General features: G+C 70.6%; 220 protein-coding genes, 6 tRNA genes, 1 other RNA gene and 2 pseudogenes (2 of these 229 running past the window's edge). 131 read left to right on the top strand and 98 right to left on the bottom strand.

Annotated elements, in window-relative coordinates; translation table 11 throughout:
- Both A4R43_RS44205 and A4R43_RS28255 read right to left on the bottom strand, forming a co-directional pair.
- Positions 1-468, bottom strand: partial view of a nitrilase-related carbon-nitrogen hydrolase gene (locus tag A4R43_RS44205; RefSeq protein ID WP_236808331.1) — the 5' end (the start) only. It extends 999 nt beyond the left edge of the window; 468 of the gene's 1,467 nt are visible here — the first part of the coding sequence; its start codon is at positions 466-468; the stop codon falls past the left edge of the window.
- Positions 465-578, bottom strand: a complete 114-nt coding sequence (locus A4R43_RS28255) for an amino acid permease C-terminal domain-containing protein (RefSeq protein ID WP_335645112.1) — start codon at positions 576-578, stop codon at positions 465-467. Before A4R43_RS28255 ends, A4R43_RS44205 begins: the two co-directional genes overlap by 4 nt.
- Before the next feature lie 19 nt (positions 579-597).
- On the opposite strand from A4R43_RS28255, the pseudogene A4R43_RS28250 reads away from it, so the two are divergent.
- A pseudogene (locus A4R43_RS28250) lies at positions 598-768 on the top strand (wax ester/triacylglycerol synthase domain-containing protein); the annotation flags it as partial.
- Positions 769-801: 33 nt separating this feature from the next.
- On the opposite strand, the gene A4R43_RS28245 reads toward A4R43_RS28250, so the two are convergent.
- Positions 802-1,905: an IS630 family transposase gene (locus A4R43_RS28245; RefSeq protein ID WP_236808324.1), complete on the bottom strand. Its 1,104-nt coding sequence runs from the start codon at positions 1,903-1,905 to the stop codon at positions 802-804.
- Between the two features lie 246 nt (positions 1,906-2,151).
- Between A4R43_RS28245 and A4R43_RS28240 the strand changes: the two genes are divergently transcribed.
- The 3 genes from A4R43_RS28240 to A4R43_RS28230 all read left to right on the top strand — a co-directional run bounded on the left by A4R43_RS28240 (position 2,152) and on the right by A4R43_RS28230 (position 5,123).
- Entirely contained in the window at positions 2,152-3,375 is a 1,224-nt protein-coding gene (locus A4R43_RS28240; RefSeq protein WP_113695070.1) for a sensor histidine kinase, read from the top strand.
- Entirely contained in the window at positions 3,363-3,998 is a 636-nt protein-coding gene (locus tag A4R43_RS28235; RefSeq protein WP_113695069.1) for a response regulator, read from the top strand. The genes A4R43_RS28240 and A4R43_RS28235 overlap by 13 nt, the downstream gene beginning before the upstream one ends.
- A 123-nt stretch (positions 3,999-4,121) precedes the next feature.
- Positions 4,122-5,123, top strand: a complete 1,002-nt coding sequence (locus tag A4R43_RS28230) for a beta-ketoacyl-ACP synthase III (protein WP_236808329.1) — start codon at positions 4,122-4,124, stop codon at positions 5,121-5,123.
- A gap of 114 nt (positions 5,124-5,237) precedes the next feature.
- Here the strand turns inward: A4R43_RS28230 and A4R43_RS28225 are convergent, their stop codons facing one another.
- The gene (locus A4R43_RS28225; RefSeq protein WP_113695068.1) at positions 5,238-6,737 is read right to left on the bottom strand and encodes an adenylate/guanylate cyclase domain-containing protein; all 1,500 of its coding nucleotides are present in this window, start codon (positions 6,735-6,737) and stop codon (positions 5,238-5,240) included.
- Between the two features lie 98 nt (positions 6,738-6,835).
- Here A4R43_RS28225 and A4R43_RS28220 point away from each other — a divergent pair, with 98 nt between their 5' ends.
- Positions 6,836-7,333, top strand: coding sequence for an FBP domain-containing protein (locus A4R43_RS28220; protein WP_113695067.1), 498 nt, complete (start codon positions 6,836-6,838; stop codon positions 7,331-7,333).
- Position 7,334: 1 nt separating this feature from the next.
- Here the strand turns inward: A4R43_RS28220 and A4R43_RS28215 are convergent, their stop codons facing one another.
- Genes A4R43_RS28215 through A4R43_RS28190 form a run of 6 tightly spaced genes read right to left on the bottom strand, consistent with a single transcriptional unit; the run spans position 7,335 to position 12,669 of the window.
- Complete coding sequence (locus A4R43_RS28215) at positions 7,335-7,760, bottom strand: HIT family protein (RefSeq protein WP_236808327.1); 426 nt, start codon at positions 7,758-7,760, stop codon at positions 7,335-7,337.
- Positions 7,757-8,707, bottom strand: a complete 951-nt coding sequence (gene ku, locus A4R43_RS28210) for a non-homologous end joining protein Ku (RefSeq protein WP_113695066.1) — start codon at positions 8,705-8,707, stop codon at positions 7,757-7,759. The genes A4R43_RS28215 and ku overlap by 4 nt, the downstream gene beginning before the upstream one ends.
- Before the next feature lie 20 nt (positions 8,708-8,727).
- Complete coding sequence (gene ligD / locus A4R43_RS28205; RefSeq protein WP_113695065.1) at positions 8,728-10,554, bottom strand: DNA ligase D; 1,827 nt, start codon at positions 10,552-10,554, stop codon at positions 8,728-8,730.
- 21 nt (positions 10,555-10,575) lie between these two features.
- The gene (locus A4R43_RS28200) at positions 10,576-11,394 is read right to left on the bottom strand and encodes a class I SAM-dependent methyltransferase (protein WP_113695064.1); all 819 of its coding nucleotides are present in this window, start codon (positions 11,392-11,394) and stop codon (positions 10,576-10,578) included.
- 52 nt (positions 11,395-11,446) lie between these two features.
- On the bottom strand, positions 11,447-12,235 hold the full coding sequence (locus A4R43_RS28195; protein WP_269467509.1) for a SigB/SigF/SigG family RNA polymerase sigma factor: 789 nt from the start codon (positions 12,233-12,235) through the stop codon (positions 11,447-11,449).
- Positions 12,232-12,669, bottom strand: a complete 438-nt coding sequence (locus tag A4R43_RS28190) for an ATP-binding protein (RefSeq protein ID WP_205215101.1) — start codon at positions 12,667-12,669, stop codon at positions 12,232-12,234. Before A4R43_RS28190 ends, A4R43_RS28195 begins: the two co-directional genes overlap by 4 nt.
- Before the next feature lie 160 nt (positions 12,670-12,829).
- On the opposite strand from A4R43_RS28190, the gene A4R43_RS28185 reads away from it, so the two are divergent.
- On the top strand, positions 12,830-13,594 hold the full coding sequence (locus A4R43_RS28185; protein ID WP_113695063.1) for a sulfite exporter TauE/SafE family protein: 765 nt from the start codon (positions 12,830-12,832) through the stop codon (positions 13,592-13,594).
- Here the strand turns inward: A4R43_RS28185 and hisC are convergent.
- Positions 13,587-14,657, bottom strand: a complete 1,071-nt coding sequence (hisC, locus tag A4R43_RS28180; RefSeq protein WP_113695062.1) for a histidinol-phosphate transaminase — start codon at positions 14,655-14,657, stop codon at positions 13,587-13,589. The two genes, A4R43_RS28185 and hisC, sit on opposite strands and share 8 nt — an antisense overlap.
- 105 nt (positions 14,658-14,762) lie before the next feature.
- Here hisC and A4R43_RS28175 point away from each other — a divergent pair, with 105 nt between their 5' ends.
- From A4R43_RS28175 to A4R43_RS28145, 7 genes are all read left to right on the top strand, one after another.
- Positions 14,763-15,407 carry a dienelactone hydrolase family protein gene (locus tag A4R43_RS28175; protein ID WP_113695061.1) on the top strand — a complete coding sequence of 215 codons (645 nt, stop codon included), beginning with the start codon at positions 14,763-14,765 and terminating at the stop codon, positions 15,405-15,407.
- A gap of 78 nt (positions 15,408-15,485) precedes the next feature.
- Positions 15,486-15,968 carry a hypothetical protein gene (locus A4R43_RS28170; protein WP_236808325.1) on the top strand — a complete coding sequence of 161 codons (483 nt, stop codon included), beginning with the start codon at positions 15,486-15,488 and terminating at the stop codon, positions 15,966-15,968.
- Positions 15,965-17,074, top strand: coding sequence for a WXG100 family type VII secretion target (locus A4R43_RS28165; RefSeq protein ID WP_113695060.1), 1,110 nt, complete (start codon positions 15,965-15,967; stop codon positions 17,072-17,074). The genes A4R43_RS28170 and A4R43_RS28165 overlap by 4 nt, the downstream gene beginning before the upstream one ends.
- On the top strand, positions 17,067-17,843 hold the full coding sequence (locus A4R43_RS28160) for an ESX secretion-associated protein EspG (RefSeq protein WP_162788626.1): 777 nt from the start codon (positions 17,067-17,069) through the stop codon (positions 17,841-17,843). Before A4R43_RS28165 ends, A4R43_RS28160 begins: the two co-directional genes overlap by 8 nt.
- A gap of 10 nt (positions 17,844-17,853) precedes the next feature.
- On the top strand, positions 17,854-19,815 hold the full coding sequence (locus tag A4R43_RS28155) for an acetoacetate--CoA ligase (protein WP_113695058.1): 1,962 nt from the start codon (positions 17,854-17,856) through the stop codon (positions 19,813-19,815).
- 85 nt (positions 19,816-19,900) lie between these two features.
- A tRNA-Ser gene (locus tag A4R43_RS28150) sits at positions 19,901-19,990 on the top strand.
- A 60-nt stretch (positions 19,991-20,050) separates the two neighbouring features.
- Positions 20,051-20,123 (top strand) — tRNA-Arg (locus A4R43_RS28145).
- Here the strand turns inward: A4R43_RS28145 and A4R43_RS28140 are convergent.
- The 3 genes from A4R43_RS28140 to A4R43_RS28130 all read right to left on the bottom strand — a co-directional run bounded on the left by A4R43_RS28140 (position 20,089) and on the right by A4R43_RS28130 (position 23,430).
- Positions 20,089-20,958, bottom strand: a complete 870-nt coding sequence (locus A4R43_RS28140; RefSeq protein ID WP_162788625.1) for a hypothetical protein — start codon at positions 20,956-20,958, stop codon at positions 20,089-20,091. The genes A4R43_RS28145 and A4R43_RS28140 overlap by 35 nt on opposite strands.
- A gap of 52 nt (positions 20,959-21,010) precedes the next feature.
- Positions 21,011-22,114, bottom strand: a complete 1,104-nt coding sequence (locus A4R43_RS28135; RefSeq protein WP_236808324.1) for an IS630 family transposase — start codon at positions 22,112-22,114, stop codon at positions 21,011-21,013.
- Positions 22,115-22,437: 323 nt separating this feature from the next.
- Entirely contained in the window at positions 22,438-23,430 is a 993-nt protein-coding gene (locus tag A4R43_RS28130; RefSeq protein ID WP_162788624.1) for a phosphorothioated DNA-binding restriction endonuclease family protein, read from the bottom strand.
- Between the two features lie 107 nt (positions 23,431-23,537).
- Here A4R43_RS28130 and A4R43_RS28125 point away from each other — a divergent pair, with 107 nt between their 5' ends.
- Genes A4R43_RS28125 through A4R43_RS28110 form a run of 4 tightly spaced genes read left to right on the top strand, consistent with a single transcriptional unit; the run spans position 23,538 to position 28,944 of the window.
- Positions 23,538-25,043 (top strand): AAA family ATPase, encoded by a 1,506-nt coding sequence (locus tag A4R43_RS28125; protein WP_113695054.1) that lies wholly within the window; start codon positions 23,538-23,540, stop codon positions 25,041-25,043.
- Entirely contained in the window at positions 25,040-26,269 is a 1,230-nt protein-coding gene (locus A4R43_RS28120) for a hypothetical protein (protein WP_162788623.1), read from the top strand. Before A4R43_RS28125 ends, A4R43_RS28120 begins: the two co-directional genes overlap by 4 nt.
- Positions 26,270-26,279: 10 nt before the next feature.
- Positions 26,280-27,413, top strand: coding sequence for a YDG/SRA domain-containing protein (locus A4R43_RS28115; protein WP_205215100.1), 1,134 nt, complete (start codon positions 26,280-26,282; stop codon positions 27,411-27,413).
- A gap of 22 nt (positions 27,414-27,435) precedes the next feature.
- Entirely contained in the window at positions 27,436-28,944 is a 1,509-nt protein-coding gene (locus tag A4R43_RS28110; RefSeq protein ID WP_162788622.1) for an SWIM zinc finger family protein, read from the top strand.
- Here the strand turns inward: A4R43_RS28110 and A4R43_RS28105 are convergent, their stop codons facing one another.
- The 4 genes from A4R43_RS28105 to A4R43_RS28090 all read right to left on the bottom strand — a co-directional run bounded on the left by A4R43_RS28105 (position 28,945) and on the right by A4R43_RS28090 (position 32,844).
- Positions 28,945-30,018, bottom strand: a complete 1,074-nt coding sequence (locus A4R43_RS28105) for an aminotransferase class I/II-fold pyridoxal phosphate-dependent enzyme (protein WP_113695051.1) — start codon at positions 30,016-30,018, stop codon at positions 28,945-28,947.
- Positions 30,019-30,046: 28 nt separating this feature from the next.
- Entirely contained in the window at positions 30,047-30,889 is an 843-nt protein-coding gene (locus tag A4R43_RS28100; protein ID WP_236808323.1) for a serine hydrolase, read from the bottom strand.
- 87 nt (positions 30,890-30,976) lie between these two features.
- The gene (locus A4R43_RS28095) at positions 30,977-31,972 is read right to left on the bottom strand and encodes a M14 family zinc carboxypeptidase (RefSeq protein ID WP_205215099.1); all 996 of its coding nucleotides are present in this window, start codon (positions 31,970-31,972) and stop codon (positions 30,977-30,979) included.
- A gap of 104 nt (positions 31,973-32,076) precedes the next feature.
- Positions 32,077-32,844, bottom strand: a complete 768-nt coding sequence (locus A4R43_RS28090; RefSeq protein ID WP_113695050.1) for a GntR family transcriptional regulator — start codon at positions 32,842-32,844, stop codon at positions 32,077-32,079.
- A 502-nt stretch (positions 32,845-33,346) separates the two neighbouring features.
- On the opposite strand from A4R43_RS28090, the gene A4R43_RS28085 reads away from it, so the two are divergent.
- A complete protein-coding gene (locus tag A4R43_RS28085; protein ID WP_113695049.1) occupies positions 33,347-33,847 on the top strand; it encodes a hypothetical protein in 501 nt (166 codons plus the stop codon).
- Between the two features lie 3 nt (positions 33,848-33,850).
- On the opposite strand, the gene A4R43_RS28080 is transcribed toward A4R43_RS28085, so the two are convergent.
- Entirely contained in the window at positions 33,851-34,282 is a 432-nt protein-coding gene (locus tag A4R43_RS28080; RefSeq protein ID WP_113695048.1) for a type II toxin-antitoxin system Rv0910 family toxin, read from the bottom strand.
- Positions 34,283-34,347: 65 nt separating this feature from the next.
- Here A4R43_RS28080 and A4R43_RS28075 point away from each other — a divergent pair, with 65 nt between their 5' ends.
- On the top strand, positions 34,348-35,340 hold the full coding sequence (locus A4R43_RS28075; RefSeq protein ID WP_113695047.1) for an aldo/keto reductase: 993 nt from the start codon (positions 34,348-34,350) through the stop codon (positions 35,338-35,340).
- Here A4R43_RS28075 and A4R43_RS28070 read toward each other — a convergent pair.
- Genes A4R43_RS28070 through A4R43_RS28060 form a run of 3 tightly spaced genes read right to left on the bottom strand, consistent with a single transcriptional unit; the run spans position 35,312 to position 36,451 of the window.
- Positions 35,312-35,929: a DUF2238 domain-containing protein gene (locus A4R43_RS28070; RefSeq protein ID WP_113695046.1), complete on the bottom strand. Its 618-nt coding sequence runs from the start codon at positions 35,927-35,929 to the stop codon at positions 35,312-35,314. The genes A4R43_RS28075 and A4R43_RS28070 overlap by 29 nt on opposite strands.
- Positions 35,926-36,225, bottom strand: coding sequence for a type II toxin-antitoxin system PemK/MazF family toxin (locus A4R43_RS28065; RefSeq protein ID WP_236808322.1), 300 nt, complete (start codon positions 36,223-36,225; stop codon positions 35,926-35,928). The genes A4R43_RS28070 and A4R43_RS28065 overlap by 4 nt, the downstream gene beginning before the upstream one ends.
- Positions 36,206-36,451 (bottom strand): hypothetical protein, encoded by a 246-nt coding sequence (locus A4R43_RS28060; protein ID WP_113695045.1) that lies wholly within the window; start codon positions 36,449-36,451, stop codon positions 36,206-36,208. Before A4R43_RS28060 ends, A4R43_RS28065 begins: the two co-directional genes overlap by 20 nt.
- 95 nt (positions 36,452-36,546) lie before the next feature.
- Between A4R43_RS28060 and A4R43_RS28055 the strand changes: the two genes are divergently transcribed.
- Together A4R43_RS28055 and A4R43_RS28050 are read left to right on the top strand one after the other, a co-directional pair.
- Positions 36,547-37,041, top strand: a complete 495-nt coding sequence (locus tag A4R43_RS28055; protein WP_335645111.1) for a GNAT family N-acetyltransferase — start codon at positions 36,547-36,549, stop codon at positions 37,039-37,041.
- 86 nt (positions 37,042-37,127) lie between these two features.
- Entirely contained in the window at positions 37,128-37,913 is a 786-nt protein-coding gene (locus A4R43_RS28050) for a metal-dependent hydrolase (RefSeq protein WP_205215098.1), read from the top strand.
- Here A4R43_RS28050 and A4R43_RS28045 read toward each other — a convergent pair.
- Positions 37,870-38,367, bottom strand: coding sequence for a pyridoxamine 5'-phosphate oxidase family protein (locus A4R43_RS28045; protein WP_113695044.1), 498 nt, complete (start codon positions 38,365-38,367; stop codon positions 37,870-37,872). The genes A4R43_RS28050 and A4R43_RS28045 overlap by 44 nt on opposite strands.
- A 141-nt stretch (positions 38,368-38,508) precedes the next feature.
- Between A4R43_RS28045 and A4R43_RS28040 the strand changes: the two genes are divergently transcribed.
- From A4R43_RS28040 to A4R43_RS28025, 4 genes are all read left to right on the top strand, one after another.
- On the top strand, positions 38,509-39,267 hold the full coding sequence (locus A4R43_RS28040; protein ID WP_113695043.1) for a hypothetical protein: 759 nt from the start codon (positions 38,509-38,511) through the stop codon (positions 39,265-39,267).
- Entirely contained in the window at positions 39,264-40,400 is a 1,137-nt protein-coding gene (locus A4R43_RS28035) for a sensor histidine kinase (RefSeq protein WP_113695042.1), read from the top strand. Before A4R43_RS28040 ends, A4R43_RS28035 begins: the two co-directional genes overlap by 4 nt.
- A complete protein-coding gene (locus tag A4R43_RS28030) occupies positions 40,397-41,002 on the top strand; it encodes a response regulator transcription factor (RefSeq protein WP_113695041.1) in 606 nt (201 codons plus the stop codon). Before A4R43_RS28035 ends, A4R43_RS28030 begins: the two co-directional genes overlap by 4 nt.
- Positions 41,003-41,424: 422 nt before the next feature.
- On the top strand, positions 41,425-43,794 hold the full coding sequence (locus A4R43_RS28025; protein ID WP_113695040.1) for a Tex family protein: 2,370 nt from the start codon (positions 41,425-41,427) through the stop codon (positions 43,792-43,794).
- A gap of 453 nt (positions 43,795-44,247) precedes the next feature.
- Here the strand turns inward: A4R43_RS28025 and A4R43_RS28020 are convergent, their stop codons facing one another.
- From A4R43_RS28020 to A4R43_RS27990, 7 genes are all read right to left on the bottom strand, one after another.
- The gene (locus tag A4R43_RS28020; RefSeq protein WP_113695039.1) at positions 44,248-44,742 is read right to left on the bottom strand and encodes a GreA/GreB family elongation factor; all 495 of its coding nucleotides are present in this window, start codon (positions 44,740-44,742) and stop codon (positions 44,248-44,250) included.
- A 71-nt stretch (positions 44,743-44,813) separates the two neighbouring features.
- Entirely contained in the window at positions 44,814-45,476 is a 663-nt protein-coding gene (locus A4R43_RS28015) for a TetR/AcrR family transcriptional regulator (RefSeq protein WP_113695038.1), read from the bottom strand.
- Between the two features lie 13 nt (positions 45,477-45,489).
- Positions 45,490-45,942: a (2Fe-2S)-binding protein gene (locus A4R43_RS28010; protein WP_113695037.1), complete on the bottom strand. Its 453-nt coding sequence runs from the start codon at positions 45,940-45,942 to the stop codon at positions 45,490-45,492.
- 11 nt (positions 45,943-45,953) lie between these two features.
- Entirely contained in the window at positions 45,954-48,182 is a 2,229-nt protein-coding gene (locus A4R43_RS28005; RefSeq protein ID WP_113695036.1) for a xanthine dehydrogenase family protein molybdopterin-binding subunit, read from the bottom strand.
- A gap of 605 nt (positions 48,183-48,787) precedes the next feature.
- Complete coding sequence (locus tag A4R43_RS28000; RefSeq protein ID WP_113695035.1) at positions 48,788-50,002, bottom strand: MFS transporter; 1,215 nt, start codon at positions 50,000-50,002, stop codon at positions 48,788-48,790.
- 120 nt (positions 50,003-50,122) lie between these two features.
- On the bottom strand, positions 50,123-51,724 hold the full coding sequence (locus A4R43_RS27995) for an ABC transporter permease (protein WP_113695034.1): 1,602 nt from the start codon (positions 51,722-51,724) through the stop codon (positions 50,123-50,125).
- Positions 51,721-52,629 (bottom strand): ABC transporter ATP-binding protein, encoded by a 909-nt coding sequence (locus A4R43_RS27990; protein ID WP_113695033.1) that lies wholly within the window; start codon positions 52,627-52,629, stop codon positions 51,721-51,723. Before A4R43_RS27990 ends, A4R43_RS27995 begins: the two co-directional genes overlap by 4 nt.
- A 95-nt stretch (positions 52,630-52,724) precedes the next feature.
- Between A4R43_RS27990 and A4R43_RS27985 the strand changes: the two genes are divergently transcribed.
- Genes A4R43_RS27985 through A4R43_RS27970 form a run of 4 tightly spaced genes read left to right on the top strand, consistent with a single transcriptional unit; the run spans position 52,725 to position 56,153 of the window.
- A complete protein-coding gene (locus tag A4R43_RS27985) occupies positions 52,725-53,213 on the top strand; it encodes a GbsR/MarR family transcriptional regulator (RefSeq protein ID WP_113695032.1) in 489 nt (162 codons plus the stop codon).
- Positions 53,210-53,911, top strand: a complete 702-nt coding sequence (locus A4R43_RS27980) for an SGNH/GDSL hydrolase family protein (RefSeq protein WP_113695031.1) — start codon at positions 53,210-53,212, stop codon at positions 53,909-53,911. Before A4R43_RS27985 ends, A4R43_RS27980 begins: the two co-directional genes overlap by 4 nt.
- A 12-nt stretch (positions 53,912-53,923) precedes the next feature.
- Positions 53,924-55,873: an FUSC family protein gene (locus A4R43_RS27975; RefSeq protein WP_113695030.1), complete on the top strand. Its 1,950-nt coding sequence runs from the start codon at positions 53,924-53,926 to the stop codon at positions 55,871-55,873.
- A 43-nt stretch (positions 55,874-55,916) separates the two neighbouring features.
- The gene (locus A4R43_RS27970; RefSeq protein WP_113695029.1) at positions 55,917-56,153 is read left to right on the top strand and encodes an antitoxin; all 237 of its coding nucleotides are present in this window, start codon (positions 55,917-55,919) and stop codon (positions 56,151-56,153) included.
- A 2-nt stretch (positions 56,154-56,155) separates the two neighbouring features.
- Here the strand turns inward: A4R43_RS27970 and A4R43_RS27965 are convergent, their stop codons facing one another.
- Together A4R43_RS27965 and A4R43_RS27960 are read right to left on the bottom strand one after the other, a co-directional pair.
- Positions 56,156-57,109: a prephenate dehydrogenase gene (locus A4R43_RS27965; RefSeq protein WP_236809284.1), complete on the bottom strand. Its 954-nt coding sequence runs from the start codon at positions 57,107-57,109 to the stop codon at positions 56,156-56,158.
- A gap of 34 nt (positions 57,110-57,143) precedes the next feature.
- Entirely contained in the window at positions 57,144-58,382 is a 1,239-nt protein-coding gene (locus A4R43_RS27960) for a M20 metallopeptidase family protein (protein WP_113695027.1), read from the bottom strand.
- A 78-nt stretch (positions 58,383-58,460) separates the two neighbouring features.
- On the opposite strand from A4R43_RS27960, the gene A4R43_RS27955 reads away from it, so the two are divergent.
- The 4 genes from A4R43_RS27955 (at position 58,461) to A4R43_RS27940 (ending at position 59,810) form a co-directional block, all read left to right on the top strand.
- Positions 58,461-58,943 carry a tRNA adenosine deaminase-associated protein gene (locus A4R43_RS27955; RefSeq protein WP_113695026.1) on the top strand — a complete coding sequence of 161 codons (483 nt, stop codon included), beginning with the start codon at positions 58,461-58,463 and terminating at the stop codon, positions 58,941-58,943.
- Positions 58,943-59,407 (top strand): nucleoside deaminase, encoded by a 465-nt coding sequence (locus A4R43_RS27950; protein ID WP_113695025.1) that lies wholly within the window; start codon positions 58,943-58,945, stop codon positions 59,405-59,407. The genes A4R43_RS27955 and A4R43_RS27950 overlap by 1 nt, the downstream gene beginning before the upstream one ends.
- Positions 59,408-59,470: 63 nt before the next feature.
- Positions 59,471-59,671, top strand: coding sequence for a CsbD family protein (locus A4R43_RS27945; protein WP_113695024.1), 201 nt, complete (start codon positions 59,471-59,473; stop codon positions 59,669-59,671).
- 48 nt (positions 59,672-59,719) lie between these two features.
- A tRNA-Ser gene (locus A4R43_RS27940) sits at positions 59,720-59,810 on the top strand.
- A gap of 76 nt (positions 59,811-59,886) precedes the next feature.
- On the opposite strand, the gene mptB is transcribed toward A4R43_RS27940, so the two are convergent.
- Entirely contained in the window at positions 59,887-61,278 is a 1,392-nt protein-coding gene (mptB, locus tag A4R43_RS27935; protein WP_113695023.1) for a polyprenol phosphomannose-dependent alpha 1,6 mannosyltransferase MptB, read from the bottom strand.
- Between the two features lie 264 nt (positions 61,279-61,542).
- Between mptB and A4R43_RS27930 the strand changes: the two genes are divergently transcribed.
- Together A4R43_RS27930 and A4R43_RS27925 are read left to right on the top strand one after the other, a co-directional pair.
- Positions 61,543-62,775 carry an IniB N-terminal domain-containing protein gene (locus tag A4R43_RS27930; protein WP_162788621.1) on the top strand — a complete coding sequence of 411 codons (1,233 nt, stop codon included), beginning with the start codon at positions 61,543-61,545 and terminating at the stop codon, positions 62,773-62,775.
- Positions 62,776-62,989: 214 nt separating this feature from the next.
- Positions 62,990-65,407: an endonuclease/exonuclease/phosphatase family protein gene (locus A4R43_RS27925; RefSeq protein WP_236809283.1), complete on the top strand. Its 2,418-nt coding sequence runs from the start codon at positions 62,990-62,992 to the stop codon at positions 65,405-65,407.
- Here A4R43_RS27925 and A4R43_RS27920 read toward each other — a convergent pair.
- The 8 genes from A4R43_RS27920 to A4R43_RS27885 all read right to left on the bottom strand — a co-directional run bounded on the left by A4R43_RS27920 (position 65,404) and on the right by A4R43_RS27885 (position 72,159).
- The gene (locus A4R43_RS27920; protein ID WP_113695021.1) at positions 65,404-65,760 is read right to left on the bottom strand and encodes a hypothetical protein; all 357 of its coding nucleotides are present in this window, start codon (positions 65,758-65,760) and stop codon (positions 65,404-65,406) included. The genes A4R43_RS27925 and A4R43_RS27920 overlap by 4 nt on opposite strands.
- Entirely contained in the window at positions 65,757-68,516 is a 2,760-nt protein-coding gene (locus A4R43_RS27915) for an FtsK/SpoIIIE domain-containing protein (protein ID WP_113695020.1), read from the bottom strand. Before A4R43_RS27915 ends, A4R43_RS27920 begins: the two co-directional genes overlap by 4 nt.
- 19 nt (positions 68,517-68,535) lie before the next feature.
- Entirely contained in the window at positions 68,536-68,781 is a 246-nt protein-coding gene (locus A4R43_RS27910; RefSeq protein ID WP_113695019.1) for a hypothetical protein, read from the bottom strand.
- Positions 68,782-68,789: 8 nt separating this feature from the next.
- Positions 68,790-69,050, bottom strand: coding sequence for a hypothetical protein (locus A4R43_RS27905; RefSeq protein ID WP_113695018.1), 261 nt, complete (start codon positions 69,048-69,050; stop codon positions 68,790-68,792).
- Between the two features lie 397 nt (positions 69,051-69,447).
- A tRNA-Ser gene (locus A4R43_RS27900) sits at positions 69,448-69,537 on the bottom strand.
- Positions 69,538-69,608: 71 nt separating this feature from the next.
- Positions 69,609-70,061 carry a hypothetical protein gene (locus A4R43_RS27895; protein WP_113695017.1) on the bottom strand — a complete coding sequence of 151 codons (453 nt, stop codon included), beginning with the start codon at positions 70,059-70,061 and terminating at the stop codon, positions 69,609-69,611.
- Positions 70,058-71,491, bottom strand: coding sequence for a sensor histidine kinase (locus A4R43_RS27890; RefSeq protein ID WP_113695016.1), 1,434 nt, complete (start codon positions 71,489-71,491; stop codon positions 70,058-70,060). The genes A4R43_RS27895 and A4R43_RS27890 overlap by 4 nt, the downstream gene beginning before the upstream one ends.
- Positions 71,488-72,159, bottom strand: a complete 672-nt coding sequence (locus A4R43_RS27885) for a response regulator (protein WP_418190858.1) — start codon at positions 72,157-72,159, stop codon at positions 71,488-71,490. Before A4R43_RS27885 ends, A4R43_RS27890 begins: the two co-directional genes overlap by 4 nt.
- Positions 72,160-72,276: 117 nt before the next feature.
- Here A4R43_RS27885 and A4R43_RS27880 point away from each other — a divergent pair, with 117 nt between their 5' ends.
- The 7 genes and pseudogenes from A4R43_RS27880 to A4R43_RS27850 all read left to right on the top strand — a co-directional run bounded on the left by A4R43_RS27880 (position 72,277) and on the right by A4R43_RS27850 (position 77,600).
- Positions 72,277-73,158, top strand: coding sequence for a phosphatase PAP2 family protein (locus tag A4R43_RS27880; RefSeq protein ID WP_162788620.1), 882 nt, complete (start codon positions 72,277-72,279; stop codon positions 73,156-73,158).
- 47 nt (positions 73,159-73,205) lie between these two features.
- Positions 73,206-73,586: a pyridoxamine 5'-phosphate oxidase family protein gene (locus A4R43_RS27875; protein ID WP_236808321.1), complete on the top strand. Its 381-nt coding sequence runs from the start codon at positions 73,206-73,208 to the stop codon at positions 73,584-73,586.
- A gap of 68 nt (positions 73,587-73,654) precedes the next feature.
- The gene (locus tag A4R43_RS27870; protein ID WP_113695013.1) at positions 73,655-75,118 is read left to right on the top strand and encodes a GAF domain-containing sensor histidine kinase; all 1,464 of its coding nucleotides are present in this window, start codon (positions 73,655-73,657) and stop codon (positions 75,116-75,118) included.
- Positions 75,115-75,762, top strand: a complete 648-nt coding sequence (locus A4R43_RS27865) for a response regulator (RefSeq protein WP_113695012.1) — start codon at positions 75,115-75,117, stop codon at positions 75,760-75,762. Before A4R43_RS27870 ends, A4R43_RS27865 begins: the two co-directional genes overlap by 4 nt.
- Complete coding sequence (locus A4R43_RS27860) at positions 75,731-76,381, top strand: YigZ family protein (RefSeq protein ID WP_113695011.1); 651 nt, start codon at positions 75,731-75,733, stop codon at positions 76,379-76,381. Before A4R43_RS27865 ends, A4R43_RS27860 begins: the two co-directional genes overlap by 32 nt.
- 183 nt (positions 76,382-76,564) lie before the next feature.
- On the top strand, positions 76,565-76,795 hold the full coding sequence (locus A4R43_RS27855) for a hypothetical protein (RefSeq protein ID WP_162788619.1): 231 nt from the start codon (positions 76,565-76,567) through the stop codon (positions 76,793-76,795).
- 17 nt (positions 76,796-76,812) lie between these two features.
- Positions 76,813-77,600: pseudogene (locus A4R43_RS27850) on the top strand (IclR family transcriptional regulator).
- A 116-nt stretch (positions 77,601-77,716) separates the two neighbouring features.
- On the opposite strand, the gene A4R43_RS44200 reads toward A4R43_RS27850, so the two are convergent.
- Positions 77,717-78,121 (bottom strand): NYN domain-containing protein, encoded by a 405-nt coding sequence (locus A4R43_RS44200; protein WP_236809281.1) that lies wholly within the window; start codon positions 78,119-78,121, stop codon positions 77,717-77,719.
- A 461-nt stretch (positions 78,122-78,582) separates the two neighbouring features.
- On the opposite strand from A4R43_RS44200, the gene A4R43_RS27840 reads away from it, so the two are divergent.
- Positions 78,583-79,329 (top strand): Clp protease N-terminal domain-containing protein, encoded by a 747-nt coding sequence (locus tag A4R43_RS27840; protein WP_236808320.1) that lies wholly within the window; start codon positions 78,583-78,585, stop codon positions 79,327-79,329.
- On the opposite strand, the gene A4R43_RS27835 is transcribed toward A4R43_RS27840, so the two are convergent.
- A complete protein-coding gene (locus A4R43_RS27835) occupies positions 79,277-80,110 on the bottom strand; it encodes a CPBP family intramembrane glutamic endopeptidase (RefSeq protein ID WP_113695008.1) in 834 nt (277 codons plus the stop codon). The two genes, A4R43_RS27840 and A4R43_RS27835, sit on opposite strands and share 53 nt — an antisense overlap.
- Before the next feature lie 173 nt (positions 80,111-80,283).
- Between A4R43_RS27835 and A4R43_RS27830 the strand changes: the two genes are divergently transcribed.
- Both A4R43_RS27830 and A4R43_RS27825 read left to right on the top strand, forming a co-directional pair.
- Positions 80,284-81,051 carry a S1 family peptidase gene (locus A4R43_RS27830; RefSeq protein ID WP_113695007.1) on the top strand — a complete coding sequence of 256 codons (768 nt, stop codon included), beginning with the start codon at positions 80,284-80,286 and terminating at the stop codon, positions 81,049-81,051.
- A 160-nt stretch (positions 81,052-81,211) separates the two neighbouring features.
- Complete coding sequence (locus A4R43_RS27825; protein WP_113694850.1) at positions 81,212-82,585, top strand: IS1380 family transposase; 1,374 nt, start codon at positions 81,212-81,214, stop codon at positions 82,583-82,585.
- Between the two features lie 173 nt (positions 82,586-82,758).
- Here A4R43_RS27825 and gndA read toward each other — a convergent pair whose 3' ends face one another.
- Positions 82,759-84,198 (bottom strand): NADP-dependent phosphogluconate dehydrogenase, encoded by a 1,440-nt coding sequence (gndA, locus tag A4R43_RS27820; protein ID WP_113695006.1) that lies wholly within the window; start codon positions 84,196-84,198, stop codon positions 82,759-82,761.
- 195 nt (positions 84,199-84,393) lie between these two features.
- Here gndA and A4R43_RS27815 point away from each other — a divergent pair, with 195 nt between their 5' ends.
- The 3 genes from A4R43_RS27815 (at position 84,394) to A4R43_RS27805 (ending at position 86,769) form a co-directional block, all read left to right on the top strand.
- Positions 84,394-85,269, top strand: a complete 876-nt coding sequence (locus A4R43_RS27815; RefSeq protein ID WP_113695005.1) for a helix-turn-helix domain-containing protein — start codon at positions 84,394-84,396, stop codon at positions 85,267-85,269.
- Between the two features lie 35 nt (positions 85,270-85,304).
- Entirely contained in the window at positions 85,305-86,156 is an 852-nt protein-coding gene (locus A4R43_RS27810; RefSeq protein ID WP_113695004.1) for an SAM-dependent methyltransferase, read from the top strand.
- Positions 86,157-86,517: 361 nt separating this feature from the next.
- Positions 86,518-86,769 (top strand): DUF397 domain-containing protein, encoded by a 252-nt coding sequence (locus A4R43_RS27805; RefSeq protein WP_113695003.1) that lies wholly within the window; start codon positions 86,518-86,520, stop codon positions 86,767-86,769.
- A 139-nt stretch (positions 86,770-86,908) separates the two neighbouring features.
- Here the strand turns inward: A4R43_RS27805 and A4R43_RS27800 are convergent, their stop codons facing one another.
- From A4R43_RS27800 to A4R43_RS27775, 6 genes are all read right to left on the bottom strand, one after another.
- A complete protein-coding gene (locus A4R43_RS27800; protein WP_113695002.1) occupies positions 86,909-87,439 on the bottom strand; it encodes a hypothetical protein in 531 nt (176 codons plus the stop codon).
- Positions 87,439-88,575, bottom strand: coding sequence for a hypothetical protein (locus tag A4R43_RS27795; RefSeq protein WP_113695001.1), 1,137 nt, complete (start codon positions 88,573-88,575; stop codon positions 87,439-87,441). Before A4R43_RS27795 ends, A4R43_RS27800 begins: the two co-directional genes overlap by 1 nt.
- An 11-nt stretch (positions 88,576-88,586) precedes the next feature.
- Positions 88,587-88,997: a FixH family protein gene (locus A4R43_RS27790; protein ID WP_236808319.1), complete on the bottom strand. Its 411-nt coding sequence runs from the start codon at positions 88,995-88,997 to the stop codon at positions 88,587-88,589.
- Positions 88,994-90,412 (bottom strand): hypothetical protein, encoded by a 1,419-nt coding sequence (locus tag A4R43_RS27785; protein WP_236808317.1) that lies wholly within the window; start codon positions 90,410-90,412, stop codon positions 88,994-88,996. The genes A4R43_RS27790 and A4R43_RS27785 overlap by 4 nt, the downstream gene beginning before the upstream one ends.
- 87 nt (positions 90,413-90,499) lie before the next feature.
- Positions 90,500-91,129, bottom strand: coding sequence for a response regulator (locus tag A4R43_RS27780; protein ID WP_205215539.1), 630 nt, complete (start codon positions 91,127-91,129; stop codon positions 90,500-90,502).
- Positions 91,130-91,161: 32 nt separating this feature from the next.
- The gene (locus A4R43_RS27775; protein ID WP_113694998.1) at positions 91,162-92,310 is read right to left on the bottom strand and encodes a sensor histidine kinase; all 1,149 of its coding nucleotides are present in this window, start codon (positions 92,308-92,310) and stop codon (positions 91,162-91,164) included.
- Between the two features lie 97 nt (positions 92,311-92,407).
- Between A4R43_RS27775 and A4R43_RS27770 the strand changes: the two genes are divergently transcribed.
- From A4R43_RS27770 to A4R43_RS27750, 5 genes are all read left to right on the top strand, one after another.
- Positions 92,408-93,112 carry a response regulator transcription factor gene (locus tag A4R43_RS27770; protein ID WP_113694997.1) on the top strand — a complete coding sequence of 235 codons (705 nt, stop codon included), beginning with the start codon at positions 92,408-92,410 and terminating at the stop codon, positions 93,110-93,112.
- Positions 93,090-94,541, top strand: a complete 1,452-nt coding sequence (locus tag A4R43_RS27765) for a sensor histidine kinase (protein ID WP_113694996.1) — start codon at positions 93,090-93,092, stop codon at positions 94,539-94,541. Before A4R43_RS27770 ends, A4R43_RS27765 begins: the two co-directional genes overlap by 23 nt.
- Positions 94,542-94,617: 76 nt before the next feature.
- Positions 94,618-96,156 carry an alkaline phosphatase D family protein gene (locus A4R43_RS27760; protein ID WP_113694995.1) on the top strand — a complete coding sequence of 513 codons (1,539 nt, stop codon included), beginning with the start codon at positions 94,618-94,620 and terminating at the stop codon, positions 96,154-96,156.
- 9 nt (positions 96,157-96,165) lie between these two features.
- An RNA gene (gene ffs / locus A4R43_RS27755) (signal recognition particle sRNA small type) lies at positions 96,166-96,262 on the top strand.
- A gap of 44 nt (positions 96,263-96,306) precedes the next feature.
- Positions 96,307-98,589, top strand: coding sequence for a DNA polymerase III subunit gamma and tau (locus A4R43_RS27750; protein ID WP_113694994.1), 2,283 nt, complete (start codon positions 96,307-96,309; stop codon positions 98,587-98,589).
- A 165-nt stretch (positions 98,590-98,754) separates the two neighbouring features.
- On the opposite strand, the gene A4R43_RS27745 is transcribed toward A4R43_RS27750, so the two are convergent.
- Complete coding sequence (locus A4R43_RS27745) at positions 98,755-99,186, bottom strand: TIGR03618 family F420-dependent PPOX class oxidoreductase (RefSeq protein WP_113694993.1); 432 nt, start codon at positions 99,184-99,186, stop codon at positions 98,755-98,757.
- Positions 99,187-99,235: 49 nt separating this feature from the next.
- Between A4R43_RS27745 and A4R43_RS27740 the strand changes: the two genes are divergently transcribed.
- Positions 99,236-99,622 (top strand): winged helix-turn-helix transcriptional regulator, encoded by a 387-nt coding sequence (locus A4R43_RS27740; RefSeq protein ID WP_113694992.1) that lies wholly within the window; start codon positions 99,236-99,238, stop codon positions 99,620-99,622.
- Here A4R43_RS27740 and A4R43_RS27735 read toward each other — a convergent pair.
- Complete coding sequence (locus A4R43_RS27735; protein ID WP_236808315.1) at positions 99,607-100,290, bottom strand: N-acetylmuramoyl-L-alanine amidase; 684 nt, start codon at positions 100,288-100,290, stop codon at positions 99,607-99,609. The two genes, A4R43_RS27740 and A4R43_RS27735, sit on opposite strands and share 16 nt — an antisense overlap.
- Positions 100,291-100,502: 212 nt before the next feature.
- On the opposite strand from A4R43_RS27735, the gene A4R43_RS27730 reads away from it, so the two are divergent.
- The 9 genes from A4R43_RS27730 (at position 100,503) to A4R43_RS27690 (ending at position 108,797) form a co-directional block, all read left to right on the top strand.
- Positions 100,503-100,868, top strand: a complete 366-nt coding sequence (locus A4R43_RS27730; protein WP_113694991.1) for a YbaB/EbfC family nucleoid-associated protein — start codon at positions 100,503-100,505, stop codon at positions 100,866-100,868.
- Between the two features lie 9 nt (positions 100,869-100,877).
- Positions 100,878-101,474 carry a recombination mediator RecR gene (gene recR, locus A4R43_RS27725; RefSeq protein WP_113694990.1) on the top strand — a complete coding sequence of 199 codons (597 nt, stop codon included), beginning with the start codon at positions 100,878-100,880 and terminating at the stop codon, positions 101,472-101,474.
- Entirely contained in the window at positions 101,474-102,073 is a 600-nt protein-coding gene (locus tag A4R43_RS27720) for a uridine kinase family protein (RefSeq protein ID WP_236809280.1), read from the top strand. Before recR ends, A4R43_RS27720 begins: the two co-directional genes overlap by 1 nt.
- Before the next feature lie 159 nt (positions 102,074-102,232).
- Complete coding sequence (locus A4R43_RS27715) at positions 102,233-103,897, top strand: ABC transporter substrate-binding protein (RefSeq protein WP_113694989.1); 1,665 nt, start codon at positions 102,233-102,235, stop codon at positions 103,895-103,897.
- A gap of 102 nt (positions 103,898-103,999) precedes the next feature.
- The gene (locus A4R43_RS27710) at positions 104,000-105,004 is read left to right on the top strand and encodes an ABC transporter permease (protein ID WP_113694988.1); all 1,005 of its coding nucleotides are present in this window, start codon (positions 104,000-104,002) and stop codon (positions 105,002-105,004) included.
- Positions 105,001-105,930: an ABC transporter permease gene (locus tag A4R43_RS27705; RefSeq protein WP_113694987.1), complete on the top strand. Its 930-nt coding sequence runs from the start codon at positions 105,001-105,003 to the stop codon at positions 105,928-105,930. The genes A4R43_RS27710 and A4R43_RS27705 overlap by 4 nt, the downstream gene beginning before the upstream one ends.
- Positions 105,931-105,936: 6 nt before the next feature.
- Entirely contained in the window at positions 105,937-106,938 is a 1,002-nt protein-coding gene (locus tag A4R43_RS27700) for an ABC transporter ATP-binding protein (protein ID WP_113694986.1), read from the top strand.
- On the top strand, positions 106,935-108,077 hold the full coding sequence (locus A4R43_RS27695) for an ABC transporter ATP-binding protein (RefSeq protein WP_113694985.1): 1,143 nt from the start codon (positions 106,935-106,937) through the stop codon (positions 108,075-108,077). Before A4R43_RS27700 ends, A4R43_RS27695 begins: the two co-directional genes overlap by 4 nt.
- A gap of 78 nt (positions 108,078-108,155) precedes the next feature.
- The gene (locus tag A4R43_RS27690) at positions 108,156-108,797 is read left to right on the top strand and encodes an SDR family oxidoreductase (RefSeq protein WP_113694984.1); all 642 of its coding nucleotides are present in this window, start codon (positions 108,156-108,158) and stop codon (positions 108,795-108,797) included.
- On the opposite strand, the gene A4R43_RS27685 is transcribed toward A4R43_RS27690, so the two are convergent.
- Positions 108,708-109,658 carry an EamA family transporter gene (locus A4R43_RS27685; RefSeq protein ID WP_113694983.1) on the bottom strand — a complete coding sequence of 317 codons (951 nt, stop codon included), beginning with the start codon at positions 109,656-109,658 and terminating at the stop codon, positions 108,708-108,710. The genes A4R43_RS27690 and A4R43_RS27685 overlap by 90 nt on opposite strands.
- A gap of 95 nt (positions 109,659-109,753) precedes the next feature.
- Here A4R43_RS27685 and A4R43_RS27680 point away from each other — a divergent pair, with 95 nt between their 5' ends.
- Positions 109,754-110,722 carry a LysR family transcriptional regulator gene (locus A4R43_RS27680; RefSeq protein WP_113694982.1) on the top strand — a complete coding sequence of 323 codons (969 nt, stop codon included), beginning with the start codon at positions 109,754-109,756 and terminating at the stop codon, positions 110,720-110,722.
- Here the strand turns inward: A4R43_RS27680 and A4R43_RS27675 are convergent.
- The gene (locus tag A4R43_RS27675) at positions 110,627-111,181 is read right to left on the bottom strand and encodes a DedA family protein (RefSeq protein ID WP_113694981.1); all 555 of its coding nucleotides are present in this window, start codon (positions 111,179-111,181) and stop codon (positions 110,627-110,629) included. The two genes, A4R43_RS27680 and A4R43_RS27675, sit on opposite strands and share 96 nt — an antisense overlap.
- A gap of 124 nt (positions 111,182-111,305) precedes the next feature.
- On the opposite strand from A4R43_RS27675, the gene A4R43_RS27670 reads away from it, so the two are divergent.
- Positions 111,306-112,223 (top strand): SDR family oxidoreductase, encoded by a 918-nt coding sequence (locus A4R43_RS27670; protein WP_113694980.1) that lies wholly within the window; start codon positions 111,306-111,308, stop codon positions 112,221-112,223.
- A 67-nt stretch (positions 112,224-112,290) separates the two neighbouring features.
- Here the strand turns inward: A4R43_RS27670 and A4R43_RS27665 are convergent, their stop codons facing one another.
- Both A4R43_RS27665 and leuA read right to left on the bottom strand, forming a co-directional pair.
- Positions 112,291-113,268 carry a helix-turn-helix transcriptional regulator gene (locus tag A4R43_RS27665; RefSeq protein ID WP_113694979.1) on the bottom strand — a complete coding sequence of 326 codons (978 nt, stop codon included), beginning with the start codon at positions 113,266-113,268 and terminating at the stop codon, positions 112,291-112,293.
- Between the two features lie 3 nt (positions 113,269-113,271).
- Positions 113,272-115,056, bottom strand: a complete 1,785-nt coding sequence (leuA, locus tag A4R43_RS27660; RefSeq protein WP_113694978.1) for a 2-isopropylmalate synthase — start codon at positions 115,054-115,056, stop codon at positions 113,272-113,274.
- A gap of 326 nt (positions 115,057-115,382) precedes the next feature.
- On the opposite strand from leuA, the gene A4R43_RS27655 reads away from it, so the two are divergent.
- The gene (locus tag A4R43_RS27655) at positions 115,383-115,739 is read left to right on the top strand and encodes a hypothetical protein (RefSeq protein WP_113697929.1); all 357 of its coding nucleotides are present in this window, start codon (positions 115,383-115,385) and stop codon (positions 115,737-115,739) included.
- 4 nt (positions 115,740-115,743) lie between these two features.
- Here the strand turns inward: A4R43_RS27655 and A4R43_RS27650 are convergent, their stop codons facing one another.
- Together A4R43_RS27650 and A4R43_RS27645 are read right to left on the bottom strand one after the other, a co-directional pair.
- Positions 115,744-116,325 (bottom strand): nitroreductase family protein, encoded by a 582-nt coding sequence (locus A4R43_RS27650; RefSeq protein WP_113694977.1) that lies wholly within the window; start codon positions 116,323-116,325, stop codon positions 115,744-115,746.
- A complete protein-coding gene (locus A4R43_RS27645; protein WP_236808313.1) occupies positions 116,325-117,575 on the bottom strand; it encodes a glycosyltransferase family protein in 1,251 nt (416 codons plus the stop codon). The genes A4R43_RS27650 and A4R43_RS27645 overlap by 1 nt, the downstream gene beginning before the upstream one ends.
- Positions 117,576-117,719: 144 nt before the next feature.
- On the opposite strand from A4R43_RS27645, the gene A4R43_RS27640 reads away from it, so the two are divergent.
- The 4 genes from A4R43_RS27640 to A4R43_RS27625 all read left to right on the top strand — a co-directional run bounded on the left by A4R43_RS27640 (position 117,720) and on the right by A4R43_RS27625 (position 122,531).
- Positions 117,720-118,985, top strand: coding sequence for an aspartate kinase (locus A4R43_RS27640; protein ID WP_113694976.1), 1,266 nt, complete (start codon positions 117,720-117,722; stop codon positions 118,983-118,985).
- Between the two features lie 2 nt (positions 118,986-118,987).
- The gene (locus tag A4R43_RS27635; RefSeq protein ID WP_113694975.1) at positions 118,988-120,052 is read left to right on the top strand and encodes an aspartate-semialdehyde dehydrogenase; all 1,065 of its coding nucleotides are present in this window, start codon (positions 118,988-118,990) and stop codon (positions 120,050-120,052) included.
- A gap of 129 nt (positions 120,053-120,181) precedes the next feature.
- Positions 120,182-121,372 (top strand): RtcB family protein, encoded by a 1,191-nt coding sequence (locus tag A4R43_RS27630; protein ID WP_113694974.1) that lies wholly within the window; start codon positions 120,182-120,184, stop codon positions 121,370-121,372.
- 775 nt (positions 121,373-122,147) lie between these two features.
- On the top strand, positions 122,148-122,531 hold the full coding sequence (locus tag A4R43_RS27625; RefSeq protein WP_113694973.1) for a hypothetical protein: 384 nt from the start codon (positions 122,148-122,150) through the stop codon (positions 122,529-122,531).
- A gap of 103 nt (positions 122,532-122,634) precedes the next feature.
- Here A4R43_RS27625 and A4R43_RS27620 read toward each other — a convergent pair whose 3' ends face one another.
- Positions 122,635-123,828 carry an MFS transporter gene (locus A4R43_RS27620; protein ID WP_236808311.1) on the bottom strand — a complete coding sequence of 398 codons (1,194 nt, stop codon included), beginning with the start codon at positions 123,826-123,828 and terminating at the stop codon, positions 122,635-122,637.
- Between the two features lie 145 nt (positions 123,829-123,973).
- Here A4R43_RS27620 and A4R43_RS27615 point away from each other — a divergent pair, with 145 nt between their 5' ends.
- The 3 genes from A4R43_RS27615 to A4R43_RS27605 all read left to right on the top strand — a co-directional run bounded on the left by A4R43_RS27615 (position 123,974) and on the right by A4R43_RS27605 (position 126,860).
- Positions 123,974-124,426, top strand: coding sequence for a Fur family transcriptional regulator (locus A4R43_RS27615; RefSeq protein WP_113694972.1), 453 nt, complete (start codon positions 123,974-123,976; stop codon positions 124,424-124,426).
- Positions 124,423-125,865 (top strand): catalase, encoded by a 1,443-nt coding sequence (locus A4R43_RS27610; protein ID WP_113694971.1) that lies wholly within the window; start codon positions 124,423-124,425, stop codon positions 125,863-125,865. The genes A4R43_RS27615 and A4R43_RS27610 overlap by 4 nt, the downstream gene beginning before the upstream one ends.
- A 455-nt stretch (positions 125,866-126,320) precedes the next feature.
- Positions 126,321-126,860 (top strand): hypothetical protein, encoded by a 540-nt coding sequence (locus tag A4R43_RS27605; protein WP_113694970.1) that lies wholly within the window; start codon positions 126,321-126,323, stop codon positions 126,858-126,860.
- Between the two features lie 85 nt (positions 126,861-126,945).
- Here the strand turns inward: A4R43_RS27605 and A4R43_RS27600 are convergent, their stop codons facing one another.
- Complete coding sequence (locus tag A4R43_RS27600) at positions 126,946-128,001, bottom strand: alpha/beta hydrolase (protein ID WP_113694969.1); 1,056 nt, start codon at positions 127,999-128,001, stop codon at positions 126,946-126,948.
- Between the two features lie 185 nt (positions 128,002-128,186).
- Between A4R43_RS27600 and A4R43_RS27595 the strand changes: the two genes are divergently transcribed.
- From A4R43_RS27595 to A4R43_RS27585, 3 genes are all read left to right on the top strand, one after another.
- Complete coding sequence (locus tag A4R43_RS27595) at positions 128,187-128,750, top strand: NADPH-dependent FMN reductase (protein ID WP_236808310.1); 564 nt, start codon at positions 128,187-128,189, stop codon at positions 128,748-128,750.
- Positions 128,751-128,865: 115 nt separating this feature from the next.
- Positions 128,866-129,297: an organic hydroperoxide resistance protein gene (locus A4R43_RS27590; protein WP_113694968.1), complete on the top strand. Its 432-nt coding sequence runs from the start codon at positions 128,866-128,868 to the stop codon at positions 129,295-129,297.
- 14 nt (positions 129,298-129,311) lie between these two features.
- Entirely contained in the window at positions 129,312-129,788 is a 477-nt protein-coding gene (locus A4R43_RS27585; RefSeq protein ID WP_113694967.1) for a Dps family protein, read from the top strand.
- A 67-nt stretch (positions 129,789-129,855) separates the two neighbouring features.
- Here the strand turns inward: A4R43_RS27585 and A4R43_RS27580 are convergent, their stop codons facing one another.
- Complete coding sequence (locus A4R43_RS27580; RefSeq protein WP_162788616.1) at positions 129,856-131,685, bottom strand: prolyl oligopeptidase family serine peptidase; 1,830 nt, start codon at positions 131,683-131,685, stop codon at positions 129,856-129,858.
- 98 nt (positions 131,686-131,783) lie between these two features.
- Here A4R43_RS27580 and A4R43_RS27575 point away from each other — a divergent pair, with 98 nt between their 5' ends.
- Both A4R43_RS27575 and A4R43_RS27570 read left to right on the top strand, forming a co-directional pair.
- Positions 131,784-132,551, top strand: a complete 768-nt coding sequence (locus tag A4R43_RS27575; RefSeq protein ID WP_236808309.1) for a class I SAM-dependent methyltransferase — start codon at positions 131,784-131,786, stop codon at positions 132,549-132,551.
- 81 nt (positions 132,552-132,632) lie between these two features.
- Positions 132,633-133,106 carry a hypothetical protein gene (locus tag A4R43_RS27570; RefSeq protein WP_113694965.1) on the top strand — a complete coding sequence of 158 codons (474 nt, stop codon included), beginning with the start codon at positions 132,633-132,635 and terminating at the stop codon, positions 133,104-133,106.
- Between the two features lie 161 nt (positions 133,107-133,267).
- On the opposite strand, the gene A4R43_RS27565 is transcribed toward A4R43_RS27570, so the two are convergent.
- The 3 genes from A4R43_RS27565 to A4R43_RS27555 form a co-directional block, all read right to left on the bottom strand.
- Positions 133,268-133,341 (bottom strand) — tRNA-Pro (locus A4R43_RS27565).
- 32 nt (positions 133,342-133,373) lie between these two features.
- Positions 133,374-134,300, bottom strand: coding sequence for a metallophosphoesterase (locus tag A4R43_RS27560; RefSeq protein ID WP_418190857.1), 927 nt, complete (start codon positions 134,298-134,300; stop codon positions 133,374-133,376).
- Between the two features lie 119 nt (positions 134,301-134,419).
- Complete coding sequence (locus A4R43_RS27555) at positions 134,420-136,576, bottom strand: transglycosylase domain-containing protein (RefSeq protein WP_113694964.1); 2,157 nt, start codon at positions 136,574-136,576, stop codon at positions 134,420-134,422.
- 320 nt (positions 136,577-136,896) lie between these two features.
- Between A4R43_RS27555 and A4R43_RS27550 the strand changes: the two genes are divergently transcribed.
- The gene (locus A4R43_RS27550; protein WP_113694963.1) at positions 136,897-137,211 is read left to right on the top strand and encodes a WhiB family transcriptional regulator; all 315 of its coding nucleotides are present in this window, start codon (positions 136,897-136,899) and stop codon (positions 137,209-137,211) included.
- A gap of 1 nt (position 137,212) precedes the next feature.
- Here the strand turns inward: A4R43_RS27550 and bagB are convergent, their stop codons facing one another.
- Genes bagB through A4R43_RS27530 form a run of 4 tightly spaced genes read right to left on the bottom strand, consistent with a single transcriptional unit; the run spans position 137,213 to position 140,599 of the window.
- Positions 137,213-138,340 (bottom strand): ATPase BagB, encoded by a 1,128-nt coding sequence (gene bagB, locus A4R43_RS27545; RefSeq protein ID WP_113694962.1) that lies wholly within the window; start codon positions 138,338-138,340, stop codon positions 137,213-137,215.
- Positions 138,340-139,344, bottom strand: coding sequence for an ATPase BagA (gene bagA / locus A4R43_RS27540; RefSeq protein ID WP_113694961.1), 1,005 nt, complete (start codon positions 139,342-139,344; stop codon positions 138,340-138,342). The genes bagB and bagA overlap by 1 nt, the downstream gene beginning before the upstream one ends.
- Positions 139,345-139,365: 21 nt before the next feature.
- Positions 139,366-139,635 carry a hypothetical protein gene (locus A4R43_RS27535; protein WP_335645109.1) on the bottom strand — a complete coding sequence of 90 codons (270 nt, stop codon included), beginning with the start codon at positions 139,633-139,635 and terminating at the stop codon, positions 139,366-139,368.
- Between the two features lie 22 nt (positions 139,636-139,657).
- Entirely contained in the window at positions 139,658-140,599 is a 942-nt protein-coding gene (locus tag A4R43_RS27530) for an esterase/lipase family protein (RefSeq protein WP_113694960.1), read from the bottom strand.
- A 132-nt stretch (positions 140,600-140,731) separates the two neighbouring features.
- Here A4R43_RS27530 and A4R43_RS27525 point away from each other — a divergent pair, with 132 nt between their 5' ends.
- From A4R43_RS27525 to A4R43_RS27490, 8 genes are all read left to right on the top strand, one after another.
- The gene (locus A4R43_RS27525) at positions 140,732-140,890 is read left to right on the top strand and encodes a DUF4177 domain-containing protein (protein WP_113697922.1); all 159 of its coding nucleotides are present in this window, start codon (positions 140,732-140,734) and stop codon (positions 140,888-140,890) included.
- Positions 140,891-140,892: 2 nt separating this feature from the next.
- Complete coding sequence (locus tag A4R43_RS27520) at positions 140,893-141,348, top strand: RidA family protein (protein WP_113694959.1); 456 nt, start codon at positions 140,893-140,895, stop codon at positions 141,346-141,348.
- On the top strand, positions 141,348-141,977 hold the full coding sequence (locus tag A4R43_RS27515) for a hypothetical protein (protein ID WP_113697921.1): 630 nt from the start codon (positions 141,348-141,350) through the stop codon (positions 141,975-141,977). The genes A4R43_RS27520 and A4R43_RS27515 overlap by 1 nt, the downstream gene beginning before the upstream one ends.
- Before the next feature lie 40 nt (positions 141,978-142,017).
- Positions 142,018-143,199, top strand: a complete 1,182-nt coding sequence (locus tag A4R43_RS27510; RefSeq protein WP_113694958.1) for a hypothetical protein — start codon at positions 142,018-142,020, stop codon at positions 143,197-143,199.
- Positions 143,200-143,279: 80 nt separating this feature from the next.
- A complete protein-coding gene (locus A4R43_RS27505) occupies positions 143,280-144,065 on the top strand; it encodes an NUDIX hydrolase (protein WP_113697920.1) in 786 nt (261 codons plus the stop codon).
- Positions 144,062-144,823, top strand: a complete 762-nt coding sequence (locus tag A4R43_RS27500; protein ID WP_113694957.1) for an MBL fold metallo-hydrolase — start codon at positions 144,062-144,064, stop codon at positions 144,821-144,823. The genes A4R43_RS27505 and A4R43_RS27500 overlap by 4 nt, the downstream gene beginning before the upstream one ends.
- A 43-nt stretch (positions 144,824-144,866) precedes the next feature.
- Positions 144,867-145,139, top strand: coding sequence for a type II toxin-antitoxin system Phd/YefM family antitoxin (locus tag A4R43_RS27495; RefSeq protein WP_162788615.1), 273 nt, complete (start codon positions 144,867-144,869; stop codon positions 145,137-145,139).
- Positions 145,136-145,549, top strand: coding sequence for a type II toxin-antitoxin system VapC family toxin (locus A4R43_RS27490; protein ID WP_113694956.1), 414 nt, complete (start codon positions 145,136-145,138; stop codon positions 145,547-145,549). The genes A4R43_RS27495 and A4R43_RS27490 overlap by 4 nt, the downstream gene beginning before the upstream one ends.
- On the opposite strand, the gene A4R43_RS27485 is transcribed toward A4R43_RS27490, so the two are convergent.
- The 4 genes from A4R43_RS27485 to A4R43_RS27470 all read right to left on the bottom strand — a co-directional run bounded on the left by A4R43_RS27485 (position 145,521) and on the right by A4R43_RS27470 (position 149,467).
- On the bottom strand, positions 145,521-146,609 hold the full coding sequence (locus A4R43_RS27485; RefSeq protein ID WP_113694955.1) for a DNA polymerase III subunit beta: 1,089 nt from the start codon (positions 146,607-146,609) through the stop codon (positions 145,521-145,523). The two genes, A4R43_RS27490 and A4R43_RS27485, sit on opposite strands and share 29 nt — an antisense overlap.
- A gap of 10 nt (positions 146,610-146,619) precedes the next feature.
- Entirely contained in the window at positions 146,620-147,870 is a 1,251-nt protein-coding gene (locus A4R43_RS27480) for an MFS transporter (RefSeq protein WP_113694954.1), read from the bottom strand.
- Between the two features lie 478 nt (positions 147,871-148,348).
- Entirely contained in the window at positions 148,349-149,023 is a 675-nt protein-coding gene (locus A4R43_RS27475) for a Crp/Fnr family transcriptional regulator (RefSeq protein WP_113694953.1), read from the bottom strand.
- 192 nt (positions 149,024-149,215) lie between these two features.
- Positions 149,216-149,467, bottom strand: a complete 252-nt coding sequence (locus tag A4R43_RS27470) for a hypothetical protein (protein WP_113694952.1) — start codon at positions 149,465-149,467, stop codon at positions 149,216-149,218.
- 169 nt (positions 149,468-149,636) lie between these two features.
- On the opposite strand from A4R43_RS27470, the gene nth reads away from it, so the two are divergent.
- From nth to A4R43_RS27450, 4 genes are read left to right on the top strand one after another with little or no spacing between them, the layout of a single operon-like run.
- Complete coding sequence (nth, locus tag A4R43_RS27465) at positions 149,637-150,320, top strand: endonuclease III (protein ID WP_113694951.1); 684 nt, start codon at positions 149,637-149,639, stop codon at positions 150,318-150,320.
- Entirely contained in the window at positions 150,317-150,904 is a 588-nt protein-coding gene (locus tag A4R43_RS27460; RefSeq protein ID WP_113694950.1) for a TlpA family protein disulfide reductase, read from the top strand. The genes nth and A4R43_RS27460 overlap by 4 nt, the downstream gene beginning before the upstream one ends.
- Positions 150,901-151,629, top strand: a complete 729-nt coding sequence (locus A4R43_RS27455; protein ID WP_113694949.1) for an NUDIX hydrolase — start codon at positions 150,901-150,903, stop codon at positions 151,627-151,629. Before A4R43_RS27460 ends, A4R43_RS27455 begins: the two co-directional genes overlap by 4 nt.
- Positions 151,626-152,810, top strand: a complete 1,185-nt coding sequence (locus A4R43_RS27450) for a MarP family serine protease (RefSeq protein ID WP_113694948.1) — start codon at positions 151,626-151,628, stop codon at positions 152,808-152,810. Before A4R43_RS27455 ends, A4R43_RS27450 begins: the two co-directional genes overlap by 4 nt.
- A gap of 3 nt (positions 152,811-152,813) precedes the next feature.
- Here A4R43_RS27450 and A4R43_RS27445 read toward each other — a convergent pair whose 3' ends face one another.
- The 3 genes from A4R43_RS27445 to nhaA are packed head-to-tail and all read right to left on the bottom strand — an operon-like array spanning position 152,814 to position 155,529.
- Entirely contained in the window at positions 152,814-153,758 is a 945-nt protein-coding gene (locus A4R43_RS27445; protein WP_113694947.1) for an alpha/beta fold hydrolase, read from the bottom strand.
- A gap of 9 nt (positions 153,759-153,767) precedes the next feature.
- Positions 153,768-154,268 carry a phage holin family protein gene (locus A4R43_RS27440; protein ID WP_205215094.1) on the bottom strand — a complete coding sequence of 167 codons (501 nt, stop codon included), beginning with the start codon at positions 154,266-154,268 and terminating at the stop codon, positions 153,768-153,770.
- A gap of 40 nt (positions 154,269-154,308) precedes the next feature.
- A complete protein-coding gene (gene nhaA, locus A4R43_RS27435) occupies positions 154,309-155,529 on the bottom strand; it encodes a Na+/H+ antiporter NhaA (RefSeq protein WP_113694946.1) in 1,221 nt (406 codons plus the stop codon).
- Positions 155,530-155,752: 223 nt separating this feature from the next.
- Between nhaA and A4R43_RS27430 the strand changes: the two genes are divergently transcribed.
- Positions 155,753-157,213 carry a peptide MFS transporter gene (locus A4R43_RS27430; RefSeq protein ID WP_236808308.1) on the top strand — a complete coding sequence of 487 codons (1,461 nt, stop codon included), beginning with the start codon at positions 155,753-155,755 and terminating at the stop codon, positions 157,211-157,213.
- A 42-nt stretch (positions 157,214-157,255) separates the two neighbouring features.
- Positions 157,256-157,831, top strand: a complete 576-nt coding sequence (locus A4R43_RS27425) for a hypothetical protein (protein WP_113694944.1) — start codon at positions 157,256-157,258, stop codon at positions 157,829-157,831.
- Positions 157,832-157,864: 33 nt separating this feature from the next.
- Here A4R43_RS27425 and A4R43_RS27420 read toward each other — a convergent pair whose 3' ends face one another.
- Positions 157,865-158,554 (bottom strand): DUF2848 domain-containing protein, encoded by a 690-nt coding sequence (locus tag A4R43_RS27420; protein WP_113694943.1) that lies wholly within the window; start codon positions 158,552-158,554, stop codon positions 157,865-157,867.
- A gap of 103 nt (positions 158,555-158,657) precedes the next feature.
- Between A4R43_RS27420 and A4R43_RS27415 the strand changes: the two genes are divergently transcribed.
- Positions 158,658-159,977, top strand: coding sequence for an MFS transporter (locus A4R43_RS27415; protein ID WP_113694942.1), 1,320 nt, complete (start codon positions 158,658-158,660; stop codon positions 159,975-159,977).
- Here the strand turns inward: A4R43_RS27415 and A4R43_RS27410 are convergent.
- Entirely contained in the window at positions 159,962-160,594 is a 633-nt protein-coding gene (locus tag A4R43_RS27410) for a GntR family transcriptional regulator (RefSeq protein WP_113694941.1), read from the bottom strand. The two genes, A4R43_RS27415 and A4R43_RS27410, sit on opposite strands and share 16 nt — an antisense overlap.
- Positions 160,595-160,667: 73 nt before the next feature.
- On the opposite strand from A4R43_RS27410, the gene A4R43_RS27405 reads away from it, so the two are divergent.
- Together A4R43_RS27405 and A4R43_RS27400 are read left to right on the top strand one after the other, a co-directional pair.
- Positions 160,668-161,132 (top strand): OsmC family protein, encoded by a 465-nt coding sequence (locus A4R43_RS27405; protein ID WP_113694940.1) that lies wholly within the window; start codon positions 160,668-160,670, stop codon positions 161,130-161,132.
- Entirely contained in the window at positions 161,129-161,467 is a 339-nt protein-coding gene (locus A4R43_RS27400; protein ID WP_113694939.1) for a cupin domain-containing protein, read from the top strand. The genes A4R43_RS27405 and A4R43_RS27400 overlap by 4 nt, the downstream gene beginning before the upstream one ends.
- Positions 161,468-161,530: 63 nt before the next feature.
- On the opposite strand, the gene A4R43_RS27395 is transcribed toward A4R43_RS27400, so the two are convergent.
- The 3 genes from A4R43_RS27395 to A4R43_RS27385 form a co-directional block, all read right to left on the bottom strand.
- A complete protein-coding gene (locus tag A4R43_RS27395; RefSeq protein WP_113694938.1) occupies positions 161,531-161,959 on the bottom strand; it encodes a DUF6319 family protein in 429 nt (142 codons plus the stop codon).
- 137 nt (positions 161,960-162,096) lie between these two features.
- Positions 162,097-164,088 (bottom strand): acetate--CoA ligase, encoded by a 1,992-nt coding sequence (gene acs / locus A4R43_RS27390; protein ID WP_113694937.1) that lies wholly within the window; start codon positions 164,086-164,088, stop codon positions 162,097-162,099.
- A 153-nt stretch (positions 164,089-164,241) separates the two neighbouring features.
- Positions 164,242-164,823, bottom strand: a complete 582-nt coding sequence (locus tag A4R43_RS27385) for a GNAT family N-acetyltransferase (protein WP_113697917.1) — start codon at positions 164,821-164,823, stop codon at positions 164,242-164,244.
- A gap of 91 nt (positions 164,824-164,914) precedes the next feature.
- On the opposite strand from A4R43_RS27385, the gene A4R43_RS27380 reads away from it, so the two are divergent.
- Positions 164,915-165,409, top strand: a complete 495-nt coding sequence (locus tag A4R43_RS27380; RefSeq protein WP_113694936.1) for a phosphoribosyltransferase — start codon at positions 164,915-164,917, stop codon at positions 165,407-165,409.
- Positions 165,406-166,134: a Fic family protein gene (locus A4R43_RS27375; RefSeq protein WP_113694935.1), complete on the top strand. Its 729-nt coding sequence runs from the start codon at positions 165,406-165,408 to the stop codon at positions 166,132-166,134. The genes A4R43_RS27380 and A4R43_RS27375 overlap by 4 nt, the downstream gene beginning before the upstream one ends.
- A gap of 6 nt (positions 166,135-166,140) precedes the next feature.
- On the opposite strand, the gene A4R43_RS27370 is transcribed toward A4R43_RS27375, so the two are convergent.
- The 6 genes from A4R43_RS27370 to A4R43_RS27345 all read right to left on the bottom strand — a co-directional run bounded on the left by A4R43_RS27370 (position 166,141) and on the right by A4R43_RS27345 (position 174,596).
- Positions 166,141-167,106, bottom strand: a complete 966-nt coding sequence (locus A4R43_RS27370; protein WP_113694934.1) for an N-acetylmuramic acid 6-phosphate etherase — start codon at positions 167,104-167,106, stop codon at positions 166,141-166,143.
- A complete protein-coding gene (locus tag A4R43_RS27365) occupies positions 167,103-168,014 on the bottom strand; it encodes a MurR/RpiR family transcriptional regulator (RefSeq protein ID WP_113697916.1) in 912 nt (303 codons plus the stop codon). Before A4R43_RS27365 ends, A4R43_RS27370 begins: the two co-directional genes overlap by 4 nt.
- A 339-nt stretch (positions 168,015-168,353) precedes the next feature.
- Positions 168,354-170,090, bottom strand: a complete 1,737-nt coding sequence (locus tag A4R43_RS27360; protein ID WP_113694933.1) for a serine hydrolase domain-containing protein — start codon at positions 170,088-170,090, stop codon at positions 168,354-168,356.
- A 12-nt stretch (positions 170,091-170,102) separates the two neighbouring features.
- Positions 170,103-171,359 carry an exo-beta-N-acetylmuramidase NamZ family protein gene (locus tag A4R43_RS27355; protein WP_113694932.1) on the bottom strand — a complete coding sequence of 419 codons (1,257 nt, stop codon included), beginning with the start codon at positions 171,357-171,359 and terminating at the stop codon, positions 170,103-170,105.
- A 4-nt stretch (positions 171,360-171,363) separates the two neighbouring features.
- Positions 171,364-173,109, bottom strand: a complete 1,746-nt coding sequence (locus A4R43_RS27350) for a glycoside hydrolase family 3 protein (protein ID WP_113697915.1) — start codon at positions 173,107-173,109, stop codon at positions 171,364-171,366.
- A gap of 668 nt (positions 173,110-173,777) precedes the next feature.
- Positions 173,778-174,596, bottom strand: coding sequence for an HAD family hydrolase (locus tag A4R43_RS27345; RefSeq protein WP_113694931.1), 819 nt, complete (start codon positions 174,594-174,596; stop codon positions 173,778-173,780).
- A gap of 413 nt (positions 174,597-175,009) precedes the next feature.
- Here A4R43_RS27345 and ssd point away from each other — a divergent pair, with 413 nt between their 5' ends.
- A complete protein-coding gene (gene ssd, locus A4R43_RS27340) occupies positions 175,010-176,083 on the top strand; it encodes a septum site-determining protein Ssd (RefSeq protein ID WP_113694930.1) in 1,074 nt (357 codons plus the stop codon).
- An 89-nt stretch (positions 176,084-176,172) separates the two neighbouring features.
- Here the strand turns inward: ssd and A4R43_RS27335 are convergent, their stop codons facing one another.
- On the bottom strand, positions 176,173-176,460 hold the full coding sequence (locus tag A4R43_RS27335; protein WP_162788614.1) for a hypothetical protein: 288 nt from the start codon (positions 176,458-176,460) through the stop codon (positions 176,173-176,175).
- Positions 176,461-177,100: 640 nt separating this feature from the next.
- Here A4R43_RS27335 and A4R43_RS27330 point away from each other — a divergent pair.
- The 7 genes from A4R43_RS27330 to A4R43_RS27300 all read left to right on the top strand — a co-directional run bounded on the left by A4R43_RS27330 (position 177,101) and on the right by A4R43_RS27300 (position 181,554).
- Entirely contained in the window at positions 177,101-178,255 is a 1,155-nt protein-coding gene (locus A4R43_RS27330; RefSeq protein ID WP_113694928.1) for a TadA family conjugal transfer-associated ATPase, read from the top strand.
- Positions 178,256-178,371: 116 nt separating this feature from the next.
- Positions 178,372-178,998: a type II secretion system F family protein gene (locus tag A4R43_RS27325; protein ID WP_113694927.1), complete on the top strand. Its 627-nt coding sequence runs from the start codon at positions 178,372-178,374 to the stop codon at positions 178,996-178,998.
- Complete coding sequence (locus A4R43_RS27320; protein ID WP_335645108.1) at positions 178,965-179,654, top strand: type II secretion system F family protein; 690 nt, start codon at positions 178,965-178,967, stop codon at positions 179,652-179,654. Before A4R43_RS27325 ends, A4R43_RS27320 begins: the two co-directional genes overlap by 34 nt.
- A gap of 23 nt (positions 179,655-179,677) precedes the next feature.
- On the top strand, positions 179,678-179,848 hold the full coding sequence (locus tag A4R43_RS27315; protein ID WP_113694926.1) for a DUF4244 domain-containing protein: 171 nt from the start codon (positions 179,678-179,680) through the stop codon (positions 179,846-179,848).
- Positions 179,845-180,195 carry a TadE family type IV pilus minor pilin gene (locus A4R43_RS27310; RefSeq protein ID WP_113694925.1) on the top strand — a complete coding sequence of 117 codons (351 nt, stop codon included), beginning with the start codon at positions 179,845-179,847 and terminating at the stop codon, positions 180,193-180,195. Before A4R43_RS27315 ends, A4R43_RS27310 begins: the two co-directional genes overlap by 4 nt.
- On the top strand, positions 180,182-180,535 hold the full coding sequence (locus A4R43_RS27305) for an Rv3654c family TadE-like protein (RefSeq protein ID WP_236808307.1): 354 nt from the start codon (positions 180,182-180,184) through the stop codon (positions 180,533-180,535). Before A4R43_RS27310 ends, A4R43_RS27305 begins: the two co-directional genes overlap by 14 nt.
- A 383-nt stretch (positions 180,536-180,918) precedes the next feature.
- A complete protein-coding gene (locus A4R43_RS27300) occupies positions 180,919-181,554 on the top strand; it encodes a bifunctional DNA primase/polymerase (protein ID WP_113694924.1) in 636 nt (211 codons plus the stop codon).
- Here A4R43_RS27300 and A4R43_RS27295 read toward each other — a convergent pair.
- Complete coding sequence (locus A4R43_RS27295) at positions 181,521-183,935, bottom strand: DEAD/DEAH box helicase (protein ID WP_113694923.1); 2,415 nt, start codon at positions 183,933-183,935, stop codon at positions 181,521-181,523. The two genes, A4R43_RS27300 and A4R43_RS27295, sit on opposite strands and share 34 nt — an antisense overlap.
- A gap of 249 nt (positions 183,936-184,184) precedes the next feature.
- On the opposite strand from A4R43_RS27295, the gene A4R43_RS27290 reads away from it, so the two are divergent.
- The 4 genes from A4R43_RS27290 to A4R43_RS27275 all read left to right on the top strand — a co-directional run bounded on the left by A4R43_RS27290 (position 184,185) and on the right by A4R43_RS27275 (position 188,685).
- Positions 184,185-186,479: a sodium-translocating pyrophosphatase gene (locus tag A4R43_RS27290; RefSeq protein WP_113694922.1), complete on the top strand. Its 2,295-nt coding sequence runs from the start codon at positions 184,185-184,187 to the stop codon at positions 186,477-186,479.
- A gap of 139 nt (positions 186,480-186,618) precedes the next feature.
- Positions 186,619-187,230: a hypothetical protein gene (locus A4R43_RS27285; protein WP_113694921.1), complete on the top strand. Its 612-nt coding sequence runs from the start codon at positions 186,619-186,621 to the stop codon at positions 187,228-187,230.
- Positions 187,231-187,355: 125 nt separating this feature from the next.
- On the top strand, positions 187,356-187,985 hold the full coding sequence (locus A4R43_RS27280) for a hypothetical protein (RefSeq protein WP_162788613.1): 630 nt from the start codon (positions 187,356-187,358) through the stop codon (positions 187,983-187,985).
- 79 nt (positions 187,986-188,064) lie between these two features.
- Positions 188,065-188,685, top strand: a complete 621-nt coding sequence (locus A4R43_RS27275) for a hypothetical protein (protein WP_113694919.1) — start codon at positions 188,065-188,067, stop codon at positions 188,683-188,685.
- Here A4R43_RS27275 and A4R43_RS27270 read toward each other — a convergent pair.
- A complete protein-coding gene (locus A4R43_RS27270) occupies positions 188,675-189,523 on the bottom strand; it encodes a trypsin-like serine peptidase (protein WP_113694918.1) in 849 nt (282 codons plus the stop codon). The genes A4R43_RS27275 and A4R43_RS27270 overlap by 11 nt on opposite strands.
- 244 nt (positions 189,524-189,767) lie before the next feature.
- Between A4R43_RS27270 and topA the strand changes: the two genes are divergently transcribed.
- The 4 genes from topA to A4R43_RS27250 all read left to right on the top strand — a co-directional run bounded on the left by topA (position 189,768) and on the right by A4R43_RS27250 (position 196,626).
- Positions 189,768-192,617 (top strand): type I DNA topoisomerase, encoded by a 2,850-nt coding sequence (gene topA / locus A4R43_RS27265; RefSeq protein ID WP_236808306.1) that lies wholly within the window; start codon positions 189,768-189,770, stop codon positions 192,615-192,617.
- A gap of 97 nt (positions 192,618-192,714) precedes the next feature.
- Complete coding sequence (locus A4R43_RS27260; protein WP_113694916.1) at positions 192,715-193,275, top strand: hypothetical protein; 561 nt, start codon at positions 192,715-192,717, stop codon at positions 193,273-193,275.
- Between the two features lie 97 nt (positions 193,276-193,372).
- Positions 193,373-195,436, top strand: coding sequence for a bifunctional MFS transporter/dTMP kinase (locus A4R43_RS27255; protein WP_236808304.1), 2,064 nt, complete (start codon positions 193,373-193,375; stop codon positions 195,434-195,436).
- Positions 195,433-196,626 carry a DNA polymerase III subunit delta' gene (locus A4R43_RS27250; protein ID WP_113694915.1) on the top strand — a complete coding sequence of 398 codons (1,194 nt, stop codon included), beginning with the start codon at positions 195,433-195,435 and terminating at the stop codon, positions 196,624-196,626. The genes A4R43_RS27255 and A4R43_RS27250 overlap by 4 nt, the downstream gene beginning before the upstream one ends.
- Before the next feature lie 24 nt (positions 196,627-196,650).
- Here A4R43_RS27250 and A4R43_RS27245 read toward each other — a convergent pair whose 3' ends face one another.
- Entirely contained in the window at positions 196,651-198,297 is a 1,647-nt protein-coding gene (locus A4R43_RS27245; RefSeq protein ID WP_113694914.1) for a hypothetical protein, read from the bottom strand.
- 102 nt (positions 198,298-198,399) lie between these two features.
- Here A4R43_RS27245 and A4R43_RS27240 point away from each other — a divergent pair.
- Positions 198,400-198,476, top strand: a tRNA-Thr gene (locus A4R43_RS27240).
- Positions 198,477-198,561: 85 nt separating this feature from the next.
- Here A4R43_RS27240 and A4R43_RS27235 read toward each other — a convergent pair.
- Together A4R43_RS27235 and A4R43_RS27230 are read right to left on the bottom strand one after the other, a co-directional pair.
- Entirely contained in the window at positions 198,562-199,782 is a 1,221-nt protein-coding gene (locus A4R43_RS27235; protein ID WP_113694913.1) for a type II toxin-antitoxin system HipA family toxin, read from the bottom strand.
- Complete coding sequence (locus A4R43_RS27230; RefSeq protein ID WP_113694912.1) at positions 199,775-201,262, bottom strand: DUF262 domain-containing protein; 1,488 nt, start codon at positions 201,260-201,262, stop codon at positions 199,775-199,777. Before A4R43_RS27230 ends, A4R43_RS27235 begins: the two co-directional genes overlap by 8 nt.
- A gap of 236 nt (positions 201,263-201,498) precedes the next feature.
- Between A4R43_RS27230 and A4R43_RS27225 the strand changes: the two genes are divergently transcribed.
- Genes A4R43_RS27225 through A4R43_RS27215 form a run of 3 tightly spaced genes read left to right on the top strand, consistent with a single transcriptional unit; the run spans position 201,499 to position 203,780 of the window.
- The gene (locus A4R43_RS27225; protein WP_113694911.1) at positions 201,499-202,764 is read left to right on the top strand and encodes a M14 family metallopeptidase; all 1,266 of its coding nucleotides are present in this window, start codon (positions 201,499-201,501) and stop codon (positions 202,762-202,764) included.
- A gap of 18 nt (positions 202,765-202,782) precedes the next feature.
- Positions 202,783-203,307: a gamma carbonic anhydrase family protein gene (locus tag A4R43_RS27220; RefSeq protein ID WP_113694910.1), complete on the top strand. Its 525-nt coding sequence runs from the start codon at positions 202,783-202,785 to the stop codon at positions 203,305-203,307.
- 35 nt (positions 203,308-203,342) lie between these two features.
- Positions 203,343-203,780: an uL11 family ribosomal protein gene (locus tag A4R43_RS27215; RefSeq protein ID WP_113694909.1), complete on the top strand. Its 438-nt coding sequence runs from the start codon at positions 203,343-203,345 to the stop codon at positions 203,778-203,780.
- Here the strand turns inward: A4R43_RS27215 and A4R43_RS27210 are convergent.
- Positions 203,764-205,569, bottom strand: coding sequence for an MmgE/PrpD family protein (locus A4R43_RS27210; RefSeq protein ID WP_113694908.1), 1,806 nt, complete (start codon positions 205,567-205,569; stop codon positions 203,764-203,766). The genes A4R43_RS27215 and A4R43_RS27210 overlap by 17 nt on opposite strands.
- Before the next feature lie 18 nt (positions 205,570-205,587).
- Positions 205,588-207,120, bottom strand: coding sequence for an SLC13 family permease (locus A4R43_RS27205; RefSeq protein ID WP_113694907.1), 1,533 nt, complete (start codon positions 207,118-207,120; stop codon positions 205,588-205,590).
- Between the two features lie 103 nt (positions 207,121-207,223).
- Between A4R43_RS27205 and A4R43_RS27200 the strand changes: the two genes are divergently transcribed.
- A complete protein-coding gene (locus tag A4R43_RS27200) occupies positions 207,224-207,994 on the top strand; it encodes an IclR family transcriptional regulator (RefSeq protein WP_113694906.1) in 771 nt (256 codons plus the stop codon).
- 139 nt (positions 207,995-208,133) lie between these two features.
- Positions 208,134-209,402: a serine hydroxymethyltransferase gene (locus A4R43_RS27195; RefSeq protein WP_113694905.1), complete on the top strand. Its 1,269-nt coding sequence runs from the start codon at positions 208,134-208,136 to the stop codon at positions 209,400-209,402.
- Between the two features lie 28 nt (positions 209,403-209,430).
- Here the strand turns inward: A4R43_RS27195 and A4R43_RS27190 are convergent, their stop codons facing one another.
- Positions 209,431-210,291 carry a GNAT family N-acetyltransferase gene (locus A4R43_RS27190; protein WP_113694904.1) on the bottom strand — a complete coding sequence of 287 codons (861 nt, stop codon included), beginning with the start codon at positions 210,289-210,291 and terminating at the stop codon, positions 209,431-209,433.
- 180 nt (positions 210,292-210,471) lie between these two features.
- Complete coding sequence (locus A4R43_RS27185) at positions 210,472-210,792, bottom strand: ArsR/SmtB family transcription factor (protein ID WP_113694903.1); 321 nt, start codon at positions 210,790-210,792, stop codon at positions 210,472-210,474.
- 88 nt (positions 210,793-210,880) lie between these two features.
- On the opposite strand from A4R43_RS27185, the gene A4R43_RS27180 reads away from it, so the two are divergent.
- Together A4R43_RS27180 and A4R43_RS27175 are read left to right on the top strand one after the other, a co-directional pair.
- Positions 210,881-211,657 carry a hypothetical protein gene (locus tag A4R43_RS27180; RefSeq protein WP_113694902.1) on the top strand — a complete coding sequence of 259 codons (777 nt, stop codon included), beginning with the start codon at positions 210,881-210,883 and terminating at the stop codon, positions 211,655-211,657.
- 118 nt (positions 211,658-211,775) lie between these two features.
- The gene (locus A4R43_RS27175; RefSeq protein ID WP_113694901.1) at positions 211,776-213,449 is read left to right on the top strand and encodes an MDR family MFS transporter; all 1,674 of its coding nucleotides are present in this window, start codon (positions 211,776-211,778) and stop codon (positions 213,447-213,449) included.
- Positions 213,450-213,504: 55 nt separating this feature from the next.
- Here the strand turns inward: A4R43_RS27175 and A4R43_RS27170 are convergent, their stop codons facing one another.
- Together A4R43_RS27170 and A4R43_RS44650 are read right to left on the bottom strand one after the other, a co-directional pair.
- Positions 213,505-214,026 carry an inorganic diphosphatase gene (locus A4R43_RS27170; protein WP_113694900.1) on the bottom strand — a complete coding sequence of 174 codons (522 nt, stop codon included), beginning with the start codon at positions 214,024-214,026 and terminating at the stop codon, positions 213,505-213,507.
- A 253-nt stretch (positions 214,027-214,279) separates the two neighbouring features.
- The gene (locus A4R43_RS44650; protein WP_113694899.1) at positions 214,280-215,062 is read right to left on the bottom strand and encodes a hypothetical protein; all 783 of its coding nucleotides are present in this window, start codon (positions 215,060-215,062) and stop codon (positions 214,280-214,282) included.
- On the opposite strand from A4R43_RS44650, the gene dacB reads away from it, so the two are divergent.
- The 9 genes from dacB to ftsH all read left to right on the top strand — a co-directional run.
- Positions 215,033-216,517: a D-alanyl-D-alanine carboxypeptidase/D-alanyl-D-alanine endopeptidase gene (gene dacB, locus A4R43_RS44645; protein ID WP_113694898.1), complete on the top strand. Its 1,485-nt coding sequence runs from the start codon at positions 215,033-215,035 to the stop codon at positions 216,515-216,517. The genes A4R43_RS44650 and dacB overlap by 30 nt on opposite strands.
- Positions 216,518-216,534: 17 nt before the next feature.
- Positions 216,535-217,602, top strand: coding sequence for a zinc-dependent metalloprotease (locus tag A4R43_RS27155; protein ID WP_162788610.1), 1,068 nt, complete (start codon positions 216,535-216,537; stop codon positions 217,600-217,602).
- Positions 217,599-218,582: a tRNA lysidine(34) synthetase TilS gene (gene tilS, locus A4R43_RS27150; RefSeq protein WP_205215093.1), complete on the top strand. Its 984-nt coding sequence runs from the start codon at positions 217,599-217,601 to the stop codon at positions 218,580-218,582. Before A4R43_RS27155 ends, tilS begins: the two co-directional genes overlap by 4 nt.
- Positions 218,583-218,593: 11 nt before the next feature.
- The gene (hpt, locus tag A4R43_RS27145; RefSeq protein ID WP_113694896.1) at positions 218,594-219,142 is read left to right on the top strand and encodes a hypoxanthine phosphoribosyltransferase; all 549 of its coding nucleotides are present in this window, start codon (positions 218,594-218,596) and stop codon (positions 219,140-219,142) included.
- A 135-nt stretch (positions 219,143-219,277) separates the two neighbouring features.
- Entirely contained in the window at positions 219,278-219,646 is a 369-nt protein-coding gene (locus A4R43_RS27140; RefSeq protein ID WP_113694895.1) for a hypothetical protein, read from the top strand.
- Between the two features lie 20 nt (positions 219,647-219,666).
- Positions 219,667-220,989: a WXG100 family type VII secretion target gene (locus tag A4R43_RS27135; RefSeq protein ID WP_113694894.1), complete on the top strand. Its 1,323-nt coding sequence runs from the start codon at positions 219,667-219,669 to the stop codon at positions 220,987-220,989.
- A complete protein-coding gene (locus A4R43_RS27130) occupies positions 220,989-221,789 on the top strand; it encodes an ESX secretion-associated protein EspG (protein WP_113694893.1) in 801 nt (266 codons plus the stop codon). Before A4R43_RS27135 ends, A4R43_RS27130 begins: the two co-directional genes overlap by 1 nt.
- A gap of 52 nt (positions 221,790-221,841) precedes the next feature.
- On the top strand, positions 221,842-222,636 hold the full coding sequence (locus tag A4R43_RS27125) for an ESX secretion-associated protein EspG (protein WP_113697910.1): 795 nt from the start codon (positions 221,842-221,844) through the stop codon (positions 222,634-222,636).
- Between the two features lie 181 nt (positions 222,637-222,817).
- On the top strand, positions 222,818-223,397 hold the beginning of the coding sequence (gene ftsH, locus A4R43_RS27120) for an ATP-dependent zinc metalloprotease FtsH (RefSeq protein WP_113694892.1). 1,814 nt of this gene lie beyond the right edge of the window; 580 of the gene's 2,394 nt are visible here — the first part of the coding sequence; its start codon is at positions 222,818-222,820; its stop codon lies beyond the right edge, outside the window.

Here is a 223,397-nt window from a genome sequence, read left to right as displayed (position 1 = left end):
AACACTGTGGGTTGCGCCGCTTGGGCTGAGGGCGTCGAATTCGACTACCACTTTCGGCGTTCCGTGCTGCCGCAGCCGGGTCTGCACCACCGCGCGGTCGCCGGGGGAGAAGTGCGCCTTGTCCAGCTCGCCGAACAGGTGCGTCTTCCGGTAGTTGGCCAGCGCCCGCCCGGTCGCGTCGATCAGCTGGACGCAGTTGTGGACGGTGCCGAGTGCGCGTTCCGGGTAGCCGTAGGCGATCGCCAGCCCGTGTGCACGGCAGATCTCGGCGACCCGGCGCGCGGTGGGGCCGTCGGCCTGCTCGGCCAGGTCCTCGGCGGCCTCACCGATGTTGTACCCGGTGGCCGCCATTTCCGGGCAGACCAGCAGGTCGGCGCCCGACGCGCGGGCGGCCGCGCCGGCCAGCCGGGGCAGGAAGTCCGCGCTGTCAGCGGGGCCCTGGAACACTGCGACCTTCATGACCTTCATGACCGTGCCAGCTTCGAGCGCCGCATGCCGTACGCGAAGTAGAGCACCAGGCCGAACAGCATCCAGCCGGCGAAGGTCAGCCAGGTGACGACGTCCAGGCTGAACAGCATGTACGCGCAGCAGAGCACGCCCAGCCGCATGCGCGAGCTGCTGGAACTGACCGGCCGCTGGCACAGCACGCTGCTCGACCGGCGCCGTCCACTGTGGGAAGTCCGCCTGGTGGAGGGCTTCCGGGACGACCGGTTCGCGATGTACGGCAAGGTGCACCACGCGTTGATGGACGGGGCTTCCGCACTCCGCTAGTGCTCTGTCCAGATAGGTTCGCCGGGTTGGTCAGGCGGCTGGGGTGAGGTGTTGCCCGCCCCAGCGGATGCCCTTCTCGCTGCGGACTCGTGCGCGTTCACGGCGTTGCGCGGCAAGGATGTCGGGGTGCCGGGCGTTGGTGTTGCGCCAGCGTAGATAGTCGTGCAGCCGACGTGCCAGCACTGGGTGGTTGGGATGGTCGGAGCCAGCGATGACGAAGGTGCGCAGCGGCCCGAAGTGGGCCTCGATCGGGTTGGCCCAGGACGAATAGGTCGGGGTGAAGCACAACTCGACCTTGTTACGGGCCGCCCAGCTGCGGATCGGCCGGCCGCGGTGGGCGGAGAGGTTGTCCAGGATGATGTAGATCGGTGCCCCGTCCGGGCGTGCGGAGCGGACGGATTTGAGGGCGGCCAGGGTGTTCGCGGCGGATTTCTTCGTGCGGACCGCACCCCAGAGGGTGTCGTCGCCGACGGAGTAGCAGCCGTGGAACTGCCGGACTCCGTGCAGTTTGTGATAGTTCGCGGGCAGCCGGTCCGGATGTGCTTGTCGAGCCCAGCCGGCACCCGGGTGTGGCCGGATGGTCAGTGGCCCGAATTCGTCGAAGGCGAACACCCGGTCTGGAAACGAGTTCGTGACGTGCTCGATCCGGGCCAGCTTGGTGTCACGGTCCGGGTCGTTGGACTCCTTCCAGGTTTTCGTGCGCTGGAAGCTGATCTCGTGTTTGTGCAGGAACTGCCGCAGCCGTTCCCGTCCGACCTGCACCACCCGCCGCGGGTTGCGGGCCAGGTAGGCGGCGAGTTTGCGCAGGCTCCAGCGGGTGAAGGGCTGCTCGAGTGCTTCGGGTCGCGTGGTGGCCGTCGCGACGATGAAGGCTTCGTCTTCAGGGCTGATCAGGCGGGGACGGCCACCCGCCCACCGAGGGTCCAGACTGGCCATGCCCGTCTCGTTGAACCGATGGATCACATTGCGGATCGCGTCCTCGTCGCCTTGGACCAGCCGGGCGATCGCCGGGACAGTGTTACCGCCGGCCGAGGCGAGCACCACCATCGCCCGGCGCAGCCGCACCGCGGAGCCTGTTCCTCTTCGCACGATCTGCTGCAGCCGCTGCCCTTCATGATCGGTCAGCCTGCGCACCCGGACTGGATCTGCCATCCATCCAGCCTGACGGCAAGCCGATCACCCACCCCGAACGCTGACCGGCGTGTCACCAAACCGGCCAACGTTCATGGACAGAGCACTAGATGCAGGCGACGCTCAGCGAGAGAGGCGGTGGTGTGTGCGGGTTCGGTGAGGGGCTGGCAGCGGTGGGATGGGGTGGCTGGGCGGATGGTGTAGCTGGTGCTACCGCGCGGGCGGCGGGACGGGTGAAGAATCGGCGGTATGGACAACGCATGGCGCCGGGTGGTTGCGGCCTTTCGGTACAACCTTGGCACCTTGGCCACGGGGATCGCCGCCGCGGTGGGGGTGCCGGTGTTGCTCTTCACCGCCGCGGTCAGCATGTTGGGCATCGGGTTGCTGGCCCTGCCGCACGAGCTGCGGTGGCTGGGCCAGATCGCCGACTTCGAGCGGTGGCGTGCGGGGGCCCGGCTGGGGCGGGAGATCCCTGGCCACGAGGGGGCCGCCGGTAACCTGCGCGCCCAGTTGGCCGATCCCGCCACGCTCCGCGACTTGCGCTGGGTGCCGGCGAACATGTTCGCCGGGTTGGTGCTCGGCACGCTCGGCATCGGCTTGGCGGTGTTGCCGGTGCTCGCCGTGCCCGCGATCTCGCTGTGGTGGCTCTTCCCCGAAGACGATCCGATGCGAGTGATCGCGAACATCCCGGTGACCAGCTGGGGCAGCGCGGCCGGGCTCGGGCTTGTGCAGCTGGTGCTGTGCCTCGGCCTCGCCTTCTTCGTCACGCCGCGGATCGCCGACCTGAGCGCTCGCATCTCGGCGTTGCTGCTGGCGCCGTCGACCAGGGAACAGCTGACCGAGCGGGTCGAAACGCTGGAGGAGACCCGCGCCGGAGCCGTCGACGCGCATGGTGCCGAACTGCGGCGGATCGAGCGCGACCTGCATGACGGCACGCAGGCCCGGCTGGTGTCCATCGCGATGCGGCTCGGCCTCGCCGAGCAGCAGCTCGAGCGGGATCCGCAGGCCGTCGCCGCGTTGCTCGCCGAGGCGCGGGAAGGGGCCGAGGAGGCGATGACCGAGCTGCGTGGCGTGCTGCGCTCGATGTACCCGCCGATCCTGGCCGACCGCGGGCTGGAAGGCGCGCTGGCCGCGGTCGCGGCGAACTGCCCGCTGCCGGTGGAGCTGGACGTGCCCTCGCTCGGCAAGGTGCCCGCCCCGGTGGAAGCTGCCGCGTACTTCGTGGTGAACGAGGCGCTGACCAACGTGGTCAAGCACAGCGGCGCGACCGGCGCGCAGGTCACCGTGACGCGCATCGGCGATACCTTGAGCGTGGTCGTGCTGGACAACGGGCGCGGCGGCATCAACGAGGAAAGGGGCACCGGCGTGGCCGGGATGAGGCGCCGGATCGCCGCGCTGGACGGCCAGTTCGTGGTGGACAGCCCGGTCGGCGGCCCGACGGTGGTGGCGATGGACTGCCCGTGCGTGTCCTGATCGCCGAGGACAACGTCCTGCTCGCCGAAGGCCTGAAACTGCTGCTGGGCACCGCCGGGCACGAGGTGGTCGACGCGGTCACCGACGCCCCGGCCTTCGTCGAGGCGGCGGCACGGCACCGGCCCGATGTGTCCATTGTGGACGTGCGGCTGCCGCCGTCCTTCACCGACGAGGGCGTTCGTGCGGCGCTGCGGGCCCGGCGCGAGACGCCCGGGCTGCCGGTGCTCGTGCTCTCGCAGTACGTCGAGCAGACCTACGCCGGTGAGCTGCTGTCCAGCGGCGAGGGTGGCGTCGGTTACCTGCTGAAGGACCGCGTCGCGCGGGTGGCGGAGTTCCTGGACGCGCTCGAGCGGGTGGCCGCCGGGGGTACCGCGATGGACCCCGAGGTGGTCGCGCAGTTGCTGACCAAGCGCCACGATCCGCTGGCGGCGCTGACCGCGCGGGAACGCGAGGTGCTGGAGCTGATGGCGCAGGGCTTCGCCAACGGGGAAATAGCGCGGCGGCTGGTGGTCACCGACCGGGCGGTGCACAAGCACGTCGGCAACATTTTCGCGAAACTCGATCTTCCGCCGGACGAGGCCGGGCACCGGCGGGTTCTCGCGGTACTGGCATTTCTCGGGTGAGTTCCGTGCTAAGGCAGCGAATACGAAAACTATTCGAGATGAGACCTGGGACACAACCCGCCGGTATACCGAGAGGTAGGTCTTAAAAGAGAGGGGCGGCCAGGTTTTCCCTTCCTCTGGCCGGTGGAGGAATCTGTAGTGGCCGCCGTGCTGTGTGGACTCGGCGCGTGGCTGCCGCCGCGCGTGCTCGCCAACGAGGAGATCGCCGCCAGGCTCGACACCTCCGACGAGTGGATCCGCAGCCGTACCGGGATCGCCGAACGGCGGGTGGCCGACCCTGGAACGTCCACTGTGGACATGGCGGTGGCCGCCGGGCGGCAGGCGCTGGACTCGGCCGGGCTGACCGAGGTCGACGCGGTGGTGCTGGCCACCGCCACACCCGACCAGGTGTGCCCGGCGAGCGCGCCGCAGGTGGCCGCGCGGCTCGGCCTCGGTGAGGTCAACGCGGTCGACGTGAACGCGGTGTGCAGCGGGTTCCTCTACGCGTTGGCGACCGCGAGCGGGTTCATCGCGGGCGGGATCGCGCGGCGGGTGCTGGTGATCGGGGCGGACACCTTCACCACGCTGGTCGATCCGGACGACCGCGGCACCGTGCCGATCTTCGGGGACGGCGCGGGTGCCGTGGTGCTGCGGGCCGGCGACGCCGACGAACTCGGCGCGCTCGGCCCGTTCGCCCTGCACAGCGACGGTGGGCTGGCCGAACTGCTGATGGTGCCCGCGGGCGGCGCGAAGCAGCGGCGTTCGGACAACCCGCACGACTACTTTCTCGACATGCACGGCCAGGCCGTGTTCCGGCAGGCGGGCACGCGCATGGCGGAGGCCTCGCGCAGCGTGCTGGAGCAGGCCGGGTGGACCGTCGGCGACGTGGACCGGTTCATCGGGCACCAGGCCAACATCCGCATCCTGCAGACCACCGCGAAGTACCTCGGCCTGCCGCAGGACGCGCTGGTGGTGAACATCGAGCGGACCGGCAACACCAGCGCCGCCTCCATCCCGCTGGCGATGGCCGACGCGCAGCGCGACGGCACGCTGCTCGCCGGGCAGCGGGTGCTGCTGAGCGCCTTCGGCGCGGGCCTCACCTGGGGCGCCACGCTGCTGCGCTGGCCCGCTCTGGCGAATGTGTGAGGCCGTGGTGACGGCCGGGATTTCTCGAAGCACGCTTTGACTTTGCCTCGGTGAGGGCGGGGTTCGCTGCCGGTCGGGCCGCAGCCTGTGGACAACTAGCCGCCTGTGGACAACTCAGGCCGTCGGGGTGTAGGTCACCGTAGGCTGTTTACGTCCGCGGAGTTGCAGGCGCCGGTGACGGCGCCAGCGGGTGCGTTCGGTGGTGGTGGCGGCCTCGACCACGGTCTGGCTGGCCAGGATCCGCCCGCGCACCTTCTTCGCGTTGTCGGTGAGGCGTGCGGCCTCGTTCACCGCATCGCCGATCACCGTGTACTCGAACCGGCTGCTCGATCCGAGCTGACCGGCGAACACGCGGCCACTGGCCACCCCGATGCCCAGGTCCAGCTCACCGGCGTCACGCACGGAGTCGCGGATGGCCCGCGCCGCCTGCAACGCCGCCGTCGCCGGATCGGCCAGGCGCGTCGGCGCACCGAAAACACACAGGGCCGCGTCGCCCTGGAACTTGTTGACCAGCCCGCCGTGGGTGCCCACGGCGTCGACCACGGAGGCGAAGAACCGATTCAGCTTGCGCACCACCTCGACCGGCGGCGACTGGTACGCCATCGCGGTCGAGTCCACCACGTCCACGAACAACGCGGTCACCTCGCGCACGTCACCCGACAGCGAGGCGCCGTATTCGAGCGCGTGCCGCGCCACGTCCGCGCCCACGTGCCTGCCGAACAGGTCACGCAGCCGGGCCTGTTCACGCAGGCCGTCGACCATGTCGTTGACCGAAGCCTGGAGCTTGCCGATCTCGCTCGAGTCGTCGACCGGGACCCGCACGTCCGTGCGCCCGCGGGCGACCCGGTCCAGCGCCAGTTTGAGCTGGTGCAGCGGTGCGGCGACCGAGCGGGCGAGCAACGCGGTCGTGACGGCCCCGAGCACCAGGCCGAGCACGGAAAGCAGGACCAGGCTCGGGCCGGGATCGCGGCTGCCGAGGTTCGGCGGCAGGACCACCAGCAGCACGCCCAGCATCGGCATGCCGCTGGCCAGCGCCCAGGTCACCACCAGCCGGGTGAGCACGGTCACCGAAAGCGTGCCGTCGGGCGGGCGGGCCTTGAGCGCGACCGTCATCACCGGCCGGGCCAGCCGCTCGGCGAGCAGGTAGGTGAGGCCCGCCGTGGTCAGCCCGCCGAGCAGGATGACCAATCCCACACCCAGCGCGTCCCAGACCGAGCCCAGCACCCAGGCGAGCGTGCCGAGCACCACCGAACCAGCCAGCCACAAAGTGCCGCTGACCAGCGCGAGATCGATCGGGATCCGGAGCGCGCGGCGGACCTCGTCCTCGGACGGCTCGCGGTCGAAGAGGAACCAGACCGCGGTCCGCCGCTGCAGCAGCGCCGTCCACAGTGAACCGGCGAGCAGCGAGAACAGGATGTACGCGGCGGCGCAGATGAGCATGGTCCAGCCGTGCTCGCCGACGTCGTGCGGAATGCCCTGGAGCAGGAGAAGGAGGAAAACCACGCCGGAACCGCACACACTGGAGCCGACGCCGAGCGCGGCGAAGCCGAGGCTGGTGCGCAACAGCAGGGGGAACCGCGGAGGGAGACTCTGGCGGAGGCGGCCGGTGCGCACGGGATGATCCTACGGAGCGCACGCGGCGAAAATGCGTGGCCGCGCTTCGCGACGGAAATTACCCTGGCCGGTCGTTGTAGCCGGAAAGGGGAAACGCGGTGGAACCGCTCACAGAGGCCGAGATCAGGGCTTCGTTCGTCAACTGCTCGAAGGGCGAGGCGAAGGGACTGACGCTACCGGCCCGGACGGAGGAGCTCCGCTGGTCGGAGCTGGATTTCCTGGCGTGGCGGGATCCGCGGGCAACGCAGCGCGCGTATTTGGTGGCGCGGCACGAAGGGGAGGTGGTCGGCCTGTCGCTGCGGGCGACCGAGCCGCCGAAGAGCCGGTTGCGCAGCGGGATGTGCGGGCTGTGCATGACCACGCACGGGCTGGTCGACGTGGCGTTGTTCTCCGCGCGCCGGGCTGGCAAGTCCGGAAAGGACGGCAACACGCTCGGGCTGTACCTGTGCGCGAACCTGCGCTGCTCGGACTACCTGCGCGGCAAGCTCAAGCCGGACACCCCGCAGGCGAACGAGACCGTCACGCTGGACGAACGCGTCGCGCGGCTGGAAGAGAAGCTGCACCGGTTCCTGGCGCAGGTGCTGGAAACGCGCTGAGTCAACCGAAATGGGTGCGCAACCGTGCGCACAACGCGTCGAGTTCGGTTGCCGTGACTCGCGGTGCGCCCGGCCACGGGTCCATCCAGCCGATGTGCTCGGGCGTGCCCGCGTGGCGGGCGAATACGTGCTGGTGGAAGTGCGCCACTTGACGACCCGCGATCGCGGAGAAGACGTGCTGCGGGGCGAGTTCGGCGCGCAGGGCGCGTGCCGCCAGCCAGGCGGCTCGCGCCACCGCGCCGACCTCAGCCGGTTCGAGCGCGTCGAGGGCTGCCACGTGCCGTCTGGTCTCGACGAACAGGTAACCGGGGAACGCGAGGTCGCCGAGCGGCCGGTGTGACACCACAAGGAGGTCGTCCTCCCAGAGGACCGGGCCCACGAGCGGACCGGTGCCGCGGTGCTTGGCGCAGATCGCGCAGTCGGTCACGAAGCTTTCTTCTGCTTCCGCGAGCCGGAAGAAGCCTTCTTGACCGCCTTCTCCAACTCGGCGCGGGTCATCTTCGAGCGGCCCTTGATGTCCAGGTCGCGGGCCATTTTGTCGAGGTCGGCCTTGCTGAGCGAGGACAGGTCCGCGGCCGTGTCCGACGCGGCGTCGGGCTTCCGGCCCTTCACGCTCTTCTGCAGCGCCTCGAACAGGTCGACCACCTGCGTCGCCTGGGCGGGTTCCTCCTCCGGGGTGACCGTGCGCCCGGCCTTCTTGTCCCGTACCAGTTTTTCCACGCGCGCGGTGTAGGTGTCGTGGTATTCCTCGGGTTTCCACGGCTCGGACATGGAATCGACCAGCGCCACCGCCATGTCCAGCTCCTTGCCCCGCGGCTTCTGCTTCGATGGCAGCTTCCGCAGCTCCTTCGCCGGATCACGCAGGTCCTCCGGGAAGTGCAGCGTGTTCAGCACCAGCACGCCGTCGCCGGCACGCACCGCGGCCAGGTATTCCTTGCCGCGCATGACGAACTTCGAGATCGCCGCCTTGTTCGTCTTCTCCATCGCGGCCAGCAGCAGCGTGTACGCCCGCTCGAACTCCTCCTTCGACGGCGTCAGCCAGTAGGTCTTCTGGAAGTACGCGGGATCGATCTCGTCGAGGTCCACGAACGCCTCGATGTCCAGCGCGCGCGACCGCCCCGGCGCGATCTCGTCCAGTTCCTCCGGCTCGATCAGCACGTAGTCGCCGTCGGGCAGCTCGTAACCCTTGACGATGTCGCTGTAGTCGACCTCCTTGCCGGTCCGCTCGTTCACCCGGCGGTACCGGATCCGGTCCGAGGTGCCGCGCTCGAACTGCCGGAAGTGGACGGTGTGGTCCTCGGTCGCGCTGTACAGCTCGACCGGCACCGTGACCAGGCCGAAGTTCACCGCACCGGACCAGATCGGTCGCGCCATCGCCAGCCTCCAATACCGTTCTAGGAAAACTCGGCGAGCTGCGCCCTCGCCGCCTCGGCCGAGCCCGCGTGCTCGTGCATGTCCTGCCAGGGATCCGCCTTCTGCGCCAGCCGGCGCCGCAGCTTCGGAATGTCGTAGGCGTCCGGTTCGGTCCGGCCCAGCTCGTCCCAGTCCAGCGGGGTGGCCACGCGCGCGCCGGGGCGGCCGCGCAGCGAGTAGGGCGCGACGAAGGTCTGCGCGTACCCGTTCCTGGCCGTGTCCAGGAAGATGCGCTTGCCGCGCTTGTTCTTCCGGAACTCCGTGGTGAGCATGGCCGGCGCCTTCGACGCCAGGAAGTCGGCCGCCTCGCGGGCGAACGCCACGACGGTCTCATGTGGACTGGAGCGATCCAGCGGCGCCACCACGTGGTACCCGCGACCGCCGGTGGCCTGCACGTACGCGGTCAATCCGACCGCCTTGTACAGCTCACGCACCGCCCTGGCCACCTCGCGCAGCGAGTCCACCGCGGTCCCGTTCGGCGGGTCGATGTCGATCACCACCAGGTCCGGGTGGTCCAGCGCTTCCCAGGACGAGGTCCAGATGTGGAACTCCAGCGCGGCCTGGTTCGCCAGGTAGACCAGGGTTTCCGGCTCCTCGGCGAACACGTGCCGGGTGGTGCCCTTGCCGTCGTGCTGCGGCACGTCCTCGGTGCGCATCCAGTCCGGCCAGTGCGACGGCGCTTCCTTCTGGAACCAGTTCTCCCCGCCGACGCCGTGCGGGTAGCGGCGCATGGTCAGCGGCCGTCCGCGCAGGTGGGGCAGCATCACCTCGGCCACGGTCCGGTAGTGCTCGATCACCTCGCCCTTGGTCACCTCGTCGGCCGGGTAGTACACCTTGTCCAGCCGCGTGGTCTTCACGTCCAGGGCGGGCATCTCGCTCTCCACCTCCCGCGGTGCCTTGTCCGTCCGCAGCCCGAGGTACCGGGCGTGGCGCATCCGGCCGTCGGAGGTCCACTCGGCGAAGCCCGCCTGCACCACCAGCTCCGGCTCCACCCAGTGTGGCCGCCGCTCGGGCACCTCGCCGGTGAACGGGGAGTCCGGTCTGGACAGTTCCCGCAACCGGGCGTGCAGCTCGCGCAGCGTCCGCTGGTCGAAACCGGTGCCGATCTTGCCGGCGTACCGGAGCACTTCCCCCTCGTAGTACCCAGCCAGCAGCGCGCCGAACCCGGCACGGGTCCCGGTCGGATCGGTGTAGCCCCCGATCACCACCTCCTGCTCGCGCACGCACTTCAACTTCAGCCAGTCGGATGACCTCCCGGCGCGGTAGGGCGCGTCGGCGCGCTTGGCGATCAGCCCCTCCCAGCCCTCGTCGCGGGCTTCGGCGAGGAACTTCTCACCCTCGGTGTCGCGGTGTTCGGACAACCGCAGCGGGTCGTCGAAGTCGAACGCGTCGGCGAGCAGCTGCTTGCGCTGGCGCAACGGCAGGCTGGTCGCCTCCATGCCACCGAAGGCCAGCAGGTCGAACAGGTACAGGAAAACCTCGATGCCGGTGGCCACCGACGCCTTGGGATCACGCAGGTGCATCCGGTGCTGCAGGCGCGCGAAACTGGTGTGGCCGTTGTCGTCGAAGGCCACCACCTCGCCGTCGGCGACGAAGTCCGGGCCGCCCTGCGTGGCCAGCGCTTTGACGATTTCCGGGTACGCGCCGTTCATCAGCTTCTGGTTGCGCGACCACAGCTGCGGCTCGCCGCCGTTCTCGCGGACGATCAGCGCCCGCACGCCGTCCAGCTTCCGTTCGAAGATCCAGTTCGGATCGGTGAACGGGCGGTCGGACAGCGTGGCCAGCATCGGCTCACGCTGGACCTTCATCGGCGCACCCCCGCGAAAACGTCAGAACCGGCAGCGGACTATGCGCCCCATCCTGTTCACCGCCGGGAACCACCGCAACGCCTTGAGCTGGAGACGCGGCACCGTGCCCACCCGGCCCAGGTCCTCTTCGGACGCGAACTGGGCCGCCATGCGTTCCTCGACCAGCTCGAGGCCGTAGTCCGACAGCTCCCGTGAGTCGTCGAGACCCCAGTAGAGGGTCGAGCCGCTCTTGCGCACCACCGAGTTGATCTTCTGCGCCTTGATGCCCAGCCTGCTGAACAGGTCGAAGACGAACTCGCCGCCGGGGAACCGCTCGGTGATGCGCCCGAACAGCTCCCTGACCTCGGCTTCACGCAGGTACATGGTCAGGCCTTCGGCGATCACCACCACCGGTTGCTCGGCGGGCACCTCGTCCAGCCAGGCGCGGTCGGTCACCGAGGAGGCGATCACCCGGTAACCCGGCCGCTCGTCCAGTTCGGGCCACAGCTGGTGGCGCAGCTCGACGATCTCCGGGAAGTCCACGTCGAACCACCGCGTCTCGGGTGACGGGTCGAGCCGGAAGACCCGGGTGTCCAGGCCGCAACCGAGGTGCAGCACGGTCGCGCCGGGCCGGGCGGCCAGCGCGTCGCGCGCCATGGTGTCGATCGATTTCGCGCGCAGCGCCACGCTCAGCGCCATGCTCGGCTTCATCAGCTTGCCGAAGTCGTAGTCGAGCCTGCCGATCGCCTCGTCCGCCGCGGTGTCCCCGAGCACCGGCCGCGGTGACCGGCTGTCCAGCGCCCGCCCCCAGAGCGTGGCGAGCATCGTCTCCTTGGTCCCGCTGAGCTGCACCCGCACCATCGCCGATTCCCCCGTTCATGAAGTTTCACAACTTTGTGAACGAAGCGTACTCTCATTCGCCGGGGCGGTGGCTGAGCCCTTCACGGAGTTGGGTGAGCGTGCGGGCCAGCAGCCGCGAGACGTGCATCTGCGAGACGCCGATCTTCTCCGCGATCTGCGTCTGCGTCAGGTTGTGCACGAACCGCAGCGCGAGGATCTTGCGCTCGCGTTCGGGCAGGTCGCGGATCAGCGGCTGGAGCATCTCGTGGTTCTCCACGTCCGCGAGCGCGCTGTCCTCCTCGCCGAGCGTGTCCCCGAGCGAGACGTTGTCGGTGTCCCCGGACAACACCTCGTCGAGTGACATCGAGTGGTAGGCGTTGCCCGCTTCGAGGCCCTCGTACACCTCGTCCTTGTCGATGCCGAGGTGCGCGGCCAGCTCGCTCGGCGTCGGCGCGCGGCCGAGGCGCTGCGCCAGCTCGGTGCTGGCGTTGCTGATCGTCAGGTGCAGTTCCTTGAGCCGCCGAGGCACGCGGATCACCCAGCCGGTGTCGCGGAAGTGCCGCCGCACCTCACCCATCACCGTCGGCACGGCGAAGGAGAGAAAGTCGAACCCGCGCTCGGCGTCGAACCGGTCCACCGCGTTGATCAGGCCGACCCTGGCCACCTGGACCAGGTCCTCCTTGGCCACCCCGCGACCGGCGAAGCGCTGGGCGATGTGCTCGGCCAGCGGCAGGTAGCCGGTCACCAGCTTGTCCCGCACCTCGGCGCGCCGGGGATCGTCCTCGGCCAGCGCGGCCATCTCGCCGAACAGTGGTGCGAGGTGCTCGTACCCGTTGCTGTCCGGCGGTTGGATACCCGTCACGCGCCCGGCCGTACGTCGGCGCGACGCTTGGCGAGTTCGATGTGGACGACCTGCTCACCACCGGCGGGCTGGTCCACCCAGCTGGCGGCCGAATCGGCCAGCGTGGTGAGCACGCGCCAGCCGAACGAGCCGGTGCTGGGTGCTTCCCCGTCGGCCGACGGCACCGTGCCGCGGAACCGCAGCTGCCCGTCCTCCAGGACGAACCGGCAGGTCAGCAGGCTGCCGGTGGCGGCGCGGGTGATCAGCGTCGAACAGGCTTCGTCGATGGCCAGCCGGAGGTCGGCGATGGTGTCGAGGTCGAAGTCCGCGCGGACGGCGAGATTGGAGACCAGGGCGCGGATGATCGGCAGGTGGGCCAGATCGGCGCCCAGGCGTACCTCGATGTCGTCCAGCGGGCCGATCTCGTCCACCGCCGGCTGTTTGCCGTTTGTCACGTCCACCTCGTCTTCGACCGTCGCGCAGCGTTTCTACCCCGCGAGCGAAATCCCGAAACCCGTAGCGATCCTCCTGGGACGCTCGTCACGTTGTCTAGCCGAACACACCCGCTGCGTGCCAGCGCGGGCGGGTGCTTAGGGTGCCGGTTGTGATGACCCAGTGACGTGGTGGCATGCGATTCTGATCGCTCTGGCGGGGGTGTGGGCGGGCACCATCAACGCGGTCGTCGGCTCGGGCACCCTGGTCACCTTCCCGGTGCTGGTCGCCTTCGGCTATCCGCCGGTGACCGCGACGACCTCCAACGCGATCGGGCTGGCGCCCGGCACGATCAGCGGTGCCTGGGGGTACCGGCACGAACTCGGCGGGCAGGGCAAGCGGCTGGCCGTCTACGGCGTCGCGTCCTTCCTCGGCGCGGTCGGCGGTGCGCTGCTGTTGCTGGCGCTGCCCAAGGACGCCTTCGAGACCGTGGTGCCGGTGCTCGTCGGCCTCGCCGTGGTGCTGGTGATCATCCAGCCGAAGGTGGCCGGCTGGGTGACCGCGCGCCGTGAACGCAAGGAGAAGCCGGAGAAGCGGTACGGCCCGCTGCTGCTGTTCCTGCTCTTCGTCGTGGGCATCTACGGCGGTTACTTCACCGCCGCGCAGGGCATCATGATGGTCGCCTGCATGGGCATGCTGCTGTCCGATCCGGTGCAGCGCATCAACGGCATCAAGAACGTGCTCTCCGCCGTGGTGAACGTGGTGGCAGGCACCATCTACGCCTTCGTCGCGCCGGTCGACTGGGCCGTGGTCGGCCTGCTGGCCGCCGGCTCGGTGCTCGGCGGCCTGCTCGGCGCGAAGATCGGGCGCAAGCTGTCCCCGGTGGTGCTGCGCGGGGTGATCGTGGTGGTCGGGCTCGCCGCGATCGTGCAGCTGGTGCTCAGGTGAGCGCCGGGAACGACCTGGCCGCGGTGAGGAACGCCTCGTTCTCGTCCGGGTTGCCGATCGTCACGCGGGCGCCTTCACCGGCGAACGGGCGCACGATCACCTTGTTCGCCAAAGCGTGCTCGGCGAAGTCGGCGGTCTTCTCGCCCAGCGGCAGCCAGACGAAGTTCGCCTGCGTCTCGGGGACCTGGTAACCGGTCTCCAGCAAGGCATCCCGGACCCGCGAGCGCTCGGCGACGATTTTCGTGCAGCGCGCCAGCAGCTCCTCCTCGGCGTCGAGCGAGGCGATCGCGGCGGTCTGCGCGAGCGAGTTCACGCTGAACGGGATGTAGACCTGGCGCAGTGCCGCGGTGACCTGCTCCGGCGCGACCGCGTAGCCGACCCGCAGCCCGGCCAGCCCGTACGCCTTGGAGAAGGTCCGCAGCACGGCCACGTTCCCGCGGCCGGCGGCCAGCTCCAGCCCGTCCGGCACCTCGCGGTCGGTGACGAACTCGCGGTACGCCTCGTCCAGCACCACCAGCACGTGCGGCGGCACCGCGTCCAGGAAGCGCGCCAGCTCGGCGCGGCGGACCGCGGTCCCGGTCGGGTTGTTCGGGTTGCAGACAAAAACCAGCCGCGTCTTCGGGGTGATCGCGGCGAGCATGGCGTCCAGGTCGTGGGTGTGCCCGGCGTCCAGCGGCACGGTCACCGCGGTGGCGCCGACGATCTGGGTGAGGATCGGGTAGGCCTCGAACGAACGCCAGGCGAACATCACCTCGTCGCCGGGTTCGCACAGCGCCTGGATCAGCTGCTGGCACAGCGCGACCGAGCCGCAGCCGACCGCGATCCGCTCCTGGGGCACCTCGAACCGGGTGGAGATGCGGTCGACCAGCGCCCACGCGCCCATGTCCGGGTAGCGGTTGATGTCGGCCGCCGAGGCCGCGATCGCCGAGGCGACGCTGGGCAGCGGGCCCGCCGGGACTTCGTTGCTGGCCAGCTTGATCGCGCCCGGCACGGTCCGGCCTGGCACGTACTTCGGCAGCGACTCGAGACCGGCGCGGGTCGGCACGACGGACGGAGTGGACATCAAGGCTCCTCGTGGGTCACTTGGTCTGCTCCTGCCCACGTTAACCCGGCTGGATCCGCAGGTTGAGGTTGACTCACGTTCACCAACCAGTGGTTGAGTAGGCGCATGACGCAAACCCACACCGACGACTACCGGCGCGCCGACGGCCGCGCGCTGCGCCTGACCTTCGCCGAGCCGGACGGCGTGGTCCGCGGCGGACTGGTGGTGCTGCACGAGGCGGACGGCGTCACCGACGGCGTGCGCTTCCTGGTGACCAGCCTCGCCGAGGAAGGCTGGCTGGCGGTGGCCCCGCACATCTACGACGGCGCCGCGGACGGGAAGCTCACCGGGCAGGACGTGCTCGCCGCCACCGACATCACGCTGGCCTGGCTGGTCGAGCGCGGGGTCCAGGCCGACCTGCTCGGCGTGGTGGGCTTCGACCTCGGCGGCACCGCGGCGCTGGTGGTGGCCTCGAGCCGGAAGCTGGGCGCGGCGGTCAGCGTCGGCGGCCAGTCCTCGGCGAACGACCTGCCCGCGCTGGTGGACATCGCGGGCAAGCTGACCAGTCCGTGGCTCGGCATCTACGGCGACTCGGGCGACGAGAGCGGGGTGGCCGAGGTGGAGCGCCTGCGTGAGGTGGCTGCTTCGTCGAAGGTGGCCACGAACGTCGTCCGCTATCCAGGGGCCAACCACCGGTTCGACGCCGACCCCGGTGCCGCCGCCGAAGCCTGGCAACGCACGTTGAGCTGGTTCGACGCCCATCTGCGCTGACTGGGAGCGAACGGGTCCCCACCCGCGTCCAAGGCGGTACAGTTCAGCTTTGAGTGTCACGCAGGGTGGGGATTCGAAATGGCTGCTGTGAATAAACCGACGAGCGCGGCGAGTGTCACGTCCCCGCCGCCGCCTTCCTTCGCGCCGGAGGCGTCCAAGCAACTCGCCCCGATCGCGGGTGACGTGCGGGACGTCAAGAAGGAAGCCAAGAAGGGCAGCCTGCAGCTCAGCGACGAAGCCGCGGAGGGCCTGCTCACCGCGCTCGCCGAAATCCAGGCCACGGTCAACCAGCTCGTCCGGGACTCCAAGGAGCTGGACGTGCCGCTGCGCCTGGGGAACAACTTCGTCGGCCGCACGATGAGCGACCGCCTGCGCGAGGCGGCGACCTCCGCGGCGACGCCGGTGCTCCAGGACTTCGGCAGCGTGCTCGACGACCTCGAGCTGACCGTGCGCGCGGCGCGGAAGAACTTCAAGACCACCGACGCCGACGCCAAGGAACAGCTGGAAAAGGCCCGCCGCCGGCTGGACGACGTCGAGGGTTACGGGGGTGAGTCCCGATGAAGCGCCCGGACGAGGTGAAGTGCCTGCCCCACCCGTCGCCCTATCCGCCCGGCGAGCCGGAGCCCGTCAGCGGTGACCTGGGCATCCCGGTGGACTGGCTGACCTACCGGCACCGCGAGCTCTACCGGATGGTGCACGAGGAGGTGGACCTCGCCGGCGCGCAGACCGTCGCCGCGACCTGGGCCACCATCGGCGACAAGCTGACCGAGATCGCGGCGGACCTGCGGGCCGCGATGGTCAAGGCGAGCCAGGGCTGGACCGGCGCGGCCGCCGAGCGGACCAAGGAGACCGTGGAGCGGCTCTCCGCCTGGTCCGAGGAGACCGGTGACCGGGCGACCGAGGTCTGCGCGTGCGTGACGCGGCAGGCCGAGAACGTGCGCATCGCCCAGAACAACATGCCCGAACCGCAGCCGACCGTGCTGCCGTACCCGATGCCTGCCGGTGGCACCGCCGCGATGTCGTTCTCGGCCGGTCCGGAGCTCGTCGCGGACGACGAGACGGGCCGCCGGGACAACGAGGAACTGCACCAGCGGGCCGCCGACGTGATGACGCAGTTCCAGCAGGACTCCTACGAGGTCTACGGGACCGTGCCGGAGTTCAGCACGCCGACCGGGGACCCGATCATCTACAGCCCGCCGGAAGAGCCGCCGGACCAGCCGAAGCCGGACCCCAAACCCGAGGAGCCCGAGGTCCCCGACGATTCGACCGGCACCAGCGGCGTGACCGGCGGCGACGGCCCGGTCGACGGGGTGATCGGCGGCTACACCCCGCCGCCGCGTGAGGTCGCGCCGTCCACCCCGGTGCCGATGGTCGGCGGTGGCGGCCAGGTCGGCGGCGCCATGCAGGACCCCACACCGGGTCCGCGGGCGGGCAGCGGCCACCCGGGTGCGCCCGGTCCCGGCGTCGCGCCCGCCGCCGCCGCGGCGCGCGGTGGCATGGGCGGGATGCCGATGGGCGCGATGCCGATGGGCGCCGGAGCCCAGCGGCAGGAGGACGTCGAGCACAAGCTGCCCGGCTATCTTCAGGAAGAGGAGAACATCTTCGCGGCGGACCTGAAGGTTGCGCCGCCGGTGCTCGGCGAGGAGGGGCCGCGTCGCCGTGCGTGATCCGGACACCGGGTGGATTCGCCTCTACCCCAACGAGTTCTTCCTGCTGTGGACGCGGCTCGGGCTGGGCGATCCGCCCGCGGTGCTCGGTATCGGTCACGTCGGCCGGACGGCCGCCGCGCGCCGGTGGCTGGCCGAGGCGGCCGACGCCGAACTGAGCGCGCGCGACCTCGGCACGCTGGACTACCCCGCCCCGGATCTGGTGCAGGCGCTGAAGATCCTCGGGGAGAGCGACCTGCGGCTCGACCTGCACCTGGCGGGTGAAGGCCGTGAGGTGCGGTCGTTCTCGGCCGCCGGTCGTCAGGGTGCCGCGACGGCCGAGGTGGTCGGCGGAGAGGTGCGGATCGGCCTGGTCCGCGAGCCGCTGCTGGTGGCGACCATGCTCGACGCGCTCAAGCCGCTGCCCGCGGCGCCGGGCGGACCGGCGAACGTGCGGCTGGAGGATTTCCACGAAGCCTGCGCGGAGGGCGAGCGCGACGGCCGGGCCGGGTTCCTCGGCAGGCTGGAGGACAGCGGTGTCCGCGGTGGCGAGGCCGGGGTCCTGCTGAAGCTGCTGACCGGGCGCACCGGCGGTGGTCAGTTCGGCGCCGGGGTGCGCGGGCGTTCGGGACGCTGGTCGCGTGCCGCGAGCGTGGTCAACTGGGTGGACACCGAGGAGGGCCGGTACGCGCTGCGCACGCGCGGCGGCTGGCTCACCGCGACGCCGGTGGACCAGCTGCGGTTGCGGGTGTGGGCGCAGGACATGGTCGGGGAGCTCGTCGGTCAGTAGGCTCCGCCGCATGACCAGCGACACACCCGAAGTGCTGTGGCGGCCGGACCCGAACCGGGAGACCAAGATCGCGGATTTCCGCAGGTGGCTGCGGGACGAACGCGGGGTCGCGACCGACGACTACACCTCGCTGTGGGAGTTCTCCACCGCTGATCCCGCCGCGTTCTGGGCCGCGTCGGCGGAGTACCTGGGCGTGCGCTGGCACGACCGGCCGGCCGAGGTGCTCTCCGGGGAAATGCCGTCCGCGCGCTGGTTCGACGGCGGCACGCTGAACTACGCGGAACACGCGCTGAGCCCGGGCGTCGCCGGCGCGCCCAAAGCGGACGACGAGCTGGCGGTGATCTTCCACCGCGAGGACGGCCTGTCGTCGCAGCTGACCTACGGCGAGCTGCGCGCGAAGGTGGCTGCCGCCCGGTCGGCCTTGCAGGAACTGGGCGTGACCAAGGGCGACCGGGTGGTCGCGCTCGCGCCGAACTGCCCGCAGACCCTGATCGCCTTCCTGGCCGCGGCGAGCCTCGGTGCGGTGTGGTCGTCGTGCTCGCCGGACTTCGGCGTGCGGGCCATCGTGGACCGGTTCGCGCAGATCGAGCCGGTCGTGCTGATCGCGGTGAACGGCTACGCGTACAACGGCCGGTGGTTCGACACGCGGCCGACGGTGACGAAGCTGCGCGAGGAGATCCCGGCGCTCAAGGCGACCGTGCTGATCGACTACGCGGGTGGTCCGCTGGCGGGCGCGCACGACTGGGACACGCTGCTGGAGTCGCACGCCGGCGCGGAGCTGGCGTTCGATCCGGTGCCGTTCGCGCACCCGCTGTGGGTGCTGTACTCGTCGGGCACCACCGGGCTGCCGAAGGGCATCGTGCACGGGCACGGCGGCATCGTGGTGGAGCACCTGAAGGCGCTGGCGCTGCAGAGCGACCTGGGGCCGGGCGAGCGGTTCTTCTGGTTCACCACCACCGGGTGGATGATGTGGAACTTCCTGATCTCCGGGTTGCTGGTGGGGTCGACCATCGTGCTGTTCGACGGCAGCCCGGGGCATCCGGACCTGAACACGTTGTGGCACCTGGCCGAGCAGCACCGCGTGACCTACTTCGGCACGTCGGCGCCGTACATCCAGAGCTGCCTGAAGGCGCGCATCTCGCCTTCGCGGGACTTCGACCTGACCGCGTTGCGGGCGATCGGCTCGACGGGGGCGCCGCTGAGCCAGGAAGGCTTCCGCTGGATCGCCGACGAGGTGGGGCGAAAGGTGCAGATCTGCTCGGTCTCGGGCGGGACGGACCTGTGCACGGCGTTCGTCGGCTCGTCGCCGGACACGCCGGTGTGGCTGGGCGAGCTGTCGAACCGCTCGCTGGGGGCGGCGGTGGAGGCGTTCGACGAGGCGGGGAACGCGGTGGTGGACGAGGTCGGTGAGCTGGTGATCACCCGGCCGATGCCGTCCATGCCGGTGTTCTTCTGGAACGATCCCGACGGCACCCGCCTGCGCGAGGCGTACTTCGACGTGTACCCGGGCGTCTGGCGCCACGGCGACTGGATCAAGATCACCTCCCGCGGCTCGGCGGTGATCTACGGTCGCAGCGACTCGACCCTCAACCGCGGCGGCGTGCGCATGGGCACGGCCGAGTTCTACCGGGTGGTGGAGAACTTCGACCAGGTGGCGGACTCGCTGGTGATCGACACCTCCGCGGCGGGTGCCGAGGGCGAGCTGCTGTGCTTCCTGGTTCTCGCGCCGGGTGCCTCGCTGGAGGAGATCGAGCCCGCGCTGCGGAAGGAGCTGCGGAGCGCGCTTTCGCCACGGCACGTGCCGGACCGGTTCGTCGTGGTGTCGGAGGTGCCGCGCACGCTGAACGGCAAGAAGTGCGAGGTGCCGGTGAAGAAGATCCTGTCCGGGGTGGCCCCGGAGCGCGCGGTGAGCCGGGATGCCCTGATGAACCCGGACGCGCTGACCCCGTTTGTCGCCCTGGGTGCCCGCTGACCAGCGGTTATGCCGTGTTCGGGGGGTCCCTTCACGCGCCGGGGGGGCGGTGTGTAATCTTTACGAGCAGTGGTCGTTCGACCTGGGAGGCTTCGCCTAGTCTGGTCTATGGCGCCGCACTGCTAATGCGGTTGGGGGTAACCCCCCCTCCCGGGTTCAAATCCCGGAGCCTCCGCTGGAGTTCGGTCCGCCGAGCACCGCACCCCGGTCGTCCGACCGGCACAACTGAACACGAGCGCCCGTAGCTCAACGGATAGAGCATCTGACTACGGATCAGAAGGTTAGGGGTTCGAATCCCTTCGGGCGCGCGTCTGGTTGAGACAGCGAAGAACCCCCTGGCAACAGGGGGTTCTTTTCTTTGCCCGCTTCCAAATCAGCTGAAGCTGGTCCGGAAGCGCCGCTCCCCAGGTTCGTCTTTCGACAGCCAGAGCGGAAAATGTGGTCGGTAGATACCGCTCGACACCCCTCAAACCAGATCAGCGGACGGCTCTCCGCGAACGCGTGGCGCATGGCCACGTTCTGGTGGTGCTGCGGATCGGTACCCCGGTACATGTAGTAGCGAAGGAGTCCGAGCTCATCGACGCCGTCGTGGTGCGGCCGTTGCTTGTTCCGTGGGGTGTAGGTGGTGCGCAGCGAGAGGGCAGCTTTGAGTTCCTTCGGCTTGCGGATCCCGGCCTGCCGGTCCATCAGCGCGATACGCTTGCCTTCGAAGCTGAAGTTCTGCAGCGTTGCGAACGGGACACGTCCGCGGTGTATCGCATCGAGCTCGGTGAGCCACCGAAAGGCATGGCGTCGAAGTCGTCGGTCGTAATCCGCGGAGTCGATGATCGATTGGATCTGCTCGGTGGTGGGGTGACGGGTGGTTGCCCGCAAGTGAGCTCGGTAGGCGTGGCTCAGCTCTGTTGCCTCGATGACCTGACCGAGCTGATGTGCGCTGAGGTAGGCGATCGTAAGCAGGCGCGTGGCTATCCCGAGCGTTTCGGGTTGGCTGAGGTGGGCGGCCACTTCAGCCCGCAGGTCGCCTCGCACAGAGTGGTGCGACAGCCACGAGGAGTAGCTTACCGGCTGGGTGGCACTGTGCGGAGGGAAGGCCAGCACGGGGTTGCCATCGCCGTCGCGCAGTGTCCAGAGCGTGCGCTCCAAGTGCACGAAGCTTTGTGGCTAGTGCTCTGTCCAGATAGGTTCGCCGGGTTGGTCAGGCGGCTGGGGTGAGGTGTTGCCCGCCCCAGCGGATGCCCTTCTCGCTGCGGACTCGTGCGCGTTCACGGCGTTGCGCGGCAAGGATGTCGGGGTGCCGGGCGTTGGTGTTGCGCCAGCGTAGATAGTCGTGCAGCCGACGTGCCAGCACTGGGTGGTTGGGATGGTCGGAGCCAGCGATGACGAAGGTGCGCAGCGGCCCGAAGTGGGCCTCGATCGGGTTGGCCCAGGACGAATAGGTCGGGGTGAAGCACAACTCGACCTTGTTACGGGCCGCCCAGCTGCGGATCGGCCGGCCGCGGTGGGCGGAGAGGTTGTCCAGGATGATGTAGATCGGTGCCCCGTCCGGGCGTGCGGAGCGGACGGATTTGAGGGCGGCCAGGGTGTTCGCGGCGGATTTCTTCGTGCGGACCGCACCCCAGAGGGTGTCGTCGCCGACGGAGTAGCAGCCGTGGAACTGCCGGACTCCGTGCAGTTTGTGATAGTTCGCGGGCAGCCGGTCCGGATGTGCTTGTCGAGCCCAGCCGGCACCCGGGTGTGGCCGGATGGTCAGTGGCCCGAATTCGTCGAAGGCGAACACCCGGTCTGGAAACGAGTTCGTGACGTGCTCGATCCGGGCCAGCTTGGTGTCACGGTCCGGGTCGTTGGACTCCTTCCAGGTTTTCGTGCGCTGGAAGCTGATCTCGTGTTTGTGCAGGAACTGCCGCAGCCGTTCCCGTCCGACCTGCACCACCCGCCGCGGGTTGCGGGCCAGGTAGGCGGCGAGTTTGCGCAGGCTCCAGCGGGTGAAGGGCTGCTCGAGTGCTTCGGGTCGCGTGGTGGCCGTCGCGACGATGAAGGCTTCGTCTTCAGGGCTGATCAGGCGGGGACGGCCACCCGCCCACCGAGGGTCCAGACTGGCCATGCCCGTCTCGTTGAACCGATGGATCACATTGCGGATCGCGTCCTCGTCGCCTTGGACCAGCCGGGCGATCGCCGGGACAGTGTTACCGCCGGCCGAGGCGAGCACCACCATCGCCCGGCGCAGCCGCACCGCGGAGCCTGTTCCTCTTCGCACGATCTGCTGCAGCCGCTGCCCTTCATGATCGGTCAGCCTGCGCACCCGGACTGGATCTGCCATCCATCCAGCCTGACGGCAAGCCGATCACCCACCCCGAACGCTGACCGGCGTGTCACCAAACCGGCCAACGTTCATGGACAGAGCACTAGCACGGCCACCACCAGTGGGGGCGCATTCAAGGCTGCCCAACTGCTCGAATAGCTCGTGCTCGTGCATTGGACGCCGCACTTCCTGTTGTCCCCGTCTCGCTTCGTGCGAGTCTACCGCCAACGCGGGTGGTGCCTTGAGCACTGATGAGTCGGTCAGTGGGCGTCACGCTGCTATTGCCTGTGTTGGGGACAGCAGTAAGCGCTTCCCTTTGGCTGTCAGTCGAAGCTGGTCAAGAAGCGGAGGTTCTCCGGCTCATCCTTGGTCAGTCGGAGGGGGAAGTGCGGCTGGTAGAGGCCGCTCGCCACGCCTTTGAACCAGATCATCGGTCGGTTTTCGGTGAATGCGCGTCGCATGGCCACGTTCTGGTGGTGCTGCGGATCGGTACCCCGGTACATGTAGTAGCGAAGGAGACCGTTCTCATCGAGCTCGTCTTCGTACGGTCGTTGCTTGCTCGGCGGCGTATAGGTGGTGCGCAGCGACAGGGCTGCGTTGAGCTCCTTCGGCTTGCGGATGCCAGCCTGCTGGTCCATCAGCGCGATGCGTTTGCCTTCGAACCTGAACTCCTGCAACAGGCCGAACGGCACCCGTCCGCCGTGTTCCTTGCTCAGCTCGGCCAACCACTCGAATGCGTGGCGCCGGAAGCGACTGTCGTAGTCGTCGGGTGCATCGATGAGCGCATTGACCGCCTTCGAGGCTGCGGTGGACCGCGCGAGCTGGAGCGCGCTCACCCGGTAGGCGCGGCGGAGTCCCGTTGCGTTGACGATGTGGTCGATGTCGGCCTTGTCGAGATAGGTTTCGACCAACAATCTGGCGGCGGCGTGGATCTTTCCCGGTAACGCCAGCAGGTCCTCCACCTCCGGGCGTAACCGGCCGCGGGCGCCGTTGCTCCGCAACCAACTGCCGCTGCGGGAGGGGGTGGGCGGAATCGGGTTGCCCCCGTCGTCTTCCACCATCCAGAGGGATCGTTCCAGGTGCACGAACGGCATAGCAGCCCGATCACGTCGGGGCCGCTGGTTCGCTGGGCCGAACTCATCGATGAGCTTCCCCACGGGGCCTTCTGCGTCGGCGTAGGTCGTTTCGGTGGACCTGGTCGTGACGGCGCGACCGAAGAGCCACAGCAGGAACAGCGGCTTGTGGGCAGCTGGACCGGCAGTCGAGGTTGCGGTTCGTAAATTACGCAACTGGTCGAACAGCTCGTCCTCGTTCACGGCACTTCACACCCCTGCGGTCCCCGTCACGCTTCGGTGTGATCATAGCTGCGACTAGGAGTCGCGTTTTGAGCGCTGAGTGAGCGAAGAGCCAGTACGGTCGGTTCATGACCGATCCACACGCTGGGGAAGCAGAAGAGCTCAGCGCCGCACTCGATGACGTTGACCTCGACTCGCCGAGCACTACCAAGTTCGCCGAATTCGAATACGTGCTCGCGGCGTTGGTCCACCTGCCGCGGAATCAGGTCTATGCGGTGGCAGTCAATCGGGCGGCCGAGCTGGCTGCTTTGGTCAAGTCTGTGCCGGCGAACCACGCGCTCGTACTGGCCGTGGTGGTCAAGGATGCTGATCAGGTCAAGGCAACGCAGGAAGCGGTGCGGCGCTACCTGAGCAGCGGCGGAGTGCCCGCCGCCGTGGTGTTCGAGCGCGATCCGGCCGGGGGATGGCGGTCCTCCTGGTTGGCCATGGAAGCCGAACAAGCCGGGAGTGACCTCGCAGCGCAGGTGTCGAGCTTGGCGACGCAGTTGTCGCTCCAAGTCGAACACGTCGAAGCGCGTGAGCGCGTGCGCAAGTGGCCGGGCCGCTCGTTGCGGGCTGCTGAGCACCCGTTGGTGATCGATGATCGCACCCGCCGGATGCTGCGGGGAGCGGTGGCTTCGCGCAGTGCGGTGATGCTGGTCGGACCGCCCGGAACCGGCAAAACGCAGCTGGTCGGCGAGGTGATCGACGAGGTGGCCGGGGCCCCGGCGAACTATGGGATGACCATGGCCCACGACTACCTGGTGGTCACCCCGGACGAGTCGTGGAGCGCGCGAGAACTGGTCGGCGGCGAAACCGTGGACGACACGTCCAAGCTCCGGTTCAGCCCCGGTTACGTGCTCGAAGCGATCGCCGAGGACCGGTGGTTGGTGCTGGACGAGGCCAACCGCGCAGACCTCGACCGCATCTTCTCGGGCTTGTTCACCTGGTTGACCGGCAACACGGTCACGGTGGGCCGGGTGAGTGGCGACCCCAAAGCCAGCCCGATCTTTCTCGGCTGGGCCGACGGCCCGAAGAGTGAAGTGATCGGTGCTGAGCTGCTCCGGTCTGACACACCCGATGACGGGCAGGGTGCCGTCCATTACCTCGCTGGTAAGGAATGGCGCCTGTTCGGCACCTACAACGCGGTCGATGCGCAGCGGGTGTTCCGCTTCGGTTTGGCGCTGGGGCGCCGCTTTGCCCACGTGCCGATCGAGATGCCCACGGTGGAGGGGTTCACCCAGGCGTTGGGGAACCGGCTTTCGAATTTGCCCACCCCGCTGGAGGACTCGGTGCAGGCGGAACTGGTTTCCGTGTTGCAGCGCATCTACCAAGCGCACGCGGGGTTGTCCGGCATGGAAATGGGGCCGGCTGCGCTGCTGTCGATACCGGAGTACCTCGACGCCAAGGACCTGCCTTTGTCCTCCGCTGAACTTCGGCAGCGGATCGCGGAGTCTTACCTCATGGGGATGGGCACGTGGCTCGCCACGCTCGACGACAACGCGCTCGAGCAACTGGGCCGTGAATTCCAGCGTCCCGAGGTGCTCGGTGACCAGTGGGATTGGCTCGTTGGCAAGCTCGGCGGCTTGCGGTGACCGAAAGCCGGAAGGAAAAGACGGGCCGGCTGGCCCTGCCGTGGGAAGGGGTGCACGAACTCCTCCGCTACTGGTCGGGGAAGGGCGAGCTCTTTGCCAGCCTGGCTGCGGTTCCCGACGATGCAGGCCGGCGTTGGACAGAGGAGGATGTGCGACGACGAGCGCACCGGGTCTTGTTCCAAAAGTGCGTGGACGTGCTCCTGCGGTTGCCAACCAAGGCTGACAAGTGGCTGGCTGAGCTGCCGGTTTCTTCCGCACCACGGCGTTACCGCGGTAGCGCGCCGAGTGCTGGCACGGATTGGGTGGCTACCCGTCGGCACGGGTGGCCACCGCGATCGTTCGAGGGCCGCACCCGTACCCGGCGTTCGGACCCGATCGCCATCTCGGTGTTCACCTGGGTGGCGCAACGGCTGCCCAGCGTCCAGCGGGATGCCGTGGGGGTGGAGCGGAACCTCGACAAAGGGGTGCAGCCGCAGCTGGCAGCCTTGGAAAACGCCGCCGCCGCACTGGGCGCGGACAAGGCCACCCCGGTTCTGCCCGACCGGGTGACGCTCTCCGCGCTCAGCCGATCCGGGGTGCTTTGGCGGAACACCTCGGCGCTTGCCGAGCTGCTGCGCTTGGAAGACACCCGTGATCTCCTGCGGCTCTCGCAGGAGCAGATCGAACCGGACGACGAGCTTCGCTCCCGGTTGTTCCACCTCGGTGTGCTCGGCCTGGTGTTGGGTGCTGCCCGGCAGTTGGGTTGGCAGGTGTTCAGCCTTCGACCGTTGTCCGGCGCGGCTGAGGCAGGCCCGGCGTTCGAGCTCGTCGATCCCGGCGGCGCCTCGTGGGAGTTGTGGTTCGAAGCGCTGAGGATCTGGAAGCAGGCGAAGATCGTGGAGCCCTATGTGGCAGCGACAGCGGGGGTGGTGAAGAGCGGGCACGAAAAGACGCCTGACCTCTTGCTGATCGAGAGGAAACGGCGATTTGCCGTGGTGGTCGAGTGCAAGTTGAGTTCGGAACCGAGTTACATCCGCGAGGGGTACAGCCAGGTCGTCACCTATCTCTCGGAGATCAGGACGCACTTCGCCGACTCCGGAGAAGCTTTTGTGGTGGGGCCGCAGGAGCTGATCGAACAGCCCACCACCGGGGTGACCCACTCCGGCAAGGTCACCTTTTGCTCGTCGGAAACATTCCAGAACGACCTCGCTGGTGTGCTGCGAACTGTCGTTTCTCCAACCTCGTAAGGTGCAGGGTATGGGTCTCGGGGACATCTCGAGGAAAGACGTGCTCGCCGCCATGGCGGAGTACGACACGCTGGGACGCGATGAGTTCCTGAGGCGATACGGGTACCGGCCATCTCTTCGTTATGTGGTGGTCACGGCGGGCCGCGACTACGACTCGAAGGCCTTGCTCGGCGTCGCGCACAAATACACCAACGGTGTGCCGCTCAAGGCAGCGGAGTTCAGCGGGGGCGAAGCCACCGTGGTGGCGAAGGCCGTTGAACTGGGTTTTGACGTCCGTGACCTTCGAGTTGGACCACGCAAGAAGGACCTGGTCACGCTCGGTGAAATCGACGGGGTGCCGGAGGGCACCACGTTCGTCAACCGCGCTGAGGTGGCGGCGAAGGGCGTACATCGAAACATCCAGGCGGGAATCGTCGGCAACGAGCGCGAAGGTGCCGAATCGATCGTCGTTTCCGGTGGTTACGAGGACGACGAAGACCATGGTGACGTGATCATTTACACCGGGCACGGCGGTCGATCCGAGTCGGGCGAGCAGATCGCTGACCAGACGTTTTCGGCAAGTGGCAACGCTGCGTTGCGCACCAGTGGGATCAGGGGCACCCCGGTGCGCGTGGTTCGCGGTAACACCAAAACGGGTTACCGCTACGACGGGCTCTTCCGGGTGGAAAAGTCTTGGCGTGAGCCGGGGCTACGTGGCTTCGCCGTCTGTCGGTTCCGCATGGTCAAGATCGCTCCTGGGGACCTGGTGGAGTTGGTCCCAGTCGCTCCGGAGGGCAACCTCAGCCCAGTGCGACGGACTTCGTCGGTGCAGCGAGTTGTTCGGTCGACGGCTACCGCCGATTACGTGAAGCGCCTGCATGACCACACCTGCCAGCTGTGCGGTACCAGGTTGACGATCCAGGGCCGCGGCTACTCGGAGGGTGCGCATATCCGGGCGCTCGGTCGCCCACACGACGGGCCGGACGTGCCCGAGAACATCCTGTGCCTGTGCCCGAACTGCCATGTTCGGTTCGATAACGGCGCCATCCTGATCCGAAGTGATCTTTCCTTCGTGCTGGACGGGGAAGAGAAGCAGTTGATCAAACGTCCTGGGCACATCGTGGATCCGCAGTACGTGGACTATCACCGGGCTCGACACAGCTGACGGGCTTGGTTCAATGGTGGGCGTGACTTGGTTCAGTGAGGACGAGCTCCGGTCCATCGCCGGTAACGCGGTGTTCCAGCGCGGCCGCGGCATGGTGGGGAAGGTGGAGGACCTCGGCGGCCTGGTGGACGGGGTCACCGCGGTGGTCGTCGGGTCGGAGCCGTATCGGGTGGGGCTCAAGGCCCGCCACGGCACCATCGAGGCCCGCTGCACCTGTCCCTTCGCGGCCGACGGGGCCTTCTGCAAGCACGCGGTGGCCGTCGGGCTCGCGTGGCTTCGCGGGGTCAAGCCGGTCGGCGACCAGGCCCTGGTGCGCCAGTACCTCACCGAACTCACCAAGGACGACCTCGTCGAGCTGGTCGCGAACGAGGCGGCCAGGGACGCGTCCCTGCTGCGCCGGCTGTCCCTGCGCGCCGTGGCCAAGCAGACCGGCACCCTCAGCGGGCGGGTCGACGCGCTCGCCCAGGAACAGGCCTTTCTCGAGGACGCGCGCGACGTGCTCGACCTGCTCGAGGAGGACCTCGCCGCCAATCGCGACCTCATTCGCCGCGCGGTCGAGGTGATGGCCGACGTGGCCCCCGACATCGACGACGAGACCGGCGCCGCCGCCGCGCACCTGCTCCGCGCCATCGCGTTGTACGCCCGCGCCTGCGCGGCCGACCCTCCCGAAGACCTCGCCGCGTGGCTCGCCGGGTTCGAGAAAAAACTGCCCGGCTGGCTGGAAATCCGGCCGTTCGCCGAAGCGCTCGGTGAGGACGGGCTCCGCCAGCTGGTCGAACTCGCCGGGGACGACCGAAAGTTCCGCGAGCAGGCCGTCGAAGCGCTCGGCGACGTCGACGAACTGGTGAGCCTGCTCGCCGAGGACCCGCGTGTGGACCACGTCCGGATCGCCAAGGCGCTCTACGACGCCGGCCGCGTGGACGAGGCGATCGAACGCGCCGAGCACAGCATGACCGAGCTGCCCGCGAACCGCTGCGGTGAGCTGGCCGAATTCCTGGTCGGCGTGCACCTAGAAGCCGACCGCCCGGCCCAGGCGTCCGCCGTGCTGGAGCGGCTGCTCTGGCGCTCGCCCACCAAGCAGGCCTACGACCAGCTCAAAGCGCTCTGCGAACGCCTCGGCACCTGGCCGGAACCGCGTCAGCGCGTGCTCCGGGTGCTCCGCGCCTCGGCCCGCGAACGCCAGGCCGACCAGCTCATCGACGTCCTGCTCGACGAAGGCGAGACAACGCAGGCGTGGGACGCCGCCGCCGAGTTCGGCTGTTCGCAGTCGGCGTGGCTGCGCGTGGCCGACCAGGTCGCCGAATCCCGTCCCGCCGAGGTCGCCGGGGTCTACCGCCTCCTCGCCACCGACTGCGTCAAGCAGGCCAGCCGCGACGGCTACCGGCAGGCCGTGGTGCTGCTGAAAAAACTCCGCCGGGTGCACGAACTCCTGGACAGCGACGAGGAATTCGAGGAGTACGTGGAAAGCCTGCGCCGCGACAACGAGCGGCGGCCCGCTTTCCTCGACGAGCTGCGCAAAGCCGGTCTCTGATCACTCCTCGCGGTTCCACGCGGCGCTGAGCACCGCCGCGGTTTCGGTGATTTCACCGGTGGTGTGGCCGGCCGTGACCACCAGCGCCACCGCCGTGCCACCGCGGCAGTCGCGGCGCAGCAGCGCGTCGATCCCGGCCGCCGTCAGCCGGTCGAGCAGCCGCTTCCCGCGCTGGGCGGTGAGCGGCGGGGTGGCCTGCACCGGGAACAACCCGCCGGCCAGCGGCAGCCCCTGCTCACCGCAGGTCCGCCGGAGCAGCCGGATCCGCCCGGCCAGCCGCTCCCGCAGCGCGTTGCCCTCCACCTGGTTGACGCGCAGCGCGTGCGCCGCCGCCGCTATGTCCACAGTGGACGGCGGACTGGCGTGCATGGCGCTGCCCCCGTGCTTGCGGATCCGCTCCAGCAGCACCGCGGGCCCGGCGATCGAGGCGATCGGCGCGCCGAAGGCCTTGGCCAGCGACGACACCAGCACCACCGGCCCCTTGGTACCGGCCAGCCGCAGCGAGCCACCGCCCCCGTCACCGAACGGGTGCCCCGGCCCCGGCCGGTCACCGAACAGGCCGAGCGACTGGCTGTCGTCGAGCAGCAGCAACCCGTTGCGCGACGGCAACCGGCTCACCGCGGCGGGCAGCGGGAACGGCTTCCCGCAACCACCGCACACGCCGTCGGCGACCACCAGCGGCCGCAACCCGCGCGCGTGCAGCCGGTCGAGCGCGGCCGCGAGCGAACCGAGGTCCTGGTGCGGGATCCGCAGCACCGGGCGGCCCAGCCCGGCCGCGCGCCGGACCGCCCAGCGCGCGATCGGATAGGCCGCTACGTCCAGCACGATGCCGCTCTGCTCGTCGGCGAGCACCTCCAGGCAGTCGGCGAAGGCGTGCAGGGTCGACCGCGCGAGCAGCGCCGTTTCGGTGCCCTGCAGGTCGGCGAGCGCTTTCGCCACCCCCTCGGCGACCGGCGGCACCCCCAGCGCGGCCGGCCGCCCGGTGGTCAGCCCCGACCAGCCGGGCAGTTCGGTGCTGGCGTGCCGCATGCCCAGGTAGAGCGAGGAGGTGAAATCAGCCCGCCGCCGGTTCATACCGCACGATATCCCCGCTTCGACCGGGTCAGGCGGCGGAAACCACCGTCTTGGTGAGTGCGGTAATCCGGTTGGCCGATTCCCGGAACGGCGTGTCCTTGTCCTGCAGGGTCAGCACCACCACGATCTTCTCGTCGCCGGCGCCGACCGTGCCGCTGGTGTGCATCAGCGGGCTGGTCAGGTCCACGTCCGAAGTGGACGCTCCTTCGGGGGCGGGCGCGCTGCGGCCGCCGGTGCACTGATCACCGGGCGGCGGCGCGTCACCCCAGGCCGACCAGCCCTGCTTGACCGCCCACGCCTCGCCGACCGCGCTCGGAATGCCCCACGACTGGTCCCAGGCGTCCGAGCACTTCGTCGACGCGCGCAGGTGACCCATGACGAACGCGCGGTGCCCGGCATCCGCACTGTCCAAAATGTACTCGTACACCCTGGCCACGTCCGCCGCGCTGGTGGCGGTGAAGCCCCACCTGCCCGGATCGGCCGGGGGAGCGGTGTCGGTGAGCCCGAGCTTGGCCACCATCCGGTCGACGACCGCGCCGTAACCGCCACGCGCCCACAGTTCGCTGGCCGGGTCGTTGGCGCTGCTGCGCAGCATCGGCTGCATCAGCGCCGCGTCCGCGGGCGGGATTTCCCGTCCGGCGCCGAGGGTTTCCAGGTAGTCGAGCGCGATCAGCACCTTGACCACCGAAGCCGAGCGGAACCGCTCGTGCTCACCGTCCGCGACCTTCTTGCCCGACGCCCGGTCGAGCACGACGTAGCTCGCCGTCATGCCCGGCGGCAGGTCGATCGCCGCCACCGCGGGCGGCGCGAAGAGGGCTGCGGACAGGGTGGCCGCGGCCAGTGCCGGAGCCAGCCTTCGAAAACTGATCACGACGTACCCCCAGTTCTGGTCATCTGGTAACGCGGGACCGTACTCCGGGGGTTTCGCCGCTCGCAGCCCTCTTCAAGCCTGCCTGAATCAGTCGTGGTGCGCAGTGCCGGCCGACTCGATCGGGGCACCCCGCGGCGGGATCTGCTCCGCCAGCGCGGGATCGAGCTGGCCGACCGAGCCGTCACCCGCGCTCTTCGCGATGGCCAGCATGGCCGCCAGCGCCGAGCGGATCTGCGACTGCTCGTGCTCGGCGCCCATGTCGCTCAGCTCGATCAGCACGCTCCCGGCACCGACCAGGCCGTAGGCGTTGCGCGCGATGCCCTGGTAGTTGCCGCCCGGGTACTGCGACACGTTGCCACCGTCGGCGTCCATCGCCCGCTGCGCCACCACGGTCAGCTGCTTGGCGAAGTCGACGGCGGCGGGCTGGACGTCCGGGTGCGTCGGCCACATCGCGGACGCGGTGATCTCGCGGCCGTCGGCACCGCGGTAGCGGCCCTGCATGTGGTAGTCGACCACGATCGACGGGCGGAAGGCGGCGGCGTGCCGCTGGATCAGGCCCGCCTCGGTGGCCGGGTTGTCCTCCGGCGCCACCGTCGGGTCGTGGTAGCGGTTGATGTCGTAGCCCTTGCCCTTTTCGCCGTATTCGGGATCGGCGTCCGGGTCGTAGTTGTAGCGCCAGTCGCGTTCGTGCCCGTCCGGGTTCGCGCGGACCACGATGTCCACGGTGACCTGGGCGCGGAGTTCCCGCTGCCAGCCGGCGTTCCCGGTGCCGACCTGACGCAGGAACTCCAGGGCGGCGGGCGTGCCGAGCGGCTCGTCGCCGTGCTGCTGGGTGACGTAGAGAACGCGCTGCGGGCCGGTGCCGACTCTGGCGTGCCAGACCGGACGGCCTTCGTTGGACTTGCCGATCTTGCCGACCTGCACCCGGCCGTGGCTGGTCCACTGCAGTTTCTGCAGTTCCCAGGCCAGTTTCGCGGTGCTGGGCCGCGGGTCCAGCTTGCCGTGCCCGGTGGCCTGGGCGGCCGGCGCGGCGATCGTGGTGGTGAGCACGAGAGCGGCGAGTACGCCGATGATCCGCTTCATGGCAGCCGAGTCTGCCAGCGCGGATGTCGCACCGACAGTGCCGAACCAGCGACTCCGGGTTGTGGACTATGCCACTGCTGTTGTAAGGTGGCCTAGTCCACTGATCAAGAGCGATCTTCGGAGGGGGATTCGGCCAGGGGATAGGGATACAGCAGCTTCCACACCTCGGCGGGGAAAACGGACTCGTCGAACCGGAGGGCGTTGCCTGTGGCATCGAAGAGGATCAGGTGCTGCTCGAGCACGGCCGACGGATTCGGCAGGTGCAGCCGTTTCTGCTCCGCCGCCGTGGCGAGCCGCGCGGACACCTGGTCGCGGCCGTAGGTGGCCTTGCGGCCGGTCTGCGCGGTCACGTAATCGTCGATCGACTCGGGTGACTTGGCGGGGTCGAGCAGTTGTGGCGCCTGCTCGGCGAGTTCCTTGGTGAACCACGAGGTGCGCAGTTCGGACGGCGTGCCGTTCTCGTCGTTGATGAGCACCTGCCGCCGGATCCCGGTCACGTCCGCGTGCTGCCCGAACGCGTCCGCGACGTGCGAGGGCACGGTGGTCTCCTCGGTGAGCAGCACTTCGACACTGCCGCCGCCGGGGCCGAAGCTGACGTCGACCGTGCGCGAGCGCGCGAACCGGCGACCGTGCCCGCCGGGCAGGTCGGCACGCACGTACGTGCCCGAACCGTGCCGGCTTTCCACGTATCCCTGATGTCGCAACAGCCTCAGCGCATCGGCGGCCGTGGGCCTGGCGACGTTCCAGTCCTTTTCGAGGCGTCGCTCCGACGGCACGCTGTCCCCAGGCTTCAGCTCGCCAGTGATGATCTGCTGGCGGATGCTGTTCGCGATCTGGTGGTATTTCGGAGTTCCGTCAGTGTTGTCCGGCATGCACGTCCCGGGTCATCGTGAGCGCGGTGTGAGCACACACGTAAGTGGCACAGTTAGCCGGACTTTAGCAGCGAACTTTCCACTTCCGGTGCCTCCTCGCCGGAGGTTCACGCGTTTTCTGACGCTTGTACTACTCCTAATGGATGACCTGAGCCGGAAGAACTCGCACTAGGCGTGCACGGTGGCGCGGGCCACTATCGGCAAGTCAATTCGGTCGAAGAAGGTGACGGCGTCGGAGGCCTTTTTCGAACGTCCTCCGGCAATTCTCCGGTCGCCACGGGGCGCGGCGAAGTCGTGGCGTCGCCGTCACCGGGCGTGAGGTGACGGAGGGTCATCAACCACGGAGGGTCAGCCCGATAGGGTGGATCTGTCTGGTTGACCGAGCGTTGCAACGTCCGGCCTAGTATCTTGGGCCGACTTTGTGGGAAATGCCCCCACCAGACCCTGCTTTCCGGTAAAACTGGCGTCCTGCGCGCGTCTTCTACTGTCGAGGGGTCTCCGCGTGAAACACGAAGTGACGGTGGCTCAGCTGCTGGAACGCGAGGGCTGGGACGCCAGACGCCGGCCGAAGTCGCGGTCGCGGCTGCAGTTGTTCTCCGTGATGGCGGCCGTGGTGATCGGCTGCGGCATCGCCGCGCTGCTGGTCCGCGTGGTCCACGCGCCCTCCCCGGAGCACCGCGCCGAAACCATCGTCGAAGACGTCGGCATCGTGCAGCCGCCGGCGCGCACCCCGAGCGGGGTGGCCGGCCCGGAGGCGACGGTCGCTTCCGACGAGCCGAAGCTGGTACCCGGCGGTGGTGCCTGGTACGAGGAAGAAGAGACCACCACGCGGCAGCGGGAAACCACCACCCCGCCGACCACCACGTCGAAGAAGGCCACCACCACGACGACCAACCAGCCGTCGGAGCCGGGTGGCGAGAACCCGCCGACCACCACCACGTCGAAGAAGCCGACGACGACCACCACCACCTCGAGGTGCATCATCTGGCCGCTGGTGTGCTGAGCGTCAGCCGATCAACGCGCTCAGGTTCGTGATCGAGCGCCGCAGTTCCCCGCGCACTGCCCGGCCGATGGCCATGCCGACCGGCCCGAACACCGGTTTCCCGCGCACATCCGCGTCGATGCTGACTTCCGAGCCCGTGGCCACCGGCCGGATCGCCAGCGCGAGCGCGATGCGCACGCCGCCGACCCCGTCACCGGAGATCGACATCGCGCTCGGCTCGTCGTAGCTGTCCACCCGCCAGGTGATCCGGTTGCGGAAACCCTTCACCGACACCACCGAGGTGAACGTGGTGCCGTGGGTGATCTCCGGCGGGATCGGGCTGCGCCAGCCTTCGTGCAGCACTAGCCATTCGTCGAACCTGGTCAGGTCGGCGGCGACCGACCAGGTCTGCTCGGGCGTCGAAGCGATTCGAGCCGACACGCTCACCTTGGCCACCGGCGCAGGTTACCCGCCGCGGCGAATACTGTGTGCGCCTGTCAACCGATGGAGGAGAGTCTGTGATGCGCACCCGTTCACTCGGCACCACCGGCCCCGAGGTCCCCGTGCTGGGCCTGGGCTGCATGGGCATGTCGGACCTGTACGGCCCGGCCGTCGAAGAGGACGGGATCGCCACCATCCACGCCGCGCTCGACGCCGGGATCACCCTGCTCGACACCGGCGACTTCTACGGCGCCGGGCACAACGAACTGCTCATCCGGCGGGCCCTGCGCGACCGCCGCGAGCAGGCCGTGATCAGCGTGAAGTTCGGCGCGCTGCGTGGTCCGGCCGGTGACTGGCTCGGCTTCGACGGCCGCCCGGAAGCGGTGAAGAACGCCGTGGCGTACTCGCTGGGCAGGCTGGGCGTCGACCACATCGACATCTACCGCCCGGCGCGGCTGGACCCGGCGGTGCCGATCGAGGAGACCGTCGGCGCCATCGCGGAGCTGATCGAAGCCGGGTACGTCAAGCACGTCGGGCTGTCCGAGGTCGGCGCCGAGACGATCCGCCGCGCGGCCGCGGTGCACCCGATCGCCGACCTCCAGATCGAATACTCGCTGCTCTCGCGGGACATCGAGCGCGAAATCCTGCCCACCTGCACCGAACTCGGCATCGGGCTCACCGCGTACGGCGTGCTTTCGCGCGGGCTGCTGTCCGGGCACTGGACCGCCGAGCGCGAGCTGCCCGCCGACGACTTCCGCGCGATCAGCCCGCGGTTCCAGGGCGAGAACCTGCGCCGGAACCTCGAACTGGTGGACGCGCTGCGCGGCGTCGCCGAAGCCAAGGGCGCCACGCCGACCGCGGTGGCCATCGCGTGGGTGCTCACCCGCGGGGAGCACGTGGTGCCGCTGGTCGGCGCGCGCAAGCCGGAGCGGCTGGCCGAAGCGCTCGCCGCGGTCGACCTCGAACTGACCGACGAGGACCTCGCGGCGATCGAGGCCGCGGTGCCCGCCGGTGCCGCCGCCGGGCCGCGCTACCCGGAACCGCTCATGGAGCACCTGGACTCAGAGCACTGAGCTGCCGATCGTGCGGGCGCCGGAGCAGCAGCTGGGACGCGACGGCGCCGCACAGGCAGAGGAACATGTCCCACTGGGTGTCCCAGATGTCGCCCTGGGTGGCGAGGAACTCGTCGGCGTTGGCGCCGAGCACCACCGCGGAACCCCATTCGATGAATTCGAAGCAGGCCGCGAAAGCCAGGCAAACGCTTGCGGTCAGCAGGAACGTCCAGCCGCCGCGACGCAGCGGGGTCAGCCGCAGCAGCAGTTCGCGGACCAGGATCGCCGGGACGAAGCCCTGCACCACGTGCGCGAACCGGTCGTAGTGGTTGCGTGAGGTGCCCCAGTTCTCCTGGACCCAGTTGCCGAGCGGGGTTTCGGCGTAGGTGTAGTGGCCGCCGTAGCAGAGCACGAGCGCGTGGAAGACCAGCAGCCAGAGCAGCAGCCTGGTCAGCGGCAACCGCTTGCGGAACACCAGCACCAGCGGCAGGCCGACGAGGATCCAGACCACCTCGAGCAGCCAGGTCAGCGTGCTCTTCGCGCCGATCCCGGACCAGACCAGCGCGCCGGCCACCACGGCCAGCAGGAAGATCGCCTCGGCGCGCTTCATTGCGTGGCCAGCACCATGAACAGCCGGGTGTTGATCTTCTCCATCACCTCGTGCGGCACCGTGCCGACGCGGTCGCCGAGCAGCGACTTCGGCAGGTGGTCGAGCCGGGTGTAGGCGACCCGCGAGCCGTCGGCCAGCGCGACGTCCATCGGCTCCGGGACCGAGGTGATCTCCATGGTGATCACGTACGGCACGTCCGGCAGATCGTTGAACATGTTGCCCGAGTAGACCAGCACCCGGCGGCCCGAATCACCGGCGACGCGCCGGATCTCGCCCCTACGCGGCGGAGGAGTCACGGCCGCTCTGCACCTCGCGCCGGCGGTGGTACTCGGCGACCTGCCGCTCGGCGGCTTCCGGGCGGCTGGCCCACCAGTCGTTGGTCTCCTGGCACAGCTGGCGGAAGTTCTCGCGCTCGATCGCGGCGATGATCCACGAGTGCACCGAGACGCCCGCCGCGTCCGCACGGGCCTTGATCTGCGCGTGCGTGTCGTCGGACAGGTTGAGGCCAAGGCGCTTCGACATCGCGCCATGCTACGACGCCGGTTCGCGGCGCCGGTGGACGGCGTGACCGGACGGCGTGGCGGAAATTCGATGGACGGCGGGCCGACAATCGGTCCGTGACTGGAAACCAGGTGCTCAACTGGTCGGTGGCCCGCGTCGCGCCCACCGATCCCGACGCACTCCGCATGCTGTTCTGCTACTACGACGAGATCGCCAGCCGGTACTACCGGCGGCGGGTTCCGCGGGAAGAAGTCGAGCAGATCATGGCCGAGTTCCCCAGTGACGACCTGACGCCGCCGACCGGGGTGTTCCTCCTCGCGCGGCTGGACGGTGAGCCCGCCGGGTGCGTGGGCGTGCGGGTGTACACGCCCGAGATCGCCGAGCTGACCAGGATGTTCGTCGACGTGGGCCACCGCGGGTCGGGTGGCGCCGGGCTGCTGGTGCGCGCGGCCGAGGACGCGGCGCGGGAGATCGGCGCGAAGTCGATGTGGCTCAACACCCGCGACGACCTGGTGGAGGCCAGGGCGTTCTACGCCAAGCACGGCTACCAGCCGATTCCGCCCTACGGCGACGACCCGTACGCCGAGCACTGGTTCGGCAAGGAGCTTTGACTCACCCGGTGGTGTGAACCACCGGCGGTTCCCGGTTAGATGGTGGGACTGCTGGGGCTGCCGGGACTGCTGGGGGATGCGCGGGGATGATGGGGCGGACGCACGCGCTCACCGGCTGGTGCGCGGGGCTGGGACTGGCGCCGGTGGTCGGCGCGGGCACGGTGCACCAGGCGGTCGCGTTCGCCGCCACCACCGCGGGGTTCGCCCTGCTGCCGGACCTCGACCACCCCGGTGCGCGGGCGTCGAAACTGCTCGGGCCGATCACCGGCGGGCTGTCGTGGCTGCTGCGCCGGGCGTCGGCCGGGCTCTACAAGGTGACCAAGGGGCCCAAGGACGAGCGGCGCACGGGCACGCATCGGCACCTTTCGCACACCGTGTTGTTCGCGGTGGCGCTCGGCCTGCTCACCGCGTGGGGCACCGAGGCGGGCGGGCACTGGGCGGTCGCCGGGGTGGTGATCTTCGGCCTGCTGCTGGCCGAGGACGCGCTGGGCGACTGGGTGCTGCCGGTGGCCGGGGTGGCGATCGTCTGGTGGGTGTTCAGCGTCGGCCCGGACGCGTTCGGCGAGCTGGAGCAGATCGCCGGCTGGCTGGGCATCGCGGTGGCGGCGGGCTGTTTCACGCACTGCCTTGGCGATTCGCTGACCGAATCCGGCTGCCCGTTCCTGTTCCCGCTGCTGATCAAGGGCGAGACCTGGTACGAGATCCGGCCGCCGCGCAAGCTGCGGTTCCGCACCGGCAAGAACGTGGAGAACCGCCTGGTGTTCCCGGTTTTCCTGGTGCTGGCCGTGCTGCTGGTGCCCGGCGTGTGGGAGTTCCTCGCCGACAACTTCACCCGGCTGACGAGCCCGGCCGAGGTGCAAGCGGTGCCGTGACCGCCTCCGACCAGCGGAAAGTCGGGCTGTCGGCGAGTTCGGGAAACGCCACCGCCATGCCGCGCTCCGGCGACATCGACCACAGCGTGAAGCGCGGCGAGAAGGCGTGCGCCGCCCACTCGTCCGTCCATTGTGGAACGTAGCGCAGGTAGAGCCGCCGCAGCCGGTCGTGGTCGGTGGCCTCGAGCCGCGCCGGTCCGGTGGCGCGCAGCTGCCGCACGTCACCGGGCGGGTCGAAGGTGGACACCAGCACCGCGACTTCACGACCGGCGCGGGCCGCGGCGAGGAACGGGCTGGGCTGGTCGTTCGGGGTGTTGAACCAGAACCGGCCGTGCTCGGCGAGGAACCACAGGGTGGCCAGCGCCGGCCCGCCGGCGCGGCCGGTGGTGGCGACGCTGGCCGGGCGCAGGCGTTCGGCGAGGAAGGCGGGCACGTCGAAGCTGGGACCGTCCATGACATCCATCATGGCGCGCCGGGGACATCCGGCCCTTCTCCGGCGGCGCGACCCGCTGGCAGGCTGGCCGGAGTGACCCACGTCCTGGCCCCGCCGGTGCCGGCCCGCCTATTCTGGCGGCCACTTGGGCGATCACGGGTGATGAAGCTGAACGATCAGCAGCGGTCCAGCCGGATGATCCGGCTGGCGACGGTGGGGGTGGTGCTCTACGGCGCCGTCGCCCCGGTGCTGACGATCTACCGCGTGGCCACCGTGCCGATCGACACCGTGCGGGTGCTGCCCGCGCTCATCTTCATCATCTGCTACCTGCCGCCGCACATCCGCAACGTGCTTTACGCCGCGCGCGGTGAGCGGCCGCCGCGTTCACTGTGGACGGTCGGCGTGATGATGGCGCTGATCATCGGCGCCATCCCGGTGGCTGGCATCGACTGGCTCGGCGCGCTCTACGCGCTGGCCGCCTCGGTCCTGCTGGTCATCCCGCCGCCGCTGTCCTTTTTCACCTTCGCCGGGGTGGCCGCCGCGCTGGTGCCGCTCGCCTCGGTCTCCGGGCACCTGGAGTGGGCTGTCTCGCTGGTGCTCGACGCGTTGTTCCTCGCGTTGTCGCTGGCCCTGCTGACCTGGGTGATCGCCACCGCACGGCAGTTGCACGACGCCCGGCTCGAACTGGCCGAGCAGGCCGCCGTGCGCGAGCGCATCCGGATCGACCGGGACGTGCGCCGCACGGTCGGCGTCGAGCTGGAGGGCATCATCGAGCAGGGCGAGCGCGCGGCCGCGTTGACCGGCGACCCGGACGCCGCCGACGCCGAGCTGCGTGCGCTGGCGCTGCGGTCGAGGGCCACCCTGACCGCGGTGCGCCGCCGGATCGCCCGCGGCCTGAGCACCGCGGACGGCGATCGGTGAACCCGTTCTGGACCACCCGGCGAACCGGGTTGTTCCTGGTGGTGGTCAACCTGCCGATCGCGGTCGCACCGCCGGTGTTCACCATCGTCGGCACACCGACCACCCCGCCGTCGGAGTACCCGGCGGTGCTGCCGATCGTGCTCGGCGTGCTGCTGGCCGCGCTGCAGCTGCGGCACAGCATGGCCTCGGCACGCGGGGAACGCCCGGAGGGCTGGCCGTGGACGCTGGGTGCGATGACGCTGCTGGTCTACCTCCCTCTTTTCTGGTTCGGCAGCCCCTGGCTGGACGCACAGGTGCTGCTGGCGGCGTCGGCGTTGATGGTGGTGCCGCGGCGGTGCGCGGTACCGGTGGCCGCGGTTCCGCTGGTGGTCACCGCGGTGTCCTCGGCGCTGCAGGCGGGGCCGGAAAGCGACGGTTTCCAGTTCGTCTACGTGGTGCTTTCCGGCGTGCTGCTGTCGATCATCGCGGTGGCGCTCTACGGGGCGGCACGGCTGGTCCGCCTGGTCGACGAACTGCAGGCCGCGCGCACCGAACTGGGGGAGCTGGCGGCCGAGCGCGAGCGGCTGCGGCTCTCCCGTGACCTCCACGACCTGCTGGGGCAGAGCCTGTTCGCGGTGTCCCTCAAAGGGGACCTGGCGATCCGGCTGCTGCGCCAGGAACCGGGCAAGGCGAAGGCGGAGATCGAGAGCCTGGTCGGGGTCGCCCAGGAGGCGTTGCGCGGGGTGCGGGCGGTGACCAGGGACGAGCACGTGGCGTCGCTGCCGAAGGAGACCGACGGCGCGGCGGCCCTGCTCGCGGCGGCGGGCATCGAGGTGAAGCTCGGGCTGGACCTGCCGCCGCCGCACGAACTGCCCGACCGCGTGCACGCCACGCTGGCCTGGGCGTTGCGCGAAGGGGTCACCAACATCCTCCGGCACAGCCACGCCCGCACCTGCGCGATCAGTGGCGGAACGCGGGACGGCAAGTACATGCTGGAGATCGTCAATGACGGAGCGGGGGACGAGTTCGGGGAAGGCAGTGGGCTGGCCGGGTTGTCCGACCGGGTGGCCGCGCTGTCCGGTTCGGCGGTGGCCGGGCCCACCGGCGACGGCCGGTTCCGGTTGTCGGTTGAGATTCCGCGGGAGGCTACGTGATCCGGGTCCTGATCGCCGAGGACATGCACATGATCCGCGGTGCGCTGACCGCGCTGCTGAGCATGGAGGACGGCGTGGAGGTGGTGGCCGAGCTGGACCGCGGTGACCAGATCGTGCCCGCGGCGTTGGCCACCCGGCCGGACGTGGCGGTGCTGGACATCGGCCTGCCCGGGCTCGACGGGCTCAGTGCGGCGGAGGCGTTGCACGAGCAGCTGCCGGACTGCCGGACCCTGGTGCTGACCGGGATGAACCAGCCGGGCCACCTGCTGCGCGCGCTGTCCGCCCACGTGCGCGGGTTCATCGTGAAGAACGCCCCGGCCGAAACCCTGGCCGACGGCGTCCGGCGGGTCGCGGCGGGGGAGCGCGTGATCGACCCCGAACTGCTGGCGATGGCGCTCGAAACCGGCTCGAGCCCGCTGACCCCACGGGAAACCGACGTGCTGCGCGCCGCCGACAGCGGCATCGCCACCAGCGAAATCGCCCGTCGCCTGTCCCTGTCCCCGGCCACCGTGCGGAACTACCTCTCCAACGCCATCGGAAAAGTGGGCGCGCGCAACCGCATCGACGCCATCAGAATCGCCAGAGACGCCGGCTGGTTGTAACCGCGCTCGCGAAAAAGCCAGCTGTGCCACGGAAATCCTCCTTTGCTGGTTCGTGGCGACATCCCCGGGAGGACATCGTGGTGCTGAACGGGAAATCGATCGTCGTCACGGGACGGCTCATGCGTGGACGTGCTGGCCGATCAGGTGCACGCGGTGGCCGAGGAAAACAAGGGCGATCTCACCGCCGTGGACACGGCCGTCGAAGCGCTCGGCGGGGCGGGCTGCTCGCTCGCTGCTACTGACAAGACCATAGCGCGTCGCCGCGACTGTCCCCAGGAGTTGTCCACAGGTGCGGCTGCCTGTGGACAACTCGGCCCGATTTCCCTGGCTTGTCACCGCCGCGGGATAGGGTGTCCGGGCAGCGCGGGCAGTGGGGAGAATGCTTCCGCGCAATCGGTACTAGGTAGAGGCGGTTCAGGGTTTTGGCTACTTCCAGCGGCACGGTCAGCATCGAGCGCAAGATCGCCGAGGAGCTCGGCGTGGCGGAGCGGCAGGTCACCGCCGCGGTGGGGTTGCTCGACGGCGGCGCGACGGTGCCGTTCATCGCGCGGTACCGCAAAGAGGCCACCGGCATGCTGGACGACACCCAGCTCCGCACCCTCGAGGACCGCCTCCGCTACCTCCGCGAGCTCGAGGACCGCCGCACCGCGGTGCTCGACTCGATCCGCTCGCAGGGCAAGCTCGACGAGGCGCTCGAGGCGCAGATCCTCGCCGCCGACTCGAAGGCGCGCCTCGAGGACATCTACCTCCCCTACAAGCCCAAGCGCCGCACCAAGGCGCAGATCGCGCGCGAGGCCGGGCTGGAGCCGCTGGCCGACGGCCTGCTGAACGAGCCGGACACCGATCCCCAGGCCGCGGCCGCCGCCTTCGTCGACGCCGACAAGGGCGTCGCCGACCCGCAGGCCGCGCTGGACGGTGCGCGCGCCATCCTGGTCGAGCGCTTCGCCGAGGACGCGGACCTGCTCGGCGAGCTGCGCGAGAAGATGTGGACCGGCGGCCGCCTCCGCTCGAAGGTCCGCCAGGGCAAGGAGGAAGAAGGCGCCAAGTTCGCCGACTACTTCGACTTCTCCGAGCCGTACACCAAGCTCCCCTCACACCGGATCCTGGCCATGTTCCGCGGTGAGAAGGAGGAGATCCTCGACCTCACCATGGAGCCGGACGAGACCCCCGAGGGCGAGGTCATCACCGGGCCCGGCGAGTTCGAGGTACGCATCGCGCAGCGCTTCGGCATCGCGGACAAGGGCCGCGCCGCGGACACCTGGCTGCTGGGCTGCGTTCGCTGGGCCTGGCGCACCAAGATCCTTCTGCACCTGGGCATCGACCTGCGGATGCGGTTGCGTCAGTCTGCCGAGGACGACGCGGTGGCCGTGTTCGCCGCCAACCTGCGTGACCTGCTGCTCGCCGCGCCGGCCGGCAGTCGCGCCACGATGGGCCTCGACCCCGGCTTCCGCACCGGCGTCAAGGTGGCCGTGGTGGACGCGACCGGCAAGGTCGTCGCCCACGACACCATCTACCCGCACCAGCCGGCCAACCGCTGGGACGAGTCGCTGGCCAAGCTCGCCAAGCTGGCGCACGAGCACAAGGTCGAGCTGATCGCCATCGGCAACGGCACCGCCTCGCGGGAGACCGACAAGCTGGCGGGCGACCTGATCAAGAAGTTCGCCGACCTCAAGCTCACCAAGGTGATGGTCTCCGAGGCGGGCGCCTCGGTGTACTCGGCCTCGGCCTTCGCCGCGCAGGAACTGCCCTCGCTGGACGTGTCCATCCGCGGGGCGGTCTCCATTGCCCGCCGCCTGCAAGACCCACTGGCCGAGCTGGTCAAGATCGACCCGAAGTCCATCGGGGTCGGCCAGTACCAGCACGACCTGTCCGAGGTCTCGCTGTCGCGCTCGCTCGACGCGGTGGTCGAGGACTGTGTGAACGGCGTGGGCGTGGACGTCAACACCGCGTCCGCGCCGCTGCTCACGCGCGTGTCCGGTATCGGGTCGAGCCTCGCCGAGAGCATCGTCGCGCACCGCGACCAGAACGGGCCGTTCCGCTCGCGCACCGCGCTGAAGGAGGTACCGCGGCTCGGGCCGAAGGCCTTCGAGCAGTGCGCGGGCTTCCTCCGCATCCCCGGTGGTGACGACCCGCTCGACAGCTCCGCGGTGCACCCCGAGGCCTATCCGGTGGTCCGCCGCATCCTGTCGGCCACCGGCACGGAACTGCCCGCGCTGATCGGCAACACGCCGGTGCTCAAGAAGCTCGACCCGGCCAAGTTCGTCGACGACACCTTCGGCCTGCCCACGGTCACCGACATCCTGAGCGAGCTGGACAAGCCCGGCCGCGACCCGCGTCCGGCGTTCAAGACCGCCACCTTCGCGGACGGCGTGGACAAGCTGTCCGACCTCAAGCCGGGCATGACGCTGGAAGGCGTGGTCACCAACGTCGCGGCGTTCGGCGCCTTCATCGACGTCGGCGTGCACCAGGACGGGCTCGCGCACGTGTCGGCGCTGTCGAAGAACTTCGTCAAGGACCCGCGTGAGGTGGTCAAGCCGGGTGACATCGTGCGGGTGAAGGTGCTGGACGTGGACGTGCCGCGCAAGCGCATCTCGCTCACGCTGCGCCTCGACGACGAGATCACGCCGGGTGGCCGCCCGGAGCGGGGTGCCGGTCCGAACGAACGCCGTCAGCAGCCCCGGCGGCAGGGCGGCGGTGGCGGTGGCCAGCGGCGTGGCGGCAACGACCGCGGCGGCAACAGCGGCGGAGGTGGTGCACTGGCGGACGCACTCAAGCGCGCCGGCTACCGCTGACCCGGTCGTGAGTGCTCAGGGCAGCACCTGAGCACTCACGATGGCAGCAGCCTCACACGCATGCGGCTGGGCAGGCTCACCTCGCCTGGAGGTGGGCACCGCCAGCGGGGGCGCCTGGGCGCGGCCGCTGCTGGGACGCGTGGACATGGGCGCCGCCTAGGCGCGGGTGCCGTCCGGGCGCGGTGAGTCTGGGAGCGGAGCCCGCGCGGGCACCCCGGGTGTGCGGCACTCCTCGAGCGCAGTGCTCCACGGATGCGGCACAGTCCGGACGTTCGGTATGGGCGCGCGCCTCGGCCCAGGCTGTGCCCCGCCCCCGAGCGCGCCTCGCCCGGACACCCGTCCGGGTCAGGCGCCCCTCCGGCCGGGGCGCCCGCCCGGGCGTGCTTCGGTGCGGGCGTGCTGAAGGCGGTGGCGGCGGAAGGCCCCGCCCTCGTCAGCCAGGCGCGGACGGCGTCAGGCGGGCAGCTTCAGCGCGACGATCTCGGCGCTCAGGTCACCGCCCGGTGTGCGGTAGGTGATCGTGTCGCCGGTTTTGTGGCCGACCAGTGCCCGCCCGAGCGGGCTGTCGCTGGTCAGCGCGGACGCGTCCGGCGCGGTCGCCTCATCGGCGAACTCGACCACCCGCATGGTCTCCTCGTCGCCGTCGGCGAAGCGCAGGGTGACCTCCGTGCCGTCCGGCAGCAGGCCTTCCTTGCTCGGCGAAGTCTGGCTCTTGCCGTGCGTCAGCAGGTCGGTCACCTCGCGGATGCGCCGGTCGATCCACGCCGTGGTCTCCGCGCGCTCGATCACGTCCGCCTGGTCCGCGCTGTCACCGATCGGGTCCTCGTCCCGGAAGTTGGGCGCGTTCACGGCACGCTGTTCACGCAGGCGCGCGAGTTCCCCCTCCAGACGCTCCCTGGCGGCGGGGCTCAGCTGGGTTCCGCCCTGGTCACTTCCGGTACTCGGCATGCGGGCCTCCTGTCTGGTCTGTCGAGAACCAGTCTCCCTGTCCGGAGCCCCGCTCACCACCGTAAAACCGATCACCCCAGGCAGTCCCGGACCACCGCGAGCACCGGTCCGTCCAAAGAGGTCAGTGCGGCCAGTTGCTCCGGCCGGGTGAGCAAACCGCCGAGTACCAGGTCCGCGAAGCAGGCTCCGACCTGTTCAGCGCTGTCCGGGCCGTTCGGGTCGAACCACGTCCACGCCCAGTGCGCGGAGCCGAACATCAGTAGGCTCCGGAGACGGAAATCACCCTCTCGGAAGTCACCCGCCTCCTGGCCGGCGGTCAGCACCGACCGCACCAGCGCCAGGTACTCCTCCCGCAGCCGCACGCCCTCGGCCATCGAATCGTGTTCGGCCAGCCGGGCGATCTCGCGCTGGAAGGCGACCGTCGCCGCGCGGTCGTGCACCTGGTACAGCATGAACGCGAACAGCAGCCCGGCCAGTTGCTCCGGCGGGGTCGTCAGCCGCTGGCGGATCAGCCGCGCCTCGGCGAGGCGCCGCTGCATGTACGACTCGTGCAGCGCGGCGAGCAGGCGGTCCTTCGTGCCGAAGTGGTGCACGATGGTGCCCTTGGAAATGCCCAGCTCGCCGGCGATGTCGCCGAAGTTGGTGCCGTCGTAGCCGCGTTCGGCCACGCTCCGGGTGAAGGCGGCCAGGATGGCCGGTGACTTGCCAGCGACCGGCCATCCCGGGGTGCTCATCCCCCCATTGTGCTCACTTCGCCGCGGCGCGTTTGATGGCCTCCCTGATCCGGAAGTAGGTCCCGCAGCGGCAGACGTTCTCGATCGCGTCGATCTCGGCGTCGGTCGGGTTCGGGTTCTTCTTCAGCAGCGCGACGGTGGCCATGATCTGCCCCGGCTGGCAGTACCCGCACTGCGCCACGTCCATCTCCAGCCAGGCTTCCTGCACCGGGTGCAGCTTGTCGCCGTCGGCGAGTCCTTCGATCGTGGTGACCTCACGGCCTTCGACCTCGGCGATCGGGGTCACGCACGGATTGATCGCCTCGCCGTCGAGGTGGCTGGTGCACGCCTTGCACACGTCGATGCCGCAGCCATACTTCGGCCCCTTTACGCCGAGCTTGTCCCGCAGCGCCCACAGCAGCGGCAGGTCGGCGGGCGCGTCGACGGTGACGGTTTTCCCGTTCACGGAAAAGGTGTAGTTGGGCACGGGAGCACTCCTCAGCGGGGGAACGGTTCGAAGTCGACGTCGAAATTGATCGGGAAGCTGCGCGGTTGGGTGCCGGTCGCCCTGGCGTAGGCGTTCGCGATCGCGCCGACCGCGGCGGGCACGCCCAGCTCGCCGGCGCCGCCGGGTTCCCCGTTCGCGGGCAGCACAAAAACCTGCACGTCGGGCGGGCTGTTCTTCTGCCGCGCGTAGTGGAACTGCGAGTAGCTGCCCTCGAGCGGCAGGCCCTTTTCCAGGTGCAGGCCCGCGGTGAGCACGGTGGAGATGGCGTCGGTCAGCCCGCCGAGCATCTGCGCCTCGAGCCCGCGCGGGTTGATCGGCCTGCCCACGTCGACCGCGATGGTGGCCTTGGTGACCCGCGGCTTCTTCGGGTCCCGGGCGTCGATCTCGACCAGGCAGGCGGTGCGCGACTTGTACTCCTCGTGGAAGGCGATGCCCTGCGCGAACCCGGCGGGCATCTTCTTGCCCCAGTTCCCGGCTTCGGCGACCTTGTCCAGCACCGCGCGCTGCTTGTCGTCCTTGAGCGAGGCGCGCCGGAACTGGTACGGGTCCTTGCCGAGCTTCTTCGCGATCTCGTCGACCACGATCTCCTCGGCACCGCGGGTGGTGGCCGAGTACACCGACCGCCAGCTGGCGGTGTTCATCGGCAGCGGCACCTCGTTGAGCAACTCGGTGACCACGCCGAAGTTGTAGGGCACCTTGACCGTGGTCAGGAACACCGTCTGCGCGAAGCTGAGGTTGCCTCCCACCGGCAGGTGCGCCGCGGTCGCGGTGAGGATCTCGCCGAGGCCGTGGCGGAAGTCGGTCTCGATGCTGGCGACGCGGTGCTCGTAGCTGAGCACGTTGCCCAGCGCGAAGGTGGCGCGCACCTTGTGGTGGGTGGCCGCGCGGGCGCGGCCGTGACGCATGTCGTCGATGCGCGTCCACATCAGCTTGACCGGGCGGCCCGCCTTCTTCGACACCTTGGCCGCCTCGAGCGCGCCGTCGAAGAACAGCCGCCGGCCGAAGGAGCCGCCGCCCTGCACGACGTGCACGGTCACCTTGTTCTCCGGCAGCCCGATTTCGCGGGCGATGGTCTGCTTGGCCACGATCGGCGACTTCAGCGACGACCAGATCTCGGCGCGGTCGGCGCGGACGTCGGCGATCGCGGAGTTCGTCTCCAGCGGGGCGTGGCTGACGAAGGCGAAGTCGAACTCCGCGTCCACGTGCTGGGTGAGCACCGGCGGCACGGCGAAGGGCAGGGCCGCGGCGCGCAGCTTCTTCCTGATGTCGGCGTCGGACAGCTCGTCCACGGTGCCCTTGTTCCAGGTGACCTTGAGCTTGTCCTTGGCGTTGATCGCCTGGCCGAAGGTCTCCGCGATGACCGCGACGCCGCTGTCGACGGCCACGATGTCGACCACGCCCGGCATGGTGCGGGCGACCGAGTCGTCGAAGGACTTCACCGTGCCGCGGATCGTCGGTGGCCGCTTGAGCACGGTCGGCAGCGCGCCCGGCACGTCGAGGTCCAATGTGTACTGCTTCTTGCCGGTGACCATGGCGAGCGCGTCGATGCGGGAGGTCGGCTTGCCGACCAGGCGGTATTCCGACTCGGCCTTGGGCTCGGCGCCCACCGCGGAACGCTGGACCTTGGCCGCGGCCGTGGTGAGCGAGCCGAACGTGGCCGACCGGCCGTCCGGCGCGACGACCGAACCGCCGCGCACGCTGTACTTCGCGGCGTCGCCGCCGAACTTCTCGGCGGCCGCGGTGACCAGCCTGGCGCGGGCGGCCGCGGCGGCCGCGCGCACCGGCCCGTACACCGAGCGGATGGTGTTCGAACCACCGGTCAGCTGGTTGAACAACAGCTCGGAGCGGGCGTCCGAGAGCGGAACCTCCACTTGGGACAGTGGCACGCCGAGCTCGTCGGCGACCAGCATCGCGACCGCGGTGGTGATGCCCTGGCCGACTTCGGCCCGCGGCAGCTGGAGCCGGATCCGGCCGTCCTCGGCGACTTCGAGCACGAGCATGTGCGAGGTGGGGGCGCCGGCCAGGATCAGCACGTCCCCGAGGTCGACGATGTCGGCGGGGCCGGGCAGGCTGGGAAGCTGGGCCTCGGCCTGCTGGTCGACGGCGAGATCGGCGGCGATGGTCAGGGTCGGGGCGGCGACCAGGAAGGCCAGGAAACCGCGCCGGCCGAAGCCCGAACCCGTTCCCTGGCCGCTTTCGTTCGTGGTGGGGGTAGCCATCAGGACTCCTCCTGCGGGCGCCAAGCCACACCCGCGGGCGGGACGCAGGGCGGGATCGGGGCTCACAGCACGTCGTTGAGCTGTTACCGCGGTCACCGTAACGGCTGACCGCGCGTACGGTCCAGGCTTGCTTGTTCGCCCGTTCGGGTGTTGCTCGGCGTCCATTCGCCACGAAGTTGCCCACAGGCGCCTACTTGTCCACAGGGCACCCTCAACCCGCCCCACCCCGGCCCGCTCGGCGAATAGGGTGGTTGCAGGGGCCGCCCCCAGGGAGGGTGGGGGGCCGGAGTTCGGGTGGATGGCCGTGGGGTGGCCTGCCTGGGGGTGGGTGGGCTGTTGTGCGTGGGGTGGCCCCGCCCCGGAGTAGCCCGCTTGAGGTGGGTGGGCTGGTGCTCGCCCGAGGTGTGGACCGCCGCTCGTGTGTGGGGCGACGTGCTCGGGGTGTGGAGCGACGTGCTCGGGTATGTGGGCTGGGGCTCGCTCGACGCGTGGGGGTTGCCGCTCGTGTGGGGTGATGGCCCGGGTGGCGGGCTGGGACCGCTCGAGGCGTGTGCGTGGGTGGCCCGGTCGGAGTGGTTCGCGGCGGTGCCGCTCGGCGACCGGGGTCAGTTCCGGCGGGTGCGCAGCGGTGAGAAGAACAGCCAAGTCGCGGACGCGAGAACGCCGACGGCGGCGGTCCACAGCGTGGCGCGCAGGCCGATCAGCGGGGCGAGCACGGCCGCGCCCGCGCTCCCGACCGGAACCATGCCTAGCGACAGGAAGCGCATGGTGGCGTTGACCCGGCCCAGCAGGTCGTCCGGACACGTCAGCTGCTGGTAGGTCAGCTGCAGCACGTTGACCACGATGACCCCGAACGCGGTACCGAAACCGGCCACCGACCAGCACACGAGGCCCCAGCCCGGGCCGGTCAGCGGGTAGAACAGGTAGGCGAGGCCGAGCAGCAGCGTCATCAGCCACAGCGCGCGGGCGTGGCCGAGTGCGCTTGCCAGCCGCCGGGCGCTCACCGCGCCGGCGAGGGCGCCGGTCAGGCCGAGGGTGCCGAGCAGGCCGACAGCACCGGCGTCGAGGCCGATTTCGCGGATCAGGAACACCACGGAACTCGCGATGTGCACGGACTGGAAAGCGCTGATCGACGCCCCGCTCAGGGCGAGTGCGCGCAGCACCGGGTGCCGGAACACCGCCCGCAGGCCTTCGCCGATTTCCCTGCGCAGCTTGCGTTTCTCCACCACCGGCCGCGCTTCGCGGGCCCGGATCCGCGAAAGCCAGCCCGCCGAGGACAGGTAACCGAGCGCCGTCGCGCCCAGTGCGGCCGGGGCGCCGAGCAACTGGACGAGGAACCCGCTCGCGGTGGGAGCGGCGATCGCCGCCACGGACATGTTCGTCTGCAGCTTCGCGTTCCCCTCGAGCAGTTCGCCGCGATCCACCAGACGCGGCAGGTACGTCTGGTGAGCGACGTCGAAGAACACCGTGAGCAACCCGGTGAGCAGCACAACCGCGAACAGCTGCCACAGCGTCAGCACCCCGAACACAGCGCACACCGGCACCGACGCGATGAGCACCGCACGCCCGAGATCGGCGAGGATCAGCACCGGACGCGCCTGCAGCCGGTCGCACCACGCACCCGCTTGCAGGCCGAGCACCAGGTACGCGCTGCTCTCCAGCGCACGCAGCAGTGCCACCTGCGTCGCCGTCGCGTTCAGCGTGGTGGTCGCCAGCAGCGGCACACCGAGAAACGCGACACGGGTGCCGAACTGGCTCAGCAGGTCCGCCGTCCAGAACGCGCGGAAGTCAGGTTTTCGCAGGAGCCCCCAGGTCGGCATGATCTCCAGACTGCCAGTCCGGCGTGCCCGGGGGTGGCCACCCGAGCGATAGTCCACTTCGGACAGTGCGGCGCAAGCGGTGCCGGCAGACCGCCCCGCTTGCGCCGCCGAACTGTCTCCTCAGCCGATGTCGCGGCGGCGGAAGCCGGCCAGGCCCGCGCCGAACACCACCACGGCGAGCCCGGTCAGCCACAGCAGCGGCGTCGCGGTGAACTCGGCGGCGGGCAGCTTCGGGATGTGCGTGAACGGCGAGAGGTTCAGCACCGGCTGGCTCAACTGCAGCACCGGCCCGAACAGGCTCAACGTCACGAACACCCCGGCCACCGCCCACGCCACCGTGGTGTACTTCGGCAACAACCCGAACAACAACACCGTCACCGCCAGCACCAGCCACACCGCGGGCAGCTGCGCCATCGTCGCCCCGAGCACCGCGGGCACCTGGTGCGCCACGTCGCTGATCCGCAGCCCGTGCAGCAATCCGGCCAGCACGCCGGCGACGGCCATCATCACCGCCGAGCCGAGCAGCGCGAACAGCAGGTGGCCGGCGGTCCAGCGCAGCCGCCCGACGCGGGTGGCCAGCAGCGGCTCCACCCGGACCGCGGTCTCCTCCGACCGCATCCGCAGCGCCGCCTGCACCCCGTACATCGACGCGATGATGGCGAAGATCTGGCCGAGCGTGCCGAGGAAGGCGTCCACGATCTGCTCGGCGCCGCCCATGCGCTCGAAGATCTCCGCGGTGGCCTGGCTTTCGCCGACCACGTCACCGATCCCGGCGGCGAGCGAGCCGAACAACGCGCCCATCACCGCGAACGCGATGGTCCAGCCGACGAACGAGCCGCGGTGCAGCCGCCACGCCAGTGCGAGCGGGCTGCGCAGGCCGGGAGCGGCGGTGGCGGGGCCGGGCCGCGCGGGCAGCAGGCCGAGGCCCACGTCCCGCCGCGTGCTCAGCGCGTAGGCGACCGCCCCCGTCGCGACCGCCGTGCCGAGCAGCAGCCCGAGCACCCACCACCGTTCCCCCGCGAACGGCCGGACCTGGGTGGACCAGCCGATCGGTGACAGCCACGACAGCCAGCTCACGTCCTTCGCCGCGTCCCCGATGGCGCGGAGCAGGAAGGCGACGCCGAGCACCGCCATGGCCAGCCCGTTGGCCGTGCGCGAATACTCGGCGAGCTGCGCGGTGATCGCGGCGACGCCGGTGAAGACCAGGCCGGTCAGCGAGATCGCCGCGCCGAACGCCACCGCGCCGCTGAGCGGCACCCCGGCGCCGGTCAGCGCGACCACGGTGAGCAGGCCGGTGCCGAACGCGGTCAGCGCGGCCGTGACCACCGCCGCGGTCAGCGCGGCGAACCGGCCGAGCACCGCCGAGGACAGCAGTTCCTGCCTGCCGGTGTCCTCCTCCTGCCTGGTGTGCCTGGTCACGGTGAACACGCAGGCCATGGCCAGGAAGAACGGGATGATCGTGCCGTAGCGCCAGACGGTGAACCCACCGGCGTCGGACAGGTCGAACGGCGGGCCGTAGAGCAGGTTCAGCGACGGGTTCGCCGCCATGCCGGTGGTCAGCGACCGCCGTTCGGCCTCGGTTTTGTACAGCTCGCCGTAGGAACCGGCGACCGCCGCCGGGATCACCCCGAGCAGCAGGATCCAGACCGGCATGACGATCCGGTCGCGGCGCAGCGCCAGGCGGACCAGGTGCCGCGTGCTGAGCAACGGGTGCGTGGTCATCGCACGGCCGCCTCTCGCTGCGCTTCGGTGGTGTAGTGGCGCAGGAACAGTTCCTCCAGCGTCGGCGGCTGGCTGACCAGGCTGCGCACGCCGACGTTCGTCAGCTGCCGCAGCACCTCGTCGAGCGAGTGCGTCTCCACGTCGAACCGCACGCGGTTGCCCTCGACGTGCAGGTCGTGCACGTTCGGCAGGTTCGACAGGCCGTTCGGGTGCCCGGCCAGCTCGGCGGTGATCGAGGTGCGGGTGAGGTGACGCAGTTCGGCCAGCGTGCCGGTTTCCACGTTCTGCCCGTTGCGGATGATGCTGACCCGGTCGCAGAGCGCCTCCACCTCGGCGAGGATGTGGCTGGACAGCAGCACCGTGCGGCCCTGTTCGCGCTCTTCCTGGATGGCGTACTGGAAGGTGGCCTCCATCAGCGGGTCCAGCCCGGAGGTCGGCTCGTCCAGGATCAACAGGTCCACTTTGGACGACAGTGCGGCGACGATGGCCACCTTCTGCCGGTTGCCCTTGGAGTAGGTGCGCCCCTTCTTCTTCGGGTCGAGGTCGAACCGCTCGATCAGCTCGGCGCGGCGGCGCTGGTCGAGCCCGCCGCGCAGGCGCCCGAGCAGGTCGATCACCTCGCCGCCGGAGAGGTTGGGCCAGAGGTTGACATCGCCGGGTACGTAGGCCAGCCGCCGGTGCAGGGTGGCCGCGTCGCGCCAGGGATCGCCGCCGAGCAGGCGGACGTGCCCGGCGTCGGCCCGCAGCAGTCCGAGCAGGACGCGGACGGTGGTCGACTTCCCGGCGCCGTTCGGGCCCAGGAATCCGTGCACCTCCCCGGTGGCGACGTTGAGGTCGAGGCCGTCGAGGGCCTTCGTCCGGCCGAAGGTCTTGACCAGGCCGGAGATGGAGATGGCGTTGTCCATGCCGCCGAAGCTACACTGATTTCACAAAGTTGTGAAGTTAAGAAAACGTATGGACCACGTGATTCACGTTCACCGGGTCGGGAAGGATGGGAGCCATGTCGACCACCCCAGAGGAGCACGGTCCGCCGGGCGACGCGGAGACCAGGCAGTTCATCGAGGACTTCGCCATCATGCTGACCGACGCCGGGCTGCAGCGCATGGCGTCGCGCGTGTTCACCGCGCTGCTGGCCACCCAGAAGGGCAGCCTCACCGCGGGTGAGCTTGCTGACGTGCTGCAGATCAGCCCCGCCGCGGTGTCCGGCGCGGTCCGCTACCTGACGCACATCGGCATGGTCACCCGCGCGCGGATGCCCGGTGAACGGCGTGACCACTACCTGATCAGCGACGACCAGTGGTACGAGGGCTTCGGCCGCAAGGACGCCATCTACCAGCAGCTTTCCGAGGTGCTGGGGCGTGGCGTGGACGCGGTCGGGCCGGAGACCCCGGCGGGCAAGCGGATCGCCGAGACCAAGGGGTTCTTCGAGTTCATCAGCAAGGAGATCCCGGTGCTGATCGACCGGTGGCGGCAAGAGAAGGACAGATGAGGCGCCGCGCCGACCTGGCCACGCTCCTGCTCGCGCCGGTGCTCGTCCGGCAGGGCCTGCGTGTCCGCCGCGAGACGCTCCGGCTGCCCGGCGCGGCCGGGCCGGTGCGCGGGCTGGTGCCCGGGCCCGATCCGCTGCGCCTGCTCGTGCTCGGTGAGTCCACTGTGGACGGCGTGGGCGCGCGGGACCACGAGGAGGCGCTCACCGGGCGGCTGGCCGTCGCGCTGGCCGCCAAGACCGGGCGCGGGGTGGCCTGGCGGGTCGCCGGGCGCACCGGCGCGAACGCGCGCGTGGTGCACGACGAGCTGCTGCCGGACGCGGTCGCCGAACCCGCGGACCTGGTGGTGGTCGCACTCGGCGTGAACGACACGATCGAGCTGCATTCGCCCGCGCGCTACCGCCGTGACCTGCTGCGACTGGTCTGCGCGCTGCGGCGGGCGCTCGGCCCGGTGCCGGTGGTGCTCACCGGGGTGCCGCACCTCGGCCGGTTCCCCGCGCTGCCCCGGCCGCTGCGGGACGTGCTCGGCCTGCGGTCGCGTGCGCTGGACGCGGCGGCCGCGTCGCTGGCCGCGCTGCCCGGCGTGCGGCACTCGGTGATGCCGGTGGACCGGATGACCGCGAACGCCTTCGCCGCCGACGGATTCCACCCCGGACCGGAGGGCTACCGGATCTGGGCTGATTACGTCGTGTCGGGATGAGACAGTGAGCGCGTGAGCTCGCGCGATCTGTCCGCCCCGAACTGGCTCGTGCACCTCCTGCGCAGCAAGCCGGACCCGGTGCCGTGGACGCGCGCGATCCGCGCGCCGATCGCGCTGGCCCTGCCGCTGGCGATCGGCTTCGCGCTCGGGGACATCGTGCTCGGCGCGGTGGTCTCCACCGGTGCGCTGCCGACCGTGCTCTCCGAGGCCGCCGGGCCGTACCGCTACCGCGCGCGGCGCATCACCGGTGCGGCCGTCGCCGCCTTCGCCGGGTACGCGGCGGGCCTGCTCAGCGGGGGCAATCCGGCGGTGTCGGTGCCGGTGGTGATCGTGGTCGCCGCGTTGTCGGCGCTGATCAGCGCGGCGGGCAGCAACGCGTCCATCGCGGCGCTGCAGATGTTCGTCTTCTGCGTGCTCGGCACCGGGCAGCACCTGCTCGGCGTCCAGGTCGAGATCTCGCTGATCTGCTTTGTGGTGGGCGCGGTCTGGGGACTCGGCGTGGCGTTGTTCGGCTGGACGGTCCGCGCGACCTCACCGGAGCGGTCCGCGGTCACGCAGGTGTTCATCGAGCTGGCGGCCATGCTGTCCGCCGAGGACGAGGACACCCAGCGCGCCGCCCGCCACCAGCTGACCTCCGCGCTCAACACCGCCTACGACCGGCTGCTCACCGCGCGGTCGTGGCTGTCCGGGCGGGACGAGACCTACCGCAAGCTGCTCACCCTGCTGTCGGCGAGCACGCCGGCGGTCGAGGCGTCGGTGGCCATGGTCAACGCGGGGGAGCGGCCGCCGCGCGAGCTGATCGACTACCTGGTCCGGCTGGCCACGGCGGTCCGGATGGACGCCGAACTGCCGCCGGTGCCCGAACTCGAAAGCGACGAGCCGATGGCCGTGGCGCTGCGGGCCGGGCTGGTCAAGATCGGCAAGGGCAAGGAACGCAAGCGCCGCGAACCCGACCCGTTGCGCAAGCGCTTGCGCGAGTGGCTCAGCTCGCTCGCCGGGCCGGTGACCTGGAGCGCGACGCTGCGGCTGACCCTGTGCGTGGCGATCGCCGAGGTGGTCAGCCTGCTGGTGCCGTTCGAGCGGTCCTACTGGATCACGCTGACCGTCGGCATCGTGCTCAAGCCCGACTTCGGCTCGGTGTTCGGGCGCGCGGTGCTGCGCGGGCTCGGCACGGTGGCCGGGGTGTCGATCGGCGCCGCGGTGCTCGGCCTCGGCGCGCAGGGCTGGTGGCTGGTCGCGTTCAGCGCGTTGTTCGCCGCCGGGGTGGCCATCGGCAAGGTGCGCAACTACGGTCTGCTGGCCACCTTCGTCACGCCGCTGATCATCCTGCAGATGGACCTGTCCAGCCACGGCGACTGGTCGGTGGTGCTGGCGCGGCTGGTGGACACCGTGCTCGGCTGCGCCATCGTGCTGTTGTTCGGTTACCTGCTCTGGCCGGGCAGCATGCGGCCGCGGGTCGGCGGGCAGCTGGCCGACGCGCTGGACAAGGTGACCGAGTACGCGTCGCGGGCGCTGCGGCCGGTCGATTCGGCCGACGACCGGGCCGAGCGGTCGCGGGGCCGCCGCCGCGCGTACCGGGCGCTGGCCGATCTGCGGACCACGTTCCAGCAGGTCATCGTGGAACCGTCGGCGGCGGGACGGCAGGCCGTGGCGTGGTGGCCGGTGATCGTCGAACTGGAGCGGTTCACCGACGCGGTCACCGAGGTGGTGGTCACCGTCGAGCACGGCGCGCCACCCCCCGATCCGGCCGCGGTCGAGCAGATCACCGCGGCGCTGACCGAGCTGGCGGCGGCCGTGCGGGAGCAACGGGAACCGGCGAGCATGGCCATGCCGGGCGGTGACCAGCTGTCCGGGGTGGTGGACGGGCTGACCGCGGTGTTCGACGCGGTGCGCGGCCCGGATCTCACCGAACGCTCGCCGATGCGGTTCGTCCGGCGCTTCCTGCTCGACCGCTGGACCTGAGTCCCCGGCTTGCGGTATCGCTGAACTGCTGTTTCATGGGTACATGGGCATAAACTTCGACGAGTTGAAGAACAAGGCCAAGAACGCGCTGGAGAAGAACAGCGACAAGATCGAACAGGGCCTGGACAAGGCCAGCGGGGTGGCGAAGTCGAAGTTCGGCAAGCACTCGGACAAGATCGACAACGCCACCGGCAAGGCCAAGGGCTTCCTGCACAAGAACCAGGGCGGCGGTGAGCAGCCGGGCGGCCAGACGCCGCCACCACCCCCGCCCGCCCAGTGACCTCAGCTTGATTCGGCGGTGGCCTGGTCGCCGGAGATACCGGTGATCCGGCCGCCCCGTTCGCCGAGCGCACGCAACGCCTCCCTGGCGTCCGGTGCCGAAAGACTCAGCTGGACGCCGGCCCGGTCCTGCTCGCGGTGCTCGGCGAAGGCCAGCGAACCCTGGTGACCGGCCTCGATGGTCTTGGCCAGCCCGCCGGTCGACGCCAGTGAGCCGCGCGCGGCGCCCAGCCTGCCCAGCGCGTCGTCGAGTACCGAGAGCAGCGCCTCCCGGTTGCCCTCCGTCATCGCCCGGACCAGTTCGGGGCGGCTGCCCGCGACCCGCGTGCCGTCCCGGAACGAACCGGCCGCCAGCGCCATCGCCACCGGACCGCCCTCCGCGCCGACTGCCGAGAGCACCGCGGCGAGCAGGTGCGGCAGGTGGGAGATCCGCGCCACGGCCTCGTCGTGCGCCGCTGCCGAGAGCGGCACCACGTGCGCTCCCAGCGAAACGGCGAACTCGGCGACCTCGGCCCACAGCGCCAGGTCGGTGTCGTCTTCGATTTCGACCACCCAGGCCGCACCCTGGAACAGCTCCGCGTCACCGGCGTCCCAACCGGACCGCGACGTGCCCGCCATCGGGTGCCCGCCGACGTACCTCGCTTCGGGCGCCCAGCGGCGGACCGCTCGCAGCACCGGGCCCTTCACGCTGGTCACGTCGGTGAGCAGCGCGTTCGGTGCGTGCTCGGCCAGCAGGTGCAGGGTCTCGTCGACGACGGTCAACGGCACCGCGAGCACCACCATGGCGTCGGCTTCGGCGGCCCGGCGCAGCGCCGCGGCCACGTCGGTTTCCGCGTCGTAGCCCTGCGCTCTCGCCGCCGCGGCGTCCGATTCGGACGTGGTGGCACCCCACACCGTCCTCTTCGCCGCGGCGGCGGCACGCAGCACCGAACCGCCGATCAACCCGAGCCCGATCACGCAGACGTCTCGCACGGGGGACATAGTGCCAGTTCTACGAGCCCAGGTGCGCCAGCGCGAAGGCGGCGTGCATCGCCACGCCGTTCGCCATCGCCTCCTCGTCGTACCGCACGCGGTTCGAGTGGTTCGGCGCCACCTCGTCCAAAGAGGTCTCCGGCGGGCACGCGCCGATGAACGCGAAGGCCCCCGGAACCCGTTGCAGGACATAGGAGAAGTCCTCGGCGCCCATGATCGGCTCCGGCATCGGCTGGGCGTACTGCACACCGAGCACCTCCTCGGCCAGCGCGTTCACCAGGTCCGCCTGGCCGGGATCGTTGGCGGTGACCGGATAGCCGGGCTCGATGTCCACCAGCACCCGGCAGCCGTGCGCGGCGCCGACGCCCTCGCAGACCTTCGGCAGCTCGGCCCGCACGAGCGCGCGCGTGCGCTCGGACAGCGTGCGGATGGTGCCTTCCAGCTCGGCGGTCTCCGGAATGATGTTGGTGGTGGTGCCCGCCGAGATGCGCGTCACCGAGAGCACCGCCGGGTCGAACACGCTGACCCGGCGCGTGATCATCGTCTGCAGCGCGCCGACCATCGCGGCGGCCGCCGGCACCGGGTCGAGCGCCTGGTGCGGGGCCGAGCCGTGGCCGCCCTTGCCGATCACCCGGACGCTGAAGCTGTCGGCCGAAGCCAGGATCGGCCCGTGCCGGGTGAGGATCCTCCCCGATTCGGCGTTCGCGTAGGTGTGCAGTGCGAAGGCCGCGCTGACCTGCTCACCGGCGGCATCGAGCACGCCTTCGTGGATCATGTGGCGCGCGCCGTGGTAGCCCTCTTCGCCGGGCTGGAACATGAACACGACGGAACCGGCCAGGTCGTCGACGCGGTCGGCGAGCAGGTGCGCGGCCGACGCGAGCATCGCGACGTGCGTGTCGTGCCCGCAGGCGTGCATGGTGCCCTCGACCTCGGAGGCGTAGTCCAGTCCGGTGTCCTCGGTGAGCGGCAGCGCGTCCATGTCACCGCGCAGCAGCACGGACGGGCCGGGCCGGGAGCCGCGCAGCACCGCGGTCAGCGCGGTGGTCGACTTGCCGCGGGTGATCTCCAGCGGCAGGCCGTCGAGCGCCTGCTCGATCGCGGCCTGGGTTTTCGGCAGGTGCAGGCCCTGCTCGGGGTGCCGGTGCAGCTTGCGCCGCAGGTCGACGGTTTTCGGTTGCAACGCCTTGGCCGCGGCCAGCAGCCCGGCGAAACGGGCGCCCGGCAGGGGCGGCAGATCGGTGGGACCGGAAGGGCTCATGTCCCGATAGTGGCACCAGTCGGGAAACGGCGTGTTTTGCGGGCGCAGCGTGGTCGGCACGCGGTATACGGTGTGCGCATGGCGGGGCAGGAGGCGATCACCGGGTTCGCGGTGGCCGTGGTGCGCGAAGACGGCCGTTGGCGGTGTTCGCAGCTGGACACCGGGGCACTGGCGGAGCTGGACGCCGCGATCACCGAGCTGGCGAAGATGCGCTCCACCGGGGCCGTTTTCGGCCTGCTGGCGGTGGACGACGAGTTCTTCGTGATCGTGCGGCCGAGCCCGCGCGGCGCGTCGCTGCTGCTGTCGGACGCCGCGGCGGCGCTGGACTACGACATCGCCGCCGACGTGCTCGACCTGCTGCGGGTCGATCCGCCGGAGGAGGACGACGACGCCATCTGGCCGGAAGGCGACCTGGAGATCCTCGCCGACTTCGGCCTGCCCGGCGCCGAGCTGGAGGTGATCGTCGGTGAGGTGGACCGCTACCCCGACGAGCAGCTCCTGATGATCGCGCAGCGCTGCGGCTTCGGTGACGAGTTCGCGAAGCTGCTCGACGAAGTGTGATGTTCGAGGGCTTGGTGCGACCCGCCATCGAGGTCGCGCGCGAGGCGTTCACCAGCGACGACGTGCCGATCGGCGCGGTGGTGTTCGCCCCGGACGGCTCGGTGCTGGCCCGCGCGCGCAACGCCCGCGAAGAACTCGGCGACCCGACGGCGCACGCGGAAGTGCTGGCCCTGCGCTCGGCGGCACGCGTTTTCGGTGACGGCTGGCGGCTGGACGGCTGCACGCTCGCGGTGACGGTCGAGCCGTGCACCATGTGCGCCGGCGCGCTGGTCCTTTCGCGCGTGTCGCGGCTGGTCTTCGGCGCGTGGGAGCCGCGGACGGGCGCGGTCGGCTCGCTGTGGGACGTGGTGCGGGATCCGCGGTTGAACCACCGGCCGGAGGTCTACGGCGGGGTGCTGGAGGCGGAGTGCGCGGCGTTGCTGGCCGAGTTCTTCGCGGGCCGCCGCGCTCACCCCGGCGAGTGATCGTCTGGTTGTTCCACATCGTGGTGGGTACCCGGGTAGGACCACAACGAAGGAGGAGCCCCGATGAGCTTCGTGGACAAGGCCAAGGACAAGGCGCAGCAGGCGGTGGGCGCGGCCAAGGAGAAGCTCGGCCACGCCACGGACAACGAGGACCTGCGCGACTCGGGCAAGGCGGACCAGACCGAGGGGCAGGTCAAGGAGGCCAGTCACGACCTGAGGGACAAGGCCAAGGGCGCGGTGCAGGACCTGAAGCGCGACCGCTGAGGCGCCCCCGGATGACCGCTCGAGAGGGCATGCAGTAACCTAGTCGGCGGTAGCGTGTCCGAGCGGCCGAAGGAGCACGCCTCGAAAGCGTGTGACGGGTAACCCCCGTCCGTGGGTTCAAATCCCACCGCTACCGCCACCAAAGCCCCCGCCTGGTCCGCCAGGCGGGGGCTTTGTCGTGCGCGGGCTTGCCGCGTGTGTCCAAATAGGACGGATCAGGGGGTCGCGGCTGGTGCGGCTGTGCGTTGTGGGGCGCGGGTCAGCGCGAAGTAGGCGAAGCCGACCAGAAGGGCACCGCCCAGGTAGCCGGTGATCAGGGACAGGACGTTCCCCGAAAGCGGCGGCAGGAGTACCGAGAAAACCCCCAGGCCCACCGCCAGCCAAGTCCTCAGCCGACCCGCGGGCAGGCTGGCGGCCAGCGGGATCGCCGCCCACAGCACATACCAGGGTTGCACCACCGGCCCGAAGACCACCACAAAACCCAGCATCGCGCCCAAAGCGGGCACGGCGGCCAGCCGACCGGTCAGCTGGCGGTGGATGACCAGGCCCACACCCGCGATGATCACCGCGTATCCGATGAGCTTGCCGACGCCGATCATGGTCTGCGTGATGCTCGCCCCGAACAGCGAACCGGCACCACCAAGCAGGAAGCCGAACCAGTTCGTCGGGGCCATCCAGCTGTTCACCGTGCCGGACGTGGTCAGCGTCCGCACCCAGCCGAAGCCGAAGCCGGTGCCGACCGACACCGCCGTCGCGACGAAGGCCATGGTCAGCGCCATCACCCCACCCCAGGCCACCAGCCGGCGGAAGGTGGCGCCGTACCGCCGCGCCAGCGCGGTGCCGATCACCGCCAGCGCGACGATCGCGGGCAGCTTCACCAGCGCGCCCGCGGTGACCAGCAGCACGCCGACGGTCAGCTTCGCCCATTCGATCCGGCCCGCCAGCGCGTCCAGCGCGAGCGCGGTGCCCGCCAGCATGAGCCCCAGCATCAGCGAGTCGTTGTGCACCCCGGCCACGAAGTGCCACAGCACCAGCGGGTTCAGCACGCCGAGCCACAGCGCCGTCCGCTCGGGCACACCGGCCAGCGCGGCCAGCCGCGGCACCGCCCAGACGATCATCAGCAGGCCCGCCACCTCGACGAACCGGTGCGCCAGCAGGCCGGCGACCGGGTTCTCGCCGACGATCCCGGCGATCCACGCCTGGAACTCGGTGAACAGCGGACCGTACGGCGACGGCGAGTCACGCCAGTAGCCGCTCACCCGCTCGGTCATCGCGGACGCCTCGCCGAGACCCGTCGCCGGGCCGATCGTGTACGGGTCGAGCCCGCGCGCGGCGATCTCCCCCTGCGCCAGATAACTGTGCAGATCCCCGCTGAACAGCGGCGGGGCGGCGAGCAGCGGCACCGTCCACAGCGCCAGCGTCCACCGCAGCCACCGCGCGTCCGGCAGCTCCTCGGCCCGGCCGAGCAGGAACCAGGCCAGCACCAGCAGCCCCATCCCGGCCACCCCGGCCGCCAGTACCGGCGCGCCGCCCTTGACCAGCGAGGTCACCACGAGCAGCAGCACCCCGGCGAGGCCGGTCCAGCGCAGTTGATCAGGTCGGAGCACCGCGTCATGCTGTCACGGTGCCCCTCACCCCCCGGAACCACCCGGGCGTGCGGTGGGAAAACTCGCAGTTGGGGACGCCCACCCAGTTGGTGATCCCCTAACCCCCTAATGGGTGAGTAGGTGTCCCCTCGTTCGGATGAGGGGGATCGCCGCGTGTGATCCCCGATGACCGTTCGGTCTCGAGTCCATAACGTCAGTCCCGGCACGCGGGCCGGTTTTCGCCGTCGTGCCTGGACGCTTTTCCCGCCTATGAGGAGTTCGACCTTGTCTCTCCAGGACGTGACCCTGCACGACTTCGTGCTCAACCTGCTGACCGACGACGCTGCCCGGTCCGCCTTCGCCGCCGACCCCACCGCCGTGCTGAGCGACGCCGGCCTGGGTGACGTCACCGCGCAGGACGTGCAGGAGGTGCTGCCGCTGGTCGCCGACCAGGCCGGGCTGCCCGTCACCGACCTGCTCGGCGCGCTGCCGACCGACGGTGCCGAGAGCGCCGTGCAGACCCTCGAGTTCTTCGCCCACCAGGTGACCGGCCAGGTCGCCCCGCTGCTGGGTGACTTCGCTTCCGCCACGCAGGCCGAGGACGGCGCGTTCGCCAACAGCTTCGGCTTCGCCAACGAGCTCCTCACCGGCGGCAGCGCCATCGCCGCCGACGGCACCGAGTTCGCCGCCAGCCAGGGCGTCGGCACCGCGCTGGGTGACCTGGGCCTGGCCACCGCCGGTGGCTCCGAGGGCCTGGCCGGCAGCCTCGGCTTCGGCAACGACAGCCTCGCCGCCCAGGGCGCGACCGCGGTCGGCCTCGACGGCCTCGCCGCCAGCGGTGGCGTCGGCACCGACGCCGCGGGCGTCGGCCTGGCCGCGGCCGGTGGCCTCGACGGGCTCGCCGGCAGCACCGAGGTCGACACCGTGCTCGGCGGTGGCGACGGCGCGCTGGCCGTGAGCACCCAGGGTGCCGCGGTCGGTGGCGGCCTCGAGACCCCGGTCGGCGACCTGGGCCTCCAGGTCGGCGCGGACCTGACCGGCAACCCGGCCGACGCGCTGAGCCTGCAGGTCGACTCGCCGCTGGGCTCGTTCGGCCTGGACGACGTCACCTCGGCCCTGCCGATCGACCAGGTCACCTCGGCCCTGCCGGTGGACGTGCCCACCAGCCTCCCGGCCGAGCTGCCGACCGACTCCGCGCTGGGCTCGTTCGGCCTCGACGGCCTCGGCGACCTGACCTCCGCGCTGCCGGTGGACCTGCCGACCGACCTGTCGGCGCTGCCCACCAGCCTCCCGACCGAGCTGCCCACCGAGCTGCCCGTCGACCTCCCGGTCGCGAACGAGCTGCCCGCGGTCGGCGAGGTCACCGGCGCGGTCGGCGACGTCACCAGCTCCGTCACCGGCGCCGTCCAGGACAGCCCGGTCGGCGGCCTGGTCGAGAACACCCCGGTGGGCGACCTGGCCCCGCAGGTGGGCAACCTGCCGGTGGTCGGCGACCTGACCGACGGGCTCGGCCTCTAAGCACCACCCAGCAGTACTTCCTCGACGCACCAGCGAAGGCGGGCACCGGAAACCCCGGTGCCCGTCTTCGTGCGCACGGCGGTAACCGTTGCGCATACGTCTTCCCTCGTTCACCCGTCTGGGTAAGGATGCCTCCGGTACTTACCGAACGAGAGGACTGCGGGTGACCTCGCTCCGACGCAGACGAACCGGGCCGGCCACCATCGCCGGTGCGGTGGCCGTCTCCCTTGCCGTAACGCTCGCCCCCGCGGCGCTGGCCGCGCCGAGCCCGGACGCGGTGATTGCCGAGGTCTACGGAGGCGGCGGCAATTCCGGCGCCTCGCTGACCACGGACTTCATCGAGCTGGCCACCGCCGGTGGCGCGGTCGCGCTGGACGGCTGGAGCGTGCAGTACCTGCCCGCGTCGGCGAGCCCGTCCAGCCAGTGGCAGGTCACCCCGCTCGCCGGCAGCCTCCAGCCCGGCGGCCGGTACCTGGTCGCCGAGGCCAGTGGCGCCGGCGGCACCACGCAGCTGCCGACGGCGGACGCCACCGGCACCATCGCGCTGTCCGCCACCGCGGGCACGGTCGCGCTGGTCACCGGCACCGAGCGGCTGACCTGCCGCACGGCCGCCGACTGCGCCGCCGACCCGCGCATCCGCGATCTCGTCGGCTACGGCTCGGCCGTGGTCCGCGAGGGCACCGCCGCCGCGGCGACCGCGAACACCACCTCGTCCGCGCGCGCGACGCTGGCCGACACCGACAACAACGCGGCCGACTTCGCCACCGGCGAGCCGACCCCGGTGAACAGCAAGGGCGAGACCCCCGGCGGCGCCGAACCCGGGGTGCCCGCGCGCATCCACGAAATCCAGGGCACCAAGCGCCTGTCGCCGTTCGACGGCAAGCGGGTCAAGGACCTCACCGGGGTGGTCACCGCCCTGCGCACCTTCGGCAGCGCCCGCGGTTTCTGGCTGACCGACCCGGCTCCCGACGACGACCCGCGCACCAGCGAGGGCCTCTTCGTGTTCACCGGCAGCACCACGCCGTCGGTCAAGGTGGGTGACGCGGTGACCGCGTCGGGCACGGTCAAGGAGTTCTACCCGGACAACCCGGCCAGCTCGAACTACCAGTCGCTGACCGAGCTGACCAGTGCACAGTGGACGGTCACGTCGAGCGGCAACGAGCTGCCCGCGCCGACCGTCGCCGGGCCGGAAACCGTGCCGGACGCGCTGGTCGCGCAGCCGGGCGGCACCATCGAAGGCCTCGACCTGGAACCCGCCAAGTACTCGCTGGACTTCTGGGAAGCCCACGAAAGCGAGATCGTGCAGGTCTCGGACGCGCGGATCGTCAGCCGCAGCACGCAGTACAACGAGCTGTACGTGACCACGAAGCCGCAGGAGAACGCGACCGCCCGCGGTGGCAGCGCCTATCTCGGCTACGACCGGCCGAACACCGGCCTGCTCAAGGTCGAATCGCTGATCCCGTTCGCCGAGCGCCCGTTCCCGCGGGCCAACACCGGTGACGTGCTGACCGGCCTGACCTCGGGCCCGGTGGAGTACGACAGCTTCGGCGGTTACACGCTGTTCGCCAGCGTGCTCGGTGAGGTCAAGGACAACGGCCTGGTCCGCGAGACCACGCGCAAGCAGCGCACCGGCGAGCTGGCCGTGGCCACCTACAACGTGGAGAACCTGTCCGCGGTCGACGAGCAGTCGAAGTTCGACGCGCTCGCCGACGGGGTGGTGAAGCACCTGGCGTCGCCGGACATCGCGACGCTGGAGGAGATCCAGGACAACAACGGCGCCGAAGCAGAGGGCGACGGCGTGGTCGCCGCCGACCAGACGCTCAAGCGGTTCACCGACGCCATCGCGGCGAAGGGCGGCCCGCGATACGAGTGGCGCCAGATCGACCCGCAGGACGTGCGCGACGGTGGTGAGCCGGGCGGCAACATCCGCGTCGGCTTCCTGTTCAACCCGGCGCGGGTGTCCTTTGTGGACCGCCCGGGTGGCGACGCGACCACCCCGGTCGGGGTGGAGAAGGAGCGCGGCAAGGCCAAGCTGACCGTCTCACCCGGACGCGTCGACCCGGCCAACGCGGCCTGGGAGAACAGCCGCAAGCCGCTCGCCGGTGAGTTCAGCTTCCAGGGCCGCAAGGTTTTTGTGGTGGCCAACCACTTCGCCTCCAAGGGCGGGGACCAGCCGACGCACGGCCGGTTCCAGCCGCCTGCGCGGACCTCGGAGACCCAGCGGCTGCAGCAGGCGCAGGTGTTGCGTGGCTTTGTCGACCAGCTGCTGGCGGCGGACCGCAACGCGAACGTGGTGGTCGCCGGTGACCTGAACGACTACCCGTTCTCGCCGGCCGTGCGGACGCTGACCGACGGCGGTGCGCTCGAGGCGCTGATCGACACGCTGCCCGAGAACGAGCGGTACAGCTACGTGTTCGAGGGCAACTCGCAGGTGCTGGACCACATCCTGACGTCGCGGGCGCCGCGGGGCGTGGACTACGACGTGGTGCACATCAACGCCGAGTTCGCCGAGCAGGCCAGCGACCACGACCCGCAGGTGGTGCGGTTCCGGCCGGGCAGCGGGAACGCCGTGCAGGACGGCCTTTCCGACCTGCTCGACTGGCTCGAGCAGCTGCTCGCGCACCGGCCCTAGCGGGCGCGCCAGCCGAGTTTCAGGATCGCCTGCACCAGGTCCTGGTACGCGGCGCGGACCTCTTCCAGGTAACGGTCGAGGTACGCGCCGCGTGCCGACGGGTTCGGCTCCGGCCCGTCACCGGCTTCCAGCCAGGACAGCCGCGAGACGTTGTCGTCGGCCATGCGCCACCAGCGGTTGACACGTTCGATGGTCTGCGCCTCGCGTTCCCTGGCCGCGGCGACGGCCTCGTGCGCGTCGGCCAGTACGCGCTCCAGTTCGTCGGCCCTGGCCAGCTCCCAGGTGCGCAGGTTCTCCTCCGCGCCCCTGGCCAGTCCGATGATCTCCTTGTACCGCATGGCCGCCGTACTCATCCGCTCACCTGCTCGGGATCGGGGTGGTGGAAGGGAATCAGCACTTCGGGGCTGGCGTGCGTGGTGCGGTCGAAGAACAACGCGCGGCCCGGCCGCGGTGACCAGTGCACCACCTGCCCGGCGCAGAACGGGCTCAGCTCGCTGCCCTGCACGTCCAGCGCCGCCCACGCCCCGATGTCGTCGGTGCCGGCGAAGCCGAGCGTGTCCTTGAGCCTGGCGATCGCCCGCCACCAGCCGATCGTGTGGAAACCCGCACCGGGACCCTGCTTCAGCAGCACCCGGAAGTGGTCCAGGCCGCTCTTGAGCACCCCGGGTGCCTTCGCCTCCAGCGCGGGCAGCGCGGCCTCCGCGCCGTACAGCAGCAGGACGCGTTGCTTGTCCACAGAGGACAGTTCGTCGGCCAGTTCGGCCAGCTTCTCGGACAACTCGGCCGGGGCCACCGTGGTGACCTCGTGCCCGACTCCGGCCAGTCGCTTGGTCAGTTCCTCGACCGACGGCTGGCAGCGCTCGACCAGGCAGCACACCACGAACTCGACCTGGCCCTCGGTGTACTGCTGGGCCAGCGACCGCGCGCAGGAGTCCATGATGGACAGTGCTTCGCGGATCGCCGTGCCGAGCACCGCGAAGTTCCGGCCGGGTGTCGGCGAGAGCTCCACGCCGTGTGCCGCGTTCTGCACGTCGATGGTCTGCCCGACGAGCGTGCGTGGCCGGGTGCTCGGCCCCAGCCGCTTGAACTCGTCGTTCTCCTCCAGCAGCGGGGAGATCGCACCGTCGAACAGCCGCGGCTCGGCGGTACCGCTGGCGTAGCGCTCCCACAGCCGGCGTTGAAGTTTGGGAAATACGTCCTTTGTGGACGCGTCCGGCACGTGGGCCAGCTGATTCCCGTGCGACACCCCGGAATCGTGGTTGATCACCGCGTGCCAGCGCGGCGCGGAGACGGCCGCCTCGTTGGTCTCGGCCAGCACCCGGCGCGCCTTCGGCATCGCGATGCGCAGCGTGCACTGCTCGAAGATGGCCGGCTTGCCCCAGAACGCCTCGATCCCGGCCACGTCCTGGCTGGCCAGCACCAGGTGGATGCCCTGCGACCGGCCGCGCCGCGCGATGTCCTCCAGCAGCGAGGTGGCCTGCGCGGTCACCGTGTCGCGGCCGGCGAACAGGTACTGGAACTCGTCGATCACCGCGACGATCCGCGGCCAGTGCCCGTTCGGGTCCTGTTCGCGCAGGTCGGCGAGGTTGGTCACCTCGTGGTCCTTGGCCGCGGCCGACCGCCGCCGCAGCTCGTCGGCGAGGAAGCGCAGCAGCGCGAGGCCGAACTCGCGGTCGGTGTTGACGTTCACCCCGACCAGCTTCGCGTGCGGCAGCCAGCTGGAGTCCTTGCGGCCCGGCGCGAGCCCGGCGAAGGACACGCCCTCCTTGAAGTCGAGCAGGTACAGCGCCAGCTCGCTGGGGGAGTACCGCGCGGCGAGGCTGCCGAGCAGCGCGTAGAGGAAGTTCGTCTTGCCGGATCCGCTGGGCCCGCCGATCAGCGCGTGCGGGCTGGCGTCGCCGATCACCACCTCGACCGGGTCGCCCTCGTAGAAGCCGACCGGGGCGCGGAGTTCCTGGGCCGAACGCTCCTGCCCCAGCTCCTCCGGCAGCAGGTCGGCGAACGAGCGCGGCCCGCCCTGCTTCTGGATCAAGGCCTCGGCGAGCCGGGTGGCGGCCATGCTGACCTGGCCGGACGGCAGCGGCGGGTCCAGCGTCACCACCAGCTCGGAGCCGGTCATGCTGCAGATCGCCTTGCGCTCGTCCGGTAGCAGGCTGATGCCCTCCACCGAACCGCCGAGCGTGGTCGGCACGTCCACCAGGATCAGCGAGATCCCGGCGGACAACGCGCCGCTGGCCACGCGGCGCAGGTCGCGCAGGCGTTCCGGTTGCAGTTCCTCGCCGTTGCCGAACAGCACCGCGATGCGCCACGGCTCCAGCCGCTTGCCGGTGGCCAGGCGCATGGCCCGCAACGAGGTGTGCCCGCCCTGCATGGTGTGCGCGTGGATGCGGCGGATGTGCCCGGCCAGCTCGTCGAGCAGGTCCTGCAGGCGGGTCGGGTCGCAGATGTTCAGCGCGCCGGTGCGGCTGAGCGGGTACAGGTTCGGCAGCACCGCGGTGAGCTGGCCGACGTCCCACAGGTGCACCCGGACCGCGCCCGGTTCGAAGGTGGACAGCACCCGCATCAGCAGGTTCTCCACCAGCGCGTCCACCGTCGCCCTGGTCTTCGGCGCGGAGGTGATGGACAGGTGCGACTCGTCGAGCAGCGGGACCGCCACGTCGAAGGTCTGCGCCACCCCGGTGGTCTTGCTGTCCACTGTGGACGTGCCGATCCGCCACAGTTCCGGCACCGACGTGCCGGGATTGGTGCCGACGCGGCCGAGCCAGTGCCCCGGCGGCTGCCCGGCCGGTCCCGGGGCCGCGGCGGCCACCAGTTCCCGCAGCGTGTTCGGCCCTTCGGCCCAGTCCTGGTAGAACTGCCCGCGCACGGTCTGCAGCCAGTTGACCACCTCGGCCATGCCCGGCTGCCGCGAGCGCTCGGCGATCGCCTCGTCGGCGCCCGCCCGCTCGATGCCGGCGCGCACGATCATCCGTTCCAGCTCGAGCTTGGCCAGGTCGGCTTCGGCGGTCTCCCGCGCGCTCGCCGCCGCGCCCAGCGCCAGCCCGAGGTGACGGCGGAGCTGGTCCAGTGCCGCCGTCACGCGTCCGCGTTGCTCGCTGCGCTTGCTCATTTCCGCCTCACGACTACGACTACAGCATGGCCAGATAGGTGCCCAGCGCCTCGTCGGCCCCGGCGATCCGGGATTTGTGCGTGTCCAGCTGCTCGGCCGCCTGCGTCAGCTGCGGCGGGATCCACGGATCCGCCTGCGCCTGCGGGTCCACGATCGCGCGGCGCGCCTCGGCGAGCAGTTCGCCGGCCCGGTCGAGGTGCGCCACCGCGTCCGCCGCGGCGGCGCGCACCGCCGTCAGCCGTTCGTGGAGTTCGGAAACGGACATCGGCGCGATTACAGCCGGGCCGAGTAGGAATCGGCGGCCGAAATGGCCGCCTGAATGGTGCTCTGCGTGCCGGTGATGCCCTGCAGTGCTTCGGCGAACATGCCGTGGGCCTGGCCGACCTCCGGCTGGCTGCTGCCCGAGGTCGCCTGCGCCAGCGAGAGCTGGGCTTCTTCGAGGGCCTGCGCGGCCTGCTGGAGTGCGGCGACGCTGGCGTTCGCCTTCTCCTTGGAGAGCGCGATTCCCGCGCGGATCTCATCCACTCCGGGCATGGGGTTGTTGGCTCCTTGAACGATCGATGGTGCGTGGTCGCGTCCGGTCTTCGGCGAGGGTGCCCGGCCGCGACCCCGAACGGGTCAGGCCCCGGACGAGGTGCCGTCCGGGGCCGGTAGACGGCGGAAACACTAGTGGTAGCGCGCGGCAACGACGGACCGAACCCCCCGTGCACCGGACCGGCTGCCAGTATTAGCGTCGGCGCCCTTCGCCTCCGGAATGGGGAGCGTGCGGCAGCGCGAGATCGTGGCCTCATCGGCGGGCTCCAACGCTTGGCGGCACTAGTGTCAAAGCAGTATGCGGGCCCGGAGGTGGCACGGAGAATCCAGCGAACGGGTAGCCCGTGCTCACGCAGCGAGGTCCCCGGCGCAGCACGCTGCCGGGGACCTCGCTGGTTGGCGGAGGATACGGGATTCGAACCCGTGAGGGCTTTTACACCCAACACGATTTCCAATCGTGCGCCTTAGGCCGCTCGGCCAATCCTCCGCCGAGAAGGCTACAGGACCGCCGCCCGGGACCCGGTTGCGGGGTCTGAGCTGGGCGAACACGCTCGCCGGTCAACCGGCGGGGCAGCCGAACAGGTCGCGGCTGCCGTTGGTGCCGGTGACCCGCAGCGCGCCCCACAGGCCGGTGGCCACCGTGGTGCAGCTGAGCTGGTCGAACGCGGTCTCCGGCACCTGCTCCAGCGGGACGGGCAGGGAAACCGCGAGCTGGCCGGTGAAGGCGACCTTCCCGCCGGTCGGGATGTGGGTGGACAGCCCGCGTTTCTGCTCTTCGGCGTTCGGGCCGCGGACCAGCGCGGTGAGCACGCTTTCCGGACTCGCCAGTCCCGGAGTCGACCGGCTGATCGGGTAGATGCGGTCGTCGAGCAGGAAGTAGAGGGTCATTTCCGCGCGGTTCGACGCCGGGAACGCCGGGCCGGGACCGGCCGGGATGGGACCGTCGGTCGGCCGCACGCCACAGGCCGTGAGCAGGCACAACAGCAGGACGGCCCCGAGCACGCGCCTCATCGCGGCACCACCGGGAACCGGGGCAGCCGCAGGGTGAACCGCGCGCCGCCGCCGGCCCGGTTCTCCGCCTGGAGGTCACCGCCGTGCATGCGTGCGTTCTCCAGTGCGATGGCCAGCCCGAGCCCGCTGCCGTCGGACCGCGCGCGGGCGCTGTCGGCCTTGTAGAACCGCTCGAACACGTGCGGGAGCACCGCCGGATCGATGCCGGGGCCCCGATCGGTCACCTCCACCGACACCATCGTGTCGGTCCCCCGCAGGGTCACCTCGACCGGGGGACCGCCGTGACGCAGCGCGTTTCCGACCAGGTTCGCCACGATCACGTCCAGCCGCCGCCGGTCCACCACGGCGCTGACGCCCTCGGGCAGGTCGAGCACCAGTTCGCTGCCTTCGCGCCAGCCACGCGCGGCCATGCTGTCGGTGATCGCGGTGGCCAGGTCCCACTGGTCGAGCTGCAGGTCGGCGCGGTTGGTGTCGAACCGGGAGATCTCGATCAGGTCCTGCACCAGCCGCGCGAGCTTGCGGGTCTCGGCGGACACCAGCCGGGCGGCCACGGCGGTGTCCGGTGGCAGCTGCCCGGCATCCTCGTCCAGCACCCCGGTCACCGCGCTCATCGCGGTCAGCGGGGTGCGCAGCTCGTGCGAGACGTCGGCGACGAACCGGCGCGCGGCGGCCTCCATCTCCCGAAGTTCGCCGACGGTCCGGTCGAGCGCGACCGCGGTTTCGTTGAAGGTGGCCACCAGCTCGGCCAGCTCGTCGGAACCGCGGACGCGCAGCCGGGTGTCGAGTTTGCCCTCGGCCAGCCGTCGCGCGGCCAGGTTGAGCTGGCGGACCGGCCGGAGCACCCCGCGGGCGGCGAGCAGCGCGAGCCCGGCGGCCAGCGGGAGTACCAGTGCCACGGTCAGCCAGGCCCACCGCGCCAGGTCCTCGATGGCGTTCTGCTCGTCGGCCAGCGAAATAGACGAGTACACCTCGATACCGGTGGGGCCCGTCACCCCCGTCGCGTCGGGGCCCAGCACCGGCACGCCGACGTAGAACATCGGCGTCCCGCTCGAATCCACCCGCTGGAACTGGATGCGCTCCGAGCCGCCGACCGCCGAGCGCAGCTGCGCGGGCACCGCGGTGATCGGCATGCCGCGGTTGGCCGAGGTGCTGCCCTGGTAGGTCACCACGGTGGCGCCGTCGACGCGGCTGGCGAGCGTGTCCAGATCGGCCTGTCCCGGTGGTACGGACAACTGCGGCAGGGTGTCCGCCACCCGCTGCTTGACCTCGTTCATGAAGTCGTCCTGCGCGGTGGCCAGCATGGTGTTGCGGGCGGAGACGTAGCTGGCGCCGCTGGCCGCGGCCGCGCCGAGCACGGTGGCCAGCGCGAAGGCGGCCAGCAGCCGGGGCCGCAGCCCGGACAGCCACTGCCACGGCCGGTTCCGGTTCATGGGCGGTTGAAGCGGTACCCGAAGCCGCGCACGGTCTCCACGTGCCGCGGGCTCGCCGGCACGTCTTCGATCTTCGCGCGCAGCCGCTGCACGCAGGCGTCCACCAGGCGCGAGTCGCCGAGGTAGTCGTGCTCCCAGACCGCTTCGAGAATCTGCTGGCGGCTGAGCACGCGGCCGGGCGTGCGGGACAGTTCGAGCAGCAGCTTCAGCTCGGTCGGCGTCAGCTGCACCGGCTCCCCGCGCAGGGTGACCACCAGCCCGGTGCGGTCGATCACCAGGTCGCCGTACTGCTCGGTGGCGGTCTGCTGCTCGCTGACCGCGCGCCGCAGCACGGCGCGGATGCGGGCGTCCAGCACGCGCGGCTCCACCGGCTTGACCACGTAGTCGTCGGCACCGGCTTCGAGCCCGGCGACCACGTCGAAGTCGTGGCTGCGCGCGGTGAGCATGATGATCGGGGTCTCGCCGCCGGCGCGGATGCGACGGCAGGTCTCGAAGCCGTCGATGCCGGGGAGCATCAGGTCCAGCACCACGATGTCGGGGCGGTGCTCACGCAGCCGGTCGAGCCCGTGCTCACCGGACTCCGCGGCGTGCACGACGTGCCCCTGGCGGCGCAGGGCCAGCCCGAGCCCCTCGCGCACGGCAGCGTCGTCCTCCACCAACAACACCATGGCCACCGGGTCATTAAACCGACGGCGTGGCCGGTTCGCGATCCGTGCCCGCCTTTGTGGCAAAACCATGACATTACCCGGACGAGACCGCGAAACGGCGTGGCCAGCATGGGATTCATGCAGGTCAGTCTGGTTCTGGAAAACTCGCTCGGCCCGGCTGGAGCACCCGCCGAGAAGGTGCACGCCTACCCGGCGTGGCACCGCCGCGGCCGCCGGATCGCCGCCCTCCCGCTGCTCGGCGCGCTCGGCTGTGTGCTCGCCTTCGCCTACACCTACTGGTTCTTCGTGCTCACGCCGTCCGGGCAGCGGATCGAGAACAACGCGCTGCTCGCCGGTCGTCCGTCCACAACGGACTCGATTGCGGGATTGCTGCGAGACGTGGATTTTGTGCCGGTGCTCGGGGTGACCGCGGTGGTGCTGCCGCTGCTCGCGCTGGCGCGCCGCCGGTACGCGCTGGCGGGCGGCGCGCTGGTGACCCTGCTCGGTTCGCTGGCCGCCGCGCAGTTCCTCAAGCTCGCCGTGCTGCCGCGGCCGCGACTCGGCGACAGCGACGGCGCGCCGGGGCACAACAGCTTCCCGAGCGGGCACGTCACCGCCGCGATGGCCGTGCTGCTGGCCACCATGCTGGTGCTGCCGCGCCGGTACCGGTGGTGGGCCGCGATCCCGGGCGCGCTGGGCGTGGCGTGGGTGGCCGCGTCCACCGTGGTGCTCGGCTGGCACCGGCTCAGCGACACGCTCGGCGCGTTTTTCCTGGTCAGCGCGCTCTGCTGCCTGGCCATCACCTTTCGCGGGCAAAAGCCGCGGCGGTCGTTCGGGGCGCAGGTCACCGCGTTGCTGGTGCCGGTGCTGGTGGCCGGGACCGGGTACCTGGCGACCAGCGCGGGTGCCGAGGGCGGCGGTGTGCTGGTGATGGCGGTGGTGCTGGCCGCGCTGTCGTCGATGGTGATGGTGGCGCTGGTGACCTGGCTGATGCTCGGGGAGCGGGTCCAACGGCCCTAGTGGACTCCGGCGGTTCCCGGCACCGTGTCGCCATGGGGGAAGGCGCGGTGAGGACGGGTGGGAAGCCGATGCTCGACTCGTTCGGCCAGGAGGTGCTCGACCGGGCACAGTCGCTGGAACTGCTGGGCACCGCGGAGGTCGGCCGGGTGGTCTTCACCGATCGGGGCATGCCCGCCGTGCAGCCGGTCCGGTTCGCGCTCGACGAGCACGCGCTGCGGTTCGCGGTACCGGCGGCGAGCCTGCTCGCGTCGGCCGCGCGCGGGAACGTGCTGGCCTTCGAAGCCGACTCGCTCACCCCGGAACTGGACGACGGCTGGTGGGTCACCGTGCTCGGGCACGCGGACCCGGCCGAGGAAACCGGAAGCGAGTGCGTGGTGCGCATTTCACTCGAAGTGGTGGCGGGGCGCCGGGTGGGCGTGGGCCAGTAACGAACAGCCCGCCGAACTCGACCACTCTGGCGGAAGATCCCCTGCCGAACGGGACCGGTGCGCACCCTGTGAACGACCACGGCGCCCAGCGCTTGCTGGACGCGGTCATCAGCATCGCCCACGGCTCCGGCGTGCCCGAGATCCTGCACCGGGTGGCCGCCGCCGCGTGCGCGCTGACCGGTGCGCCCGAAGGCGTGGTGCTGCGCACCGGCGCCGCGCCGACATCGGCCGACGGCGCGCTGGTGGTGCCGATCGACGTGCGCGGCGAGCGCTTCGGCGAGGTCCGGCTGACCGGCAAGGAGTTCACCGAAGCCGACGCCGGGCTGGTGCGCACGCTGCTCACCGCGGCGGCCGGGTCGATCGGCAACGCGGCCCTGTACGAGCAGGCCGAGCAGCGCGAACGCTGGCTGCGTGCCTCGCACGACGTGACTTCGGCGCTGCTGTCCGGTGAGGATCCCGAGGCCACGCTGCGGTTGATCGCCGGGCGCGCGTGCCAGGTGGCCGGCGCGACCGCGGGCGGGATAGCGCGGCCCACCGACGAAACCGCCGCCGTGCTCGAATTCGCGGTGGTCGAACCACCGGGGCCGGACGCCGACCGGCTGACCGGGCTGACCGTGCCCGCCGAGGGCACCGCCACCGGCATGGCGTTCACCAGCGGCGAGCCGGTGGTGGTGCGCCGCTACGGCGACCACGTGACCGTGCAGCAGTCCGGAGTGGACCTGCCGCCGGTGGTCGGCGACCTGGACTCCGCGGTGGCCGTGCCGTTGCGGGTCGGCGGGGAGTCGCTGGGTGTGCTGGTGGTGGCCAAGCTGCGTGACGAGGTGCCGTTCACCGACGTCGAGGTCCGGCTCGCGCTGACCTTCGGCGCGCACGCCGCGCTGGCCATGGAGTTCGCCAGGGCCGAGCAGGACCGGCAGCGCCTGGCCGTGCTGGAGGACCGCGACCGCATCGCGCGCGACCTGCACGACCTGGTGGTGCAGCGGTTGTTCGCGATCGCGCTGGGGCTGGAGTCGACCGGGCTGCTGCTCGACGAGCCCCGCGTGGCCGAGCGGCTGCGGCGGTTCGTCGACGACCTCGACGCCACCATCACCGAGGTCCGCAACAGCATCTTCGCCTTGCAGCAACCGGCGGAGGGCCTGCGCGCGCGGATCGCGCGGGCCTGCGCCGAGGCGGCGTCGAGCCTCGGGTTCGAACCGCACGTCGGTTTCGCGGGCGCGGTGGACGCCGCCGTGCCACCGGCGGTGGAGGCGGATCTGTTCGCCACCCTGCGCGAGGCGTTGTCGAACGTGGCGCGGCACAGCGGCGCGACCAAGGTGTCGGTGACCGTGGCGGTGGACGGGCAGGGCAGCGAGCTGCGGTTGACGGTGGCGGACAACGGGACCGGCATCGGCGAGCCGGTCCGGCGCAGTGGGCTGGCGAACCTGGCCGCGCGGGCCGCGCGCTGGCACGGGACCAGCGCTGTACACGGTGAACCCGGCCGTGGTACGACCGTCGACTGGGCGATCCGGCTGCCCGGTGAGAGGGCGAAATGACGGTATCGGTGTTCCTGCTCGACGACCACGAGCTCGTGCGCACGGGGTTGCGCACGGTGCTGGAGGCCAGCGGCGACCTGGTGGTGTGCGGGGAGGCGGCGACGGCCGCCGAGGCGCTCACCCGGATCCCCGCGGCGCGCCCGGACGTGGCGATCCTCGACGTGCGCCTGCCCGACGGCGAGGGCATTTCGGTGTGCCGGGAGATCCGCGCGTCGGTCGAGCCGCCGCCCGCCTGCCTGATGCTCACCTCGTACTCCGACGACGAGGCGTTGTTCGGCGCGATCATGGCCGGGGCCGCCGGGTACATGCTCAAGCAGGTCTCCGGTGGTGACCTGGTCAACGCGGTGCGCACGGTGGCCGCGGGCGGTTCGCTGCTCGATGCCCACCTGACCGCGTCGGTGCTGAGCAGGCTGCGCGGGGACGACGGGCCGGCCGATCCCGGGTACGACCAGCTCAGCCCGCAGGAACTCCGGGTGCTCGACCTGGTCGCGGCCGGGCTGACCAACCGCCAGATCGCCGTCCGGCTCGGGCTGGCGGAGAAGACGATCAAGAACTACGTATCGTCGTTGCTGCACAAGCTCGGGTTCGAACGCCGGACGGAGGCCGCGGTGTATGCCACCAAGCGCAGGCGGTCCCATCCCTGACCGCGACACCTACCGCAGCGTCGCCGCGGCCGGGGTGCACGAGATCGAGGTGCGCCGGTCGCGGTTCCGGTGCGCGCTGGCGCCGGTCGATTCGGCCGAGGCCGCACGCGAGGTGATCGCCGAACGGCGTCGCGCGGAACCGGCGGCCCGGCACCACTGCCACGCGTTCGTGCTCGGCCCGGACGGCCGCATCCAGCGCTCCAGCGACGACGGCGAACCGGCGGGCACCGCGGGCACGCCGATGCTCGAGGTGCTGCGGCGGCGCGAGCTGACCGACACCGTTGCCGTGGTGAGCCGCCACTTCGGCGGGGTGCTGCTCGGCGCGGGCGGGCTGATCCGCGCGTACGGGCAGGCGGTCGCCGACGCGATCGACGCCGTCGGCACGGTCGAGTACCGGCGGCTCAGCCTGCTGCGGGTGAGCGTGGACTACGGCCGCGCCGGGCGGATCGAGGGCGAACTGCACTCGTCGAAGTACCGGGTGCTCGGCACGCACTACGACAGCGCGGCCCGCTTCGACGTCGGCGTCCGGCCCGATCAGGTGGCCGGGTTCCGCGCGTGGCTGGCCGAGGCCACCGGCGGTGGCGCGGTGGTCGAGGAAACCGGCGAGGACTGGGTCTGAGCGAACGGCCGAGAAAAACCCTTCGGCCCGGTGTATCTGGCGGGGATTTCCGCGCCTCCTTGTTTCCGTGGTGCTCGCGGTAGGGCCGTTGGACCCGGACCGGTGCGGGGCATGGGGCCCTGGCCGGTCAGCCGCGGACATTGAAAGCTGGGAGCGATCCTCGGCTAGCAGGGGAGAGCGCCGATGAGAAAAGTGATCCAGGTCGAAGACATACCCATGTACCTGCGCACGCTCGCCGTGCTCGCGGTACTGCTCACCGCTTCGGTGCAGGCGCCATCTGGCTGGCGTTCCACCGGGGGACCCGTGGCGGTCGTGGTCGTTCCGGCCCAGTCCGCGGGGGTGCTCGGCGGGGAGCAGGGCGGGCCGGCTGCCGAGGGGACCGGCAACCCGCTGGGCCGTTCGGTCGCGCACTGACCACCGAGGCTGGCTTAATGCGGCACAACGCCCCGGGAACTCCATCGGTCGCCGACCGGGTGCTGGACGTGCTCGACGCGTTCAGCACGGAGCGTCCCGAACTGACCCTGTCCGAGCTGAGCAGGCGCACCGGCCTGCCGCTGTCCACCACCCACCGCATCGTCGGGGGCTGGTGCGGCGAGGTGCGCTCGAGCGAGCCGAATCCGGGCGATACCGGGTCGGCCTGTGGTTGTGGGAGGTGGCCTCGCTGGCGCCGCACGGCCTCGGCCTGCGCGACACCGCGATGCCCTTCCTGGAGGACCTGCACGAGGCCACCCGGCAGAACGTGCAGCTGGCCGTGCTCGACGCACCCGACGTGGTGTACCTCGAGCGGATTTCCGGGCACGGCCCGATGCCGTCGAGGGCGGGCGGGCGGCTGCCCGCGCACGCCACCGGGGTCGGCCTCGCGCTGCTGGCCCACGCGCCGGCCAACGTCGCCGAGCGGGTGCTCGCGCGGCCGATGAAACGGTTCACCGACAAGACGATCGCGTCGCCGGAGCGGCTGCGGCGGGTGCTCGCCGACGTCCGCCGCGAGGGCATCGCGATCAGCGACGGCCAGATCGAGCTGGTGGGGCTCTCCGTCGCCGCCCCCGTGTTCGGCGCCGAGGACACCGCGGTCGCGGCGATCTCGGTGGCGGTCCCGGCCACCGGGACCGATCCGCGCACGCTGGTGCCGGCGGTGCGAGCGGCGGCCCGGGGGATCTCCCGCACCCTGGGCGCGCCGCGCGCCAGACGAGCCAGCCTGGTGGTCGGCGGCCGCGGCTGACCCGGCCGGGGCCGCCGCCCCGGCCGGCTTGCTCTCTCGGCCTGCTGGGAGGGGCTTCTCACTGTCTCAACCAGACGCACGCTCGAAGGATTCGGACCCTCGGCCTTCTGGTCTGGCTACGCCCAGTGGGCCGGGCGGTCCAGCGTCACGCCGGTGGCAGTGACGACCTTGGCGGGCATCTGCGCCTGCCGGAGCTTTGCGTCACCAATGGTGAAGGCGGCGTTGACGGCGCGGCGGAGTTCGCCCGATCTACGGCGAGGCGGGAAAGCGGCAACAACTCGCTTGTCCGGCCGAAGGCGCCCCAGGGCCCGCACCGCGGGACAGAGGTCACTGTCGGCGGAGAGGATAAGGGCCACGTCAAACTCGTCATTTACGCCGGCTTCGATCAGCGCCACCGCAATGCTGACGTCTGTCTCTTTCTCCTCGTAGACAGTCCAGGTCGACTGACAGTTGCGGCAGTGCCGGTCCTTCTCCTGGAAGCGCCCGTCCACTACTTCAAGCTTCGTACTGTGGGCAACCAGGGCGTCGATGTAGTCAGACTGTCGTTGCTCCGAATCTGGCGCGTTGCGTACACGCGCGGCGACCGTGCTTGTGCCTGATCCCGTGGTACAGGTTGAATCCGTCGACGAAGGCCACGACGCGCTGCACGGGGATGCATCCCTTCGGTCAACCTGGCCACTCGGCGCAGGTGTGATGTATGGTGTCCATACACCACGCCAGGGCGAGCAGCTCTGGCCCGACGGCCTTCCCGACAGGGGAGGCCGTTTCTTTGTCTCCGGATAGAGATAAGGGTCAGATCTTTGAGATCAACAGTTAGATGTAGTAGCACCTGGGCACACACAATACTGCATGCTGTGACTGTCCATTACTGAGTGTTCGGAGTGGCGAGCCGCAGGTGAGCGGGCGGCCTGTGGTCGGCGGCCGCGGCTGAACTGGTCAACCCAGGGTTGACGACCTCGTGTCGTCAACCTATGGTTGACGTATGAGCCAAGGTAACCCGGTGAAGCTCGACGAAATGATCGAGTTCATCAAGACCCAGCGACCCGAAGCCGACCCGCTGCAGCACCTGTCCGACGCGGTGCTCGCCGCCGATCACCTCGGTGAGGTGGCCGACCACCTGATCGGCCACTTCGTCGACCAGGCCAGGCGGTCCGGGGCGTCGTGGACCGACATCGGCCGCAGCATGGGCGTGAGCAAGCAGGCCGTGCAGAAGCGGTTCGTGCCCAAGGAGAACGACGGCCAGCCGCTGGCCGAGCTGATGCAGACCTTCACCCGCTACACCGATCGCGCGCGGCAGGCGGTGGTGGGCGCCCAGCAGGTCGCGCTCGCCGCGGGCAACGCGCGGATCGAGCCGGAGCACCTGCTGGCCGCGCTGATCAGCGACCAGGGGAACCTGGCGACCAGGACCGTGGTGGCGCTGGGCGGCTCGCCCGACGAACTGCGGGCGAAGCTGGTCGAGGGCTTCGAGCCCGCCATGGAAACCCCGCCCGAGCAGGCCACCATCAGCGCTCGCGGCAAGAAGCTGTTCGAGCTGACCGCACGCGAAGCGCTGCGGCTCGGGCACAACTACATCGGCGCCGAGCACTTCCTGCTCAGCCTGCTGGAACTCGGTGACGGCAACGCGGCCGAGGTGCTCGCCGGCGCCGGGATCACCAAGGACGGCGCTGAAGAGGTGATCACTCAGGCGCTGGCACAGGTGCTGGCCGAGCGGTCCGCTTCCGGTACCTGAGGTCGGCCACCCAGGCGTAGACGATCGAGGGTGCCGCGATCAGCACCGCGTCACCCCAGGTCGCGGTCACCGTGCTCTGGTCGGGAATCGGGGCCCCGCCCGCCAGCACCATGGTGGCGATGTTGTTCACCGCGTGCAGCCCGATGGCCGCCTCCAGGCCGCCGGTGCGCACGGTCAGCCAGCACAGGATCATCGCGAAGACAAAGAGCTCGGCCAGGATCGGCGCCGAGGTGTAACCGTGCGTGGCCACGAAGGCCGCCGAGCCGAGCACCGCGCCCGGCCACGGGGTGCGCAGCCAGGCGCCGAAGGCCTGCAGCAGCCAGCCGCGGAAGACGTACTCCTCGGCCGCGGCCTGGAACGGCACCAGCAGCAGGGTGAGCGCCACGATCGAGAGGTAGGCGGGCAGGCCGGGCCAGGTCGCCGCGTCCCAGCCCGCGCCGAGCAGCAGGTCCACCGCGGCCGCCGCGGCGAAGGCGGCCACCGCCCAGCCGGTGCACTCGGCCAGCCACCGCCACCGCAACCGACCGTCCACACTGGACAAAGTGCCCGGGCGGCGGCCCTCGCCGAAACGCGCGGCGGCAAAAACCGCGGGCAGCACGACCGCGATCGCGCCGAAGCTCAGCACCATTTCCCAGCGTTGGTCGGTGCTCTCCGAGATCGCCGCGGTGAGCGCGGAAAACGTTGTCAGGCAAGCGAATCCGACGGCCACGAGGACCACGGCGCCGAGCAGCGGCCGCCACCAGCGATAGGCGGGGCCGCGGGTCTGGAGGTGATAGCTCACTCGGCCAAATTAGCTGACGCCCGATAGTGGAAGCGCGCCGATCACACAAGGTTCCTTCGGCCACTCTGTCGAGTGAGTTGGAACTTTCGAAGGGTGTTAATGATTTACCAACATTGCCTACGCTGCGTCTCATCCCCCACGGGAGGCAAGGGGGCCGGGAGAAGGAGATGCGGATGAAGGCACGTTCTCTGGTCGTGGGCCTGCTCACCGGTGCGGCCTGCGCGGTGGCCGCGGTGGCCGGTGCGACGCCGGCCGGTGCCGATGTCACCCCGTTCATCGTCGGCGGGAACGACGCCGACCAGGAGTACTCGTGGATGGTCTCGCTGCAGGAGGGCGGCAACCACTTCTGCGGCGGTTCGCTGATCTCCCCCGAGTGGGTGCTGACCGCGGCGCACTGCGTGCAGGGCTCCTCGGCCGACTCGATCAGCGCGCGGATCGGCAGCAACGACCGCACCTCGGGTGGCGAGGAGGCGCAGGCCGCCGAGGTCGTCGTGCACCCGGACTACACCGGGACCGGGGCAGGCGGTGACATCGCGCTGGTGAAGCTGTCCGCACCGGCGAAGTCGGCGCCGATCTCGCTGGGCACCACCACCGACGCGGGCACCAAGACCCGCCTGCTCGGCTGGGGCCAGACCTGCCCGGAGCGCGGTGGCTGCGACGCGCCGGTCCAGCTGCAGCAGCTCGACACCCAGGTGGTCGAGGCCGACAAGTGCACCGGCATCGACGGCAGCGTGGAGCTGTGCACCGACAACCCGGGCGGTGACGCGGGTGCCTGCTACGGCGACTCGGGCGGCCCGCAGATCGTCGGCTCGGCGGGCAAGTACGAACTGATCGGCGTCACCAGCCGCACCGGCAACGGGGACCCGACCTGCGCCACCGGCCCGTCGATCTACACCTCGGCGCCGGCGTACTCGGACTGGATCTCGCAGAACGTCGGCTGACCGCTGGCGGTGTCACGAATGTGGCTTTCGAGACGTTTGGCCTGGATCCACCGGTGTTTGTGGTGGTGGAGTGGTGTCGTTGAGGGGCAGATGCCCTCTGACTTGGGATGATTGTTCTTGCGAGGGAACAAAGTCCACTGAGTGAGAGGGCATCTGCTGGATGCGATCGTCTCATAGCGCCGGGTCGGTGTCGGTGAGGTTCGACGAGGAGAGTCTCGTGTCGTGCGCGGGGCTGGTGCCGATGCTGCGGCTGGCCGAGGGCATCGGCCTGGGTGTGTTGATCGATGAGCGGGTCGATCTGGGGATGGCGGTCGGGGCGAACACGGACGCGAAAGCCCTCTCGGTCGTGGCCGGGATGGTGGCTGGTGCTGATTCGATCGATGACCTGGATGTGATCCGGCACGGCGGGATGGGGCGGTTGTTCGATCGGGTGCGGGCGCCTTCGACCTGCGGTTCGTGGCTGCGCGGGTTCACCCACGGCCACGTCCGCCAGCTCGCCTCCGCTGCCGGGGAGGCCCTGGTCCGGCTGGCCGGGCGGGTGCCGTCACTGCTGGCCGGGGTCGACCGGCTGGCGTTTGTCGATATCGACGCCAAAATCAAGCGAACCTATGGTCACCGCAAACAGGGCAGCGGATTCGGCTACACCGGGGTCCGGGGCCTGAACCACCTGATCGCCACGCTGTCGAGCCCGGTCTGCGCGCCGGTGATCCTGACCGCCCGGCTGCGCGGCGGGACCTGCGATTCCCGCCGCGGGGCGGCCTCGATGATCACCGAAGCGATCGGGCTGGCCCGCCGGGCCGGGGCGACCGGCATGATCGTGGTCCGCGCCGACTCGGCGTTCTTCACCGGCCCGATCATCGCCGCGATCCGCGCAGCGGGCGCGTCCTTCTCGGTCACCGCCCAGAAAAACGTGGCCACCCAGGCTGTGATCGACCGGATCGGCGAGGACGACTGGACCGAGATCGCCTACCGTCACCCGATCCCCGACCCCGACACCGGCGAGTTGATCACGCACGCGCAGATCGCCGAAACCACCCTGACCGCGTTCGTCAACACCACCCAGAACCCCGGCCGCCAGGTCACCGCACGGCTGCTGGTCCGCCGCACCCCGAGAAACAAGCGCAACGACCAGGGCGAGTTGTTCCGCGCCTGGAACTACCACGCGATCTTCACCGACACCGGCTTCGACCTGCCCACCGCCGACCAGCACCACCGCGAGCACGCGATCATCGAGCAGGTCTTCGCCGACCTCAACGATTCCGCCCTGGCACATTTCCCCTCAGGCCGCTTCCCGGCCAACCACGCCTGGCTGATCCTGGCCTGCCTCACCCACAACCTGCTCCGCGCCGCCGGCTGCCTGGCCAGCGTCTTTCACGCCAAAGCCCGCACCGGCACCCTCCGCCGGCACCTGATCACCATCCCAGCCCGCATCATCCGCACCGCCCGCCGCATCACCCTGCGACTGCCCACCAACTGGCCCTGGCAAGCCAGCTACCAGGGCCTATTCACCGCCACCCACACCCGGACACCCTGACCCCCAACCCCACAACCAAGCCACAGTGGACACACCGGATGCGAGACCGGTCAATCCCACACGCCCAACCACCACCACAAGATCAACAACCACCACCTGGATCCACCGACAAAACACATCGGTGGATCCAGGTTTGGCGTCTCGAAAGCCACATTCGTGACATTGGCCGGGTGCTAGGCGGGCTGCTCGGGGCGTGAGTCGGTGGCCCACTGGGTGTGGAACGAGCCTTCCCGGTCCACCCGGCGGTAGGTGTGCGCGCCGAAGTAGTCCCGCTGGCCCTGGATCAGCGCGGCGGGCAGGCGTTCCGCGCGCAGCCCGTCGTAGTACGCCAGCGAAGTGGCGAATCCCGGCGCCGGGATGCCGAGGCGCGTCGCGGTGCCGACCACCGAGCGCCACGCGTCCTGCGCGTCCTCGACGGCCTTCCGGAACTGGCCCGCGGTGAGCAGCGTCGGCAGCTCGGTCTCGGCGGCGTACGCCGAGCGGATGTCGTCGAGGAACTTCGCCCGGATGATGCAGCCGTCACGCCAGATGGTGGCGACCTGCCCGAGGTCGATGTCCCAGCCGTACTCGGCGCTCCCGGCCTGGATCTGGTTGAAGCCCTGCGCGTAGGCGACCACCTTGGACGCGTACAGCGCCTGCTCGACGTCGTCGGCGAACTTCTCCGCCTCCGAGCCGGTCAGCTTCGCCCGCGTGGGACCGGCCAGCCCGCGCGCGGCCGCGCGCAGCCCGGCGTGCCCGGACAGCGACCGCGCGAAGGTGGCCTCGGCGATCCCGCTGATCGGCACCCCGAGGTCGAGGCCGATCTGCACGGTCCAGCGCCCGGTGCCCTTCTGCTCGGCCTGGTCGGCGACCACGTCCACGAACGGCTTGCCGGTGGCCGCGTCGGTGTGCGCGAGCACCTGCGCGGTGATCTCGATCAGGTAGGAGTCGAGCCGCCCGGTGTTCCAGGTGCGGAAGACCTCGGCGATCTGCGCCGGCTCGTACCCGGCGGCGCCGCGCAGCAGGTCGAACGACTCGGCGATCAGCTGCATGTCGGCGTACTCGATGCCGTTGTGCACCATCTTCACGAAGTGCCCGGCCCCGTCGGGACCGATGTGCGCGCAGCACGGCGTGCCGTCCACCTTCGCGGAGATGTCCTCCAGCAGCGGGCCGAGCGATTCGTAGGACTCCGGCGAGCCGCCGGGCATGATGCTCGGGCCGTGCAGCGCGCCCTCCTCACCACCGGAGACGCCCGTGCCGACGAAGTGCAGCCCGCGCTCACGCAGCTCGGCCTCGCGGCGGCGCGTGTCGGCGAAGTGCGCGTTGCCCGCGTCCACGATCACGTCGCCCTTTTCCAGCAGCGGCGCGAACTCCTCGATGACCGCGTCGGTCGGCGCGCCCGCCTTGACCATGATCACCACCTGGCGCGGGCGCTCGAGCGCGTCGACGAACTCCTGGGCCGAGTACGCCGGGATGAACTCGCCCTCCGAGCCGAACTGCTCGACCAGGTCGCGCGTGCGCTGCGCCGAGCGGTTGTGCAGGGCCACCGTGTGCCCGTGCCGCGCCAGGTTCCGGGCCAGGTTGCGGCCCATCACCGCCAGCCCGGTGACCCCGATGCTCGCCTTCTTGCTCATGTGCCGCCTTCCGTCTTGGACCTCGTCCGCAGATTAGTCGCGGACGCCGGTTACGGGCGAGTCACCGAACTCCGGGCGCGCGGCCAGTCGATTTCCGCTGCGTGAGAGGGTAATGTCGGAGCGTCATCACCGATTAATACGTTTACGTCTGTGTAGGGGTGCCGTGGGACTGGCCGGTCGGTCTGGGGGTCGCTGATGGCGAGCACCATCACCTCCCGCCGCAAGCAGCTGGGCAACGAGTTGCGGCACGCGCGCAACGCGGCGCGGATGACGCAACAGGCCGTCGCCGACGTGCTGGGCTGCACCCAGGGCAAGGTCAACAAGATCGAGTCGGGCGCGGTCGGCGTCAAGCTCGGCGACGTGCGCGCCATGCTGGACGCCTTCGGCATCGTCGGCGACGAAGCCGAGACCCTGATGAACCTGGCCCGTGCCGCGGCCGGGCAGCGCGGGCACTGGTCCGGCTACCGCTCGGTGGTGCCGCACTGGTTCCGCACCTTCACCGATCTCGAACCGGCCGCCGCGGAGATCCTCACCTGGCACGGCGAGCGCATTCCCGGCCCGCTGCAGTCCGAGCACTACATGCTCAAGCAGTTCACCGAGGCGGGCGCCACCGACGTCACCTCGCTGGTGCGCAACCGGCTCGACCGCAAGGCCGTGTTCGACCAGCAGCAGCCGCCGTACTACCGGTTCATCCTGAGCGAGGCCGCGCTGCGCCGGGCACCCGGCGGGCATTCGCCCGGCGTGATGCTCGACCAGGTGGAACACCTGCTGGAGCTGGAGAAGCGGGCCCGCGTCTACCTGCACGTGCTGCCCTTCGAGGCCAGGCTCGCCTCGGTGCCCAACGACTTCACCATCATGCGTTTTCCCGACCGCACCAGGGATTTTGTCTACATCGAGCATTCCGCGGGCGGGCTGTACCTGGACGACGTCAAGGACTTCCAGCTCTTCGTCGACTCGTGGGACAGGCTGCGCGGGGCGGCGCTGGAGCACCAGGACACGCGGCAGTTCTTCAAGGAACTGGCCGAGCACTACCGGGTGCAGCTCGCGAAGGACAGTGCCGCCAAGGGATAGGCTGGGATCCTCATCGCCACAGGGGGTAGCGCGCCATGACCGAGCAAGACGAGCCAGCTTTCGCCCCGCAGGGCATCGACCTGGAGCGCCCGAACGCCGCGCGCGTCTACGACTGGTTCCTCGGCGGCACCGCGAACTGGGCGATCGACCGGGAATTCGGTGAGAAGGCGCTCAAGGCCGTGCCGCACGGCCGGATGAACGCCCGCGTGAACCGCGAGTTCCTCGGCCGGGCGGTGACCTACGCGGTGCGCAACGGCATCACCCAGTTCCTCGACCTCGGCTCCGGCGTGCCGACCGTGGGCAACGTGCACGAGGTGGCCGACAAGCTCGATTCGAGCACCCGCTGCGTCTACGTGGACAACGAGCCGGTCGCGGTGGCGCACAGCAAGATCCTGCTGGAGGAGAACGGCGATCCGAGCAGGCACGCGGTCCTCCACGGAGACCTGCGTGACGTGGAAAACGTGTGGGAGCAGGCCTTCGCCACCGGCGTGCTCGACCCGGCGAAGCCGCTCGGCCTGCTCATGGTGGCCGTGCTGCACTTCGTTTCCCCCGAGGACGGGGGCGAGGCGGCGGTCGCGCGTTACCGCGAGCTGCTGCCGCCGGGATCGTTGTTGATCATGTCACACGGCACGACCGACGGGGTGCCGCCCGAGCATCTGGTTCAGCTCCAGGCCGTCCACGAGCAGTACAAGCAGTCCAGCACCCCCGTCACCCTGCGCACCCGCGCCGAGTTCACGGCGTTGTTCGGTGACTTCGCCGTGGTGGACCCGGGGGTGGTCTGGCTTCCGGAGTGGCGTCTTGACGAGGCGGAATCCGAGGCTACCGCCGAGGTCGCGCATAATCCGCCAGCGTCCTTCATGCTCGGCGGGGTCGCCAGGAAGGGCTGAGTCCGGCTCTTCGCGGCGCTCGGTCGGGGCCAGCAGGCGCACGGTCATCGGTCAGCTCCTCCCGTTCCCGGCCTGGGTGTTGTCGGTTCGATCCGGAAAAACGTCCCCTGTGTGCAAACCTGTGTCCTCCCCTGAGGATCCGCCTGGCCGATCGGGCCGCCGCGACGGCGATATCCTGACCGTGCCCCCCATGCCGCTAGGAATAATCCTACTCCTAGATTAATCTTGCTGTCGAGCGATCGACGGGTGATCACCCGGGTGGCCCCGCCCGCACGGCGGTTTTCTCACGGAGGGTTGCCAGTAGCGGGTCCACCTGGGCCAGGTGTGGCGGGTTCGTGATGCAGGCATGGAGGTAGGTCAGATGGCGGATTATCCCCGGGTCACCGATTACGACCCGGGCACGGCCGCGGCGCGGTTCGAGGCTTCTGCCTGGGAGAAGTCCTTCGCGAGCGAGCCCAACGGGGGCAACTGCGTGGAGGTCAACCTCGGCGTGCCCGGACTGGTCGGGGTGCGCGACACCAAGCTCACCGAGAGTCCGGTCTTCGTATTCGACGCCGGTGAATGGGACGCCTTCGTGACCGCGGTGAAGGCGGGTCAGTTCGACCTGCGGTGAAAATCCCGCCGGGAGAGCCGCGATTCTCAGCCCGTGGAAGAACGTGCGCTAATTCACAGATCTGATCAGAGAATTTTCACGACCTGCTGAAAAAGCCGCTCTCCCGGCGGTGATCGGTGTACAGCGTGTTCAGCCGGGTTCAGCCGCGCTCGGTCAGCCGGTCGCGGGTGCGGCGCCACGCCACCGCGAGGAAGCCGATCAGCCCCACCAGCGGCAGCACGCTGATCGACCAGCTCAGCGCCATCGGCGGGCCGGGTTGCTCGAGCACCGGCAGCCTGCTCAGCTCGCCTTCCCCGCGCCCGGCCGGGCCGTCGATGACAAACCGGAACTTCCAGTCGCCCTGGCTGCTGAGCGCCCTGATGTCCAGGCCCCACACGTCGAGCTTGCGCGGGTGCCTGGTCAGCGGGTTCTCCCGGCCCTGCCGCCCGGTCTCCGGATTGGTCATCGCGAACACGCCGGACTTGTCCGCGATGCCGCCGTCCGGGATGAAGGTGAAGTCGAGCGACTGCATGGCCTTCAGCGGCCAGGTGCTGAACCCGACGGTCAGCCCGTACGGCCCGGCCTGCACCCGCTCGGTGTGCACGATGTTGACCGGCTCGTAGGCCGAGGCCGCCGGGGCCGAGGCGACCAGCAGCCCGATCGTGGCCAGCAGGGTGAGCAGCTTGCGCATCACACCGTCTCCTTCTCGCGAGCGGGGGCCAGCAGCCGCAGCATTCCGCCGAAGCGCCAGCCGAGGTAGCCGCCGAGCAGGCCGAACGAGGCTCCCACGCCGGCGGTGGCCAGGAGCTGCCCGGCGGCGGGCACGCCGGTCTCGTAGAGCCAGGCGTCCTGGAACGGCTGCGCGCCCGCCACCACGAATCCGGCGACGGCACCGGCGAGCGCACCGGCCCAGCGCGGCGCCGAGCCGCGCCTGCTGGTGGCCCAGAGCACCAGTTCCGCCAGCAGAGCGGCGCCGACCAGGCACATCGGCATCAGCGCCGGCATCGAGGCCAGGTCGTCCACGTTGTCGCGCAGCGGCAGGCCGACCGCGGCGGCGTAGGCGTGCGCGGCCCAGGGCGAGAACCACCACGAGAACGCCTGCCAGGCACCGAGCAGCACGGCCGCGCCGAGCGCACCACCGGGCCTGCCGAGGAAACCCCGGGCGACCAGGATCAGCATCACCGACAGGAAGGTCATGCCGATGGTCACCGCGTTCACCGCGGTGTCCACATCGGACAACCCGAGTACGGTGACCGAACTGAACGACAGCAGCACCGCAACGCTCGCCAGCGTGCCGAACACACCCCACCGGTGCGACCGCGCGGCAGCGAAGACCATCACCGTGCCGACCATGGTCACCATCACCGACAGCAGGAGCCCGATGTGCGGTGGCGAGTCGATCACCGCGTCGAAGCCGTACAGGCTGTGCCACCACAGGTCCCACAGGCCGTACAGCAGGAACAACGCACCACCGGTGCCCGCGACCAGGTAACCGACCGGCGCGGCGAAGGTGCGGCCGAACACGCCGACCGCCCGGCCGCCGACCGCCTCGTCCACCGGCCGCCCGGCGCGCTGCGCCGCCGTGGTGGACAGCACCACCACCAGGCTGACCAGCCCGGCGATCGCGCTGCCGGTGTATAGGAACAGGTGCGGCAGCGTGAAGAAGGTGTCCGGGCCGACATCGTCGTGCCACTCCACGTCCCAGGTCAGCCCGACCAGCGTGATCAGCGTGCCGGCGAGCAGGCCGGACGCCGGCAACCAGGCCCTGGCCCCGGCCGCGGCCCTGGTGGTGGCCACCGGGGGTGACAGTGAAGCCGTGAGATCCATCGTTTCCTCCCTCAACTTCCCACGAGCAGCGGGAAAACCAGTTCTTCGGTGCCCGCGGTGCCGTCACGCAGGCGCACGGTGATCTCCCACTGCCCGGACATCGGCAGCAGGGTGTCCGCGGCGTGGTAGCGGCCGGGCGCGCGTGGTGTCGCTGGCACCGGCTCCAGCGCGTGGCCCATCTGCGCCATCACCGGTTCCACGGTGACCTCCAGGCCTTCGGCCGGGTGCCCGAGCGCGTCGGCCACCTCCAGGTCGAAGGCGTTCAGCCCGGTTTTCGGGGCCTCGACGCGCAGGCGCACGGTGTGGTGCTGCCCGGCGACCTCCATGCTGGCCGCGCCGTCCGAACCGGCTGGCCACAGCAGCCAGGCCAGCACGGCGAGCAGCGCGGCCCCCGCGATCCCCAGTGCGACGGGCTTTTTCACGGGCGGTCTCCTTCGGGCACGTCGAGTTCCACGGGTGCGGTGATCACGGCGTAATCACGCATGCCCTGGAACCACAGGCGGTACCGGCCGGGTGCCGGGAAGGTGTAGGTGAACCGGACTTCGGGGCCGTAGGCGGCGACCGTCTCGTCCGGCTGTCCCGCGGCCGAGCGGCCGGACATCACCGGCAGCCCGGTCATCGAGTGCACGTGTGCCCAGGTCGGGGCGGTGGCCGTGGCGGCGCCGACGGGTGTGGCATCCGGCAGCGGGCCGACCACCATCAGGTGCCCGGTCATGCCCAGCCACGGCTGGAGCGTGCCGGTGTCGCCGAACTTCGCGGTCATCGCGGTGGCGGCGTTCGCGCGGACCTCACCCGCGTGCACTGTCACCGGAACGCCGTCGATGGTCCGCGTGCCGAGCCCCGGCACCGGTTCCGGCGCTCCTGGCCCACCTTCGGTGTCCAATGTGGACCGGAGCAGCTGGGTGCCGCCGCCGCGCCTGGCCACCTCGGCGGACAACGCGAACCGGCCGGTTTCGGTGGTGCCGAAGCGCGCGGTGTAGGTGCCCGGCGCGGTGCGCACCGGGTGCAGGTGCCACAACCGGCCCGACGGCCCGATCGCCACCAGGTGCACCAGCGCGTTGTGGTGCACCACCAGGTCGTCGGCGGGGCGGCCGGTGGCGCTGTCGGTCAGCCGCAGGGTGAACCCGGCCGGGGTGCCGCTCACCGCCAGGTTCAGCGGCGGCCGGTTGGTGTCCATTGTGGAGGGTAGTGGGGCGTACGGGTCGTTGACCGTGTCCACGGTCGGGTCGAGCACGTCACGCGCGGGCGGCGGAATGCTCGACGACAGCAGCGCCGCGGTGATCGCGACGGCGAGCGCGGCCACCACGCCGGTCGCCGGCAGCAGCGCGTGCCACGACCTCCGCGCCCGGACCGCGGCGTACAAGGCGACCAGCAGCAGCACGCCCGCCGCGACAAAACCGCCGTACGCCGCCTTTTCCCACGGTGCGGGCACCTGCGCGGGCACCACGAACGGGATGCGCGCGACCTGCGTGCCGTCGCTGACGGCCAGTTCCCACGGACCGGCCCGGTCGACCGTCATCGTGGCGCCGTACGTGCCCGGGGTCGCGCCGAGCTCCACCTGCGTGCGGGCCGACGCTGTCCCGGCGAACGACGCGGCCAGGTCCAGCCTGCCCGGCGCGGTCCCGGCGTGCGTGATGACGTCCACGCTCAGTGGGCCCGGCACCTCGGTCACCCGGCGGATCACCACGGTCAGTTCGCGCTCGCCCAGCGTCTGCGCCACGTGCACGTCGGTGCCGATCGGCCCGCCGTCCGCGTTCGCCTGACCCGCGCCGAGCAGCAGCCAGAAGATCCCCGCCAGCACGGCCAGCGCCCCCGCGCCCCACCCCTTGAGCCTCACGGTTGTCCAAGCTAGGCACGACGCGAGCACAAAGCGTCACAGCGGCGGGGGATTCCGGCGTCCCCTGCACGGGGGACGACCCCCGGGTCAGTCCCGGGGAGCCGCCCTGACCAGGCCGTGCTGATAGGCGTAGACCACCGCGTGCACGCGGTCGCGCAGGCCGAGCTTGGCCAGGATGCGCGACACGTGTGTTTTCACCGTTTCGTCCCCGACGTGCAGTGCCTCGGCGATTTCGGCGTTGCTGCGGGCGTCCGCGATGAGCAGCAGCACCTCGCGCTCGCGGGAAGTGAGCCGGTCCAGCTCGGCGGGCCCGGCGGGCGGCTCGATGCTGGTGGTGAACCGGGAAACCAGCCGCCGGGTGACCGACGGGTCGATCAGCGCGTCCCCGCGGGCGACCACCCGCATCGCCGAGACCAGCTCCTCCGGCGGCAGGTTCTTCAGCAGGAAGCCGCTCGCCCCGGCACGCAGCGCGCGGTACACGTAGTCGTCGTGGTCGTAGGTGGTCAGCACGAGCACCTTCGTCACGCAGCCGGGCGTGCCGAGGATCGCCTCGGTGGCGGCCAGCCCGTCGAGCTTCGGCATGCGCACGTCGAGCACGGCGACGTCGGGACGCAGGCGGGCGACCTCGGCGACCGCCGCCCGCCCGTCGGCCGCTTCGCCGACGCACTCCAGGTCCGGCTGCGTGTCCAGCACCGCGCGCATGCCGGAGCGGAACATCGCGTGGTCGTCGGCGAGCAGCACCCGCGTGGTCACCCCGCCTCCATCGGGAAGGTCGCCGAGATGCGCCAGCTCCGGCCGTCGTCGGACGGTCCGCTGGTGAACTCGCCGCCGAACATCGCGACACGCTGGCGCAGCCCGGCCAGGCCGCGCCGGGTGCCCTCGCCGGCGGCGGGCCGCGCGCCGGGCGTGATCGGATTGGTCACGCTCAAGGTGATCTCCTCGGGTCGGTAGCACAGCTCCACGTCCACCGGACCGCCCGCGCCGTGGCGCAGCGCGTTGGTCAGGCCCTCCTGCGCCACCCGGTACACCGCGACGTCCACGGAGCCGGGCAGCTCACCGGGCACGCCGCTGGTGCGCAGGCGCGCGGGCAGCCCGGCCGCGCGGGTGCCCTCCAGCAGTTCCTCCAGGTTGCCGACGCCCGGCTGGCGGACCGCGGCCTGCTCGCCGTGCAGCAGGTCGAGCATCCGTCGAAGGTCCTGCATGGCCGCGCGGCTGGCCGTCTCCACCGCGGACAGGGACCGGTGCACCGGGGTGTCCGCGCCGTCGGGGAGGCCGAGGCGGGCGGCGCCGGCGTGCATGCCGATCGCGCTGACGTGGTGGGAGATGACGTCGTGCAGGTCGCGGGCCACCGCACTGCGTTCCTCGGCCACCGCCCGCCGCACGGCCGCCTCCTCACGGCGTTCCAGCTCGGCGATCCGCGCGCGGCGGGCGGTGGTGTAGCGGCCGACCAGCCACGGCAGCACGGTGTTGGCCAGCAGGATCGCGCTGAGCAGGCGCCAGTCGCGCCCGGCCAGGTTGCGCTCCAGCAACTCGCCGATGACCGAGCCGGTGAGCAGCGCCAGCAGCGCCGCGACCGCGGGCAGCGTGCTCAGCCAGGCCCCGGCGCGGTAGCCGGCGATCAGCATGCCCGCGGTGTTGGAGGCCTCGGCGCCGGGCAGGTCGTTGAGCAGCAGCGGGGTCAGCGGGTACAGCACCGCGTGGCCCAGCGCGACCAGCCCGGACAACCGCGCGGGCCCGGCCAGCGCCAGGTCGGCGGCCATCGTCGCGAGCACCACGGCCCAGGGACGCCAGCCGGTCAGCGGCGGGCCGATCAGCAGGGCCACGCTGACGTCGGAGACCGTGCAGACCACCGCGATCAGCCACGCCTGCCGCGCCAGCGACCCGGTGATGTCCCGCACGATCCCGAGCTTGGCACAAAGTCGCTTGTTACCGGTTCACAGGTGGCGCACAGGCTTTCCACAGGCGAGGCCTACCCGGGTCGCCGACACTGCTGTTATGACCGGTGTGCCTGGCCGCGCGGTGCGTGTGCTCGTCGTCGACGACGAGCCGCCGCTGGCGGAGTTGCTGTCCATGGCCTTGCGGATGGAGGGCTGGGAAATCCGCACGGCGGGCGACGGCACCACGGCGGTGCGCGTCGCCCGTGAGTTCCGGCCCGACGCGGTGGTGCTCGACGTGATGCTCCCCGACTTCAGCGGGCTGGAGGTGATCCGGCGCCTGCGCACCGAGTTCGAGCACCTGCCGGTGTTGTTCCTGACCGCGAAGGACGCCGTCGAGGACCGGATCGCCGGGCTCACCGCCGGTGGTGACGACTACGTGACCAAGCCGTTCAGCCTGGAGGAGGTCGCCCTGCGGCTGCGGGCACTGCTGCGCCGCGCGCGGGTGGTCACCGCGGCGTCGGATTCGCTGCTCACCGTCGGTGACCTGACCATGGACGAGGACACCAGGGAGGTACACCGCGCCGGGCAGCCGATCACGCTCACCGCCACCGAGTTCGAGCTGCTGCGGTACCTGATGCGCAACCCGAAACGGGTGCTCAGCAAGGCGCAGATCCTGGACCGGGTGTGGAGCTACGACTTCGGCGGGCAGGCGAACATCGTCGAGCTGTACATCTCCTACCTGCGCAAGAAGATCGACGCGGACCGCGCGCCGATGATCCACACCATGCGGGGCGCGGGTTATGTCCTCAAGCCTGCGAGCTGAGCTGCGGCGGCCGTGGTCGCTGCGCGGCCGCCTGATCGCGCAGGTGGTGGCCCTGCTCTCGCTGGTCTGCCTGGTGATCGGCGTGGTCACCGAGTTCGCGCTGCGTGACTTCCTGCTCGAACGGGTGGACAGTCAGCTGACCACCTTCGAGGACCACCCGCCACCGCCGGGCGGCCTGCCGGGGCCGCGGGTGCGGTTCGAACTCGGGCAGCCGAAGGACACCGTGTTCGGCGTGGTCTACGGCGGTCAGGTGCTGGACGCCAAGATCCTCGGGGACGGGGCCGCCACCGATCTCAGCGCGAGCGACGCGGCCACCTTCACCGGGCTGACCTCACCGCGCCGCCCGGTCAGCATCACCATCGGCGACCTCGGCGAATACCGGATGCAGGCGACCACCGGACCGGAGGGCGAGATCCGGTTCCGCGCGCTGCCGCTGGCCGAGGTGAACGACACGCTGTGGCGGCTCGGCTGGATCTTCGGCGGCGTCGCGCTCGGCGGGCTGGTGCTGGCGGGCGGCGTCGCCGCGCTGACCGTGCGCCGCACGCTCCGGCCGCTGGACCGGGTCGCGGCCACCGCGGCGAAGGTCGCCGAACTGCCGCTGGACCGGGGTGAGCCGGAACTGCCGATGCGGGTGTCCGAAGTGGACACCGACACCCGGACCGAGGTGGGCAAGGTCGGCGCGGCGCTGAACCGGATGCTCGACCACGTCTCGCACGCGCTGGCCGCGCGCCAGCGCAGCGAGAGCCGGGTACGGCAGTTCGTCGCCGACGCCAGCCACGAACTGCGCACCCCGCTCGCGTCGATCCGCGGTTACGCGGAGCTGACCCGGCGCAGCACCGCCGAGCTGCCGCCGGACTTCGTCTACGCGATGAGCCGGGTCGAATCGGAGTCCACCCGGATGACCACCCTGGTCGAGGAACTGCTGCTGCTGGCGCGGCTGGACGAGGGGCGGCCGGTGGTGCACGCCCCGGTCGAGCTGTCCGGGCTGGTCGCCGACGCGGTGGCCGACGCGCACGTGACCGGGCCGGACCACCGGTGGCTGCTCGAACTGCCCGCCGAGCCCATCCGCGTGATCGGCGAGGCAGGGCAGTTGCAGCAGGTGGTGCTGAACCTGCTGAGCAACGCCCGCGCGCACACCCCGGCCGGCACCACCGTCCGCACTGAACTGTCGACAAAGGACGGTGAGGTGCGGCTGGTGGTGGCCGACGACGGGCCGGGCATTCCGGAGGACGTGCTGCCCGAGGTGTTCGAGCGCTTCGCCCGCGGGGACACCTCGCGGTCGCGGGCGGCGGGCAGCACCGGGCTCGGGCTGGCCATCGTGGCCGCGGTGGTCGCCGCGCACCACGGGAAGGTGTGGGTGCGGAGCAAGCCGGGGAAAACGGAGTTCTGCGTGGTACTGCCGTTGTTGTCGGTGATCGGATCGCCATGAGCGGTTCACTTGTGGGTGGTCTTCGCGTCAGGTAGGCCGGGTTCGGTGTCGGGAGCCGAACTGACAGGAGCCGCAAATGCCGCTGAACCGACGGGATCTGTTGCGCGGGGCCGCCGCCGCTGGCGCGCTGGGCGTGGCCTGGCCGCTGAGCGGCGGGCTGACGCTCGCCCAGGCCGAGGAAGCCGCCGCCGCGCTGGGGGCCAGCTGGGACGAAGCCCCGTTCACCGTCGGCGTCGGATCGGGGGATCCGCTGCCGGAGAGCGTGGTGCTGTGGACCAGGCTCGCGCCGCAGCCGCTCGCCGAGGAGCAACCGCTGCCGGACACCGTCGAGGTGGAATGGGTGGTCGCCACCGACACCGCGTTCCGGCACCGGGTCGCGCACGGGTCGGCGCCCGCCACCGCCGCGCTCGGGCACAGCGTGCACATCGCGGTCACCGGCCTCGAACCCGCGCGGCGGTACTACTACCGGTTCCGCGCGCTGGGCAGGACCAGCCGCACCGGCCGCACCCGCACCGCGCCCGCCGGGCACGTCCGGCGCGTGCGCTTCGCGTCGGCGAACTGCCAGGCCTTCCACGACGGCTTCTACGCCGCGCACCGCGGAATCGCCCACGAGGACCTGGATTTTGTGGTCCACCTCGGCGACTACATCTACGAGCACGGGCAGGTCGGCGGGGACCACGTCCGCGACCACGAAGGCCCGGCGGTCACCACGCTGCCCGCCTACCGGCGGCGGCACGCGCTGTACAAGGGCGACCCGTCGCTGCGGGCCGCGCACGCCGCGCACCCCTGGTTCATCACCTGGGACGACCACGAGGTCGTCAACGACTACAGCGGGACCACGCCGTCGCTGCGTGCCCGTCGTGACGCCGGTTACCAGGCGTGGTTCGAGCACCTGCCGGTCCGCCCCGACCACCCGGCGACGCCGCAGGTCTACCGGCAGCGGTCGTGGGGTGACCTGCTCGACCTGTCGATCCTGGACCTGCGCCAGTACCGGTCGGCGCAGAACCTGCCGGACGGCACCATCCTCGGCGCCGAGCAGAAGGCGTGGCTGAAGGACCGGGTCAGCAACGCCGGGAACGCCTGGCACTGCTGGGTGAACTCGATCATGCTGAGCCAGCTCGCCAAGCCGGGCGGTGGGTACTACTTCACCGACCAGTGGGACGGCTTCCTGGCTGAACGGCGTGAGGTGCTCACCCACGTGCACGACACCGGGCTGGAGGACTTCGTGGTGATCACCGGCGACTGGCACTCGGCCTTCGTCGACGACATCCGGCCCGACTTCGACAACCCGGACGCCCCGGTCATCGGCACCGAGTTCACCGCGCACTCGGTGTCCTCCGGCGCCTACTCACCCGAATGGAACGCCGAGAACGGGCCGGTGATGGGCGGCGCCAACCCGCACCTGAAGTACTTCGAAGGCAACCGGTACGGCTACGACGTCTACGAGGTCACGCCGCGGCGGTGGAGCACGCACCTGCGCGTGATCGGGGACCGGCGCGACCCGAACTCGCCGGTCAGCACGCTGACCACGTTCCACGTCGACCGCGGCAGGGCCGGTTCGCACGAGGATCGCGGCACCCGGACCTCCCCGGCCCAGTACCGGCGAGATCGATAGGTACACTGGTCGGCGGACCCCCGCGGCGTCCATCCTGTGAACCTCCCCAGGGCCGGAAGGCAGCAAGGATAAGCAGGCTCTGACGGGTGCGGGGGTCCCCTTACGTTCGGGGCCCGTTCCGGTGTCGGTGCCTGCCGGTAGGCTTCCGCCGTGGCATTAGCGCTGTACCGCAAATACCGCCCGGCCACCTTCGCCGAGGTGGTGGGTCAGGAGCACGTCACCGAGCCGCTGCGCACCGCGCTCGCGGCCGGCCGGATCAACCACGCGTACCTGTTCTCCGGGCCGCGCGGCTGCGGCAAGACCTCGAGCGCCCGCATCATGGCGCGCTCGCTGAACTGCGAGCAGGGGCCGACGCCCGATCCCTGCGGTGAATGCGGTTCGTGCCGCGCGCTCGCGCCGGAGGGCAGCGGCAGCATCGACGTCACCGAACTCGACGCGGCCAGCCACGGTGGTGTCGAGGACGCCCGTGAGCTGCGTGACCGCGCCTTCTACGCGCCCGCCGAGTCGCGGTACCGGGTGTTCATCATCGACGAGGCGCACATGGTCACCACGCAGGGCTTCAACGCCCTGCTGAAGATCGTCGAAGAGCCGCCAGAGCACCTGATCTTCATCTTCGCCACCACTGAGCCGGACAAGGTGCTCACCACCATCCGGTCGCGGACGCACCACTACCCGTTCCGGTTGATCCCGCCGAGCGCGATGCGCGAGCTGCTGGAGCGGAACGTGGCCGCCGAGGGCGTGCCGGTGGAGCCCGCGGTGTACCCGCTGGTCATCCGGGCCGGTGGGGGGTCGGCGCGGGACACGCAGTCCGTGCTGGACCAGCTGCTCGCCGGGGCCGGGCCGGACGGGGTGACCTACGAGCGCGCGGTCTCGCTGCTCGGGGTGACCGACGTGGCGCTGATCGACGACATGGTCGAAGGTTTGGCCGCCGACGATTCGACGGCGGTGTTCGGCACGGTCGAACGCCTCGCCGAAGCCGGGCACGACCCGCGCCGGTTCGCCAGTGACCTGCTGGACCGCCTGCGGGACCTGGTGGTGCTGCGCTCGGTGCCCGACGCGGCGGCGCGCGGTCTGGTCGCGGCACCGGAGGACGAGCTGAACCGCATGGTCGCGCAGGCCGAACGCGCGGGGCTCGCGACGCTTTCGCGGTATGCGGAGATCGTGCACAACGGGCTGCTGGAAATGCGCGGGGCCACGGCTCCGCGGTTGCTGCTGGAGCTGCTGTGCGCGCGGATGCTGCTGCCTTCGGCCGCCGACGGCGAGGCGGCCCTGCTGCAGCGGCTGGAACGACTGGAGCGGCGGGTCACGGTAGGCGGCGCGCCCGATGGCACGGCCGCGGCTGCTTCTCCGGGTACGGCTTCGCCGGGTGGGGCCGCGTCGGGTGGGGCCGAGCGGTTCCAGCGGCCTTCCCAGCGCCAGGCCGCCGGTGCTTCGGCTGCTCCGGCCGCTGCCCAGCCATCGGCCGAGGCCCCGAGCCGACCGGCACCCGGCCAGCAGGCATCCGCCGCTTCGGCGCTCGGGCAGCAGGCACCTCCCGCTCAGCAGGCACCCGCCGCTTCGGCGCCTGGGCAGCAGCCACCCGCCGCATCAGCCCCCGCTCAGCAGGCGCCCGCCGCGGCGCCACCTGCCCAGCCGCCGACGCACCCGTCCGGTGGGCAGCCGTCCGGCGGGCAGGCACCCGCTGCTCAGCCGCCAGCCCCGGCCGCCAGCCGCCAGCCGGTCGGCCAAGCTTCCGGTCAGCAGTCGGGCGGGCAGGCCGGTGGCCAGCCGCAGTCCGGCCCGTCGGCCGCCGCGCAGCCTTCCGGTCAGCAGGGGGCGGCGGCCGGGGGCATGGATGCGGCGGCCGTGCGCCGGGTGTGGCCGGAGTTGCTGGCGGCGATCCGCAAGATCCCGGGCGGCCGCAGCACCGAGGCGATGCTGACGCAGGCCGGGGTGCAGAGCGTCGACGGCACGTCCGTCGTGCTCACGCACACCGCCGAGCCGCTCGCGCGCCGCCTCGCTGATCCGCACAATTCCGAGAAGATCGCCAGCGCCCTGCGCGACGTCCTTGGCGGCGAGTGGCGGGTCACCTGCGTGCACGGCAACGCCGCCGCGAAACCGCAGCCCGTCCAGCAGCAGCGGCAGGCGCCACCGCAGCAGGCGGCGGAGGAGAAGCGGTTCCGCCGTCCGTCGGAGGGCAGGCCCGCGCCAGAACCGGCGCCACCGGCACCGCCGGAGCCGCCGCGCCCGAAGGTGACCACCGCCGAGCCCGACATCCCGCTCCCGCCCGAGCCCGAGGACGAAGAGGAATACCTCGACGCGGCGACCACCCCGCCACCCCCGAACGGCTCGGTCCCGCCGCCCCCGCCGCCGCCCACCCCGCAGGTGGACGAGGCGGAGGAAAAAGCCCACCGCCTCCTCTCCGAGCAACTGGGCGCCCGCCCCTTGGACTGACCGGGCTCGACTGTCACGAATGTGGCTTTCGTGACGCATGACGTCACGAAAGCCACATTCGTGACGCCCGGCCCCCTCGACTGATCCGGCTCCGTGTCACGAAAGCCACATTCGGGACGCAGAACGTCTCGAAAGCCACATTCGTGACACCCGGCCCCAAGCCCGCTAGCTGGCCCAGGGGCCGTTCCCGGTGATGCGCGTCGCGGTGATGCGGGCGATGACCGCCGTGGTCGAGCTTCGGTTTTCGAAGGGGTAGCGCGGCAGTCCCAGGTACCGCCGCGCCTGGGCGTCCATCAGCGCGTCGAACTCGGCGGGGATGCCGGGGCCGGTGATGGTGGCGGTGCCGTGCAGCAGCAGGTACTGCCGCAGTCCGCGCACCTCGTCGTTCTCGTGGTCTTCGATGAGCAGGGTGACCCGCGGGTCGCGCCGCAGGTTGCGCGCCTTCGGCCGGGTGCCTTCCATGCCGATCAGGATCTCGTCCCCGTCGCGCTCGGCCCAGACCAGCGACGTCTGCGGGGTCCCGTCGGGATTGCTGGTCACCACGGTCGCGTGGTGCGTGGACTCGAACAACCGGTACGTGCTCTCGGGCAGCTTCATGTGCTCGACACTAGAAATCCGACGGGCACCCACCGGTACCCTGGGCACCGTGGGTGACTTTTCCGGTGGCGCCGACGTTTTCCTCGCCGACTGCCCGGCCCGCCTCGCCGTGGAGATCATTGCCGACAAGTGGGCGGTCGTGGTGGTCTTCGCGCTCAGCCGCGGTCCCCGGCGGCACGGTGACCTGATCGGCCTGATCGGCGGCATTTCGAAGAAGATGCTCACCCAGACCCTGCGCCGCCTCGAGCGTCACGGGCTGGTCGAGCGCCAGGCCTACGCCGAGGTGCCGCCACGCGTCGAGTACCGCCTCACCGAACTCGGCGAAACGCTCGTCGAGCCGATCGCCGTGCTGACCAAGTGGGCCGAGACCTGCGGTGAGGCCGTGGTCGACGCGCAGGAGCGCTTCGACGCCGGAACGGCTCAGCCGCCGAGGTAGCTCAGGATGCCGCCCGCGATCCCGGCCGCGTACTGCTGACGTCCGTCCGAAGTGGACATTCGGGCGGCTTCGGTGGCGTTGCGCATGTTCCCGCATTCGACGAGCGCCGCCGGGCGTTCGGAAAGGTTCAGCCCGGCCAGGTCGTCGCGCGCGGACAACCCCTGCTCGCCGAGGTAGTCCGAATACCGGAAACCGGTGTCCCGCAACGAATCCCTTAACGCGTGAGTCAGCTTCGACGAAGGTTCACCCTGTGCCTCGTTCAAGGGCGGAGCCGAGTACGCGATGTGGAAACCGTTGGCACCGGGGGAGGTGTTGCCGTCGGCGTGGATCGACACCACGGCCGCCGCGCCCGCCGAGTTGCCGATTTCCGCGCGCTGGTCGACGCACGGACCGACGGAGGTGTCGTCCGAGCGCGTGTAGACAACCCGGATTCCCTTGTCCGTCAACAACTTCCCGACCCGCTGCGCCACGTCGAAGGTGAACTCGTGCTCGCGGTAACCGTCGTTGGTGCTGGTGCCCGTGGTGTTGCAGGGCTTGCTGCGGCCACGCCCGGCGGGCACCTGGCGCTTGATCGCCGCCGGGTTCGCCGCGTTGCCGCCGTTGTGCCCGGGGTCGAGCACCACCACCGGCGCCTCGGCGGGCGGTGCGCTCGGTGACGACGGCGTCACGGGCGGCGCACTCGAAGGCGAAGGCGAAAGCGACGGAGAAGGCACCTCCGAAACAACCGGAGGCGCCGGTGTTTCCGCAGTACAGCCCACCACCAGGAAGACCGCCGTCACGGCCAGCGCCCGTCGAATCACACCGACACCGTGTCATACCGGCGGCCCCGGCTAGGCTGGGAGGCAGGCGTACTCACCCGAGCTAGTGATCGGACTCGAACATGGTGCAACCCGGCGGCGGCTTCGACATGCAGCAGATCCTGCAGCAGGCGCAGAAGATGCAGGAGCAGCTGGTCAGCGCGCAGGACGAACTGGCGAAGGCCGAGGTCACCGGTACCGCGGGCGGCGGGCTGGTGACCGCGGTGGTCAGCGGCGGCCTGGAGCTGAAGAGCCTGACCATCGACCCCAAGGTGGTCGACCCCGAGGACACCGAGACCCTGGCCGACCTGGTGGTGGCCGCGGTCCGCGACGCCACGGCCAACGCGCAGAAGCTCACCGAAGAGAAGCTGGGCCCGCTCGCGGGCGGCCTCGGCGGCGGCATGCCGGACCTGGGCGGGCTGGGCCTGCCGGGTCTGCCCGGCCAGTAGGAAGCGACCTTGTACGAAGGGGTAGTCCAGGACCTCATCGACGAGCTCGGGCGGCTGCCCGGGGTCGGCCCGAAGAGCGCCCAGCGCATCGCCTTCCACCTGCTCGGCGCCGACCCGGTGGACATCGGCAGGCTGCAGGAGGTGCTGGGCAAGGTCAAGGAGGGCGTGCAGTTCTGCGAGATCTGCGGCAACGTCTCCGAGCAGGCGAACTGCCGCATCTGCCGGGACACCCGCCGCGACCTGTCGCTGATCTGCGTGGTCGAGGAGCCGAAGGACGTGCTCGCGGTGGAGCGCACCCGCGAGTTCAAGGGCCGCTACCACGTGCTCGGCGGCTCGCTCGACCCGTTGTCCGGCATCGGCCCGGAGCAGCTGCGCATGCGTGAGCTGCTGGCCCGCATCGGCGGGGAGGAGGTCAAGGAGGTCATCATCGCCACCGATCCGAACACCGAGGGCGAGGCCACCGCGACCTACCTGGTCCGCATGCTGCGCGACTTCCCCGGCCTGACTGTCACCCGGCTGGCCTCGGGCCTGCCGATGGGCGGTGACCTGGAGTTCGCCGACGAACTGACCCTGGGGCGAGCGTTGTCGGGACGCCGCGCCCTGTGATCGCCGAGCAGGTGCTCGCGGGACGGCCCGCGCTCGGCGGTGTCCGGCTGGTCGCCGTGGACGGGCCGTCCGGCGCGGGCAAGACCACGCTCGCCGGGAACCTGCTCGCCGAGCTGACCGATCGCGGGGCCGACGCGCTCGGCATCGGCACCGACGAATTCGCCACCTGGGACGACCCGGTTTCGTGGTGGCCACGCCTGCGCGACGGCGTGCTGCGCCCGTTCGCGCGCGGCCACCGCGGCGGTTACCGCCGAATGGACTGGACCTCCGGCGCCCCGGTTCCCGGCGAGTTGATCACTGTGCGTGTACCGGAAGTGCTCGTGCTCGAAGGCGTCTCGTCCGGCCGCGCGTCGGTGCGTGCTCACCTGACGTGCCTGGCCTGGCTCGATGGTCTGGACCAGGCCACCCGGCTGGAACGCGCCGTCGCGCGCGACGGCGAAACCGAGCGGAAGCACCTTTCCGGCTGGCAGGAGTTCGAACTCGGCTGGTTTGCCGCCGACCGCACGGCGGACGCCGCGACGATCCGCATCGAGTCCAGCGCGGTGCGTCCATTCGTACCAGTGGGGCCGAAATTTGCCACCCACAGTCACCATTTGTGAGCGGATTGCGCCGACGGCGTCACTCACGTAGCGCGATCGTAACCTCGCGTGCTTAAGTGAGCGCCCGATAACCGACTAGTGTCGGCCACCACACCAATGCGCCGCCCGGATGTCCGATATCCGGGCGGTCCGATCTGAACATGTCCAAGGGGTGCCAACATGCTCCAATCGCGAGGCGCTCGAACGCGCCGTATCGCCCTGATCGGGCTATCCGGTGCGCTCGCGCTCTCTGTGACCGCCTGTGCCGAATCCCAGCGTGACGCCGGGGCCGACAACACGGGCACGTTCATCTTCGGAGCGGCCGGCAGCCCGAAGATGTTCGATCCCATCTTCAACGACGAGGGTGAGACCTTCCGGATCACCCGGCAGATGTACGACACGCTGCTGCAGAACAAGCCGGGCACCGCCGAGGTGGTCGGCTCGCTCGCGGAGAAGTGGGAGTCCAGCAACGAGGGCAAGACCTGGACGTTCACCCTGCGCAAGGGGGTCACCTTCCACGACGGCACCCCGTTCAACGCCGCCGCCGTCTGCTTCAACTTCGACCGCTGGTTCAACATGAAGGGCCAGGCGGCCCAGAGCCAGATGATCTACTACGGCGACGTCTTCGAAGGCTTCGCGCAGAACGAGGGCGACGCCTCCGGCGACCCGGTCTACAAGAACTGCGAAGCCAAGGACGACTCGACCGCGGTGCTCAACCTGAACAAGGCCAAGGGCGCTTTCCCGGCCGCGTTCACCCTGCCGTCGCTGTCCATGTCCAGCCCCGAGGCGCTGAAGAAGTACAACGCCGACCAGGTCACCCAGACCGGCGACTCCTTCTCCTACAGCGACTACGCGAACCTGCACCCGACCGGCACCGGTCCGTTCAAGTTCGAGGGCTACGACCAGGGCAAGGGCGAGGTCACCCTGGTCCGCAACGACGCGCACTGGGAAAAGGCCAAGCTCGAAAAGCTCATCTTCAAGGTGATCAAGGACGAGAACGGCCGCAAGCAGCAGTTGAAGACCGGCGACATCCACGGCTTCGACTACCCGGCCCCCGCCGACTACCAGCTGCTGCGCAACGAGGGCCAGAACGTGCTGATCCGCCCCTCGTTCAACGTGCTCTACCTGGGCATCAACCAGGCGGGCAACCCGAAGCTCCAGGACGTCAAGGTGCGGCAGGCGCTGGCCCACGGCATCAACCGCGAGCAGTTCGTGAAGAGCAAGCTGGCCGAGGGTTCCGAGGTGGCCACCGAGTTCGTGCCCAAGGCGATCGCCGGCTACACCGAGGACGTGCCGAAGTACCCGTACGACCCGGAGAAGGCCAAGCAGCTGCTCAGGGAAGCCGGTGCCGAGGGCCTGACGCTGAAGTTCTACTACCCGACCGAGGTCACCCGGCCGTACATGCCGAACCCGGCGGACACCTTCACCTCGATCTCCGAGGACCTCAAGGCCATCGGCATCAACATCGAGCCGATCGCCAAGCCGTGGAACGGCGGGTACAAGGACGACGTCCAGAAGCTCGGCAAGCACGACCTGCACCTGCTGGGCTGGACCGGTGACTACAACGACGCCGGCAACTTCGTCGGCACCTTCTTCGGCCGCGAGAAGCCGGAGTTCGGCTTCAAGAACCAGGCGCTGTTCGACGCGCTGGCCGCCGCCGACGCCACCCAGGGCGAAGGCCCGCACGCCAAGGCGTACGAAGGCGTGAACAAGCAGATCATGGAGTACCTGCCCGCGGTGCCGATCGCGTACCCGACCCCGGCGCTCGTGGTCGGGCCGAAGGTGCAGGGCATGGTGCCCAGCCCGCTCACCGATGAGCGCTTCAACACCGTGAGCCTGGGCTAGCCCTAGCCAGAGGCACTCAGCCGACCAGGGGCGGGACGCGCGAAACAGCGTCCCGCCCCTTGGCCCGCCACCACTAGGGCTACCAAGAGAGACCTTCTTCCCATGCTCCGATTCATCGTGCGTCGGTTGCTACAAGCGATCCCGACGCTCTTGATCCTGTCCATCCTTGTTTTCGCCTGGCTCCGCGCGTTGCCCGGTGGACCAGCGGGCGCGCTGCTCGGCGACAAGGCCACTCCCGAAAAGATCGCCGAACTCAACCAGGTGCTCGGCCTGGACCAGCCGATCTTCGTCCAGTACTTCAAGTTCCTCGGCCGCGTGCTGACCGGGGACTTCGGCAGTTCGCTGATCTCCACGCAGCCCGTGCTCGACGAGATCGCCTTCGCGCTGCCCGCCACCATCGAACTGTCCGTCGCCGCGCTGCTGCTCGCGGTCGGCCTCGGCATCCCGCTCGGTTACGTCGCCGCCCGCTTCCGCGGCGGTTTCCTGGACAACACCACCATCATGGCCACCCTGGTCGGGGTCGCCGTGCCGGTGTTCTTCCTCGGTTACCTGCTGCAGTTCGTCTTCGCCGAGCAGCTGGGCTGGTTCCCGGTCGGCGGCAGGCAGGACACCCTGATCGGCGCCACCGACGTGACCGGGTTCGCCGTGCTCGACGGCCTGCTCACCCAGGAATGGGACGCGTCGTGGGACGCCATCGTGCACCTGGTGCTGCCCGCGGCGGCGCTGGCCACGATCCCGCTGGCGGTGATCGTCCGGATCACCCGCGCCTCGGTGCTCGACGTGATGAACGAGGACTTCATCCGCACCGCCCAGTCCAAGGGCCTCGGTGCCCCGACCATCCGCCGCCGGCACGTGCTCCGCAACGCGCTGCTGCCGGTGGCCACCACGATCGGCCTGCAGACCGGCCTGCTGCTCGGTGGTGCCGTGCTGACCGAGCGCGTGTTCAACCTCAACGGCATCGGCTCGCTGCTGGCCGAAGGCATCGAGCGGCGTGACTACCCGCGGCTGCAGGCGCTGATCCTGCTCGGCGCGGTGGTCTACGTGCTGGTGAACATGCTGGTCGACATCTCGTACGGCATCATCGACCCGAGGGTGCGTGTGCGATGACCAACCTGCTGACCCGTAAGAAGGACAAGGTCGACGGGCTCGCCGCGTCGGCCGGGCACAGCCTGGCGCAGCAGGCCTTCCGCCGGATGGCGCGCAGCCCGGTGGCGATCACCGGCGCGGTGATCACCGGCCTGTTCCTGCTGCTGTCGATCTTCGCGCCGTTCATCGCGCCGAAGGACCCGTACGAGCGCTACCTCCAGGGTGAGGTGGCACTGGGCCAGGGCATCATTCCCGGCCCGCGTGAGGGCTTCCCGCTCGGTGTCGACGACTTCGGCCGCGACCTGCTCTCCCGGATGCTCGTCGGCGCGCAGCAGACCCTGCTCGTCGGCGTGATGGCCACGCTGATCGGCCTGGCCATCGGCATGGTCATCGGCGGCATCGCGGGCGCGTTCGGCGGCTGGATCGACACCGTGCTGATGCGCCTGGTGGACGTCATGCTGTCCATTCCGAGCCTGCTGCTGGCCATCTCGATCGCCGCGCTGGCGGCGAAGCCGAGCCAGTGGACGGTGATCATCGCGGTCGCCATGGTGAGCGTGCCGATCTTCGCCAGGCTGTTGCGCGGCACCATGCTCGCGCAACGCTCCAGCGATCACGTGCTGGCGGCGACCTCGCTCGGCGTCAAGCGGCACACCATCGTGCTGCGGCACATGCTGCCGAACTCGCTGGGCCCGGTGATCGTGCAGGCCACGCTGACGCTGGCCACCTCGATCATCGAGGCGGCGGCGCTGTCGTTCCTCGGCCTCGGCGACCCCGACCCGACCCGCGCGGAATGGGGCCTGATGCTGGGCAAGGCGGCCAGGCAGTTCCTGGACATCCGCCCGGAACTGGCTTTCTACCCGGCCATCGCGATCATCATCGTGGCACTGGGCTTCACCCTGCTCGGGGAGTCCATGCGCGAGGCACTCGACCCGAAGAACAGGCGGTGAGATGACATGGCGCTGCTCGAAGTACGCGACCTGAAGGTCGTGTTCCAGCGCAAGGGCGAGCGGCCGTTCACCGCGGTGGACGAGGTCAGCTTCGACGTGGAACCCGGCCAGACCGTCGGCCTGGTCGGCGAGTCCGGCTGCGGCAAGTCGGTCACCTCGCTGGCGATCATGCGGTTGCTGGCCAAGCGCGGCAACAAGGTCACCGGCTCGGTCAAGTTCGAGGGCACGGACCTGCTCACCCTCGGCGAGGGCGAGATGCGGGACCGGCGCGGCCGGGACCTCGGCATGGTCTTCCAGGACCCGCTGTCCTCGCTGAACCCGGTCATCCCGATCGGCATCCAGGTCACCGAGGTGCTCGAACGCCACCGCGGCATGTCGCGCAAGGCGGCCATGGTGGAGGCGGGTGACCTGCTGGCCAAGGTCGGCATCCCGGACCCGACGCGGCGGCTGACGGAGTACCCGCACCAGCTCTCCGGCGGGATGCGGCAGCGCGCGCTGATCGCCATCGCGCTGGCGTGCCGTCCGCGGCTGCTGATCGCCGACGAGCCGACCACCGCGCTGGACGTGACCATCCAGGCGCAGATCCTGGCGCTGCTCCAGGAACTGGTGCGCGACACCGGTACCGCGCTGATCATGATCACGCACGACCTCGGCGTGGTCGCCGGGCTGTGCGACGAGGTGAACGTGCTCTACGGCGGCAAGATCGTGGAACGGGCCGAGCGGCACGCGCTGTTCGCCGAACCGCGGCACCCGTACACCCACGGGCTGCTCGCCTCGATCCCGCGGCTCGATGCCGGGCGCGGGGAGAAGCTGGTGCCGATCCGCGGTTCGGTGGCCGACAACATCCCGTGGGACGGCGGGTGCGCCTTCGCGCCGCGCTGCCCGAACGCGCTGGACACCTGCCGCCAGGTGACCCCGGCGCTGGAACCGGACGGCCCCGGCCTGCTGCGCTGCCACAACCCGGTGCAGCCACGGGCCGCGGCGACCGCGGGGGAGGGGACCCGATGACCGAGGCGAACACCGAGCCGACCACCGAGCCGAACGAGGTGCTGGTCAGCGTCGAGGGCCTGAAGGTCCACTTCCCGATCAAGCGCGGGGTGGTCTTCGACCGGACCGTCGGCTACGTCTACGCGGTGGACGGGGTGGACCTGTCCATCCGGCGCGGCGAGACCTACGGCCTGGTCGGCGAGTCCGGCTGCGGCAAGTCCACCCTCGGGCGGGCGATGCTGCGGCTGACCGAGCCGACCGACGGCTCGGTGGTCTTCGACGGCACCGACGTGGCCCAGCTCAAGGGCGAGCACCTGCGCAGGATGCGTCGGCGCATGCAGATGATCTTCCAGGATCCATTGTCCAGTTTGGACCCCCGCCAGTCGGTGGAGTCGATCCTGGTCGAGGGCATGCGCGCACACGGGCTGGACAAGGGCAAGGAGCAGACCGCGGCGCGGTTGCGCGAGCTGCTCACCGCGGTCGGCCTGCCGGAAAGCTCGCTGCGGAAGTACCCGCACGAGTTCTCGGGTGGGCAGCGCCAGCGCATCGGCATCGCGCGGGCGCTGGCCGTGGAGCCCGACCTGATCGTGGCCGACGAGCCGGTGTCCGCGCTGGACGTGTCGGTGCAGGCGCAGGTGGTCAACCTGATGGAGCAGCTGCAGGACTCGCTCGGGCTGACCTACCTGGTGATCGCGCACGACCTGGCGGTGGTGCGGCACATCTCCGACCGGATCGGCGTGATGTACCTGGGCTCGCTGGTGGAGGAGGCCGACTCCGACGCCCTGTACGAGGAGCCGCTGCACCCGTACACCAAGGCGCTGCTCTCGGCGATCCCGGTGCCGGACCCGGTGGTGGAGGACAGCCGCGAGCAGATCCTGCTCGCCGGCGACCTGCCGTCGCCGGCGAATCCGCCGAGCGGCTGCCGCTTCCACACGCGGTGCCCGTGGAAGCAGGAGACGTTGTGCGACACCGACCGCCCGCAGCTGCGCGTGCTCGACGGCGCGGCCGAGGGGCACCGGGTGGCCTGCCACTGGGCCGAAGACATCCGCGACGGCCGGATCCAGCCGCACGCGGTGGACCCGGCGCTGGTCGAGGTGGACCCGGGCGTGAACCCCGACGTCCCGCACGTGGCCTCGGTGGTCGAAGCGATGGACGCCTGAGGGCCGAACGCAGCAATTGATTAACGGCCCCACCGGCAAAGCCGCCGGTGGGGCCGTTTTCATGGCAACATCGCTGTTATGCGGATCACAGTGCTGGGGGCGTCCGGGCGGACCGGGATCCACGTGGTGCGGTTGCTGCTGCGGCAGGGCCACACGGTGCGGGCGGGCGTGCGCAGCAAGCGCCGCGGTGAGGCGGCGGCCACGCTCGGCGCCGAGACCGTGGTCGCCGACCTGGCCTCCTTCCCGGAGGCGCTGGTCGACGCCTGCGCCGGGGCGGACGTGGTGATCAACACCGCCGGTGCCGCCGATCCGGACCCCTCCGCGGTGAACCTGGTCGACCGCGACGGCGCCATCGCCGCGGTCCGCGCCGCCGAGAAGGCGGGCGTCGCGCGCTTCCTCCAGCTGTCCGCGCAGTTCGCCGACTCGCCGGACCAGGGCGACCGGCTGGTCCGCTCGTTCCTGCTGGCCAAGCAGGTTTCCGACAGCATCCTGCGGCGGTCCAGCCTGACCTGGACGGTGGTGCGGCCGGGCACGCTGACCGACGACCCGTTCACCGGCCGGGTCAAGGTCGCCGGGCACCTCGAACCGGGCCGGATCTCCCGCCAGGACGTGGCCGCGGTGCTGGTGGCGTCACTGAACGAGCCGCTCACGGAGAACCGGGGGTTCGACGTCCTCGGCGGTGAGGTCCCGGTCGGGGCCGCGCTGGCGTCGATCGAGTGAACCCGTGGTGGAGCCGAGCAGCACCCCGGCCACCAGCACCACGCCCGCCACGATCTCCACGATGTGCGGCCGTTCGCCGAGGAAGACAAACGCGGCCGACATGCCGACCACCGGCACCAGCAGCGAGAACGGCGCCACCCGGCCCGCCGGGTACTTCTGCATGAGCATGGTCCACAGCCCGGAACCGGCGACCGTGCCGAGCAGCACGATGTAGGCGAGTCCGGCGAGCGCGGTCCAGCCGCTGGTGCTGCTCACCGTGGTCAGCGCGGTCCAGCCGGCGCCGGGGCCCTCGACGGCCGCGGACAGCGCGAGCATCGGCAGCGGCGGCACCACCGACATCCACAGCGTGAAGTGCAGGGCGTTCGACGGCTGGGCGCGCCGGGTGCTGAGGTTGCCGACCGCCCAGCTCAGCGCGGCCATCAGGGTCAGCAGCACCGGCATCAGGGCCGCGTGTTCGGCGCGTTGCGCGGCGATCATCACCATCGCCGCGATCGCGACGGTGATGCCGACGGTCTGGCGAACGGTGAACTTCTCGCGCAGGAACACCGCGCCCAGGAGCACGGTGAACGGCGCCGACGCCTGCAGCACCAGCGACGCGAGCCCGGTCGGCATGCCGTTGTCCATCGCGATGAACAGGAAGGCGAACTGGCCGGTGCCGAAACCGAGGCCGTAGCCGAGCAGGTAGCGCAGCTTGACCTTCGGCCACGGCACGAAGAGCACGGTCGGCACGGCGATCACCGCGAACCGCAGCGCGCCGGCGAACAGCGGCGGGAAGTGGCCCAGCAGCGCGTGGATGGCGAGGAAGTTGCAGCCCCAGAGCACGGCGACCAGCAAGGCGGTGAACAGATCTCGGCGGGCCATGGCCCCACCATGCAACCTGGGGATCATGTAGCACCAGCGAGAAAATCTGCAATGACCTTGAAGTCGGCCTTCATGGTTGTTCTAGGCTGCCGGGTGTGGACATCGGCCGCCTTCGCACCCTGCGCGAGTTCGCCGACCGCGGCAGCGTGACCGCGGCCGCGCGGGCGCTGCACTGCACACCGTCCGCGGTCTCCCAGCAGCTGCGGGCCCTGCAGGCCGAGGTCGGCCTGCCGCTGACCGAACCGGCCGGGCGCGGGCTCCGGCTCACCGACGCGGGCCGGGCGCTGGTCAGCCGCGCCGACGAAGTGCTCGCCGCGCTCGACCGCGCGGAGTCCGAATTGGACACCTATCGCAGCGTGCCGCGCGGGCGGGTCCGGCTGGCGATCTTCCCGTCGGGGGCGCTGCTGTTGCTGCCCGGGCTGCTGCACCGCGTGGCCGGGTTCGACGGGCTCGAGGTGGACGTGCGGGACATCGACATGATCCCGGCCGCGGTGCCCGGCCTGGTCGCCGACTTCGACCTGGTGGTGACCCATCGCGACGAGCACGCGCCGCCGTTCGACTCCGACCGGCTCGACGTGGTCCACCTGCTGCGCGAACCACTGGACGTGGCGCTGCCGCCGGGACACCGGCTCGCCGGTGAGGAACGGGTCGACCTCGCGGAGCTGGCGGGGGAGCGGTGGATCGGCGTGGACGTCGGCTTCCCGGTGGATGACGTGCTGCGCTCGCTGACCGTGCGCACCGGCGTGCAGCCGACGGTGTTCCAGCGGATCAACGACTTCCGGGTGATCGAGGCGCTGGTCGCGGCCGGGCACGGGGTGGCGCTGCTGCCCCGGTACGCGATCAGCCGCGCGGCCGGTGAGTGCCTGCTGCGGCGGCCGCTGGCCGGGATCCGCGCGGCCCGGCACATCGAGGTGGTGCTGCGCAAGGGCGCCGCCGGTCGCCCGGCGGTGGCGGCGGTGCTCGGCGCGCTACACGCCGAGGTCGCCGCGGCGACCCTGCCGGACGCGGTCGACCAGGCTGAGCAACGCGCCCAGCCCGACGGCGACGGCGAGCGAGGCCAGTAATCCGACGGCCGGTTCGTCGATCAGACTGCCGCCGAGATAGCCAATGGTGGCGATGTAGGCGCACCAGAGCGTCACCCCGATCGCCGACGCGGCCAGGAAGTGGCGGAACGGCCAGCGCAGCGCCCCGGCGACCAGCGCGCCGATCGTGCCGCCGCCGGGCAGCCAGCGGATGAGCACCAGCGGCGCACGGGGGTGGCGTTCGCTCGTTTCGGCCAGCCGGTGGAGCCCGCTGGCCACGCTGGGCCTTCGGCGCAGCCGGTCGACGAGTCCGGTACCGCGCGCGCCGGCCAGGTAGACGAGCTGGTCCGAGACCAGGCAGCCGGTCACCGCGACCACGAGCACCGGCAGCACGGACTCCTCCTGCTGCGCCGCCGTCGCGGCCAGCCCGATCAACGCGACCTCGGTCGGGAGCAGGGGCACGACCGCGATCACGAACAACGCCAGCAGGGCAAGGTCCACAACCGGCTCAACGCACGGCGGGCTGAGAGCCGTCTCAGGTGGTTTTCGCGGAAACCATGCCAGGTTCTGTCATGGTTCGGTTCGATGCTGGTGCTCGTCCGGAAACGCACAAGAAGGAGCGGGCATGGGAGCAGCACTGTCGGGCAAGGTGGCGGTGGTCGCCGGGGCGACGCGTGGCGCGAGCCGGGCGATCGCGGTCGAACTGGGCCGCCTGGGGGCGACGGTGTACGTCACGGGGCGCACCACCAGGACCGAGCGGTCCGAAGTGGACCGGCCGGAGTCCATTGAGGACACCGCGGAGCTGGTGGAGGACGCCGGGGGCAAGGCGATCGCGGTGCGCGTCGACCACCTGGAGAGCGCGCAGGTGGCGTCGCTGGCGGAGCGGGTGGACCGGGAGCAGGGGCGGCTCGACATCCTGGTCAACGGCCTGTGGGGCGGTGACCCGTACCTGGAATGGGAGGCGCCGATCTGGAAGCACAACCTGGAGAACGGGTTGCGCCAGCTGCAGTTGGGTGTGCACTCGCACCTGATCACCAGCCACCACCTGCTGCCGCTGATGATCCGGCAGCCGGGTGGGCTGGTGGTCGAGATGACCGACGGCACGCAGGAGTACAACGCGAACTACCGCAAGGGGGCGACGCTGCCGTACTACCTGGCGAAGGCGAACGGGCACCTGCTGGCGATCGGGCAGGCGGCGGAGCTGGAACCGTACGGCTGCACGGCGATCGGCTTCACGCCGGGCTGGCTCCGCTCGGAGGCGATGCTGGAAGGATTCGGCGTCACGGAGGAAAACTGGCGGGACGCGTGTGCGGAGCACCCGCACTTCGTCATCTCGGAAACGCCGACGTTCGCCGGTCGCACGGTGGCGGCGCTGGCCGCCGACCCGGACCGGGCCAGGTTCGCGGGGAAGACGGTGAGCAGCGGCCAGCTGGCCAAGCTGTACTCGATCAACGACGTGGACGGCAGCAGGCCCGACGCGTGGCGCTACATCGAAGAGGTCGAGTCGGTAGGCAAACCCGCCGACGCCACCGGCTACCGGTAACCCGTCATGTCACGAATGTGGCTTTCGAGACGTCTGGCGTCTCGAAAGCCACATTCGTGACACCTGGCTAGTCGAGCGGGGCGTTCCTGGCGGCCATCTCGGCGCCGATGGCCGCCAGTCCCGCTCGGATCGACTCGGGGGACAGCACCTCCACGTCACCCCCGAGCGAGGTCAGCTGTCCGATGGCGATCTCCTCGGTTTCCATCGCCAGTCGCGCTTCGATCCAGCCGTCGGGCAGGTCGTGCCGTTCGAGCAGCGCGGACGGCATGGCCTCCGGGCCCAGCACCCGCGGCAGCTGCCGGAACGCACGCGGGCTCAACCGCAGGCGTACCTCGATCCGCATGGTGAACTGCTCGAACGCCGCCGACGACTCCCGCCACCAGCCCGCGAGGTCGAACCCCTCCGGCCGCGTGAACCGCTCGTCCAGCAACTCCGCCTCGCTGATCCGCCCGACGCGGTAGGTGCGCAGCGCGTCGTCCTCGGGGACTCGCGCGACCAGGTACCAAACCCCCGCTTTGAGCACCAGCCCGAGCGGTTCCAGCAGCCGTTCGGCGATCTTGTCCCGGCGCCGGTAGGACACCCGCAGCCGCCGCGACTCCCACACCGCCCGCGTCACCGTGGCCAGCGAGCCCGCCGAGTCCTCCCCGCGGAACCAGCCGGGCGCATCCAGGTGGAAGCGCCCGGCCACGTGTTCCGCCTGCTCCCGCAGTTCCTTGGGCAGGCTCGCCGAGACCTTCGCGTGCGCCGCCGAAACCGCGGTGCCGAGGCCGAGCGCACCCAGCGCCTCCGGCACCCCGAAGGCGAAGATCGCCACCGCCTCGCGAGAGGTCAGCCCGTCCAGCCGCGCCCGCCAGCCGTCGACCAGCCGCACCCCGCCGTTGCGCCCGGTCTCCGTCCACAGTGGAACGCCGGCGTCGCGGAGCGCGGCCAGGTCGCGGTGCATGGTCCGCTCGGACACGCCGAGCTCGGCGGCCAGTTCCGCCGCGGTCGCACCCCGCTTGCGCTGCAGGGTGAACAGCAGCGCGACCAGCCGCTCGGCGCGCACGGCTCAGCGGTGCGAGCGGTTCACCGCGGACACCACGGCCCGCAGCGAAGCGGTGACGATCGACGGGTCCACGCCGACGCCCCAGAACACGCGGTCGTCGATCGCGCATTCGATGTAGGACGCCGCCTTCGCGTCGTCACCGGGGGTGAGCGTGTGCTCGCTGTAGTCCAGCAGCCGCAGGTCGAAGCCGACCCCGGCCAGCGCGTCGAAGAACGCCGCGATCGGGCCGTTGCCGCGGCCGGTGATGTCGTGCTCGTCGCCGTCCACCCGGACCGTCGCGGCGATCTCGTACTCACCGCCGCCGCTGTCGGTGACGTGCTGGCGCACCAGCTCCAGCGGCACCTTCGGCTCCAGGTACTCGGCCGAGAAGGCCTCCCACATGGTCGTCGGGTCCACCTCGCCACCAGCGGTGTCGGTGTGCCGCTGGATGGTCTTGGAGAACTCGATCTGCAGCCGCCGCGGCAGGTCCAGCTGGTGCTCACTCTTCATGATGTAGGCGACGCCGCCCTTGCCGGACTGCGAGTTCACCCGGATCACGGCCTCGTAGTTGCGGCCGACGTCCTTCGGGTCGATCGGCAGGTAGGGCACCTCCCACGGGTGCTCGTCCACCGGTACGCCCGCCTTCTCGGCCTGCTTGGCCAGCGCGTCCAGGCCCTTGTTGATGGCGTCCTGGTGGCTGCCGGAGAACGCGGTGAACACCAGGTCGCCGCCCCACGGGCTGCGCTCGGGCACCGGCAGCTGGTTGCAGTACTCGACCGTGCGCTTGATCTCGTCCATGTCGGAGAAGTCGATCTGCGGGTCGATGCCCTGGCTGTACAGGTTCATGCCCAGCGCGACCAGGTCCACGTTGCCGGTGCGCTCGCCGTTGCCGAACAGGCAGCCCTCGATCCGGTCCGCCCCGGCCTGGTAGCCCAGCTCGGCGGCGGCGATGCCGGTGCCGCGGTCGTTGTGCGGGTGCAGCGACAGGATCACCGAGTCGCGGCGCTCCAGGTTGCGGTGCATCCACTCGATCGAGTCCGCGTAGACGTTCGGCGTGGCCATCTCGACGGTGGCAGGCAGGTTCAGGATCGCCGGGCGGGCCGGGGTCGGCTGCCAGATGTCGGTGACCGCGTTGCACACCTCGGCCGCGTAGGACAGCTCGGTGCCGGTGTAGGACTCGGGCGAGTACTGGAAGCGGAAGTCGGTGTCGGAGTACTTGGCCGCGTACTCCACCACCAGCTCGGCGGCCTGCAGCGCGATCTTCTTGATGCCCTCGCGTTCCTCGCGGAAGACCACCCGGCGCTGCAGGATCGAGGTCGAGTTGTAGATGTGCACGATCGCCCGCGGCGCGCCTTCGAGCGCCTGGAAGGTGCGCTCGATCAGCTCGGGGCGGCACTGGGTCAGCACCTGGATGTGCACGTCGTCGGGGATCGCGCCCTCGTCGATGATCTCGCGCACGAAGTCGAAGTCGGTCTGGCTGGCGGCCGGGAAGCCGACCTCGATCTCCTTGTAGCCCATGCGCACCAGCAGCTCGAAGAACTTGCGCTTGCGGGCTGGCGACATCGGGTCGATCAGGGCCTGGTTGCCGTCACGCAGGTCGACCGCGCACCACAGCGGCGCGCGCTCGATGCGGCGGTCGGGCCAGGTGCGGTCGGCCAGTTCGATGTTCTCGACCAGCTCGAACCACGGGCGGTAGCGGTGTACCGGCATGGAGGTGCCGCGCTGGGGATTCCACTCGGGCTGACCGGCGGGCGCGGGACGGGACGGTTTGCGGATCCGGCTGGCCGCGGGCTTTTCGGGCGTGCTCATGTTCTGGCTACTCCTGCTGCTTCGAAAGTCGGGGGAAACGACCGGCGCGGTGTTTTGCCAGCACCACAAAGCCCCGCGACGAGGAGCCGGTCTGGTCAGGCCCCGTCGCGGCAGCGAAGCAGGAGAGCGCGTGCCACGCCGGTCAGCTTAACCACGGTTACGGCTCGGGAACAAACCCGCAGCTGTTACTCACAAGTAGCCTCGGGTGGCTTCGGCGTGCGAAACTGCCAGGCATGGGTGAGCACTCCGAGAAGTCCGCGAAGGGTCAGGAAGAGGCCCCGACGCAGGCGTTGCCGCCGGTCGCGGGCACGCCGGCACGGGCGGAGATGTTCCGCGAGGAAGAAGTGGCCGAAGCCGAGGAGCGCCGCCGGGTGAACTGGCGCGCGACCAGGGCGAAGATCGGCGGCTTGCTGGCGGCGGTGGTCCGCTGGATCGGGCTGATCTTCGCGTTGATCCTGGCGGTCCACGTGATCCTGACCGTCGGCGGCGCGAATCCGGACAACAGCATCACGCAGTTCATCCGAAGCTGGGCCGAGCCACTGTCCCTCGGCTTCGGCGACCTGTTCACCAACATCTCCGACCCGAAGGCGCAGGTGCTGGTCAACTACGGCATCGCGGCGATCTTCTGGCTGATCGTCTCGTCGATCCTGGCCAAGATCCTGCGCCGCCTCGGCGGGGTCTGACCGGCTAGAAGGACCGGCCCCAGCGGCCGGTGAAGGCGAATTCCGACAGCGGCACGCGCCGCCGGGCCGCCTGTTCGCGGTCCCGGCGCCGGTCGTCCAGCTGGGCTGGGTCGCCCGGCGTGCCGACGGCGATGGCGACCAGCGGCACGACCTCGTCCGGCAGGTCGAACTCGCGCCGCACCAGGTGCGGGTTGAACCCCGCCATCTGGTGCGCGACCAGCCCCTCCGCGATCGCCTGGAGCACCAGGTTCTCGCTGGCCAGGCCCAGCCCGTACTCGGCGTACGGGATGTCGCCCTTCTCGTTCGCGGTGACCACGGCCCCGATCAGCAGCGCCCCCGCGCGGTGCGCCCACGACTGGTTCCCCGAGTTCAGCGCACCGAGAATGCCTTCGAACGTCTTGTCCCCGCGAAAGCCGACCAGGTACCGCGCGGGCTGCGTGTTGCCGTAGGACGGCGCCCAGCGCGCGGCCTCGAGCAGCGCGGTCACCTGCGCCCTGGTCACCACGGCCGTCTCGTCGAGCGCCCGCGGGCTCCACCGCCGCCGGATCAGCTCGTGGACCGGCACACTCGTCTCGGCGTCCTTCATCAGATCGCATACTGCCAAATCGTCAGCGAGTGCGCGCCGAACCACGCGCTGGCCACGGCCGCCGCCGTCAGCGTGAGCACCACCGTCGACGTCCGGCGTTTCGCCAGCGCCAGCGCGACCGGGATGAGCAGGGTGAACGCGGGCACCAGCAGCCTGGCCTTCGAGTTCATCAGCCCGTTCGAGCCGAGGTCCATCACCAGCACGCCGATGCCGTAGAGCACCAGCGGCAGCTCCAGCCGCTGCTTGACGGCGATCACCACCAGCACCAGCGCCGCCACCAGCACCGCGATGGTGGCTATCTCCAGCACGTTGCCGGAATGGCCGAGCGCCTTCCCGGCGAAGGTCACCGCGGCCACGCCCCAGTCGAACCGCGAGTCCCAGCCGCGTTGCTGCAGGTCCGTCCACGCCTGCAGTTGCTCGAACCAGCCCGCGCCGGGCCGTATCCGAGTGCCGACCCAGGTCAGGTAACCGACCAGGCCGACCGGCGCCAGCAGCAGCCCGGCCAGCGGGTGCCAGATCTCGCGCCGCCGCACCACGTGCACCAGCACCGCGACACCGATCGCGAGCAGCACCGCCGCCGCGGTCGGGCGCACCAGCCCGGCCACCGCGGCGCAGGCGCCGGCGGCCAGCCACTGGTGCCGGAGCACGAAGACCAGCGCCCACGCGGCCGCGGCGCAGAACATCGACTCCGAGTAGGCCATCGACAGCACCACGCCCATCGGCGAGGCGGCGAACAGCACCACCAGGATGAGCCCGGTCCTGGTCGAACCACCGCGGATCAGCTCGCCGAGCCGCACCAGCGCGTAGGCCGTCAGCACGCCGAAGAAGCCACTGAGGAACAGCGCGGCGGTGGTCAGCTGGAGCCCGGTGAGCTCGGTGAGCCAGCGGATCGCGGTCGGATAACCGGGGAAGAACGCGAGCGGGGTTTCGTCGCTGCGGTTGCCGAACGCGTCGACCAGCCCCGGCGGTACTCCCGCGTAACCGCCCTGCGCGATGCCGAGGAACCACTCGCCGTCCCACGAGCGCAGCGCCTCGCGAGTTGTGGTGTTGTTCACTCCGGAAAGGACGGACAGCACCACCACGCCGAGCTGGCGCACGGCCAGGAACAGCAGTGCGGGCAACAGAAAGAAACCGGCTCTGCGCACCCTGTCCCGGCGTTCGTCCTGCCGCCGGTGGTGCGCGCCGCCGGAATTCCCGCCGCGCCCGGCATCGGCGGCGCCAGTCAGGTCGGTCACCGAGGTGCTGGACACGCCGACCAGGGTAGACGAGCAGGTCATCGGCAGTGGCCGGGGCCACATGAGGGCACGCCCGAACTGCCCGATCCCGGTAGGCTCACCGACTGAGTCGAATTCGATGGAGCGGGCTCGCGCCCGCTCGGCGAGGAGGTTCGGGCCGTGGCGCTCGTAGTCCAGAAGTACGGCGGATCGTCGTTGGAGAGCGCTGATCGGATCAAGCGCGTGGCCGAGCGGATCGTGGCCACAAAAAAGGCCGGGAACGAGGTGGTGGTGGTCTGCTCGGCGATGGGCGACACCACCGACGAACTGCTCGACCTGGCCCAGCAGGTGAACCCGGTACCGCCGGAGCGGGAAATGGACATGCTGCTCACCGCGGGTGAGCGCATCTCCAACGCGCTGGTCGCCATGGCCATCTCCGCGCAGGGCGCGCAGGCCTGGTCGTTCACCGGATCGCAGGCCGGGGTGGTGACGACGGCCGTGCACGGGAACGCGCGGATCATCGACGTCACGCCGAGCCGGGTCAGCGAAGCACTGGAACAGGGTTACGTCGCGCTGGTCGCCGGATTCCAGGGCGTGGCGCAGGACACCAAGGACATCACCACGCTCGGCCGCGGTGGCTCGGACACCACCGCGGTGGCGCTGGCCGCCGCGCTGAACGCCGACGTGTGCGAGATCTATTCCGATGTGGACGGTGTGTACTCCGCCGACCCGCGGATCGTGCCGGACGCGCGGAAGCTGGACACCGTGCCGTACGAGGAAATGCTGGAGCTGGCGGCGAGCGGCTCGAAGATTCTGCACCTGCGGTCGGTGGAGTACGCGCGGCGCTACGGCGTGCCGATCCGAGTCCGTTCTTCCTACAGTGACAAGCCGGGCACGACGGTGGCCGGATCGATCGAGGAGATCCCCGTGGAACAAGCGTTGATCACCGGTGTGGCGCACGACCGCTCCGAAGCCAAGATCACGGTGACCGGGGTGCCGGACCACGCCGGTGCCGCCGCCCGCATCTTCCGGGTGATCGCCGACGCCGAGATCGACATCGACATGGTGCTGCAGAACGTGTCCAACACCTCGTCGGGGCGCACGGACATCACCTTCACGCTGTCGAAGGCCAACGGGCCCAAGGCGGTCGCGGCGCTGGAGAAGATCAAGGAGGAGCTGGGCTTCTCCTCGGTGCTCTACGACGACCACGTCGGCAAGGTCTCGCTCGTCGGCGCCGGCATGCGCTCGCACCCCGGTGTCACCGCCACCTTCTGCGAGGCGCTGTCCAAGGTCGGGGTGAACATCGAAATCATCAACACCTCCGAGATCCGGATCTCCGTGCTGATCCGGGACGCGCAGCTCGACGACGCGGTGCGCGCCATCCATGACGCATTCGAACTGGGCGGCGACGAAGAGGCCGTCGTCTACGCGGGAAGTGGGCGGTAGAAATGGCTCCTGTACTGGCTCTGGTCGGTGCCACCGGCGCGGTGGGCACCGTGATGATCGACATCATCAACCACCGGGAAACCGTGCCGTGGGGCGAAATCCGGCTGATCGCGTCGGCGCGGTCGGCGGGCAAGAAGCTCACCGTGCGTGGTGAGGAGCTGACCGTCATCGAGCTGACCGCGGAGGCGTTCGACGGCGTCGACGTGGCGATGTTCGACGTGCCGGACGAGATCTCCGCGGAATGGGCGCCGGTCGCGGCCGCGCGGGGCGCGGTGGCCGTGGACAACTCCGGCGCGTTCCGGATGGACGACCAGGTGCCGCTGGTGGTGCCGGAGGTGAACGCGGACAAGGTCGGCGAGCGCCCGCGCGGCATCATCGCGAACCCGAACTGCACCACGCTGTCGATGATGGCGGCACTCGGCGCGCTGCACCGCGAGTTCGAGCTGAAGGAGCTCGTGGTCGCGTCGTACCAGGCGGTTTCGGGTGCGGGCAAGGAAGGCGTCGACCGGCTCTACGCCGAACTCGAGGCGGTCGCGGGCAAGCCGGTCGGGGTGTCCGCCGGTGACGTGCGCGCGACGCTGGAGTCGGCTGGTCTGTCCATTTCGGACTCCCCGTTCCCGGCGCCGCTGGCCTACAACGTGGTGCCGTCGGCGGGTTCCTACAAGGGCGACGGCTGGTACTCCGAAGAACTCAAGGTGCGCAACGAATCCCGCAAGATCCTCGGCATCCCGGACCTGAAGGTGTCGGCGACCTGCGTGCGGGTGCCGGTGGTCACCACGCATTCGCTGGCCGTGCACGCGACCTTCGCGCGGGAGGTCACCGTGGAGGAAGCGCACAAGGTGCTCGAAGCGCAGCCGACGATCGTGCTGGTGGACGACCCGGAGAACAACGTGTTCCCGACGCCGGGTGACGTGGTCGGCGAGGACCCGACCTACGTCGGCCGGGTGCGCCAGGCGCTGGACTTCCCGAACACGCTGGACTTCTTCGTGTGCGGGGACAACCTGCGCAAGGGCGCGGCGCTGAACACCTACGAGATCGCCGAAACCCTGGCCCCGCAACTGGGCTGAGTAGTTTCCCGGACAGGCCGTGGGTGCGCGCTGGCACCCACGGCCTTTCCGTTGTCAAAACCGGTTGTCCGGATCGGCTTTCCCGGCGACGCTGGTGGGAGACAGCAGATCACTGGGAAAGGAACAGCCATGTACACCGCGGTGGAGGGTGCTCGCGTGCCGATCCGGATGTGGGCGGACCCGCATTCGGTGGAGGAGCAGGCGATGCGTCAGCTCCACAATGTCGCCAACCTCCCGTGGGTGCACGGGGTGGCCGTGATGCCGGACGTGCACTACGGGAAGGGCGCCACCGTCGGGAGCGTGATCGCCATGCGCGACGCGGTCTCCCCGGCGGCTGTCGGCGTGGACATCGGGTGCGGGATGAGCGCGGTGCGCACCTCGCTCACCGCCGCCGACCTGCCCGACGACCTCGGCAAGCTGCGGCGCCGCATCGAATCCGCGGTGCCGGTCGGCTTCGGCATGCACCGCACGCCGGTGAACACCGCGCGGGTGCACGGGGTCGGCGGCTGGGCGGAGTTCTGGAACCGGTTCGGTGAGCTGCACGCGGGTGTGCAGGACCTGCGTGAACGCGCGCACCGGCAGGTGGGGAGCCTCGGTGGTGGGAACCACTTCATCGAGGTTTGCCTCGAGCAGGGCGGTCCCGACGAGGGGCGGGTGTGGCTGATGCTGCACTCGGGTTCGCGGAACATCGGCAAGGAGCTGGCGGAGCGGCACATGAGCGTGGCGCGGAAGCTGCCGCACAACGCGGATCTGCCGGACCGCGACCTGGCGGTGTTTGTGGCGGGCACGCCGGAAATGCAGGCGTACCGGCGGGATTTGTTCTGGGCGCAGGATTACGCCGCCCGCAACCGGGCGACGATGGTCGCGCTGGTGAAGCAGGCGGTCAAGGACGAACTCCCGCAGGTTGCTTTCGACGACGCCATTTCCTGCCATCACAATTATGTTTCGGAGGAAACGTACGACGGTGTGGATTTGCTGGTGACGCGAAAGGGCGCGATCCGGGCGGGTTCGGGGGATCTCGGGATCATTCCGGGCAGCATGGGTACCGGCTCGTACATCGTGCGCGGGCTGGGCAACGAGGCTTCCTTCGAGTCCGCCTCCCACGGCGCCGGGCGTCGCATGTCGCGGAACAAGGCGAAGAAGCTGTACACCGCCGCGGACCTCGCCGCCCAGACCGACGGCGTCGAATGCCGGAAGGACTCGGGCGTGGTGGACGAAATCCCGGCCGCCTACAAGGACATCGACTCGGTGATCGCGGCGCAGTCGGACCTGGTCGAGGTGGTCGCGCACCTGAAGCAGGTCATCTGCGTGAAGGGCTGAGCTTCGGCCCCTTGTCACGAATGTGGCTTTCGAGACGCCAAACGTCTCGAAAGCCACATTCGTGACACCCCCACGCCTCCGCCACCCCGCGCTCATCCCGCCCAACCAACCCCGCGACCCATCCGAAGTACCCGGCTCCGTAACGCACATCCGAGTCACCCAAGCCCCACCTTCGAAGCGCGGGACCCCAACAACATGCCAAATCCCGAGCCACCCAACAAACATTCGAAGCGCCGGAGCCCAACAAAATCCCGAGCCCCGAGCCCACCCAACACACATTCGAAGCACCGACGCCCGCACCAGCACATCCGAAGTAGCCCAGTCACCCAACGCATCCGAATCGTCCGAGCCCCCACCCGACATCCGAACCCACCCGGTCACCCACCGGCCCAGCTCTACCAACCAAAGGGGAACCACCCAAACCCCCCGCCCCACCCCGGTCCACAGCCAAAAACACGGCGGGGATGGTCTTGTCAAGGCACGCTTTCCCGCCTTGACAAGACCATCCCCGCCGTAGTCACACTGAAATCGCGGGGTGGGCCCCGCTCCGCATGTTCCCTGGTCCATCCACACCGGCTCCCGCCATCCACAGGCAGCCCCAGAACCTCCCACCCACCCCCGCAACCTGAGTACGCTGGACTCGGGGACGCCCCCCAGGGATGGGCGGGGGTGTAGGTTCGTCCGCCGCAACAAGGCCAAAGGAGGCCCGAGGGCACGTGTGACCCGGTAGCGGGGGCTCGTGGCTGCGGCGCCGGATTCGAGTAGGTTGGGCGCTATGACCAAATTCGCTGGACGACACCTGATCGGGATCGCGGTGCTGGGGCTGGTGCTCGCCGGGTGTGACGAGGTGTCGCAGGCGGTGGACCAGGCCAACAACGCCACGAGCAAAGCCGCCGCGTGTACTGAGGCGCTGGGGATCGCGAACTTCGATCCCAACGTCAACCCCGAGCAGTTGCAGGCCGAGGCCGGGGAGAAGGCCACCAAGCTGCGCGAGCTGGGCAACCAGGTCGCCGAGCAGGACGTCCAGCAGACGCTGTTCGCGATGGCCGACTCCTACGTCGAGCTGGAGCAGCGCAAGACCGACCAGCTCGGCAACGTCAACGACTGGCTGCAGCGCAGTCTCACCAATCTCGAGCAGCTGCAGAAAGCCTGCCTCTGAGCAAGCTCGGCCTCCGAGAAGGCTCCGCCTCCAAGAAAGCTCGGCGGCTGAGAAAGCTGCACCGCTGAGAAAGCTGCACCGCTGAGAAAGCTCCGCGGAAACCCTAGGACCCGGCCGGTGCCCGTACCGCGGTGCGGGCACCGAACCGGACCCGCAGCGCGATGCCCACCGACGCCAGCGCGAGCCCGCCCAGGCCCGACGCCACGAAACCCCAGCCCGGCGCCGAGTGGTCCATCACAAAACCGACCACCGGCCCGCCGATGGCCAGGCCGATCCGGGTGGCCGAGTCCTGCAGGCCCATCGCCTCGCCGCGCACCCGCACCGGCGCCAGCGAGCTGACCGCCTCGGTGGTCGCGGCGAGCGTCGGCGCGCAGACCAGGTTCGCGGGCACGAGCACCAGCGCGAGCAGCCACCACGGCGTGTCGACCAGGCCGACCGGGATGGTCAGCACGGCCAGCAGCACCATCAGCGTCACCTGCGAAAGCGACCGGTGAACCGCACCGTGCACGATGCCGCCGACCAGCGAAGCCACGCACATCAACGCGATCACCACGCCGGTCCAGTCGACCTCGCCGTTCTCCCGCAGTGACGCCAGCGCCGCCAGCTCCATGCCGACCAGCACAAAAAGCGCGCCGGTGGCGATCAGCAGCGTGGCGACCAGCTCCCGGCTCAGCCACGACCGCAGCGGCGGCCGCTCGCCGGTGACCACCTCGTGGTCCGCGCGCACCGGCGGGTTCATCAGGTACAGCAGCACCGCGACCACCCCGGACAGCGCGCCGATCGAGGTCAGCGCGGCCGCCGACGACACCTGCGTGCTGATCAGGATCCCCAGCGACGGCCCGATCATGAAGGTCACTTCGACCGACACGGTGTCCAGCGAGTACGCCGTGCGCCGCTGCGCCGCCGGCACCTGCGCGGCGAGCACCTGCCTGGCGATCGAACCAGCCGGCACGGCGAGCAGCCCCGCTGGCAGCGCGACCAGCACGAGTGCCAGGTACGGCAGGTGCGGGGTCGCCAGGAGGTAACCGGCCGAGACCACCCCGCACACGGCCACCACCGGCCGCAGCCCGTACCGGTCGATGGCCCGCCCGATCAGCGGCGCGCCGAGCGCGCTGCCCGCCGTGGTCGCGGTGCCGACCAGCCCGGCCTCGCCGTACCCACGGCCGAGGTCGGTGACCACGTGCAGCGTCAGCGTGATGCCCATGGCGGTGATCGGCAGCCGGGCGAAGAACATCAGCAGCATCGAGCTGGGCACCGACGGCAGGGCGAGCAGGCGGCGGTACGGCTGAAGGGGCACGTGACCGATGACACCAATTCCTGGTACACCCGTGCAACTTCTTTCCGCGTGGGGATCTTCATGCCCCGCCTGCGGATCTTCACCCACCCCAACCGGGGAGGTTTTCTTGACTCATTCCAGATAACCGCGTAAAGCTGTAGTGGTCATGTCAACGCAGCAAAGCCCCGTGCGGCACCACCTCCGAGCGGCCGGTCTCCGCGTCACCGCGCCGCGGGTGGCCGTGCTCGAGTGGCTCGCGGACCACCCGCACACGACGGCCGACCAGGTCGCCGCCGGGGTCCGCGAACGGCTCGGCTCGGTTTCCACCCAGGCCGTCTACGACGTGCTCGGTGCCTGCGCGGGCGCGGACCTGGTCCGCCGGATCGAACCCGCCGGCCACCCGGCCCGGTTCGAAACCAGGACCGGCGACAACCACCACCACCTGGTGTGCCGCGCCTGCGGCCGCACCGAAGACGTCGACTGCGTGCGCGGCGCTTCGCCGTGCCTGGAGCCCTCGGCCACCGCGGGCTTCCTGATCGACGAGGCGGAGATCGTGTTCTGGGGTCTCTGCCCCGACTGCGCCAGTCAATCCCACCACTCCAAGGAGGCATCGGCGTGACCAAGCCGACCACGAACAACGTGGGCATCCCGGTCGCCAGCGACAACGACTCGCTGACGCTGGGCGCCAACGGCCCGATCCTGCTGCAGGACCACTACCTCATCGAGAAGAACGCGCAGTTCAACCGCGAGCGCGTGCCGGAGCGCGTGGTCCACGCCAAGGGCGGCGGTGCGTTCGGCTTTCTCGAGGTCACCGAGGACGTCAGCCAGTTCACCAAGGCCGCGCTGTTCCAGCCGGGCACCCGCACCGAGAGCGTCATCCGGTTCTCCTCGGTGGCCGGTGAGAACGGCTCGCCGGACACCTGGCGCGACCCGCGCGGTTTCGCCGTGAAGTTCTACACCAGCCAGGGCAACTACGACCTGGTCGGCAACAACACGCCGGTGTTCTTCATCCGCGACCCGATCAAGTTCCCCGACTTCATCCACTCGCAGAAGCGCCGCGCCGACAACCACCTGCGCGACCACAACATGCAGTGGGACTTCTGGACGCTGCGCCCGGAGTCGGCGCACCAGGTGACCTGGCTGATGGGCGATCGCGGCATCCCATCGAACTGGCGCGAGATGAACGGCTACGGCTCGCACACCTTCCTGTGGGAGAACGCCGGCGGCGAGAAGTTCTGGGTCAAGTACCACTTCAAGACCGACCAGGGCATCGGTTACCTGACCCAGGCCGAGGCCGACCGCATCGCCGGTGAGGACGCGGACTACTACATCCGCGACCTGTTCAAGAACATCGAGAAGGGCAACCACCCCAGCTGGACGCTCTACGTCCAGGTGATGCCCTACGCCGAGGCGGCGGACTACCGGTTCAACCCGTTCGACCTGACCAAGGTGTGGCCGCAGGGCGACTACCCGCTGATCAAGGTCGGCCGCTACGTGCTCGACCGCAACCCGTCGAACTACTTCGCCGAGATCGAGCAGGCTGCCTTCGAGCCCGCCAACCTGGTGCCGGGCATCGGCCCGTCGCCGGACAAGATGCTGCAGGGCAGGCTGTTCGCCTACCCGGACGCGCACCGCTACCGGATCGGCGCGAACTACACCCAGCTGCCGGTCAACGCGCCGAAGTCGCCGGTGAACAGCTACTCGCGCGACGGCCAGATGCGGTTCAACAACCCGGGCGACCCGGTCTACGCGCCCAACTCGTTCGGCGGCCCGCACGCCGACGCGAGCCTGGCGTCGGAGACGGCGTCGTCGTACGGCGTGGAGGACGAGGTCATCCGCTCGGCCTACAAGCTGCACGCCGAGGACGACGACTTCGGGCAGCCGGGCACGCTGGTGCGTGAGGTGATGGACGACGCGCAGCGCGAGCGGCTGGCGAGCAACATCATCGGCCACGCGTCGAACGAGGTCTCCCAGCCGGTGCTGGAGCGCGTGTTCGAGTACTGGCGCAACGTGGACAAGAACCTCGGCGACAAGGTCGCCGCGGCGTTCCAGAAGTAACTACCGCCCTCTGGGGCGGACGCTCCCACCACACGCGGCCCCGTGGAGTCCACTTCGGACTCCACGGGGCCGCTTCCTCCCGCGCTCACCCTGGCCTGGGACGGCTGGGGAGATTGCGACGAACGTGGGTGACCGCCGCCCCGATGGTCTAGCCGACACGCCCGCACCACGGGGTGATGGTGGGAATTGATCATCCAATTAGGTCTATCGGGTGGCCGTGCCGCTCGAACGGGTGGGCCGGTGGCTGTGCGTGGCGATCCGGGCCGCGCCGGATGATCAACCTAGCGAGCCTGAAGCTTCGCGGGGTAATCAGTTGCGGGCTATTTCCGCGAAAACGAATTCATCAGGTGAGCGCGCGAAAAGCGCCTTTGCCGGTGATCGGGTGGCCCCCGGCCAACACGGTTGGTATCCATTGTCGGGTCAGGTCTGAGACTTTCAGAGGCCGGAGGTAGGAAATGAAAGGCATTATTGCCCGCTCGATTGCCGCGATCGCGGTCGGCAGCCTGCTGGCGGTGGCCTCGTCCGGAGTCGCCGCGGCGAGCGTCGTGGACAACGGCAAGGGTGCCTCCAGCACCCAGGCGGCCGGTGCCAGGGTGCTCGAGCTGCGCGACCAGCTCGCCAAGGTCGCCTATGCCGGGGACGTCTCCGGCACGCAGGGTGCGGTCGGTCAGCTCGACCCGCTGCTGACCGATCTGGCGGCGGGCGACCGCTACGCGATCCAGTCCGAAGCCCAGGAAACCGCAGGTGTGGCCCGTGACTACAACACCGAGGTGTCCCGGGTGCTGAAGACCCCGAACTCCGAACCGCGCCAGGTGCCGCCGGTGCCAGGGCTGCCCCCGCTGCCCGACCCGCTGACCATGGTCTCCGGCTTGCTCCAGTCGCTGCTGACCACGCTGACCACGCTGCTGGGCAGCCTGCTCGGCGGGGCCACCGTCCCGGCGGTGCCGCTGCCGGTGCCGGCGGTACCGGCGGTGCCCGCACTGCCCGCACCCTGATCGGAAAAGCGCCAGCCCGACCCGATGAATCGGGGGGATCCGTAATCCCGGCACGGGAGAAATCCCGTGCCGGGATTACGGTTGTTCAATTCTTCTTCTTGCTCAGGCCGAGCCGGAGCGCACCGGCGGCTTCGGCGGTCGCCTCGCGGAAACGGCGGCCGACGCCGAGGAAGTTCACATATCCGTGGATCAGGTCCTCCTGGCGGCTGAGCGCCACCGGCACCCCCGCCGCCTCCAGTTTCTTCGCGTATTCCTCGCCCTCGTCCCGCAGCGGGTCGAACCCGGCGGTGGCCAGGTAGGCGGGCGGCAGCCCGCTGAGGTCGTCGGCCAGCAGCGGGGAGAGCCGCACGTCGGTCCGGTCGACGCCCTCGGGCGCGTAGTGGTCGATGAACCAGGTCATCTGCGCGTCGGTGAGAAAGAACCCGTCACCGAAGATCTCCCGCGACCGGCGGCGCGTGCTCGCGTCCACCCCCGGGTAGAACAGCAGCTGGAAGGCCGGGGCCGGGCCGCCGCGCCGGGTGGTCACCAGCGCGGTGACCGCGGCCAGGTTGCCGCCCGCGCTGTCCCCGCCGACCGCGATCCGCGCCGGGTCCGCGCCCAGCTCGCCCGCCTTGGCGTAGGCGTAGTCGAAGGCCGTCAGCGCGTCGTCCACGGCCGCTGGGAACGGGTTCTCGGGCGCCAGCCGGTACTCCACCGACAGCACCCGCACGCCGGCGTGCTTGGCCAGGAAGCGCGCGGTGTTGTCGTGGCTGTTCCTGGTGCCGACCACCCAGCCGCCGCCGTGGAAGAACACCAGCAGCCCGGACGGTTCCGGCAGCCCTTCCGGCGTGTACAGCGTCGCCGGGACCTCACCGGCTTCCGCGGGGATGAGCAGCTCGCGCGTGTGCACGGGTTGGACGGGCTTGCCGCTGACCAGGTGGCGGGCCACGTCGAGGTCCGCGCGCGAGCGTTCCACCGAGGTTCCGGCCAGTTCGGCGCCGGTGAGCTGCTGCAACCGGAGCAGCAACTGCGCGTCGAGCGCGAGTTCCTGCCCGTCCATCCGGATCGGGCGCCCGGCGATCAGCCGTTTGACCGGCGTCGGCAGGGCGTAGAGGACCTGGGCCGCGGCGGCTTGCACGCGGATCTGCACGGGCACGGTCATGGTGAGCTTCCTCCCGGCCGAGATACTGGCGGTATGAGACTACTTGTCAGTAGCAACGCTCGCCAGGGCCGGTTGTGACGTGGAACTCGGGTGGAATGCCTGGTCCTCCAGTTAAGTGGAGGGACTAGCCTCGATTGAGTGAAGGGTGTCAGGCTGACTGGGGACGGGAAGGCGCGGTGATGGGGATGGCCATCAAGGTGGTGGGCCTCGGCGGCTCGCTGCGAGACGGTTCCCAGACCGAGCGCGCCCTCCGGCTGGCACTGGCCGGCGCCGAGACCGCGGGCGCCGAAACCGTCGCTATCACCGGCTCCGAGCTGGTGCTGCCGTTCTACGACGCCACCGACGTCGACCGCGGCCCGGAAGCCGCCTACCTGGTGGAAACCCTGCGCACCGCCGACGGCGTGATCATCGCCTCACCCGGCTACCACGGCGCCCTGTCCGGCCTGGTCAAGAACGCCCTGGACTACATCGAGGACCTGCGTGGCGACGAACGCCCGTACCTCGACGGCCGCGCTGTCGGCCTCGCCTCGATCGCCTTCGGCTGGCAGGCCTCGGTCGCCACGCTCGCCCAGCTCCGCACCATCACGCACTCGCTGCGCGGGTGGCCGACGCCGCTCGGCGGCGCGATCAACTCCGCCGAGGTCAAGTTCGACGAGGCCGGTGGCTGCTCGTCGGAGAAGGCCGAGTTCACCCTCCGCACCATCGGCGCGCAGGTGGTCGAGTTCGCGCGGTACCGCGCCGGTCGCTGATTGATCTTCCGCCCGGTGGGTAACCAGGCTGGGTGACGCCTGTCATGACACGGCATGCATCCCCGGCCGCCTGGCGTTATACCAGGTGGACACCCGACAACGGAGGAAGGCGACGATGGTCCAGGCGCTCTACACCGCCGAAGCGGTCGCCCGAGGTGAAGGTCGCGACGGCGAAGTCACCTCGTCCGACGGAATCATCGACGAAACCCTGACCACGCCGAAGGAACTCGGCGGTCCGGGTGGGGAGCACACCAACCCGGAGCAGCTGTTCGCCGCCGGTTACGCGGCCTGCTTCCACAGCGCGCTGAAGGCGGCCGCCCGGCAGCTGAAGACCGACCCCGGCGACTCCCAGGTCACCGCCAGGGTCGGGATCGGCAAGAACGACCTGGGGAAGTTCGAACTGACCGTCGAACTCGAGGCCAGGCTCAGCGGGATGGAGCAGGGCAAGGCGGACGAACTGGTCGCCGAGGCGCACCAGCTCTGCCCGTACTCCAGCGCCACCCGCGGCAACATCGAGGTCAAGGTCACCGCCACCACCACGGATTGAGAGGGCAGCACACCATGGCCAACGCGCCGATCAAGAGTCCGCTCAGCGAGAGCGACAAGGAAGTCACCGGCAACGCCCTGCAGGCGACCCTGGTCGACCTCATCGACCTGTCCCTGATCGCCAAGCAGGCGCACTGGAACGTGGTCGGGAAGAACTTCCGCAGCGTGCACCTCCAGCTCGACGAGCTGGTGGACACCGCGCGGACCTACACCGACTCCGTGGCCGAGCGGGCCAACGCCATCGGGGTCTCCCCGAACGGCAAGGCGAAGACGGTGGTCGCCAGCTCGGGCCTGCCGGACTTCCCGGACAACTGGCAGTCCGACGAGAAGACCGTCGCCGCCATCGTCGACATCCTCGCCGAGCTGATCCAGCGGCTGCGCAAGCGCATCGACGAGACCGACAAGAGCGACCTGGTCACCCAGGACCTGCTGATCGAGATCACCAACAAGCTCGAAGAGGCCCACTGGATGTGGCAGGCCCAGGCCGCCTGACGAACGCGGGAACGTCACGAATGTGGCTTTCGAGACGCCAAACGTCTCGAAAGCCACATTCGTGACATCAGCGGAGGCCGAGGGCGCGCAGGGCGAAGTGCACCTCGATGGCGGTCTGCTTCACCGTCTCCGCGATGACCAGCGAGCCGTGCCCGGCGTCGTAGCGGTAGAACTCGTACGGCGCCGCGCGCGCGGCCAGCTTGTCCAGGTAGTTCTCGATCTGCCGGATCGGGCAGCGCGGGTCGTTGTCCCCGGCCAGCACCAGCACCGGCGCGGCCACCGCGTCCACGTAGGTGATGGGGGAGCACTCGCGGTACACCGCGGGCACGTCCTCCGGTGAACCGCCGAACAGCGCCCGGTCGAACGAGCGCAGCTGCTCCATCTCGTCCTCGTAAGCGGCGACGTAGTCCGCCACCGGCACGCCCGCGACTCCCGCCGCCCAGCGCGAAGGCTGGGTGCCCAGCGCCAGCAGGGTCAGGTAGCCGCCCCAGGAAGCGCCGCTGACCACGCACTTCGCCGGGTCCGCCAGTCCACTTTCGACCGCCCAGTCGTGCACCGCGGCCACGTCTTCCAGCTCGGTCAGCCCCGGCCTGCCCTCGATCGCGTCCCGCCAGGCCGAGCCGTAGCCGGTGGACCCGCGGTAGTTCACCTCGACCACCGCGAACCCGGCGTCGAGCCAGGCCGCGCGGTAGGCGGAGAACCGGTCCTCGTCGGCCGCGTGGGGACCGCCGTGCAGCGCGAAAACCGTGGGGACCGGGCCGGTACCGGCCGGCCGCGAGACGAGCGCGTGGATGCGGCCGCCGACGCCCTCGACGAAGGCGTCCACCAGCGGCACCGACTCCGGCGCGCGCTCACCCGGCGGCGCGAGCAGGACGCGCTCGTCACCGTCGGCGGTCCGCGCGCGGATCACCGGCGGTTTCGCGGCGTTCGACCACGAGTACTCGACCGTGCCGTCCGGGCGCACGCCCGCGCCGCCGATGCGCCCCGGCGGTGTGTCCAATGAGGACAGTTCGCCGGTGGACAGGTCGTACCGGTACAGCGAGCTGCGGCCCTGGTGGAAGTGCACCACGAGCAGCGCGTCGGCCCGCGGGTACCAGCCCGCGCTGACCTCACCGGGCAGATCGAGATCGAGTTCGGTCTCGGTGTCCGCGGCGACGTCCCAGACGAGCAGCTCCTCGCGGCCCCGGCGTTCGTGCAGCAGCAGGAGCCGCTGGTCACCGGAAACCGGGGAGAACTCCAGCGGGGTCAGGCCCTTGCCTTCGCCGTCCCACTTGTCGGCGACCGCGGCGAAGTCCTCGGTGCGCAGCACGCGCACGGCCGGGTGGCGCGAGTCACCGTGCTCGGAATGTGAGATGGCGACGAGGGTTTCGTCACGGGAGAGCCCGGCGACCCCGGCGTCGTCGGGGTGGCGGTAGAAGGTCTTCGTCTCGCCACCGGTGTGCGCGAACAGCTCGCTGCCTTCGTCGGTGGACACGCCGACCACCACCATGCGGTGCCCGATGTCCAGCCCGGCGGGATAACCGTCGTGCACGTCCGGGATCGCGGGCGTGGCCGCGCCCGCCTCGGCTTCGAACGGCTGGCGCACCCACGAGCCGAACTCGTCGCCGTCGGTGTCGTTGAACCACCAGATCCACCGGCCGTCGGGCGAGGGCACCGCGTGCAGCGTGCCGTTGGGCCGGTCGGTGACCCGGCGGTGCGTGCCGGTGGCGCGGTCCCAGGCGTAGACCTCCCAGACGCCGCTGGAGTTGGAGACGTAGATGTTGGCGTCGGGCGCGTCGATGGCCCATTCGGGCACCGACATCCGCGGCGCGCCGAAGCGGGCGCGCCACCGCGCTTCGGCCGCCTCGTCGTCGAAGAGCCGTTCGGGGACCTGGGCGGGTGGGTACTGGGTGCTCACGGCTCGATCCTGCCAGCTTGCGCCATCGGGGTGGCCGCGGGCGGTGTTCGGGAATCTTTTTCGCCAACGGAGGTGGTCGTGGCCGTACTGTGTGCGGAGTGCAGGAGGCATTCGCGCCGGGACGTCCCCCGTTCGAGCTCTCGGAGGTGTCCGCGCGCGTCGGCGCCGAGCGGACGGCCTTCGCCCTGCGCTGGATCCGGCCGGGCATGCGCGTGCTCGACCTCGGCTGCGGAACCGGGGTGACCACGCACGGGCTGGCTTCGGCGGCCGACGAGCTGCGGGTGGTCGGGGTGGACCACGTGCCAGGCCCGGTCGGCGAGAGCGCGGGCTACGCGGTCGGTTCGTCCATTGTGGACTTCGTAGCCGGTTCCGAATACGCGCTGCCGTTGCCGGAGGGCGGGATCGACCTGGCTTTCGCGCACGGCCTGTTCGAGACGGTCTCGCGGCCGGACGCGGTGCTCGCCGAACTGTGGCGGGTGCTGCGGCCCGGCGGCGTGCTCGCTCTGTCCACTCCGGACTGGAGCCGGGCGAAGCTGCGGCCGAAGACGGCGAACGTGGTCGCCGCGCTGCGCGGGTACTACCTGCTGCGGCGCCGCGACGGCGGTGACCCGTTCGCCGGGCGCGGCATCGCGGCGGCGGTGGCCAGTGCCGGGTTCGGGAACGTGCGCGAACACGTTCGGCACCGGGCGGACCTGACCTACCGGGAGCTGTCGCGCGAGGTGGAGAACGGGCTGATCGCCGGGCTGGAGTCGGCCGGGGCGGACCACCCGCAGCTGGCCAGCGCGGCCCGCAGCGCCTGGGTGTGGTCGCGGGGCGGGGACGGCCAGTTCAGCCAGTGCTGGGTGGACGTCGTCGCCAATCGATAACGGACTATCACCCACATCGGTCAAGAAGCAACCTGAGCGCCGGGGGAGACGTCTTCCTGTTCACGACGGAGGGAGACGGGGATGAGCGTGATCACCGCGGGCGTGCTGGCGTCGGCGTTGCTGGTGGCACCGGTGGACGGGGGTGGGGTGCTCGGGCCGGACGGGTACAAGGCGCTGCACCTGGGCCAGCCGGAGGCGGTCGCCGAATCGACGGGGCTGCTGGTCGACAAGGACGCCGGGAGCGCGTGCCACCTGTACCACCTGCACCCGGACGAGGGGCAGACGAACGTCGGCAGCGGGGTGTTCGCCGATCCGGCGCTCGGCCTGGTGATGATCGGGGGCACCGCGAAGTCGCACACACCGGAAGGCATCACGCTGGGCTCGCGGGAGTTCCAGGTGCGCCGGGCCTACCCGAACCTGGAACCGGTCACCCCGGTCCCCGGCGTGTTCCGCACCCCGGTCCCGGCCCACCCGGACCGCCACTACCGCTTCGCCTTCCACCAGGGCCGCGTCACCGATTTCGCCCTGGAATCCACCAACATGGGCACCTGCTAACGCACCACAACAACCAACGCTCCCAAGGTGACCACCCCGATGGGGGTCCAGGGGGCTTGCCCCCTGGCGGGGGCCCGGGGGTCCGACCCCCGGAAGACGCGGCAACGAAAAGACCCCTGTTCGCGCTCTCCGCGAACAGGGGTCTCCCCACTTTTCTTGCGTCGGGGTGGCGGGATTTGAACCCACGACCTCCTCGACCCGAACGAGGCACGCTACCAAGCTGCGCCACACCCCGAGGTACTTCTTCTTAACGGGCCGAGGAGAAGTCTAGCGGACGTCCGTGCGGGCTTTGCGGCGGGTCGCCTTCTGGTGCCTTGGGGGCTGTTCGTCGCGGGCGACCAGGGTCAGCAGGCTGGCTTCGGGCGGGCAGGCGAACCGCACGGGCGCGTACGGCGAGGTGCCGAGACCGGCGGAAACGTGCAGCCACATGTTGGCGCCCCAGCGGGACAGGCCGCGGGCGCGGCTGCGGTCGAGCGCGCAGTTGGTCACCAGCGCGCCGTAGCCGGGGATGCGCAGCTGCCCGCCGTGGGTGTGCCCGGCGAAGACGAGGTCGTACCCGTCGGCGGCGAACGGGTCGAGCACGCGCGGCTCCGGCGAGTGGGTGACGCCGATGCGCAGCGCGGCTTCGCGGTCGGCTTGACCGGCGATGTCGGCGTACCGGTCGCGGTGCAGGTGCGGGTCGTCCACCCCGGCGGCGAACACCTGCTGCCCGGCGACGTCGACGGTGCGCCGGACGTGGGTCAGGTCGAGCCAGCCGTGTTCGATCAGCGCGGCCCGCAGGTCCCGCCACGGCAGGTGCAGCCCGTGGATCAGCTTCTTGCGGCCCTTCGGCATCAGGTAGCGCGCCGGGTTCTTCGGCTTGGGGCCGTAGTAGTCGTTGCTGCCGAAGACGAACACGCCGGGCACCTCGAGCAGCGGGTTGAGCGCGCGCAGCACCGACGGCACGGCCTGCCGGTGCGCGAGGTTGTCGCCGGTGTTGACCACGAGGTCCGGCTTCAGCTCGCTCAGCGCGGCCACCCACTGCTGCTTGGAGCGCTGCCCCGGCAGCATGTGGAGATCGGAGATGTGCAGCACCTTGATCGGGCGCGAACCCGGTGCCAGCACGGGGATTTCCTCGGTGCGCAGGGTCCAGTGCCTGCGCTCGATCCCGGCGGCGTAACCGAGGCCGGCCGCGCCGACGGCGACCGTGCCCAGTGCGAGGTTCCGAATTCGCTTGCCCTGCTGACCGGTGTTCCCAGTGCTACCCTGCGTGCTCACATCATCCACAATACGGTGTCAACGCCCTGCCCGGGTGACGATGTCGTCCGTGCGGCCTATCGGCGGCCCGCCCGTTCGAACCGCGGGTCGGACGGGGGCAGCGGCAGCGCCTCCTGGCCCTCGAGAATCTTCGACATCGCGCCGAACCAGGTGCGGGCCGGGGTCTTGCCACCGAACATGTTCCCGGTGCCGCAGGTGTAGACGTTGCCGACGCCGCCGTCGCAGATCCCGCCGCGGCCGCCTTCCGGCCGGAACACCATCGCCGCGCCGGCCAGTTGCGGGGTGGCGCCGACGAAGGTCGCCGAGCCGTTGCCCTGGGTGGTCCCGGTCTTGCCGATCATCGGCCGGCTCCAGCCGACGCCCTGCGCCGCGCCGGCCGAGGTGCCCGGCGGGATGTCGTCCTTGCTCATGCCGACCGCGAGCGAGTTCGCCAGCGGCTCCTCGATCACCTGCTCGCAGCCCTGCTCCTTGACCGGCACCGGCTTGCCGTCGCGGTCGAGCACCTGCGCGATCGGCGTCGGCGGGCACCACACGCCGCCGCTCATGATGGTGGCGGCGACGTTCGCCAGCTCCAGGCCGGAGGTCGGGCTCGGGCCGAGGGTGAACGAACCCTGGCCGGGCGAGCGGTCGCTCGGGCCGAAGAAGGTGGCCTGGCTGACGTTCTCGCCGGACTCCTGCGACTCCGGCTTCACCGGGCCGCCGCCGAGGTTGCTGGCCATCGTCTCGCGCAGGCCGAGGCGGCTCGCCATGTCCACCACCGGGCCCATTCCGGTTTGTTCCTCGAGAATGACAAAACCGGTGTTCGGTGAGGTCGCCAGCGCGTTCTGCAGGCTCATCGAACCGCCGAATCCCTCACTGGCGTTCGTGAGGCAGTAGGCACGGGTACCGCGTGCCACCGTCGGGCACTGCGGACCACCACCGGTGAACACCTTCGAGGTGTACGAACTCGGCGTCTGGATCGTGCTGTGAATACCGGCGACGCCCTTTTCCAGTGCGGCCGCGGCGGTGAAGATCTTGTAGCTCGAGCCGGCGCCACCGGTGTTGTAGATGCCCGACGGCAGGGCGAACTGCGTTTGCCCGCGACTGGCGTCCGGCCCGTAGTCCCGGTTCGCCGCGAGCGCCACCACCTCGTGCCGGTCCTTGCCGGGTTTCACCAGTGAAAGCGTGTTCGCCACGTTCTTCTGGTTCTTCTTCACCTGCGTTTCCGCGGACACCTTGGCCTCGTGATTGGCCTTCTGGTCCATGGTGGTGCGAATGGTGTACCCGCCGGTGTACAGGTCGTCCTTGGACATCCCGCTCTTGAGCAGGTAGTCCTCCACGTACTGGCAGAAGAAACCGTTCTCCGGACCGGCGCCGGTGCAGTTCGCGGCCGGTTTGGACGGTGCGCCCTCGACCACGCCCAGCGGCTCGGCCTTGAGCCGCTCGGCGTCCTCGCGCGCCAGCTTGAAGTTGTCCACCATGCGGTCGAGCACCAGGTTGCGGCGCTCGGTGGCGCGCTCCGGGTTCTTCCACGGGTCGAACATGATCGGGTTGTTCACCAGGCCGGCCAGCAACGCCGATTCCTTGGCGTCGAGCTCCTTCGGCGTCTTGTTGAAGTACGCCTTCGCGGCCGCGCCGATGCCGTAGATCTGCCGGGAGAACTCGACCACGTTCAGGTAGCCGGCCAGGATCTGGTCCTTGCTCATCTTCGTTTCGAGCTGGATCGCGATCCGCGCTTCCTTGAGCTTCCGGGCAATGGAAGCTTCCTGTGCTTTTTCCTGCCCGACCTTGTTGTCCCGGTAGACCACGTTGATCAGGTAGTTCTTGACGTACTGCTGGGTCAGCGTGGACGCGCCCTGGGTGTCCCCGTCGCTGGCGTTGGAGATCGCCGCGCGCATGGTGCCCTTCCAGTCCACCCCGCGGTGCTCGAAGAACCGGCGGTCCTCCACCGAGATCAGCGCGTACTTCATCGCGTCGGAGATCTCGTTCGCCGCGGTCGGGATCCGGTACTGGGAGTACAGCGTCGCGATGGGCTTGCCGTCCCGGTCGGTCACCGTCGTGACCAGCGGCGGAGGGTCGGTGGCGAGGTCCGACGACATGCTGTCGACGGTCTCGCTCGCCTGGTTGGAGACCACCCCGGCGGCACCGGCGACCGGGAACAGCACCCCGGCGACCAGCACCCCCGCGAGCAGGCAGAGGCCGAGCAGCTTGAACAGTCCGTCCGCTTTCCGCACGCGCTCCAGCGTACGCGTGCCACGTGTGGCTCCAGTGACCTCCGGTGACCTCGGGTGGCGTGTGCAGAGGTAACGAAAGACCACCGGCAACTTGGCGCGGGAACCGATGGCCAATACAGTCCGTCACAACTCACGGAATGAGCCAACGGATGGGTTAGTCCTCGCCCGAGTGGACTAATCGGTTCGGCGGTACCGGTGGCCAAGGGAGGGCCCCCGGGTCGACGTGAGCAGAGGGAGACCGGCTCGCGGGTACCAGGGTGTCTATGCTGCACCCCGGGGAGGCCCGCCTGCGGGATCGAACAGGTAGGGAGCTTGGGGGCATGGAAAACAACCAGTCTGATTGGCGAGTCCACGCGTCCTGCCGGGACAGCGATCCGGACGAGCTGTTTGTCCGGGGTGCCGAGCAGAACCGCGCGAAGCTCGTCTGCATGGGCTGCCAGGTGCGCACGGAATGCCTGGCCGAGGCGCTGGACAGCCGGATCAGCTTCGGGGTCTGGGGCGGGATGACCGAACGGGAACGCCGCGCGCTGCTGCGCCGCCGCCCGGACGTGGTGTCCTGGCAGGAACTGCTGATGACGGCCAAGCGCGAGTTCGCCGGCGTCGACGAAGAGGAAGCCACCGTCCGCGCGGGCTAGTTCACCCGCCGGCCAGCCGGTCCCCGATGTCACGCAGTCCGTCGAGATCGTGCACGTCACTCGGCAGCGCGGGCACCCCCACCACGGGGACCCCGGGATGGGCCTTGGTGAACCTGGCCAGCAGCCGCCGTTCGCGCTCGGCGAGCGCGACCCGGTCGGCGTGCAGCCGGAGCACGGCCACCGCCAGCGGCGCCGGCTTGGCCGCCCGCTCCAGCGAGTCCGCCGCGGCCAGCGCCTTGGGCGCGGACAGCTCGGCGAGCACCGGGTGGGTGCGGTTCGCCACCAGCCCGGCCAGCGGCATGGCTTCCTCCGACAACCGTTCCACGAAGTAACTGGCCTCGCGCAGGGCGTCCGGCTCCGGCGCGGCCACCACCACGAACGCGGTGCCCTGCGAGCGCAGCAGTTCGGCGGTCTTGCGCGCGCGCTCGCGGAAGCCGCCGAACATGGTGTCGAAGGCCTGCATGAACGCCGACGCGTCGGTCAGCAGCTGTCCGCCGATGATCGTGGAGACGGCCTTGGCGAACATGCTGAACCCGGCGCCGACCACCTTGCGCAGGCCCCAGCTGCCCGCCTTCGCCGGACCGGTGAGCAGCCGGATCATCCGGCCGTCGAGCGCGGTGGACAGCCGGGTCGGCGCGTCCAGGAAGTCCAGCGCCGACCGGCTGGGCGGGGTGTCGACGATGATCAGGTCCCAGTCGCCGGTGGCGGCGAGCTGGCCCAGCTTCTCCATCGCCATGTACTCCTGCGTGCCGGAGAACGAGGTGGAGATGGTCTGGTAGAAGGGGTTCGCCAGCAGCTGCTCGGCGCGTTCCGGCCCGGCGTGCACGCGCACCATGTCGTCGAAGGTGCGGCGCATGTCGAGCATCATCGCCCACAGCTCGCCCTTCGGCTCGAAGCCCTCGACGCTGACCTGCCGCGGGTGGTTGCCGAGTTCCCGCAGGCCCAGCGCCTGGGCCAGGCGGCGGGCCGGGTCGATGGTGAGCACCACGGTCTGCCTGCCGCGTTCGGCCGCGCGCAGGGCCAGCGCGGCCGCGGTGGTGGTCTTGCCGACGCCGCCGGAACCGCAGCAGACGATCACGCGGGTGTTCTCGTCGTCGATCAAGGCGTCCATGTCGAGCACTTCGGCCATCAGCGCACCCCCTGGTCGACCAGTGCTTCGGCGAGGTCGTAGAGCGCGGCCACATCCACCCCGTCGGTCAGGTCGGGCAGTTCGATGGTCGGCAGGTCGGCTTCGGCGAGCTGCTCGCGGGCGCGTTGCTCGGCGGCCACCCGGATGGCGTGCTCGACGGTCTCCTCGACCAGCGCGTCCAGGGTTTCGCCGTCCAGTTCCAGCCCGGCCGAGGTGAGCCCGGCACGCACCCGCGAGGCGTCCACGCGGCCGTCGGCGGCGGCGGTCACCGAGCGGGCGGGCAGGCGCGGCGGGCGGACCCGGTTGACCAGCACCGCGCCCGGGCGCAGGTCGGCGCCGTCGAGTTCGGCGACCGCCTCGACGGTCTCGCGCACCGGCATCTCTTCGAGCAGGGTGACCAGGTGGACGGCGGTTTCGCCGGAGTGCAGCAGGCGCACCACGCCCTCGGCCTGGCCGCGGATCGGGCCGGTCTTGGCCAGGTCGGTGAGCGCCTTGGTGACGTCGAGGAACTTGACCACGCGGCCGGTGGGCGGCGAGTCCACCACCACCGCGTCGTAGGCGTAGCGGCCGTCGGACTCGGTGCGCCGCACGCACTCCTTGATCTTGCCGGTGAGCAGCACGTCACGCAGGCCGGGCGCGAGCGTGGTGGCGAACTCGATGGCACCCATCCGGCGCAGCGTCCGCCCGGCGAAGCCCAGGTTGTAGAACATCTCGAAGTACTCGAGCAGCGCGGCCTCGGCGTCGATGTGCAGGGCGCGGACCTCACCGCCGCCCGGCGCGGAGGCGATCCGCTGCTCGGCGTACGGCAGTGGCTCGGTGTCGAAGAGCTGGGCGACCCCCTGCCTGCCCTCGACCTCGACCAGCAGCACCCGGCGGCCGCCGTGGGCGAGCGCCAGCGCCAGCGCGGCGGCGAGCGTGGTCTTCCCGGTGCCGCCCTTGCCGGTGACGAAGTGGAGCCGGGCTCTGGCGAGTTCGTCGGTCCAGCCGGCCAGGGGTGTGGTCACCTCGCCAGCCTAATTGAGCTTCTAGCCAGTGAGCAGCAGAACGCCGACGGCCGCGACCACCGTCACGGCCGCCACCCAGCTGACCACCGGCGGCAGCACGGTGAGAACCAGCAGGGTGAGCACGGCCAGCGCGGTCAGCGACACCGCCCCGGAAACCGCCACCGAGCTGGACGACTGTGTCCGATCACGCACCTTCGCCATGATCATCGGCACGCCGGCCAGCCCGGGCAGCACCAGCACCACGGCCGCGACGATCCGCCAGGTCTCCACGCGGTCGAACTTAGTGGTCACCCGGACTTCCGATGGCAACCACTCAGCTGCCGATCGGGCTCGCGGGCACGCACGGCACGGGCTTGGCGTTGGCCGGGTCCAGTGCGTTGAGCACGTGACCGGCGGTGTTGCGGTCGGCGGCGACCCCGGCGTGTTCGGCGAAGTCCAGCCCGCACGTCTCCTGCAGCACCACGTTGCGCACGTTCGGCCCGCTGCCGAGCCCGCTGGTGTACGGGATGACCAGCTCGTCGTACTTCGTGACGATGTTCGTGTACTCGACGCCCGGCGCGAAGATGCCGCTGTCGTGCAGCTTGGTCAGGTAGTCCGAGCCCTTGAGGAACTGCGGGCAGGAGCCGCAGACCGGGTTGAGCACCCCGTCGACCACCGGCTTGAGCCCGAGCGTCTGCCCCCACTGGTACAAGGTGGACAGACCGAGCAGCGTGGTGCCCTGCCACAGCGGGGTCAGGCTGACGTACTTGTCCACTTTGGCCGCCCCGCCGAGGAACTGCACGTAGTAGCTGGGCATCAGCGTGCCCTCGGAGTGGCCGAGTATGTCCACTTTGGACGCTCCGGTGCGGTCGAGCACGCGGTCCACGAAGGCGCCGAGCTGCGCCGCGCTCTGTTCCATCGGCAGCAGCCCGCCCGGCTGGTACACCGGGTTCGGCGTGCCCGGCACGCCGTAGGTCAGGGAGAACACGCAGTAGCCCTCGTTGGCCAGCAGCGGGCTGAAGGTCTGCCAGTTGACCGTCTGGTTCGCGCCGAGGCCGTGGGTGAGCACCACCGGGTTCGGGTGCGCTTCGCTCGGACGGCAGGTCCAGTCGTTCGCGCCGGGTGGCGGGCCGCCCGGCTTGGCGAGCTGCGCCGGGACCGCGGCGGCGAGCGTCCACGGCACGAAGTACCGGGGCGCGGCCTGCCCGGCCGGGGCGAGCCCGATCAGCAGGAGCAGGGACAGGGCCAGTGCGCCCAGGGACCTCGTCGTCCGCATGCCACTTCCTATCTACTCGTGAGTAGGTGTGAAGTGAAACACAATTGGTCCCGATTCCGGCGGAGATTCACCATCTTGGCCGAACGCGGGTTCGTCCCCGGCGGTCTGGACGGGGTCGTTACGCTCGCGGCCATGAGCGCCAAATGGGAGTACGCCACCGTTCCGCTGCTGATCCACGCGACCAAGCAGATCCTCGACCAGTGGGGCGAGGACGGCTGGGAACTGGTCACCGTGCTGCCGAACCCGACCGGTGAGCAGCACGTCGCCTACCTGAAGCGGCAGAAGGGCTGAGCATGAGCTGGAGTGCCAGGCTGGCCGAACTGGGCATCGAGCTGCCCGGGGTGGCCGCGCCGGTGGCCGCCTACGTACCCGCGGTGCGCAGCGGCTCGCAGGTGCTGACCTCCGGTCAGCTCCCGTTCGTCGAAGGCAAGCTCGCCGCCACCGGCAAGGTCGGCGCCGAGATCAGCCCCGAAGAGGCCAAGGCGCACGCGCGCACCTGCGCGCTCAACGCGCTCGCCGCCGTGCACGCGCTCGCCGGGGTCGACTCGATCGCCCGCGTGGTCAAGGTGGTCGGCTTTGTCGCCTCCGCCGAGGGCTTCACCGGGCAGCCCGCCGTGATCAACGGCGCTTCGGAGCTGTTCGGCGAGGTCTTCGGCGAGGCGGGCGTGCACGCCAGGTCCGCGGTCGGCGTGGCCGAGCTGCCGCTGGGGGCGCCCGTGGAGATCGAAGTCATCGTGGAGGTGTCGTGATGGACCCCGATATCGAGCAGGCGACGCACGAGCTGCTCCTCCGGCTGGCCGGGCGCCTGCCGGACAAGACGCTCTGGCGCTTCCGGGACTGGCTCGCCGAGGGCGCCATGGCCACCCTCGCGCGGACCATCCCAAGATCTTTGCTGAAGCACAGCATCGACCTCGATCAGCCGGAGTATCGCCTGCTCGTGGCTGGATTGATTCCGCACGGCGCCGATTGGCACCAGGTCAGTTCCACCCTTGGGGTAGACGACGGCAGCGGGAACCGGTACACATTCACGAAGAGTGCCCCCGATCGGGTGAACTCCGTCGACTCTGTGTCCGTGGTCGTGCACGCAACGTTGCGTGGTCGCCCAGACGTGGGTGAGGTGCGGGCGAGCTGGCGGCATAACGGCACTCCGGGTGAGCGCGAGCCCAAGAGGGTCCTCTTGGTGAGCGCGGTGTCCGGAATGCCGAGGCTGACCGGTGAGCTGCAGCGGGTATTGCGTGTGCTGGGGGACGAGGAACCCAGCATCGAGGTGCTTCCGCCGCGGTTCGAGCTCCCCGAGTACCACCGAGCCGCGCTGGCGAACTCCGAACTGGTCTGCGTGGGCGCCGTGGACGCCGGGCACCGACTCGTCGCCGCGTAACGGCTCGCTGCCTCCGGCGAGCTTGGAGGGAGAGATCGCGATGGTGGAGGCCCACGACGGGCTCGGTGTGCCGCTCAGGCTGCACAACCTGCTGCTCGCCATGGCCGGCCGCCTCGACGACAGTGCGCTGTCCGAGGCACGGGAACTGGTCGCGCGTTCGCGCCTCGACGAGGCCGCGGAGCTGACCGCCGGCGCGTTGATCGCCGGCAAGATCCCGGTCCGCTCCGTCGAGCAGCGCGAGCTCGCGCTGATCCTGGAGATGAGCCGCTCGGACGCCACACTGGTCGACGAGGTGCTCATCGACGAGAACGAGCCCGAGATCTCGCACCGGTTCACCGGCGAGAACGAGCCGGAGCGCGGCATCGCCGACGCGCTGGACCGGGCCCTGCAGGTGTTGCCGGACCTGCGGTCGGTGCACGCGGTCTGGCGGAACACGCCGGCCGGCAGCGTGCCCGGACCGCTGCCGCAGCGGGTGGTGCTGGTGGAGATCGGCCCGGAGGGCCACCCGCCCGCCGTCGCCTTCCGCGTGGACACCGCGCTGCGCCGCGTCGGCATCCGGTCCGTGGTCGAGGTGACCGGTCCCGGCGCCGACCGCACCGGCTACTACAAGCACGCGATGACCTCGGCGAACCGGGCGTGGCACGCCGGCACGGCGCCGTCCGGCGGGCAGGCGCCTTCGGTGCCGCCCGCGCCGCCCAAGGCCGCTTCGCACGCGCCCGCCCCGGTGGCGACCGCCGAGTCGAAGCCCCGGCACGAGCTGGCCGACGACCGGCGGCCCGAGCCACCGGTCGAGCACCGCACCGAAGAGGTCCAGCGACCCGAGCCGGCCCCGGAGCCGGCCCCGGTGGGAAAAGCTGAGCCTCCTGCGATCACCGCCGCACGGCAGGAGGCACTCAGCCACCAGGCCGAGTACTCCAGCGGCGTGGAGAGCACCACGGACATGAGCTCGGCCGAGGTCGCGCAGCTGCGGCGTGCGCTGGCCGAAGACCCGGAGACCGGGCGTGCCATCGCTTCGGCGAAGCTGCCCGGCGGCGACGTGGTCGAGCTGCCCGAGCTGGACCTGAACGACCCAAAACTCAGCGACCGGGACCGGAAGCTCCTCCGGGAGCTCCACGCGGAGCTGGCGCAGCGGGAGCGGGCGGAGGCGGCGCGCCTGCGCCTGAACGGGGCGGGCCGCGGCGGCGAGAACCGGCGCTGGGTGGACGGTTTCTCCGGCGCCTGAGGCGCTTCGGCCGGTCCTCGTGACGTATGTTGCGGGACGTGGCCGAACTACCTGACGAGGTCGTCGTCGACCTGAGCAAGATGTCGTTGAAGTCGTCTTCGGACCTGCCGGATCCGGAGGGTCCACCGGCCACGCCGAAGGACGCGGCGACGGTCGTGCTGCTCCGCGAGGGCGGCTCGGGCGTCGAGGTGTTCCTGCAGCGCCGCGTGGCCGCGATGGCCTTCGCCGCCGGGATGACGGTGTTCCCCGGCGGCGGTGTCGACAAGCGGGACGCGGACGCGTCGATCAGCTGGGCCGGCCCGGACGCGGCCTGGTGGGCGTCGAAGTTCTCCTGCTCCGAATCGCTCGCGCGCGCACTGGTGTGCGCCGCCGTGCGGGAGACCTTCGAGGAGTCCGGCGTGCTGCTGGCGGGTACGGAGACCTCCGTGGTCGCGGACACCGCCGAGTTCGCGGGCGCGCGCGAGCGGCTGGTTTCGCGGGAGCAGTCGCTGGCCGGGTTCCTCGCCGAGGCCGGGCTGACCCTGCGGGCCGACCTGCTGCGCCCGTGGGCGAACTGGGTGACGCCGCCGCAGGAGGCACGCCGGTACGACACACGGTTCTTCGTCGCGGCGCTGCCCGAAGGCCAGCGCGCGGACGGGGCCACCACCGAAGCCGATGCCTCCGGCTGGCGGGCCGCCGCCGACGCACTCGGCGACGCCGAAGCCGGGCGCAGCACGCTGATGCCGCCGACCTGGTTCACGCTCACCGAGATCGGCGAGTTCACCAGCGTGCGGGAGGCGTTGACGGCGGAGCGCTCGATCAAGAAGATCACGCCGACCCTGGTCCGTGAAGGCGACCGGGCCCGGATCGTGCTGGAGCCGTCGTGACCCATCCCGCTTACGGTGTGCTGCGCCAGGTCTCGCCGACCGCGTCGGTGCTGCTGGAGAACAACCCGTCGTCGATGACGCTGGAGGGCACGAACAGCTGGGTGCTGCGGGCACCGGGGGCGTCGTCGTGCGTGATCGTCGACCCCGGCTACGACGACCGGGAACACCTGTCGTTGCTGGCGGCCTCGGCGCCGGTCGAGCTGATCCTGCTGACGCACCACCACCCGGACCACGCCGATGGCGCGCCTTGGCTGGCCTCGGAGGTCTCCGCGCCGGTACGGGCGTTCGACGCTTCGCTGTGCATCGGCGCGGAGGCGCTGGCCGCCGACGAGGTGGTTTCGGTGGCCGGGCTGGAGATCGGCGTGCTGCACACGCCGGGGCACACGGCCGACTCGGTGTCGTTCCGGATCGGCGGTGAGGTGCTCACCGGCGACACGATCCTGGGGCGCGGCACCACGGTGCTGGATGATCTCGGTGCGTACCTGGGCTCGTTGCGCGTGCTGGCCTCGGTGCCGCCGGGCACGCTGGGCCTGCCGGGCCACGGGCCGGAGTTGGCGGACCTGGGGGCGACCGCGCGCGAGTACCTGGCACACCGGGAGCAGCGGCTGGACCAGGTGCGGGCCGCCTTGCGTGAGCTGGGTCCGGACGCCACGCCCCGGCAGGTCGTCGAACTCGTTTACGCCGATGTGGACCGGGCGCTGTGGGTGCCCGCGGAACACAGCGTGCGGGCCCAACTGGACTACCTACGCACGCTGTAGCGAATCGTAGCGACCTGGCTGGGACGGGTGTTATCCTGGCCAGGTGGCCACCAAGATCACGCAACGTGAGTTGCGCAACGACGCCCCCGCGATCATGCGTGCGGTGGAGAATGGTGAGAGCTTCATCCTGACCCGGAACGGCACCGAGATCGCGGACCTGGTGCCGCACCGGCAGCGGCCCGAGTTCGTTCCCGCCGAGGATTTCCTCGGCTTGCTCGCTGACCTGCCGCCGACGGATCCCGAGGAGTTCTACGCCGATCTGGACGCGGCGGTGGACCCGGATCCGTTCCGCGCGGCCGGTGAAAGCGAGCGATGAGCGCGGCACGCCCCAGGGTCCTGCTCGACACGTCGGCCGTGCTCGATCCGCCAGAGCGAGCCGACCTCCCGCCGGACAGCGAGGTCGCGATCAGTGCCATCACGCTGGCCGAACTCGCCGCGGGTGTGCACGCCGCGACGCGGCCTCGCGAGCGGGCGGTCCGGCTCGCGAGATTGCAGCGCGTCGAAGCGAGCATCGCGTCGCTTTCCTTCTCGCCAGCGGCGGCTCGCATGTACGGCCAGCTTTACGCGATGGTGTTGGAAGCTGGCAAAAGCCCGCGCCCACGCCGGATGGATCTGCTGATCGCGTCGGTCGCCGCCATTCACGGTTTGCCGCTGGTGACCAGGAACGCCCCTGACTTCGAGGATCTCGAGCCGCTGGTCAAGGTGATCGGCCTGGCCCGGCGGTGACGTTCACCGGGGGCTGCATGGGCATCACGTAGTACCGCAGCGGCGTCGAATCGGCGGTGAGCAGGGTGGCCCGCAGGCCCGGTTGCAGGGCGAGCGTGGTGTCCCCGCCGCTGAAGGGGCGTAGGGCGTCCAGCAGGTAACGCGCCTGGTAGCTCGGCGCCGCCCGGTTGCCGTCCACAGTGGACTTCACCAGTTCCTCGGCCTCCCCGGCGCGCGGGTCGGTGCCCGCCACGCGGATGGTGCCGTCCTGCACGTCGAGCGTGACCACACCCCGCGGCCCGGCGTAGAGGCTGGTGCGGCGCACGGCGGCGGCCAGTTCGTCCGCGGCCACCGTCAGCCTGGTCTCCACCGCGCCCATCGAGATGCTGCCCTCGGTCAGGAAACCGCCGTCCAGCACGGCCGTGGCAACCGTGCTCCGCCCCCAGCTCAGGCCGAACCGGTTCACGTCGGCGTGCACCGCGACCGTGCCGCTGACCTGCTTGCCCACCTCCGCCAGCAGCCCGGCCGGGACCAGCGCGTCCACCTCGCCACCCGTCCACGGCAGGTCGGCGGCGGCCATCCGGAACCGGTCCGAGGCCAGCAGCGACAACCCCCGCGCGGAAGACGAGACGCGGACGCCGGTGAACATCGGCAGCGCGTCGTCCCTCGCCGCGGTCGCGGACACCGGGGCCAGCGCCCGCGACAGCAGCGCGCCGTCGATCTCGCCGACCACCGGCAGCTCACCACCGTCCAGGTACAGCTCCCGGTCCAGCAGCGGCAGCGCGAACCTGCCGCGGGCCGTGCGGATCGCCAGCCGCGAGCCCTCCACCACCAGCCGGACCTCCGGCTCGTCCAGCACCTTCACCGTCTCGGCGAGCGGACGGGCGGGCACCAGCACCTCGCCGTCGGTGTGCGTCAGCGCGGTGCAGGCCAGCCGGACCGGGCGTTCGTGGTCGTTCCCGGCCAGCACCAGCCCGTGCGCGTCGGCACGCAGGAGCAGGCCGGGACCGCCGGACGGCAGCAGGCGAACGGCATCGGCGAGGGCGGCGGCCAGCGCCGGGGTGGACGCGGTGAGATCCATGCCGCGGAGACTAGGCGGCGGCACCGACAAGTTCGGCGGGCGCGGGCGTGGTGGCGGGCCGGATCGTGCGGCGCAGGCCGAACACCACGGCGGCCAGTGCGACCGCGGCGACCCCGGCGGCGAGGAACGAAGCGGGCGGCCCGCTCGCCTCGACCAGGTAACCGCTGACCGACTGCCCGAACGCCAGACCCAGGGTGACCGAGGTGATCACCCAGCCGAACGCCTCGGCCGCGGTGCCCTCCGGCGCGACCAGCTCGATCGCCGCGGAGTGCGCGGTGGACTGCGGGGTGATCAGCGCGCCCGCCCCGAGCATGGCCAGCGCCAGTCCCCAGAGCGAGCCGGGCAGCGCGAGCAGCGCCACCATGCCGCCGAAGGCCGCCAGCAGCACCGGCAACCGCAGCCCCATCTGACGCGGCCACGGGCGCAGGCTGTACGCCACGCCGAACACCACCGAGCTGACCGACCAGGCCGACAGCAGCAGCCCGCCGACCGTGGCGTGCCCGGCGTTGGTCGCCGAAGCGGGCACGGCGACCTCGACAAAGCCGATCACCACACCAAAACCGAGCGCCGCGATGGCGAGCGTGCGCATGCCGGGGCTGGCCAGCGCGCCGAGCAGCGGGCGGCGGCCGGACGGCGCGGCGCCCCAGGCGCGGACGACCGGGCTCAGCGCGAACAGGGTCGATCCGGTGACCATCGCCGAAGCACCGAGCACCAGCCCGGTACCCGCCCACGGCGCGGCCGCGAGCGCACCGGCGAAACCGGGCCCGAGGATGAAGAAGACCTCCATGCTGATCGCCTCGTAGGAGTACGCGGCGGCCCTGGCCGGACCGGCGGGCACCAGCCGCCCCCACAGCGCGCGCGAGGCCGAGCCCACCATCGGCTCGGTGATCCCGATCCCGCCGGCGAGCACCACCAGCAACGCGGTCGGCGCGCCCGCCTCGATGAAGGTGATCAACGTCGCGACGGCGGCGGCGAACAACACGGTGGTGGTCAGCAGCGGCCGGGTCGGGCCGAAGCGGTCGATCAGCCGCCCCTGGACCACCGAACCGGCGGCCACGCCCACCAGCGAACCGGCCGAAACCAGCCCGGCGGCGGCGAACGACCCGGTCTCCCGCTGCACGTAGAGCAGTGCGGCGATGCCGATCATCGCGATCGGCAGGCGGGCCAGCACGGAGGCGATCACCGGGCCGCGCGTACCGGGTGCGGTCAGCGCGGCGCGGTAGTCGGCCAGCGTGGTGCCGCCGGAGGCAGAGTGGGACATGTGTACCAGTATGCCGCTGAGTGGTACGTCTGTACCACTTATTTCCCAGCGACCTTCGTCACCAAGCTGTGACCAGAAATCCTGCGGAAGTGTGGGATGGGACGGGAATGAATCCGGCGCCCGGGTCGTTGAACGGGCAAGATGGACAGCGACTGACCAGCCGGGTTGGGCCATTCGTGTCTCGGTTGGGTAACGAACCGAGTTTTTTGGGCGAAACGGCGCAACAAACTGCGGCGGTTGGCGTCCTTGAGGGTGAACGGCCTTGAAGTGAGGGCCTCAAGCCGTTCATGGTGGATGGATCGTCAGAACTTGATAGGACTTCTCAGCTCCCTCCGGCATAAGGGTCGGGGCCTGCGACCGGAGGGCGGGGAGCGCGGATCGTCGGGGGATGGTCCGCGCACGGCATGAGGGGCCGGTGCGCCACGTCGGGGGTGGCGCCCGGCCCCTCATGTTGTTGCGATCAACGTGAGCAACCCGCTCAGCGAGCCCGTCGAGCCAGCCGCTCCGGGTCCAGGATCAGCACGCTCTTGCCTTCCAGTCGCAGCCAGCCGCGGTGCGCGAAGTCGGCCAGCGCCTTGTTCACGGTCTCCCGCGACGCGCCGACGTACTGGGCGATCTCCTCCTGCGTCAGGTCGTGGGTGACCCGCAGCAGGCCGGCCTCCTGGCTGCCGAAGCGCTGGGCCAGCTGGAGCAGGGCCCGCGCGACGCGGCCGGGAACGTCGGTGAAGATCAGCTCGGCGACCATGTTGTTCGTCCGGCGCAGCCGTCGCGCGACCACGCGCAGCAGCTGCTCGGCGATCTCGGGCCGGGTGGAGATCCACTGGCGCAGCGCCGGGCGGTCCATCATCACCGCGCGCACCTCGGTCACCGTGGTGGCGCTGGAGGTCCGCGGGCCCGGGTCGAAGATCGACAGCTCGCCGAACATGTCGGACGGGCCCATGATCTGGAGCAGGTTCTCGCGCCCGTCCGCGGACTTGCGGCCGAGCTTCACCTTCCCGGACTGGATGATGTAGAGCTTGTCGCCGGGTTCGCCCTCACTGAAGATCACGTGGCCGCGGGGGAACTCGACGCTCTCCAAGGTCTGCGCCAGCGCCTCAGCTGCGGCAGGTTCCACCCCCTGGAAGATGCCCGCGCGGGCCAGGGTTTCGTCCACCTCGTGCCTCCTCATCGGTGGCGACCCGCGGTCCAGGACGGATGAGCGTGTCGCCGATCACTTGCGTGCAGTGTAGGGCGTGCCAGCGAGATCGCCTCATGGCTCGCCGAAGCCGGGGCGATCGGTGTTCACCCGGACACCGCTCGTCGCGCGGACGAGAGGAGTTAAGACGATCTCGGTCAGCGGCAGAGCTTAACTCCGCACCCGGCGCGGCCGCAGCTTGGCCGCCCGTCCGCCGAGCCGGCGCAGCCGGAACAGCTCCAGCGCGCGGCCGATCCCGTGGCCGTGGAGCGCCCTGATCTCGTTGGGCTGGGCCTGCTCCAGGAACTGTTCGACCTCTTCCTCCTGCACGGCCACGTGCCGGAGGCGGCTCTCCACGCGCTCCATGATCAGGGCGAAAAACATGATCACGAGCGGTACCGCGATAACGAACCAGACGGTCATAGCTTTCAGATCCTCGCTTGCGGCTCGGTCCTTTTCGCGCCTGAACTGATGGCGCCCGTAGGCTATCGGGGTGCCGCCCGAAGCCCGTAAAGCCCCCCGTAAGGGTGGCGCCGCCGCCCGATCCGCCGACGGCGAAAGCCGGTTGGCATTGGTGAGACGCGCCCGGCGGATGAAACGTTGCCTCGACGAGGCCTATCCGGACGCCCACTGCGAGCTGGACTTCACCACGCCGCTGGAGCTGCTCGTGGCCGTGGTGCTGTCCGCGCAGACCACCGACGTCCGGGTGAACCAGGTCACCCCGGCGTTGTTCGCGCGCTACCGCACGGCCGCCGACTACGCCGGTGCCGACCGCACCGAGCTGGAGGAGTACCTCCGGCCGACCGGCTTCTACCGGGCCAAGGCGAACTCGCTGATGGGGCTCGGCGCGGCGCTGGTCGAGCGGTTCGACGGCGAGGTGCCGGGCAACCAGGCCGACCTGGTCACCCTGCCCGGCGTCGGCCGCAAGACCGCGAACGTGGTGCTCGGGGACGCCTTCGGCGTGCCGGGGATCACCGTGGACACCCACTTCGGCAGGCTGGTCCGCCGCTGGGGCTGGACCACGCTCGAGGACCCGGTGAAGGTCGAGCACGCGGTCGGCGAGCTGATCCCGCGCAAGGAGTGGACGATGCTGTCCCACCGGACGATCTTCCACGGCAGGCGCGTCTGCCACGCCCGCAAGCCGGCCTGCGGGGCCTGCCCGCTGGCGCGCGACTGCCCGTCCTACGGCACCGGGCCGACCGAGTTCGAAGAGGCCGCGAAGCTGGTCAAGGGGGAGGAGCGCGAACACCTGCTGGCGATGGTGGCGAACTCTTGACCACGGCGACCAAGTGGGCGCTCGCGGTGGCGGTGCTGTTGCTCGCGGTGATCGTCGCGGTGTTGCCGAGAACACAGCACACGCCCCAGGTGTCGGAGGATCTTGGTCCCGCGCGGGCGAAGGCGGCACTGGCCGCGTGCACCACGGGCACGCCGGGTCCCGCGCTCGCGGGTGTGGGCACGGAATGCCTGGGTGACGGCTCGCCGGTCGACCTGGCCGCCGCGCTCGGCCCCGGCCCGACGCTGGTCAACATCTGGGCGACCTGGTGCCAGCCCTGCCGCACCGAGCTGCCGGTGCTCGCCGCCTACGCGGCCGAGCCGGGCGCCGCGCGGGTGCTCACCGTGCAGGTCGCCAGCTCGCCGTCGGACGGCCTGGAGCTGCTCGCGGAACTGGGCGTGCGCCTGCCCGCGGTGTATGACGGTGAGGGGCAGGCCGGGCCCGTGCGCACCGCGCTGAAGGTGCCGCCCGCGCTGCCCGCGTCCTATTTGGTCACCCCGGGCGGGGAGGTCCGGTTCATCGACAACCCGCGCCTGCTCGCCGATGTGGGGCAGGTGCGCGAAGCCGTGGCGAGGTACTCCGCATGAGCGAACACGGGCCGCTGGTCGACGCCGGGAGCGTGCCGGAATGGCTGGGCCCGCTGGTCACCGCCAGCGGGGAGGTGGACGCGTCGGCGTTCACCAGGTTCCGCCCGCCGCGTGGCACGAAGACCCGGCCGGCGGCGGTGCTGGTGCTCTTCGGTGAGGGCCCGCGCGGGCCGGACGTGCTGCTGCTGCGCCGGGCCGACACCCTCGGCTCGCACGCCGGTCAGGTCGCGTTCCCCGGTGGTGGCGCCGACGCCGGTGACGGCGGCCCGGTCGGGACCGCGTTGCGGGAGGCCGAGGAGGAGACCGGTGTGCTGCCGTCCGGGGTGCGCCCGGTGGCCGTGCTGCCGGACCTGTGGGTGCCGGTGTCCGGCTTCTCGGTCACCCCCGTGCTCGCCCACTGGGTGAACCCTTCGCCGGTGCACGCCGTAGATCCAGGGGAGACCGCGGCGGTGGCGCGGGTCGCGGTCGAGGACCTGCTCGACCCGGCCAACCGGTTCCAGGTGCGCCGGAAGGGATATGACTGGGTGGGACCGGTTTTCGAGGTCGACGGGCTTTTTGTGTGGGGCTTCACCGCCGGCCTGCTGTCGACGATCCTGCGGCTCGGCGGCTGGCACCGCGAGTGGGACGAATCCGACGTCCGGGATCTCGACGAAGCGCTGGCCGCGCACGCGGCGCGGGCACGGGCGGTGTACAACGGTGGCTCCAGGGAGAGGGAGCAATCGTGAACTGGGTCGACGTGCTCGTGGTGCTGCTGGCCGTGCTGGCGGCGATCTCCGGTGCGCGTCAGGGCGTGCTCGTCGCGCTGCCCGCCTTTCTCGGCGTGCTGATCGGGGCCATCGCGGGCATCCGGCTGGCCCCGCTGATCGTGGACCTGTTCGACAATCCCGCGCTGCGCGTGGCCGTGGTGGTCGGCGTGGTGGTCTTCCTGGTGGCGCTGGGCGAAACGCTCGGGGTGTGGGCGGGCCGCAAGCTGCGCAACAAGATCAGCTCACCGAAGCTGTCCGGAGTGGACAACACGCTCGGCGCGATCGTGCAGGGCCTGGTTGTTTTCGTGGTGGCGTGGCTGATCGCGGTGCCGCTGACCAGCGTGGCCGGGCTGCCGGGGCTGTCCAGGGCGATCAACAACTCGACCGTGCTCGGCGGGGTCGACCAGGTGATGCCGGATTCGGCGCAGGGCCTGCCGAACGAGCTGCGCAAGCTGCTCGACGCCTCGGGCTTCCCGTCCATCGTGGCCCCGTTCCAGCAGGCGCCGAAGGCCGATGTGGCGCCACCCGACGAGAACCTGCAGGCGAGCTCGGTGGTGCGTCAGCTGCGCGGCAGCGTGCTGAAGGTCAGGGGCAACGCGCCTTCGTGCTCCCGCGCGTTGGAGGGCAGCGGCTTCGTGATCGCGCCGCAGCGCGTGATGACCAACGCGCACGTGGTCGCCGGTACCGACGAGACCGCGGTCGAGACGCCGGAAGGCAGGCTCCCGGCCAGGGTGGTCCACTTCGATCCCGCGACCGACGTCGCGATCCTCGCCGTGCCGCGGCTCGAGGCCGAGCCGCTGTCGTTCGCCGACCAGCCCGCGCGCGCTGGAGACGACGCGATCGCGCTCGGCTATCCGCTCGACGGCCCGTACACCGCGACGTCGGCGCGTGTGCGGCAGCAGATCACCTTGCGTGGTCCGGACATCTACGACACCAACACCGTGCAGCGGGACGTGTTCACCGTGCGTGCCGGGATCCGCAGCGGGAACTCGGGCGGGCCGCTGGTGAACCCGCAGGGCGAGGTGATCGGCGTGGTGTTCGGCGCCGCGGTCGAGGACCCGGACACCGGCTTCACGCTGACCGCCGCGGAGGTGGCCCCGGAGGTGGCGGCGGCGCCGGGTTACGGGACCGCGGTCAGCACCGGGCCGTGCGCCGCCTGAGGCTCAAGCGCTCTTGGTGAGGAACTGCACCAGGATCTCCGTGGTGCGCAACGGGGCTTCCAGGTGCGGGTAGTGGCCGACGCCGGCGAGCGTGGTCAGCACCGAGTCCGGGCCGAGCCAGCGTTCGGAGGCTTCGGCCGTGCGCGGCAGCACGCAGCGGTCCTCCTGGCCGTGCAACTGCAGCACCGGCACGGGGCTCGGCTTGTCGGCGGCTTCGGTGAACCGCCTGCCCTCACCGCGGAACTGCGCGCGGAAGGCCCAGCGGTAGTACTCGAGCGAGCTGTGCGCCACCCCGGGCACCTGCATCGCCTGCCGGAACTTCGCCGCCGCCTCGGCGAACTCGGCGGTCTCCGTCCACTTCGGACCAGCCCAGGCCCGCATCAGCCGCTCCACCTCGGCGGCGTCGTCCCGGACCAGCCTGCGTTCCGGCGCCATCGGCACCTGGAAGCCGAAGAGGTGCCCGATCGCGCGGGCCTGGTTGCCGCCCCGGCCGCGCCAGGCCGTCCTGGCCACCGAGCCGCGCAGGGCCAGCGGGTGCGCGGCGCCGAGCGCGCCCACCGAAGCGGCGACCCGCGGGTGCAGGGTGGCGGCGGTCCAGGCGAGCATGCCGCCCCAGGCGTGCCCGACGAGGTGCGCGCGGCGTTCCCCGAGCGCCTTCACCAGCCCCGCGACGTCACCGGCGAGCGTCCACGCGTCGTAGCCGCGTGGCGGTTTGTCGGAGTCGCCGTAGCCGCGCAGATCCGCGGCGACCACCCGGAAACCGGCTTCGGCCAGCCCGGTCAGCTGGCGGTGCCACGCCCACCAGAACTCGCCGAACCCGTGCAGCAGCAACACCAGCGGCCCGGAGCCCAGTTCCGCGACGTGCAGCCGGATGCCGTTGGCCGAGACGTCGCGATGGGTCCATGGACCGCCGAACCGCACGGTGGACGGATCAGGACCCGCGTGCACGCTGCTGGCTCAGTCGCGCACCGCGGGGAGTTCGTCCCCGGACGGCTGGCGCGACTTCAGCGCGGCGGCGGTTTCCTTGAAGCTGTCGATCGTGCGTTCCGGCGCGCGGATCTTCTTCATCTTGCGATAACCGAGGAAGCCGCACAGCGCGGCGACCACCAGCATCAGCGCGAACACGATGCCGAAGGCGGCCCAGCGCTGCAGCCACTCGGACAGCAGTTCGCCGAGGAAGAAAAAGAAGAAGAACGAGCTGTACAGGGCGACGACCAGAGCGACGATGAAGAAGACGCTGCCCTTGACGCCCTTCTTGACCTCGCCGACGACCTCCGACTTGGCCAGCTCGACCTCGGCACGGACCAGCGTCGACAGGTGCTGTGTGGCGTCCTTGACCAGCGCACCGATCGACTGCTCCCCGTTGCGCTCGCTGTCGTCGGACAGCGGCAGGTAGGGGACGGCGCCCATGCCATCGGCATCGTTGAGTTGGTGCTTGGGGCTGCTCACGCGCTTCATCGTGCCACGTGCCGAAAGATCAGGCTCGGCGGGCGCGCCGTTAGTCGTCGGTGACCTCGGGGTCTTCGGCGTTCGCGTGGACTCGGCTGCGGCGTAGCAGCAGGGCGGCGGCGGTCAGCGAGGCGATCGCCGAGGCGATCAGCACCGCCGCCTTGGCCTGTTCGGCCAGCGCGCCGTCCAGCGCGAGGTCGGCGATGAGCAGGCTGACGGTGAACCCGACGCCGCCGAGCACCGACAACGCGGTCATGTCCCGCCAGCCCATGCCCCGTGGTTTCGCGGCGAAGCCGAGCTTCACCGCCAGCGCGCTCGCGCCGAGAATGCCGATCACCTTGCCGCCGATCAGGCCGATCATGATCGCCAGCGGCAGCGCCGAGGTGAACACCGAAGCGAGCGCGTCCCCGTCGATCTCGATGCCCGCGGCGAACAACGCGAAAAGCGGCACGGCCAGCGCCGCCGACCACGGCTGCAGCCGGTGCTCCAGCCGGATCGCGGGTGCGTGCTCCTCGCCTTCGTCGGGGCGGACGCGGGTGAGCAGGCCGAGCGCGACCCCGGCGATGGTGGCGTGGATGCCAGCCGAGTGCACCGCGACCCAGGTGATCACCGCCAGCGGCACGTACAGCCACCACGCCCGCACCCGCCGGTGCTGGAGCCAGGCGTAGAGCGCCAGCGCGACCAGCGCGATCGCCGCGGCGACCAGGTCGAAGCCGGTGGTGAACAGCACCGCGATCACGATGATCGCGCCCAGGTCGTCCACGACGGCCAGCGACAGCAGGAAAACCCGGGCGCTGCTGGGCAGGTTGGACCCGGTCAGCGCCAGCACACCGAGCGCGAAGGCGATGTCGGTGGCCACCGGCACGGCCCACGCGCGGTCGATGCCCGGCTCGCCCCAGCCGATGCCCAGCGCGACCACCGCGGGCACGATCATGCCGCCGAGCGCGGCGAAGATCGGCAGGATCGCCTGCTTGAACTTCGACAGCTCGCCGACCACCAGCTCACGCTTGAGCTCCAGCCCGGCGACGAAGAAGAACAGCGCGAGCAGCCCGTCCTTCGCCCAGTCCCCAATGGACAGGTCCAGGTGCAGGAAGTGCGGCCCCAGCTGGAAGTCCCGGATGTCGCGGTAGATGTCGCCGAGCGGGGAGTTGGCCACCAGCAGGGCGAGCGCGGTGGCCGCCAGCAGGATCAGCCCGCCGGTGGTCTCGGTGCGCAGGTACCGCGCGAATTCGGCGGCCTTGGCGGGAAGCCGGGGTTCGGGTGTGCTCACGCAAGCTCCGTTTCCGGGGTCGGGTTCAGCTTCGCCGACCAGACTTCCCGGCACACCTTTACGCGATTTTAGCGCCCGAACGGGTGGTCGCGGTGGCGAAGGTGGGCTTCCCCACGGGTGACTTGTCAGACAGCACCGTCAATACGACCGGACCTGTTCGTTGTTCACCGCCGGTCCTACCATGCGCTTTGACAACGATGTCTCGAAACAGGATGGACACATCGTGAGTACTACCTCTACCGAGGTCGGCAAGGACAAGGGGTTCTTCGGGCACCCACGAGGGCTGGCGAACCTCTTCGGCGTCGAGATGTGGGAACGCTTCTCCTTCTACGGGATGCAGGGCATTCTCGCCATCTACCTCTACTACTCGACCACGGACGGCGGCCTCGGCCTGGAGAAGCCGACCGCGCTCGGCATCGTCGGCGCGTACGGCGGCCTGGTCTACCTGTCCACCGTCGTCGGCGCCTGGATCGCCGACCGGCTGCTCGGCTCCGAGCGCACGCTGTTCTACAGCGCGTTGCTGATCATGGCCGGGCACATCAGCCTCGCGCTGCTCCCCGGGTTCGCCGGGGTCGGCGTCGGCCTGGTGTGCGTCGCCCTGGGCAGCGGCGGGCTGAAGGGCAACGCGACCGCGCTGGTCGGCGGGCTCTACGGCGAGCACGACGAACGCCGCGACGGCGGCTTCACGCTGTTCTACATGGGCGTCAACCTGGGCGGCTGGATCGGCCCGCTGCTGACCGGGCTGGCGCAGGAGGAACTCGGCTTCCACTACGGCTTCGGGCTGGCCGCGATCGGCATGGCCGCCGGGCTGATCCAGTACACGCTGGGCCGGAAGAACCTGCCCGACAGCGGGCGCGTGGTGCCGAACCCGCTGCCCGCCAACCGGCGTCCGCTGGTGGCGGTGCTCGCGGTGGTGGTCGTCGCGTTGATCGTGGTGGCCGTGCTGACCGGGTTCGTCACCGCGGAGAACCTGTCCGACCGCACCATCCTGGTGATCGTGATCGCCTCGGTCGCCTACTTCGCGGTGTTGCTGACCAGCAAGAAGACCACGCCGGTGGAGCGGAAGCGGGTGGCCTCGTTCATCCCGATGTTCATCGCCAGCGCCGCGTTCTTCGCGTTGTTCCAGCAGCAGTTCACGGTGATCGCGGCCTACACCGACGAGCGGCTGGACCGGAACCTGTTCGGCTGGGAGATGCCGGTGTCGTGGATGAACTCGGTGAACCCGGTGTTCATCCTGCTGCTCGCACCGGTGGTCGCGGCGATCTGGACGAAGCTCGGCGAGCGGCAGCCGTCGTCGCCGATCAAGTTCGCCATGGGCACCGGGATCGCCGGCGTCTCGTTCCTGCTGTTCCTGCCGCTGGCCGGGGGTGGCCCGGCGTCGACGCCGTTGCTCGCGCTGGTCGGGATCATCCTGGTGGTCACCGTGGCCGAGCTGAGCCTTTCGCCGGTCGGCCTGTCGCTGTCGACGAAGCTGGCGCCGGAGGCGTACCAGACGCAGATGGTCGCGCTGAACTTCCTGTCGGTGGCGCTGGGCACGGCGCTGTCCGGCTGGCTGGCGCGGTTCTACAGCGCGGACAGCGAGGTGCCGTACTTCGGCACGCTGGGCGCGATCTGCATCGGGATCGGCATCCTGCTGGTGCTGGGCACGCCGTTCATCCGGAAGTTGATGTCGGGCGTGCGCTGAGCGTGGCAGGATGGGGCCGCTTTCGTCGCTGAGGGGAGAGTCTTGCGGGACAAGATCTATGCCGTGCTGACCACCGTGGTGGGGGTTTTCCTGCTGATCGGCGGTTTTGTGACGCTCTCCGATGACACGGTCAAATGCGGCAGCCAGACCATGGAGGCCGGTGACACCTGCGTGGAGTCCTCCCGCCGCGGCGGTTCCTCGACCGAGCGGTCGCTGGAGGAGCAGCGCGGGGACAACACGCGGACCGGCTGGCTCCTGCTGGGCGGCGGGGTGCTGATGCTGGGCGGCGGGGCGTTCTGGAGCTACACCCAGTTCCGGAAGAAGCGCCCCGCCGGTCCGCCGCCCGGTGAGTTCCCGCCGGGTGGCCCGCCGCCGGGTTTCCCGCCGCAGCCGCAGGGGCAGGCGCAGCAGGCGTATCCCCAGCAAGGCTTCCCGCCGTCGGGACCGCAGCCACAGCAAGGCTTTCCGGCTTCTGGGCCGCAGCCGCAGCAAGGTTTTCCGCAGTCGGGGCCGCAGCAGGGATATCCGCAACCCGGCTACCCGCAGCAGGGGCCACCGCCGGGGTATCCGCAGCAGCCCGGGTATCCGCCGCAGCAACCGCCGTACCCGCCCCGCTGACGCCGGGGCGGTAGTCCACAAAGGACTGATGCGTCAGCCGATGGGTTCCGGCAGCGGCCGCACGCGGTAGCCCAGCTCGATCACGTTCCCGGTCGCCGGGTCGCTCAGTTCGACGCGCCAGGAAGACGTGAACTGGTCCACGCCGTGGTGCATCGGAATGGTGCCCGAGATCAGCACCACGCCCGGCTCGTACCAGCCCTTCGAGCGCAGCACGTCCAGCCAGTACGCGGGCGTGAGCAGTTCCGCGAGCTTCCCGTGCTGGATTTCCACGTCACCAGCCCAGGCGCGCAGCACCAGGTCGTCGAGCCGGTCTTCGACGTCGACCAGGCGCCACGCTTTCCGCGCGAGCACGTCCGGGCCCGCGTTCTTGCTCCACGCCACGCCGTGCACCTCGAGCGCGCGGTCGGTGTGGTCGCAGGCCGCGGTCAGCAGCACGTCCTCCGGTGACGGCCCGGTGATCACCAGCGCCCATTCCGCCTCGCCGGAGGTGCGGCCGTGCTGCACCGGGACCTCGTCGGTCTGGCTGGCCAGGTAGGGCGCCACCGGGTACAGCGCCGGGGTGGTCGACGGCGCCGGGACGCCCAGCTCGGCCAGCTCCGCGACGTGCGCGGCGACGTCGTCCTGACTGCGGCCGGCGTAACCCGCGTTGAGCAGCGTGTGCACGTCCGTGTGCACCTCGCTGCCGTCCGGCAGGGTGAAGCTGAGCCGTGGGTACTCCGGCATGGGACCTCCTGACCAGGTAAAACTCAATTGGGACTTGCGCATGCAAGATGTATACAACCAGTATTACCGCAACTCGGCACCATAGCCAAACGGGATGTGAGCGATGACTGCACAAGAACAGGTGGACGGCCGCTCGCTGCGGCGCGCCTTCGCGGCGAGCCTGTCCGGGACCGCGCTGGAGTGGTACGACTTCGCCGCGTACTCGGTCGCCGCGGCGACGATCTTCGGCGAGTTGTTCTTCCCCGCCGGTGACAAGCTCGCCGGCACCATGGCGGCCTTCTCCACCTACGCCGTGGGGTACCTGGCCCGCCCGCTCGGCGGTTTTGTCTTCGGCAGGCTCGGCGACGTGATCGGCCGCAAGCGCGTGCTGGTGTTCACGCTGATCCTGACCGGCGTCGCCACCTTCCTGATCGGCGTGCTGCCCACCTACGAGAACATCGGCGGGCTCGCCGCGGTGCTGCTGGTCGCGCTCCGGTTCGCGCAGGGCGTCGGCATCGGCGGTGAATGGGGTGGCGCGGTCCTGCTCTCCAGCGAATTCGGTGATCCACGCAAACGCGGGTTCTGGGCATCGGCCGCGCAGGTCGGCCCGCCCGCGGGCAACCTGCTCGCCAACGGTGTGCTCGCGCTGCTGGCCGTGCTGCTGTCCGAGGCCCAGTTCAACTCGTGGGGCTGGCGGATCGCCTTCCTGCTCTCCGGCGTGCTTGTCCTCTTTGGACTCTGGATTCGGCTGAAGCTGGAAGAAACCCCGGTGTTCAAGAAGATCGCGGAGAAGGGCGACCGGCCGCAGGCGCCGATCTCCGAGGTGTTCCGCGACGAGCGGCGCGGGCTGGTCGCGGCCGTGCTGATCCGCGTCTGCCCCGATGTGCTCTACGCGTTGTTCACCGTTTTTGTGCTGACCTACATGACGCAGGAACTGGACATGTCGCGCAGCGAAGGCCTGACCGCGGTGATGATCGGCTCGGCCTGCCAGCTGGTGCTCATCCCGGCGGCCGGCGCGCTCTCGGACCGGGTCAACCGGCGCAAGCTGTACCTGGCGGGCACCATCGCCGCCGGGATCTGGCCGTTCATCTTCTTTCCGATGGTCAGCACCGGCTCGTTCCTCGCCGTGGTGGTCGGCATCGTGCTCGCACTGGTCATCCACGCCCTGCTGTACGGCCCGCAGGCCGCGCTGGTCACCGAGCAGTTCTCGCCGCGGCTGCGTTACACCGGCAGCTCACTCGGCTACACGCTGGCCGGGGTGGTCGGCGGCGCGCTCGCGCCACTGCTGTTCACCGCGTTGTTCGCCGGGTTCGGCACCTGGCTGGCGATCGCCGCGTACGTGCTGGTGACCGCGATCGTGACGGTCATCGGCGTGCTGATCGGCCGCGACCCCGACCCGGCCGAGTACGAGGCGCACGACAACGCCGATCAGCTGGTCAGCTGAAGCTTGAGGGTGGTGCCGAGGTGGTGGTCGATGGCGGCGTGCGTGGCGGCGAGGTCGCGCGCCGCCAGGCCGTCGACGATCGCCTGGTGCTCCTCGCAGACGGCGTGCTGGCGGTTCGGGCAGGCGAACAACGCGACCAGCCCGGCCCGCAGCTGCCGGTCGCGCAGTCCGGCGTAGGCCTTGCTGAGCATGGCGTTGCCCGCCGCGTCGATCAGGTGCGTGTGGAAGGCGGTGTCCAGCTCGATGAACTCCTTGGCCTGCGCGGGATCGGCGAGTTCGGCCTGCTGCTTGAGGGTGGCGCGCATGCGCTCGACCGGCACGCCGTCACCGGCGATGGTCTTCTCCGCGGCGAAGCGCTCCATCATGCCGCGCAGCTCGATCAGCTCGGAGAGGTCGCGGCCGGTGAGCGGGGCGATGTAGGCGCCGCGGTTGGGCACCAGTTGCACGAGTTCCTCGGCGGCGAGCATGAGCAGTGCTTCGCGGATCGGCGTGCGCGAGACACCGATCCGGCTCGCGAGGTCCTGTTCGCTGATGAACTGCCCCTGCGCGGCGGGATCGGGCAGCACCTCGCCCTTGAGGAACTCGTAGGCCTTCTCACGGCCGGAGCGGGCGGCCATCCATCCCCCTAGACTTTGTATACGACCTGTATACGAATAGTACATGCCACGGAAGCCGGAGGACGTGAGCCGAATGAAGGAACATCGCTACGCCATGACCGTCACCTGGACGGGCGACCAGGGCAAGGGCACCGCCACCTACCGCGACTACTCGCGGGCGCACGACGTCTACATCCCGGGCAAGCCGGTGCTGGCGGGCTCGGCCGACCCGGCCTTCCGCGGGGACGCCACCCGCTGGAACCCGGAGGAACTGCTGGTCGCCTCGCTGTCGGAGTGCCACATGCTCTGGGTGCTCGCGCTCGCGTCGATGGAGAAGGTGGTGATCACCGGCTACACCGACGAGGCGGACGGCGTGATGGTCGAGGAACCCGGTGGTGGCGGGCAGTTCCGCGAGGTGACGCTGCGTCCGGTGGTCACCGTGGCCGAGCCGGGCATGGTGGAAGCCGCGGAGAAGCTGCACGCGATCGCGCATTCGAAGTGCTACATCGCGCGTTCGGTGAACTTCCCGGTCCGGCACGAGCCGCGGACGCTGGCATGATCGACTGGCAGGTTCTGTCCACTGTGGAGGGTCGGCCGCTGGTCGGCGGCACCGGCACCTTCCGCACCCGCGAGACCGCGGTTTCCGGGCTGCTGTACGAAATCCGCTATCCCGCCGGGGTCGGTTCGCCGGAGCACCGGCACGACCACGACAGCGTCATCTATCTGCTGTCGGGAAAGTTGCGCGGCACGATCGACGGCCGGGAGGTCCGGCTCGCCCCCGGTGAGACCGTGGTGCACCCGCGCGGCGTGCCGCACACCGTGGAGGCGATCGAGGACAGCCACTGGCTGGAGTTCAAGTCGCCGCTGCCGGGACGGGCGCCGCTGAGCACCTGAAAACGGAAATCGGGACTGCCGCGTTTGGTCGCGACAGTCCCGATTTTTGTTGTGAGCAGGTGTTTACTGCTCGAGTTCCGCGAGGGCCTTCTTGGCCTCTTCCAGCTCGGCTTCGAGCTGGGCCACCTTCTGCGCCTGCTGTTCGCGGGCGGCGTTGATGACCTCGTCGATCGGGCCGGACAGTTCCTCGTGCAGTTCCTTGGCCGCGCGCGAAACGGCGGCGGCGGGGATCTCGATGCCGCGGGCGATCCACTTGCTGCCGTGCTTGAGCTCCGCCTGCCACTCACCGTCGGCGGTGCCGGTGACGGTCAGCGTCAGTTCGACGGTGCGGGTCTTCTTGGCGGTGGTCTGGCCCTTCGGACGGCCGCGCTTGGGCTTGGCCTCGGCCTGGCCGTTCTCGGGCGTCTGGGGAGCTTCCGCCTGGCCGTTCTCGGAGACCGGCTCCGGCGTCGCGGCCGGCGCCTCGGGTTCTGTCAAGGAATCCACGGTCATCGCAGGTCTTGTCTCCTTGCCGCAATAGATGGGTTCTCCCAGCGCGACAGCCTAGAACATGCGTTCGATCACCGCACGGCCGGGGGTGGGCAAGCGTAGCGCGGCCGCGTCGCCGCCCACGACCCCGGAAGCACGCGTCATTCGTCGGACTTGCCGGAGTTCAGGCCGGAGGAGATCAGGTCCATCACCGACGAGTCGGCCAGCGTGGTGACGTCACCGACCTGGCGGTTCTCGGCCACGTCACGCAGCAGGCGGCGCATGATCTTGCCGGAGCGGGTCTTCGGCAGCTCCGGCACCACCATGATCTGCCGCGGCTTCGCGATCGGGCCGATCTCCTTCGCCACGTGGTTGCGCAGCGCGGTGATGGCCTCCTCGCCCTTCGCCTCGTCCTGCGCCACGTTGCCGCGCAGGATGACAAAGGCGACGATGCCCTGCCCGGTGGTCGGGTCGGACGCGCCGACCACGGCCGCCTCGGCCACCGTCGGGTGCGACACCAGCGCCGACTCGACCTCGGTGGTCGAAATGCGGTGGCCGGACACGTTCATCACGTCGTCCACCCGGCCGAGCAGCCAGATGTCCCCGTCGTTGTCGTACTTCGCGCCGTCACCGGCGAAGTAGAAGCCCTGGTCGGCGAACCGCGACCAGTACGTCTCGCGGTAGCGCTCGTTGTCGCCCCAGATGCCGCGCAGCATCGACGGCCACGGCTTGTCGAGCACCAGGTAACCGCCACCACCGTGGCCGACCTCTGCCGCCTGGTCGTCGACCACCTTCGCCGAGATGCCCGGCAGCGCGCGCTGCGCCGAACCCGGCTTGGCCGCGGTGACGCCCGGCAGCGGCGAGATCATGATCGCGCCGGTTTCGGTCTGCCACCAGGTGTCCACGATCGGCGCCTTGCCCGCGCCGATGTTGTCCCGGTACCAGATCCACGCCTCCGGATTGATCGGCTCGCCGACGCTGCCCAGCACGCGCAGCGAGGACAGGTCGTACTTCTCCGGGATCTCCTTGCCCCACTTCATGAACGTGCGGATCAGCGTGGGCGCGGTGTAGTAGATGGAGACCTTGTACTGCTGGATGATCTCCCAGTGCCTGCCCTCGTGCGGGGTGTTCGGCGTGCCCTCGTAGACCACCTGCGTGGCGCGGTTCGCCAGCGGCCCGTACACGATGTAGCTGTGCCCGGTGACCCAGCCGATGTCGGCGGTGCACCAGTAGACGTCCTGGCCCGGCTTGTGGTCGAACACGTAGTGGTGCGTGTACGCGGCCTGGGTCAGGTAACCGCCCGACGTGTGCAGGATGCCCTTCGGCTTCCCGGTGGTGCCGGAGGTGTAGAGGATGTACAGCGGGTGCTCGGAGTCGAAGGCCTCCGGGGTGTGCTCGTCGGACTGGCCATCGACCAGCTCGTGCCACCAGAGGTCGCGGCCCTCGGTCCACGGCACTTCGCCCTCGAGCTTTTCGCCCGTGCGCTTGACGACGATGACCTTTTCCACCGATTCGGCACCGTCGAGCGCTTCGTCGACGTTGGCCTTCATCGGCGCGGCCTTGCCGCGGCGGAACTGGCCGTCGGAGGTGATGACCACCTTCGCCGCCGCGTCGTCCACCCTGGACCGCAGCGCGGTGGGGGAGAAGCCACCGAAGACCACGCTGTGCGTGAGGCCGAGGCGCGCGCAGGCGAGCATGGAGAAGATCGCCTCGGGAATCATCTGCAGCTGGATGGCCACGCGGTCGCCGGCGACCAGCCCGAGCGAGGCGAAGGCATTGGCCGCCTTGGAAACCTCGCGCTTGAGCTCGGCGTAGGTGATGTCCCTGGTGTCGCCGGGCTCGCCGACCCAGTGGATGGCGACCTGGTCGCCGTGGCCGCCGTCGACGTGCCGGTCCACGCAGTTGTAGGCGACGTTCAGCTTGCCGCCGACGAACCACTTGGCGAACGGCGCGTCGGACCAGTCGAGCACCTGCGTCCACTTGGTTTCCCAGTGCAGCCGCTCGGCTTGCTTGGCCCAGAACGCCTCGCGATCGGCATCGGCTTCGGCGTAGAGGTCCGCGTTCGCGTTGGCCTGGGCGGCGAACTCGTCACTGGGAGGGAAGGTCCGGCTCTCGGTGAGCAGATTGTCGAGCGCCGGCGACTGCTCGGTCATGGTGCGCTGCCTCCTGATTCGCGAATCCTGGGCTACCCCGGAGGGCACCGTAGCGACGTTGGTACCCGAAGTAAAAGGTTGCCTCGAGGTTACACACGGGCAGGTGGATCGGCTGGTCCGACGAATGGTGGCCGCGCGCGGACGAACGGCGGCTCAGCCCAGACGAGCGGCCAGGGAATCGCGTACGAATGGCCATTCCGGTTTGGTGACGGAGTACAGCACGGTGTCCCGGACCGAGCCGTCCTTGCGGACGCGGTGCCCGCGCAGGACGCCCTCCTTCTTCGCGCCGAGCCGCTCGATCGCGCGCTGCGACTGGACGTTGTTGATGTCGGTCTCCCACGCCACCCTGTTCGCGTCCAGTTCCTCGAAAGCGTGCTGCAGCAACAGGAGTTTGGCTTCGGTGTTCAACGCGGTGCGCTGCCAGGGCCTGCCGATCCAGGTGTGCCCGATGCTCAGGATCCGGTGCTTGGGCACGATCCCGTAGTAGGAGGTGGTGCCGGCGACGGCACCGGTACGCACGTCCACCTGCGCGAAGGCCAGCCGGTCCGGGTCGGTGAGGACCTCGGCGATCATCGCCTCGGTGGCGGCCACCGTCTCCGGCCGGTGCAGGCTCAGCCAGGTCCAGACCACTGGGTCGGACCCGGCTTCATGCAGCCCGGCTGCGTGGTCGGTGGTGAGGGGTTCGAGGCGCACGTGCTTGCCGACGAGCGTCGGACGGCGGGTCCAGTCGTTCACGCCGCCCACCGTAGGCCGGGCAAGTGGATATCGCACAGATCCATTTTCACCCAGTTCCAGCAGTCCACTTGCTCGTGCTTATGCTCGGGAAGTGGCAGAACGCGAAGAGCTGACCTGGGAACTGTTCGGTGAGGCGAGCCGGGCACTGGCCGAAGAAGTCGCCGGCAGCGGGTACGACCCCGACCTCATCCTGTCCATCGCGCGCGGCGGGCTCTTCGTGGCGGGCGCGCTCGGGTACGCGCTCGACGTGAAGAACCTGCACGTGATGAACGTGGAGTTCTACACCGGCGTGAACCAGCGCCTCGACCTGCCGGTGATGCTGCCGCCGGTGCCGAACGTGGTCGACCTGACGCAGAAGAAGGTGCTGATCGCCGACGACGTGGCCGACACCGGTGCCACGCTCAAGCTGGTCCGCGACTTCTGCGCCGACCACGTGGCCGAGGTGCGCTGCGCGGTGGTCTACGAGAAGCCGAAGTCGGAGGTCAGCTGCGAGTACGTGTGGCGGCGGACCGACAAGTGGATCAACTTCCCGTGGTCTTCGCAGCCGCCGGTGATCACCCGGGCAGCGCAGGTGCTGGACGCATGACCGATCCGCTCGCCCCGCTGCTGGACCTCGACGGTGTGGCCGCCGCGGTGAAGTCCGCGCAGGACGCCGTGTTCGCCGTGCACCGCCACCCGGCCAACCTGCGCGCGGGAGCCGCGACCGCCGCCGAGGCCTCGGTTCGCGCCGCCCGCGCGTCGGCCGGGATCGACGGCGGAGATCCCGACATCCCGGCCGAGGGCTCGGTCACCGACCCGGTGCTCGCGGGCTCGCTGCGCGTGGCCGAAGCGGCGGAGTCGCTGCTGCCGACCTGGCGGCGGGCGCCGTTGCAGGCGCTGGCGAAGCTGCACGTGCTCGCCGCCGCGGACCTGACCGCCGACGCCGACGCGCTCGGCAGGCCGCGCACGGGCACCGCCGAACGCCTCGAGCTGCTCGCGCAGCTGGTCACCGGCGCCACCTCGGTGCCGGGGCCGGTGCTCACCGCGGTGGTGCACGGGGAACTGCTCACGCTGCGGCCGTTCGGCACCGCGGACGGCGTGCTGGCACGAGCCGCCGCGCGGCTTTCGATGATCGCCACCGGGCTCGACCCGAAGGCGCTCACCGTGCCCGAGGTCGCCTGCTTCCGGCACGTGCGGCGGTACACCGCGGCCGCGGAGGCGTTCGCCTCCGGCGAGCCGGACGGTGTCCGCGAGTGGCTGCTGTTCTGCTGCCAGAGCTACGAAACCGGCGCGCGGGAGGCCACCGGCATCGCGGATTCCGCGGGCTCCTAGGAAATCCTAGGAAGCGCGCATGTGCAGCGACGCGAGTGCGTTGCGCACGTGCCCCTGGTTGGCCTCCAGCGCCTTGCCCGCCGTTTTGGTGTCCACACCGGACAGCAGGTGCACCAGTGCGACCTTGAGGTCGTCACCGGATTCGGCCAGCGCCTCGGAGCAGTCGTGCTCGCTCATGCCGGTGGCCTCACGCAGGATGCGCACGTTGCGGCCGCGCAGCTTCGCGTTGGTCGCCCGCATGCTGACCATCAGGTTCGAGTAGGTCCGCCCGAGCTTGATCATGGTGGCGGTGGAGAACGCGGTCAGGATGATCTTCTGCGCGCTGCCCGCCTTCATCCGGGTGGAGCCGGCGATCGCCTCCGGGCCGGTGTCCACCGCGATCAGCACGTCGACGCCCGGCACGTTCTGCGAACGCGGGTTGCCCGAGACCAGCGCCGTCCGGCACCCGGCCTCCGAAGCGGCCGCGAGCGCGCCGAGCACGTACGGCGTGCGCCCGGAGGCGGTGAGGCCGAGCACGAAGTCACCCGGCTCCACCGACTCGCGCAGCTCGGCGGCACCGGCGTCGTCGTCGTCCTCGGCGTTCTCCACGGCCTGCCGCAGGGCACGCGGCCCACCGGCGTGGTGCGCGACGAACCAGTCGTCGGGCACGTTGAAGGTCGGAACGAGTTCGGCCGCGTCGAGCGTGGCGAGCCTGCCGGAGGTACCGGCACCGACGTAGTGCACGCGGTGTCCGGCACGCAGGGCTTCCACCGCGTAGTCCACCGCGCGGGCCAGCTGCGGCAGCACCGCGTTGACCGCGTCCGGGACCAGCTTGTCCTCGGCGTTCAGCGCGCCGAGGATGCCCACGGTGGACATCAGGTCGATGTCCATGGTGCGGGGGTTCCGCTGCTCCGTCGGGGAGTCCACGTGGACCACCTGGCGGCGCAGGCCGACGAGCGGCCGAACTGTGTCCTTCACCTTCACATCACTCATTTCCCGGTCTCCCTCGGCCGGCGGCGGCCGTCCGGCCGGACGCCGAGCCGGTGGTGGCCGACGGCGTCGCGGGTGGCGTCCAGCGCGGACACGGCGGCATCCATGTGCCGCTGCGCCACGCCGATGAACATGCAGTCGATGACGGTGAGCTGGGCGATCCGGCTGGCCGTGGCCCCCGAGCGGAAGGTGGTCTCCCTGGCCGCGGTGGTGAGCACGTGGTCGGCCACCTCGGTGATCGGGGAGCGGGGGAAGTTGGTCAGCGCGACGGTGATGGCGCCGTGCTCACGGGCCACGCGGAGCGCTTCCACGGTGTCGGTGGTGGCCCCGGTGTGCGAGATGCCGACCGCGACGTCGCCGGGCTTCAGCACCGCGGCCGAGGTCAGCATGATGTGCGTGTCGGACCAGGCGAAGCTGACCCGGCCGATGCGGTGCAGCTTCTGCTGCAGGTCGGCGGCGACGAAGGCGCTGGCACCGACGCCGTAGACGTCCACCCGGCCGGCGCCGGCGATCAGGTCGATCACGCGCTGCAGGGCGGCCACGTCGAGCTGGTCGGCGGTCTCCTCGACGGCACGGGCGTCGGCGAAGCTGACCTTGCCGATCACCGCGGCCAGGTCGTCGTCCGGGCCGATCTCGCCGCCGAGGTTGCGGCTGGAGCGGGCCTCGGTGCGCGCGGTGTCCGCGGCCAGCGCGATGCGCAGCTGCGGGTAACCGCCGACGCCGATGGCCTTGCAGAACCGGGTCACCGTGGTCTCGCTGGTGTTCGCGGCCAGCGCCACCTCGGTGATGCTGCGTCTGGCGACGCTGGACGGGTCGTCGAGCACTACCTTGGCCACGCGCTGCTCGGCCCTGGCCAGGCCGGGCAGCAGCGACCGGATCCGGACCAGCGGGCTGGCCTCGGACTCGCGCACGGCGTCCCGCGCCGGGGCGGGTTCCGGGGCGGAGTCGGTGCCGGACTCAGGGCTGGTCACCGTGGGAAACTTACTAACCGTAGGAATCTGCGACAAGGCAACCCACACCCTTCGGAGGAGAGTGCCACCCGACGGTGTCTCCTGGTCGGGCAGCTCATGCTTGGTTGCTGTGAAAGTCGCTAACCAGGTCGAAGATGTTAACGTTCACTTGTTAACAACTTCGCAACTTGCTACACCCAGTGAAACTATCGGCGGTGATTGGCCCAAATGGGTAACGATGTTGTGACTAGTCGTAGAAGATTCAACATCTTTGCGCCCGTTCAATGAGCGCGCTGTGACTCAGCGACTACGCAACTGCCATCCCTGCGGTGTTACAGCTTCCGGCTCGCGTTCCAGGTCGAGTACCGCGTTACCGGACACCACGGCCTGCACGCCGTCCAGCAGCACGCCGCGCGCGGTGTACTGCTTGTCCGTGGTGTAACGCCAGCGCAGGGCCACATTTTCACTGGGCGGCACCATCGCGCTGACCGACCACCAAGATCGGTGCCCGGTGCCGGACAGCGCGCTGACCTCCCCGCCGGGCGCTCCCGGCCCGGCTGCCCGAAGTGACACCGGCTGCCAGGTCGTCCCGTCCGTGGAGGACTCGAGCACCAGCTGGTCGGTCGATTCGGTATCGACGAAGGTGTCGAAGGTCACTCTCAGTGGTCGGTCACCCACGGTGAGCGGCTTCGTGGTCAGGGTCGCGGTCGACAGGTTGCCGATTTCCGAAAACCACGCGTCGGGCCCGTGCTTCGGCGGCACCGCCAGCGCGCGCGACAGCCCGGTCGCCCAGGCCTCCCTGGCCGCGTTGATCGAGCCCCAGGTCCGGGTCGGGTGCACGCGGTTGGTCAGCAGGATGGCGATCGAGCGCGAAGCCGGGTCGATCACCAGCGAAGTGCCGGTGAACCCGGTGTGCCCGGCGGTACCGGGCGAGGTCAGCCCGCCCATGTACCAGAGCTGGTCCAGCTCGAAGCCCAGCCCGTGCGCGTTGCCGGGGAAGTCCTGGTTGTAGTCGGTGAGCATCTGGCGGACGGTGTCCTGCCGCAGGATCCGCTTGCCGCCGTAGGCGCCGCCGTTGAGCACGGCCTGCCCGAGCACGGACAGGTCCGCGGCGGTGGAGAACACCCCGGCGTGCCCGGCGACCCCGCCCAGCGACCACGCGTTCTCGTCGTGCACCTGGCCGCGGATCATGCCGCGGTCCGGCACGGTCATGAACTCCGTCGCGGCGATCCGGTCCAGCTTTTCGGCGGGCGGGTTGTAGCCGGTGTCCACCATGCCGAGCGGTTCGGTGATGCCCTCGCGCACACGCACGTCCAGCGGCTGCCCGGTGATCCGCTCCACCAGCACGCCCAGCGTGATCAGGTTCAGGTCGGAGTACTTGTAAGTGCTGCCCGGCTCGTACACCGGCTTGACGTCCATCACGGCCTTGATGCGCGCGGCCTTGTCCGGCCAGTCGCGCCACAGCGGCAGGAACGGCTCCAGCCCGGAGGTGTGCGTGAGCAGCTGCCGGACGGTGATGCACTCCTTGCCGTTGACCCCGAACTCCGGCAGGTAGGTGGCCACCTTCTCGTCGATGTCCACCTGACCGGTCTCGACCACCTGCATCACCGCGAGCGAGGTGAACAGCTTCGAGATCGAGGCCAGGTCGAAGATGGTGTCCATCCGCATCGGCACCTGCTGATCGGGCGGCAGCTCGGTGCCGGCGCCGTCGGCGTACCGCAGCGCGGAGCCGGCGGTGTGCGTGTTCACCACCATGCCGTCGTGGACCTGCATGCCGACGGCACCGGCGAACAGCGGGTGCCCGGTGCTGTCCGGCCTGGTCCAGGCGTCGATCTTCTGCTCGGCGGCCAGCAGCGGGGCCGGGTCGAGCCCGGCCTCCTCCGGCGTGGCCGGGCGCAGCGTGGTGCCCGGCGGGGCGAAGCCCTGCTGCGGCCGGTCGAACCGGCCGGTCACCGCTTCGCCCTCGGCGGCGACCACGCTCGAGGTCATACCCGCCATGGTGACCGCCGCGATCGCGATCAGCGCGCCGAGCCTCATCGCTTCCCCCTCTTACTTGTAGAGCAGGTACTGCCGCCGTCTGCGGTCGAAGTCCGCCAGCTCGCCCTGCCACGAGCCGACGATCTCGTCCACGCCCGCCCCCGCGTCGACCATGGTCCGCAGCCGCGCCGAGCCGGAGAGCTTGTCGATGAAGTTGTCCGGCCGCCAGCCGAACAGGTTCGGATGCACCTTCTTCGCGGTGACCAGCATGGCCACGCCGGTGCGGACCGCGTCGAAGGCACGTGGATCGGTGACGGTCAGCTGCACGCCACCGCAGGTCTCGCCGACGAACTTGTGGAACGTCGGCACGAAGTAGTTCTCACGGAACCGCGCGCCCGGCAGGTTCAGCTCGTCGAGCGCCTCGCGCCAGCGCCAGTCCAGCTTGGGCGCGCCGATGATCTCGAACGGCCTGGTGGTGCCGCGGCCCTCGGAGAACACGGTGCCCTCGAACAGGCCGGTGCCCGGATACGCCAGCGCGGTGTCCGGCGTCGGCATGTTCGGGCTCGGCGGTGTCCACAGCAGACCGGTCCCGGCGAAGAAGGTGTCCCGGCGCCAGCCCTTGACCTGGATGATCTCCAGCTCCGGCGGTTCGACGCCCTCGGCGGGCAGGAACTCGCCCGCGAAGTACCGCGCCAGCTCGCCGACGGTCATGCCGTGCTGCTGCACGATCGGCTTGCGCCCGATGCCCGAGGCGAACGCCGGGTCCAGCATCGGGCCGTACGCCCGGCCGCCGAGCGGGTTCGGCCGGTCCAGCACGACAAAGGCGGCGCCGGTCTTCGCGGCGGCCACCATCGCGGTGTACATGGACCAGATGTAGGTGTAGAAGCGGGCGCCGACGTCGGCGATGTCGAACACCACGGTGTCCACACCCGCCTTGGTCAGCATCCCGGCCAGCTTCGCGGCGTCGGCGCCGTACGCGTCGTACACCGGGACGCCGGTGCGCGGGTCGACGTAGTCGCCTTCCGAACCGCCTGCCTGCGCGCTGCCGCGGAAGCCGTGCTCCGGCCCGAAGACGGCCACCGGGCGCACGCCGGCGGCCACCATCGAGTCGACGGTGTGGTCGAGGCTCGCGAGCACTCCGGTCGGATTGGACAGCACGCCGAGCTTGCGCCCGGCGAGCTGCTGCCAGCCCTGCTTGGCCAGCTGGTCCGCGCCGGTGATCACGCCGCCGTGGTGCTGTGTCTCGTTTTCCTGCGCGCTCGCGCTGCCGACGGTCAGCAGGGAGGCCGCGGCCGCGCCGCCGAGCAGTCGCCTTCGGGAGAAGCCCATGGGATTACCAGCTCAGTCCGTGGCCGAAGGGGAAGAGGACCTGGCCGTCCGCGGCCGGGATGTTCACCGGCAGCTTGCCCTGCGGTGAGATCTCGCCCTTGAGCACCTTCGCCAGCGAGTTCATTGTGACCTCACGCCAGTCGTAGGTGACCGCCCAGGTCGGCACGTCCGCGTAGCCGGGGTCGTAGGGCTCCTGCACGCCGACCGCGATCACCGGCTTGCCGGTGGCCTGCAGCGACTTGACCAGGTTGACCTGGTTCGCGCTGGTGCGCAGGCCGTTGGTCAGCACGATCACGGTGTCCGCGCCCTTGGCAGCTTCGACCGCCTTCGCCACGGTGTCCGCGTTCGGGCTGGTGCCGGTGGACAGGCCGGTCGCGCCCAGCGCCTTCGCCAGCGCGGCGACCGGCTCGGCCGGGTACCCCGGGTAGTCCGGCCGGTTGTACCCGGTGACCAGCACCTTGCCCGGGTCCTTGAGCGGCAGCAGGTTCGCATCGTTGCGCAGCACGGTGGTGGTGCGGTCGGTCAGCGCCTGCACGTCGGCCAGGTGCGCCGGCGTGCCGACCTTCTTCTTGACCGCGTTCACGTCCGCCATCGGCTGGGCGAAGATGCCGCGCTTGAGCTTCAGCTTGAGGATGCGGATGACGCTCTCGTTGATCCGCTCCTCGGTGATCCGGCCGCTCTTCACCGCGTCGAGCACGCCGTTGATCGCCACGTCCAGGTTCGGCGGCATGAGCATCTGGTCGACGCCTGCCTCCAGCGCGAGCACCGGGATCTCGTGGTCCGGGTGCAGCTTGCGCACACCGGCCATCTGGAGCGAGTCGGTGACCACCACACCGCGGTAACCGAGTTCGCCGCGGAGCAGGTCGCCCATGATCGGCTTGGACAGCGTGGCGGGATTGCCCGACGGGTCCAGGCTCGGCACGGTGATGTGCGCGGTCATGATCGAGTCGGCGCCCGCCTCGATGGCCGCCTTGAACGGCGGCAGGTCGATCTCGCGCCACTCCTGCTCGGTGCGGTCGATCTCGGGCAGGCCGGTGTGGCTGTCCTCGGCGGCGTCACCGTGGCCGGGGAAGTGCTTGGCCGCGCTGGACACCGTCTCGGTGGCGCGGCCGGACCGCTGGTAGCCGTCGATCTCCGCGGTGACCAGCGAACTGGCCAGCGCCGGGTCGGAGGAGAACGACCGCGAGCCGATCACCGGGTTGAGGTGGTTCGAGTTGATGTCCGCGTCCGGCGCGAAGTTCTGCGCGATGCCGACGGCCCGCAGCTCGTGCCCGTTGATGGTGGCCAGGCGCTTGGCGTCCTCGGTGCTGCGGCCCGCGCCGACGGCCATGCTGCTGGGGTACTCGGTGGCCGGCTTGCCGAGGCGGGTGACCCGGCCGCCCTCCTGGTCGATCGACAGGATCAGCGGCAGCTTCGCGCCCGAGTTCAGCGCGGCCTTCTGCAGGCCGTTGGAGAACTTCGCGAGCTGGACCGGGTCGTCGATGTTGTCGGTGCCGGGGTTGTTGAAGTAGATGACCCCGCCGACGCCGAACTTCTGGACCACCTCGGCGGCGGTGCCCACGCCGTACTTCTTCTGGTTGCTCGGGTGCACCTCGGTGGCCGACTTGCCGAAGACGTCGGCGACGAACAACTGGCCGACCTTCTGCTCCAGCGTCATCCGGGCGAGTGACTGCTTCGCCTCGGCCGTCTCGGCGTCGTCCTGCCGCTGGGCCGCCTGCTGCCGCTTCACCGGGGTGTCGGCCGGGTTCATCGCCGACGCGGGCACCGCGCCCGCCACGCCGGTGGTCGCCAGCAGCGCGGCGAGGGACGCGGCGAGCGCATGGTTCCTCCGTCGCTGCTTGCTCGTGCGCCCGATACTCACGTCGGCCTCCCTGTTCGGTTCCGCTTGGCTGACAGGTATAGCCGGTATGGAGTTGGGGACTCACCTGTTTGGACCGGCATCGGGAAGCTACTCACCGAACCAGCGCCGGTCAACGACCCGCTGTGCCGTTCGGAGTACGCAGCGCTCACACCGTGATTCCGGCGTGTCTCAAACGTTTGTGCGCACCCCGAACATGCTGCAGGCGGCGCCGACGAATCGGCGCCGCCTGCTCGCGCGGACTGCTGGGTTACCAAGCGTGCAACTCCAGTCGTACCTACCTGGACTCGGCGTCCGGCGTCCCGGTACGCAATCCCTAGACGACAAGCCTCCCGCGGCGTGCTGCGCGTGGGTGCCCGGAGTCCGCGCACGGAGCTCTTTCGGGGTGGAGTGAGGCTTCTCTTCGCCTCGTCCCTGGCCGACAAGATGTCCGCACTCACTTTGTACGCCAGTGATGCCGGTCACTTCAAGGGCGCGATCGGGTGCACCGGTACAGAGGCACGATTCAGTGACCCCGACACCCTGCGCTACCAGCGGTTATGTCATCCGGGTGAGGTTTGTCAGGCCTTGCCTTCCTTGCCTTTCCGGCGCTTGGCCAGCCCGTACCAGGTGGCTCCGGCGGCCACCGCGCCCACGCCGAGACCGACCGCGATGGCCGGACCCGCGAGGCGGTTCCGCAGCGGCACGGGATGGGTGAAGGCGAGCACCGGCCAGCCGCGTTCGGCGGCCAGCCGGCGCAGCGTCCGGTCCGGGTTGACCACGTGCGGGCTGCCGACCACTTCGAGGAGCGGGATGTCGGTGCTGGAGTCGGTGTAGGCGGCGCAGGCGGACAGGTCGTACCCGCGTTCGGCGGCGAGCCGTTTCGCCGCGACCGCCTTGTTCTCGCCGTAGCAGTAGAAGTCCACTTCGCCCGAGTAGCGGCCGTCGACGATCTGCATGCGAGTGGCCACGCTGTGCGTGGCACCGAGCATTTCCGCGATCGGCGCGACCACTTCCTCGCCGGTCGCCGACAGCACGATCACGTCGTGGCCCTGCTCGCGGTGCTCGGCGATCAGTTCCGCGGCTTCGGCGTAGACCAGCGGATCGACCACGTCGTGCAGGGTTTCCGCGACGATCGCGCGGACCTGCGAGACGTCCCAGCCCCGGCACAGCGCGGAAATCTCCGCGCGCATCCGTTCGGTCTTGCTGGCGTCGGCACCGGAAAGGGAGAACACGAGCTGCGCGTACGCGCTCTTCAACGCGGCGCGGCGGTTGATCAGGCCGCGGCTGAGCAACGGCTTGCTGAACGCCAGTGCGCTGGACGAGGCGATGATCGTCTTGTCGAGGTCGAAAAACGCGGCCACCGGGGACTCCGGCGGCGTGAAGCGGGGATCTGCCACCGTTCAACAATAGGCGTGGCCCCGGCACTGTTCCCCGGTGCGGGCGGAAAATCCACGACAGGGGACCGGCGCCGATCCGGAGTTCCGTTACCGAATTGTGGGCGTCTTGAACAGCGATAACGCGCTCAGCGCGTGGTTACAGTGGGAGTGCCCGGTGTCACCCGGGCCGGTTCAGTCCGACCCCCCCCGGGGCTGGACCCCCAGCGACCCCCGCCCCTCCCCCCTGGCGGGGGTCGTTCTATGTCCGCTTTGGTGACCTGGTCGCGGTGTGTTCCTGGGTTGCTGTGTGTTCCCGGTTGTCCACAACCGACCACTTGTCCACAGCCCCGCTCTCCCGCGCTTGTCCCCTCCCCACCCCCAGGCGACCGTGGAACCCAAGCCACTCGCCGCCGAACCAAATGGGGGGGATACCAGTGACCGGAAACCGCGCCCTCGTAGTCGCGGCCGACGCGGTCGTACTCGACGAAGTCCTGCGCCTCGCCGCGGTCGCGAATTGTGAAACGGAATGCGTACCGGATCTTTTCGCCGCGCGGGCGCGCTGGAAAGAAGCGCCGCTGGTGCTGGTGGACGAAGCCGCCGTCACCGAGGACGACCCGGTCGAGCTGCCGCGGCGCAAGGGTGTGCTGGTGGTGTGCAAGGGGCCGCCGGAGCCGGGGACCTGGCAGCGCGCGTTCGCCGTCGGCGCGCAACAGGTGCATTCCCTGCCCGATGACGAAACCGCGGTGCTGAAGGCATTCGCCGAAATCGTGGACGGTCCGGCCCGGCCGGGCGGACGCGTGCTCGCGGTGCTCGGCGGGCGCGGTGGCGCCGGCGCCTCGGTGTTCGCCGCCGGGGTCGCCACCGTCGCGGCGAGAGCGGGGGAGCACCCGCTCCTGATCGACTGCGATCCACTCGGCGGCGGCCTGGATTTGTTGCTGGGCGCGGAAAACCACGGTCAGTCGCGCTGGTCCGACCTGCGCGTGGACTCCGGCAGGGTGCTGCTGTCCGCTTTGGACGAGGCCCTGCCGCGACGGGAGTGCGGGGCGGGCTGGTTCAGCTGGCTGTCGGCCGATGGCAGCCGTCCCAGCGGCGATGCCATCGCCGGCGTCGTGGAGTCGGCCCGCCGCGCCGGCCGCCTGGTGGTGTGCGACCTGCCGCGCCACCTCGGCGACGGCTCCGCCGAAGCCGCGGCGCGTGCCGACCTGGCCGTGGTGGTCGTCCCACTCGAACACCGAGCCTGCTCCGCCGCGAAGCACGTGGTCGCCCTCCTGCGAAGCGCGGGTGCAGACACCCGCATCGTCGCGCAGGGCCCCGCCCACACGGGCCCCACCGCCACCGAAGCCGCCACCCGCATCGGCGCCCCCCTGCTGGCCGAATACCGGCGAGAGTCCCGCCTCACCCGCTCCCTCGCCCGGGGCACCTACCCACCCCCACGCCGCCGAAGCCCCCTCCACTCCGCAGCGGTCGCCGCCCTAACCGCCCTCCCACGCCAGGAGCCCACCCCATGACCACCACCCTCCAACCCGCGCCCCACCCCTCCACCTCGCCCAGTCCGCCCCATCCCACTGCCTCACAACGCCAAACCCATCCCGCCGCCTCACAACGCCAGGCTCATCCCACCGCCTCGCATCCCCGCGCCCATCCCGCCGCCCTGCACCACCGGGCCCATCCCGCCGCCTTGTGCTGCCCGCCCAATCTCACCGCCTCGCATCGCCGGGCTCATTCGGCCGTCGTGCACCGCAGGGCTCATTCCGCCGCCTTGTGCTGCCCGCCCAGTCCCGCCGCTTTGCATGGCCGGGTTCATCCGGCCGTCGTGCACCGCCAGGCCCACCCCGCCGCCATACACCGCCAGGCTCTTCCGGCTGCCCTCGACCACCGTGCCCATTCCGCCGCCATGCATCACACGGCTCAAAACGCCGCCCTCGACCGCCAGGCCGACCCCGCCGCTTTACATCGCCCTGCCTCTCCCGCCGCGCCCGAGCGCCCTACCCGTCACGCAGCCCTCGGCCGCCGGACCTTTCCCGACGCTCTTCATCGCCTGGCCCGTCCCGCTACCTCTACGCCCAAGGCGCACCCATGTCCCCCGCATCCCAAGAACGCGCCCACCGCTCGCGCGCTACCCACCCTGTCCAGCGCCAAGTCGCCCGCCGCTCACAAAGCCCAGCCTGCGACCGAGCCGCTCGTCGTGCACATATCCCAATCCCCGGCCGAACTGCTCGTCGCGCAAAAACCCCAGTCACCGGCCGGGCCGTCTTCGACCAGCCCTGAGCCGCCTCCGGACACCATGCCGCCCGCTCCTGTTCCGCGGCCTGTCCCCAAGCCTCCGCCCAGGCCCCTGTCCCCGCAGCCAACCTCACCCACGCCAAGTCCTCCGTCCACACCCGACCCGCAGCCCGCGCCCGAAATCCCGCCCGCGCATCAAGCCCCGCCCGCTGCGCAGCCATGCCCGCCAATCACCACCACCCGGAACTCCCAACCCGCAAGACGCGGCACCGCCGAGAGAACGCACAAACCGGAGGCCCACCATGACGACTGATCTCGTCGATCGGGTACGCCGTCGTCTGGCCAGGGAGGGCACCGGAGCCACGGCCCTCGCCGAAGCGGTGCGTGCCGAGGCGAATGGCATCGCCGGGCATCAGGAACTGCTCGAGACGCTCCGCATGGTCCGCCACGAGTTCGTCGGCGCCGGACCGCTTGAGCCGTTGCTCGCCGATCCCGACGTGACCGACGTGCTCGTCACCGCACCCACCGAAGTCTGGGTCGAGGGCGCGGAAGGCCTCCGCAAAACCGAGGTCGCCTTCGCTGACGAGGACGCGGTTCGGCGGCTCGCGCAGCGGCTGGCGACCACGGCCGGGCGTCGCCTCGATGACGCGCAGCCGTTTGCCGACGGCTGGATTCCCGGTCCACACGGCCGCGTCCGGCTGCACGCGGTCCTGCCACCGCTGGCGCCCGACGGCACCTGCCTGTCCCTCCGCGTGCTCCGTCCGGCCAAGCACGACCTCGCCGAACTCCAGCGCCTCGGCACCTTCGGCGCGACCGGCGCCTCGGTGCTCCGCGCGATCGTCGCCGCCCGGCTGGCCTTTTTGGTCACCGGCGGCACCGGTGCGGGGAAGAGCACGTTGCTGTCCGCCCTCCTCGGCGCGGTGCCGCCGACCGAACGCATCGTCTGCGTCGAAGACGCGGGCGAACTCCATCCCTCGCACCCGCAGTTCGTCCGGCTCGTCGCGCGACCGCCCAATGTGGAGGGTGTCGGCGAGGTCACGCTGCGCGAACTCGTTCGCCAGGCCCTGCGCATGCGTCCGGACCGACTGGTCGTCGGTGAGGTCCGCGGTCGCGAGGTATGCGAGTTGCTCGCCGCGCTCAATACCGGGCACGAAGGCGGCTCCGGCACGTTGCACGCCAATTCGCCGAACGAAGTCCCGGCGCGGCTTGAAGCGCTGGCGGCGCTGGGCGGGCTTTCACGCGATGCCGTGCACAGCCAGGTCGCTGCCGCGATCCGCGTTGTGCTGCACATGGTTCGCGGTCCGGACAACACGCGACGCCTCGCCGAGATCGCGGTGGTGCGCCGGGGCGGTGACGGGCTCCAGGTCCTCACGGCCTGGCAGGACGGCATCTGGACCGAGCATGGCCCCGCCCTGCGCACCCTGCTCCCGGGCGACCCCGGAGGCAAGAGATGCTGACGCTCACCCTGCTGCTCGCCGCGGCCGCGTTGCTCACTTGGCCTGGTCGCGCGGTGGAACTCCCGCGCACCCCACCCCAGCCACGTGTCCGTCTACTTGCGACGGTGACGGGCTGCGTGACCGCTCTGCTGGCGGCCTTTCTCGCGCTCGGGCCGGCCGGGCCGGTGGCGGTCTTGGTTCTGGCCGCCGCGGGCCGGTACTTCTGGCGCTCGGTCGCGGCGGGCAAGGCGCGGATCGCGGAAGCCGAGGGCATGGCCGAGGCCATGCGCACGATGGCAGCCGAACTCGACGCCGGTGCCGATCCCGCCACGGCCGCCGAAACCGCCGCGATGGATTCGCCGCCCGAGACAGCCAAGGCGGTCCGGGCCGTGTCCGGTGCGGTCCGGCTGGGCGATGACCCGAACCTGTCCGAAGGCGCCGCCGCGCAACTGGCCCGCAGTTGGCTGCTGGCCCACCGCCACGGCCTGCCCATGGCCGGAGTGCTGGGCGCGGTACGCCGCGACCTCGATGCCAGCCTCCGGTTCACCAGGCGGGTCCAGGCCACCATGGCGGGGCCGAGGATGAGCGCGGTGGTGCTCGCCGCGCTGCCCGTGGCCGGGATCGGGCTCGGCGAGGCAATCGGCGCGCGGCCGGTGCACCTGCTGGCGAACACCGGGCTCGGGCAGCTGATGCTGCTGCTCGGCGCGGCGCTGCTCGCCGCGGGTGTGGTGTGGACGGCCCGGCTGACCAGGATCTCGCCGTGATGGCCGCGGCGATGGCGTTGCTCGCCGGTGCCGTTGCGCTCTGGCCGGGAATGCGCGAGATCCCGCGTCACGTCAGGAAGCCGCCTCGGCTGCTGCTCGAACTGACCGCGGTGGGCCTGATGGCGGTGCTGGCCGGAGTCGGCGGCATGGTCGTGGCGATCGGGCTGGTGCTGGGCATGCGGTTCGCCGCTCGGCGGCCTCGGGTGCCTTCGGCGGCCGACGCCCGGCGGCTCGCGGCGGGCTGGGATCTGCTCGCCGCGGCGTTGCGGGCCGGGTTGCCGGTGCCGGTCGCGATCCGGGCGGTCGCCGCGGGCGCGCCGGACGAGGTGGCCTCGGCCCTGCGCTCGACAGCCGAACTGCTCGCGCTGGGCGCGGACCCCCGCGACGCCTGGGCGGCGGCGAGCACCTGCGCCGACACCGCTGAGCTGGCCAGAGCCGCTCGTCGCACGGCTCGGTCCGGTTCGGCGCTGGCCGGGGTCGCCGACGCGCTCGCCGAGCGGGTCCGAGCCGCGATGCGCGACCAGGCCGAGGCGCGGGCGCAGCGCGCCGGCGTGCTGGTCACCGGGCCGCTCGGCCTCTGTTTCCTGCCCGCCTTCCTCTGCTGGGGCGTGCTGCCCGTGCTCGCCGGGCTGGCGGCCCAGCTGACCCTGCCCTGAACCCCTGGAGAAAGGACCCAACCATGAACGCGCTCGAGCTGCACCGGGATGCCGGTTCCGCGGCCGTCGAATACACGGTGGTGATCTTGGTCGCCGCCGCGCTCGCCGCGGTGCTGTTCAAGTTGGTCACCGGCGGAATGGTCGTCGATCTGCTGGCGGCCCTGGTCGAGGACGCATTGGAGGCCCCGGGATGAGGGCGCTCGACCGCGGGGCGGTGACCGTGGAGACCGCCATCGCGCTCGGCGCCCTGTCCGGCTTCTTCTTCCTGCTCATCGGTGGCCTGGTGGCCATGACCGACCAACTGCGGTGCGCGGACGCGGCCAGGGAAGCGGCCCGGCTGGTCGCCCGCGGGCAGCCGGAGTCGGCCGAGCGGGCGGTGCGCGAGATCGGCCCGGCGGGTGCCGAGTACGTCGTGCGGCCGGCGGGTGACGCGGTCACCGTCGAGGTGGCCGCCGGGGCGAGGCTGCTGCCGGGGCTCCGGCTGAACGGTCACGCCTACGCGCTGTACGAACCGGAGGTGGTGGACCGTGCGCCGGGATGACGGGGTGGCCACCGTCTGGGCGGCGTCCGCGGTCGCGGCGCTGGTGCTGGTGGCCACCGCCCTGTACGGGCTGGGCGCCGTGGTGCTCGCCAGGCAGCGGGCGTCGGCCGCCGCCGATCTGGCGGCGCTCGCGGCGGCCGGAGCCGCGATCGACGGGGCCGAAGCCGCCTGCGCGAAGGCCGGGCAGGTGGTCGCGGAGATGCGCGTGGAGCTGGCCGGATGCCGGCTCGACGGGTGGGACGCGCTGGTCGAGACGCGGGCCGGGCTGCCGGGGCCGCTGGCCCGGTTCCCGGCGGCCTCGGGCAGGGCGCGAGCCGGGCCGGTCGACAGCTCGTCGTGAGGTCCTGCGACGAACGGCAGGGCTGAACGGTCCCACTGCTCGCGCGTACGGCGAGCGGCCGTCGGCAGCCACGAGCAACGGTCGGCCAGGCGCGGTGAGCGGTATCACGTTCTGTTGCGTTCACGTATCACTGTGTGCTTCCCGATCGCCGCCGGATTCGGGAAAACCGTTGGTATAGCGAGGAAATGTCCGCTTCAGGTGAACAACGGGCGACGCGGAGGCCGCGAATCGGCCGATCTTCGGTTCTCCGGTGGCCGGGGATTCATTCGTCGTCCGATTCGCACCGGCCGTCGCGTGAGTACTTCCGGCGTTCTGCAAGTTGCCGTTTATTTGAGTGCAGAGCCGCTCACGCGGTTGAAGCAGCTAGGAGAGCAGGCAGGAAAATGTTGGACACAGACTGGTCGGACAGCTGGCGCGGCGCCTTCCGCATCGAACTGCGCGCCGAGGCGATCGGACTCGCCGGGCGTGGCTGGCCGGTGCTCCCGGGCACCTACCCGGCGGTTCCGGAGTCGGTGACTGACCAAGCCGGGGCCGACCCCGACTGGCAGAGCCCGGTCCCGGTGTACCCGAACTGGCGTGACGAGGTCGGCGCCCACCCGCACCGGGTCGCCGCCTGGTGGACCGAGGCGCCGTACAGCCTCCTGGTCGCCACCGGCACCGTGGTCGACGCGGTCGAGGTGGACGACGCGCTGGGCCGCCGCGCGGCCTGCCTGCTCCGCGCGCTCGGCCAGCCGGCGCCGATCGTGGCCATGCCGAACGGCCGGTGGCTGTTCCTCACCACCGCCGCCGGCGAGTGCCCCGCCGCACTGCGGGACCGCGAGTCGGTCCGGTACCACGGCGAGGGCAGCTGGATCCCGCTGCCGCCGACCCCGTTCCACCACGGGGTGGTGCACTGGCGGGTCAAGCCCGAGGTCTGGGGCTGGCGACTGCCGGACGCGGCCGTCGTGCACGACGTGCTTTCCCGCGCGCTCGACGGAGCGCGAGTTCAGCTGGCCGTCGCCGAACCGTCGGCGGCCTGATCGACCCCGTGACCACGCGGGAACTCGTGACGACCAACAGCCCCCAGCACGAGCTCCAGCACGGTCACCGCCCCCGCCTTGTCCAGTGGTTCGTTCCCATTCCCGCACTTGGGCGACTGAACACAGGACGGGCAACCCGCCGGGCACTCGCAGGAGACGATCGCCTCCCGCGTAGCGGCCAGCCAAGGGACCAACGCGGCAAAACCGCGATCGGCGAATCCCGCACCCCCGGGATGGCCATCGTGCACGAACACCGTCGCCTCCCCGGTGTCAGCGTGCAGCGCGGTTGACACACCGCCGATGTCCCAGCGGTCGCACGTAGCGAACAGCGGTAGCAGGCCGATCGCCGCGTGCTCGGCGGCGTGCAGGGCGCCGGGGACCCGCGCCGGTTCGACCCCGGCGCGACCCGGCGCCCTGCCCTCAACTCCCCGGTCCCCACCGGACAGCAGGCCGTCGGTGATCGTGTACCAGACGGCCCGCGTGCGCAGCACCTGCTCCGGCAGGTCCAGCGCGACCTGGTCGAGCACCGCGCCCGACGGCAGTCGGCGCAGGTAGCCGACCACCTGCGAGGTCACCGCGACCTCGCCGAGGCAGACCGTGACGCCGTCGAACTCCTGGCGCTCGTGCGTTTCCAGCACCGCGATGTCGACCACCTCCCTGGCCGACGTGCTCCACTCCGGTTCCTCGGCGTGCACCATCGCCAGGCCCTCTTCGAGGTCCAGCTCGTCGACCACGTACGACGAACCCTGGTGCAGGTACAGCGCGCCGGGATGCACCGTGTTGCAGGCCGAGCCGTGGTCGACCGTGCCGAGCAGGCGGCCGGTGTCGCCCTCCACCACGGCGATCGGCTCACCGCCCGAGCCGCGGATGTCCACCTGGTGCTGCGGGCGATCCCGCGAAGTCCAGTACCAGCCGCTCGACCGGCGCCGGAGCACGCGGTCGGCGACCAGCTCGTCGAGCACCTGGCGGGCACCGTCGCCGCCGAACGCGTCCAGTTCGCCGGTGGTCAGCGGCAGTTCGGCGGCGGCGCAGGCCAGTTGCGGGCCCAGCACGTACGGATTGCCGGGGTCGAGCACCGCCGTTTCCACCGGCCGGTCCAGCACCGCGGCGGGATGGTGGACCAGGTAGGTGTCGAGCGGGTCGTCCCGGGCGACAAACACCACCAGCGCCTGGTCACCGGAGCGCCCCGCCCGCCCGGCCTGCTGCCAGAACGAAGCGAGCGTGCCCGGATAGCCGGCGAGCACCACGGCGTCCAGGCCGGCGATGTCCACCCCCAGCTCGAGCGCGTTCGTGGTGGCGACACCGAGGAGTTCTCCCGACAACAGGGCCTTCTCCAGCGCGCGGCGTTCCTCCGGCAGATAACCCGCGCGGTAGGCGGCCACCTTCTCCGGCAGCAGCGGATCGACCTCGGCGAGGATGCGGCGCGCGCCCAACGACGTCAGCTCGGCGCCACGTCGGGAGCGGACAAAAGCGAGTGATCGGGCGCCTTCGATCACCATCTCGGCGAGGATCCGCGCGGCTTCGGCACCGGCCGAGCGGCGGACCGGCGCCCCGTTCTCCCCGGCGAGTTCGTCGAGCAGCGGCGGCTCCCACAGCGCGACCGTGCGCGCGCCGCGGGGCGACGCGTCCTCCGTGACCGGCACGCACTCGACCCCGGTGAGCCGCCCGGCGAACTCGGCGGGCTCGGCGGTCGTCGCCGAAGCGAGCACAAAAACCGGGGAACTGCCGTAGTGCCGCGCGACGCGTTGCAGCCGCCGGAGCAACAGCGCGACGTGCGAGCCGAACACCCCGCGGTAGGTGTGGCATTCGTCGACGACCACGTAGGACAGCTTGCGGAAGAACCGCGACCAGCGGGTGTGCGCGGACAGGATGCCGCGGTGCAGCATGTCCGGATTGGTGAACACCCAGCGCGCGTGCGCGCGGACCCAGTCGCGTTCGGCCATCGGGGTGTCGCCGTCGAAGGTGGCCGCGCGCACCCCTGGAACGTCCAAAGAGGACACTGTGCGGAGCTGGTCGGCGCCCAGCGCCTTGGTGGGGGACAGGTACAGCGCGCACGCCTTCTCGTCGGCGGTCAGCGCGGAGAGCACGGGCAGCTGGTAGGCCAGCGACTTGCCCGACGCCGTGCCGGTGGCGATCACCACGTGCCTGCCCGACCACGCCGCGTCGGCGGCCTCGACCTGGTGCGTCCACGGGCGCTCGACGCCGGCCGCGACGAAGCGCCCGGTCACCGCCTCCGGGGCCCACGACGGCCAGTCGCGGTAGCCGGGCGCCCGCGCCGGGAGCTCGGCGACGTGCGTGACCGGGTTCCTGTCTTCGGGAATGCCCGCGGTGATCCGACGCAGCAGGTGTCGCCCTCGGTCACCGTTGGTCGCTGGTCGCACTCGAAGAGCTTCGCACAGGGCACCGACAGGTTTCGCGGAGTGCGTTGCGGGGCAACAAGAACGGTCAAGTGATCAAGCTCACGACCTTCACGCAGCGTGTTCTCGCCGGGACGCCTTGCCGACGCCTCTCGCAGTACCAATACACTCCGGCAAACCACACCACTTGTGGTGTAGATCCCATGTCGGCGTCGACACGGCTTTCATCGGGCCTGGTCACGCCGATCACAGGCGACATTTCCAGGAGGACGAATGTCCCGGCAGTTCCTCGCGGAGGGCCCAGTGCTCTCCGGAGGTGACTACAGCATCGTGGCTGTGGTCGCCGTGGTCGCCCTTGCCGCACTCGTCGTTGGCTATTTCCTGCTCAAGGAGGTGCTGGCCGCCGGCCAGGGCACCGAGAAGATGCAGGAGATCGCCAAGGCGGTGCAGGAAGGCGCGGCCGCCTACCTCAAGCGCCAGCGCAACACCCTCGCCGTCTTCGGCGTGATCGTGTTCCTGCTGCTGTTCGCGTTGCCGGCGGAGGACCTGAACGAGCGCATCGGGCGGTCGATCTTCTTCCTCGTCGGCGCGGGGTTCTCGTTCGCGATCGGTTATCTCGGCATGTGGCTCGCCACGCAGGCGAACCTCAGGGTCGCGGCCGCCTCGCGCGAGGACGGCGGCAGGGAGAAAGCCATGCGCGTCGCCTTCCGCACCGGCGGTGCGGTCGGCATGGCGACGGTCGGCCTCGGCCTGTTCGGCGCCGCGGTCGTCGTGCTGGTGTACGCGGGCCAGGCCCCGAAGGTGCTCGAAGGTTTCGGCTTCGGTGCCGCGCTGATCGCCATGTTCATGCGGGTCGGCGGCGGCATCTTCACCAAGGCCGCCGACGTGGGCGCGGACCTGGTCGGCAAGGTGGAGCAGAACATTCCCGAGGACGACCCCCGCAACGCCGCCACCATCGCCGACAACGTCGGTGACAACGTGGGTGACTGCGCCGGCATGGCCGCGGACCTGTTCGAGTCCTACGCGGTGACCCTGGTCGCCGCGCTCATCCTGGGCAGCGTGGCCTTCGGGGTGGACGGGCTGCTGTTCCCGCTGATCGTGCCGGCCATCGGCGTGATCACCGCGGTGATCGGGGTCTACATCACCAAGGCGAAGGTCGGCGAAAGCGGGCTGACCACGATCAACAAGGCGTTCTACATCTCCGCGGTGATCTCCGCGGTGCTGTCCACCATCGCCGCGTTCGTCTTCCTGCCCGGCAGCTTCGCCGACTTCGGCACCGAGTTCGCCCAGCACACCGGCAACCCGGCGGTGATCGCCACCGTCTCGGTGATCATCGGCATCGTGCTGGCCGGCATCATCCTGTGGCTGACCGGCTACTTCACCGGCACCGAGTACAAGCCGGTCAAGGACGTGGGCAAGACCTCGGAAACCGGCCCGGCGACGGTCATCCTGTCCGGCCTGTCGGTCGGGTTCGAGTCGGCCGTCTACACCGCCATCGTGATCGGCGGCGCGGTGTTCGGCGCCTACCTGCTCGGCGGCTCGGTCGCGTTGTTCGCGGTCGCGCTGGCCGGCACCGGCCTGCTGACCACCGTCGGCGTCATCGTCGCGATGGACACCTTCGGCCCGGTTTCGGACAACGCGCAGGGCATCGCCGAGATGTCCGGTGACGTGGACGAGAAGGCGGCGGCGATCCTGACCGAGCTGGACGCGGTCGGCAACACCACCAAGGCGATCACCAAGGGCATCGCGATCGCCACCGCGGTGCTCGCGGCGACCGCGTTGTTCGGCTCCTACCAGGACTCGATCCGGCAGGCGCTGGAAGGCGTCACCGGCGCGACCACGGACGCGATGAAGTGGTTCGTCAGCGACATCGTCAGCCCGAACACGCTGGTCGGCGTGCTGCTCGGTGCCGCGGTGGTGTTCCTGTTCTCCGGGCTGGCCATCAACGCGGTCTCCCGCGCGGCCGGTGCGGTGGTCTACGAGGTGCGCCGCCAGTTCCGCGACATCCCCGGGATCATGGAGGGCACCACCCGGCCCGAGTACGGCCGCGTGGTCGACATCGTCACCCGCGACTCGCTGCGTGAGCTGGCCACCCCCGGCCTGCTCGCGGTGTTCGCGCCGATCGCCGTCGGCTTCGGCCTCGGCACCGGCGCGCTGGCCGGGTACCTGGGCGGCGCGATCGCCACCGGCACGCTGATGGCGGTGTTCCTGGCCAACTCCGGTGGGGCGTGGGACAACGCGAAGAAGCTGGTCGAGGACGGGCACCACGGCGGCAAGGGCTCCGAGGCCCACGCCGCCACCGTCATCGGTGACACCGTCGGTGACCCGTTCAAGGACACCGCGGGCCCGGCGATCAACCCGCTGATCAAGGTGATGAACCTGGTCTCGCTGCTGATCGCGCCCGCGGTGGTGCAGTTCTCCATCGGCGAGGACGCGTCGGTGGGCATCCGGGTGGCCATCTCGCTGGTCGCGGTGGCGATCATCGTGGTGGCGATCGTGGTGTCGAAGCGGCGGAGCACCTCCATCGCCGACACCCCGGCGAACGCGGAGGCCGCGAAGGCGTCCTGACGCCACGGCAAGACCGACGGGCCCGTCCGCACGACGATGTGCGGGCGGGCCCGTTTTCGTCCGGTGATGCGGAGCAGTGGGTTGTGCTGAACGGAGTACGCTCGGCGCGCTCGTCTGCATACCGAACGAAGGAGTACAGATGGGGCTCAAGGCTTCGCGCCTCGCCGTGACCGCCGCCGGACTGGCGTGCGCGCTGACGCTCACCGCCTGCGGGAACGACAAGCCGGCCGACAACGCGGCGGCACCGCCCGCCGCCCCGCCCTCGTCGGCGGCGGCACCGTCGTCCGCCGCGGCGGACGCGGACACCGGCGCGTGGGTCAACGACTTCTGCGGTGCGCTGGCCCCGCTGGCCGACCTCGGCCAGCTGAAGCCGCCGGAGATGCAGCCCGGCGACCTGGCCGGCGCGCGCAGTGCGGTGGGGGACTTCCTCGGCAAGATCGAGGGCAGCGTCGGCCCGGTGGTCGACGACCTGGAGAAGCTCGGCCAGGCGCCGATGCAGGCCGGTGAGGACGCCAAGACCTCGGTGCTGGAGCTGTTCAAGCCGGTGCGGGACGAGGCGAAGTCGGCAAAGGAGAAGCTGGACGCGGCGCCCGCCAACGACGCCAACGCGGTCAAGGAGGCGGCGACCAGCCTGCAGAACGTCGGCAAGGGCCTGCAGAAGGCCAGCACGGGCATGTCCTCGGCGAAGGGCACGGCCGAGGTCGAGGCGGCCGGCAAGGACCAGCCGAACTGCCAGAAGCTCAACGGCTGACCTTCGTTGACGGGGGCTCGGTCAGGCGGAAAATTGCCAACCGAGCCCCCAATGGGTTGCGAACATCCCCGGGCCTTGTACCGTCGGATGCGGCTTTGCCCCCGGTGTCACAGGAGGTGTAGGCGTTGCGGCCCCGGATGGGTGTTTTCGCCGCGGTGGTGGTGGGTGTTGGTGTGCTGCTGGGTGCCTGCGGGCAGCCGGTCGGCGAAAACGCGACGGGGTCGCGGATCGGCCAGGGGGCGCAGCCGCAGTCCGCTCCCGAGAGCGATCCGGAAGTGACCTGGGCGAACCAGTACTGCGGTGCGGTGGTGGGGCTGCTGGAGACGATGGCCGGCATGCCTCGGGTGGATCCGACCAGCCCGCAGAGCGCCGCCACCACGGCCAGCGACATGCTCGGCACGCTGGTCGGTGGTCTCGACCGGACACTGGTCAATCTCAACGGCCTGCCCGCCTCGCCCGCGCCGGGTGGTGACCAGGCCAAGCGCGCGGCCGTCGACAGCTACACCGGGATCCGCGATCGCGTGCAGCAGGCCAAGCAACAGCTGGACAGCGCCGGGCCGGGCACCCGGCAGGGGCAGGAGGCGATCAGCGCCGCGGGCAACGCGCTCGACGAGATCGCCAGCGCCGACCTGCTCAGCGGCCTCGCCGCGGCGCCACGCCTCCAGGACGCCAGCCGTCGCGCGCCGACCTGCAGTTCGCTCACCGAAGAGGGCAGCGCGCCGAGCCTGGCCACACCGCCGCCGCCCACCGCCTGAGCGCGAGGTCGCTCCCGAGCGACCTGGCTGAACGCACAGTGACTATCCAGATTCGAACGGATGTTCTACGCTGTCCGGCGTGCGGCAGATCTCGTTCTTCTCGGTGGAAGCGAGCGGGCCACGGTTGTCCGACCTCGCCGGGGTGCTGTGCGCGCAGGGCAGGGCGACGGCGTTCGGGCGGACGGCGGCGCGCCTGCAGGTGGTGGTCGAAGAGCCATGGCGGGCGCGGTTGCTCGCCGCCGAGTTCGCCTGGCGTGGTGTCCGGGTCACGCTGACCACGGCCGAATGCGGTAGTCCGCTGGTCCGCACGGCCTTCCAGGTGGACCTGCTGCCGATGGCCAACGCCTGGCTGGACGGGGACGACAAGATCGTGCCGCCGGGCTTCCGGCTCGACGGCGGCATGCTGCGGTTGTGGGCGCTGGCCGCCGGGCGCAACGAGCCGCGGGGCTACTTCTTCCCGTTCGATCCCGACGCGCCGCAGACGCACGCTCCACTCACCGCGGCGCTGGCCGCGGCGGGTGTGCCGGGACCGGTGGTGGGCCCGCGCGGGGGCGGGCCGGCGGTGCGGGTGCGCGGCAGGCGGCGGCTGGACACGCTCACCGAACTGATCGGGGACCCGCCGCCCGGCGCGGAAGCGCGGTGGCCGGGCGGCGCGGTCGAAGTTCCCGACCAGCCCTACGTGCGGTCGGCTATGGCCTGACCAGCGATTTGAGCAGGGAGGACGGCTTGGGCAGCTCGCAGCCGGCCTGGTTCAGGTCGATCCGGCTACCCGCGGTCAGGCAGCCGGGGATCTGGTGCGTCTGCTGGCCGTAGTTGCGGCCGTGGCGGACGGTCACGTTGCCCTGCTCGTCCACCTCGCACGGGTTGTTCATGGTGCACCGCTCACCGGACTCGTTGCCGGTGTTGTTCACGCCGACCACCTTGCCGCTGGCGTTGTCCACGATCGGGGAGCCTGAGGTCCCGCCGATGGTGTCGCACTCCGGCGTGTACCGGATCGAGTCCTGCCAGGTCCAGTCGGCTTCCCGCAGTTCGTGCACAAAACCGTCCACCGAGCAGCTGTAGATCTTCTGCCAGTAACCGGACACCACGCTGATCGCGGCGCCTTCCTCCGGCCGGGCGGCCAACTCGAGCGCCTTGATGCCGTAGGACTGCTCTATCTGGGTGTAACTGACATCAAGCCGGTAGAGCGCGGCATCCGTCCCGGTCATCGTGGCGTACTCCAGCCGGTTGGCGCGCAACTCGCCGATCGGACCGGAGCCGTCCGCGTTGAGCAGGGAGAAGGTCCGTGCGGACGGCTGGTCGACGATTACCTCGCCGGCCTCGGGGAAGCCTTCTTCCAGGCAGTGGCCGTTGGTCAGCACCAGGGCCGGGTCGTCCGCCGCCGCCGAAGCGGTTCTGACGACCGAGCCGGAGCAGTTCGACAGCGCGACCGCGCCGGCGAAGTCCACGGCCGCGGTTTCCGCGGCCGCCGGCATGGCGCTGACCAGCGCGAACGCGGCCGTGGCAGGCAGGATGGCGCCCAGCAGGCGTCGGGTCATCTCGGTGACCTTTCCGGATCGGCGAGGTGGTCACCGCAGAGGGTAGGCGATCGGTTACGCAGGGGGCCGATGAATATTCCGGTGGACGAGGTGTGTTAGCTCTGGAAAGAGAAACGTCATCGGCCGCCTGACCGATGCGCTGGACGTGCGGTCAACGGCGTGTTGCGCCACCTGTGCGGACACGAACGGGCATCGGCGTGCACACTGGCGGGTCGAACAGGCGTCGCGGTGACGGCGACGAGGAATGAGCGGAGAGCGGAACAGCGTGGCTGGATCGACACGGACGAAGAAGACTGCGGGCACCGGTGGCTCCGCGGGCGGCCGGGCGACGGGGCGCGGCGCCGGAAGCAACGGGGTCGTGCGGCGCCTGGTGATCGTCGAGTCGCCGACCAAGGCCCGCAAGATCGCGCCCTACCTCGGCGGCGGGTACGTCGTCGAGTCCTCGGTCGGCCACATCCGTGACCTCCCGCGCGGCGCCGCCGACGTGCCAGCCCAGTACAAGGGCGAGTCGTGGGCCCGCCTCGGCGTGGACGTGGACAACGACTTCAAGGCGCTCTACGTGGTCACCCCGGACAAGAAGTCCAAGGTGACCGAGCTGAAGGGCCTGCTCAAGGACGTCGACGAGCTCTACCTCGCCACGGACCCCGACCGCGAGGGCGAGGCCATCGCCTGGCACCTGCTGGAGACGCTCAAGCCCAAGATCCCGGTCCGGCGGATGGTCTTCCACGAGGTCACCGAGCAGGCCATCCGCGCCGCCGCGGACAGCACCCGTGAACTGGACGGCGACCTGGTCGACGCCCAGGAAACCCGCCGCATCCTGGACCGGCTCTACGGCTACGAGGTCTCGCCCGTGCTGTGGAAGAAGGTCATGCCGAAGCTGTCGGCGGGCCGCGTGCAGTCGGTGGCCACCCGGATCGTGGTGGAGCGCGAGCGCGAGCGGATGCGCTTCAAGTCGGCGTCCTACTGGGACATCTCGGCGACCATGGACGCCGGGCCCGACGCCTCGCCGCAGACCTTCCCGGCGCGCCTGCTCTCGGTGGACGGCTCGCGCCTGGCGACCGGCCGTGACTTCGGCCCGGACGGCCAGCTCAAGGCCAGCGCCGCCGACGTGCGCATCCTCGACGAGACCGGGGCGAACCAGCTCGCGCAGGCCCTGCGCGACCAGGCGTTCTCCGTCTCCAGCGTGGAGGAGAAGCCGTACACCCGGCGGCCCTACGCGCCGTTCATGACCTCGACGCTGCAGCAGGAGGCCGGGCGCAAGCTGCGGTTCTCCTCGGAGCGCACCATGCGCACCGCCCAGCGGCTGTACGAGAACGGCTACATCACCTATATGCGTACCGACTCCACGACGCTGTCGGAGACGGCGATCCAGGCGGCACGCAGCCAGGCGGCGCAGCTGTACGGCAAGGACCACGTGGCCGACAAGCCGCGCCAGTACACCCGCAAGGTGAAGAACGCGCAGGAGGCCCACGAGGCGATCCGGCCGGCCGGTGAGGTGTTCCGCACGCCGGGGCAGGTCGCCGGTGAGCTGGAGGCCGACGAGTTCCGGCTGTACGAGCTGATCTGGCAGCGCACCATCGCCTCGCAGATGGCCGACGCCAAGGGCACCACGATCTCGGTCCGGATCACCGGCAACGCGACCTCCGGCGAGGAGTGCGTGTTCTCCGCGTCGGGCCGCACGATCACCTTCGCCGGGTTCCTCAAGGCCTACGTGGAGGCGGTGGACACCGAGACCGGCGGCGAGGCCGACGACAAGCAGAGCAGGCTGCCGCAGCTGGTCAAGGACCAGGCGCTGACCGCGACCGAGCTGAGCCCGGACGGGCACACCACCTCGCCGCCCGCCCGGTACTCGGAGCCGAGCCTGGTCAGCAAGCTGGAAGAGCTGGGCATCGGCCGCCCGTCGACCTACGCGTCGATCATCAAGACCATCCAGGACCGCGGGTACGTCTGGAAGAAGGGCTCCGCGCTGGTGCCCTCGTGGGTGGCGTTCGCGGTGATCGGCCTGATGGAACGGCACTTCGAGCGGCTGGTCGACTACGACTTCACGGCCGGCATGGAAGACGAGCTCGACCGCATCGCCGCCGGTGACGAGCAGCGCACCCAGTGGCTGTCGAAGTTCTACTTCGGCGGCGACATGGGCGTGGACGGCTCGATCGGCCGTCTCGGCGGGCTGAAGAAGCTGGTCGAGGGCAGCGTCGAGGACATCGACGCGCGCGAGATCAACTCGATCCCGCTGTTCAGCGACGACGAGGGCCGGACCGTGGTGGTCCGCGTCGGCCGCTACGGGCCGTACCTCGAGCGTGAGGTGAACGGCGAGTCGCAGCGCGCGAACCTGCCGGAGGACCTGCCGCCGGACGAGCTGACCGCGGAGATCGCGGAGAAGCTGTTCGCCACCCCGCAGGAGGGGCGTTCGCTGGGCACCGACCCGGTGACCGGGCACGAGATCGTGGCCAAGGAGGGCCGCTTCGGGCCGTACGTGACCGAGGTGCTGCCCGAGCCGGAGCCGCTGCCGGAGGGTGCCACCGCCGCGCAGAAGAAGGCCGCCAAGGCCAAGCAGCCGAAGCCGCGCACCGGCTCGCTGTTCAAGTCCATGTCGATCGAGACGATGACCCTGGAGGACGCGCTCAAGCTGCTGTCGCTGCCGCGGGTGGTCGGCAAGGACCCGGAGTCCGGCGACGAGATCACCGCGCAGAACGGGCGCTACGGGCCGTACCTGAAGAAGGGCACGGACTCGCGGTCGCTGGAGACCGAGGAGCAGCTGTTCTCGATCACCCTGGAAGAGGCGCTGAAGATCTATTCGGAGCCGAAGCGCCGGGGACGGCAGGCCGCCGCGAAGCCGCCGCTGAAGGAACTCGGCGAGGACCCGGTGTCGAAGAAGCCGATGGTGGTCAAGGACGGCCGGTTCGGCCCGTACGTGACCGACGGTGAGTACAACGCCACGCTGCGCAAGACCGACAGCATCGAGTCGCTGACCGCCGAGCGCGCTTCCGAGCTGCTCGCCGAGAAGCGGGCGAAGGGGCCGGCGCCGAAGAAGAAGGCACCGGCCAAGCGCAAGGCACCGGCGAAGAAGACCACGGCGAAGTCCAAGAGCTGAGCGTAACCAGCCCTCTCAGCCATTGGGCGGATTCAGCCCGCTCGTTCGTGGATACCCTGGGAAGTGACCGCTTTCCAGGGACCACGAGGAGCGTGTGGTGGGCGACGACAAGCTGTACGACGGCGACGGGACGCAGCCCCCGGCACCGCCTTCGGCCTTCGCCGACCCGATGACCGGGATCGCCGGCGCCGTCCGCGACGACGACGTGTACCACGTGGAGGTCGCGAAGCCGATCGAGCCGGACGCCGACGCGGTCCAGGAGATGGTCCGCGCGGCGATGGCCAACGAGCCGGACCTGTTCGGCCCGCGGACCTCCCCGGAGGCGAAGCCCGAAGCCGAAACACCGCCGGAGCCGGAGGCGCCGCCCGCCGCCAAGCCGGAGCCGCCGCCACCGCCCGGTGGCGCGCCGATGGGCTTGATCCCCCAGCAGCGCACCTGGCCCGCCCGGCCGCAGCAGCTGCTCCGCCAGCGCCTGCGGGGTGCGCGCCAGTCCGCGGCGGCCGCGGCCAAGTCGCCGAAGTCGGTGGTGCCGAAGACGCCCGCTTCCCGCGGTTCGGCCGGTGTCGCCATCGCCGTGGTGCTGCTGATCCTCTTTGTGGTGATCGCGATCCAGCTGGTGTCGAGCCTGGTCAGCGGTATCACCGGGATCTTCAGCTAACCCCTGGCTGGGCGCCTCTCAGCCGACTGGGGATACCCTGGCCCGCGAGGCCGGGGGATCCGTCGTGCGAGGTGGGGCGAACAGTGAGGGTACGGGCGTGACCGCCGAGGCGGACGCGAAGCCGTCGACGAAAACGTCGACGATCTATCGCGCGCGCCGGGTGCTCGCGATCAGGCCCTTCCGGCGGCTCTGGGGAGTCACCGGGTTCTGCAGCACGGCCGACTGGCTGCAGCTGCTCGCGGTGTCCGCGCTGGCCAGCAACATGGCCAGCGGTTACATCGCCAAGAACTTCGCCTTCAGCAGCGTGATCTTCACCAGCCTGATCCCCGGCCTGCTGTTCGCGCCGCTGGGCGGGCTGCTCGCGGACCGGTTCGACCGCCGCAAGGTGATGGTGGTCGCCGACATCTTCCGCGCCGGGCTGCTGGTGTCCATCGTGCTGGTGGACACGCTGTGGTGGATCTACGCCGCGATCTTCCTGCTGAACTGCGCGGCGAGCATGTGGATCCCGTCGAAGGACGCGGCGGTGCCGAACCTGCTGCGCCGCCCGGAGCAGGTGGAGACGGCCAACCAGCTCGGCCTGGTGATGACCTACGGGGTCTCGGTGCTCTTCGGTGCCGGGATCTTCACCGTGATCACCGGTGTGCGCACCACCTTCCACCTGCCGGACGACCTGTTCGGCGCGAACGGCGTGATCAAGCTCGGCATCATCGTCGCCGCGTTGTTCTACCTGGTCAGCAGCCTGAGCATCGCCACCCGCATTCCCGAGCTGTCGCTGCGGAACGTGCACGCCGCGCCGCGGCGCAGCGAGCTGGTCAAGCCGGCCGAGGAGAATCCCGGCTTCTTCCAGATGATCAAGGAAGCCGGCGGTTACATCCGCACCACCCCGCTGGTGCGCGGCCTGCTGATCGGCATGATGGGTGCCTTCGCCGCCGGTGGCGCGGTGGTCGGCTCCGCGCAGACCTACGCGCTGAGCCTGCTCGGTGGCGAGTCGGCCTGGGGCCTGCTGCTCATCTCGGTGTTCCTCGGCCTGATCGCCGGCATGGTCGGCGCGCCGAAGCTGGCGCGGCGGCTGCCGCACGACCGGCTGTTCGGCATCGCCATCGTGCTGGCCGGGCTGGCGCTGATCCTGGTCGCGCTGTCCCCGCACCTGGCGGTGTCGATGATCGTGGTCGCGGTGGTCGGCGCCTGCGCCGGCGCGGCCTTCCTGACCGGCGTGACGATCATCGGCTCGCAGATCGACGACGCCATCCGCGGCCGGATCAACGCGATCTACCAGTCCATGCTCAAGGTGGTGCTCGGCGGCTCGATCGCGCTGGTGCCGCTGCTGGTCGGCCTGGTGCAGCCGCGTCAGGTCAGCGTCTGGGGCGGGACGATCATCGTCGACGGCACGCGCCCGGTGATGCTCGGCGGCGGCTTGCTGGCCGCGCTGGTCGGGGTCATCGCCTACCGCCAGATGGACTCGCGCCGGAGCGAGCCGATCCTGTCCGACCTGCGCAACGCGCTGCGCCGCCGCCCGCGGCGGGTGAACGGGCTGCTGATCGCGGTGGAGGGCACCACCACCACGGACACCGCGCGCCAGGCCGCCAAGCTGGCCGAGTGGCTGGGCCAGGGGCCGCGCACGGTGGTGCTCGCGGCGGACCCGGCGCTGGACGAGCAGCGGCTGGCCGCGTTGCTGTCCGGCGCCTCGCTGTCCGGGGCGCGGGCGCAGGCGCTGGCCGCGGCGGCGGTGCGCGCGGACATCGTGGAGCGCGACGTGCAGCCCGCGCTGGACGCCGGTTCGGTGGTGGTGATGGAGCGGTTCGTCGACTCGCCGCTCGCGCACCTGTCCGCGGTGGCCGGGCTGGACGCGGAGGAGTTCGAGGGCCTGGCCGACTGGGCGACCGGGCAGCTGCGGCCGGACGTGACGGTGCTGCTGGACGCCGCGCCGGACGGGGCGGCGGAGCCCGCGCCGCAGCACGTGGCCGACCAGCAGTGGCGGGTGCAGCACGTGCTGACCGAGCTGGCTTCGGCCAATCCGGAGCAGTACGTGGTGGTCGACGCCGAGGGCACCGAGGACGAGGTCAGCGAGCGCGTGCGGACGGCCGTGCGCGCGGTACTGGTGGGGCCGTATGCCGGGCTGGCGCCCGCGCCGCCCGAGGAGGGCAAGGAGGACACGGCGTGACGTCTGGCGTCTGGTCGCAGCTGGTGGGCCAGGAGCCCGCCGTCGAGGTGCTCTCCGCCGCGGCGGACGCGGCCGCGAAGATCGTCGACGGCGAGCCGGCCGCGGCGGGTGCGATGACCCACGCGTGGCTGTTCACCGGGCCACCGGGATCCGGCCGGTCGGTGTCGGCGCGCACCTTCGCCGCCGCGTTGCAGTGCATCACCGGGGTCGGCTGCGGGCAGTGCCCCGGCTGCCGGACCACGTTGTCGGGCACGCACGCCGACGTGCGGCTGGTGGTGCCGGAGGGACTGTCGATCTCGGTGGCCGAAATGCGGGCGCTGGTGCAGGCGGCCGCGCGGCGGCCGACCACCGGGCGCTGGCAGGTGGTGATCATCGAGGACGCCGACCGGCTGACCGAGGGCGCGGCGAACGCGTTGCTGAAGGCGGTCGAGGAACCGCCGGAGCGCACGGTGTTCCTGCTCTGCGCGCCGTCGGACCACCCGGAGGACGTGTCGGTGACCATCCGCTCGCGGTGCCGCCTGGTGAACCTGCGCACGCCGTCGGCGGCGGCCATCGCCCAGGTGCTCGCCGAGCGCGACGGGGTGCCGCCGGACCGCGCGGAATGGGCGGCTTCGGTGTGTGGCGGGCACGTCGGCCGCGCGCGGCGGCTGGCCACCGACGAGAACGCACGTGAGCGCCGCGAGGCGGTGCTGCGCATCCCGCTGGGGTTGCGGCACCCGTCGGACGTGTTCACCTGCGCGGACGGCCTGATCAAGGTCGCCGAGGCCGACGCGTCCGAGGAGAGCAAGGTCCGCGACGAGTCGGAGAAGACCGAACTGCGCACCGCGATGGGCGGTGACGCGACCGGCAAGGGCCTCGGGGGCGCGAAGCGGGCCGCCGACGCCGCGGTGAAGGCGCTGGAGAAGAAGCAGAAGTCGCGCGCCACGCGAACCCAGCGCGACACGCTCGACCTGGCGCTGATCGACCTGGCCGGGTTCTACCGCGACGTGCTGGTCACGCTGAGCCGGTCCGGGGCGACGCTGACCCATCCCGACCGCGCGTCCGACATCACCGCCGCCGCGCGCCAGTGGTCGCCGGAGTCGACGCTGCGGCGGCTGGAAGCGGTGCTGGAATGCCGTGAGGCGATCGAGTGGAACGTGAAGCCCCGCATCGCCATCGAGGCCATGGTCACCACCCTGCGCCAGGGCTGACACCCCGGCGCAGGGTCGCGCGGCCTACTTCCGGGGGCGCGGTGACGGCTTGAACGCGGCGGGCGCGGCCTTGCGCGGGCGCCGCGGCAGCGCGGCCACCAGGACCACCCCGATCAGCAGCAACGCCGTCCCGCTCCAGAACAGCGGCACGGTGGCGTACGCGGCGCTGGTCTGCGCGAGCTTCTTCGGCACGCCCGGTGCCTCACCGCCGGCGGGCGGCGGGGTCGAAGTGCTGCCGCACTCCACGCCGTTCTCCGGCGCGTACGCCCGCGCCACCTGCTCGCCCAGGGTCAGCTGCGCCAGCGACGACGGCAGCGCGTTGCCCGCCTCGCCGAGCGACTGCTTCAGCGCCTTCGTCGGCAGCACCTGGAGGTCGAGCAGCCGGGCCGCGGCGCCGAGCTGGAAGCCCTTGAACGGGTCGGTCATGTCGAGCTTCTTGTCGTCGAGCTGCGCGATGCCCAGCCGCAGCACGCCGAGGTCGAGCACCTTGCCCGCGGTGTCGCCGACCGGCTGCACGCCCTTGGTCAGCGTGGACACCAGCCCGCCGACCACCGGCACGCTCTCCACCGGGCCGAACTGCTGGGTCAGCGCGTCCAGCGGCAGGCCGACCGGGATGTCCTTGGTCGGGTTGGCCGCGTCGAGCGTGAACAGCACCTTGCCCTGGCGTTCCACGGTGAGCACCGGCGCGGTGTACTCGACCTTCGAGGTCTCCCGCTTGCCGGTGGAGGTGACGCGCAGCGTGGGCTGGCTGGCCACCTTGATGGTCAGCTCCAGCGGGGTGCCCTTGAGCAGGTTGATGTTCGCCGCCTGCAGGGTCGAGGTGGACTCGACCGCCTTGTTCTTCGAGCCGGGCAGGTCGACCAGCCGCACGGTGGAGCGCGCGGACAGCGTGTTCGGCAGGCTCAGCAGCGCGTTGGTGCCGTCGGCGCTGGTCTGCCCGCCACCGGCGAGCAGCCCGCCGAGCGCCTGCAGGCCCTTGCCCGGTTCGAAGCCCTCGGCGAGCTTGGCGCCGTCGGGCAGTTGCAGGTTCGGCAGGCCGACGTTCGGCAGCGACGGGATCACGTTCAGCGCGGACAGGCTGGCCACCTCGGTGACCGCGTCCGCGATGGTGCCGACGCACGGGCCTTCGGTGGCGCTCCAGCGCGCGTGCGCGCTGCCGTTGAGCAGGCCGACGTTGAGCAGCGGGTTCTTGGGGGCGTTGAAGCCGCCGGTGCGGGGTTCGGGGTTGTCCGGGAGCGCGGTCTGCACCAGCGTGCCGGGCGCCTGCGGCGAGTTGCCGCCGACGGCGATGCCGAACGGCGACGACTGCGCGATGGACCGCTCGTAGGCGAGGTAGGACTCGGAGTTCGCCTGCGCGCTCGCCAGCCCCATCCCGGCTTCGAAGGCTGCCTGCTTGGGCAGTTGCTCGCCGACGCCGGGCAGGATCGCGTTGGTGGGCACGGCGTTCGGCAGCAGGCGCAGCACACCGAGCCCGGTGCCCGCGTCGCCGACCGCGCGGCCGAGCGGCTGCGGGTTCGGCGGCTGCGTGATCGGCGCCTGGCCAGGATCGTTCGGCTGGGGGATCGGTGTGGTGGGGATGGTGGTGCTCTGGGCCGCGGCTGGCACGGCGGACAGGACGAGCACCGCTGCCGTGAGCGGCAGGGCGAGCATCCGGGGCAGACTCGACCGCATCGGCGAGGTCCTCCTGAGCTGGGCAGGCGCTGGTGCCCGGCTTAACGACGACGGGGTGGTGAAGTGACGCCGGAGGTTACCGTTACACTGGGAGCCGGTCCTGCCGCCTTAGCTCAGTCGGCCAGAGCGATTCACTCGTAATGAATAGGTCAGGGGTTCGATTCCCCTAGGCGGCTCCACCGTTGACCAGGGTCTTTCCGGAATCCGGAGGGGCCCTGGTTTTGTTCGCGCGCCTGCTCGCGCTCCCGCGCCCCCGCCCGAGGTTCACCCGAACGAGGGGCGGCTGAGCGGGTGCCGGGCCAGTAGCTGGTCGATGTGCTCGATCAAGCTGGGAAACAGTTTTCGTTCCATGCGAATGCTTTGCCAGCCATCGACCAAGCGGGCGCTCGTCTCCAGCACGAGGTCGCGCACTCGGTCCGCGCCGACCTCGGCGGTGTCCGCCAGCCTCGCGAAGGAGTCGAGATCGACGCGGGTGGAGATCCTCTCCCCGCCGAGCGCGAAGGTCAGCGGGGCGTGCCGGAGCGACCGGTACACGCTGGAGCAGACCAGGTCGTAGGCTGGTGACAGCTCAGGGGTGCGTCCGTCGGCATACCGGAGCGACCAGTTCTTCAGATGGGCGTCCGTGTTGCCCATCAGCACCATCGCCACGAGGCGGCGGATGTACTCGTCGAACGCGCTGTCTCCCGCGAGCGCCAGTACCAGTGCGCCGATGCCGTCGTAGGTCGCGTTCCGGTCGCGCAGTGCGGGCGGCTGGTCGGCGACCTGGGCGAGATCCTCTATGTGCACCCGCCGAGCCCCGAGCCGATCGAACCGCTGGACCAAGTAGACCATCGCGTCCTCGTCGAGCACGGTGTCGAAGAGCCGAGGCACGCGGCTGACCGGGCGGAGTTCGACCTCCGGCACGTCCAGCCCACCGGTGGCCGCCCAGCGCATCATCAGGTACTCGTTCTCGCAGAGCCGGTCGAACGCCCGGTCCGGCAGTTTCGCGATCAGTTCCCCGGTCTGGCCCTTGCCGGGCAGGGTGAACCGCTCGCCACTGCGGACGAGCGACATCTTGGGCTGGGCACCGGCCAGCGCGGACAGGTGCAGGCCGGTGCCGTCCACTTCGGGCTTGATCGGCGGGAGCAGTACACCTTTCTCCGGCACGTCGACCGCTCGTACCGAGACCGCACCCGGAAGGTCGGCGCCGAGCATGAGCAGCAGCCTCGCGTCGTCGAGGTGGCGGTCGCCGAACTGTGCGGCGTAGTACCGGCGAAGCCCACTGCCCTGTTCGGGGAGCAGGTTGGCGAACCAGTGGGGCAGCCCGACCGGATTCGCGAACCGGTGCCGTGGTCGTTCCTCGAAGACCTGGCCGAGCACCTCGTGGTCGCGATCCGACAGGTCGTCCGTGTACTCGAACGTGCTGCCGCCCTTGGCGAAGCTCAGTTCGCCGACCTGGCGGTCCTGGAGGAGGACGGCCGCTCGGCCGGTCACCGGCTCACGCATCACGAGCCGCCCTGCCCAGCAGGTTCCGAGCCGAGAACGAGTCGCGGGCGCCCCATTCGGCGTTGCGGTCCAGCACGGTGCGGACCGCCTGGGCGAGCAGGTCGGCCCGGTGTGCGCCGAAGCTTTCCTGGTCGCCGGAAAGCAGGAACTTCCTGGCTGCGGTGTCGATCAGGTGACTGGCGAGGGTGTCCACGTCCTGCCGGACGAAGTCGAGCCGCCCCAACGGAGGGTGCAGCAGGAGACCTGGCCAGCCATCGATCGGAGCCGCCTCGGGAAGCGGTTCGCCGCTGTCGAAGATCTCCGCGGCGCTGAGAGGTGCGTGATTCTCGTCGAGGTGCCGTGGTCCGGCCGACCACAGGCCGAGCGCGTTGAGACGGTCGGAAGCTCGCCATTCGGTGTGGTGGTCCAGGTCGGGAGACCAGTCGCCGACCTGGGTGGGGGCGGCTTCGAGCAGGCTGAGAACGGCCGCCTCAGGCGATTCCGCGGCCGCTAACCGGGAAAGCTGCGCTTCCGGATATGGCCCTGGCTCGAGTATCGCTGTCCGCCACACCCAGCGGCGGACGAGGTCCGCGGTGCGCCCCTGGGGGGGACCGAACCTGGCGACGAACGCGACGAGCACGAGCAACATCGAGTTGTGGGGCAACAGCCGAAGGTGCGGGATGTGCACATCTCGGCGCAGCGTGGTGGCGACCTGGAACAGGACCTGCTGCGGAGACGGTCCGCCGGCTGAGGCCACCGCCTGCACCGCCTGGTGAACGGCGCTGAGCCGAGCTGCCGGAACACGGCCGAAACCAGCCCGGTCGAACGGGTTGCCACTCGTCGACCTGCCCGCGTGCGCCACTTCTTCGTCGGTGAGCCGCCTCCCGCCGGTGTTTAGCCTGCTGAAGACCTCCACCAGCTCGGTTTCGTCGCCGGTGAAGATGTTGCCGGGAAGAACGGTGTCGACGAGTCGCGAGGCGTACTGGTCCAGGGCGCGGTGGTGGCCGTCGGTGAGCCAGTGCGCGTTCTCCCGGCGCCAGACGGCCCGCTGGTCCTGGCCGAAGAGGGTGCGCAGGGGTACCCATGCCGCCGATGCGTCGGCGGTTGCGCCGCTGACCTGACCGGTGTCGAGATCGACGCCGATGTCGAACCGAGGATCACCGGTGTCGGTCGCCGGGCCGAGTGTGCCCACCAGGGCGGTTGTCCGCTGCAGGCCGTCGATGATCCACAGCGCCCGCTCGCGGGCCGGTGCGTCCACCACAACCGGGCCGAAGGCCAGGGTGTCCGCTTCGGCCGGGCGTTCGGCGAACAGCAGCATGCCGACCGGGTAGCCCCGCAGCAGGCTGCCGAAGAAGTCGATCACGTGGGAGGCGTGCCAGACGAACGGGCGCTGGAATGCCGGTATCCGGATCTCGCCGTGTAAGGCCAGGTCAACGAGCTTTTGGAGCGAGTACGTCACCAGCCTCGGGATATTCGCCACGGTCACCCCCTTCCACCGCATGAGGCTAGCGGCTGTGCCCGGCTGGGGCCGGTACCTGCGTGCCCGCGTCGTCGGGAGCGCCCCAGAAGTCAACCGTCTTCCGTAGGTGCCAGGACTTGGTTAATCGCTGGCAACCTCAGCCGGGCTACGGGTAGTTACGGGCTTTTGTTCCGTAGCGCTACGGATTGTGCCGACCTCCCTGGGTGAGCAGGGTGGGTCGACGGGCCTTGTTCCGGGCTTGACGACGAGGAGAGCAGATGCGCAAGAGAAGAAGCGTGGCAGCCGCGCTGTCGGCGGCCGTCTTGATCGCCGCGGCGGTGGCGGCGAGCCCCTCGGTGGGTGCGGCACCGGACACCGCCGCGGCCGAAGCCGCGACGCAGCTGGACTTCTACGAGGTACTGGGCACGAACTCCCCGCAGCTGCGGACGAAGGTCTCCGCCACCGGCGTGGACGTGGTGACGGCAGGCGAAACCACCACCATCATCGGCACCGGCGCCGACGCGCGGCAGCTGCGCGGCCTTGGCTTCAAGGTGGAGAAGCGCCCCGGCTTCGAGCAGTACCGGGCCAGCCGCAGCGCCGACGTGACCACCGCGGCCGCCGACTTCCCGGCGGGCGACGAGAAGTACCACACCTACGCCGAGGTGGTCTCGGAACTGCAGCAGACGGTCACCGACCACGCGAGCCTGGCGAAGGTGTCCAGCATCGGCACCTCCTACCAGGGCCGCACCCTGCCGGTGATCAAGATCAGCGACAACGTGGGCACCGACGAGGCCGAGCCCGAGGTGCTGTTCACCTGCAACCAGCACGCGCGCGAGCACCTCACCACCGAGATGTGCCTGCACATCGTCAAGCGGTTCACCGACAACTACGCCACCGACGCCAACGTCAAGAACATGGTGGACAGCAAGGAGATCTGGGTCGTCCCGACGGTGAACCCGGACGGCTCGGAGTACGACATCTCCGGCGGCAGCTACAAGATGTGGCGCAAGAACCGCCAGGGCCAGGGCACCGACCCGAACCGCAACTGGGGCCACCGGTGGGGCTGCTGCGGTGGTTCCTCGGGCAACCCGGCCAGCGAGACCTACCGCGGCACGGCGGCGTTCTCCGCGCCGGAGGTCAAGGCCGTGGCGGACTTCGTCGGCACCCGCCGGGTCGGCGGGGTGCAGCAGATCAAGTCGCACATCGACTTCCACACCTATTCGGAGCTGGTCCTGTGGCCGTTCGGCTACACCTACGCCGACACCGCACCGGGCATGACCGCGGCCGAGGCGCAGAAGTTCAAGTCGCTCGGCCAGCAGATGGCGGCGACGAACGGTTACACCCCGCAGCAGGCGAGCGACCTGTACATCACCGACGGCTCGGTGAACGACTGGATGTGGTACGCCCACAAGATCCTGAGCTACACCTTCGAGATGTACCCGAAGGGCTCGAACCCGGGGTTCTACCCGCCCGACGAGGTGATCCCGGCGCAGACCGCCCGCAACGACAAGGCCGTTGACATCCTGATCAACGCCGCTGTGTAACCGCATAGTGTGGGGCTCATGCCGTTGTTCTCCTTCGAGGGCGTGAGCCCCACCGTGCACCCCGACGCCTGGATCGCCCCGACCGCCACGCTGATCGGCGCGGTGACCGTCGAGAAGGACGTGTCCATCTGGTACGGCGCGGTCATCCGCGCCGACTTCGGCCGGATCGTCATCCGCGAGGGCGCCAACATCCAGGACAACTCCGTCGTGCACGTCAACGACGGGGTGTGCGAGATCGGCCGGAACGTCACCGTCGGGCACATGTGCCTGGTGCACGACTGCACGGTCGGCGAGCAGGCGCTGATCGGCAACGGCGCGACCGTGCTCGACCAGGCGCGCATCGGCGAGCGCGCGCTGATCGCCGCCGGGTCCACCGTCACGCCGAACACCGTGGTGCCGCCCGAGGTGATCGCGATGGGCAGCCCGGCGAAGAAGTTCGTGCCGCTGTCCGACTCCGCGCGCGGCTGGGTCGAGCACAACGCGGCGGTCTACCAGCAGCTGGCGCGGCGGCACGCGGACGGGATCGAGCCGCTCGACGGTTGACCCTCCGGTAACTGGAGTGCTTAGCGTGCCGGGACATGGCACCGAAGACACGGAAGTCACCGAAGCTCCAGTTCAGCACCACCCTGCAGCTCCCGGCGGGCGAGGCGCCGGTGGTCGACCTCGGCAAGATGCTCGGGCAGACCGGCGTCAACCTGGTCGAGGTCAAGCGTGCCTACGACGCGGCGACCGCGGCCCAGCGCGGCGACGTGGTGCCGGTGGTCGTCTCGGTGTTCGACGACCGCTCGTTCGAGCTGGTCTACAAGACCCCGCCGACCGCCTTCCTGATCCGGAAAGCCTTGGGCGGCAAGGGTTCCGCCCGGCCGGGGCACGAGACCGCCGGCATCCTGAGCCGGGCGGAGGTCCGGGAGATCGCGTTGCGCAAGCTCCCGGACCTCAACACCGGTGACGTCGAAGCCGCGATGCGCACGGTCGCCGGGACCGCGCGCTCGATGGGCGTCAAGGTCGAGGACTGAGCAGGCTCAGCAACCCGCGGCGGCCGGTCAGCGGGTGGGTGGGCACGGTGAAGCCGTGCGCGCCCAGCACCGCCGCTTCCACGCCGTCGGCCGCGGCGTGGGCGGCCCGCACCGCGGCGACCTCGGTGCCGGCCGCCGTGCCGGTCACCGTGGTGGTCTGGGTGGCGGCCAGGCCGAGCGCCCGCAGTGCGGCCGACGCCGGTAGTCCTCGCGCGACCACGGCCGAGAAGGTCGCGGCCAGCGTGAGGAGGCGCTCGGCCGGGACGTCCAGTCGCTTGGCCACCCGCGACACCGCGTCGCTCACCTCGCCACCTCCGGCGGCGGTGATCACCGCGGCCAGCGGGTCCCGCCCGGCCGCCACCAGCTCGGCCGCCCGCGCCGCCGCCTGCTCGCGACCGTCCACAGTGGACGCGAGCAGGCGGGCCAGCTCGTGGTCCTCGTTCTCGTCGGCGGGTTTCGCCGCACTCACCGCGTCGAGCAGGTTCCGGACGTACCCCGGGCCTTCGTGCCGCGAAGCCGCGTCCAGCGCGGCCGCGCCACCCGGCACGATCCGGTCCACCAGGCCCTCGGCCTTGGCCCGCAGTTCCGCGTCGGTCAGCGGTCGCGCGAGGCTGCCACTGGCGTGCTCGACGGTGTGCTCCAGCACGGTCCCGTCGTCGAGGGTCACCGACAGCCGGGCGGCGTCCCGCGCGCACGACGGCGTCGCCTCGAACTCCACCAGCGACCGCAACCGCCGCGCTTCGGGGGAAACCACGAAGTCCGTCGCGTACCCGGCGAGATCCACCTTCGGCAGCAGCAACCCGGCGGCGATGCCGTGTGCCGTGGAGAACCGGGCCTGCAGACCGTCGGCGGGCTGCACGCGGCCGGTCAGCTCGGGCACCAGCGGGTGGCACGCCAGCCGGATCGCGGTCACCGCCGCCGGTCCGCCGTGCCCGGCCAGCGACGGGCGCACCGCCTCGGCCGCTTCGATCGCCGGGTGCGTGACGATTCCGCACGGGTACGGCTTGAACGTGTTGTCCAGCAACTCCCACCGGTCGCCGGTGAGCACATCGGGGTCGAACTTCCCGCCGGCCAGGCGCGCCACGAAGCCGTCCGGGCCGGTCAGCGTGTCACCCGGCCCCGGCCGCCCGGCCGCCGCGTCGAGCGCCGACCGCAACCCCCGCACCGCCGCCTTGCCGGGGTGGAACGGCTTGGTCATCGACCCGAAGCCCTCGCGGTTGCCGAGGCCGCCTTCGACGGCCCATTCGAGCGCGATCCGCAGCCGCTCGGCGTCCAGTCCCAGCAGCAGGCCCGCGGTCACCGCCGCCCCGGCCGCGCCGCAGGTCCCGGTGATGTGCCACCCGGCGTCGTAGTGCTCCGGTGACACCGAAACCCCGAGGCGCAGCTGTGCTTCCACACCCCACGCGAACGCGGTCAGGATCTCCGTGCCGTCGCGCTCGCCGATCTCGTCCTGCAGCCCGACGAGCGCGGCCACGCACACCGCGCCCGGGTGGATGACCGTCGCGAGGTGCGTGTCGTCGTAGTCGTCGAGGTGCGCGGCGATGCCGGTGGCGAGGGCCGCGTCGAGCGGGTGCAGGCGTTCGACGCGGCCGGGCAGCACGCCCGTTCCCTCACCGAACCCGGTCAGCGCGGTCGCCACCAGGTCCATCGCGGGCTCGCGGGCGGCGCCGACGGCGGTGGCGAGCGCGTTGTAGAGCGTGCGCCGCGCCGCCTCGGTCACCTCGGCGGGCAACGGCCGGTCGTGGCGGGTGGTGATCAGCCGGGCGAGCCGGTCGAGCGGGCTGGACATGGATCTCCTTTACCTGGTTCAGAAACCGACGAGGTGGGACATGAGCAGGACGCCGGAAACGAGGACGGCCACGCCGAGCACGTCGAACACCGCGCCGCTGCGCAGCATCCGGGTCATCGGGACCATTCCGGAGCCGTAGACGATCGCGTTCGGCGGCGTCGAGACGGGCAGCATGAAGCCGTAGCCCGCGGCCGCGGTCGCCACCAGCCCGGGCACCAGCGGGTTGACCCCGACCGCGACGGCGATCGGCACCACGATCGGCACGACGATGCCCGCGCTGGCGGTGTTGCTGGTGGTCTCGGAGATGATCAGCCCGGTGACCGCGGCGAGAATGGTGATCGCGGTCAGCGAGGACACCCCGAGGTGCTCGGCGAGCGCGGAGCCGAGCGTGCCGGCCAGGCCGGTCTTCGACGACAGCGAGCCGATCACCGTGCCCGCGCCGAAAAGCAGGATCACCCCCCAGTCGATCTTGACCGCCTCACCCCAGGTGAGCGTGGCTTCCCGGCGGCCTGCCGAACGCCCCAGCGGCAGCAGGAACAACGCGGTCGCCGCGAACACCGCCGCGACGCCTTCGGTGAGGTGCTCGTGCATCAGCTTGACGAACCCGTGGTCGTCACCGAGCACGAGGCTGCCGATGCCGGGCGCGGTCCACAGCACGACCGCGAGCGCGAACGCCACGCAGGTGTTCGCCTCACCGCGGGAGAACCGGCCGAGTTCGGCGCGCTGGGCCGCGACGTATTCGGCCGCGCCTTCGAGCCGGCGGACCTCCGGCCGGTTCAGCCAGAGCAGCACCGCGCACAGCACCACGAACATCACCAGCACGATCGGCGCGAAGGTGAGCACCCACTGCACGAAGTTGATCGTGCGCCCGGTCTGCTCCTCGACCAGGTCACGCCCGATGAGCTGGTGCGGGGCGCCGATCGGGGTGAGCAGGCCGCCGATCGACGCGCCGTAGGCGATCACCAGCATCAGCGCCGTGGACCAGCGCGAATACCGCAGGTCGCGGCCGTCCTGCTCGCGGTTGATCGCGCTGACCGCGCCGACGATGCCGATGCCGATCGGGAACAGCATGGCGACCGTGGCGGTGTTCGAGATGAACGCCGAGATCACCATGGCCATCGCGCCGAAGGCGATCACCGTGCGCGCGGGGGAGCTGACCACCGCGCCGGCGGACAGCACCCGCAGCGCGATGCGCCGGTCGAGCCCGTGCACGGTCATCGCGCGGGCGATCACGAACCCGCCGAGAAAGGTGAAGATCGTGTCGTTGCCGAACGCGCCGAACACCGTGTCCTCGTCGGCGACCCCGAGGAAAACGCACAGCACGATCGCGAAGATCGCGGTGACGGCGAGTGGCACGGCCTCGGTGACCCACCACGAAATGACCAGCACGAGCACCGCGGCCAGTGCTCGCTGTGACCACGGGAGCCCGCCCGTGGCGAGCAGGACCAGCGCGAAGGCCAGCGGGCCGATGACCAGCCCCGCGCGGCCGCGGATGGTGTCGAAGCGTTCCTGAGCGGCCGGTGCCGCGCCGTTGCGGACCTGGGTTTCCATGCATCCTCCGGGAGTGCCCGTAATGCGATACCGTGTTCCGTAATGCGGGCACCATAGGAGGCAGGGCACGTCGAAGGCAAGGGGCGCCGATAGGCTGGACGCCGTGACGGCAGCGGAGGGCGACGGCGGCGACAAGCCGTCCGGCGTGCAGTCGATCGACCGCGCGGTGGCGATCCTGACCGCGTTCTCCCGCGCCCGGCCGGTGGTCGGGATCAGCGAGCTGGCCAAGCACACGGGCCTGTCCCGCGGCACGACGCACCGGCTGGTCAGCGCGCTGGCGGCACACGGCATGCTCGCGCAGGTGCCGGGGTCCGCCGCCTATTCGCTCGGGCCGCGGCTGCTCGGGCTGTCCGAGGCGGCGCGTGAGCAGCTGTCGCTGGACGTGCAGGCCCGCCCGGTGATGGCCTGGCTGCGGGACCAAACTGGCGAGACGGTCGGCCTGCACATCCTCGACGCGGTGCCGAGCAGGCGGACGATCGCGCAGGTCGAGTCGTTGCAGGCGCTGCGCCGCACCTACACCGACCTGGGCGCGGCGAAGCCGCCGCACCAGGGCGCGCCCGGCAAGGTGCTGCTGGCGCACGCGCCCGCCGACGTGATCGACGGGGTACTCGCCGGACTGGGTGACGCCGCTGCCCGGCTCGAGGGGGAGTTGGCCCGTGTACGCGCCGACGGGTACGCGATTTCCCTCGAGGAACGGGTGAAGGGCGTGGTCGCCGTCGCGGTGCCGGTCCGGGACCACAACGGCTCGGTCGCCGCCGCGTTGTCGGTGTCCATTCCGGCGGTCCGCGCCGGACGGGACGACCTGGTCGCGCTGACGCCGACCGTGCGGAAGGCCGCGGCCACGCTGTCCGCGCGGCTGGGCCACGAAGGCTGACGGGCGGATCCGGCGGCGTCGACTAGAGTTGCCCGTGCAGCAGCGACTGGCGCCTTGAGGTGGAGCACCACCGGGAAGCGAACGCGAAAGGCCCGCACCGCGCGCCTGGGTCGGGTCGAGCATCGTCTGGAGAAGAACCATGACGCACCAGCCCGCCCTGCCCACGCTCGCCGCCGCGGATCCGGAGATCGCCGGCCTGGTCGAGGACGAGGCACGCCGCCAGCACGACAAGATCCGGCTGATCGCCTCGGAGAACTACGTCTCGCGGGCCGTGCTCGAGGCCACCGGCACCGTGCTGACGAACAAGTACTCCGAGGGCTACGCCGGCAAGCGCTACTACGAGGGCCAGCAGAACATCGACCCGGTGGAGACGCTGGCGATCGAGCGCGCGAAGGCGTTGTTCGGCACCGACCACGCCAACGTGCAGCCCTACTCCGGCTCCCCGGCGAACCTCGCCGCCTATCTCGCCTTCGCCAAGCCGGGTGAGACCGTGCTCGGCATGGCGCTGCCCGACGGCGGCCACCTGACCCACGGCTGGAGCGTGTCCGCCACCGGCAAGTGGTTCAACGCGGTGCGCTACGGCGTGCGCAAGGAGACCGGCCGCGTCGACCTGGACCAGGTGCGCGACCTGGCCCGCGAGCACCGGCCGAAGCTGATCTTCTGCGGTGGCACGGCGATCCCGCGCACCATCGACTTCCCGGCGTTCGCCGAGATCGCCCGCGAGGTGGACGCGGTGCTGGTCGCCGACATCGCGCACATCGCGGGCCTGGTCGCCGGTGGCGCGCACCCGTCGCCGGTCGGCCACGCGCAGGTGATCACCACGACCACGCACAAGACGCTGCGCGGCCCGCGCGGCGCGATGATCCTGTCCGACGCCGAGCACGCGAAGGCGGTGGACAAGGCGGTGTTCCCCGGCCTGCAGGGCGGTCCGCACAACCACACCACCGCGGCGATCGCGGTCGCGCTCGGTGAGGCGGCGAAGCCGGAGTTCGGTGAGTACGCGCACCAGATCGTGGCCAACGCGAAGGCGCTCGCCGAGGCGCTGACCGAGCGCGGCTACGACCTGGTGTCCGGCGGCACCGACAACCACCTGCTGCTGGTCGACCTGACGAACAAGGAGATCGGCGGCAAGCCGGCCGCGCAGGCGCTGGACCGGGCGGGCATCGAGCTGAACTACAACACCGTGCCGTTCGACCCGCGCAAGCCGTTCGACCCGTCGGGCATCCGGCTGGGCACCGGCGCGATCACCACCCGCGGCCTGCGCCCCGAGCACCAGCCGAAGGTGGCCGAGTGGATCGACCGCGCGATCACCGCGGCCGCCACCGACGAGCAGTCCACTGTGGACACCGTGGCCGCGGAGATCCGCGAGTTCCTCGGCGCGTACCCGATTCCGGGGTACACGGCCTGATTTTCGCCGGTTCGCCGGGACGCCTCGGTCAGGCGTCCCGGCGCCGGTCCCGGATCTCGGGGCCCGCTTCGAAACCGGCGGACCGGTAGGTGGCCACGGCGCCGACGTTGGCGCTCGGCGTGTAGACCACGACGCTCGACGAGCCGAGTTCGCGGAGCACGGCCGCCCCGGCGAGGGTGATCGCCCTGCCGTGGCCGTGGCCGCGGTGGTCGGCGTGCACGCCCATCGGCTCGACCGCGCCGGGCTTTCCCCGGCCGGCCGACCACACCGTCACCGTCGCCACGGCGTCGCCGTTGTCGTCGAAGGCGAGCAGGCAGCGCGCGTCGGCGTAGGGGAGGCCGGCGGCCATCGCGTGCCAGCGGTCGTCGGTGAACGTCGACCCGCCGAACGCCGAGCGCTGCACGGCCGTTCGCGTGGACACCAGGTCCGGTCCGACCACCTCGATCCGCACGCCGGGGTCCGCTACCGGTTCGGTGAGGTCACGCCGGAGCGGTGTCCACGGCTCGTCCACGCCCCAGCCGTTGTCGGTCAGCAGGTCGTGGACGAGTGCGCCCTGGATCGCCTCGAGATAGACCTTGCCCGCCGGTAGGACGTGGTGCCCGGCCAGGTCGTCGGCCAGTTGCCGGGCGAGTTCCTCGTCGCGCATGACGTCGGGGGCCATCGTCAGCCGCAGCAGGTCGGGCCCGTCCAGCAGGCCGATGGCGAGGATGCGGCCGTCACGGCTCCACGTCCGGACCGCCGCCGCGGTGGCCTCGGGGCCGAACCGCCAGAACCAGCCGATGTCACCGGGATGCAACTGGAACGGCGAGCCGTCGTACTGCCACTCGCGCAGCGCTCGCACCGCGCTGCCCAGCTCGTCGACCCGAGGCTCCCCCAACACGATCGTCATGCGCGGATCTCACACCAGTGAGCGCCCAGCCCGCACCCGCTTTTTATTCGGCGACAGCCACCACCCTTTCGCGCCGCTGGCCCGATGTCACGAATGTGGCTTTCGAGACGTTTGGCGTCTCGAAAGCCACATTCGTGACACGTCGGCTCCCGGGCACACCACGACGACGGGCTCCCGAGGTTATTCGGCGGCGGCGTCGAGGATGCGGTCCACCAGGCCGGGGAAGCGCTGCTCGAGCTCGGCCAGGCGCAGTGTGTTCATCCGCTGCCTGCCGACGTCCTCCTGCCGGATCAGGCCCGCCTTCCGCAGGCTCCGGAAGTGGTGGCTCAACGTGGACGGCGCCACCTTCAGCCCGAACGTGCCGCACGCCCGGTCGCCCTCGTCGATCAGCATTCGCACGATCTTGCGCCGCGTGGGGTCGGCGAGGGCCTGCAGCACGTCGTCCAGTGCCACCTCGTCGATCTCCGGGTGGGTCAGCGGCGTCCAGCGTCCGAGCGGCAAGGGTGCGTCCTTCTTTTCGACGGTTCACGAAGACTCTACCTCCGGTCTGCTCTATTCGAGATGTCTCGAAAAGACGACAGGAGGCGTCATGCGATCCACGATCAAGCTGTTCGTTCTCGCCACCCTCACCACCGCGAGCAGTCTTCTGCCCGCGGAAGCCGCTCAGCCGAAGTTCCCGCTGCCGACCCCCGGCGGGCCCGCGCCGATCGTCGAACCCGACGTCGCGGGCCCGGAGAACATCGACAACCTCGACGTCACCGTGCGCCCCGACGGCGGCACGCGCGACGGGATCGAGATCTTCTACGACCGCACCAGCCGCACCGCGACCGGCGAGAAGCCCGCTGCGATGCGTCAGTTCGTGTTCCTGTTCGACAAGTCCATCCGGTTCAACCCGGAGGCGTTCCCGACCTGCGACCGGGCCACCTTCGAGGCCGGTGGCCCCCAGGCCTGCCCGCCGGGGTCGAAGGTCGGCTCGGGTCAGGCCGACCTCTATCCGTCGACGGTCGCCGAGGTCGCGGTGTTCAACACGAAGTACGCCAACGGCCTGCGCGGCGTGCTGATCACCATCCCGGCGGGCGGGCTGGTGCTGGAGAACACCTTCGAGCCGGTGGTCGGCAAGTACCGCGCCGACTACCGCTGGGGCTCGGACGAACTGGCCAACCCGTCCACTCAGCCACCGGGGGAGCGGGCGGCGACCACGAGGTTCCGCGTGTCGTTCGGCGCCACGATCACCGAGGGTGGTCGCACCCACAGCTTCGCCGAAACCAGCGCGAAACCGGGCAAACCGCTGAATTTCGGACTGTGGAGCCATTTTGTCACCGGCCAGGTGGCGTTGCCGACGGACCGGACACCGCGGCCGTGGTGACGGAGCGCACAGAAATTTAGTTGCACGCTACAACAGGATCTCGGAATACTTGCGTCAGTCATGTAGTTGAGTGATGCAAGCAAGTAGGCCCGCCGGGGGCACGATCCGAGGAGCGAGAATGGCCGATTCCATCGAAGCAACCGAGCCCGGAGCACGGGGAGGGCTGTCGCACCGGCAGATCCTCACCGTGCTGTCCGGGCTGATGATGGGCATGTTCCTGGCCGCGCTCGACCAGACGATCGTGTCCTCGGCGATGAAAACCATCGCCGACGAACTGCACGGGCAGACCCTGCAGGCGTGGGCGACCACCGCCTACCTGATCACCGCGACCATCTCCACCCCGCTCTACGGCAAGCTGTCCGACCTCTACGGCCGCAAGCCGATGTACCTGACCGCGATCTCGCTGTTCCTCGCCGGTTCGCTGGCCAGCGGTTTCGCGGGCTCGATGTACGAGCTGGCCGCCTTCCGCGCCTTCCAGGGCTTGGGCGCCGGCGGCCTGATGTCGCTGGCGCTGGCCATCGTCGCCGACATCACCGCACCCCGGGAACGCGGCCGCTACCAGGGCTACTTCATGGCGGTCTTCGGCGTGTCCAGCGTGCTCGGGCCGGTGGTCGGCGGTGCCTTCGCCGGGCTGGACTCGTTCGCCGGGCTGGCCGGCTGGCGCTGGGTGTTCCTGATCAACGTGCCGGTGGCGCTGATCGCGCTGGTGGTGGTCACCAGGGTGCTCAACATCCCGCACACCCGGGTCGAGCAGCGGGTCGACTACGTGGGCGCGGCGACGCTGACCGTCGGGCTGGTGCCGCTGCTGATCGTCGCCGAGCAGGGCCGCGAATGGGGCTGGGGTTCGCTCACCGCGGTGCTGATGTACCTGGTCGGCGCCGCCGGGCTGGTCGCGTTCGTGCTGAACGAGCGGCGGATGGGCGACGCGGCGCTGCTGCCGCTGCGGCTGTTCCGGCGCCCGGCGTTCGCGCTGAGCACGGTGGTCACCTTCGTGCAGGGCGCCGGCATGTTCGGCGCGATGATGTCGCTGCCGCTGTACCTGCAGATCGTCAAGGGCGCCACGCCCACCGAAGCCGGGCTGCAGCTGCTGCCGCTGACCGCGGGGATCATGGTGGCGAGCCTGCTCTCCGGCCGGATCGTGGCGTCGACCGGGCGGTACAAGATCTTCGGCGTGCTCGGGCTCGGCCTGATGGCGGCGGCGATGTTCCTGTTCAGCACGATCGGCGTGGACACCCCGCTGGCGATCGTGATGGCGATGGCGTTCCTGATGGGCCTCGGCCTCGGCGGTGCCTTCCAGACCCTGCAGCTGGCCGCGCAGAACGACGTCGACCCGTCGGACCTGGGCGTGGCCACCTCGTCGACCACCTTCTTCCGGCAGATCGGCGGCACGGCCGGGACCGCGGTGTTCCTGTCGGTCCTGTTCGGCTCGGTCGGTGACCGGATCGTGGCGGCGGTGGCGCAGGCTGCGGCTGGTCTGTCCGGCCCGGCCTACGCGGCGGCGCTGGCCAACCCGGCGAACGCGGAGTTCGCGGCCCGGCTGTCGAGCGGGCAGCTGGACCTGAACGACACGTCGTTCCTCAACGGGCTGGACCCGGTGCTGGCGCGGCCCATCCTGGAGGGCTTCTCCAGCGCGATGAGCACGGTGTTCCTGGTCGGCGGGGTGCTGCTGGTGGCCGGTTTCGTGTTGCTGTGGTTCCTGCGGGAGACCCCGCTGGCCGACAAGTCGGCGCTGGAACTGCGGCAGGAAGCCGAAGACAACGAGGTGCGGCCGGTGCCCGCGCTCGCGCACTGAATTCACGCGAAAGGGCGGCTCCCCCGGATCGGGGAAGCCGCCCTTTTTGCGGTGCTCAGTGCTCGGCGGTGCCGTTCTCGGCGGCGAGCTTCGCCAGGCGGTCCTTCTCACGCTCGTAGGAGCGTTCGATCTCGGACTCGGCCTCGACGCGGCCCACCCAGGTGGAGCCCTCCACGCTCTTGGCGGGCTCGAGGTCCTTGTAGACCTCGAAGAAGTGCTGGATCTCCAGCTTGTGGAACTCGTTCAGGTGGTGGATGTCCCGGAGGTGCTCCAGGCGCGGGTCCGACGACGGCACGGCGAGCACCTTGTCGTCCGGGCCCTTCTCGTCGGTCATCCGGAACATGCCGATCGCGCGGCAGCGGATCAGGCAGCCGGGGAAGGTGGGCTCCTGCACCAGGACGAGCACGTCCAGCGGGTCGCCGTCCTGCCCCAGGGTGTCGTCGATGAAGCCGTAGTCGGCCGGGTACTGGGTGGCGGTGAACAGGGTGCGGTCCAGCTTGATGCGCCCGGTCTTGTGGTCCACCTCGTACTTGTTGCGCTCCCCCTTGGGGATTTCGATCGTGACGTCGAACTCCACGCCGATCCTCGCTGATCTTGTTTTGGCAAGCCCGGGCAAAGGCGGGCGGCTCACCGGTTCGTTGGCTTGACACCACTAGTGTGGACCACGCGTGACCACGGACCCGCACCGATGGGTTCTTGGTGTGAGCTGGGGGACACCGGAGGAGGGGTGCGTGCCGGACAGAACCAGGCCGGACGAGCCGGGATGGCCGGCCGACGAGCAGTGGCCGTCGGCCGATCACGACGACTCGCCGGGGCAGGCCGGACCACCTTCACCGGCCGAGCAGGACACGCTCTGGGTGCGGACCGGGGAGGTGCCCCAGGCCACCCAGCCGGTGCGGCAGCTGCGACCGCAGGGGTCGCAGCAGGGGTCGCTGTTCCAGCCGAACACTCCGCCGGAGGGCAGGGGAGGCGGGCAGCCGGAGGCGCCGGGCAGGCCAGTGGCCTGGCCACCGGACCAGTCGCCCCAGGCGCCAGGGCCGGACCAGCGGCGGCCGGACCAGCAACCGTGGCAGCGAGCCCAGCAGGCCGAAGCCCAGCAGTGGAACCGCCCGCCCCAGCGCCCCGACGCCGAGCAGCAGCCACGCCAGGCTGAGCAATGGAACCAGCAGCAGGCCCAGCCCCCTCGCCAGGGCGAACGCAATGGCGAGCAGTGGGGGCGGCCGCCGCAGGGCCAGCGCCAAGGCGAGCAGCGGAATCGGCCGCCGCAGGGCGAGTCCCAGCGTCAGGGCGAGCAGCGCGGCGATCAGTGGGGGCAGCCGCCGCAGGGCCAGCGCCAAGGCGAGCAGCGGGATCGGCCGCAGCAGGGCGAGCCCCCACGTCAGGGGGAGTCCTCGCGCCAGGGCGAGCCCCCACGTCAGGCTGAGTACAACGGCGACCAGTGGAACCGCCAGCAAGGCGAGTCCCAGCGTCAAGGCGAGCAGCGCGGCGACCAGTGGAACCGGCAGCAAGCCGAGCCACCCCGCCCCGCCGAGCAGTCCGGGCCCCAGGTCCCCGTCGTGCCCGCCACCGTGCACGCCCAGCCCATGCGCATCGAGCCCACCGGCGAGCAGCATCCCGCCCCGGCCACAACCGGCTCCGAAGAACCTCCGATCGCCGCGACCGAAGCCCCGCCCAGGAGGCGGCGCAAGTGGCCGTGGATCGCGGCCGTGCTGGTGGTCCTGCTCGTGCTCGGCGGCGGGGCGTTCGCCGCCGTGCAGCCGGCCGTGGCCAACCGCCTCGAGCTCCCGTGGGCGCCCAACAAGCCCAAGGGCGACCCACCCGCCCCGCTCGCGGTCAACCGCCAGCTCCAGCCGCCGGGACCGTCCGCGCCCAGCCCCACCCCGGCCGGGGTCGAGGCCGCGCTCAAGGGCCCGGCCGGCGCCGCCGCGCTCGGCACGCTCAGCGGCAGCGTGATCGACCCCGCCACCGGCACCGCGCTCTGGGCGAAGGACGCGAACAAGCCGCTCACCCCGGCCTCCACCACCAAGGTGCTCACCGTCGCCGCCGCGCTGCTGGCGCTGGACCCCGGCCACCAGATCTCCACCAAGGTGGTGCAGGGCGCCGATCCCGGCACCGCCATCGTCGTCGCGGGCGGCGATCCCACGATCAACTCGCTGCCCGCCGGCAAGGACTCCATCTACCCCGGCTCGGCGCACCTGGACGACCTGGTCAAGCAGGTCATGGAGGCCTCCGGCGGCAAGATCGAGCAGGTCCAGCTGGACCTCAGCGTCTACCAGGGCGACGGCATCGGGCCGGGCTGGGCGCCGGAGGACGCGCCGTCCACCTACGCCGCCGCGGTCGAGCCGGTGATGCTCGACGGCGGCCGCTCCAGCGCCACCGACGAGAAGTCGATGCGCGTCGCCAACCCGGCGCGCGGGTTCGCCGAGAAGTTCGCGAGCAAGCTCGGCGCCTCGGCGGGCGGCACCGCGAAGGCGCCCGAAGGCGCCAAGGTGCTCGGCGAGGTCAAGTCCGCGCCGCTCACCGAGCTGATCAGCAACGTGCTGAACCACTCCGACAACCTGATGGGTGACGCGCTCGCCAGGCAGACCGCGCTCGCCACCGGCGAACCGGCCTCCTTCCAGGGCGGCGCCAAGGCCACCCTGGACGTGCTGAAGAAAAACGGCTTCAACCTCGACGGCGTGGAGCTGTCCGACGGCAGCGGGCTCTCCGTGGACAACCGGATCCCGGCCAAGGTGCTCGCCGAAGTGCTCGCGGTGGCCGCCGCGCCGGACGGCAAGGACCCGCGCACGGCCAAGCTGCGCCCGCTGCTCGGGGACCTGTCGGTGGCCGGTGGCAGCAGCGGCCGCCTGGTCACCCGGTACACCTCCGGGCCGGAGGCGGCCGGCCGCGGCTGGGTGCGGGCGAAGACCGGCACGCTGTCCGGGGTGAACACGCTGGCCGGGGTGGTCCTGGACAAGGACGGCCACCTGCTGGTGTTCGCGCTGATGTCGCTGGGCTCGGAGTCCGACGGCGCACGCAGCGCACTGGACGCCGTGGTCGCCGAGTTGCGCGGTTGCGGCTGCCGATAGCCCGTATCGTCGATGGCATGACCGTCCAGTCTCCGAAGTCCCCGGAATCCGCAGGCGAAACGGACCGCACCAAACCGGTGGTCGACTGGTCGCTGGCCGCCGCGACCGGCGCCTTCCTGGTCCGCAGCGGCCCGGTGGTGCCGCGCGGTGAGGCGGACACCGCGGTCACCGAGCTGCGTGAGCTGACCATTCCCGCCGAGGAACACGTCCGCGAGCTGACCGGACTCGGCGCCGGGCTGCCGCTGCTTCCCGGTGAGGTGGTCGACCGCCCGGCGTGGGTCCGCTCGGCGGCCGCCGGCCTGGACTCGCTCACCCACAAGGCCCTGGCCAGGGAGAACACCCCGTTCGCGCCGGTGCTCGCGGCCGGGGCCGGGGTGCAGACCGGCGTGGTGCTGTCGTTCCTGGCCTCGCGCGTGCTCGGGCAGTACGACCCGTTCGGCGGGCCGGAGAAGGAAGGCCAGCTGCTGCTGGTCGCGCCGAACGTGGTGGCCGCGCAGCGGGCGATGAACGTGCCCGCGCGGGACTTCCGGATGTGGGTCTGCCTGCACGAGTGCACCCACCGGCTCCAGTTCACCGCGGTCACCTGGCTGCGCGACTACTTCGCCGACGAGGTGGAGCGGCTGGTCGGCGGCCTCGCCGACGCCGAGGGCATCGGTGACCTGCTCGGCAGGCTGCCGGACACGCTCAAGGAAGTGAAGAACCGCCGGAACCTCGCCGAGCTGTTCCAGTCCCCGCAGCAGCGGGCCGTGTTCGACCGGCTGCTCGCGCTGTCCACCCTGCTCGAAGGGCACGCGGACTACGTGATGGACGCGGTCGGCCCGGCGGTGGTGCCGAGCGTGGCCACCATCCGCAGCCGGTTCACCGAGCGGCGCAAGGGCGGCGGCCTGCTCGACAGGCTGCTCCGGAGCCTGCTCGGCATCGACGCGAAGATCCGCCAGTACGCCGAGGGCGCCGCGTTCACCAGGCACGTGGTCGCCAAGGCCGGGATGGACGGCTTCAACGCGGTCTGGACCTCGCCGAACACGCTGCCCAGCCGCGCGGAGATCGCCGATCCGGACGCGTGGCTGCGCCGCATGGGCCGGTGAAACCGGATCCGGCCGTCGCGCGGGTGCGCCGGGCGGTGCGGGAGTTCTTCGGCGATCCGGTGCGGACCTCGGCGCTGACCTCGGGTGAGCTCGGGGTCGCCGTCTCCGGCGGCGCGGATTCGCTCGCGCTCGCCGAGGCCGCCGCGTTCACCGGGCACCGCCTGGGCGTGCGCGTGCGGGCGCTGGTGGTGGACCACGGGTTGCAGCCCGGATCCGCCGAGGTGGCCGAGCACGCGGCCGCGACCGCGCTCAAGCTCGGTGTGGACGGGGCGACCGTGCTGCCCGTCGAGGTGACCGGCCCCGGTGGACCCGAAGCAGCCGCGCGCCGGGCCCGCTACGCCGCGCTGGCCGGTGCCCTGCCCGGCGCGCTCGTCCTGCTCGGGCACACCCGCGACGACCAGGCCGAAACCGTGTTGCTCGGGCTGGGGCGAGGGTCGGGGCCGCGGTCGGTGTCCGGCATGCGCCCGCTCGATCCGCCGTGGGGCCGTCCGCTGCTCGACCTGCCGAGGTCGGCCACCGAAGCCGCCTGCGCGGCACTCGGCGTCGAACCGTGGTCGGATCCGCACAACACCGATCCCCGGTTCACCCGCGTCCGGCTGCGCCGCGAAGTGCTGCCGCTGCTGGAGGACGTGCTTTCCGGCGGGGTCGCCGCCGCGCTGGCCAGGACAGCGAAGCAGCTGCGCGAGGACTCCGAGGCGCTCGACCAGCTCGCCGACGAGGTGCTGCTGTCCGCCCGCAACGGCCCGGTGCTGGAGATCGAGCCGCTGCTCGGCGTGCCCGCGCCGCTGCGCCGCCGTGCGCTGCGGCGATGGCTGCTCGACGCCGGTGTGCGCGAGCTCACCGATGCCCACCTGCGCTCGGTGGACGACTTGGTCGGTGCCTGGCGGGGCCAGGGCGGCGTTTGGTTACCCGGCGACTTGGTGGCCGGGAGGGCGCATGGCAGGCTGAGCCTGCTCCCACCCGGACGGACCAAGAGGTAAAGGGGAAACCCGTGTACGAAGGCGACATCGCCTCCGTGCTCATCACCGAGCAGCAGATCAACGACAAGATCACCGAACTGGCCGAGCAGGTCGCCGCGGACTACCCGCCCGGTGGCACCGACCTCCTGCTGGTCGGCGTGCTCAAGGGCGCGGTCATGTTCATGACCGACTTCGCCCGCGCGTTGCCGGTGCCCGCGCAGCTGGAGTTCATGGCGGTGTCCTCCTACGGGTCGTCGACCTCGTCCTCGGGCGTGGTGCGCATCCTCAAGGACCTCGACCGCGACATCGCCGGGCGGGAGGTGCTCATCGTCGAGGACATCGTCGACTCCGGGCTCACCCTGTCCTGGCTGCTGAAGAACCTGGCCAGCCGCAACCCGGCCTCGCTCCAGGTGTGCTCGCTGCTGCGCAAGCCGGAGGCGGTCAAGGTGGACGTGCCGGTCAAGTACATCGGCTTCGACATCCCGAACGAGTTCGTCGTCGGCTACGGGCTCGACTACGCCGAGCGGTACCGCGACCTGCCCTACATCGGCACGCTGGACCCGAAGGTCTACTCGTCCTGACCGGCGGGAAAACCCGGAACCGCAGTGCGGGAGAACGCGTCATAGGGCCGCATCGGTTGCGTTAACCTATGCGAAGGACGGAGCCGGCCGCGCGACGTGGACGCGGCCACCGAACCTGGGGACAGGAGAGGCAGGATGGGGAACAGCAGCTTGGCGGACGCCGCCGCCTTCCGCAACGCCGCGGCCACCGGCCAGGTGGGGGTGGACCCGGACGCCGCGCAGACCGTGCTGAACAAGATCCGCACGGGCAAGGACGCCGTCGAAGCCCTGCTCAACGGGGCCGGCACGCTGGCGGAGCCGCCGAAGCTCGGCGCCAACCCGGTCGGCCAGGCCATCGCCGCGAAGGTCTCCGACCGCGCCCAGGGCGGCGGTGACTCCTACGCCACTGCGCTGCAGAACCTGCTCTACCAGTACGAGCAGGCGGAGCAGGGCATTCTCGCCGCGATGAAGCACTACCAGGACTTCGAGCACGACACCGTCAACGCGCTCAACGGCCGCGCGTGAGACCGAGGGGGTAACCGAGCATGGCACCGCAGGATGGGTCGAACGTCCCTCTCGGGGACAACTCGTCGACCGTGGACATCGTGGAGAGCGCCCGTGGCCGGGCCGACGGTCCCGACATGGGCTCCGACCGCGCGATCACGAACCCGCCGAACTGGCAGGCGCAGGAGAGCCAGCAGCTCTACGAAGGCGCCACGGTCAACAACGACCCCGGTACCGCCGAGGCCACCAGCCAGGTCTGGACGCAGCACAGCAAGGAGCTGAACCAGGCGGCGAACGACCTGTACAACGCGATCAGCGAGCTGGGCGCGGCGTGGGTCGGCCAGGGTGCCGGTGCCGCGCAGGGCACGCTCGTGGCCATCGCGAACTCCAGCGCCACCGCTTCGGAAGCGGCCAGCACCATGTCCAGCCGGCTGGCCCAGCAGGCCGCCGCGGCGGCCGAGGTCAAGAAGATGCCGGCCCCGAAGCAGTTCGACCCGCAGAAGCAGACCGAGGCCATGCTGGCCGGCGGTCCGGCGGCGATGGTCGCGGACATGAAGGCGCAGTCGGACGCCGCGGACGAGGTCAAGGCGCAGCAGGTGGCCTTCTTCAACCGCTACACCCAGGCGATGTCCGAGGTGGACAGCACCACGCCGAGCTTCGGCCCCGAGTCGCTCGGGCTCAAGCCGTTCACCGGCAGCGGCCCGTCGGGTCTCGGCCTGACCGGCGTCAGCGGTGGTGTGCCGTCGGTCGGCGGTGCCTCGGTGACCGGCCCGTACGGCGGTTACAGCGGTGACTACGCCTCCGGCGCTCCGGGGCTGGGCAGCAGCTCGTCCGCCACGCCCGGTGCATCGGTCAGCTCGGCCACCACGCAGGCCGGTTACGCGCCCGGTACCGGCGTCGGAGTGGGGACCGGCGTGGGTGCCGGTGCCGCCCCGACCCCGCCGCCCGCCGCGCCGGCCGGCAACCCGGCCGCGGCGCTCGGTGCCGCGGGCCTCGGTGGCGCCGCCGGTCTCGCCGGTGGCCGCGCGCTGGGCAGCGGGAACCGCAGCGGGGCCACCCGCTCGGCCGCGTCGGAGACCGGTGCCGCCGCGCAGCAGGCCCCGAACAGCGCCGCCAGCGCCGCCCCGCAGAACGCGGGCGTGGTCTCGCCCGGTGGCACGATCGGTGGCCAGGGCACCCCGCCGCCGATGGGCATGGGCGGCATGGGTGGCATGGGCGGGGCCCACGGCGCCCAGGCGCAGGAGGAAGAGGAGCACACCCACGCCTCGTTCCTGATCGAGCCCGACCCCGACGACGCGTTCGGCGCGAACGAGGCCACGCCGCCGCCGGTGATCGGCGCGTGGACCGACGACGAGGAGCGTTAATGGCGCAGGCGGAGCTGCTGACTCCGCTGGAGCTCGACTTCCTGTGGGAGTCCTACGGCAACGCCGAGTTGCCGTATCCGCTGAAGGCCCGCTCGCACGGCGAAACCGTCGACGAGCGGGCCACGCTCCGGCAGCAGGTGCTGACCGGCCTGGTGCAGCGCGGGGTGGCCGACAGCCGCGGCCGCCCCGAGCCCCACATCGAGGACTGGTTCGGCCTGCTGGCCGCGCCGGAGCTGAGCCTGGATTCGGTGCACCTGCCGAATCCAGGCCTCGAGCCGATCCTGGCGGTGGCCTGCGCGCTTGGCGGGCAGGGCCTGCTCGCCGTGCAGGACCACCGCGGCCTGCACCTGCACCAGACCCCGGCGGACGGGCTGGCCAGCGCCATCGTCGGCCTGCTGCCGCCCGCGCCCCGCGGCAGTGAGAAGTCCATCACGGTGCCGCTGGAGCAGCTGATCTCCGGTTCCGGGGTGGACTTCATGCAGCGCCGCGGCCCGGCGGGGGCCGACGGCCGGTCGAGCGCCGACGAGGACCGCAAGGCGCTGGCCAGGCTGCACGCGCAGCCCCGGCTGCGTGGCGGGCAGATCGGCGCGAACGCCCGCAACCGCACCGGCGGCAAGGTGCGCACGCCGGTGCTGAGCTGGTTCGACACCGAGTCGGGCCGCTACTTCACCCAGGCCACCCGCGGCCGCGACGGCCGCGACTGGATCACCATCGCCCCGGCGGACGCGCCGACCCTGCGCAACCGCCTCGGTGAGATGCTCTCGGGTGCCGCCAGCGACGCCGGCGCCGCCCGCATCTGAACCCGTTCCACAGGAGGAGCAAGTGCCCGCTGCGCAGGAGTTCTTCACGCCGATGGCGTTCGACTTCCTCTGGGAGGCGATGAACATCGGGGAACTCCCGTACCCGCTGCGGGTCCGTTCGCACGGCGCCACCGAGGACGAGCGGATCGCGCTGCGGCACCGCGTCAACGCCGAGCTCAAGGCCCGTGGTGTGCGCGACACCCACGGCAGGCTCGAACCCCACATCGAGGACTGGCTCACCCTGCTCGCCAGGCCGACGACCAGCATCGACGCCCTGCACATCCCCGACTTCCAGGCCCCGCCGGTCGGCGTGCTCGCCGCTTCGGACGGCCGGGACGCGGTGGTCGCGGTGCAGGACGCCGACGGCATCTGGCTGCGGCCCGCCTATCCGGAGAGCCTGGTCTCGTCGGTGATCGACCTGCTGCCGTCCGGTCCGCGCGGCACCGAGGCGTCCATCACGCTCCCGCTGCAGGAAGCCATGCGCACCCCGCCGAAGCGGCCGGTGCTCTCCGGCGCTTCGGCCGCCAAGGAAGGCGAGGGCAAGGGCCGCGAACGCCGCCGTCCCTCGCTGGCCGACCGGCCGTCGGACCCGCGTGAGGCGTACGCCCTGCTCTCCGGGCAGCCGCGCATCCGCGGTGGTCAGCTCGCGGCGAACACGCGGAACTCGATGGGCACCCGCCGCCGCTCGCCGGTGCTCGCCTGGTTCGACACCTCCACCGGCCGGTACCTCAGCCTTTCCCGGCCGGGGCGGGATGGCAGCGAATGGGTGACGGTGGCTCCCGCCGACCCGAAGACGCTGCGCAGCCGCCTCGGTGAGATGGTGGCCGCACTGGGTGAGACCCGGTAGGGAACACACACGCACGCACATCCGTTGACCTGCGGGAGGCGCGCACAGGTGCCCGTCCGAGGTGGGCGGTACCCTGGTGGGACGCGTACCCCGTGCGCCGCTGAACTTGTCAAGATCGTGACGGCGGATGTCACACAAACCGCCTAATCAGGGAGGGCTGAGGCCACCACGGCCGAGTCATATGGACCGGAAGCGCCTGCTCAAGAACCCACTGCTGTGGATCCTCGCCCTCGTGCTGCTCTACTTCGTGTTCTCCACGATCTTCGACAGCGACCGCGCCTACACGCAGACCCCGACCTCCCAGGCGATGGCCCAGGTCACCAGCGGGAACGTGAAGGAAGCGAACCTCGAGGACAAGGAGCAGCAGCTCAAGCTGACCCTGGCCAACCCGATCGAGGTCGACGGCAAGCAGGTCACGCAGATCCGCACGCAGTACCCGGCCGAGGCCGGTGACGAGATCTACAACGGGCTGATCCAGGCCAAGAACAACGGCCAGCCGATCAAGTTCGGCACCACGGTCAGCCAGGACTCGATCTTCACCCAGCTGCTGATCTACATGATCCCGCTGGCCCTGCTGCTGCTGTTGCTGATGTGGATGATGAACAACGCCCAGGGTGGCGGGAACCGCGTCCTCAACTTCGGCAAGTCGAAGGCCAAGCAGCTCAACAAGGACATGCCGAAGACCACCTTCGGGGACGTCGCCGGCGCCGACGAGGCCGTCGAAGAGCTGTACGAGATCAAGGACTTCCTGCAGAACCCGG

This window comes from Amycolatopsis albispora (genome assembly GCF_003312875.1).
Lineage (GTDB): Bacteria > Actinomycetota > Actinomycetes > Mycobacteriales > Pseudonocardiaceae > Amycolatopsis > Amycolatopsis albispora.
The sequence above is the reverse complement of the archived record's forward strand: the minus strand, read 5'-3'. Positions and strand labels throughout refer to the sequence as shown.

What these genes read in the sequence shown, in the direction of transcription:
- A4R43_RS27405 (WP_113694940.1), top strand. Translation starts at nt 160,668, where the DNA reads ATGAAGGAACATCGCTACGCCATGACCGTCACCTGGACGGGCGACCAG.
- A4R43_RS27285 (WP_113694921.1), top strand. Translation starts at nt 186,619, where the DNA reads ATGGGGCTCAAGGCTTCGCGCCTCGCCGTGACCGCCGCCGGACTGGCG.
- A4R43_RS27615 (WP_113694972.1), top strand. Translation starts at nt 123,974, where the DNA reads ATGTCAACGCAGCAAAGCCCCGTGCGGCACCACCTCCGAGCGGCCGGT.
- ligD (WP_113695065.1), bottom strand. Translation starts at nt 10,554, where the DNA reads ATGAAGGTCCAGCGTGAGCCGATGCTGGCCACGCTGTCCGACCGCCCG.
- A4R43_RS28045 (WP_113695044.1), bottom strand. Translation starts at nt 38,367, where the DNA reads ATGGACGGTCCCAGCTTCGACGTGCCCGCCTTCCTCGCCGAACGCCTG.
- A4R43_RS27630 (WP_113694974.1), top strand. Translation starts at nt 120,182, where the DNA reads ATGTACACCGCGGTGGAGGGTGCTCGCGTGCCGATCCGGATGTGGGCG.
- A4R43_RS27570 (WP_113694965.1), top strand. Translation starts at nt 132,633, where the DNA reads ATGAGCGTGATCACCGCGGGCGTGCTGGCGTCGGCGTTGCTGGTGGCA.
- A4R43_RS27670 (WP_113694980.1), top strand. Translation starts at nt 111,306, where the DNA reads ATGGGAGCAGCACTGTCGGGCAAGGTGGCGGTGGTCGCCGGGGCGACG.
- A4R43_RS28075 (WP_113695047.1), top strand. Translation starts at nt 34,348, where the DNA reads ATGCGCACCCGTTCACTCGGCACCACCGGCCCCGAGGTCCCCGTGCTG.
- A4R43_RS28155 (WP_113695058.1), top strand. Translation starts at nt 17,854, where the DNA reads ATGACCAGCGACACACCCGAAGTGCTGTGGCGGCCGGACCCGAACCGG.
- hisC (WP_113695062.1), bottom strand. Translation starts at nt 14,657, where the DNA reads ATGTCCACTCCGTCCGTCGTGCCGACCCGCGCCGGTCTCGAGTCGCTG.
- A4R43_RS27990 (WP_113695033.1), bottom strand. Translation starts at nt 52,629, where the DNA reads ATGGACAACGCCATCTCCATCTCCGGCCTGGTCAAGACCTTCGGCCGG.
- A4R43_RS27995 (WP_113695034.1), bottom strand. Translation starts at nt 51,724, where the DNA reads ATGACCACGCACCCGTTGCTCAGCACGCGGCACCTGGTCCGCCTGGCG.
- A4R43_RS27375 (WP_113694935.1), top strand. Translation starts at nt 165,406, where the DNA reads ATGACCGATCCGCTCGCCCCGCTGCTGGACCTCGACGGTGTGGCCGCC.
- A4R43_RS27455 (WP_113694949.1), top strand. Translation starts at nt 150,901, where the DNA reads ATGAGCGAACACGGGCCGCTGGTCGACGCCGGGAGCGTGCCGGAATGG.
- A4R43_RS28200 (WP_113695064.1), bottom strand. Translation starts at nt 11,394, where the DNA reads ATGGTGCGGGTGCAGCTCAGCGGGACCAAGGAGACGATGCTCGCCACG.
- A4R43_RS27690 (WP_113694984.1), top strand. Translation starts at nt 108,156, where the DNA reads ATGCGGATCACAGTGCTGGGGGCGTCCGGGCGGACCGGGATCCACGTG.
- A4R43_RS27130 (WP_113694893.1), top strand. Translation starts at nt 220,989, where the DNA reads ATGGCGCAGGCGGAGCTGCTGACTCCGCTGGAGCTCGACTTCCTGTGG.
- A4R43_RS27915 (WP_113695020.1), bottom strand. Translation starts at nt 68,516, where the DNA reads ATGAGCAAGCGCAGCGAGCAACGCGGACGCGTGACGGCGGCACTGGAC.
- A4R43_RS27700 (WP_113694986.1), top strand. Translation starts at nt 105,937, where the DNA reads ATGGCGCTGCTCGAAGTACGCGACCTGAAGGTCGTGTTCCAGCGCAAG.
- A4R43_RS27770 (WP_113694997.1), top strand. Translation starts at nt 92,408, where the DNA reads ATGACCGGTGTGCCTGGCCGCGCGGTGCGTGTGCTCGTCGTCGACGAC.
- A4R43_RS27765 (WP_113694996.1), top strand. Translation starts at nt 93,090, where the DNA reads ATGTCCTCAAGCCTGCGAGCTGAGCTGCGGCGGCCGTGGTCGCTGCGC.
- A4R43_RS28040 (WP_113695043.1), top strand. Translation starts at nt 38,509, where the DNA reads ATGAAGCTGAACGATCAGCAGCGGTCCAGCCGGATGATCCGGCTGGCG.
- A4R43_RS27440 (WP_205215094.1), bottom strand. Translation starts at nt 154,268, where the DNA reads ATGAAGCGCGTGAGCAGCCCCAAGCACCAACTCAACGATGCCGATGGC.
- A4R43_RS44650 (WP_113694899.1), bottom strand. Translation starts at nt 215,062, where the DNA reads ATGCTGCTCGCCGGTGGGCTCGATGCGCATGGGCTGGGCGTGCACGGT.
- A4R43_RS27960 (WP_113695027.1), bottom strand. Translation starts at nt 58,382, where the DNA reads ATGAGCCCTTCCGGTCCCACCGATCTGCCGCCCCTGCCGGGCGCCCGT.
- A4R43_RS28105 (WP_113695051.1), bottom strand. Translation starts at nt 30,018, where the DNA reads ATGAACCGGCGGCGGGCTGATTTCACCTCCTCGCTCTACCTGGGCATG.
- A4R43_RS27530 (WP_113694960.1), bottom strand. Translation starts at nt 140,599, where the DNA reads ATGCGGACGACGAGGTCCCTGGGCGCACTGGCCCTGTCCCTGCTCCTG.
- A4R43_RS27315 (WP_113694926.1), top strand. Translation starts at nt 179,678, where the DNA reads ATGAACGCGCTCGAGCTGCACCGGGATGCCGGTTCCGCGGCCGTCGAA.
- A4R43_RS27140 (WP_113694895.1), top strand. Translation starts at nt 219,278, where the DNA reads ATGGGGAACAGCAGCTTGGCGGACGCCGCCGCCTTCCGCAACGCCGCG.
- A4R43_RS27920 (WP_113695021.1), bottom strand. Translation starts at nt 65,760, where the DNA reads ATGAGTACGGCGGCCATGCGGTACAAGGAGATCATCGGACTGGCCAGG.
- topA (WP_236808306.1), top strand. Translation starts at nt 189,768, where the DNA reads ATGAGCGGAGAGCGGAACAGCGTGGCTGGATCGACACGGACGAAGAAG.
- A4R43_RS28115 (WP_205215100.1), top strand. Translation starts at nt 26,280, where the DNA reads ATGGGTCTCGGGGACATCTCGAGGAAAGACGTGCTCGCCGCCATGGCG.
- A4R43_RS27410 (WP_113694941.1), bottom strand. Translation starts at nt 160,594, where the DNA reads ATGGCCGCCCGCTCCGGCCGTGAGAAGGCCTACGAGTTCCTCAAGGGC.
- A4R43_RS27550 (WP_113694963.1), top strand. Translation starts at nt 136,897, where the DNA reads ATGGAAAACAACCAGTCTGATTGGCGAGTCCACGCGTCCTGCCGGGAC.
- A4R43_RS27490 (WP_113694956.1), top strand. Translation starts at nt 145,136, where the DNA reads ATGAGCGCGGCACGCCCCAGGGTCCTGCTCGACACGTCGGCCGTGCTC.
- A4R43_RS27840 (WP_236808320.1), top strand. Translation starts at nt 78,583, where the DNA reads ATGAGCCAAGGTAACCCGGTGAAGCTCGACGAAATGATCGAGTTCATC.
- A4R43_RS27950 (WP_113695025.1), top strand. Translation starts at nt 58,943, where the DNA reads ATGTTCGAGGGCTTGGTGCGACCCGCCATCGAGGTCGCGCGCGAGGCG.
- A4R43_RS28255 (WP_335645112.1), bottom strand. Translation starts at nt 578, where the DNA reads ATGCTGTTCAGCCTGGACGTCGTCACCTGGCTGACCTTCGCCGGCTGG.
- A4R43_RS27815 (WP_113695005.1), top strand. Translation starts at nt 84,394, where the DNA reads ATGGCGAGCACCATCACCTCCCGCCGCAAGCAGCTGGGCAACGAGTTG.
- A4R43_RS27155 (WP_162788610.1), top strand. Translation starts at nt 216,535, where the DNA reads ATGACCGTCCAGTCTCCGAAGTCCCCGGAATCCGCAGGCGAAACGGAC.
- A4R43_RS27270 (WP_113694918.1), bottom strand. Translation starts at nt 189,523, where the DNA reads ATGACCCGACGCCTGCTGGGCGCCATCCTGCCTGCCACGGCCGCGTTC.
- A4R43_RS27415 (WP_113694942.1), top strand. Translation starts at nt 158,658, where the DNA reads ATGACTGCACAAGAACAGGTGGACGGCCGCTCGCTGCGGCGCGCCTTC.
- A4R43_RS27970 (WP_113695029.1), top strand. Translation starts at nt 55,917, where the DNA reads ATGGGCATAAACTTCGACGAGTTGAAGAACAAGGCCAAGAACGCGCTG.
- A4R43_RS28020 (WP_113695039.1), bottom strand. Translation starts at nt 44,742, where the DNA reads ATGCCGAGTACCGGAAGTGACCAGGGCGGAACCCAGCTGAGCCCCGCC.
- A4R43_RS27420 (WP_113694943.1), bottom strand. Translation starts at nt 158,554, where the DNA reads ATGCCGGAGTACCCACGGCTCAGCTTCACCCTGCCGGACGGCAGCGAG.
- A4R43_RS27910 (WP_113695019.1), bottom strand. Translation starts at nt 68,781, where the DNA reads ATGTCCGTTTCCGAACTCCACGAACGGCTGACGGCGGTGCGCGCCGCC.
- A4R43_RS27825 (WP_113694850.1), top strand. Translation starts at nt 81,212, where the DNA reads ATGCGATCGTCTCATAGCGCCGGGTCGGTGTCGGTGAGGTTCGACGAG.
- A4R43_RS27360 (WP_113694933.1), bottom strand. Translation starts at nt 170,090, where the DNA reads ATGAGGCTCGGCGCGCTGATCGCGATCGCGGCGGTCACCATGGCGGGT.
- gndA (WP_113695006.1), bottom strand. Translation starts at nt 84,198, where the DNA reads ATGAGCAAGAAGGCGAGCATCGGGGTCACCGGGCTGGCGGTGATGGGC.
- A4R43_RS27485 (WP_113694955.1), bottom strand. Translation starts at nt 146,609, where the DNA reads ATGGATCTCACCGCGTCCACCCCGGCGCTGGCCGCCGCCCTCGCCGAT.
- A4R43_RS27635 (WP_113694975.1), top strand. Translation starts at nt 118,988, where the DNA reads ATGGCTCCTGTACTGGCTCTGGTCGGTGCCACCGGCGCGGTGGGCACC.
- A4R43_RS27855 (WP_162788619.1), top strand. Translation starts at nt 76,565, where the DNA reads ATGAGAAAAGTGATCCAGGTCGAAGACATACCCATGTACCTGCGCACG.
- A4R43_RS27810 (WP_113695004.1), top strand. Translation starts at nt 85,305, where the DNA reads ATGACCGAGCAAGACGAGCCAGCTTTCGCCCCGCAGGGCATCGACCTG.
- A4R43_RS28060 (WP_113695045.1), bottom strand. Translation starts at nt 36,451, where the DNA reads ATGTCGAAGCGCCTTGGCCTCAACCTGTCCGACGACACGCACGCGCAG.
- A4R43_RS27895 (WP_113695017.1), bottom strand. Translation starts at nt 70,061, where the DNA reads ATGAGGCGCGTGCTCGGGGCCGTCCTGCTGTTGTGCCTGCTCACGGCC.
- A4R43_RS28000 (WP_113695035.1), bottom strand. Translation starts at nt 50,002, where the DNA reads ATGCCGACCTGGGGGCTCCTGCGAAAACCTGACTTCCGCGCGTTCTGG.
- A4R43_RS27355 (WP_113694932.1), bottom strand. Translation starts at nt 171,359, where the DNA reads ATGGGCTTCTCCCGAAGGCGACTGCTCGGCGGCGCGGCCGCGGCCTCC.
- A4R43_RS28125 (WP_113695054.1), top strand. Translation starts at nt 23,538, where the DNA reads ATGACCGATCCACACGCTGGGGAAGCAGAAGAGCTCAGCGCCGCACTC.
- A4R43_RS27945 (WP_113695024.1), top strand. Translation starts at nt 59,471, where the DNA reads ATGAGCTTCGTGGACAAGGCCAAGGACAAGGCGCAGCAGGCGGTGGGC.
- A4R43_RS27830 (WP_113695007.1), top strand. Translation starts at nt 80,284, where the DNA reads ATGAAGGCACGTTCTCTGGTCGTGGGCCTGCTCACCGGTGCGGCCTGC.
- A4R43_RS27710 (WP_113694988.1), top strand. Translation starts at nt 104,000, where the DNA reads ATGCTCCGATTCATCGTGCGTCGGTTGCTACAAGCGATCCCGACGCTC.
- A4R43_RS27955 (WP_113695026.1), top strand. Translation starts at nt 58,461, where the DNA reads ATGGCGGGGCAGGAGGCGATCACCGGGTTCGCGGTGGCCGTGGTGCGC.
- A4R43_RS27980 (WP_113695031.1), top strand. Translation starts at nt 53,210, where the DNA reads ATGAGGCGCCGCGCCGACCTGGCCACGCTCCTGCTCGCGCCGGTGCTC.
- A4R43_RS27330 (WP_113694928.1), top strand. Translation starts at nt 177,101, where the DNA reads ATGACGACTGATCTCGTCGATCGGGTACGCCGTCGTCTGGCCAGGGAG.
- A4R43_RS27190 (WP_113694904.1), bottom strand. Translation starts at nt 210,291, where the DNA reads ATGACGATCGTGTTGGGGGAGCCTCGGGTCGACGAGCTGGGCAGCGCG.
- A4R43_RS27235 (WP_113694913.1), bottom strand. Translation starts at nt 199,782, where the DNA reads ATGCGTGAGCCGGTGACCGGCCGAGCGGCCGTCCTCCTCCAGGACCGC.
- bagB (WP_113694962.1), bottom strand. Translation starts at nt 138,340, where the DNA reads ATGGCCGAAGTGCTCGACATGGACGCCTTGATCGACGACGAGAACACC.
- A4R43_RS27370 (WP_113694934.1), bottom strand. Translation starts at nt 167,106, where the DNA reads ATGAGTGATGTGAAGGTGAAGGACACAGTTCGGCCGCTCGTCGGCCTG.
- A4R43_RS27890 (WP_113695016.1), bottom strand. Translation starts at nt 71,491, where the DNA reads ATGAACCGGAACCGGCCGTGGCAGTGGCTGTCCGGGCTGCGGCCCCGG.
- A4R43_RS27745 (WP_113694993.1), bottom strand. Translation starts at nt 99,186, where the DNA reads ATGAAGCTGCCCGAGAGCACGTACCGGTTGTTCGAGTCCACGCACCAC.
- A4R43_RS27625 (WP_113694973.1), top strand. Translation starts at nt 122,148, where the DNA reads ATGACCAAATTCGCTGGACGACACCTGATCGGGATCGCGGTGCTGGGG.
- A4R43_RS28050 (WP_205215098.1), top strand. Translation starts at nt 37,128, where the DNA reads ATGATGGGGCGGACGCACGCGCTCACCGGCTGGTGCGCGGGGCTGGGA.
- A4R43_RS27205 (WP_113694907.1), bottom strand. Translation starts at nt 207,120, where the DNA reads ATGGAAACCCAGGTCCGCAACGGCGCGGCACCGGCCGCTCAGGAACGC.
- A4R43_RS27230 (WP_113694912.1), bottom strand. Translation starts at nt 201,262, where the DNA reads ATGCGGTGGAAGGGGGTGACCGTGGCGAATATCCCGAGGCTGGTGACG.
- A4R43_RS27655 (WP_113697929.1), top strand. Translation starts at nt 115,383, where the DNA reads ATGTTCCGCGAGGAAGAAGTGGCCGAAGCCGAGGAGCGCCGCCGGGTG.
- A4R43_RS27800 (WP_113695002.1), bottom strand. Translation starts at nt 87,439, where the DNA reads ATGCGCAAGCTGCTCACCCTGCTGGCCACGATCGGGCTGCTGGTCGCC.
- A4R43_RS27395 (WP_113694938.1), bottom strand. Translation starts at nt 161,959, where the DNA reads ATGACCGTGGATTCCTTGACAGAACCCGAGGCGCCGGCCGCGACGCCG.
- A4R43_RS27780 (WP_205215539.1), bottom strand. Translation starts at nt 91,129, where the DNA reads ATGTTCCGCTCCGGCATGCGCGCGGTGCTGGACACGCAGCCGGACCTG.
- A4R43_RS27880 (WP_162788620.1), top strand. Translation starts at nt 72,277, where the DNA reads ATGCAGGTCAGTCTGGTTCTGGAAAACTCGCTCGGCCCGGCTGGAGCA.
- acs (WP_113694937.1), bottom strand. Translation starts at nt 164,088, where the DNA reads ATGACCGAGCAGTCGCCGGCGCTCGACAATCTGCTCACCGAGAGCCGG.
- A4R43_RS27210 (WP_113694908.1), bottom strand. Translation starts at nt 205,569, where the DNA reads ATGTCCAGCCCGCTCGACCGGCTCGCCCGGCTGATCACCACCCGCCAC.
- A4R43_RS27600 (WP_113694969.1), bottom strand. Translation starts at nt 128,001, where the DNA reads ATGACCGTGCCCGTGCAGATCCGCGTGCAAGCCGCCGCGGCCCAGGTC.
- A4R43_RS27985 (WP_113695032.1), top strand. Translation starts at nt 52,725, where the DNA reads ATGTCGACCACCCCAGAGGAGCACGGTCCGCCGGGCGACGCGGAGACC.
- A4R43_RS27510 (WP_113694958.1), top strand. Translation starts at nt 142,018, where the DNA reads ATGGTGGAGGCCCACGACGGGCTCGGTGTGCCGCTCAGGCTGCACAAC.
- A4R43_RS27290 (WP_113694922.1), top strand. Translation starts at nt 184,185, where the DNA reads ATGTCCCGGCAGTTCCTCGCGGAGGGCCCAGTGCTCTCCGGAGGTGAC.
- A4R43_RS27595 (WP_236808310.1), top strand. Translation starts at nt 128,187, where the DNA reads ATGGCCATCAAGGTGGTGGGCCTCGGCGGCTCGCTGCGAGACGGTTCC.
- A4R43_RS28005 (WP_113695036.1), bottom strand. Translation starts at nt 48,182, where the DNA reads ATGGCTACCCCCACCACGAACGAAAGCGGCCAGGGAACGGGTTCGGGC.
- A4R43_RS27505 (WP_113697920.1), top strand. Translation starts at nt 143,280, where the DNA reads ATGTCGTTGAAGTCGTCTTCGGACCTGCCGGATCCGGAGGGTCCACCG.
- A4R43_RS27805 (WP_113695003.1), top strand. Translation starts at nt 86,518, where the DNA reads ATGGCGGATTATCCCCGGGTCACCGATTACGACCCGGGCACGGCCGCG.
- A4R43_RS27715 (WP_113694989.1), top strand. Translation starts at nt 102,233, where the DNA reads ATGCTCCAATCGCGAGGCGCTCGAACGCGCCGTATCGCCCTGATCGGG.
- A4R43_RS27335 (WP_162788614.1), bottom strand. Translation starts at nt 176,460, where the DNA reads ATGGGCACGGTGGTCGAGGGCAGCCGGAAGAGCCTGGCGGTGTATGGC.
- leuA (WP_113694978.1), bottom strand. Translation starts at nt 115,056, where the DNA reads ATGAGCACGCCCGAAAAGCCCGCGGCCAGCCGGATCCGCAAACCGTCC.
- A4R43_RS27795 (WP_113695001.1), bottom strand. Translation starts at nt 88,575, where the DNA reads ATGGATCTCACGGCTTCACTGTCACCCCCGGTGGCCACCACCAGGGCC.
- A4R43_RS27175 (WP_113694901.1), top strand. Translation starts at nt 211,776, where the DNA reads ATGGCCGATTCCATCGAAGCAACCGAGCCCGGAGCACGGGGAGGGCTG.
- A4R43_RS28070 (WP_113695046.1), bottom strand. Translation starts at nt 35,929, where the DNA reads ATGAAGCGCGCCGAGGCGATCTTCCTGCTGGCCGTGGTGGCCGGCGCG.
- nth (WP_113694951.1), top strand. Translation starts at nt 149,637, where the DNA reads ATGAAACGTTGCCTCGACGAGGCCTATCCGGACGCCCACTGCGAGCTG.
- A4R43_RS27605 (WP_113694970.1), top strand. Translation starts at nt 126,321, where the DNA reads ATGAAAGGCATTATTGCCCGCTCGATTGCCGCGATCGCGGTCGGCAGC.
- A4R43_RS28015 (WP_113695038.1), bottom strand. Translation starts at nt 45,476, where the DNA reads ATGAGCACCCCGGGATGGCCGGTCGCTGGCAAGTCACCGGCCATCCTG.
- A4R43_RS27860 (WP_113695011.1), top strand. Translation starts at nt 75,731, where the DNA reads ATGCCACCAAGCGCAGGCGGTCCCATCCCTGACCGCGACACCTACCGC.
- A4R43_RS27300 (WP_113694924.1), top strand. Translation starts at nt 180,919, where the DNA reads ATGTTGGACACAGACTGGTCGGACAGCTGGCGCGGCGCCTTCCGCATC.
- A4R43_RS28095 (WP_205215099.1), bottom strand. Translation starts at nt 31,972, where the DNA reads ATGAAGCGGATCATCGGCGTACTCGCCGCTCTCGTGCTCACCACCACG.
- A4R43_RS27515 (WP_113697921.1), top strand. Translation starts at nt 141,348, where the DNA reads ATGGACCCCGATATCGAGCAGGCGACGCACGAGCTGCTCCTCCGGCTG.
- A4R43_RS27400 (WP_113694939.1), top strand. Translation starts at nt 161,129, where the DNA reads ATGATCGACTGGCAGGTTCTGTCCACTGTGGAGGGTCGGCCGCTGGTC.
- A4R43_RS27760 (WP_113694995.1), top strand. Translation starts at nt 94,618, where the DNA reads ATGCCGCTGAACCGACGGGATCTGTTGCGCGGGGCCGCCGCCGCTGGC.
- A4R43_RS27215 (WP_113694909.1), top strand. Translation starts at nt 203,343, where the DNA reads ATGGCACCGAAGACACGGAAGTCACCGAAGCTCCAGTTCAGCACCACC.
- A4R43_RS27525 (WP_113697922.1), top strand. Translation starts at nt 140,732, where the DNA reads ATGAGCGCCAAATGGGAGTACGCCACCGTTCCGCTGCTGATCCACGCG.
- A4R43_RS27885 (WP_418190858.1), bottom strand. Translation starts at nt 72,159, where the DNA reads ATGGTGTTGTTGGTGGAGGACGACGCTGCCGTGCGCGAGGGGCTCGGG.
- A4R43_RS27685 (WP_113694983.1), bottom strand. Translation starts at nt 109,658, where the DNA reads ATGGCCCGCCGAGATCTGTTCACCGCCTTGCTGGTCGCCGTGCTCTGG.
- A4R43_RS27220 (WP_113694910.1), top strand. Translation starts at nt 202,783, where the DNA reads ATGCCGTTGTTCTCCTTCGAGGGCGTGAGCCCCACCGTGCACCCCGAC.
- A4R43_RS27590 (WP_113694968.1), top strand. Translation starts at nt 128,866, where the DNA reads ATGGTCCAGGCGCTCTACACCGCCGAAGCGGTCGCCCGAGGTGAAGGT.
- A4R43_RS27520 (WP_113694959.1), top strand. Translation starts at nt 140,893, where the DNA reads ATGAGCTGGAGTGCCAGGCTGGCCGAACTGGGCATCGAGCTGCCCGGG.
- A4R43_RS27865 (WP_113695012.1), top strand. Translation starts at nt 75,115, where the DNA reads ATGACGGTATCGGTGTTCCTGCTCGACGACCACGAGCTCGTGCGCACG.
- A4R43_RS27225 (WP_113694911.1), top strand. Translation starts at nt 201,499, where the DNA reads ATGCGCAAGAGAAGAAGCGTGGCAGCCGCGCTGTCGGCGGCCGTCTTG.
- A4R43_RS28090 (WP_113695050.1), bottom strand. Translation starts at nt 32,844, where the DNA reads ATGCCGGACAACACTGACGGAACTCCGAAATACCACCAGATCGCGAAC.
- A4R43_RS28240 (WP_113695070.1), top strand. Translation starts at nt 2,152, where the DNA reads ATGGACAACGCATGGCGCCGGGTGGTTGCGGCCTTTCGGTACAACCTT.
- A4R43_RS27905 (WP_113695018.1), bottom strand. Translation starts at nt 69,050, where the DNA reads ATGCCCGGAGTGGATGAGATCCGCGCGGGAATCGCGCTCTCCAAGGAG.
- A4R43_RS27650 (WP_113694977.1), bottom strand. Translation starts at nt 116,325, where the DNA reads ATGAAGGACGCCGAGACGAGTGTGCCGGTCCACGAGCTGATCCGGCGG.
- A4R43_RS28175 (WP_113695061.1), top strand. Translation starts at nt 14,763, where the DNA reads ATGACGCAAACCCACACCGACGACTACCGGCGCGCCGACGGCCGCGCG.
- A4R43_RS27180 (WP_113694902.1), top strand. Translation starts at nt 210,881, where the DNA reads ATGCGATCCACGATCAAGCTGTTCGTTCTCGCCACCCTCACCACCGCG.
- dacB (WP_113694898.1), top strand. Translation starts at nt 215,033, where the DNA reads ATGCGCATCGAGCCCACCGGCGAGCAGCATCCCGCCCCGGCCACAACC.
- ku (WP_113695066.1), bottom strand. Translation starts at nt 8,707, where the DNA reads ATGGCGCGACCGATCTGGTCCGGTGCGGTGAACTTCGGCCTGGTCACG.
- A4R43_RS27350 (WP_113697915.1), bottom strand. Translation starts at nt 173,109, where the DNA reads ATGAACCCGGCCGACACCCCGGTGAAGCGGCAGCAGGCGGCCCAGCGG.
- A4R43_RS27125 (WP_113697910.1), top strand. Translation starts at nt 221,842, where the DNA reads ATGGCGTTCGACTTCCTCTGGGAGGCGATGAACATCGGGGAACTCCCG.
- A4R43_RS27310 (WP_113694925.1), top strand. Translation starts at nt 179,845, where the DNA reads ATGAGGGCGCTCGACCGCGGGGCGGTGACCGTGGAGACCGCCATCGCG.
- A4R43_RS27245 (WP_113694914.1), bottom strand. Translation starts at nt 198,297, where the DNA reads ATGCGGTCGAGTCTGCCCCGGATGCTCGCCCTGCCGCTCACGGCAGCG.
- A4R43_RS27135 (WP_113694894.1), top strand. Translation starts at nt 219,667, where the DNA reads ATGGCACCGCAGGATGGGTCGAACGTCCCTCTCGGGGACAACTCGTCG.
- A4R43_RS27195 (WP_113694905.1), top strand. Translation starts at nt 208,134, where the DNA reads ATGACGCACCAGCCCGCCCTGCCCACGCTCGCCGCCGCGGATCCGGAG.
- A4R43_RS28170 (WP_236808325.1), top strand. Translation starts at nt 15,486, where the DNA reads ATGGCTGCTGTGAATAAACCGACGAGCGCGGCGAGTGTCACGTCCCCG.
- A4R43_RS27585 (WP_113694967.1), top strand. Translation starts at nt 129,312, where the DNA reads ATGGCCAACGCGCCGATCAAGAGTCCGCTCAGCGAGAGCGACAAGGAA.
- A4R43_RS27480 (WP_113694954.1), bottom strand. Translation starts at nt 147,870, where the DNA reads ATGTCCCACTCTGCCTCCGGCGGCACCACGCTGGCCGACTACCGCGCC.
- A4R43_RS27695 (WP_113694985.1), top strand. Translation starts at nt 106,935, where the DNA reads ATGACCGAGGCGAACACCGAGCCGACCACCGAGCCGAACGAGGTGCTG.
- A4R43_RS27705 (WP_113694987.1), top strand. Translation starts at nt 105,001, where the DNA reads ATGACCAACCTGCTGACCCGTAAGAAGGACAAGGTCGACGGGCTCGCC.
- A4R43_RS27470 (WP_113694952.1), bottom strand. Translation starts at nt 149,467, where the DNA reads ATGACCGTCTGGTTCGTTATCGCGGTACCGCTCGTGATCATGTTTTTC.
- A4R43_RS28165 (WP_113695060.1), top strand. Translation starts at nt 15,965, where the DNA reads ATGAAGCGCCCGGACGAGGTGAAGTGCCTGCCCCACCCGTCGCCCTAT.
- A4R43_RS27730 (WP_113694991.1), top strand. Translation starts at nt 100,503, where the DNA reads ATGGTGCAACCCGGCGGCGGCTTCGACATGCAGCAGATCCTGCAGCAG.